At 51.0% G+C, this 164,830-nt stretch carries 167 protein-coding genes, 6 tRNA genes, 1 other RNA gene and 1 pseudogene; 42 read left to right on the top strand and 133 right to left on the bottom strand.

Features of this window, described 5'->3' with window-relative positions; translation table 11 throughout:
* Nucleotides 1–375: 375 nt before the first annotated feature.
* The 5 genes from JYB63_RS21510 to JYB63_RS21490 all read right to left on the bottom strand — a co-directional run bounded on the left by JYB63_RS21510 (nucleotide 376) and on the right by JYB63_RS21490 (nucleotide 4,244).
* Nucleotides 376–978 carry a Yip1 family protein gene (locus tag JYB63_RS21510; RefSeq protein WP_205659984.1) on the bottom strand — a complete coding sequence of 201 codons (603 nt, stop codon included), beginning with the start codon at nucleotides 976–978 and terminating at the stop codon, nucleotides 376–378.
* 141 nt (nucleotides 979–1,119) lie between these two features.
* The gene (cyoE, locus tag JYB63_RS21505; protein WP_205659983.1) at nucleotides 1,120–2,028 is read right to left on the bottom strand and encodes a heme o synthase; all 909 of its coding nucleotides are present in this window, start codon (nucleotides 2,026–2,028) and stop codon (nucleotides 1,120–1,122) included.
* A complete protein-coding gene (locus tag JYB63_RS21500) occupies nucleotides 2,015–3,034 on the bottom strand; it encodes a COX15/CtaA family protein (RefSeq protein WP_205659982.1) in 1,020 nt (339 codons plus the stop codon). Before JYB63_RS21500 ends, cyoE begins: the two co-directional genes overlap by 14 nt.
* 5 nt (nucleotides 3,035–3,039) lie before the next feature.
* The gene (locus JYB63_RS21495; protein WP_205659981.1) at nucleotides 3,040–3,489 is read right to left on the bottom strand and encodes a redox-active disulfide-containing membrane protein; all 450 of its coding nucleotides are present in this window, start codon (nucleotides 3,487–3,489) and stop codon (nucleotides 3,040–3,042) included.
* 8 nt (nucleotides 3,490–3,497) lie between these two features.
* Nucleotides 3,498–4,244 carry an SURF1 family protein gene (locus tag JYB63_RS21490; RefSeq protein ID WP_205659980.1) on the bottom strand — a complete coding sequence of 249 codons (747 nt, stop codon included), beginning with the start codon at nucleotides 4,242–4,244 and terminating at the stop codon, nucleotides 3,498–3,500.
* A gap of 51 nt (nucleotides 4,245–4,295) precedes the next feature.
* Here JYB63_RS21490 and JYB63_RS21485 point away from each other — a divergent pair, with 51 nt between their 5' ends.
* Nucleotides 4,296–4,517: a twin transmembrane helix small protein gene (locus JYB63_RS21485; RefSeq protein ID WP_374730443.1), complete on the top strand. Its 222-nt coding sequence runs from the start codon at nucleotides 4,296–4,298 to the stop codon at nucleotides 4,515–4,517.
* On the opposite strand, the gene JYB63_RS21480 is transcribed toward JYB63_RS21485, so the two are convergent.
* The 14 genes from JYB63_RS21480 to rluD form a co-directional block, all read right to left on the bottom strand.
* The gene (locus JYB63_RS21480; RefSeq protein WP_205659979.1) at nucleotides 4,518–5,402 is read right to left on the bottom strand and encodes a cytochrome c oxidase subunit 3; all 885 of its coding nucleotides are present in this window, start codon (nucleotides 5,400–5,402) and stop codon (nucleotides 4,518–4,520) included.
* Nucleotides 5,399–5,971 (bottom strand): cytochrome c oxidase assembly protein, encoded by a 573-nt coding sequence (locus JYB63_RS21475; protein ID WP_205659978.1) that lies wholly within the window; start codon nucleotides 5,969–5,971, stop codon nucleotides 5,399–5,401. The genes JYB63_RS21480 and JYB63_RS21475 overlap by 4 nt, the downstream gene beginning before the upstream one ends.
* Before the next feature lie 9 nt (nucleotides 5,972–5,980).
* Nucleotides 5,981–7,564 (bottom strand): cytochrome c oxidase subunit I, encoded by a 1,584-nt coding sequence (ctaD, locus tag JYB63_RS21470; RefSeq protein WP_205659977.1) that lies wholly within the window; start codon nucleotides 7,562–7,564, stop codon nucleotides 5,981–5,983.
* Between the two features lie 9 nt (nucleotides 7,565–7,573).
* Nucleotides 7,574–8,689: a cytochrome c oxidase subunit II gene (gene coxB / locus JYB63_RS21465; protein WP_205659976.1), complete on the bottom strand. Its 1,116-nt coding sequence runs from the start codon at nucleotides 8,687–8,689 to the stop codon at nucleotides 7,574–7,576.
* Between the two features lie 366 nt (nucleotides 8,690–9,055).
* The gene (locus JYB63_RS21460) at nucleotides 9,056–9,289 is read right to left on the bottom strand and encodes a hypothetical protein (protein ID WP_205659975.1); all 234 of its coding nucleotides are present in this window, start codon (nucleotides 9,287–9,289) and stop codon (nucleotides 9,056–9,058) included.
* 114 nt (nucleotides 9,290–9,403) lie between these two features.
* A complete protein-coding gene (gene msrQ, locus JYB63_RS21455) occupies nucleotides 9,404–10,009 on the bottom strand; it encodes a protein-methionine-sulfoxide reductase heme-binding subunit MsrQ (RefSeq protein ID WP_205659974.1) in 606 nt (201 codons plus the stop codon).
* Nucleotides 10,000–11,013, bottom strand: a complete 1,014-nt coding sequence (gene msrP / locus JYB63_RS21450) for a protein-methionine-sulfoxide reductase catalytic subunit MsrP (protein ID WP_205659973.1) — start codon at nucleotides 11,011–11,013, stop codon at nucleotides 10,000–10,002. The genes msrQ and msrP overlap by 10 nt, the downstream gene beginning before the upstream one ends.
* 24 nt (nucleotides 11,014–11,037) lie before the next feature.
* Nucleotides 11,038–11,835: a CDP-diacylglycerol--serine O-phosphatidyltransferase gene (pssA, locus tag JYB63_RS21445; protein WP_205659972.1), complete on the bottom strand. Its 798-nt coding sequence runs from the start codon at nucleotides 11,833–11,835 to the stop codon at nucleotides 11,038–11,040.
* Between the two features lie 133 nt (nucleotides 11,836–11,968).
* Entirely contained in the window at nucleotides 11,969–12,724 is a 756-nt protein-coding gene (locus JYB63_RS21440; RefSeq protein ID WP_243432108.1) for a type 1 glutamine amidotransferase, read from the bottom strand.
* A 55-nt stretch (nucleotides 12,725–12,779) separates the two neighbouring features.
* Nucleotides 12,780–14,075 carry a 5-demethoxyubiquinol-8 5-hydroxylase UbiM gene (ubiM, locus tag JYB63_RS21435; protein WP_243432107.1) on the bottom strand — a complete coding sequence of 432 codons (1,296 nt, stop codon included), beginning with the start codon at nucleotides 14,073–14,075 and terminating at the stop codon, nucleotides 12,780–12,782.
* Nucleotides 14,076–14,112: 37 nt separating this feature from the next.
* Nucleotides 14,113–14,547, bottom strand: a complete 435-nt coding sequence (locus JYB63_RS21430; protein ID WP_205659970.1) for a GFA family protein — start codon at nucleotides 14,545–14,547, stop codon at nucleotides 14,113–14,115.
* A 152-nt stretch (nucleotides 14,548–14,699) separates the two neighbouring features.
* Nucleotides 14,700–17,288, bottom strand: a complete 2,589-nt coding sequence (gene clpB, locus JYB63_RS21425) for an ATP-dependent chaperone ClpB (RefSeq protein ID WP_205659969.1) — start codon at nucleotides 17,286–17,288, stop codon at nucleotides 14,700–14,702.
* 158 nt (nucleotides 17,289–17,446) lie between these two features.
* Nucleotides 17,447–18,175 carry a peptidoglycan editing factor PgeF gene (pgeF, locus tag JYB63_RS21420; RefSeq protein WP_205659968.1) on the bottom strand — a complete coding sequence of 243 codons (729 nt, stop codon included), beginning with the start codon at nucleotides 18,173–18,175 and terminating at the stop codon, nucleotides 17,447–17,449.
* Nucleotides 18,172–19,140, bottom strand: coding sequence for a 23S rRNA pseudouridine(1911/1915/1917) synthase RluD (rluD, locus tag JYB63_RS21415; protein WP_205659967.1), 969 nt, complete (start codon nucleotides 19,138–19,140; stop codon nucleotides 18,172–18,174). Before rluD ends, pgeF begins: the two co-directional genes overlap by 4 nt.
* Before the next feature lie 183 nt (nucleotides 19,141–19,323).
* Between rluD and JYB63_RS21410 the strand changes: the two genes are divergently transcribed.
* Nucleotides 19,324–20,271 carry an outer membrane protein assembly factor BamD gene (locus JYB63_RS21410; protein ID WP_205659966.1) on the top strand — a complete coding sequence of 316 codons (948 nt, stop codon included), beginning with the start codon at nucleotides 19,324–19,326 and terminating at the stop codon, nucleotides 20,269–20,271.
* Between the two features lie 153 nt (nucleotides 20,272–20,424).
* On the opposite strand, the gene JYB63_RS21405 is transcribed toward JYB63_RS21410, so the two are convergent.
* The 17 genes from JYB63_RS21405 to rlmE all read right to left on the bottom strand — a co-directional run bounded on the left by JYB63_RS21405 (nucleotide 20,425) and on the right by rlmE (nucleotide 39,078).
* Nucleotides 20,425–22,503 carry a putative bifunctional diguanylate cyclase/phosphodiesterase gene (locus JYB63_RS21405; RefSeq protein WP_205659965.1) on the bottom strand — a complete coding sequence of 693 codons (2,079 nt, stop codon included), beginning with the start codon at nucleotides 22,501–22,503 and terminating at the stop codon, nucleotides 20,425–20,427.
* Nucleotides 22,496–23,008 (bottom strand): putative pterin-binding protein, encoded by a 513-nt coding sequence (locus JYB63_RS21400; RefSeq protein ID WP_205659964.1) that lies wholly within the window; start codon nucleotides 23,006–23,008, stop codon nucleotides 22,496–22,498. The genes JYB63_RS21405 and JYB63_RS21400 overlap by 8 nt, the downstream gene beginning before the upstream one ends.
* Before the next feature lie 536 nt (nucleotides 23,009–23,544).
* Nucleotides 23,545–25,647: a polyribonucleotide nucleotidyltransferase gene (pnp, locus tag JYB63_RS21395; protein WP_205659963.1), complete on the bottom strand. Its 2,103-nt coding sequence runs from the start codon at nucleotides 25,645–25,647 to the stop codon at nucleotides 23,545–23,547.
* Between the two features lie 180 nt (nucleotides 25,648–25,827).
* Nucleotides 25,828–26,097 carry a 30S ribosomal protein S15 gene (rpsO, locus tag JYB63_RS21390; protein ID WP_205659962.1) on the bottom strand — a complete coding sequence of 90 codons (270 nt, stop codon included), beginning with the start codon at nucleotides 26,095–26,097 and terminating at the stop codon, nucleotides 25,828–25,830.
* A gap of 117 nt (nucleotides 26,098–26,214) precedes the next feature.
* Nucleotides 26,215–27,171 (bottom strand): tRNA pseudouridine(55) synthase TruB, encoded by a 957-nt coding sequence (truB, locus tag JYB63_RS21385; protein WP_205659961.1) that lies wholly within the window; start codon nucleotides 27,169–27,171, stop codon nucleotides 26,215–26,217.
* Nucleotides 27,172–27,174: 3 nt separating this feature from the next.
* Nucleotides 27,175–27,606 carry a 30S ribosome-binding factor RbfA gene (rbfA, locus tag JYB63_RS21380; RefSeq protein ID WP_205659960.1) on the bottom strand — a complete coding sequence of 144 codons (432 nt, stop codon included), beginning with the start codon at nucleotides 27,604–27,606 and terminating at the stop codon, nucleotides 27,175–27,177.
* A 6-nt stretch (nucleotides 27,607–27,612) separates the two neighbouring features.
* Nucleotides 27,613–30,117, bottom strand: coding sequence for a translation initiation factor IF-2 (gene infB / locus JYB63_RS21375; protein WP_205659959.1), 2,505 nt, complete (start codon nucleotides 30,115–30,117; stop codon nucleotides 27,613–27,615).
* A 24-nt stretch (nucleotides 30,118–30,141) separates the two neighbouring features.
* Nucleotides 30,142–31,632, bottom strand: a complete 1,491-nt coding sequence (nusA, locus tag JYB63_RS21370; protein ID WP_205659958.1) for a transcription termination factor NusA — start codon at nucleotides 31,630–31,632, stop codon at nucleotides 30,142–30,144.
* A gap of 39 nt (nucleotides 31,633–31,671) precedes the next feature.
* Nucleotides 31,672–32,130, bottom strand: a complete 459-nt coding sequence (gene rimP, locus JYB63_RS21365) for a ribosome maturation factor RimP (protein WP_205659957.1) — start codon at nucleotides 32,128–32,130, stop codon at nucleotides 31,672–31,674.
* Between the two features lie 340 nt (nucleotides 32,131–32,470).
* Nucleotides 32,471–32,547: transfer RNA gene (locus tag JYB63_RS21360), tRNA-Met, on the bottom strand.
* 126 nt (nucleotides 32,548–32,673) lie between these two features.
* A tRNA-Leu gene (locus JYB63_RS21355) sits at nucleotides 32,674–32,760 on the bottom strand.
* A gap of 10 nt (nucleotides 32,761–32,770) precedes the next feature.
* Nucleotides 32,771–33,130 carry a preprotein translocase subunit SecG gene (gene secG / locus JYB63_RS21350; protein WP_205659956.1) on the bottom strand — a complete coding sequence of 120 codons (360 nt, stop codon included), beginning with the start codon at nucleotides 33,128–33,130 and terminating at the stop codon, nucleotides 32,771–32,773.
* A gap of 12 nt (nucleotides 33,131–33,142) precedes the next feature.
* Nucleotides 33,143–33,907, bottom strand: coding sequence for a triose-phosphate isomerase (gene tpiA / locus JYB63_RS21345; RefSeq protein ID WP_205659955.1), 765 nt, complete (start codon nucleotides 33,905–33,907; stop codon nucleotides 33,143–33,145).
* A 134-nt stretch (nucleotides 33,908–34,041) separates the two neighbouring features.
* Nucleotides 34,042–35,382, bottom strand: coding sequence for a phosphoglucosamine mutase (gene glmM, locus JYB63_RS21340; protein ID WP_205659954.1), 1,341 nt, complete (start codon nucleotides 35,380–35,382; stop codon nucleotides 34,042–34,044).
* Between the two features lie 56 nt (nucleotides 35,383–35,438).
* On the bottom strand, nucleotides 35,439–36,305 hold the full coding sequence (gene folP / locus JYB63_RS21335) for a dihydropteroate synthase (RefSeq protein ID WP_243432106.1): 867 nt from the start codon (nucleotides 36,303–36,305) through the stop codon (nucleotides 35,439–35,441).
* A gap of 80 nt (nucleotides 36,306–36,385) precedes the next feature.
* A complete protein-coding gene (gene ftsH, locus JYB63_RS21330; protein WP_205659953.1) occupies nucleotides 36,386–38,362 on the bottom strand; it encodes an ATP-dependent zinc metalloprotease FtsH in 1,977 nt (658 codons plus the stop codon).
* Between the two features lie 95 nt (nucleotides 38,363–38,457).
* Nucleotides 38,458–39,078, bottom strand: a complete 621-nt coding sequence (rlmE, locus tag JYB63_RS21325) for a 23S rRNA (uridine(2552)-2'-O)-methyltransferase RlmE (protein ID WP_205659952.1) — start codon at nucleotides 39,076–39,078, stop codon at nucleotides 38,458–38,460.
* Between the two features lie 143 nt (nucleotides 39,079–39,221).
* Between rlmE and JYB63_RS21320 the strand changes: the two genes are divergently transcribed.
* The gene (locus JYB63_RS21320; protein WP_205659951.1) at nucleotides 39,222–39,524 is read left to right on the top strand and encodes a YhbY family RNA-binding protein; all 303 of its coding nucleotides are present in this window, start codon (nucleotides 39,222–39,224) and stop codon (nucleotides 39,522–39,524) included.
* Nucleotides 39,525–39,622: 98 nt separating this feature from the next.
* Here the strand turns inward: JYB63_RS21320 and greA are convergent, their stop codons facing one another.
* From greA to carA, 3 genes are all read right to left on the bottom strand, one after another.
* Nucleotides 39,623–40,099, bottom strand: a complete 477-nt coding sequence (gene greA / locus JYB63_RS21315; protein WP_205659950.1) for a transcription elongation factor GreA — start codon at nucleotides 40,097–40,099, stop codon at nucleotides 39,623–39,625.
* Nucleotides 40,100–40,120: 21 nt separating this feature from the next.
* Nucleotides 40,121–43,327, bottom strand: coding sequence for a carbamoyl-phosphate synthase large subunit (gene carB / locus JYB63_RS21310; RefSeq protein ID WP_205659949.1), 3,207 nt, complete (start codon nucleotides 43,325–43,327; stop codon nucleotides 40,121–40,123).
* Between the two features lie 113 nt (nucleotides 43,328–43,440).
* The gene (gene carA / locus JYB63_RS21305) at nucleotides 43,441–44,580 is read right to left on the bottom strand and encodes a glutamine-hydrolyzing carbamoyl-phosphate synthase small subunit (RefSeq protein ID WP_205659948.1); all 1,140 of its coding nucleotides are present in this window, start codon (nucleotides 44,578–44,580) and stop codon (nucleotides 43,441–43,443) included.
* Between the two features lie 342 nt (nucleotides 44,581–44,922).
* Between carA and JYB63_RS21300 the strand changes: the two genes are divergently transcribed.
* Entirely contained in the window at nucleotides 44,923–46,905 is a 1,983-nt protein-coding gene (locus JYB63_RS21300; RefSeq protein WP_205659947.1) for a methyl-accepting chemotaxis protein, read from the top strand.
* Nucleotides 46,906–46,976: 71 nt separating this feature from the next.
* Here the strand turns inward: JYB63_RS21300 and sbmA are convergent, their stop codons facing one another.
* From sbmA to JYB63_RS21265, 7 genes are all read right to left on the bottom strand, one after another.
* On the bottom strand, nucleotides 46,977–48,272 hold the full coding sequence (gene sbmA / locus JYB63_RS21295; protein WP_205659946.1) for a peptide antibiotic transporter SbmA: 1,296 nt from the start codon (nucleotides 48,270–48,272) through the stop codon (nucleotides 46,977–46,979).
* Between the two features lie 219 nt (nucleotides 48,273–48,491).
* Complete coding sequence (locus JYB63_RS21290; RefSeq protein ID WP_205659945.1) at nucleotides 48,492–49,268, bottom strand: trypsin-like serine protease; 777 nt, start codon at nucleotides 49,266–49,268, stop codon at nucleotides 48,492–48,494.
* Nucleotides 49,269–49,308: 40 nt separating this feature from the next.
* On the bottom strand, nucleotides 49,309–51,099 hold the full coding sequence (locus JYB63_RS21285; RefSeq protein WP_205659944.1) for a nitrilase-related carbon-nitrogen hydrolase: 1,791 nt from the start codon (nucleotides 51,097–51,099) through the stop codon (nucleotides 49,309–49,311).
* Between the two features lie 4 nt (nucleotides 51,100–51,103).
* Complete coding sequence (locus JYB63_RS21280) at nucleotides 51,104–51,460, bottom strand: tetratricopeptide repeat protein (RefSeq protein WP_205659943.1); 357 nt, start codon at nucleotides 51,458–51,460, stop codon at nucleotides 51,104–51,106.
* Between the two features lie 101 nt (nucleotides 51,461–51,561).
* Entirely contained in the window at nucleotides 51,562–51,882 is a 321-nt protein-coding gene (locus JYB63_RS21275; protein WP_205659942.1) for a DUF192 domain-containing protein, read from the bottom strand.
* Between the two features lie 5 nt (nucleotides 51,883–51,887).
* The gene (locus JYB63_RS21270) at nucleotides 51,888–52,799 is read right to left on the bottom strand and encodes a type II secretion system F family protein (RefSeq protein WP_205659941.1); all 912 of its coding nucleotides are present in this window, start codon (nucleotides 52,797–52,799) and stop codon (nucleotides 51,888–51,890) included.
* On the bottom strand, nucleotides 52,792–53,643 hold the full coding sequence (locus JYB63_RS21265) for a type II secretion system F family protein (RefSeq protein WP_205659940.1): 852 nt from the start codon (nucleotides 53,641–53,643) through the stop codon (nucleotides 52,792–52,794). Before JYB63_RS21265 ends, JYB63_RS21270 begins: the two co-directional genes overlap by 8 nt.
* A 30-nt stretch (nucleotides 53,644–53,673) precedes the next feature.
* Between JYB63_RS21265 and JYB63_RS21260 the strand changes: the two genes are divergently transcribed.
* Nucleotides 53,674–54,210, top strand: coding sequence for an SH3 domain-containing protein (locus tag JYB63_RS21260; protein ID WP_205659939.1), 537 nt, complete (start codon nucleotides 53,674–53,676; stop codon nucleotides 54,208–54,210).
* Here the strand turns inward: JYB63_RS21260 and JYB63_RS21255 are convergent.
* The 21 genes from JYB63_RS21255 to JYB63_RS21155 all read right to left on the bottom strand — a co-directional run bounded on the left by JYB63_RS21255 (nucleotide 54,202) and on the right by JYB63_RS21155 (nucleotide 71,754).
* Entirely contained in the window at nucleotides 54,202–56,007 is a 1,806-nt protein-coding gene (locus tag JYB63_RS21255) for an ankyrin repeat domain-containing protein (RefSeq protein WP_205659938.1), read from the bottom strand. The genes JYB63_RS21260 and JYB63_RS21255 overlap by 9 nt on opposite strands.
* Nucleotides 56,008–56,035: 28 nt before the next feature.
* A complete protein-coding gene (locus tag JYB63_RS21250) occupies nucleotides 56,036–56,524 on the bottom strand; it encodes a hypothetical protein (RefSeq protein WP_205659937.1) in 489 nt (162 codons plus the stop codon).
* A 163-nt stretch (nucleotides 56,525–56,687) separates the two neighbouring features.
* On the bottom strand, nucleotides 56,688–57,206 hold the full coding sequence (locus JYB63_RS21245) for a hypothetical protein (RefSeq protein ID WP_205659936.1): 519 nt from the start codon (nucleotides 57,204–57,206) through the stop codon (nucleotides 56,688–56,690).
* A gap of 125 nt (nucleotides 57,207–57,331) precedes the next feature.
* Complete coding sequence (locus tag JYB63_RS21240) at nucleotides 57,332–58,009, bottom strand: hypothetical protein (RefSeq protein WP_205659935.1); 678 nt, start codon at nucleotides 58,007–58,009, stop codon at nucleotides 57,332–57,334.
* Between the two features lie 112 nt (nucleotides 58,010–58,121).
* Nucleotides 58,122–58,697: a hypothetical protein gene (locus JYB63_RS21235; protein WP_205659934.1), complete on the bottom strand. Its 576-nt coding sequence runs from the start codon at nucleotides 58,695–58,697 to the stop codon at nucleotides 58,122–58,124.
* Nucleotides 58,698–58,758: 61 nt separating this feature from the next.
* A complete protein-coding gene (locus JYB63_RS21230; RefSeq protein ID WP_205659933.1) occupies nucleotides 58,759–60,126 on the bottom strand; it encodes a DUF6630 family protein in 1,368 nt (455 codons plus the stop codon).
* Nucleotides 60,127–60,135: 9 nt separating this feature from the next.
* Nucleotides 60,136–62,508 (bottom strand): polymorphic toxin-type HINT domain-containing protein, encoded by a 2,373-nt coding sequence (locus JYB63_RS21225; RefSeq protein WP_205659932.1) that lies wholly within the window; start codon nucleotides 62,506–62,508, stop codon nucleotides 60,136–60,138.
* 42 nt (nucleotides 62,509–62,550) lie between these two features.
* Nucleotides 62,551–64,305 carry a TadA family conjugal transfer-associated ATPase gene (locus JYB63_RS21220; protein ID WP_205659931.1) on the bottom strand — a complete coding sequence of 585 codons (1,755 nt, stop codon included), beginning with the start codon at nucleotides 64,303–64,305 and terminating at the stop codon, nucleotides 62,551–62,553.
* Between the two features lie 4 nt (nucleotides 64,306–64,309).
* Nucleotides 64,310–65,638, bottom strand: a complete 1,329-nt coding sequence (locus JYB63_RS21215) for a secretin GspD/PilQ domain-containing protein (protein WP_205659930.1) — start codon at nucleotides 65,636–65,638, stop codon at nucleotides 64,310–64,312.
* Complete coding sequence (gene cpaB, locus JYB63_RS21210; RefSeq protein ID WP_205659929.1) at nucleotides 65,639–66,403, bottom strand: Flp pilus assembly protein CpaB; 765 nt, start codon at nucleotides 66,401–66,403, stop codon at nucleotides 65,639–65,641.
* Nucleotides 66,404–66,430: 27 nt separating this feature from the next.
* Entirely contained in the window at nucleotides 66,431–66,589 is a 159-nt protein-coding gene (locus tag JYB63_RS21205; RefSeq protein WP_205659928.1) for a hypothetical protein, read from the bottom strand.
* The gene (locus tag JYB63_RS21200) at nucleotides 66,582–67,235 is read right to left on the bottom strand and encodes a hypothetical protein (protein ID WP_205659927.1); all 654 of its coding nucleotides are present in this window, start codon (nucleotides 67,233–67,235) and stop codon (nucleotides 66,582–66,584) included. The genes JYB63_RS21205 and JYB63_RS21200 overlap by 8 nt, the downstream gene beginning before the upstream one ends.
* On the bottom strand, nucleotides 67,232–68,056 hold the full coding sequence (locus JYB63_RS21195; protein ID WP_205659926.1) for a hypothetical protein: 825 nt from the start codon (nucleotides 68,054–68,056) through the stop codon (nucleotides 67,232–67,234). Before JYB63_RS21195 ends, JYB63_RS21200 begins: the two co-directional genes overlap by 4 nt.
* Nucleotides 68,053–68,703: a hypothetical protein gene (locus tag JYB63_RS21190; protein WP_205659925.1), complete on the bottom strand. Its 651-nt coding sequence runs from the start codon at nucleotides 68,701–68,703 to the stop codon at nucleotides 68,053–68,055. The genes JYB63_RS21195 and JYB63_RS21190 overlap by 4 nt, the downstream gene beginning before the upstream one ends.
* Entirely contained in the window at nucleotides 68,697–69,893 is a 1,197-nt protein-coding gene (locus tag JYB63_RS21185) for a hypothetical protein (RefSeq protein WP_205659924.1), read from the bottom strand. Before JYB63_RS21185 ends, JYB63_RS21190 begins: the two co-directional genes overlap by 7 nt.
* Nucleotides 69,894–70,037: 144 nt before the next feature.
* Nucleotides 70,038–70,313, bottom strand: a complete 276-nt coding sequence (locus JYB63_RS21180; protein ID WP_205659923.1) for a Flp family type IVb pilin — start codon at nucleotides 70,311–70,313, stop codon at nucleotides 70,038–70,040.
* 300 nt (nucleotides 70,314–70,613) lie between these two features.
* Nucleotides 70,614–70,907, bottom strand: a complete 294-nt coding sequence (locus JYB63_RS21175; RefSeq protein WP_205659922.1) for a trypsin-like serine peptidase — start codon at nucleotides 70,905–70,907, stop codon at nucleotides 70,614–70,616.
* Between the two features lie 458 nt (nucleotides 70,908–71,365).
* Nucleotides 71,366–71,441: transfer RNA gene (locus JYB63_RS21170), tRNA-Lys, on the bottom strand.
* Between the two features lie 47 nt (nucleotides 71,442–71,488).
* Nucleotides 71,489–71,564 (bottom strand) — tRNA-Lys (locus JYB63_RS21165).
* Nucleotides 71,565–71,568: 4 nt separating this feature from the next.
* Nucleotides 71,569–71,644, bottom strand: a tRNA-Asn gene (locus JYB63_RS21160).
* A gap of 19 nt (nucleotides 71,645–71,663) precedes the next feature.
* Nucleotides 71,664–71,754, bottom strand: a tRNA-Ser gene (locus JYB63_RS21155).
* Between the two features lie 237 nt (nucleotides 71,755–71,991).
* Here JYB63_RS21155 and JYB63_RS21150 point away from each other — a divergent pair.
* The 4 genes from JYB63_RS21150 to msrB all read left to right on the top strand — a co-directional run bounded on the left by JYB63_RS21150 (nucleotide 71,992) and on the right by msrB (nucleotide 77,943).
* Nucleotides 71,992–72,828 (top strand): CvfB family protein, encoded by an 837-nt coding sequence (locus tag JYB63_RS21150; protein WP_205659921.1) that lies wholly within the window; start codon nucleotides 71,992–71,994, stop codon nucleotides 72,826–72,828.
* A 76-nt stretch (nucleotides 72,829–72,904) separates the two neighbouring features.
* On the top strand, nucleotides 72,905–73,978 hold the full coding sequence (locus JYB63_RS21145; RefSeq protein WP_205659920.1) for a hypothetical protein: 1,074 nt from the start codon (nucleotides 72,905–72,907) through the stop codon (nucleotides 73,976–73,978).
* A gap of 467 nt (nucleotides 73,979–74,445) precedes the next feature.
* Nucleotides 74,446–76,677 (top strand): selenide, water dikinase SelD, encoded by a 2,232-nt coding sequence (locus JYB63_RS21140; protein ID WP_205659919.1) that lies wholly within the window; start codon nucleotides 74,446–74,448, stop codon nucleotides 76,675–76,677.
* Between the two features lie 105 nt (nucleotides 76,678–76,782).
* The gene (msrB, locus tag JYB63_RS21135) at nucleotides 76,783–77,943 is read left to right on the top strand and encodes a peptide-methionine (R)-S-oxide reductase MsrB (RefSeq protein WP_243432105.1); all 1,161 of its coding nucleotides are present in this window, start codon (nucleotides 76,783–76,785) and stop codon (nucleotides 77,941–77,943) included.
* Nucleotides 77,944–78,012: 69 nt separating this feature from the next.
* On the opposite strand, the gene JYB63_RS21130 is transcribed toward msrB, so the two are convergent.
* The 3 genes from JYB63_RS21130 to JYB63_RS21120 all read right to left on the bottom strand — a co-directional run bounded on the left by JYB63_RS21130 (nucleotide 78,013) and on the right by JYB63_RS21120 (nucleotide 82,167).
* Nucleotides 78,013–79,788 carry a GIY-YIG nuclease family protein gene (locus JYB63_RS21130; protein ID WP_205659918.1) on the bottom strand — a complete coding sequence of 592 codons (1,776 nt, stop codon included), beginning with the start codon at nucleotides 79,786–79,788 and terminating at the stop codon, nucleotides 78,013–78,015.
* Between the two features lie 224 nt (nucleotides 79,789–80,012).
* A complete protein-coding gene (locus tag JYB63_RS21125; RefSeq protein WP_336510916.1) occupies nucleotides 80,013–80,828 on the bottom strand; it encodes a beta-keto acid cleavage family enzyme in 816 nt (271 codons plus the stop codon).
* 4 nt (nucleotides 80,829–80,832) lie between these two features.
* Entirely contained in the window at nucleotides 80,833–82,167 is a 1,335-nt protein-coding gene (locus JYB63_RS21120) for an aspartate aminotransferase family protein (protein ID WP_205659917.1), read from the bottom strand.
* Nucleotides 82,168–82,289: 122 nt separating this feature from the next.
* Between JYB63_RS21120 and JYB63_RS21115 the strand changes: the two genes are divergently transcribed.
* Complete coding sequence (locus tag JYB63_RS21115) at nucleotides 82,290–83,174, top strand: LysR substrate-binding domain-containing protein (protein WP_205659916.1); 885 nt, start codon at nucleotides 82,290–82,292, stop codon at nucleotides 83,172–83,174.
* Nucleotides 83,175–83,191: 17 nt separating this feature from the next.
* Here JYB63_RS21115 and JYB63_RS21110 read toward each other — a convergent pair whose 3' ends face one another.
* Nucleotides 83,192–83,545 (bottom strand): hypothetical protein, encoded by a 354-nt coding sequence (locus JYB63_RS21110; protein ID WP_205659915.1) that lies wholly within the window; start codon nucleotides 83,543–83,545, stop codon nucleotides 83,192–83,194.
* 223 nt (nucleotides 83,546–83,768) lie between these two features.
* Between JYB63_RS21110 and JYB63_RS21105 the strand changes: the two genes are divergently transcribed.
* The 5 genes from JYB63_RS21105 to JYB63_RS21085 all read left to right on the top strand — a co-directional run bounded on the left by JYB63_RS21105 (nucleotide 83,769) and on the right by JYB63_RS21085 (nucleotide 88,656).
* Nucleotides 83,769–84,890: a branched-chain amino acid ABC transporter substrate-binding protein gene (locus JYB63_RS21105; protein WP_205659914.1), complete on the top strand. Its 1,122-nt coding sequence runs from the start codon at nucleotides 83,769–83,771 to the stop codon at nucleotides 84,888–84,890.
* A 110-nt stretch (nucleotides 84,891–85,000) separates the two neighbouring features.
* On the top strand, nucleotides 85,001–85,927 hold the full coding sequence (gene livH / locus JYB63_RS21100; RefSeq protein WP_205659913.1) for a high-affinity branched-chain amino acid ABC transporter permease LivH: 927 nt from the start codon (nucleotides 85,001–85,003) through the stop codon (nucleotides 85,925–85,927).
* Nucleotides 85,924–87,186 carry a high-affinity branched-chain amino acid ABC transporter permease LivM gene (locus JYB63_RS21095; protein ID WP_205659912.1) on the top strand — a complete coding sequence of 421 codons (1,263 nt, stop codon included), beginning with the start codon at nucleotides 85,924–85,926 and terminating at the stop codon, nucleotides 87,184–87,186. The genes livH and JYB63_RS21095 overlap by 4 nt, the downstream gene beginning before the upstream one ends.
* Nucleotides 87,183–87,950 carry a high-affinity branched-chain amino acid ABC transporter ATP-binding protein LivG gene (gene livG / locus JYB63_RS21090; RefSeq protein ID WP_205659911.1) on the top strand — a complete coding sequence of 256 codons (768 nt, stop codon included), beginning with the start codon at nucleotides 87,183–87,185 and terminating at the stop codon, nucleotides 87,948–87,950. The genes JYB63_RS21095 and livG overlap by 4 nt, the downstream gene beginning before the upstream one ends.
* A 4-nt stretch (nucleotides 87,951–87,954) precedes the next feature.
* On the top strand, nucleotides 87,955–88,656 hold the full coding sequence (locus tag JYB63_RS21085; RefSeq protein WP_205659910.1) for an ABC transporter ATP-binding protein: 702 nt from the start codon (nucleotides 87,955–87,957) through the stop codon (nucleotides 88,654–88,656).
* 575 nt (nucleotides 88,657–89,231) lie between these two features.
* Here the strand turns inward: JYB63_RS21085 and parC are convergent.
* From parC to JYB63_RS21070, 3 genes are all read right to left on the bottom strand, one after another.
* Nucleotides 89,232–91,514 carry a DNA topoisomerase IV subunit A gene (gene parC, locus JYB63_RS21080; protein ID WP_205659909.1) on the bottom strand — a complete coding sequence of 761 codons (2,283 nt, stop codon included), beginning with the start codon at nucleotides 91,512–91,514 and terminating at the stop codon, nucleotides 89,232–89,234.
* A 37-nt stretch (nucleotides 91,515–91,551) separates the two neighbouring features.
* Nucleotides 91,552–93,441, bottom strand: coding sequence for a DNA topoisomerase IV subunit B (gene parE / locus JYB63_RS21075; RefSeq protein ID WP_205659908.1), 1,890 nt, complete (start codon nucleotides 93,439–93,441; stop codon nucleotides 91,552–91,554).
* A gap of 100 nt (nucleotides 93,442–93,541) precedes the next feature.
* Nucleotides 93,542–94,165 carry a YqiA/YcfP family alpha/beta fold hydrolase gene (locus tag JYB63_RS21070; RefSeq protein ID WP_205659907.1) on the bottom strand — a complete coding sequence of 208 codons (624 nt, stop codon included), beginning with the start codon at nucleotides 94,163–94,165 and terminating at the stop codon, nucleotides 93,542–93,544.
* Nucleotides 94,166–94,345: 180 nt separating this feature from the next.
* On the opposite strand from JYB63_RS21070, the gene ilvY reads away from it, so the two are divergent.
* Nucleotides 94,346–95,218, top strand: a complete 873-nt coding sequence (ilvY, locus tag JYB63_RS21065; protein ID WP_205659906.1) for an HTH-type transcriptional activator IlvY — start codon at nucleotides 94,346–94,348, stop codon at nucleotides 95,216–95,218.
* Between the two features lie 4 nt (nucleotides 95,219–95,222).
* Here the strand turns inward: ilvY and JYB63_RS21060 are convergent, their stop codons facing one another.
* The 6 genes from JYB63_RS21060 to JYB63_RS21035 form a co-directional block, all read right to left on the bottom strand.
* On the bottom strand, nucleotides 95,223–95,615 hold the full coding sequence (locus JYB63_RS21060) for an acyl-CoA thioesterase (protein WP_205659905.1): 393 nt from the start codon (nucleotides 95,613–95,615) through the stop codon (nucleotides 95,223–95,225).
* 35 nt (nucleotides 95,616–95,650) lie between these two features.
* The gene (locus tag JYB63_RS21055; RefSeq protein WP_243432104.1) at nucleotides 95,651–96,550 is read right to left on the bottom strand and encodes a hypothetical protein; all 900 of its coding nucleotides are present in this window, start codon (nucleotides 96,548–96,550) and stop codon (nucleotides 95,651–95,653) included.
* Between the two features lie 146 nt (nucleotides 96,551–96,696).
* The gene (gene phnN / locus JYB63_RS21050; protein WP_243432103.1) at nucleotides 96,697–97,299 is read right to left on the bottom strand and encodes a phosphonate metabolism protein/1,5-bisphosphokinase (PRPP-forming) PhnN; all 603 of its coding nucleotides are present in this window, start codon (nucleotides 97,297–97,299) and stop codon (nucleotides 96,697–96,699) included.
* A gap of 195 nt (nucleotides 97,300–97,494) precedes the next feature.
* Complete coding sequence (locus JYB63_RS21045) at nucleotides 97,495–97,737, bottom strand: hypothetical protein (protein ID WP_205659904.1); 243 nt, start codon at nucleotides 97,735–97,737, stop codon at nucleotides 97,495–97,497.
* 254 nt (nucleotides 97,738–97,991) lie between these two features.
* The gene (gene ilvN / locus JYB63_RS21040) at nucleotides 97,992–98,483 is read right to left on the bottom strand and encodes an acetolactate synthase small subunit (RefSeq protein ID WP_205659903.1); all 492 of its coding nucleotides are present in this window, start codon (nucleotides 98,481–98,483) and stop codon (nucleotides 97,992–97,994) included.
* Between the two features lie 2 nt (nucleotides 98,484–98,485).
* Nucleotides 98,486–100,207 carry an acetolactate synthase 3 large subunit gene (locus JYB63_RS21035; RefSeq protein WP_205659902.1) on the bottom strand — a complete coding sequence of 574 codons (1,722 nt, stop codon included), beginning with the start codon at nucleotides 100,205–100,207 and terminating at the stop codon, nucleotides 98,486–98,488.
* 465 nt (nucleotides 100,208–100,672) lie between these two features.
* Between JYB63_RS21035 and JYB63_RS21030 the strand changes: the two genes are divergently transcribed.
* Nucleotides 100,673–100,939: a hypothetical protein gene (locus JYB63_RS21030; RefSeq protein WP_205659901.1), complete on the top strand. Its 267-nt coding sequence runs from the start codon at nucleotides 100,673–100,675 to the stop codon at nucleotides 100,937–100,939.
* A gap of 106 nt (nucleotides 100,940–101,045) precedes the next feature.
* Here the strand turns inward: JYB63_RS21030 and JYB63_RS21025 are convergent, their stop codons facing one another.
* From JYB63_RS21025 to rpmE, 3 genes are all read right to left on the bottom strand, one after another.
* Complete coding sequence (locus tag JYB63_RS21025; protein WP_205659900.1) at nucleotides 101,046–101,876, bottom strand: 23S rRNA (adenine(2030)-N(6))-methyltransferase RlmJ; 831 nt, start codon at nucleotides 101,874–101,876, stop codon at nucleotides 101,046–101,048.
* 150 nt (nucleotides 101,877–102,026) lie between these two features.
* Nucleotides 102,027–103,298, bottom strand: a complete 1,272-nt coding sequence (locus tag JYB63_RS21020; protein WP_205659899.1) for a malic enzyme-like NAD(P)-binding protein — start codon at nucleotides 103,296–103,298, stop codon at nucleotides 102,027–102,029.
* A gap of 365 nt (nucleotides 103,299–103,663) precedes the next feature.
* On the bottom strand, nucleotides 103,664–103,879 hold the full coding sequence (gene rpmE / locus JYB63_RS21015; protein ID WP_205659898.1) for a 50S ribosomal protein L31: 216 nt from the start codon (nucleotides 103,877–103,879) through the stop codon (nucleotides 103,664–103,666).
* Nucleotides 103,880–104,110: 231 nt separating this feature from the next.
* Between rpmE and JYB63_RS21010 the strand changes: the two genes are divergently transcribed.
* The 8 genes from JYB63_RS21010 to JYB63_RS20975 all read left to right on the top strand — a co-directional run bounded on the left by JYB63_RS21010 (nucleotide 104,111) and on the right by JYB63_RS20975 (nucleotide 112,892).
* Nucleotides 104,111–106,297 carry a primosomal protein N' gene (locus JYB63_RS21010; protein ID WP_205659897.1) on the top strand — a complete coding sequence of 729 codons (2,187 nt, stop codon included), beginning with the start codon at nucleotides 104,111–104,113 and terminating at the stop codon, nucleotides 106,295–106,297.
* 178 nt (nucleotides 106,298–106,475) lie between these two features.
* Nucleotides 106,476–108,170: an arginine--tRNA ligase gene (gene argS, locus JYB63_RS21005; RefSeq protein WP_205659896.1), complete on the top strand. Its 1,695-nt coding sequence runs from the start codon at nucleotides 106,476–106,478 to the stop codon at nucleotides 108,168–108,170.
* 3 nt (nucleotides 108,171–108,173) lie between these two features.
* Nucleotides 108,174–108,890, top strand: coding sequence for an SPOR domain-containing protein (locus JYB63_RS21000; RefSeq protein WP_205659895.1), 717 nt, complete (start codon nucleotides 108,174–108,176; stop codon nucleotides 108,888–108,890).
* 151 nt (nucleotides 108,891–109,041) lie between these two features.
* Nucleotides 109,042–109,575: an ATP-dependent protease subunit HslV gene (gene hslV, locus JYB63_RS20995; protein ID WP_205659894.1), complete on the top strand. Its 534-nt coding sequence runs from the start codon at nucleotides 109,042–109,044 to the stop codon at nucleotides 109,573–109,575.
* Nucleotides 109,576–109,596: 21 nt separating this feature from the next.
* A complete protein-coding gene (gene hslU / locus JYB63_RS20990) occupies nucleotides 109,597–110,925 on the top strand; it encodes an ATP-dependent protease ATPase subunit HslU (RefSeq protein WP_205659893.1) in 1,329 nt (442 codons plus the stop codon).
* Between the two features lie 61 nt (nucleotides 110,926–110,986).
* Nucleotides 110,987–111,361: a gamma-butyrobetaine hydroxylase family protein gene (locus JYB63_RS20985; protein ID WP_205659892.1), complete on the top strand. Its 375-nt coding sequence runs from the start codon at nucleotides 110,987–110,989 to the stop codon at nucleotides 111,359–111,361.
* Between the two features lie 135 nt (nucleotides 111,362–111,496).
* Nucleotides 111,497–112,258, top strand: coding sequence for a bifunctional demethylmenaquinone methyltransferase/2-methoxy-6-polyprenyl-1,4-benzoquinol methylase UbiE (gene ubiE, locus JYB63_RS20980; RefSeq protein WP_205659891.1), 762 nt, complete (start codon nucleotides 111,497–111,499; stop codon nucleotides 112,256–112,258).
* Between the two features lie 4 nt (nucleotides 112,259–112,262).
* Entirely contained in the window at nucleotides 112,263–112,892 is a 630-nt protein-coding gene (locus JYB63_RS20975) for a ubiquinone biosynthesis accessory factor UbiJ (protein WP_243432102.1), read from the top strand.
* 16 nt (nucleotides 112,893–112,908) lie between these two features.
* Here the strand turns inward: JYB63_RS20975 and JYB63_RS20970 are convergent, their stop codons facing one another.
* Nucleotides 112,909–113,322, bottom strand: a complete 414-nt coding sequence (locus JYB63_RS20970; RefSeq protein WP_205659890.1) for a CopD family protein — start codon at nucleotides 113,320–113,322, stop codon at nucleotides 112,909–112,911.
* Nucleotides 113,323–113,437: 115 nt separating this feature from the next.
* Entirely contained in the window at nucleotides 113,438–114,100 is a 663-nt protein-coding gene (locus tag JYB63_RS20965) for a fumarylacetoacetate hydrolase family protein (protein ID WP_205659889.1), read from the bottom strand.
* 237 nt (nucleotides 114,101–114,337) lie between these two features.
* Here JYB63_RS20965 and ppnP point away from each other — a divergent pair, with 237 nt between their 5' ends.
* Complete coding sequence (gene ppnP, locus JYB63_RS20960) at nucleotides 114,338–114,619, top strand: pyrimidine/purine nucleoside phosphorylase (protein WP_205659888.1); 282 nt, start codon at nucleotides 114,338–114,340, stop codon at nucleotides 114,617–114,619.
* Between the two features lie 89 nt (nucleotides 114,620–114,708).
* Here the strand turns inward: ppnP and JYB63_RS20955 are convergent, their stop codons facing one another.
* Complete coding sequence (locus JYB63_RS20955; RefSeq protein WP_205659887.1) at nucleotides 114,709–115,137, bottom strand: hypothetical protein; 429 nt, start codon at nucleotides 115,135–115,137, stop codon at nucleotides 114,709–114,711.
* 139 nt (nucleotides 115,138–115,276) lie between these two features.
* Nucleotides 115,277–115,687, bottom strand: coding sequence for a hypothetical protein (locus JYB63_RS20950; protein ID WP_205659886.1), 411 nt, complete (start codon nucleotides 115,685–115,687; stop codon nucleotides 115,277–115,279).
* A 183-nt stretch (nucleotides 115,688–115,870) separates the two neighbouring features.
* Here JYB63_RS20950 and JYB63_RS20945 point away from each other — a divergent pair, with 183 nt between their 5' ends.
* The 5 genes from JYB63_RS20945 (at nucleotide 115,871) to JYB63_RS20925 (ending at nucleotide 122,083) form a co-directional block, all read left to right on the top strand.
* Nucleotides 115,871–116,158, top strand: coding sequence for a hypothetical protein (locus tag JYB63_RS20945; protein WP_205659885.1), 288 nt, complete (start codon nucleotides 115,871–115,873; stop codon nucleotides 116,156–116,158).
* 141 nt (nucleotides 116,159–116,299) lie between these two features.
* Nucleotides 116,300–117,496, top strand: a complete 1,197-nt coding sequence (locus JYB63_RS20940; protein ID WP_205659884.1) for an SIR2 family protein — start codon at nucleotides 116,300–116,302, stop codon at nucleotides 117,494–117,496.
* Nucleotides 117,497–117,500: 4 nt separating this feature from the next.
* On the top strand, nucleotides 117,501–119,867 hold the full coding sequence (locus tag JYB63_RS20935) for a hypothetical protein (RefSeq protein ID WP_205659883.1): 2,367 nt from the start codon (nucleotides 117,501–117,503) through the stop codon (nucleotides 119,865–119,867).
* Nucleotides 119,868–120,267: 400 nt separating this feature from the next.
* A complete protein-coding gene (gene serA / locus JYB63_RS20930) occupies nucleotides 120,268–121,500 on the top strand; it encodes a phosphoglycerate dehydrogenase (RefSeq protein ID WP_205659882.1) in 1,233 nt (410 codons plus the stop codon).
* Nucleotides 121,501–121,861: 361 nt separating this feature from the next.
* Nucleotides 121,862–122,083 carry a hypothetical protein gene (locus tag JYB63_RS20925; protein WP_205659881.1) on the top strand — a complete coding sequence of 74 codons (222 nt, stop codon included), beginning with the start codon at nucleotides 121,862–121,864 and terminating at the stop codon, nucleotides 122,081–122,083.
* Between the two features lie 363 nt (nucleotides 122,084–122,446).
* Here the strand turns inward: JYB63_RS20925 and JYB63_RS20920 are convergent, their stop codons facing one another.
* The 8 genes from JYB63_RS20920 to JYB63_RS20885 form a co-directional block, all read right to left on the bottom strand.
* The gene (locus tag JYB63_RS20920; protein ID WP_205659880.1) at nucleotides 122,447–123,397 is read right to left on the bottom strand and encodes a LuxR C-terminal-related transcriptional regulator; all 951 of its coding nucleotides are present in this window, start codon (nucleotides 123,395–123,397) and stop codon (nucleotides 122,447–122,449) included.
* A 149-nt stretch (nucleotides 123,398–123,546) separates the two neighbouring features.
* The gene (locus tag JYB63_RS20915; protein ID WP_205659879.1) at nucleotides 123,547–124,584 is read right to left on the bottom strand and encodes an NADP(H)-dependent aldo-keto reductase; all 1,038 of its coding nucleotides are present in this window, start codon (nucleotides 124,582–124,584) and stop codon (nucleotides 123,547–123,549) included.
* A gap of 27 nt (nucleotides 124,585–124,611) precedes the next feature.
* Nucleotides 124,612–125,799 (bottom strand): class I SAM-dependent rRNA methyltransferase, encoded by a 1,188-nt coding sequence (locus tag JYB63_RS20910; protein ID WP_205659878.1) that lies wholly within the window; start codon nucleotides 125,797–125,799, stop codon nucleotides 124,612–124,614.
* Between the two features lie 121 nt (nucleotides 125,800–125,920).
* Nucleotides 125,921–126,313, bottom strand: coding sequence for a glycine cleavage system protein GcvH (gene gcvH, locus JYB63_RS20905; RefSeq protein WP_205659877.1), 393 nt, complete (start codon nucleotides 126,311–126,313; stop codon nucleotides 125,921–125,923).
* Between the two features lie 303 nt (nucleotides 126,314–126,616).
* Nucleotides 126,617–127,909: an FAD-dependent monooxygenase gene (locus JYB63_RS20900; RefSeq protein ID WP_336510915.1), complete on the bottom strand. Its 1,293-nt coding sequence runs from the start codon at nucleotides 127,907–127,909 to the stop codon at nucleotides 126,617–126,619.
* A gap of 9 nt (nucleotides 127,910–127,918) precedes the next feature.
* A complete protein-coding gene (ubiH, locus tag JYB63_RS20895; protein WP_205659876.1) occupies nucleotides 127,919–129,202 on the bottom strand; it encodes a 2-octaprenyl-6-methoxyphenyl hydroxylase in 1,284 nt (427 codons plus the stop codon).
* The gene (pepP, locus tag JYB63_RS20890; protein ID WP_336510914.1) at nucleotides 129,202–130,533 is read right to left on the bottom strand and encodes a Xaa-Pro aminopeptidase; all 1,332 of its coding nucleotides are present in this window, start codon (nucleotides 130,531–130,533) and stop codon (nucleotides 129,202–129,204) included. Before pepP ends, ubiH begins: the two co-directional genes overlap by 1 nt.
* Nucleotides 130,534–130,616: 83 nt before the next feature.
* Complete coding sequence (locus JYB63_RS20885) at nucleotides 130,617–131,219, bottom strand: UPF0149 family protein (protein ID WP_205659875.1); 603 nt, start codon at nucleotides 131,217–131,219, stop codon at nucleotides 130,617–130,619.
* A gap of 318 nt (nucleotides 131,220–131,537) precedes the next feature.
* Between JYB63_RS20885 and JYB63_RS20880 the strand changes: the two genes are divergently transcribed.
* From JYB63_RS20880 to JYB63_RS20865, 4 genes are all read left to right on the top strand, one after another.
* Entirely contained in the window at nucleotides 131,538–131,747 is a 210-nt protein-coding gene (locus JYB63_RS20880) for a TIGR02449 family protein (protein WP_205659874.1), read from the top strand.
* On the top strand, nucleotides 131,744–132,043 hold the full coding sequence (locus JYB63_RS20875) for a cell division protein ZapA (protein ID WP_205659873.1): 300 nt from the start codon (nucleotides 131,744–131,746) through the stop codon (nucleotides 132,041–132,043). The genes JYB63_RS20880 and JYB63_RS20875 overlap by 4 nt, the downstream gene beginning before the upstream one ends.
* A gap of 108 nt (nucleotides 132,044–132,151) precedes the next feature.
* Nucleotides 132,152–132,330, top strand: a non-coding RNA gene (ssrS, locus tag JYB63_RS20870) — 6S RNA.
* A gap of 10 nt (nucleotides 132,331–132,340) precedes the next feature.
* Nucleotides 132,341–132,952, top strand: coding sequence for a 5-formyltetrahydrofolate cyclo-ligase (locus JYB63_RS20865; RefSeq protein ID WP_205659872.1), 612 nt, complete (start codon nucleotides 132,341–132,343; stop codon nucleotides 132,950–132,952).
* A gap of 128 nt (nucleotides 132,953–133,080) precedes the next feature.
* Here JYB63_RS20865 and JYB63_RS23555 read toward each other — a convergent pair whose 3' ends face one another.
* Nucleotides 133,081–133,206, bottom strand: coding sequence for a hypothetical protein (locus tag JYB63_RS23555; RefSeq protein ID WP_271271926.1), 126 nt, complete (start codon nucleotides 133,204–133,206; stop codon nucleotides 133,081–133,083).
* A 169-nt stretch (nucleotides 133,207–133,375) separates the two neighbouring features.
* The gene (locus JYB63_RS20860; protein WP_205659871.1) at nucleotides 133,376–134,113 is read right to left on the bottom strand and encodes an AEC family transporter; all 738 of its coding nucleotides are present in this window, start codon (nucleotides 134,111–134,113) and stop codon (nucleotides 133,376–133,378) included.
* Nucleotides 134,114–134,458: 345 nt separating this feature from the next.
* On the opposite strand from JYB63_RS20860, the gene JYB63_RS20855 reads away from it, so the two are divergent.
* Nucleotides 134,459–134,971, top strand: coding sequence for a glycine cleavage system transcriptional repressor (locus JYB63_RS20855; RefSeq protein ID WP_205659870.1), 513 nt, complete (start codon nucleotides 134,459–134,461; stop codon nucleotides 134,969–134,971).
* A 103-nt stretch (nucleotides 134,972–135,074) separates the two neighbouring features.
* On the opposite strand, the gene JYB63_RS20850 is transcribed toward JYB63_RS20855, so the two are convergent.
* Together JYB63_RS20850 and argH are read right to left on the bottom strand one after the other, a co-directional pair.
* The gene (locus JYB63_RS20850) at nucleotides 135,075–137,054 is read right to left on the bottom strand and encodes a methyl-accepting chemotaxis protein (protein ID WP_205659869.1); all 1,980 of its coding nucleotides are present in this window, start codon (nucleotides 137,052–137,054) and stop codon (nucleotides 135,075–135,077) included.
* 316 nt (nucleotides 137,055–137,370) lie between these two features.
* Nucleotides 137,371–138,765 carry an argininosuccinate lyase gene (gene argH / locus JYB63_RS20845; protein WP_205659868.1) on the bottom strand — a complete coding sequence of 465 codons (1,395 nt, stop codon included), beginning with the start codon at nucleotides 138,763–138,765 and terminating at the stop codon, nucleotides 137,371–137,373.
* A 298-nt stretch (nucleotides 138,766–139,063) separates the two neighbouring features.
* On the opposite strand from argH, the gene hemC reads away from it, so the two are divergent.
* Genes hemC through JYB63_RS20825 form a run of 4 tightly spaced genes read left to right on the top strand, consistent with a single transcriptional unit; the run spans nucleotide 139,064 to nucleotide 143,371 of the window.
* On the top strand, nucleotides 139,064–140,005 hold the full coding sequence (gene hemC, locus JYB63_RS20840; protein ID WP_205659867.1) for a hydroxymethylbilane synthase: 942 nt from the start codon (nucleotides 139,064–139,066) through the stop codon (nucleotides 140,003–140,005).
* Nucleotides 139,998–140,804: a uroporphyrinogen-III synthase gene (locus JYB63_RS20835; protein WP_205659866.1), complete on the top strand. Its 807-nt coding sequence runs from the start codon at nucleotides 139,998–140,000 to the stop codon at nucleotides 140,802–140,804. The genes hemC and JYB63_RS20835 overlap by 8 nt, the downstream gene beginning before the upstream one ends.
* Nucleotides 140,805–140,806: 2 nt before the next feature.
* Nucleotides 140,807–142,060 carry a uroporphyrinogen-III C-methyltransferase gene (locus tag JYB63_RS20830; RefSeq protein ID WP_205659865.1) on the top strand — a complete coding sequence of 418 codons (1,254 nt, stop codon included), beginning with the start codon at nucleotides 140,807–140,809 and terminating at the stop codon, nucleotides 142,058–142,060.
* Nucleotides 142,061–143,371, top strand: a complete 1,311-nt coding sequence (locus JYB63_RS20825) for a heme biosynthesis HemY N-terminal domain-containing protein (protein ID WP_205659864.1) — start codon at nucleotides 142,061–142,063, stop codon at nucleotides 143,369–143,371.
* Between the two features lie 56 nt (nucleotides 143,372–143,427).
* On the opposite strand, the gene JYB63_RS20820 is transcribed toward JYB63_RS20825, so the two are convergent.
* The 5 genes and pseudogenes from JYB63_RS20820 to trxA form a co-directional block, all read right to left on the bottom strand.
* On the bottom strand, nucleotides 143,428–144,162 hold the full coding sequence (locus JYB63_RS20820; protein WP_315981431.1) for an NAD(P)H-flavin reductase: 735 nt from the start codon (nucleotides 144,160–144,162) through the stop codon (nucleotides 143,428–143,430).
* A gap of 66 nt (nucleotides 144,163–144,228) precedes the next feature.
* Nucleotides 144,229–144,447 (bottom strand): annotated as a pseudogene (locus JYB63_RS23550) (2Fe-2S iron-sulfur cluster-binding protein); the annotation flags it as partial.
* Nucleotides 144,448–144,460: 13 nt separating this feature from the next.
* A complete protein-coding gene (gene ubiD / locus JYB63_RS20815; RefSeq protein ID WP_205659863.1) occupies nucleotides 144,461–145,942 on the bottom strand; it encodes a 4-hydroxy-3-polyprenylbenzoate decarboxylase in 1,482 nt (493 codons plus the stop codon).
* A gap of 89 nt (nucleotides 145,943–146,031) precedes the next feature.
* Complete coding sequence (gene rho, locus JYB63_RS20810; protein WP_205659862.1) at nucleotides 146,032–147,291, bottom strand: transcription termination factor Rho; 1,260 nt, start codon at nucleotides 147,289–147,291, stop codon at nucleotides 146,032–146,034.
* 221 nt (nucleotides 147,292–147,512) lie between these two features.
* Complete coding sequence (gene trxA, locus JYB63_RS20805) at nucleotides 147,513–147,836, bottom strand: thioredoxin TrxA (protein ID WP_205659861.1); 324 nt, start codon at nucleotides 147,834–147,836, stop codon at nucleotides 147,513–147,515.
* Between the two features lie 227 nt (nucleotides 147,837–148,063).
* On the opposite strand from trxA, the gene ppx reads away from it, so the two are divergent.
* Entirely contained in the window at nucleotides 148,064–149,578 is a 1,515-nt protein-coding gene (ppx, locus tag JYB63_RS20800; RefSeq protein ID WP_205659860.1) for an exopolyphosphatase, read from the top strand.
* Between the two features lie 171 nt (nucleotides 149,579–149,749).
* Nucleotides 149,750–150,115, top strand: coding sequence for a hemerythrin family protein (locus JYB63_RS20795; protein ID WP_205659859.1), 366 nt, complete (start codon nucleotides 149,750–149,752; stop codon nucleotides 150,113–150,115).
* A 68-nt stretch (nucleotides 150,116–150,183) separates the two neighbouring features.
* Here the strand turns inward: JYB63_RS20795 and rplQ are convergent, their stop codons facing one another.
* The 29 genes from rplQ to JYB63_RS20650 form a co-directional block, all read right to left on the bottom strand.
* On the bottom strand, nucleotides 150,184–150,579 hold the full coding sequence (gene rplQ / locus JYB63_RS20790) for a 50S ribosomal protein L17 (protein WP_205659858.1): 396 nt from the start codon (nucleotides 150,577–150,579) through the stop codon (nucleotides 150,184–150,186).
* Between the two features lie 40 nt (nucleotides 150,580–150,619).
* On the bottom strand, nucleotides 150,620–151,624 hold the full coding sequence (locus JYB63_RS20785) for a DNA-directed RNA polymerase subunit alpha (RefSeq protein WP_205659857.1): 1,005 nt from the start codon (nucleotides 151,622–151,624) through the stop codon (nucleotides 150,620–150,622).
* Nucleotides 151,625–151,650: 26 nt separating this feature from the next.
* Nucleotides 151,651–152,271, bottom strand: coding sequence for a 30S ribosomal protein S4 (rpsD, locus tag JYB63_RS20780; protein WP_205659856.1), 621 nt, complete (start codon nucleotides 152,269–152,271; stop codon nucleotides 151,651–151,653).
* Nucleotides 152,272–152,288: 17 nt separating this feature from the next.
* Nucleotides 152,289–152,678: a 30S ribosomal protein S11 gene (rpsK, locus tag JYB63_RS20775; protein ID WP_205659855.1), complete on the bottom strand. Its 390-nt coding sequence runs from the start codon at nucleotides 152,676–152,678 to the stop codon at nucleotides 152,289–152,291.
* 25 nt (nucleotides 152,679–152,703) lie between these two features.
* The gene (gene rpsM, locus JYB63_RS20770; RefSeq protein WP_205659854.1) at nucleotides 152,704–153,060 is read right to left on the bottom strand and encodes a 30S ribosomal protein S13; all 357 of its coding nucleotides are present in this window, start codon (nucleotides 153,058–153,060) and stop codon (nucleotides 152,704–152,706) included.
* A gap of 139 nt (nucleotides 153,061–153,199) precedes the next feature.
* Nucleotides 153,200–153,316, bottom strand: coding sequence for a 50S ribosomal protein L36 (gene rpmJ, locus JYB63_RS20765; protein ID WP_083935407.1), 117 nt, complete (start codon nucleotides 153,314–153,316; stop codon nucleotides 153,200–153,202).
* Between the two features lie 21 nt (nucleotides 153,317–153,337).
* The gene (gene secY, locus JYB63_RS20760; RefSeq protein WP_205659853.1) at nucleotides 153,338–154,666 is read right to left on the bottom strand and encodes a preprotein translocase subunit SecY; all 1,329 of its coding nucleotides are present in this window, start codon (nucleotides 154,664–154,666) and stop codon (nucleotides 153,338–153,340) included.
* Nucleotides 154,667–155,101, bottom strand: a complete 435-nt coding sequence (gene rplO / locus JYB63_RS20755) for a 50S ribosomal protein L15 (protein ID WP_205659852.1) — start codon at nucleotides 155,099–155,101, stop codon at nucleotides 154,667–154,669.
* A 10-nt stretch (nucleotides 155,102–155,111) separates the two neighbouring features.
* Entirely contained in the window at nucleotides 155,112–155,294 is a 183-nt protein-coding gene (gene rpmD / locus JYB63_RS20750; RefSeq protein WP_205659851.1) for a 50S ribosomal protein L30, read from the bottom strand.
* A 6-nt stretch (nucleotides 155,295–155,300) separates the two neighbouring features.
* Complete coding sequence (gene rpsE, locus JYB63_RS20745) at nucleotides 155,301–155,801, bottom strand: 30S ribosomal protein S5 (protein WP_205659850.1); 501 nt, start codon at nucleotides 155,799–155,801, stop codon at nucleotides 155,301–155,303.
* Nucleotides 155,802–155,812: 11 nt separating this feature from the next.
* On the bottom strand, nucleotides 155,813–156,163 hold the full coding sequence (gene rplR, locus JYB63_RS20740; RefSeq protein WP_205659849.1) for a 50S ribosomal protein L18: 351 nt from the start codon (nucleotides 156,161–156,163) through the stop codon (nucleotides 155,813–155,815).
* A 9-nt stretch (nucleotides 156,164–156,172) separates the two neighbouring features.
* Nucleotides 156,173–156,706: a 50S ribosomal protein L6 gene (gene rplF, locus JYB63_RS20735; RefSeq protein WP_205659848.1), complete on the bottom strand. Its 534-nt coding sequence runs from the start codon at nucleotides 156,704–156,706 to the stop codon at nucleotides 156,173–156,175.
* Nucleotides 156,707–156,717: 11 nt separating this feature from the next.
* Nucleotides 156,718–157,110 (bottom strand): 30S ribosomal protein S8, encoded by a 393-nt coding sequence (gene rpsH, locus JYB63_RS20730; protein ID WP_205659847.1) that lies wholly within the window; start codon nucleotides 157,108–157,110, stop codon nucleotides 156,718–156,720.
* A gap of 73 nt (nucleotides 157,111–157,183) precedes the next feature.
* Complete coding sequence (gene rpsN / locus JYB63_RS20725) at nucleotides 157,184–157,489, bottom strand: 30S ribosomal protein S14 (RefSeq protein ID WP_205659846.1); 306 nt, start codon at nucleotides 157,487–157,489, stop codon at nucleotides 157,184–157,186.
* 9 nt (nucleotides 157,490–157,498) lie between these two features.
* Nucleotides 157,499–158,038, bottom strand: a complete 540-nt coding sequence (rplE, locus tag JYB63_RS20720; protein WP_205659845.1) for a 50S ribosomal protein L5 — start codon at nucleotides 158,036–158,038, stop codon at nucleotides 157,499–157,501.
* 14 nt (nucleotides 158,039–158,052) lie between these two features.
* A complete protein-coding gene (gene rplX / locus JYB63_RS20715; protein WP_205659844.1) occupies nucleotides 158,053–158,370 on the bottom strand; it encodes a 50S ribosomal protein L24 in 318 nt (105 codons plus the stop codon).
* 99 nt (nucleotides 158,371–158,469) lie between these two features.
* Nucleotides 158,470–158,838: a 50S ribosomal protein L14 gene (gene rplN, locus JYB63_RS20710; RefSeq protein ID WP_205659843.1), complete on the bottom strand. Its 369-nt coding sequence runs from the start codon at nucleotides 158,836–158,838 to the stop codon at nucleotides 158,470–158,472.
* A gap of 102 nt (nucleotides 158,839–158,940) precedes the next feature.
* Complete coding sequence (rpsQ, locus tag JYB63_RS20705) at nucleotides 158,941–159,204, bottom strand: 30S ribosomal protein S17 (RefSeq protein ID WP_205659842.1); 264 nt, start codon at nucleotides 159,202–159,204, stop codon at nucleotides 158,941–158,943.
* A gap of 2 nt (nucleotides 159,205–159,206) precedes the next feature.
* Nucleotides 159,207–159,398 (bottom strand): 50S ribosomal protein L29, encoded by a 192-nt coding sequence (gene rpmC, locus JYB63_RS20700; RefSeq protein WP_205659985.1) that lies wholly within the window; start codon nucleotides 159,396–159,398, stop codon nucleotides 159,207–159,209.
* Nucleotides 159,398–159,811, bottom strand: a complete 414-nt coding sequence (gene rplP / locus JYB63_RS20695) for a 50S ribosomal protein L16 (RefSeq protein WP_205659841.1) — start codon at nucleotides 159,809–159,811, stop codon at nucleotides 159,398–159,400. Before rplP ends, rpmC begins: the two co-directional genes overlap by 1 nt.
* Before the next feature lie 12 nt (nucleotides 159,812–159,823).
* A complete protein-coding gene (gene rpsC, locus JYB63_RS20690) occupies nucleotides 159,824–160,510 on the bottom strand; it encodes a 30S ribosomal protein S3 (protein ID WP_205659840.1) in 687 nt (228 codons plus the stop codon).
* 11 nt (nucleotides 160,511–160,521) lie between these two features.
* Nucleotides 160,522–160,854 (bottom strand): 50S ribosomal protein L22, encoded by a 333-nt coding sequence (rplV, locus tag JYB63_RS20685; RefSeq protein WP_205659839.1) that lies wholly within the window; start codon nucleotides 160,852–160,854, stop codon nucleotides 160,522–160,524.
* 16 nt (nucleotides 160,855–160,870) lie between these two features.
* Nucleotides 160,871–161,146: a 30S ribosomal protein S19 gene (gene rpsS, locus JYB63_RS20680; protein ID WP_205659838.1), complete on the bottom strand. Its 276-nt coding sequence runs from the start codon at nucleotides 161,144–161,146 to the stop codon at nucleotides 160,871–160,873.
* A 15-nt stretch (nucleotides 161,147–161,161) separates the two neighbouring features.
* A complete protein-coding gene (gene rplB / locus JYB63_RS20675) occupies nucleotides 161,162–161,989 on the bottom strand; it encodes a 50S ribosomal protein L2 (protein ID WP_205659837.1) in 828 nt (275 codons plus the stop codon).
* Nucleotides 161,990–162,003: 14 nt separating this feature from the next.
* Nucleotides 162,004–162,300 carry a 50S ribosomal protein L23 gene (gene rplW / locus JYB63_RS20670; protein WP_205659836.1) on the bottom strand — a complete coding sequence of 99 codons (297 nt, stop codon included), beginning with the start codon at nucleotides 162,298–162,300 and terminating at the stop codon, nucleotides 162,004–162,006.
* Entirely contained in the window at nucleotides 162,297–162,902 is a 606-nt protein-coding gene (gene rplD / locus JYB63_RS20665; RefSeq protein ID WP_205659835.1) for a 50S ribosomal protein L4, read from the bottom strand. Before rplD ends, rplW begins: the two co-directional genes overlap by 4 nt.
* A gap of 11 nt (nucleotides 162,903–162,913) precedes the next feature.
* Entirely contained in the window at nucleotides 162,914–163,552 is a 639-nt protein-coding gene (rplC, locus tag JYB63_RS20660) for a 50S ribosomal protein L3 (RefSeq protein WP_205659834.1), read from the bottom strand.
* A gap of 103 nt (nucleotides 163,553–163,655) precedes the next feature.
* Nucleotides 163,656–163,967, bottom strand: coding sequence for a 30S ribosomal protein S10 (gene rpsJ / locus JYB63_RS20655; RefSeq protein ID WP_036511965.1), 312 nt, complete (start codon nucleotides 163,965–163,967; stop codon nucleotides 163,656–163,658).
* Between the two features lie 240 nt (nucleotides 163,968–164,207).
* A partial coding sequence (locus JYB63_RS20650) for an EF-Tu C-terminal domain-related protein (protein WP_205659833.1) occupies nucleotides 164,208–164,830 on the bottom strand: 623 nt, incomplete at its 5' end.

Genomic DNA, 164,830 nt, shown 5'->3' with positions numbered 1-164,830 from the left:
TCAAGCGAGGTGCGTATTCTACTCAACACCCGGTGGAAGTCAACGGTTATTTTCAGAAGATTTTGATTAATTCCGAAGAAGTTATCAAAACCGGAAAAGTAACCTTTTGTTCCGGTCGAATCAGTTATCTCACACTTTAAAACAAGTTGTTTTTCAGCGGGTTATTCTGACTCTCATTAAGTGCATTTTGCTGCGTTGTCGCGGCCCTGTGTCTCAATGTGGGGGCGTATTATAGGCACGCTGACCGAAGAGTCAACAGCCTTTTTGAATAAAACTGAAATTAGCTTTTCAGGCAGTCATTAACGTATATCAGGAACATAAAAAACCCCGTCTTATCAGACGGGGTTCACCACCCTGAACCTTATTTATATTTTGTTATGACACATAGCTTAGCGGCACAACGGTTTGCCATAAAAGCACACTGGTAACAATCATACCCACCAGCGTACACAGGCCGACTGTCAGTATTGAAGAAGAAAAGAAGAATGCACGGTCTTCAGGAATCTCCATTATGACCGGCACACCCACGTATAACAGGTAGACCGAATAACAGAGCGCCGCCAAGCCGACCAGCACATTGAACCACAGCATTGGATACAGCCCTGCCAACCCGGACATAAACAACGGTGTCGCTGTAAAGGTTGTCAGTATCAGACACTCATTCATATCCACGTGACCGCCATAGGTCTTTTCCATCCAGTGAATAGAATAGGCAATAAACGCTACCGCAACCCAGCAGGCAAAGTAAAACGCTACCGCTGCTGATAATGCACTTCCCACCGTAAGCTTAACGAAATCATTACCGGTCAGACTCCAGCCTATCTGTGTAGTACCGATAAACATGCACACTGCAGGAATAGCTGCCAGGATACTGATTTGCGCCATAAAGACATGCGCAATACTGTAGCGTTCTTTGTGAATGGATCCCCACTCTTCTTTCGGGTGGTGAAACATGCCAACCATATGATGTATAAACATGATACTTCTCCTAATTTTGAATTTAAGGCGTATCAGTTGGCTATGACCGACTCCCATTTTTCGGTATTAAGCGTACTCACGCCCCAATTACGCAGCTAGGTCCGTAACCTGTTGCCGCTCCATCAGACACTCATCTTTCCTCTAGAGTCCGAATACTAATTCCATTGAATAATGATCAATTAACAACACCACAAACAGCCACATTATGTAGTAGATGCTGTATCTGAACATGGCCATCTGGCTACCGGATACATCGGTAAATACTTTCCAGCCCCAGTGTAAGAACCTTATGTTCAGTACGCTGATCCCCAGTAAATAGATCAGCCCGCTCATGCCTGTTAAATAAGGTAATGCTGTTGTGGCCACCATTAACAGGCTGTATAGCAATATCTGTATCTTTGTATATGTCTCACCATGTGTCACCGGCAACATTGGAATACCTGCATTCTGGTAATCAGCTTTTCTGGCCAGACACAGTGACCAGAAGTGCGGCGGCGTCCACGCAAATATTATCAGTACTAATAATAGACTGTTCGCTTCAATACTGCCGGTTATTGCCACCCACCCCAGCATCGGGGGCGCAGCACCGGCAATACCGCCGATAACAATGTTCTGTGGTGTCGCTCTCTTCAGATACACCGTATAGACCACCGCATACCCCAACAGAGCTAACAGTGTCAGTACCGCCGTTAACGGATTCACTAACAATGCAAGTATTGTCAGACCTGTTACAGAAATAACACAGGCAAACATCAATGCCTGTTGCTGTGAAAGCCTTCCCTGAGGTAAAGGCCGGCGACGGGTACGGTACATTTTTTCATCAATTTTATTATCCAGTACATGATTAACAGCCGCCGCGCCTCCGGACGCCAGACCGATACCAACCGTGGCCCACAGCACCAGATGCCAGGGTGGCAACTCAGTACGCGCCAGAAACATGCCGACAATTGCCGTCAATAACATGACAGCAACAACCCTGGGTTTACACAGTTCCAGATAGTCCCGCCACTGTACATGCTGAAGACTTCTCACGGATTTAGACTGCGCCATAGTGCACCTCCGTTCTGACTCTCTGATATAGCCAAAGTAAACTGACCAGCAATAACACCGCGCCTGAATGATGCGCCATTGCCAGCCCCAGCGGTAAACCGAAAATAATATTGCCAATGCCCAACCCGATCTGAGCCGCGACCACCAGCAGTACACACACCAAAGGGCTGCGCAGCGCCGGCCGGCGAAACAGTATTACTGCCATTATTAACAGATATGCACACAGCAACACCGCTACCCCTCTGTGTGTCATCTGGATCGCCGCTCTGGCTTCCAGCGATAACATGCCGCCTTCGTAATTCGGACCGATCGGTGCGGAAACATCAAAACCCGTTTTAAAGTCCAGCAGGACTGTCTGATCATCCGCACACTGCAACCAGTGAGGGCATGACCAACCTGCATAGTTAGCACTGGTCCATCCTCCCAGCACCAATTGAGTAAACAGCAGTATTACTGCACCTCCCACCAGCCAGTGATGGCTTTTTCTTTGCTGTTCTTTTGCCGGAGAGTCCTTCAGCCGCTGATATAATCTGATCAGTAAACTCAGTGTCAGCAGGCCCCCCAACAAGTGCAGGGTTACCACCACCGGTAACAACTTTAATGTTACCGTCCACATACCGAATAGCCCCTGTGTTATCACCAGCAACAAGAGTCCGTATGACAGATACACAGGATAATCCCCTTGCTTACGATGGCGATAAGCGAACCAGGCCAACAGCATAATCACCATACCCAGTGATGAAGCCAGATAGCGGTGTACCATCTCGATCATGCCCTTGCTGACGTCTACCTGTCCGCCGTATGTCTCTTCAGCAAGCGCAATTTCTGTCGGTGTCATTGGCACGACAACCTGCCCGTAACAACCGGGCCAGTCCGGACAGCCAAGCCCGGCATTATTCAGCCGGGTCCACGCCCCCATGGACACCACAACCAGCGTCATGAGAATGGCCAGCAAACAGATTCGCACCGGCCAGTAGTTTTGACGATCAGAGCTGTTCAGATGCATAGGGCTCACCCGATCTTGGATACTTTAAGAAGACGCTTCAGGTCATCCAGAATATCTCTGGGAGACTGCTCCAACCGGTAGCTGAGCACCGGGTTACCCAGAGGGTCCACCAGCACAATGCTCTGCCCGGCACCGACAGTTACATTTGCCAGCCGAGGTTCTACCCGGTCTGAATCACGCCCAAGTGCGGTCTTAATTTTATCCAGACGCTGCATCCACGCCTGGCAATCAGACTGGCACTGCGGACTTAACATGATCAGTTGCCAGCGACCATTCGCAACCACCTGCTCTCCCTGTTGCAGCGGGATCTGCTCATTGTCACTGATAATCAGTGCACCGTTATTCACTTTTCCTGCAGGTTGCCACCAGCCACCAAAGTAGCTCAGCATGGCAAAGAACAAAGGCAATACGGCAACACCAATCACTAACCAGAGGCTGGAAACTTTTGTCATCATTTACCCCCTTATTCAACTACAAGCTTTATTGTTTGCAGATCTTTGCGCCAATGGCGCCAGCCAAACACAATCAGGCATACGGTTAATGCAATACTCATCATGAACCACTGAAAGGCATACCCTATATGCCGTTCAGGCGGCATATTCACAGGCACCCATCCAACCTGAACATCCGGCAATACAGGCTTGCTCATTCTTATTACCTGCGGATAAAGCTCCACATCCAGGGCAACGGATATAGCCTGCAAATCAATCTGCTGAATCCGCTGTGGCCAACCTTCCTGCCAGTCCGTATGGCCTAAAGTAAAACCCCGCACCGGTGTCATTAAGCGTCCTGTTGCATCTATGTCCCCGACAGGCAAAGTAACATCCGGTAAATACTTCCTGTCAGGATCCGCGGGCAGCCAGCCCAGATTCAGTAACACATACTGTGGTGACGCCTTCACATCTAATATCACCAGCACTTCGTAACCCACCTGCCCCTGCCAAACACGGTTATCCAGAAACAAAATTCTCTGTTGCAGCAACTTTCCTTGAAGCTCAATTTGCCGGCCATCGTACTCAGCTGTATCAGTACTGTGGACAGGTAATGCAGATAACACCGAAGCCGTTGATTCCCAACGCACCAGAATTTGCTGTTTTTGCTCTGCACGCTCCAGCTGCCAAACCCCTAATCCCGACATAACCGGTACAAGCACCACCAGCAGTCCAAAAACCAACCGCTTGCGCCAACCCCAGCTATGTTCTTTACTCATATCAGTATCCCTAAAGCGGATTGAGTTTTACCGACACGGAGATTGCAGATCATGCTGATAAAAACTGCCATTCTGATTGTGCTTGCCGCGGTACTGTATTCACTGTTCTCCGGGCTTTACTATCTGGTCCGCGACCAGGGTGCTTCCCACCGCACCTTACATGCCCTCTCCGTGCGTATTACTCTCACTGTCCTGCTGCTTGCCTTACTTATTTACGGTTTCTATTCCGGTGAGCTGATGCTACGCAGCCCCGTGCCTGTGATTACTGAATAATCAGAAGACATATACGAACAGAAACAAGCCGATCCAGACCACATCCACAAAGTGCCAGTACCAGGCAACGGCCTCAAAACCAAAGTGTTTCTCACTGTCGAAATGCCCTTTAAGAATCCGTAGCCAGATAATAATCAGCATCAGGGTTCCCAGCGTCACATGCATACCGTGGAATCCGGTCAGAATGAAAAAGGTGGCACCGTAGATACCCGCATGTAACGTCAGACCCAGTTCGTTATAGGCTTCGGCATACTCAAGTGCCTGGAAGTAAACAAAAACGAGTCCCAGCAAAATCGTAATAAGCAGCCAGAGCTTGATACCTCCCCGGTTATCCTTCTTCAGGGCGTTGTGCGCGAAAGTAACCGTGATACTTGAGGTCACCAGTATGACGGTATTGAGTAACGGTACATGCCAGGGGTCAATCACCGCCTGCGCCCCCGGAAACAATTCCATATCGGGGGTATTTAATAACGGCCAGGTGGCTTCAAACCCCGGCCAGAGCATATTCGCCGCACCTTTTGCCCCTTCACCACCTAACCAGGGAACCGCGAGTGTACGTACATAAAACAGGGCACCGAAGAAGGCTGCAAAAAACATTACCTCAGAGAAAATAAACCACCCCATCCCCCAGCGGAATGACCGGTCCATCTGCGCAGAATACAGGCCAGCCTGACTCTCCTTAATCACATGGCCAAACCAGCCCACCAGAATCAGCCCAAGGAGTAAGGCACCAATCAGTAAGGTAACCAGACCCGCGCCACCACCGGCATCAGCCGATAAAGCGTTAATCAGACTGCCGGCACCAAACGCCATAAGAAACAGCGCAACAGATGCCAGAATCGGCCAGCGGCTTTCCTCGGGGACGTAGTAGGTTTCATGACTCATAGTTGAACCTCCTCACTGCCTGACGCAGCGGCGAGTGTATCTTCAGGTGTAATATCGAAAAGGGTATAAGAGAGGGTGACCGTCTTAATGTGCTCAGGTAGGGCATCATCCAGTACAAACAGCAGAGGCATTTCCCGCTGCTCCTTAGCATTCAGTGGCTGGCGGTCAAAACAGAAACAGTTCACTTTACGCAAATACTGCGCAGCTTCAGCCGGCGCCACGCTGGGTACGGCCTGGGCAATCATGTAGCGGTTTGTAGGATTGGTGGCTATATAAGCGGTTTGTTTCATCTCACCTATATAGACTTCCATACTGGATTCGCTCGGCCGGAATTTCCATGGCATTCCGGCATTATTCACCGCAATCAGTTGTACCTGTATCCGGCGGCTAACATCGCTGGTCACGGCTTCTTCAAGGGGACCGGTATTCAGCACCTTGCCGTTGAGGCCGGTTACCCGGCAGAAAACATCGTATAAAGGCACCAGAGCAAAACCAAAGCCAAACATCAGCACACAACTGAGTGTCAGGCGAAGAATCAGGCGGCGGTGAGTTGCTCTTTGCTCAGCCATAAGATCACCTTAATCAACCTTCGGCGGCTGGCTGAAACTGTGATACGGCGGCGGTGAAGACAGCGTCCACTCCAGCCCGTGAGAACCTTCCCAGACACGGTCAGTTGCTTTTTCCCCACCTCTGGCACAACAGACAATATTGTAAATAAACAGTAACTGCGCAAAGCCGAACATAAACGCCCCGACAGATGCCACCATATTGAAATCAGCAAACTGTAAGGCGTAATCCGGAATCCGGCGCGGCATGCCCGCCAGACCAATAAAGTGCATCGGGAAGAAAGTAATATTCACACCGATGAATGACAGCCAGAAATGCAGCTTGCCCATGGACTCGTTATACATATTGCCGGTCCATTTCGGTAACCAGTAATAGGTCGCCGCCATAATCGAGAATACCGCCCCCGGCACCAGCACATAGTGGAAATGAGCAACCACGAAATAGGTATCGTGATACTGAAAGTCCACCGGTGCAATCGCCAGCATCAGCCCGGAAAAACCGCCAATGGTAAACAGCACCACAAACGCCACAGCAAACAGCATCGGCGTTTCGAAGGTCATTGAGCCGCGGAACATGGTGGCGATCCAGTTAAAGACTTTTACCCCGGTCGGTACCGCAATCAGCATCGTGGTGAACATAAAGAACAACTCACCGATCAGCGGCATTCCCACGGTAAACATGTGGTGTGCCCAGACAATAAACGACAGGATCGCAATCGAAGAGGTGGCATACACCATTGAGGTATAACCAAATAATTTCTTCCGGGCGAAGGTCGGAATGATCTCCGACACGATACCGAAAGCCGGCAGGATCATGATGTACACCTCAGGGTGACCGAAGAACCAGAACACGTGCTGGAACAACACCGGATCACCACCACCGGCGGCATTAAAGAAACTGGTACCGAAGTGAATATCCATCAGCATCATGGTCACCACACCGGCCAGTACCGGCATAACAGCAATCAGCAGAAATGCTGTGATCAGCCAGGTCCATACGAACAGAGGCATTTTCATGAACGTCATGCCCGGAGCCCGCAGGTTAAAGATGGTAGCAATGATGTTGATCGCCCCCATGATGGAACTGATCCCCATCATATGAACGGCGAAGATAAAGAAAGTCACACTGGGAGGAGCATAGGTGGTTGAAAGCGGAGCATAAAAGGTCCAGCCAAAGTTTGGCCCGCCGCCTTCCATAAACAGAGTCATCAGCATCATGCTGAAGGCAAACGGCAGAATCCAGAAACTCCAGTTGTTCATCCGGGGGAGCGCCATATCCGGTGCGCCGACCATCATCGGTATCATCCAGTTAGCCAGCCCGACAAATGCCGGCATCACCGCACCAAACACCATGATAAGACCATGCATCGTGGTCATCTGATTGAAAAAATCAGGCTGAATCAACTGTAATCCCGGCTGAAACAACTCCGCCCGAATGGTCAGCGCCATACAGCCACCCACCATAAACATCACCAGGCTGAAAATCAGATACATGGTGCCGATATCTTTATGGTTCGTGGTATACAGCCAGCGGGTAATGCCTTTAGACGGGCCGTGGTGATGACCCGTTGAAGCAGTTTGCTCAAGCGTACTCATACCCACCCCCTACTCTTCTTTCAGCTGTTTTATTTGCTGCGGTGTGATCATGCCGCCATCATTGCCCCAGGCATTACGCTCATAGGTAATAACTGCTGCCAGATCCACATCGCTTAACTGCTCACCGAACGCCTGCATTGCCGTACCGGTCCGGCCAAACACCACAATCCGGGCATGTTCCATAAGACCGTCGCTGGCCATCAGCGGTGTATTCACCAACCCAGGGAAAGCTCCCGGAATACCCTGACCATTTGCCTGATGGCATGCCAGACAGCTGGTTTTGTAAACTTCTTCACCCTTGCTGATCAGCGCTTCCTTCGTCCAGGTCTGTTCCGCTGCAGCCTGCGCAGCCTCCTGCGCCTGAGTCTGGGACGCTAACCACAGTTGATAATCCGCCTCACTGCGGGCATCCACCACCACCGGCATAAAGCCATGGTCCCGGCCACAAAGCTCCGCGCACTGCCCCCGATAGATGCCTGGCTCATCAACAATCGTCCAGGCTTCGTTAATAAAACCGGGAATCGCATCCTGCTTAACCGCCAGTTCCGGCACCCACCAGGAATGAATCACATCATTAGCCGTAATCAGGAAACGGACTTTCTTACCCACCGGAATCACGACCGGACGGTCCACCTCAAGAAGATAATGCTCTCCCTTAGCTGCCTCGTTATTGATCTGATCCTTAGGGGTAGAAAGATTACTGAAGAAATCAATATCCTGACCCAGATACTGATAGCGCCATTTCCACTGATACCCGGTGACCTGAATATTGATATCTGCTTCAGATTTGTCATACATCTTGATCAGGGTTTGGGTGGCAGGCACCGCCATGGCGACCAGAATGCCGAACGGCACAATCGTCCATAGAATTTCCACCCAGAGGTGCTCATGAAAATGCTGAGCTTTAGCGCCCCGGGATTTGCGGTGATAAACAATCGCCCACAGCATTACGCCAAACACCACTACCGCGATAGCGACGCAGACGTAAAAAATAATCATATGAAGATCAAAAATGGCGTGACTGATTTCCGTCACGCCCCTCACCAGATTTACTTCCCATTCCGCAAAAACAGCTGGCGAAATGACAAACCCTGACAGCAACAGGGCCAATCGGTTGCATCGCATACACAGGTCTCCTTGCTACCGGTTAACGGGTAAAATTAAACGGTTTCGCCTCAGGGCCTTTCTTGTTTTTTATTCTTCAGCAATTAACAACTTAGTCGAAGGAAGTATAGCAGCAGATATTCAGAGGCAAGGTGAGGAAGCCGCGTGAGCCGGGAACCCGGCGATGAGAACAGGTATACAAACCGGGCCCGAGACAGCATGAAACACGGGCCACAGCCAAATGGCATAAAACAGAAAAAAACATGAAAAAAAATCCCGGAACTGGTCAAGAAGCCACCAAAAACAGGATTTAAATCAGTCATAACTCCATCAGTTTTATGTTACAAAAAGTATCGGATTCGCTTCTGCGAAAAAGTCTGTATTTACTCAACTGAGCAACCCGTTCAGTAATCCATAAAGCGCTGCAATGATAACGACAATAAGCACCGCACTTGCCAATACCGTCAGTAATAAAGTGACAAAAGGAAAGCGATTTTCTTTACCCTTCCCTGCAGAATGAGGGTGGGAAACAGACAGGAAAACTAACAGAAGTTTGAAACAGCGCAGTGCTAATTGCTTACATTTGAGCAAAACTGCAGCCACTGGATCTGAATTAAACATAATACCTCCCGGCCAACATGTTGATTGGAAGGAAAGCCAGAGCAGGCATTTATCAGGCTAAATACTCTGCTTCGTTAAATCACTGTTGGCAGGCTATCGCGCTGAACCGGATGTTCAGCGCTGATATTTAAGGTATAGACGATATCCCAGTAATACCGCCAGTATCAGTCCGTAGATCAGTTGCTCATAGAAGCTGGCCCGGATTTGCCAGATAAAATGCAGCATAACCAGCAAGCTGGCAGGGTAAATCCAGCGATGCAACGACTTCCAACGTTTGCCCAGCCGGCGCATCATAGATTTGGTGGAGGTAATGCCCATCGGAATAAGAATGAGCAACGCCAGTGCGCCGACGATGATATACGGACGCTCAGTCAGTTCACGGAAAAACAGATCAGACCGCCAGCCAATCAGAAAAGTACAGAACGCCAGCAAGTGCAAGATTGCATAAAACAGGGCATACAGCCCCATCATGCGGCGAAACTTTAGCGCCCAGCTCCAGCCAAGCGCCTGCCGCGCAGGAGTAATTGCCAGGGTAATCCACAGAAAGTTAATGCCCCAGGTGCCCATCTCATCAACGATGAACTTGGCCGGATCAGTCCCCAGATCATTGCTGACACCCAGCCATACCAGATTTGCCAGTGGCAACAGCGGTAGCAAAAAGAATAACCACCAGCGCAGGCGATTTCGGATAACCGGTGAAAATGGCAGACTTAATACCATTTCTTAAGGTCCATCCCCTTATACATGTGTGCCACTTCTTCGCCATAACCGTTGTATGGCTGGGTATCGACAATATTAGGAGATAGCAGCGAAGACGGTAAACGGCGCTCAGTTGCCTGACTCCAGCGGGGATGATCCACTTCCGGATTTACATTGGCAAAGAAGCCGTACTCACCCGGGGCGATAATGTTCCAGCTACTGGCCGGCATTTCTTCCACAAACTCAATCTTAACGATGGATTTAATGGATTTAAAACCGTACTTCCACGGTACCACTAACCGCAGCGGCGCACCGTTCTGTGGAGGTAAGGCGTTCCCGTACACCCCGACCGCCATCAGCGTCAGCGGATTCATTGCCTCATCCATCCGCAAACCTTCCACATAAGGCCAGTCGATGGTTGAGAAAATGCTGTCCTGTTCTGGCATCTGTTCTTTATCAACCAGGGTTTCAAAACGGACAAACTTCGCTTTAGAGGTAGGCTCAAAACGCTTGATCAGATCCGCCAGCGGGAACCCTAACCATGGAATAACCATGGACCAGGCTTCAACACAACGTAACCGGTAAACCCGGTCTTCAAGGGCATGGGGTTTAAGAATATCTTCCAGATTGTATTTACCCGGCTTGGCCACTTCACCGGCAATTTCAACCGTCCAGGGGTCGGTTTTAAAATTCTGCGCTTTACGTACCGGGTCCCGTTTATCGGTACCGAACTCATAAAAGTTATTGTGCGTAATCGCGTTGTAATAAGGTGCCGGTTCTTCCGATGTGGAAAAGGCATCGTTACGGACAGCTGCGGCCAGTTGAGCACGCATCCACTCAGGGCCGGGGTATTGCGGTAAGTCCGCAGGAATATCATATTCCAGTGCCTGCGCGATGGATGGCAGACCAAGAGATGATACCGCCGCCAGGCCGAGACCGGCTTTCATAAACTGGCGACGATTACGGTAAATCGACTCGGGGGTTATCTGCGAAGACTTAATAGAATCAGGCTTTTTTATGAGCATTTAACACCCCTTGGGAACTATTCTCTACGCGCGCGTTTTACGCTTGCGCACCAACCATAATATCGGACCAGACAGGCTGTAACCGAGGATCAGTAACCACAGAATAATCGGTGGGCTGATCGAGATAACCCCAACCACCAGCACAATGGCCAGCAGAATCATAAACGGGATTTTGCCTTTCGGATCAACGTCTTTAAAACTGTAATACAGAACATTACTGACCATCAAAACGCCAACAAGTGCCACGTAAACAGCAATTAAATACGCATAGCCGGTCACGTCCAGGTCAAATTCCACACTGGCCCATACCAGACCGGCAACCGCTGCTGCCGCAGCAGGGCTTGGCAAACCGATAAAATAGCGCTTATCCACAGACCCGATCTGAGTGTTAAACCGGGCCAGACGCAGGGCCGCGCCCGCCACATAAATAAAGGCAGCAAACCAGCCAAACTTACCCGCTGAGCTGAGCACCCAGCTAAAACTGACTAACGCCGGCGCAACACCGAAAGAGACCATATCAGACAGTGAATCATATTCTGCACCGAAAGCACTGGAAGTATTGGTCATCCGGGCGACACGGCCATCCAGCCCGTCCAGTACCATGGCAACAAAAATCGCAATAGATGCACTGGCAAAATCACCGTTCATACCGGCAACAACTGCATAGAAGCCGGAAAACAATGCGCCAGTTGTAAACAGGTTAGGTAACAGGTAGATACCACGGCTGCGTGGCTTAGGACTCTCCTGTTGATTTTCGGGGCTTTCAGGTGGGTTAGCAGAACCGTTGTCTTCAGCGTGTTGATTATCGTGCTGATCGATCATGATATGTTTTCACCGCATATTATTAAGAAAGTGGGCACATTCTACTGCCGTGCCTGTATGAAAGCTAATTTCTACAACAGTTCCGGTAAATTTACGGTAAACAAGCGCCTGAATCCTATAGATTTCAGGCTCATCAGGCGAGTAAAACCCGTTCAACAAAAAGCCGGGGCAAGGCGTTTGCGACGGGGGTTTCACGGGCGGAACTCAATACCTGGTCCAGTTGGCCATCACCGTCGGTATAGTGGGCTTTATAGAATGTCAGCCGTTCGACCAAAGTGTCACGATCCACTTCCGGATGAAACTGAAAGGCCCAGAAATCGCGCCCTTCTACCCTGAAGCTGTGCATACACTGATCAGTATAAGCCAGTAACTGACAGTTCTTCGGCAAAGCAGCCGCATACTGACGGTGTACCGATATCGCCAGAAATTCATTCTCTATATCACTGAATAGCGGATCTGTTTTGGCGTGAGGTGTCAGCAGAATGGGCAGGCTGCCCATTTCAAAATCAGCATCTTTATTGAGTATCTCTCCCCCCAGTGCCAGTACTGCCAGCTGAAACCCGAAGCAGGACGCAAATACCGGCAAACCAGTATCTGCACAGTGCCGGATTAACCGCAGGCAAGGATCAATAAACGTAAACTCGTCAGGCTTGAGGACATTTGCTTCACTGGCACCGCCGACCCACAGCGCATCGTATCCGTCTGCAGCCGTCGCAGGAAAGTCCGGTGTATCAAACACATTCAGCACATCAATCTGACTGCGGGCCAGCCCGCTGAGAGTAGCAAAGCTCTGCAACTCCTCTTCCCTCACCTGCGGACTGTCACGAATCTGCAGCAACAGTGTTTTCAGCTGATGTTTTCCGCGTTTCTGTGTGTACGTTTCAGACATAGATGACATCCCGGCAGCTGGAAGATCACCTGATCATAACGCGAAGCCCCGCGACTTAAAACCGCGGTAACCAGGCCGGCGCAGCCGGCAAATCAGGTAAACGTTCCCTGAGTGAAGGCAAACCTTTTTCTGTCAGTTTAGCGGTTATCAGCTGTTTCAGCGGTGCACAGTTATTTGCCAGTCGCATAGTCAGCTTACGGGCCAGCTTGGCAGGCAGACGATCATCGGTGAATAAACCAACGACTAAATTCGTCCCGTGATAGATTGGCCGGGTCGCCAGCATATGTGACCGCTGATATCCCTCCAGTAAACCTGAAGAACCGATATCCTGACTTTTAGCCGCCGCTTTCAGCACCGCTTTCGAAAGGGTTTCCTGACTTTTCAGTCCCAGGTTAAACCCATGGGCGGTTACAGGGTGCATTCCCACTGCAGCATCACCGATCACCGCAAAACGCCGGGCAACAAAGCGCTTGGCATGAACGCCTACCAGCGGATAGAGATGACGCGGGCCACACAATTTCATACTGCCCAACTGTCCTTTAAGCCGCTGCTCAATGTCCGCTTCAAACTCAGCTTCCGGCATTTTCTGAATCGCCTCCGCTTCATCACTGCCCACGGTTACCACGATTGAAGACCGGTTGCCGGCCATCGGCAACAATGCCAGCGTACGGCCATAATGGAAGCATTCTATGGCTGTTTGCTCATGATCCCCGGTATGGTCCATCCGGCACACAATTGCACTGCGGGAAAAATCATTCATCATCGCAGCAATGCCCATTTTACGGCGGGTTTCCGAAAAACGGCTGTCCGCGGACACCAGCAGATCGCATTGCACCCGACTACCGTCCGACAGCACCACCCAGGCATGTTCATCACAACTGCCCACATCTGTAACCGAAGTTTCTGTCATTAACGTGATGCTGTGCTGCTGATCCGTTCCGAAGGTGGCTTCAAAATAAGCCTGGCGAATCGCATGATTAGGAACCAGATAACCAAGGGCCTCAAGGTCCTGACGCTGATTATCAAAATCGAGAGAATAGTCTGAGTCGCCATCCACCACCCGGGCAGCACAGATAGGTGCAATATCTTCTTCTCTGAGCTGGCCCCAGGCACCGCTTTGCTGCATCAGTTCAACCGACTGATGGGTCAGGGCAATTTCCCGGCCATCTTCAGCCGGTTCACGTAAACTGGCCTCAGTGGCTTTTTCAACCACCAGCACCCGTAAATCAGAATTCCCCAGCGAACGGGCAAAACTTAACCCCGCAGGCCCTGCTCCTATAACCACCACATCGTAATGCATACCCAGCAACCTCCTCTTCAGTAACCGGGATACACTACTCTGACTGCCCATGCGAAACACCGACCTGAATCAAGCTTCATTCAGAAAGCTATTTTTCCGGCAGGCAATCCCACTCAGGAAGGTCTTTAGCGGGCTGATACCAGTCTGCTGCGGAGGCCCTGAATACATTCTGCTGAGGTTCAATACCAGGATGGCTATCCAGTGTTCCGGCAGGTATTACCATCGCTTTGCCGGACTTCGCCAGCCACGGCAGTGAAGAGCCACATTTTTTACAGAATGCCGTCGTAAAATGCTTTGTCTCTTCAGGCATAAACGTACCGATCTGCTGGCTGCCGCTGAGCCAGCTGAACTGCTCAGGCTTAACCAGAATATTCGCCGCATGGGCGCTGCCGGTAAACTTACGGCACCGGGAACAATGACAGTATTGAAAGATGCCAAGATTACCATCCAACTGATAGGTTACTTCACCACACAGGCAGCTGCCGGTTCCCTGCTCAGGGGAATCTGTCTGCACGTCCTGCATAACGCCTCCTCTATTTTCACAGTCCGAAGAACATTACCGGATTACAGCACGGTCTGGCGGTATTTGTCGCTTACCTGTTGGTCTGAAAAATAAAAACCCCATGGCTATCAATAACCACGGGGTTCATCATCAGCGGAAAAAATGGTTATCCGTTAACGGAACACAAACTCTCCGGCTTCAACATCTACAGCAATTTCACTGCCACTGCTGAAGTCACCGGCCAGCAAGCGCTGTGCCAAAGGATTTTCAATCCATTGCTGAATAGCCCGCTTCAGGGGTCTCGCACCATATACAGGCTCGAAGCCCACATCCACCAGCTTATCCATCGCGGTAGAGGTCAGCACCAGGCTGAGTTCTCTTTCGGCCAGACGGCTGCGCAGACGCTGCAGCTGTATCTCAGCAATCCCACGGACCTGTTCTTTACCCAGGCTATGGAATACCACCACTTCATCGATCCGGTTAATCACCTCTGGTCGGAAGTGAGTGCCTACTACCTCCATAACAGCATTACGCATCAGGCTGTAGTCATCATCACTGCTGAAGTTCTGAATCAGATCCGATCCCAGATTAGAGGTCATCACCACAATGGTATTGCGGAAATCCACCGTGCGTCCCTGTCCATCCGTCAGGCGACCGTCTTCCAGCACCTGCAGCAGAATATTAAAAACATCCGGATGAGCTTTTTCCACTTCATCCAGTAACAGCACGGAGTAAGGTTTACGGCGTACTGCTTCCGTCAGGTACCCACCTTCCTCATAACCGACATAGCCCGGGGGCGCGCCTATCAATCGCGCCACAGAATGCTTTTCCATGAACTCAGACATATCGATGCGCACCATGGCATCGGTGGTATCAAAGAGGAAGTTAGCCAGCGCCTTACACAGTTCAGTTTTACCCACCCCGGTTGGCCCCAGGAACAGGAAAGAACCGTTTGGCCGGTTCGGGTCAGCCAGACCTGCCCGGGCACGGCGTACGGCATTGGATACGGCCCGCACCGCTTCTTCCTGACCGATTACCTGCTCATGCAGCGCATCTTCCATACGAAGTAACTTGTCTCGCTCACCTTCCAGCATTTTCGACACCGGAATACCGGTCCAGCGGGAAACAACTTCGGCAACTTCTTCCTCACCGACCTTATTACGTAACAGCTTATTCTGCTGTTCGGCATGATCTGCTTCTGCTTCAGCCTCGGAGGCCGCCGCCAGCTGCTTTTCCAGCTCCGGAATCTTGCCATACTGCAGTTCAGACATCGTACTCAGATCACCGGCACGACTGGCCTTCTCCAACTCAATCCTGGCCTGATCCAGCTGTTCTTTAACCTGCTGAGAGCCCTGCAATGCAAGCTTTTCAGCATTCCAGATTTCTTCAAGATCCGCGAATTCTTTTTCGATATCACTGATTGCCGTTTCAAGTTCCTGCAAGCGCTTCTTCGCCGCCTGATCTTTTTCCTTTTTCAGGGCTTCGCGTTCCATCTTCAGCTGAATAAGGCGACGCTCCAGCCGGTCCATACTTTCCGGTTTGGAATCCATCTCCATACGAATACGGCTGCCGGCCTCATCGATCAGATCAATTGCTTTATCCGGTAACTGCCGGTCAGTGATATAGCGCTGGGATAACTTGGCGGCGGCGATAATTGCTGAGTCAGAGATATCCACACCGTGGTGTATCTCATAGCGTTCTTTAAGACCCCGCAGAATTGCTACGGTATCTTCTTCGCTCGGCTCATCCACAATGACCTTCTGGAAACGACGTTCTAACGCGGCATCTTTCTCCACATACTGACGATACTCATCCAGCGTTGTGGCACCGACACAGTGCAACTCGCCCCGGGCCAGCGCAGGCTTGAGCATATTACCGGCATCCATGGCCCCTTCACCCTTACCGGCGCCAACCATGGTGTGCAGCTCATCAATGAACAGAATGATCTGCCCTTCCTGCTTCGACAGTTCGTTCAGCACCGCTTTAAGGCGTTCCTCAAACTCACCGCGGAACTTGGCACCGGCAATCAGCGCGCCCATATCCAATGACAATACTTGTTTGTTCTTCAGCCCTTCCGGCACTTCACCATTAACGATGCGCTGAGCCAGGCCTTCAACAATGGCGGTTTTACCCACACCCGGCTCACCGATCAGCACAGGGTTATTCTTGGTACGGCGCTGCAACACCTGAACGGTACGGCGGATTTCGTCATCACGGCCAATCACAGGGTCCAGCTTACCGGCTTCAGCCCGGGCGGTAAGATCAATGGTGTACTTATCCAGGGCCTGGCGATTTTCTTCGGCATTGGCCGAGTCCACACCTTCACCGCCACGCAGTTGCTGCACCGCAGCGGTCAGACGCTGTTTATCTGCTCCGGCCGCTTTAAGCATTTTGCCCACGCCGCTCTTGTCATCCAGCATTGCCAGTACAAAAACTTCACTGGCGATATACTGGTCCTGCCACTCACGGGCCAGTTTTTCAGTCAGGTTGAACAGCTTGCCAACGTTAGGGGAAAAGCGGATATCACCGTCACTGTCAGTCACCTGTGGCAAGTTAGTGTATTCCTGCTGGACGGCATTACTCAGCTGCTGGGTATTCACCCCCGCCTGCGATAATAACGGCCGGATAGAACCACCCTGCTGATCAAGCAGCGCTTTCAGGATATGAACCGGTTCGATGTAATTATGATCTTTGGCAATCGCCAGTGACTGGGCATCAGCCAGAGCTGACTGCAATTTGCTGGTAAAACGTTCGGGATGCATTGAAACCCTCCTTAAAATTATCTGCACCACTGGCCGTTATGATATCCGGGCTCTGAACTGGCCCGCGGGACGGCTGGTGAGTTAATAACTTAAGTAGGGACTGGCTGAATAAAATTCAAGCCGGCAAATAAAATTAAATTAGCAAAAACTGATATACGTCAGTTTGCAATCCAGATTGCGCTGGCCATACGGCCAGTAACGCCATCACGGCGGTAGGAATAAAAATCATCGGCCTGAGTAAAGGTGCAATGCTCACCACCAGAAATCCGTTCAATGCCAAGGTGTTGTAACCGCAGACGGGCCAACTGATAGATATCCGCCAGCCACTTGCCAGCATTTGCCGACGGCTTAAATGCTGTTTCAGAGGCAGGCAGGAAATCACAGAACTGCTGGCGCACTTCTTCACCCACTTCGAACGCATCCGGGCCGATCGCCGGTCCAAGCCAGATGTGAACGTCCTGCTGGTCAGAAAAGACCTGAAGAGTATTTTCCACCACACCGTCCACCAGTCCACGCCAGCCCGCATGAGCAACCGCCACCCGGGAACCGTCAGCACTGCTGATAAACACCGGCAGGCAGTCAGCGGTCATGACGATACACACCTGACCGGGCTTATCCGTCCAGCAGGCATCAGCTTCAGGCACATTACCCTCAGCAGATGCTTCAACCACAATAGTACTGTGCGTCTGTTGTAACCACTGTACCGCCTGCCAGCCATGTTCACCGGCCAGTAAACGGCGGTTTTCTGCCACCCGTGCCGGGTCATCCGCCACGTGATCACCCAGATTCAGCCCCGCATACACACCCTCGCTGCAGCCTCCCAGACGGGTGGTGGTAAAACCATGAATGTTTGCAGGAGCCTGCCAGTCCGGGCGAATCAGTTTCATAGTTCGTCTTCGTGTGCCTGAGTGTCATCTTTCAGATTAGCCAGCAAGGTCTGAATATCTTCCGGAAGGTCGACTTCCCAGGACATCAACTCGCCTGTTGCCGGATGGAACAGTTCCAGGCGCTTGGCATGCAGCGCCTGACGCTTAAAGTCCCTCAGGTTCTGCTGCAGCTCAGGAGAGATACCTTTCGGCAGACGGAAGCGACCACCGTACATCTGATCACCGATCAGCGGGTAATTGATATACGCCATGTGTACCCGGATCTGGTGGGTACGGCCGGTTTCCAGCTTCAGACGAATATGGGTGTGTGCCCGGAATTTATCCAGCACCCGGTAATGGGTAACGGCTTCTTTGCCCAGACCCACTACCGCCATCATCTGGCGGTTACGGGAATGCCGGCCAAGCGGCTCATCTACCGTACCGCCCCCGGTCATCACATTATTCACCACCGCTTCATATTCACGGCCCATGCTGCGCTCCTGCAACTGGGAGACCAGCTCGGTCTGTGCCTGAATCGTTTTGGCCACGACCATCAGGCCGGTGGTATCCATATCCAGCCGGTGAACAATACCGGCCCGCGGTACCTGTGCAATCTCCGGATTGTAATGCAGCAAGCCATTCAGCAGGGTATCGTCCCAGTGACCGGCCGCCGGATGCACCACCAGGCCTGCAGGCTTGTTGATGATCATAATGTGCTCATCTTCAAAGATGATATCCAGTGGCATCTCACGGGGCACAAAGCTGTCGATAACATCCAGCTGTGCATCAATGACAATTTCCTCACCGCCAAATACTTTATCCCGGATTCGCCAGCTTTTTCCGTCTACGGTCAGGCTGCCGTCTTTAATCCAGTTTTGTAGTCGTGAACGGGAGTAATCCGGGAACAGATCTGCCACAGCCTGATCTAACCGTTTACCTATTAGCCCGTCCGGGACGGTTGCACTTAATTGCACCTGCTCTGTCATGCTATATTTTCTTCACTTTTTGAGTCCTTTATGCGGTTTCCTCACACAAAGGCTGTTTGATGCTTTGGCTTAACATCGGGTTATGGTTAAATAAGCCCGGTAAAATTTTGCCCATTATAACTGAAAGTGGCCTAAACCGCTGTCTTACAAGGACACCGGCAACAATTATCAGGATATTTTTTTATGCGCCTAGCTAAGCTGTTCGCGATTCTATCGATTTGTATCATGACCGCCGGTTGTTCGTGGTTTGGTGGTGGTGAAGAAACCGATAACCTGGATACCCCGGAACAAACCATTTATGACGAAGCGATCTCTGCCCTGAAGGCGGATAATTACCCGCTGGCAATTGAAAAGCTGCAGCTGCTGGAAGCCCGCTATCCGTTCGGCCAGTATTCTGAGCAGGCCCAGCTGGAACTGATCTTCGCATACCACAAGAATGGCGAAGCAGAAGCTGCAAAAGCCGCTGCCGACCGTTTCATCCGTCTGCACCCGAACCATCCGAACCTGGATTACGCGCTGTACCTTAAAGGTCTGACCGCATTTAATCAGGACAAGTCGATCTTTGAAGATTACCTGCCGATTGATGAAAGCACTCGTGACCCGGGTAACGCGCTGGATTCATTCAACAGCTTCGATACCCTGATCAAGCGCTTTCCGAACAGCCAGTACGCGCCGGACTCGCAAAAACGTATGGTGTACCTGAAAAACCGTCTGGCACAGTATGAAATTCATGTTGCCCGTTATTACGTACGCCGTGAAGCATGGCTGGCAGCCGCTAACCGTGGCCGTTATGTCGTAGAGAACTATCAGGAAACGCCACTGGTACCGGAAGCTCTGAGCATCATGGTACTGGGTTACACCCAGCTACAGTTACCGGAACTGGCGGCAGACGCCCAGGCAGTTCTGGACGCGAACTTCCCGGGTTTCCAGACCAATATTAAACGGGCGAAAAAAGAATCTCTGCTAAGCTCAGCAACCTTTGGACTGTTCGGTGACGGCGATCAGGAACCGGCTAACCAGCAACCTGAACCTCAGGCCGCTGAAGAAGACGAGAATGGCCGTTCATGGTTCAGCATTATGACCTTCGGTGTCTTCGATGATGACGACGAAGAGATTCAGCCAGCTCAGTAAGCTGCAATGAATACCCAATAAAAAAGAGCGGCACTGCCGCTCTTTTTTTGTCTGTTATTTACAGGAAATACAGCTGATCAGCCACCTGTTCACCACCGCCAAACCACCCTATAAGTGTCACGGCCAACACAACGACCACTCAGCAACACTTCATCAGGCGCTGCGGTAGGCCTCTGCAGACTGCATCAGATAACGTTCAAAGTCCGGTTGCGATAATGGCCGGCTGTAGTAATAGCCCTGAGTAAAGAGGCACTGATTACTGACCAGAAACGCTTCCTGTTCCCGGTTCTCAACCCCTTCAGCCACCACCTGCAGCTTAAGGCTTTGCGCCATCGACAAAATACCTTTCACCAGCTCATCATCATCCGGATCAACCGTCAGGTCTTTCACGAACGAACGGTCAATTTTGAGGATATTGATCGGGAATTTCTTCAGATAACTCAGGGAAGAATAGCCGGTACCGAAGTCATCAATGGCCAGACTAACACCCTGCTGGCGAATATTATCCAGCTGATCATGGATGCCCTGATCATCAGCCATCATCAGACCTTCAGTTATTTCCAGCACCAGCCGCTCAGGCTCAAGCCCGGTATCTTTCAATACCCCGGCAACCATCGCTGCCACATCCTGTTTCTGAAACTGCCGGTAGGACATATTCACAGCCAGATGCAGTGGCAAACCGCTGGTCTGCTTCCAGCGAACCGCCTGCCGGCAGGCTTCTCTTAATACCCACTCGCCGATTGGAACAATCAGACCGATTTCTTCCGCCAGCGGGATAAATACATCCGGTGCCACAAAGCCATTTTCATGATCGTACCAGCGGATCAGCGCCTCTGCGCCAACCAGGCGGCCGGTGTGAGGGTTAAACACCGGCTGATAGTTCAGCATGAACTCATTGTGCTCCAGCGCATCATACAGGGCCGCTTCCAGCTTACGCCGGTCATGGGCTTCGATATCCATCTGTGGTGTAAAGAACTGAAAGTTATTCCGGCCCCGCTCTTTGGCCTTATACATGGCACTGTCTGCCTTACGCAGCAGAGTACCGGTACTGTCACCGTCATCCGGAAAGATGGTTACGCCAATACTGGCAGAGACAAAGGCGTCATTACCGTCCAGGCGATACGGCATTGAAAGCTCATCGAGAATACGTCCTACAATATGTTCAATCACAAGCGGGTCCCGCACATCCGGCAGTACCACTGCAAACTCATCTCCACCAAACCGGGATGCGGTATCACTTTCACGCAACACATTCAGTATCCGGCCGGAGGCTTCCCGAAGCAGCTCATCACCCACCGAGTGGCCCAGAGTATCGTTAATGTGCTTAAAGCGGTCCAGATCCAGAAATAACAGGGCAACCTGACTGCCGTCCCGGCGGGCACGGGCAATCGCCTGGGAAAAGCGGTCTTCAAATAAATTCCGGTTAGCCAGCTTGGTCAGTGAATCAAAGTTGGCCTGATACTCAACCCGTTCCTTGGCCTCTTCGGCAATCATCTGGCTGTTACGCAATTGTTCTTCAACTTTGTAACGTTCCTGAATCTCACTCTTCAGGCTGATGTTACTGAGCATCAGTTCATGGGTACGCTGTTCAACCCGATCCTCGAGACCTGCCTGCATATCCAGCAAACGTTTATTATTACGATACAGATATACCGCGACAATCAGCCCCAGAATCAGCGCAATGACGCTAAACACTAAGGAGTTGCGGTATGACTCGTAGGACTTCATTTGTCGTTCCAGAGCCACTTCGCGGTTAAGGAAGTCCCGGTCCTGCTGATACTGATGGGATTCTTCGATCAGTTGCTTAAACAGCATGCGGACATTGTCGACGGTATCAGCATCAGGTGCTTCTGAACCGTAAAGCACACTGTCGATATAAATAATTGCAGTCTGCAGCCTTTCGAAGTCAAAACCATCCGCTACAGCTTCCCCACCCAGACGACCGGACTCGATACTGTCCAGGCGGCTCCAGAGAATATTAAACCAGGTATCAAAACGCTCCTGGCTGTCGGCGAAACGAGGGGTGGGATAGGCTTCAGCATAATGGGCAGCGGTGCGCATCAGTTCGTATTCATACTGACGCATAAAAAATACCAGTTCAGACCGGGTAGGCCCGACCTGCATACTGGATATTTGTCTGAACAGCCAGAATGAACTGAACATACTGAGCATAATAACCACAATCATCATCGTGGCGATGATGATTGAAGTTCTGGAACTGGATTTAATCATTTACTTCAAGCTGCACCAGTTGCCATATTGCACGTGAATAATAAGTACCGTTTTCAAGCTCAGCATTTTCTGACCAGGGATAAATCACCCAGACTGGCCCTTTAGTCCGAACAGTCAGCTGCTCGCCATTCTTTTGAATAGCCAGAATCACGTCAAAGGATTGGAAGTCTTCAGTGGGAATTTCAATTTTATATTCATTCGCAGCAAGTGCCGATACTGCACTGCCCCGGGCACCGGCAGCTGCCAGCACATCCCTTACCAGGGGACCACTGAATTCGGTAACCCCTTCAGTCCACCGGGTTTCTGTACGAATAACCCGTTGTGGAAACTGTAACAACTGCTCACGGTCCAGCTGCAGTGTGTTATCCGCATTATGCTCAGTAATATTGCCGGTGAGCGTCAGCAGCACCTTCCCCTGCGGCACATCCAGATTAACATCCTGCGCAAGCACAGCAGCAGAAAAGAAACAGCATGCAAACCATGTACATAACTTTTGCTTCAACATCACAGACTCCCGTGAAATCAAATACAAACAATACTCATAGGTTCTTTTTCTGCTTCCTTTTGCGAACTTACATCTGCCATTTCGGTTAAATGCCTGAGCCGGATTCCAGCCTCTGAATCCTACAGCCGGATCCCCTGCAAACATCTATGAGCAACCAGCCATAATTCTATGTTAAAAAAACGCTTATCGCTCTATCAGGCCATCGGTGAATCCACCATAATGAGAATAGAAACTGCGCTTTTTCAAACATATTTACGTTGATTTACCCACAAAGCTTCTGCCAATAAAGTTATAAGCACTCTTCTGAATAAAGCTAAATTAACTTAAAAAAATTTCAAAAATACAAAAACACCAATCATAACAAGTAATTAAATCCTTCCCGGAACTTTAATTAATACCAAAAGCAGAGCTTAGTGCTACCACAGACAGAACTGGCCTTCAAACAAATTGCCGTCAATCAGAACAGAGATAAACAGCGATAAATAGCAGGCACAAAAAAACCCGCCGAAGCGGGTTATTCTATGCAGCAATCAGCCTTATTCTACAGACTCATCCTGCTCCAGATCACGCATGGTCAGCTTGATACGACCACGGGCATCAACGTCCAGAACCTTAACTTTCAGAACGTCATCCATCTTGATGTAGTCAGTTACTTTCTCGATACGCTTGTTAGCAATCTGAGAGATGTGAACCAGACCATCTTTACCCGGCAGGATGTTGACGAATGCACCGAATTCTTCGATACGTACAACCTTACCTTCGTAGACAGCACCTACTTCAGCTTCTGCAGTGATTTCGATTACACGGTCAGTTGCCATCTTCGCTGCTGCTTTATCAGCTGCGTAAATACGGACTGTACCGCTGTCATCGATATCGATAGTTGCACCGGTTTCTTCAGTCAGAGCACGGATAGTTGCACCGCCTTTACCGATTACGTCACGGATCTTCTCAGGGTTGATCTCGATCAGGGTCATTGCAGGAGCATTGTCCGGCAATTCAGGACGGGAGTAACCGATAACCTTGCCCATTTCCTTCAGGATGTGAGCACGGGCTTCGTACGCCTGTTCCAGTGCGATTTCCATGATCTCTTCGGTAATACCGGTGATCTTGATATCCATCTGCAGAGCGGTAACACCGGCTTCAGTACCGGCAACTTTAAAGTCCATATCGCCCAGGTGATCTTCGTCACCCAGGATGTCGGTCAGTACGGCGAAACGCTCACCTTCTTTAACCAGACCCATCGCAATACCGGCAACAGGTGCTTTCAGAGGTACACCCGCATCCATCATGGACAGAGACGCACCACATACAGATGCCATAGAGCTTGAACCGTTAGATTCAGTGATCTCAGATACAACACGGATGGTGTACGGGAATTCTTCCTGAGTCGGCAGTACCGCAGCAACACCGCGACGTGCCAGACGGCCGTGACCGATTTCACGACGGCCGGTTGCACCGATACGGCCAGCTTCACCTACAGAGTATGGAGGGAAGTTGTAGTGCAGCATGAACGGATCTTTACGCTCGCCTTCGATCGCATCGATGATCTGCTGATCACGGGCAGTACCCAGAGTACAGGTAACAACAGACTGAGTTTCACCACGGGTGAACAGAGAAGAACCGTGAGTACCGGTCAGCACATCGATTTCAACTTCGATGTCGCGGACAGTCTTAGTGTCACGACCATCAATACGTGGTGCACCATCCAGAATGCGGCCACGAACGATTTCTTTTTCCAGTGAGCTGATGATGCTGCCCACTTCACCGGCAGACGCGCCGTCTTCACCTTCACACAGTGCTTCAACAGCCTGCTTGCGTACTTCTGCCAGCGCAGCCTGACGCTGCATTTTGTCAGCAGTCTGGTAAGCAGCTTCAAGACCTGCAGCAGCAACACCGCGAACCTGTTCGATCAGTGTCTCGTTCTTAGCAGCCGATTCCCAAACCCAGGCTTCTTTACCTGCTTCAGCAACCAGTTCGTTGATTGCATTGATAGCAACCTGCATTTCTTCGTGTGCGAATACAACCGCACCCAGCATTTCGTCTTCAGACAGTTCCTGAGCTTCAGACTCAACCATCAGAACCGCATCAGAAGTACCGGCAACAACCATGTCCAGCATGGAGTTTTGCAGTGCTTCGTAGCTTGGGTTCAGAGAGTAACCGTCTTCTTCAGTGTAACCAACACGTGCAGCACCGATAGGACCCTGGAAAGGAATACCGGAAATCGCCAGTGCAGCTGAAGTACCCAGCATCGCAGCGATGTCCGGATCGTTAACTTTGTCTGCAGACATAACCGTACAGATAACCTGTACTTCGTTCATGTAACCTTTCGGGAACAGTGGACGGATCGGACGGTCGATCAGACGGGAGGTCAGAGTTTCTTTCTCAGACGGACGGGCTTCACGCTTGAAGAAGCCACCCGGGATACGGCCAACTGAGTAGTATTTTTCCTGATAGTGAACAGACAGTGGGAAGAAGTCCTGTCCTTCACGGGCGCTCTTCGCACCAACAACGGTACACAGTACCTGTACGCCGGCCATGGTTACCAGTACGGCACCTGTTGCTTGACGTGCTACACGTCCGGTTTCCAGCGTTACCTGGTGTTCACCGAACTGAAACGTTTTAGTAATTGCTTGTGGCACAATAATTTTCCTTAAGCTAAACCAACAAATGCCCGCTTATCGCGTCATCAGGCCTCTTTTAGCCAGTACTCTGTTAACCCCTCACAGAAGGCCTATCAGAGTACAGGCTGGTTGATAAACGACAATTAAACAGGCGTAAAAAGCACCGGGGTCATCGATTGATGACCCCGGAACATTATCTTAGCGACGCAGACCTAAACGACCGATCAGCTCGACGTAACGGCTAGCATCTTTACCCTTCAGGTAGTCCAGCAGCTTACGACGCTGGTTTACCATGCGGATCAGACCACGACGAGAGTGGTGATCGTGGATGTGGCCTTTGAAGTGAGACTGCAGACCAACGATGTTGTGAGTCAGCAGAGCTACCTGAACTTCAGGGGAACCAGTGTCGCCTTCAGAACGCGCGTATTCCGCAACAATCTCAGCTTTCTTTTCAGCAGATAATGCCATTTTTCTTTCTCCAGTTTTTAATATGCACACGGCCGTAGCCGCCGGATTAAAAGTCGCGATGCACCGAGCATATTTTCAGTCCATCGTCAGAATGCTCCGGCCAGGGCCGGAACAAATTTAAACTTTGTTCTGGGTATTCAGCAAACGGCGGGATAACAGCCGTCCACCTTCGGTTACTTCACCGATCCCGAGGAATTCGTCATCCTCTGTCAGAATCCGCACCAGCGCCTTGGCCTCAGGGGATTCCAGCTGCACTTTCTGGCCTCTAATCAGTGCCAGAACCTGCTTTTCATCAAGAACAACCTCAGGGGTATCCGCTACCGGACTCCAGGGCGGCAATAATAACCCATCCAGATGCTTTTGTATGCCATCCAGGTCAACTTCAGGGGTCATTTTTTCCACTAAAGCTTCCAGTTCAGCCAACGGCATCATATCCGCCGCTTTATACGGGCCGGAATCCAGCCGGCGCAGCATCTGAACATGAGCACCGCAGCCCAGCATTTCACCCATATCCTGGACGATTGAGCGAATATAAGTGCCTTTACTGCAGCGAATATCCAGATCCACTTCATCGCCACGGAAGTCCAGCACGTCAATGCTGTATACCGTCACCTGACGGCTCTTCACTTCCACTTCAATGCCCTGACGGGCAAGCTTATATAACGGCTGGCCGTTGTGCTTTAACGCCGAGAACATGGAAGGTACCTGAGTGATCTGACCGGTGAATTCCTGCTGCAGCAGTTCATCTATCCGTTCAAAACTCAGATCAGCCGGTAACGGACGCTCTTCCACAACCTGACCATCAGCATCACTGGTATCAGTACGCTGGCCTAATTTAGCCGTGGTGATATAACGCTTATCCGCATCCAGCAGGAATTGAGAGAACTTGGTCGCTTCGCCAAAGCACAGCGGCAACATGCCGGTGGCCAGAGGATCCAGCGCACCGGTATGACCTGCTTTCGCAGCACCATAGAGACGTTTAACAATTTGCAGAGCACGGTTAGAGGAAATCCCGCCGGGTTTATCCAGCAGGAAAATGCCATCCACCGGCCGGCCTTTTGCCCGCCTGGCCATGGATTACTCCCCTTTCGTGTCCGGGTTTGGCTGATCGCTTTCCGGCGCATCATCTGCCAACAATTCGGCATCTGAACGGCGCGCCTGGAAAATCAGGTCGTTCAGACGACGACCCCGATCAACACTGGCATCAAAATGGAAGCGCAGTTGCGGCATGACCCGCAACTTAACCAACCGTGCAAGCTGCCCTCTCAGGAAGCCTGAGGCCTGGTTCAGCACTTTCAGAGACTCGGCAATGGCCTCATCATGATCTTTACCGCCTAACGGCAGCACAGTCACATAAACATCCGCATAGCCAAGGTCCTTAGCGACCTTTACATAGCTGATGGTTACCATTCCCAGACGCGGGTCTTTAATTTCCCGCTGAATCAGCTGAGCCAGTTCCTTCTGGACCTGGTCAGCGATTCGTTGTGTACGACTAAAATCTCTTGCCATAACGCCTTACAGAGTACGCTGGATTTCAACAGAATCGAATACTTCGATCTGGTCACCAACCTTAACATCGTTGTAGTTCTTAACGCCGATACCACATTCCATACCCTGACGTACTTCAGAAACGTTATCCTTGAAGCGACGCAGGGACTCCAGCTCACCTTCATAGATAACAACGTTTTCACGCAGTACACGGATACGCTTGTTACGGTATACGGAACCTTCGGTAACCATACAGCCGGCAACCGCACCGATCTTCGGTGCACGGAAGACATCACGTACTTCTGCAATACCGACGATTTCTTCGCGGAATTCAGGTGCCAGAAGACCGGTCATCGCCTGCTTCACGTCATCAATGATGTCGTAGATTACGCTGTAATAACGCAGTTCGATTTCTTCACGCTCAATCACCGCACGGGCCTGTGCATCTGCACGGACGTTAAAGCCGATCATGATCGCGCTTGAAGCCAGCGCCAGGTTAGCATCGGTTTCAGCAATACCACCCACACCACCGGATACGATGTTCACCTTCACTTCTTCTGTGCTCAGGTCGTTCAGAGCACCGGTCAGTGCTTCCAGAGAACCCCGTACATCGGACTTCAGGATAACGTTCAGAGACTTCTGCTCACCCGCCTGCATGTTGGCAAACAGGTTCTCCAGTTTAGCCTGCTGCTGACGCTGCAGTTTAACTTCACGGTATTTACCCTGACGGAACAGAGCAACTTCACGGGCTTTCTTCTCGTTGGAAACCACGGTGAATTCATCACCTGCACCCGGCGTACCGTCAAGACCCAGAATCTCAACAGGAATAGACGGACCGGCAGATTTAACCGGCTTGCCGTTTTCATCCAACATCGCACGCACACGGCCATACTGCAGGCCGGCCAGTACGATGTCACCCTGGTTCAGAGTACCATTCTGTACCAGCAGAGTTGCTACAGGACCACGGCCCTTATCCAGACGGGATTCAACTACCACACCGCGACCCGGCGCTTCAGGCACAGCGGTCAGCTCCAGAATTTCCGCTTGCAGCAGAACAGCATCCAGCAGCTCATCAATGCCCTGTCCGGTTTTCGCAGACACGTTTACAAACTGAACGTCACCGCCCCAGTCTTCCGGCAGTACGTCACGCTGAGCCAGCTCGTTCTTAACACGGTCCGGATCGGCTTCTTCTTTATCAATCTTGTTAACCGCAATAACCAGAGGTACACCCGCCGCACGGGCGTGGTTTACCGCTTCTTCGGTCTGAGGCATTACACCGTCATCCGCAGCAACAACCAGGATAACGATATCCGTCAGCTGTGCACCGCGGGCACGCATTGCGGTAAACGCCGCGTGACCCGGAGTATCCAGGAAGCTGACCATACCTTTGTCAGTTTCAACGTGGTACGCACCGATGTGCTGGGTAATACCACCGGATTCGCCTGCCGCTACGCGGGTTTCACGAATGTAATCCAGCAGGGATGTTTTACCGTGGTCAACGTGACCCATTACGGTTACAACCGGCGCACGTTCCTGAGACTCACCTTCAACAGCTTCATTGCTGGAACTCTCGATCAGCTGATCTTCAACGGTGTTTTCCTGCATCGGGATTGCAGTGTGACCCATTTCTTCCACAACCAGTGTTGCAGTGTCCTGATCGATCACCTGGTTGATGGTTGCCATCGCACCCATCTTGAACATTACCTTGATCACTTCAGCAGCTTTAATTGACATTTTCTTCGCCAATTCAGCCACGGTGATAGATTCAGGAATGTGTACTTCATGAATGACCGGTGCAGTCGGTTTCTCAAACGCCTGAACGTTATCGCTGGTCATACCCTTACGGACCGGCTTACCACCGCGACGGTTATCACGGTCATTACGGCCAGCATTGCCACCTTTACGGGACAGACGCTTGTTACCGGAATTTTTGTTGCCGCCCGCAGGCTTGCTTTCGTTACGGAATGCAGGCTTTTCACGGCCTTTCTTCGCCGCTGGTTTGGCTGTATCAGCAGCAGGCTCTGCAGCACGCTGACTCGCAGCTTCCTGAGCACTCTTCGCCTGAGCTTCAGCAGCCGCTTTAGCTTTCGCTTCAGCTTCCTGCTTATTGCGCATTTCTTCACGCTGCTTTTCCTGCGCCGCCTGCAGTTCAGCATCACGACGAGCGCGTTCTGCTTCTTCAGCTGCACGGGCCGCTGCTTCCTGCTCTTTAGCTGCAGTATCTTCCACTTCATCACGCTTAACATAGGTACGCTTCTTACGTACTTCTACGTTGATGGTCTTTTTACCGGACGCGCCGGCAACCTTCAGCTGACTGGTGGTTTTACGCTTCAGGGTGATTTTCTTAGGTTCGCCCTGAGACTTTTCACCGTGACTGCGCTTAAGGTGAGCCAGTAATTTCTGACGCTCATCTTCACTTACTTTAGAGCCTTCCTTCTTACCGGCAATGCCGGCTTCGCCCATTTGCGTTAACAAACGATCAACGGGAACGCCAACTACCTCGGCAAGTTGTGTTACTGTGACTTCTGCCATATTCGTTACTCTCCTACGTTGACCTTATTCTTCGTCCGCAAACCATGGTGCCCGGGCAGTCATGATCAGTGCTGCTGCTTTTTCCTCATCCAGCTCTTCGATATCAAGCAGATCTTCAACAGCCTGTTCAGCCAGGTCTTCCATGGTGACGATGCCTCTGCTGGCCAGTACAAACGCCAGGTGACGCTCCATACCTTCCATTTCCAGCAAGTCTTCCGCCGGCTCAGCACTTTCCAGCTTCTCTTCGCTTGCCAGTGCTAGGTTCAGCAGAGCATCTTTCGCGCGGTTACGCAGCTCTTCAACGATTTCTTCGTCGAAACCATCAATTTCCAGCATCTCGTCAACCGGTACATAAGCCACTTCTTCCAGTGAAGTGAAGCCTTCATCGATCAGTACTTCTGCGATGTCATCATCAACATCCAGATGCTTGGCAAAGGTTTCTAAAATAGAACCGACTTCAGACTGCTGCTTCTCAGCGGCTTCGTCTTCGGTCATTACATTCAGTTTCCACTCAGTCAGATCAGATGCCAGACGTACGTTCTGGCCGCTGCGACCGATTGCCATTGCCAGATTTTCTTCAGCAACCGCAACATCCATTGAGCGGGTTTCTTCATCAACAACGATGGACGCCACATCCGCAGGGGACATCGCATTAATTACCAGCTGTGCCGGGTTGTCATCCCACAGGATGATATCAACACGCTCACCACCCAGCTCGTTCGAAACAGCCTGTACACGTGCACCACGCATACCGACACAGGCACCAACCGGGTCAATACGGCCATCATTGGTTTTAACTGCGATCTTGGCACGGGAACCCGGATCACGGGATGCCGCACGAATCTCGATAACTTCTTCAGAGATTTCCGGCACTTCAATGCGGAACAGCTCGATCAGCATCTGATTGCTGACACGGCTCATCACCAGCTGAGGACCACGGCCTTCAGTGCGGATCTCATGCAATACTGCACGGATACGGTCGCCCATGCGGAACGCTTCACGTGGCAACAGCTGATCACGCGGCAATACCGCTTCAGCATTGTTACCCAGATCAACAATGATGTTGTCACGGGTAACTTTCTTAACAGAACCGGAAATCAGATCACCGATACGGTCGCTGTACAGTGCAACTACTTTAGCGCGCTCTGCTTCACGGACCTTCTGTACAATTACCTGTTTTGCAGTCTGGGCAGCAATGCGGCCGAACTTAACAGATTCAACCTGCTCTTCGTGAACATCACCTGGCTGCAGGCTGCTGTCGATTTCTTCCGCTTCTTCCATCGTCAGCTCAGTACCCAGCAACGGTACCGCTTCATTGCTCACAACATCCCAGCGACGGAATGTTTCGTAATCACCGGTTTCGCGGTCGATTACAACACGGATTTCCGCTTCTTCGTCGTAACGCTTCTTGGTTGCGGTTGCCAGCGCTAACTCGATGGCCTCAAAGATAACTTCTTTGGAAACATCCTTTTCGTTAGAAACTGCTTCAGCAACCAGGAGAATTTCTTTATTCATGCAACTGCCCCTACCTAAAATTCCAATCCTGCCCGTGGGTTATTTAAACTGCGGTACGATATTCGCCTTTTCGATATGATCGATTGGCAATAAATATTCATCCGCGTCAACAACCAGCACGATATCTTCATCTTCGATACCGTTAAGTACGCCCTTAAATTTGCGGCGACCATCAAACGGCATCCGTAAACGCAGCTGAACCACATGACCAATGTAGTCCTGATACTGCGACAGTTTAAATAACGGACGATCCATCCCCGGTGAGGATACTTCCAGCGTATATTCTCCGCTGATCGGATCTTCAACATCCAGAACACCGCTGATCTGACGACTGACATTTGCACAGTCATCCACACCTACGCCATTCTCTGAATCGATATAGACACGCAGCATGCTTTGCCGACCCTGCGACAGCATCTCAATGCCCCAAAGCTCAAGACCCAGCGCCACAACAGACGGCTCGATCAGGGCTTCTAAAGTACTCATCTTTGCGGACACGCAAAAACCTCAGACTGACTTGTTTAAACCAATAAAAAATGGGTCAGTGACCCATTACTTTCGTGGCTTTCCTGAGCCACAAGTACGAAAAAGCCCCTAAAAAGGGGCCAATCAGCGTACTAATTGAACGGTACTTAGCGTAATAAAACAGTATTTTATTACGCTAAACACCGCGCGAACCGAATCGCTCCGGTTCCGTTTTACTTGAGATAAACATTACTTAAGTAAAACACTTCATGCACAAACCCGCATGAAGCGACAGCACACTGCCTTTCTGGTAGAAAAAGATCTAATGAAAACAGATATCTTTTGGCTACCAGCAGCCTTAGCTGCTGTTTTTTGGTAGCGGGGGCCAGATTTGAACTGACGACCTTCGGGTTATGAGCCCGACGAGCTACCAGGCTGCTCCACCCCGCATCAAAAAAACCGGTGGGTATTATAATCTCACCGCGCCTGTTTAGCAATAACAGGACTTTAGAGGACCAGTCAGTTAAACATGACTGGCTATCCGACTGTTTCAGTCTCAGTGACTGAACAATGAATTGGTGCCGAAGGCGGGACTTGAACCCGCACGACCATTAGGTCACCACCCCCTCAAGATGGCGTGTCTACCAATTCCACCACTTCGGCAAATAAAAGGTTATTCTGACGGCGGTACGTCCGCATCAGCTGGCGCTGCGCTTTCTTCCAGAGCTGGCAATTCATCAGCCTGCTGCACCTGCTCAACAACTGCAGCAGAAGGAATACCTGCATCAGTTACCGCACCTGCCTGTTCTTTGGCGTAGATCGCCAGAACAAAACTGGTTACAAACAGACCGGCAGCCAGTACGCCTGTCATACGGCTCAGGAATGAACCGGAACCCTGACTACCGAATACAGTCTGAGATGCACCGCTACCGAAAGCAGCACCGGCTTCAGCACCTTTACCCTGCTGCAACAGAACCAGAGCAATAATCGCCGCCGCTAATAAAACATGTACCGCAAGAACCAGAGTTTCCATTTAACTATTCACTCACTTCAGACGCGCTGCGGCAGCACCACAGATCGTCAAAAAATCTTCTGCCTTCAAAGAGGCACCACCAACCAGACCGCCATCGATATCCTGTTCTGACAGGAGTTCTGCTGCGTTGCCGGCATTCATGCTGCCACCATACAGAATTGACACAGAATCTGCGACATCAGCATCCAGTTTTTTCAGTTGTGCACGAATAGCAGCGTGCACTTCCTGAGCTTGCTGAGGTGTTGCAGTCAAGCCTGTACCAATTGCCCAGACCGGCTCATAAGCAATCACAGTCTGCGCCATCGCACTGATACCTACCCGATCAATAACCGCTGCTACCTGAGCAGCCACAACCGGCAGTGTTTGCGATGCTTCACGCTGTTCCAGCGTTTCACCTACACATAAAACAGGCACAATATCAGCATCCAGTGCAGCAGCAAATTTATCTGCTACCTGCGCATCGCTCTCTGCGAACAAAGTACGGCGCTCTGAATGCCCCAGCAGTACATATTCGCACCCCAGGTCCTGCAGCATAGGCAAGGCAATCTCACCAGTGAAAGCGCCTTTAGGCTGATCACTGACATTTTGGGCTCCCACCTTAATGGCAGTATCCTTAACCAGCGAAGTCGCCTGATCAAGATAAACCGCCGGAGGACACACCAGCACCTCTACACCCTGCGCAACATCTACCCCTGCAACTAACTGGCTTAGCAGCTCCCGGTTTGCTTCACGGGTACCGTTCATTTTCCAGTTACCGGCAACGATTGTTTTACGCATATGATTTCCTCTGTGTAAGGCGGCGCACATAGTACCCAGTTTCAAAATAAGTTACAAGATCTTAACAATGCTGCGGCGGAATAAGTCACAACAAAGACATTTACACCGCCGAAACACCTTATGAATCAAGCTTATCAGGCAGCAATAGCCGCTTCTACAGCCGCCGCCAGCTCTGCTGCCAGCTCTGCAACCCATACAGCATCATCACCTTCCACCATCACCCGTACCAGAGGCTCGGTACCGGATGGTCGCAGCAATACACGGCCACGGTCACCCAGGCGCGCCTCCACATCAGCCACCGCCGCCTGCACTTCAGGCAAACCTACTACATCAATTTTCTCTGCCAGACGCACATTGATCATGGTTTGCGGCATTTTGGTCATTTCGCCTTTCAGCTCAGCCAGCGACTTACCGTTGGCAACCATTGCCTTCAACACCTGCAGCGCAGCAACAATACCATCACCGGTGGTGGTCACATCACGGCAAACCAGATGCCCTGAAGACTCACCCCCCAGCAGCCATTCATTTTCCGCCAGCGCTTCCATAACATAGCGGTCACCCACCTTGGCACGGATAAACGGAATCTCTGCTTTCTGTAATGCCTGCTCAAGGCCGAAATTCGACATCAGCGTACCAACCACACCGCCGTTCAGGCGTCCTTCCCGGTGCAGCTGCATCGCCATAATAAACAGCAACTCATCACCGTCGACCTGAACACCATTATGATCCGCCATAATCACCCGGTCACCGTCACCATCCAGTGCGATACCCAGATCTGCCTGATGTTCGGTCACCGCTTCCTGTAGCGCCTGTGTAGACGTCGCCCCACAACCATTATTGATGTTAAGACCATCCGGGCCGGCACCGATAGTTACCACGTCTGCGCCCAGTTCACTGAACACCTGAGGCGCTACGTGATACGTTGCACCGTTTGCACAGTCAACCACCACTTTCAGCCCTTTCAGGCTGAATCCGGCATTTACCGTACCTTTGCAAAACTCAATATACCGGCCGGCAGCATCATCAATACGGCGCGCTTTACCCAGCTCAGCCGCATCCACGGTAGTCAGGGCAAGATCCAGCTGTGCTTCGATAGCATGCTCAATATCATCTGGCAGCTTTGTGCCCTGTGCAGAGAAAAACTTAATGCCGTTATCGTAGTAAGGGTTGTGTGATGCACTGATTACAATGCCTGCATTCGCATTAAAAGTACGGGTCAGGTAAGCAATTGCCGGCGTCGGCATCGGCCCCAGCAACAGCACGTCTACACCTGCCGCAGATAAGCCCGCCTCCAGCGCAGACTCAAACATATAGCCGGAAATACGGGTATCTTTGCCGATAATAATTTTACTGCGGCCTTCACGGGCGAATACCTTGCCTGCAGCCCAGCCCAGTTTCAGCATAAAATCCGGCGTTATTGGCGCAGTGCCTACTTTGCCGCGAATACCGTCAGTACCAAAATATCGTTTTGTCATGTTATTTCCTTTCTGCTCCTGCAAACCGGTCAATTTACCCGGCCACACTCCTGCTGTTAATCCGGCTTGCGTTCCGCCAGCACCGCTTCACACATACGCACCACATCTACCGTTTCCTGAACGTCGTGCACACGGAAGATTGCCGCGCCTTTAGTAACGCCCAGCGCCACTGTCGCCAGACCACCGGACAAGCGCTGATCAACCGACTTATTCAGCACATGATCAATCATACTCTTACGCGATGTTCCCAGCAGCAACGGGCACTTAAGACGGTGCAACTGCTCCAGTTTATTCAACAGCCGTAAATTATGCTCCAGGGTTTTGCCAAAACCGAACCCCGGATCAAGAATAATCTTCTGCCGGTCAATCCCGGCGGTTTCACAGGCTGCTATTCTGGCCGCCAAAAACCCTTCTACTTCATCAATCACATCGTTATAGACCGGTGCATCCTGCATCGTCGCAGGACTGCCCTGCATGTGCATCAGACAAACCGGCAAACCGGTTGCGGCTGCCGCCTCAATCGCTCCGGACTTACCCAGCGCACGCACATCATTAATCAGGCCCGCCCCAAGCGCAGCAGCTTCTGTAATTACTTCCGGCGAACTGGTATCCACGGAAATGATCGCATCCACTTCCCGGTTAAGCCGTTCGACAACCGGCAGAACCCGGTTCATCTCTTCATCCAGGCCAACCGGCGTCGCCCCCGGCCGGGTTGATTCACCGCCGATATCAATGAACGCTGCGCCCTGTTCAACCATCTGTAAAGCACGGTCAATTGCCCGCTGAACCGACAGTTTTTCTGATGCGTAAAGTGTTCCGCCATCAGAAAAGGAATCCGGCGTCACGTTAACGATTCCCATCACCTGAGGACGGGTTAAATCTAAACGACGGGAAGCAAACTGAAACTGACTTAAATCACTCATTACTTACTGTTCCTAATTTCAGAACGTAAAAAGGCCAGCACAGGGACGTGCTGACCTTTTTCAGATTTCAACAACACTGATTAATGCAGGTTCTGATCCGGCGCATCCGGCTGATCACGCTGCTCGTCATCATCACGGGGCATATCATCAGACGCTTTGTTTTGCTCAGCGTCAGACGCACTTTCACCCGGCTCAGATGAATCAGACTTAGGACCATCCTTCTTAGAATCACTGTCACTCCAGCCCTCAGGCTCAGACACTTCTTCACGGGCCATCAGCTGATCAATCTGAGAAGAATCAATCGTCTCGTACTTCATCAGCGCCTGGGTCATGGTCTCCAGAATGTCACGGTTATCTTCCAGCATCTGGTAAGCCTGTGCGTAACAGTCGTCGATAATCTTACGGGTAGTCGCATCAATCTTCTGCTGCAACTCTTCAGAGATTGGCTTGCTGCCCTGACCGTAACCACGGTTAAACGGATCAGACTCTTCCTCATCGTACAGCAGTGGCCCCAGCTCTTCACTCAGACCCCAGCGTGTCACCATATTCCGTGCGATGCTGGTTGCCCGCTGAATATCGTTAGACGCACCGGTGGTAACACCTTCTTTACCCAGCGTCATTTCTTCTGCAATACGGCCGCCGTACAGGCTGCAGATATTCGCCAGCAGCATTTTACGGCTGTGGCTGTAGCGGTCTTCTTCCGGCAGGAACATGGTCACACCCAGTGCCCGGCCCCGCGGAATAATAGAGACCTTGTAAACAGGATCATGATCCGGCAACAGACGACCAACAATCGCGTGACCGGATTCGTGATAAGCGGTATTCAGACGCTCTTCGTAAGACATCACCATCGACTTACGCTCAGCACCCATCATGATTTTATCTTTTGCTTTTTCAAACTGATCCATACCAACCGTGCGCTTGCTGGCACGGGCAGCAAACAGCGCAGCCTCGTTTACCAGGTTAGCCAGATCAGCACCGGAGAACCCGGGGGTACCACGGGCAATCAGCTCAGGCTTCACATCGTCACCCAGCGGGACTTTACGCATGTGTACTTTCAGGATCTGCTCACGACCACGGATATCCGGCAGGCCAACATGTACCTGACGGTCAAAACGGCCAGGACGCAGCAGCGCAGGGTCCAGTACGTCCGGACGGTTAGTTGCAGCAATTACGATGATACCTTCCGTACCTTCAAAACCATCCATCTCAACAAGCAGCTGGTTAAGAGTCTGCTCACGCTCGTCGTTACCACCACCCATGCCAACACCACGGTGACGGCCTACGGCATCAATCTCATCAATGAAGATGATACATGGCGCATTTTTCTTCGCCTGATCGAACATATCACGGACACGGGACGCACCCACACCCACGAACATTTCAACAAAGTCTGAGCCGGAAATAGTGAAGAACGGTACTTTCGCTTCACCGGCAATGGCTTTAGCCAGCAACGTTTTACCGGTACCCGGACTACCCGCCATCAGTACGCCGCGGGGGATATGGCCACCCAGACGCTGGAATTTGCCAGGATCACGCAGGTAATCAACCAGCTCTTTCACTTCTTCTTTGGCTTCTTCAACACCGGCAACATCTTCAAACGTAGTCTTGATCTGGTCTTCGCTCATCATCCGCGCTTTAGACTTACCAAACGACATCGGGCCGCCTTTGCCGCCACCGCCGCCCTGCATCTGGCGCATGAAGAACATGAACACAGCAATGATCACCAGAATCGGGAAGCTGGCAACCAGCAGCTGTGTCCAGACACTTTGTTTCTCAGGCTGTTTACCTTCAATAATGACATTGTGGTTGTACAGGTCATCAACCAGCTTAGGATCCTGCAGCGCCGGACGTACCGTCTGGAAGCGCTCACCATTCTTACGGAAACCTTCGATGGTATAACCGTCAATAATTACCTTGCTGACCCGATCATCCTTCACCTCTGTGATGAATTCAGAATAATTCAGCGACTGCGAACTGGTTTCGCCGCTGAAGTTATTAAACACTGTCAGCAGTACTGCCGCGATTACCAGCCACAGTACTAAATTTTTCGCCATATCGTTCAAAGGATGACCCTCTGTTTGCTACTTATCTTTGTGTCGTAAAACCCAAGCCTGCAAAAACTACAGTACTTCACAAGCTTTGACCATCTTTACGGCCGGAAATTACGCCCAACCATATAAACTTCACGGGAACGGGCCCGGGAGGCGTCCGGCTTACGGGTATAAACCTTGGTAAAACTGCTTTTCACGTCCTGCATGTAGGCATCAAAGCCCTCACCCTGAAACACTTTGGCGATAAAATCGCCTCCGGGACGTAACGTTGTCCGCGCCAGATCCAGCGCCAGCTCAACAAGATACATGGCAGCCGGCTGATCAATCGCAGACATACCACTCATATTGGGGGCCATATCTGAAATTACAAGGTCTGAAAGATCATCTCCCAGAGTTTGCAGTATTTCATTCAGCACAGACTCTTCCGTAAAGTCCCCCTGAATAAACTGTACACCGGGTAAATTGTCCATCGGCAATATGTCTGATGCCACCACCCGGCCATTATCACCGACCAGCTCTGCCGCCACCTGCGACCAGCCACCCGGCGCTGCACCAAGGTCTACGACTGTCATCCCCGGACGGATCAGCTTATCTTTCTGGTTCAGCTCCAACAACTTATAGCTGGCACGGGAGCGATAACCATCCTCTTTGGATTTCTTTACGTACTGATCGTCGAAATGTTCCTGCAGCCAACGACCACTGCTTTTTGATCTGGACAAATTAACCTACCGATTGAATATCAGCCAACGCTACTCTGGCGGGCTGAAGTGAGGTAAAATCGCAGCTAAATTTTGCAGCACTTACAAGACAACCTGTAAAACCGCCTGCAATCCCCATTATTTTAAAGGCCAAGTATTTTAGTATGAGCTTAACCACAGCGCAAAAGAAGCAGTTCCGTAGCATAGGCCACGGTCTGAACCCGATCATTACCGTTGCCGGCAATGGTCTTAACGAAAACATTCTGCTTGAAGCAGACCGCGCCCTGGAAGATCACGAACTGATCAAGGTTAAGTTCGTTGTCGGCGACCGCACCGTTAAAAAAGCCCTGATCAAGGAAATGAGCCAGATCGTTGAAGCCCAGATCGTTCAGGAAATCGGTAACGTTGCACTGCTGTACCGCGCCGCGCAGAACCCTAATCCTAAGCTGTCTAACCTGTTACGCTGAACAGTGTGGCAACACAGAACTGAATCTGCTGCATTAAACATAAGGCAGATAAAAAGAAACCGCCAGCTGGCGGTTTCTTCGTTTCTGACAGTCAGAAATTATACGTGATGTACCTGGTCGATTTCGTACTCAACAGCACCACCCGGCGTGTTAACCACAACCACATCACCTTCTTCCTTACCTACCAGCGCACGGGCAATCGGTGAACCCACTGAAATCTTGCGATTTTTAATATCAGCTTCGTCTTCACCCACAATCTGGTAACTGACGGTATCGTCAGTATCCAGATTGATGATATCCACGGTTGTACCGAAGATAACTTTACCGCTGTGAGGAATCTGGGTGACATCGATAACCTGAGCAGAACCGAGCTTACCTTCCAGCTCCTGAATCCGGCCTTCAATGAAACCCTGCTGCTCACGTGCCGCATGGTATTCAGCATTCTCTTTCAAATCACCGTGCTCACGGGCTTCTGCAATCGCGGCGATGACTGTCGGACGCTGAACCGTTTTCAGGTCATCCAGTTCTTCACGAAGTGCTTTTTCACCGTGCACTGTCATTGGAAATTTTTGCATATCCTGTCTCTCTTATAACTCTTAGTGCAGATCCTGCAGACGGCGCACTTCTTTCTCTTCGCCATACTGCATTGCCATGATCATTGCTTCAGCACCAGCCAGCGTAGTGGTATAAGGCACTTTGTGCTGCAGTGCTGTGCGACGGATCTCAGCAGAATCAGCGATCGCCTTACGGCCTTCAGTGGTGTTGATGGCATAGGCAATTTCATCGTTCTTCAACATATCAACAATGTTCGGACGACCTTCCATTACCTTGTTCACCAGACCTACTTCAATACCGGCATCTGTCAGCAGCGCAGCTGTACCGCTGGTTGCAACCAGCGTAAAGCCAAGATCAATCAGATCACGGGCCAGCTTCAGCGCACCCTGCTTATCCACATCACGTACAGAGATAAACGCCTTACCTTTGGCAGGCATCTTATCACCGGCACCGCGAACAGCTTTCATGAATGCTTCGCCGAAGGTTTCACCCACACCCATTACTTCACCAGTAGACTTCATCTCCGGGCTCAGAATAGGGTCAACACCCTGGAACTTGTTGAACGGGAAGACAGCTTCTTTCACGTTAAACATTTCAGGGACGATTTCTTCAGTGAAGCCCAGCTCGCTCAGTTTCTTACCGGTCATAACCAGTGCGGCAATTTTCGCCAGGGAAACACCGATACACTTGGACACGAACGGCACTGTACGGGACGCACGCGGGTTAACTTCGATTACATAGATTTCGCCATCCTGGTACGCCAGCTGAACGTTCATCAGACCAACTACACCCAGCTCAAGCGCCATCTTCTTCACCTGCTCACGCATCTGATCCTGCACATCAGCAGGCAGACTGTAAGGCGGCAGAGAACATGCAGAGTCACCGGAGTGAACACCAGCTTGCTCAATGTGCTGCATGATGGCACCGATCACAACGATCTCGCCGTCACAGATAGCATCAATATCCACTTCAACAGCAGCATTCAGGAAGTGATCCAGCAGTACCGGCGCGTCATGAGATACCTGTACAGCAGTATTCATGTACTGACGCAGTTCAGCTTCGTTGTAAACGATTTCCATCGCCCGGCCACCCAGAACGTAGGATGGACGCACAACCAGCGGGTACTCCAGCTTAGCCGCTTCAATGATGGCTTCTTCCTGACTGCGCACAGTCGCGTTTTCAGGCTGCTTCAGACCCAGACGCTTCAGCATTTGCTGGAACTGTTCACGGTCTTCCGCACGGTCAATCGCTTCAGGAGACGTACCGATAATTGGTACACCCGCCTGCTCCAGCGCCAGCGCCAGTTTCAGAGGCGTCTGACCACCGTACTGAACGATCACACCCTTAGGCTGTTCAACGTGGACAATCTCCAGTACGTCTTCCAGAGTGATCGGCTCAAAGTAGAGACGGTCAGATGTATCATAATCGGTAGAAACCGTTTCAGGGTTACAGTTAACCATGATGGTTTCGTAGCCGTCTTCACGGGCAGCCAGTGCCGCGTGTACACAGCAGTAATCAAACTCAATACCCTGACCGATACGGTTAGGGCCGCCACCGATAACCATGATCTTGTCACGGTCAGACGGGTTAGACTCACACTCTTCTTCGTAAGTGGAGTACATGTAAGCAGTATCAGTTGAGAACTCAGCCGCGCAGGTATCAACACGTTTGAATACCGGACGGATATCCAGGCTGTGACGCTGCTTACGCACCTGCTTCTCGCTCACACCCAGCAGTGTCGCCAGACGGGCATCAGAGAAACCTTTACGCTTCAGACGGAACAGCGTGTCCTTATCCAGTTCAGACAGCGCCATTTCAGAAACACGCTGCTCTTCTTTGATCAGGTCTTCAATCTGTACCAGGAACCATGGGTCGATGCCGGACAGCTCATACAGCTCTTCCATGCTCATACCCAGACGCATGGCGTCGGCCAGGTACCAGATACGCTCAGCACCCGGCTGCTTCATTTCACGGATGATATCGGAACGCACATCTTCGTCGTCCAGATTCACAATCGGATCCAGGCCTGTTGCACCGACCTCCAGACCGCGCAGTGCTTTCTGCAGAGATTCCTGCTGAGTACGGCCAATCGCCATTACCTCACCCACGGACTTCATCTGAGTAGTCAGACGGTCATTCGCCTGCGGGAATTTCTCGAAAGTGAAACGCGGAATCTTAGTAACAACGTAGTCAATCGCCGGTTCAAAAGACGCAGGGGTCGCGCCGCCGGTGATGTCGTTCTGCAGCTCATCCAGGGTATAACCAATGGCCAGCTTGGCAGCCACTTTAGCAATCGGGAAACCGGTCGCTTTGGATGCCAGTGCAGATGAACGGGATACCCGCGGGTTCATCTCGATAACCACCATACGGCCAGTCTTCGGACACATACCGAACTGTACGTTAGAACCGCCGGTTTCTACGCCGATCTCACGCAGTACTGCCAGGGAGGCATTACGCATGATCTGATATTCTTTATCGGTCAGGGTCTGTGCAGGTGCAACGGTGATAGAGTCACCGGTGTGTACACCCATGGCATCAAAGTTTTCGATGGCACAGATGATGATGCAGTTGTCGTTTTTGTCACGGACAACTTCCATCTCGTATTCTTTCCAGCCAATCAGGGACTCATCAATCAGCAGCTCGCTGGTTGGTGACAGATCCAGGCCGCGTTCGCAGATCTCAACAAATTCTTCTTTGTTGTATGCGATACCGCCACCGGTACCACCCATGGTGAAAGACGGACGGATAATACAAGGGAAGCCCAGCTGCGCCTGAACCTGGATCGCCTCTTCCATACTGTGAGCAATCGCAGCACGCGGGCATTCCAGACCGATGTCTTTCATCGCCTTATCGAAACGGTCACGGTCTTCAGCTTTGTCGATAGTGTCTGCGTTTGCGCCAACCATCTCTACGCCGAATTTCTCCAGCACACCTTCGCGCTCAAGATCCAGCGCACAGTTCAGTGCAGTCTGACCACCCATTGTTGGCAGCACTGCATCCGGACGCTCTTTCTCGATAATTTTCGCAACGGTCTGCCACTGAATAGGCTCAATGTACGTCGCGTCAGCCATACTTGGATCGGTCATAATGGTGGCTGGGTTAGAGTTCACCAGAATAACGCGATAGCCTTCTTCACGAAGGGCTTTACAGGCTTGAGCACCTGAATAGTCAAACTCACAGGCTTGACCGATAACGATAGGCCCCGCACCGAGGATCAGAATACTTTGTATATCCGTACGTTTAGGCATGTGTAATCAACCGATCTTCAAAAGATTCAACGGGAATTTTACCAGCCGGTAAAATTCTCTCAATTCAAATCCGCCCGGATATACCGGGCGGAAAATATTGCTGTGACGGGAAATCAGCCCGCCTTACGCTCTGCCATTGCCGCAATGAAGCGGTCAAACAGAGGGGCCACATCATGGGGGCCCGGACTCGCTTCAGGGTGCCCCTGGAAGCTGAATGCCACCCGGTCAGTCCGCTCAATCCCCTGCAGGGAACCGTCGAACAGTGACTTATGGGTTGCACGGATCGTTTCAGGCAGAGAATCCTCATCCACTGCGAAGCCGTGATTCTGGCTGGTAATCAGCACCTGAGAAGAATCCAGATCCTGTACCGGGTGGTTCGCACCGTGATGACCGAACTTCATCTTCACTGTGTTAGCACCGGAAGCCAGCGCCAGTAACTGATGGCCCAGGCAGATACCGAAAACCGGCAACTCAGTTTCACAGATTTCAGTGATCGCCTTAATCGCGTAGTCACAAGGCTCCGGGTCACCCGGGCCATTAGACAGAAACACACCGTCAGGATTCAGCGCCAGTACTTCAGCAGCAGGTGTCTGTGCAGGCACAACCGTCAGACGGCAGCCACGCTCAACCAGCATACGCAGAATGTTACGCTTCACACCGTAATCGTAGGCAACAACATGATAAGGCAGTTCTTCTGCAGAACGCTCCTGATGACCCTCAACCAGATCCCAGGTAGAAGACGTCCACTCGTAAGACTCTTCAGTGGTCACAACCTTCGCCAGATCCATACCCTTCAGACCAGGAAACTCCTGTGCTGCAGCCAGCGCAGCTGCTTCGCTCAGGTCTTCACCCGCCATCACGCAACCGCTCAGGGAACCTTTTTCACGCAGAATGCGTGTCAGGCGACGGGTATCGATATCAGCAATACCAACAATGTTGTTGGCTTTCAGGTAGTCATCCAGGCTTTGCTCATTACGCCAGCTGCTGGCCAGCAATGGCAGATCCCGGATTACAAGACCGGCAACCCAGGTTTTAGCCGACTCTTCATCTTCATTTGTTGTGCCCACATTGCCAATGTGCGGGTATGTAAGAGTCACAATCTGACGGCAGTAGGATGGGTCCGTCAGAATCTCCTGATAACCAGTCATAGAAGTGTTAAACACCACCTCACCAGAGGACTGGCCATCCGCGCCAATAGCTACTCCCCGGAAGATACTTCCGTCTTCAAGGGCCAGAATGGCTGGTCTTGTCAAATCAACCTCCCCGCTTAGAGCGCATCTAAACAGAATCAATAACTTAGAATCAACAACCGATAAGTTGCAAAAAAGCGAGACAGAACAAAAGTCCATCTCGCTTTTTCAAAAAATCCGGTTGTCGCATTTACTGTATGCAAAACGGCGGTATTTTAGTGCATTCCCCCGCAACTGTCTATGGGCAACATATAACCTTAACCGGCAATTGCCATCCATAAGTATATTCACCACTCTGAGGAAAAGCCTTATTCACTGTCATCGTTCCGTCATCTGCAGCGCATTTAATAGCGGCGATTTTTAAGGATGAAATTCGCACCCCAACTGCATCCGGAAACCGAGATAATGAAAATATCCACGATCAACCGCCTGACAACCACCGCCCTGCTGATCATCGTCAGCATACTGGCCGTCGCTATGTTCTGGTCACTGGCCAAACTGAATCAGAGTTTTAACGCTACCGGTCACTACACCGACCTGCAGCAACACATTACCCACACCATCAGCCGGCCGGTACTGAGCTACCTGAGACTGGCGGACACCACCCTGCTAAGTGAAATCGACACTAATATAACCGCACTGAATAGCAACACCTCGCCACTGCAGAACCTGCCCGATGAAGCCCGCCAACAGCTGCAGCTGCAACTGCAGGATCTTCAGTCAACTGCCCTGTTTGAACTACGTGAAGCCGGCAAGCTGAAAAACCCGCAGTCACTGCTGATCAACGCTGAAAATGAAATCCTGGCCAGCCTCAGCCAGCTGAATGACTACACGCTGCAGGCCAACCCACAGCAACAGACACTGGCCAGCCGCTACCGGCAACATATACAGCAACTGTCATTACAACTCCCCGAACTCAGCCACAGCCGTGAACGTTATTTCAGCAATAGCACCCGTGACCGCAGCAACATACAACAGGCCCTCAACCAGCTAAATCGGCAACAGGAAGCCTTACAGGCACTGCCCCGCCTGAACATATTTACCGAAACCGAAGAAGACGACCTGCAATCCCTGCTCGGCCTGGAGTCTGAGGATAACGAAACAGCCCGGGAAGAGCTTGGTAATATATATAATGAAGAACTGGCCAGCCTGTTACGCCGCTACCTGAAAGACCTCAGCAATATAGAAAACATTTACACAGCCAAGACCAGCGCCAGCAACAACAGCCTGCAACTGATAACAGCGCTGGAAACCACCCTGCAAAAACTCAAAAATACTGCAGATCAGCAATACCGGACCACCGAAAACAATGTATACATTCTGCTGATCAGCTGCCTCACCATGATCACTGTGGTTGCACTGCTGATGAGTGCAGTCAGCACACTGCTGAGTAACACCCTGCGTGCCACCAGCAAAAGCATCCAACAGCTGGCCTGTGGCAATCTGTCATCACAGACCACTGATAAAAGCCGCATCACCGAAATCAGCACACTTAATTCCGCCAGCCAGCAACTTAACAACTATCTGCAACAGCTGATCACCCAGCTGAACCGGCAAAGCAGCAGCCTGAATAAACTTGGCAGAGATCTCAGCAACAGCGCCTGCTCACTGGATGAAATCGTCGCCGCCCAGCAATCAGCTACCCAGATCATTGCTGACGAAATCAGCCGGCTCAGTGAATCCAATTCAGAAGTAGTCCGCAGCGCAACAGAAACATCAGACTCAACGCAACAGGCCATGGCACTCAGCCAGAACGGCGTCAACCAGATGGAACGCACCCGGGAAAGCATCCTCAGCCTGGTTACGGAAACTCAGACAACCCACAACACCTTTCAGGTACTTAAAGAAGACGGCAAAAATATCGGTAACGCATTAACGGTTATTCAGAAACTGGCTGATCAGACCAACCTGCTGGCACTAAATGCCGCGATTGAAGCCGCCAGAGCAGGCGAACAGGGGAGAGGATTCGCAGTGGTTGCCGACGAAGTCCGGGGGTTAGCCGGCAACACCACCACCGCCGCGGAGCAGATCAGCAGCATCATACTTAAACTCAATGCAGCTATTGATGAGTCATCCGGACGAATCGAACACCAGCAGGAACTGGTTCAGCAGAGCGTCGCACTGGCCGATGATGCAAAACAAAGCATCGACAACATCCGCAATGCAATCAATGATATTAACCAGATGAACAGCCTGATTACAGCCTCAGCAGAACAGCAGTCCGCCATGACCGACCAGATCGCCCTTGGCATTCGCACCACCGTAGAACAATCAGACCGGTCCGCCCGGGAGTCGGATAACAACCAGCGCTACGCCGGCAAAGTTGAAAGAATCAGCGAAAGTCTGTCAGGCCTGCTCGCCAACTTCACTGAAACCAAGCCACAATAACCTTTTTACAGATACAAAAAAGCCCCGCAGACTTATCGTCCCGGGGCTTTCTCATTTACTCAGAGAGCTGATTACTGCGCAGTTCCCGGCTCAGCCACTGCCTCACTGTCAATTTCAGGTAACGGCTGATGATGAATAACCGCTTCAAAAGAAGCCAGACGCTTATACACGGACAACAGCTCAACAATGGTTGTCCATGAATTCACCAGATACTGGAAAGAATTACTCACTTGACCAAAGGCGGTCAGGATCTGCTGTAACACACCAAAGGTGATCGCCCCTACCGCAATGGTCGGCACCAGCAATACAAATACAAAAATATTGTCCGCCTGCAGATACATCATCCGGGCAACATTGAAGTACATATAATGAAAGTAGAGACGGAAATAGTTTTTCCGCACATTACCAAACAGTTCCCGCAGGGTTACCGGCTCAGCACGGGCCTCATCATCCTCACCGTACACCAGCTCTTTACGGAAAGCCGCTTCCACCCGCTGATTTTTAAATTCCAGACCCGGCAGCTTGATACCCACCAGCGCCAGCAAACCGGTACCGAAAATCGCCCACACCAGCGCCGCATAGAACAGCGGATGAGGAATTGCACCGACAATCGGCAACTCAGATACATAACTGGATAACGACCAAAGCACCGGCAGGAAGGCAAACAGCGTCATCACAGAATCAATGATCGACACCCCCAGCCCCTCCATAATAGAAGCAAACCGCATGGTATCTTCCTGTATCCGCTGTGAGGCACCCTCAATATGCCGTACCTGCTCCCACTTAGCGGTGTAGTAATCATTCATGGCCGTACGCCAGCGGAAAATAAAGTGACTGACAAAGAAACGCGTCACCACAAAGACAAAGATCGCCAGAAAGGCTATCTCAGAAAAGATCACAATCAGATCAAACAGCTCAGACGAAACAGACGATACCTTCTCATCCGTTACCGCCGCCGCGGCCGCGTCTCCACCCTCAGGATCAATAGGCTTCAGCGCCGTCTGAACTAAATCGAAAAACGGCCGACGCCAGTTATTAATCGCCACCGACACCTGAACAGAAAAATAGGTAGAAAACAAAATCGCAGAAGAGCCGACAATCGACCACCACTGCCACTTATGATTGGCATACTTAAACCAGAAAAGCGAAAACAGCCCCGTACAAAGGAAGTAGTAACCATAGAACAGCAGAAATGAATCCGTAACGAAATGCCCCAAACCGATAACCGGCTGTTCGTCTGTTATATCCAGACCGACAAGCGCCGCCATCTCATCATTAAAGCCGTACCATATCCCGCAACTCAGGCCCGAAAACAACACCACCGATAAAAAGAACATTCTCGGGTTGGGGAAAAAAGAATTAAACATACAAATATTCCTATCAGACGAGTCTCTGTAAGACGGGCAGCCCGATTAAAAGTTCACGCTACCTTCGCACACCGGTCACCACACAGCCTAACAGAGAACCGTAACCTGAGCATGCTCTAAACCAATAAATAGTATTTTGCTTTCCAACACTTACCCTCGAAAAAGGGTAACGAAGCCTCTTTATGCAGCACAGCTAAAACCCACCATGCTAAAGCTCAGTTACCACTTCCAGGGCACAATTTGCGGCCTGAAATTTTCCACAGTCACCGCCAAACTTTCATCGGTATCCAAACGCCCGCTATGCAAGCCTACCAGATACCAGCCATCTTTCTCTTCAGACAACACCGGCCCGCCTGAATCACCACCGGTGGTACGGCAATTACTCTGCAGTAAACGCTTACTTTCATGCAAAGCCTTAACCGTACAACCTGTCTGAACCGTTAACACAAATGCCCGGTCTCCCCGGTAACCCGCCTGTACCAGCAGCTTACCCTGAAACATTCCATTTCCATCCAGTAACGGCAGATAACCCAACTCTTTTCCCAGCGGACGGTTGAGCTTCAGCAACGCCCAGTCACGCTTCACCTTATTCATTTCATTGTGCTTTGAAAATGTGTAACCCGGGGCGATCTGCATTGAGACACCTTTGGCAATCCCCTGAAAAGACTCCTTTTCAACACCCGCCACAAAGGTCAGATACTTCGCCGGATACCAGCGCCCCACCCGCTGATTCCACAAACAGTGCGCCGCGGTGAGCACAACATCCTCCGCCACCAGCGTCGCCGTACAGTGTCCATACCCCGCGAGATTGATCCGCCCAATTGCCCGCCAGGGAAACTGTTGGCTCGACACCCATTTACGTTCTTGCGGATAATTCTTATGTAAGACTGAAGTCGCACTTCTATCATTGCTCTCCTGAGCAAGAACATTACCTGCCAACAACATTCCGGTAATCAGCAAAAACAGTAACCGCTGCACAGTCTTATAAAAAAACACTAACACCCTTCACCTTTTAAGCGACATATAAAACCAACCGTTAAAACCTCAAACGAAACCATGCAGGTTTGCCTGTCGCAATATCCGTTAGTTTCTCAGCCTGCAATTTCACTACACGGCCATCTTTATACACCAGAAAAACACCATTCTCGTAATCCAGCAGCAGATACTGGCCATAAATCGTGTCTACAGCGGCAAAAGTCCATTTTTTTAGCAACTGTTCTGCATCAGATAAATCACCATCGAAGGCAGCAAAACGTGAACGGATAATATTCTGATCAGCAGCCGCAGCTACCCCTGTCTGTCTGACAATAAAATCATATGCAGACACACCTTTGCCGTGCTGAGCTCGCACCATATCATCAGGTTGCTCACCCAACTGACTGATCAGACTGAAAGACACCAAACCGGATAACCCGGCAATGACAACAACATTCACAACAACACTTCCTGAACGCTCTGTAGCCTCGCCAACCGGATACTGACGAAACCTGTAAAGGAAACATCCCACCGAGAACAACACAACCAACAGACTGATTACAAAAACCTGCCGGTAATAATCTGCAAAAAACGACCGCTGAGAAGTAACAATATCTCCCCTGACAATACCGGCCTCCTGCTCAGGCAACTTTTGCTGTACCTCCCCCCGATGATTAATAATGGCCGTGGGGCCGGAATTTGCGACTCGCAACAAGGGCAAGCCCAGTTCAGCAGCTCTGAGCTGCTCCATACGCAGATGATATTCAGGTAACAGACTTCCTGTCAGCAAACGGTCATTAACCGTCACAATTAGCATATCGACGGTACGTGCCCTTTCCCTGAGCAAATTGACAAAAAAAGACTCTGAACAAACAAAGGTAGCAGCAGAAACCCCCTTAATGCTTACTGCAGACTGATACGTCCCTGCCTGCAAATAACTTTCAAAGGCCGGCACGGGATACTCCTTATCATTGCTGATAAATGTATCAACCACCCGATCCCTGAATACATTACTGCTGATCACATTGCCCTGTTCATTGAGAAGATACTGATGAGACAACACATAAGGCGCATCTACCCGGGAGATAATTGCATCAGAAAGAGACGTAAAGTCACCACTGAAACCAGGTAAAACAGACTCAGGAAAAACCACCAGATCCAGATCATCACTGCTGGTCAATTGCTGTTGTAATGAGTTTAGCTGCGAAAGCCACACTTCCAGATTTCCGGGGACACCCGGGAAGTTAATCACATCACTGGTCAGGCTAGTCTGTAATAAAGCAACCTTAACAGACGTTTGTGAATGCTCCGTCTCTGACCCGGAGACAAGCCATAGCACACTGAAACCGCTCACCAACACTGTTTTCCAGATCCATCCCCACAACAGTAAGGCCAGCGTAAGCAGCCAGTACAGCGCAGTCTGCCATTCATTCCCCAGATAAGGGCTTATCAAACCGTTGAACGGGCTGTTCACCCAGGCCGCCCCTAAACTGAACGGAAATCCTGTTGCGCCTAATGCAAACTCTGCAACAGCAAACACCATTGCAGCGTTGAGTACACCCCAAACACTGCCACACTTCACAAACCAGGCACTGCAAAAGCCGATAACCCCAAAATAGAGAGCTAACACAAAAATCAGAGCAAGGTAGATAGGTAACGAAAGGTCACCAACCCCATAGAAGACGACACAGCCAATCAGCCCGCCGATGCTCAGCGAGCCCAGCCCGGCAGCAAACCGGCTGCAATACACACATAACCCCCCCCAGGCCAGATAACCGATAACAGCCCCCGGCCAGAGATTAAACAACGGTGTCGTCAGTAAAAAACCCGCCGTACTAACAGCAGTCAGCACATAACTACTGAGCAAACGACTGCAGATCATCAAGGATTTTTTCTAACTCAGGATCACGTTTTTTAGGCGGGGTCGATTGCAAGTACTTATCCAGATACAGCGTCCCCTTACCCAGATTCAGTAACGCAAGGTTAAACAAGGCCTTACGGTGTCGGCGGTCAATAATGATGACCCGCTCGAAACTTCTTTCAGCTTCTGCCAGTTTATCCAGCCGATACGCCGACACGCCCAGCCTGAACCAGGTCTCTGCCGACTCAGGCTGCTGTTCCGCCAACGCCAGATAGCTGCTGTAGCTGGCACTCCACTGCTTCTGAGAATATAACTGCGCAGCAGAAACCTTTAATGCCTCGGTGTCAGCCACGGGTGCAGCCACTGTGGGCTGATTGGCCACAGTACTACAACCCGCTAACCAAAAACTGAACAGCAAAACACACAACAACTGTTTATTCATACGGCTCTTATTCATACAAATGTTAAATTCCCTTCATTAAAATCCAGACAACACCCTTTAATCAGGCTGTGTTTCCTAAAAGTAAACGCCCGCCCCTCAAGGGTTATTTTTGTACCCCTTGGGCAAAGCAATATCCGCCATGGCACCACATTTTCATGTACCGCCAAGACTTCTCCGTCTTTATTCAGAAACGCCACATCAATGGCCATACGCATAAAAAATGTATGAATACTGCCACCGGGCCGGAACAGCATTACCTCATTGTCACCAACGGAGAAATACATGGCTCCCAGCAGCCTGCGCATGAACGTTTCCATCCGAATAATACGCATACGCTCTAGAACCCCTTACCAATCAGGCCTGAATCCATAAACTGCACAACAATCGGGATCGCGATCACAATAAACGTCAGGGGAAACAGCAAGCCAACCAGAGGCAGCAGCATTTTAACCGGCGCTTCATTGGCCAACTTTTCAGCCTTCAGAAAGCGCTCTTTACGCCGCTGCTTTGACTGGTTTTGTAACACGCTGGTGATACTCGCACCGCTTTCCTCCGCCTGAATAATCGAGGCGACAAAGTTAGTGACGGATGCCAGCCCCACTCTCTTTGCCAGTTGTTCCAGCGCCTGTTGCTTTTCCACGCCGGTACGTATATCACGCTGATAACGTGCCAGCTCTGCCTTCAATGGGCCATCAGTCATTTTGTTGGTACTTTGCTGAATTGCTCCGGTAAAAGGCAAACCTGCCCGCATGATCAGCACCAGCAAATCCAGAAAAAAAGGAAACTGTTTTTCGATCATGTGTTTACGATATTTAATTTTATCGTTCAGCCAGATATCAGGGTAGAAATACCCAATCACAACCAAACCAAACACAATCGAAAACGAAGCAGGCTTAAGGCCCAAACCTAACAGCCAGACGACATAAGCACTGAATAATGCAAAGCCCAGAACAGAAAGGCGCTTGAGCACCACAAACTCCTCCGGGCTTATCACGTAAGACAACCCGGAAATCTGCAGTTTGCCCGCCAGCTCGTTGTATCTCGGTTTCGACATACCCGCATACACCTGGCTGGAATACAGCCGCAATACCGGCCGTAACAGCTTAATTAAACCACCGGTGCTATCACGCCAGCTATCATTCTGCTCTTCTCCCGCCCGCTGACTCAGCGCCCAGGGAATTGCCACCAGCATAGCGATACTGCAACCGACAAACAGCAGTACTAACAACAATATAAATTCACTAGACATCGATATTCACTATTTTCAGAATCATCCAGACTGCCAGAGCCATCATGGCAACCATTACACCCATCACTACCCAGCCCCATACTTCGGTATACAACACAGACATTTTGTCCGGCTGAAGCGAAAACATAACCGCCCCGACACCCACCGGTAACAGACTGATTACCCAGCCCTGCATCCGCCCCATGGCCGTTAATGCATTAATCTTGCCTTCCACCTGCGCCTTCTCGCGTAAAGTGTCCGATAACGATTCAAGGGTATCCGCCAGGTTGCCACCAACGCCCCGGGCAATGACGATTGCGGTCGTCAGCAGCTCCAGCTCCTGACAGTCCAGCCGCTTCTGCATGTCTTTAAGTGACTGTTCCAACTCCCGGCCAATCCGGTTTTCTGCTACCACCAGTGCAAACTCCTGAGACAATGGCTCCGGCTGCCGCTGAGCCAGCATCTCAATGCCTTTCGATAAGCTGCCACCGGCGCGCATTGCTGCCGCCAGAGACGACAAGGCATCAGGTAACTGATAGACGAACATCTTTAAACGGCGCTTTCGTAAAATCAGCTGATACACCCAGGGCGCACTCAACCCAAGCACCAGCCCGACAACCGCGCCTACCGGCCCAATCAACAACGCAAAGAATACCGTCGCAAACAAAGTTCCCAGCAAAGACACCGCCAGCAAGAACTTCGGCGAGGCATGTACAAAGCTTCGTTTAAGGTTATCCTCAACGTTGCTTAGCACCCGGCTTTCATATACTTTGAACAGCGTTGTTCCATAGATATGCGTTAACCGGAAAGCCGCCAGACCGGTAATAAAAGCGGCTGCGACAATCACTGCCATATAGATACTCAAGAAAACCTCCATTTACACTTGCCGACTGAAATGCATATAAAACACATTCCGTTCATTGCCCTGCTAATCAGCTTCGCCTCAGCAGTTTCCGGTGCCGACTACTATGTCATCACCAATGTACTTAATGTTCGTAACGCACCGACGGTTCAGTCAGACGTTACCGGCAAACTCCGTTTCGGCGAAAAAGTCACCGCCTTCGAAACCACCGGTGAGTGGGTTAAAATCCACTCCGATAAAGCCGCCTGGGTATCCGGAAATTATCTTTCCGAACAGCCCCCGACTCCGGAACAAACCGACCGGTTCCGGCTCAGCATGCTAACCCCGCTGTTGCAGCACTCAGACAACTACAACCAGCATAAAGCACTGTTCGAAGCCAAAAGCCTGCTGCTGAACAAACAGGGCACCTGCCTGATCAGCGATTTCAGCCGTATGAAAGGCTGGTGGCTCAATGAAGCCAGCGGCGGTAATGAATACTTCATCTACTGCCAGCACAATGACAAGCGGCAAAAAATCATCCTGAATATCACCACTGAGCAACTGCACACCGAAACGCTGCCCTCAGAGTAAATCTTTAATGCTCTGCCGGGTGGTGTAATCCGCAGCCACTTTGCCGAAGCTGTCCTCTGCTTCAGGGTCAGCGCCATAATCCAGCAACAGGCTGATAACTCCGTAATTTCCCCTGGAAACGTGATACGCCAGCAAGGTGCGGGTATCACTGACCGCCTCCACATCAGCTCCGGCATCCAGCAACGCCTGAACCACTGCCGGTTTATCAGACACAAATAACAAATCATTCAGTGTCTGCACGGGTATATCTTCAGTGCGCAGGCGATAAACCTGCTCGTGATCACCGTATTTAACCGCCTCTTCCAACACTGAAAACTCTTTCATAAAGTCTTCAAGCGTCATCAGCTCGCCTAGCAGCCCTTCCAGTTTTTGCCGGGCGCTGCTTCCTTCAGCATCTGCAACTTCCGGATCAGCACCTGCCTGTAACAACACGTATGCCAGGTAGAAGTCACCCGTCATCGCGGCCATATTCAGAGCAGTCAGACCTCGCACGCCTTTCGCGTCAATATCCACTTCGCCGGCCAGATAGCGGACCAGTTCAGCATTTTTCCCCATGACCGAGGTATGCAGCACATTGGAGCCATGTGGAAAGGTAGCCTGCATATCCGCACCGGCAGCACGGAAATGATCAAAAGCGGCCTGGTCACCCACTGCGGCCGCCAGCAACAACGGTGATCCGCCTTCAGCACGCATATTCACATCATATCCATCAGCTACATAGCGGCGTACGGTCTCCAGATCACCATTTCTCAGCACCCGCAGATAATCTTCTTCGCTGCCATAGACATAACCAAAATCCTCGGCGGTACGCTGTAACTGATCATTCACAGCAAAAAGATCGCAGGTTGCTTTCAGCTGCCGTTTCCCGGCAACACGGTTACAGGCACTTAATGCATAATGCTCGGCAGCAGCACGGCTGATAGCCTTATCTTCAGAAGCACAAACCGCTTTCTTACCTTCCACGGCATAGGCAAATACCTTATGCCCGGGTTTCTCCAGATACCTGAGGAACTTACGATTACATGAACCCTCAAGCATATACGCCGCCGTTTGCTGTAACTCCAGCAGCCCGACATCCGTCAGCAATGATTCTGCCGGCGGGGTAAAATCAACACCGTAATCAGCCACACTCAGCTGCAGCTGATTACCCGCCAGCAAAACCTGACAAGCTGCATCCGGTTGTTTCGATGCTTTCATCCCCTGCCGTGCCTCTTCACAGGCGGCTAATGCCTTTACACCACTCTGAGCGTTATTCCGAGTCCCCGCCCCCACACCACAGGCATAACGCCCCAGCGGGTCCACACTGTAAGCGAATGCTTTTAACCCATTGCCCTGCAAATACCCTTTTAGTTGCTGTTTGCAGTCACCCAGCAAGAAGCTTTCCACCTGATCCAGAACCTGCTGTTTTTCACTGCGGCTAAGCACACTGCCGGACACTTCAACCAGCGGTGTTAACAGCGATTCATCAGCCACCCACTCGCCATTCAGACCAATGACCTGACAATCAACCTCCAGCCCTGCTTCGTTACACTCCTGTACAGCCTTCTGCATAGCAATTTCATCACTGTTTACCCGATGGGCCCAACCACAGGCAGAACGGTCTGTTTCAGGGTTATACCCATAGGCAAACGCCCGGGTATAACGGGAAGTAGACATCGACATAGCAAGTGTTCTTAAACGCAGATAGCAAGGTTCTGAGGGATGAATAAACCCGCTGGCTTTATCCAGAACTGCATCATCAAATGCATGGGACATGCCGCTCAGCAGAAAGCTGAGCAGAAAAAATATGGCTTTCATGATTAACGCTCCCTGTCACCTGACCTGCTCAAAGTTCACGGACGCTGCCGACTATCGCTTCAAGCTTCTCTTCCACCTGTTTTATCTGGCCGACACCGGTTACCGCAAAAAACGTTAACGGATAACCGCTGGGCAAAATGCCCATAAAGGCTTTGGCACTCCAGCTCTGGCCTTCAGCACGAAGTGTCAGGGTTTTACTGTACCCTTCAATGTTGCCGTAACGGGCTTTCTTTAGCTGTTTAACCGACTTCACCTTACGCAAACCCAACCCTTCAATGTAAGTGTTCAGGGTACTCAGAGCCACTTCACCCAGCTCAGCTTCGGTAACCGTAAAATCCGGCACCCGGATAATTTCAATGGTCATTAACGGGTAATATTCCGCCGGCGTGGTCAGCATCACTGCCGCTGTATTCTTCCGCGGTTCAACCATCACATCCCAGGCCGGTTTTGCCGGTACCGTTAACGCAATGCCCCCTTCAGGCACTTCCCGTTCAGCGGCATAAACCTGACTCACCATACCCAACAAACACGTCAATAGAGTTATATATACGTGTAAAACTTTTCTCATTTGGCTAAACAACGGCTCAACAAATAACAATGTAGCTAAACCCTGACCTATATTTATCCATACATACATTTCAAAATCCTTTTAAAAAATACAGGAAGTTAAATACAAAAAATTATTTTTTAACGCGTAAAGGATCGTAATCCATAAAATAATCTTCCATATCAGAAAAACTACGAAGTGGATACATCTCTCCGCCTCTAAAGCAGGTTTCATAGAGGCTATAATCACCTCCATAACCTCCATCAAGATGCTGATACATAGACCCCAAGATGTTTTTTTGACAAGCACGTATTAATGTTAACAAATCACTTTCATTAACATTCGAAGCCACTAAAGATTCAACAGATGAGCGTAACTTCTGCCATTCATCTTCACTTTCATCATAAAATGATAAAGCCATTTTGTTCCTGTCGACACCATTTCCCTGCAACATATTAAGTGTATTCGACAACCAACCTGAACTATCTTCTAAATCGACAACATCATTCCATGATGCTTTCATGAAACATGACATCTCAAAAATAGGGGTATAACTATTCTTATCTTCTGCAACGTCTTCAATAATGTTGTTTGATATTCCTAGTCCCTTCAGATGTCGGCAATACTCTTCTATATATTCTTCCCTGCTCATCACACACCTTTTTTAAACTAACTTAGAGCTACTAAATACATCTTCCGATTAAATAAAACCCCATATCACCAAAGGATCTTTATTAATAAATCACATCATTAATAATCATTATTAACATAAAATAATCATATAATTTTAATATGCCGGATAATCTTATCAATCATGGGTTTTATATGAGTTAGTTGCCCTTCACCGGTCATGGTGAGCACCGTGACAGGGTGGCCTGAGGGCATACGCCCAAAAAAACTGTGTAGCTGATACCCTTTTTCTTCAGAAACCACGCTCAGTTGCTCTTCGTATCCTTCCAGAGAACCATAGGATACCGCCCGTAAACCTGGCTCAGAATCCCCTTTCACACCCAGTTTCTCCCGCACGCTATTCAATGTTCCCACAGCAACTTGCAGTAACGGCTCATCCTCAGGAATCAGCCAGCGCGGGTGATAAGTAATTTCAATCGCGGTTGGCGGGTAATAATTGACCGGGGTACTCATAATCACCGCCACTGCATCACTGCGCGGTGATGTTCCCATTATCCACTCAGGCTGCGCGGGCACATAAAGCTGAATCCCCGCCGCCGGAACCGGCGTCAGAAGAACCGGAGATTCTACACGCTCTTCAGCCTGCACACCGGCAGCCAACCCCAGCAAGAACAGCACGACTGTTGCCGTGAGTGGTAAGGGCCGCAGGCTACGCCGTAACGCCAATTTAACTTTAAATCGATGTACTACCAGCAATACCAGATAGACAATGAAAAAACTCAAAAACAGCCGACCAGCTAACATACCGGCGATATAGGCATCCATACTTACTCCGCTAAACCCAAAAACACTTCATTCTGAACCTGTTTTTATGCTGCAGTTTTCGCAGCATCATCCCTTTCTTTCCGTCACTAAAAGCCAAACAAACTGAACACACTCAGTCATCCAGATAGCTTAAGTTGTCCCAGCTACGTTCTATCTGATATTTCAAATGTGGCAACTTTCCGGCAACTGTATATACCTGCATGACCACCCAGGGTTTGCCCAGCTCACGCCCGACAAAAAAACGGACATCTACCGGCTGCTGTTCATCAAAGCCACCAAACTCAGCCATCCAGCCCGACAAATTGCCGTAGTCAGCCGCTTGCAAATCTATGTCTTCCGGGTGTAGCGATGAACGATAATTTTGTAACGCCTGCTGTAAAACACCCTGCAAAAACAGCTGCTCTTTACCGCCGGTTTCTTTGAAAGGCATCACTGCCCAGCTCATACGAGCCGGCGGATAATAGTCATCAGGTGCCCATGCCGTAAATACCTGTACGCCTCTGTGCTCAGTCAGTTCCTTTGGCCAGCGGGGTACTGCTTCGGTCCAAATCTTAAGGCCTAACGGCCCCACCGAATTAATAACCATCGGACGGACATCCGTGCCAGCCATACTGCCTGCAGACAAAACAACCAAGCCGATACAGCAAGCAGACTGCAACAACATTTTCACTGTTTTATAAATTTGCATAGTCGTCATCCTTTCCGATATTTTCCCTGGCTATATGTAGTGACAGCACAACACTCCGGTACTAAATATTCACTTTCAAAAAACCAATATTCAGTGCACCAAAAGTAGCCATCACATTTTGTTCCTCTGTCTCTGGCGCGATAAATCCCTGATAGCTGTCGTTATCACTGGCCACTGCGATAAAACACCAGTTACGCTGACGCAGCCAGCTGTCGAAGTGCTTGAATACCTCAACCACTGTAGTGCAGTTTTCTGCGGCAATATCGTACTCTCCCGCATCCGGCAAGACGGCTGTTTTTGCTAACCGGACAGCAAACTCACGGGCACTGTCTGAATCTTTCCAGTCCACCTGCAGTGCACTGCTACGACGGTAAGTGTCATACAGGCCCATCTCGCTTTCCGCTTCTGACAGGCTGTAAAAAAAGTCTTCCGGACATTGCAGGGCCAGCTCTTCAGCATCTTCTGACTTCAGCCATTGAACCAGACAGTTCCATAAACGATCCTGTAATGCCGGTGGCAGAACCGCGGTAACTGTATTAAAAACATCTGTCCATGGCTGCAGTTTTTTCACGGCCTTTTGCCGCTTAGGAGCTTTTTCCGGTGCCGCCGGCAGGGCATCTGCTGGGCCATCAATGGGGGGCAGTACCACAGGTGCACCACGATATTTACCCCAAGCCCGCATCAGGTCGGTGGGGTAATATTCATGATCAATGAAGCTGCTGTCATCCACATTCAGCAGCGCCACTAAAGTGGCCAGCGGATAGCACCAGTAACCAGGCCAATTATCCCGTAAGTGACTTTCATCTAGATGCACCGTGACCTGTTTTTCAATGTCGGCACCCCATTTATCCAATGCTTTTTTCACCAACGTCGGACGTTTTTCCGGAGGAGCTTCAATGATCGCTGCCCAGCGTTTTCTATCTGGCCCCGTATAATGCTCAGCTAAAGCCCGCTGAGGAATCAACGTTTGAAGCAACCTATCTTGAAATCGAGTTTTTCCTTCAACACAAGCAGGTAATTGCGCAACAAACTGCTGTAAAACTGTTCTATCAACCTGCAGCACTATTGCTAACGGAAAAAATGGACTGTTAATACAGGGATATAATAACCGGCCCACCACCACGCTATCGAAAGCAAATTCTTCTGCAACATTTGCGACACGCTCTGCACTAACCAATACCTGTTCATGTAAAGGTTGCATTGCAGACAACTCATCTCCTCTCAGATAGTGAAATGTAATCAGATCAGCAGCAGCAGCCAAGCTGCTTGCATACTTTCCAGTCACAGCCCTGGGATTGTCTACAGCATGCCGTTCATATATCTCCTGCATATAAGCTTCATCCATAATCCTTGCATATATATTTTCAATGTCAGCAAGAGTTTTCGTTAGGTCAGCTTCCTGCTTAAATTTATTGGCACGTAAAAGCATCAGTTACTCCTAAAACTCATATTCATTGCCAGCCCGGTCCACCGATACATCCGTTGTCGAGCCAGGTTTATCTTTTATCTCGAAAAACCGAGTTTCGCCCTTGGCATTAACTGCAGCATACAGACGTACCACACTGCCATCATTTTCCTCTAAACCATTCACTATATTATCTATATCATCATTATCTAAACCGGCTTTTTGTAACCGAGAAGGCTCTCCTTCAAGCAACCAATCTTTACTCATCTGTTTACCGTCATTAGTCTTGGCAAGCCCTCCGGTTTTCTGGGTTTCTTTGGAGCCGGAGGTTTTTGTCTCAATAATCACGTAGACGTCGTTACCGTCGGCGTCAGTCTTTTTAAACACACTGTCAATGCCGGTTTGGCCAACATGCTTTGCCCACTGACCATCTAACTCTGCTTTTGTACCTAACTGTGTGTGATCCACATAATTATCGCCCAACTGTTGATAGCCTTTTACGGTGAGAATTTTATTAACCTTCGCTTCACCAATCATGCCCTTCGCAGTTGAGGCTGCAATATCACTGATTTTCAGATTATCCAGATCATTAACCGGCACTGGGTTGCAGTCCGCCGGACCGGCATTATGTACCCACAGCCCTTCGTTGCCGACAAAGTAATTCGGGGTTTGCGAAACACTGAAGTTATATACCTGCAGGGGCTGGTCAATCCGGTTGACGGCATAGATATTGGCATCACCATCAATGGTTGCAACCACGTCGCCGGGTTCGACCTTACTGACAGGCGTCCAGCCCTTGCCCTGAATCCAGATCGGGTGTTCAGCAGTAATCTTTATCCGGTCGCCTTCGGTCAGTAACAGGTAATGATGATCAGCAACTCTGCTAAAAACCTGCTTTACCGCCTGTGACTGCTGGGGATAAGTACCTTTATCGAGACGGGATTCAACCAACTGGCCAACCCTGATATTCTCAATTGGCTGTTGCCCGGACGGTGTCCAGACCTGTGTACCTGCGGCAAAGCTCGACCTTGGAAAACTAATCGGACAACCAAGGTCCTCAGCGACTTCATCCTTGGCTTTTTTAATGTCCTCCGGGCCTTTAAAGTTATCAAGTTTACTGAGCTTAGCGGCAATCTTAAGCATAAATACCGGGCTGATATATTCACCCACAATGCGACCACGGTCATAAGCACCACATTTAAGCACTGTATTGAAGTCATCCAGTACACCATCAAAGACCAGCTTAGCGGTGGCTTCCGGGTCTTCAACAAAGGATTTCCCCAGGTAATACAGACCTTTAGCGAACTCCAGTGGATCAGTAATGATGCTGTAAATATCAGCAATCTGCGTTTTAATACCTTCCCAGAAACCGCGAACAAAATCATAAGCTGCAACAGCCAGGTCTTTCAGATCGTTCCAGAGACTACCAAAAAATCCACTTTCCTCATCTTCTGACGGCGGTTGCTCTTCTACCTCTGTGCACAACTCAGGCTCCGTAGGTGGTGGAGGAGGATCTACAACACTCGACTCTCCGGAACCAGTTTCCGGTGCAAAATTATTGCTCTGGTCAATATTATCCGTCGTGAGTGTCGAGCCCGGGTTAGTCGTTGGTGCACTGACACCAACCCAGTTGTATTCACTGCCTCCTTTAAAGCCTTCTGAAGGTGATGTATCCAGTACTGAAGTGGTGTTGCCTGCAAGCTGTTCTTTCGGACCGCCTTTCTGGCGCGTCAGCCCCTGCAGTTCGGCCAGCGACACCATAGAGTCATTCAGAATGGCCTCGCTGTGCATACGGGTTACGCTGCTGCTGACAACCGGCAGCATACCCCGGGCGTAAAGCTGGCGTTCAAAGTTGTTAGCCGCCAGATAACGGCCACCAAAAGCGGTAATCAGGTCACCGACAATGGGCATCCGCATAGGAATACCCACCGTGACTTCAACCTTTAGCAGGTTGGCATCCTGAATATTGATGCCACTGCTGGCACCGGGGGTAGTACTCAGGCGGTGCAGGCCATCATTGGGTAAGTAGCGCCCACCATTTTTATTAACACCAAAATCGCTGAAAGCTTCCTGGGTGGGGTTAAGAATGCGTACCTGTGTGTTCTGGGCAACGGCGGCGGTCGCCCGGTTAAGGCTCTGGGTCAGATTCGCGCCGGAATAATACGGCGCCATCCCTTTAACCAATCCCCGCTGTAAGGCACTGACTTTTGCCGAATCAAAAGACGCCTCTCTGGCCGCCACACTGACAGCATAATCAGTGGCAGTTTTTGCTTCATAGACACGGGCCCATTCAACCCCGCCCATCATCAGTAATGAAACAACCGGCAGAGCAATCAGGGATTCAACCGCCATTGCTCCCCGTTGCCGGAAAGCAGTGGCCAGAGTTCGGCAGATTTTTTTAAACATCGGTTTGCGCATCCATGAGCAAATAAAGGTATATATCTGTAATTAAATGGCGGCTTCGCTGAACATTGTCCGGTCGAGGTCGATACCGGAGTCTCTCAGTTCGTCATAAAACCGCGGGGCAATTCCCATACTTTGATGGTGCCCCTGAATAGAGCCGTCAGTGAGAATGCCGGTTTGCTTAAATTCAAAAATCTTCTGCATCAGCACCACATCCCCTTCCAGTCCGTCGACTTCCACAATGGCTGTGACCCGTCTTTTGCCATCTGCAAAACGGCTCTGATGCACAATGATGTCTACCGCAGAGGCAACCTGTTCGCGGATAACCTTAACCGGCATATCCATACCGGCCATCAGTACCATTACTTCCAGTCGGGAAAGCAAATCACGGGGGGAGTTAGCGTGGGCGGTTGTCAGGGAGCCATCATGCCCCGTATTCATTGCCTGCAGCATGTCCAGCGCTTCACTGCCCCGGCACTCGCCGACGACGATACGGTCAGGGCGCATACGCAGGGCGTTTTTAACCAGATCCCGAATACTCACTTCCCCCTGATGCTCAACATTGGGTGGCCGGCTTTCCAGTGAGATAACGTGGTCCTGTGCCAGCTGCAGTTCAGCGGCATCTTCAATGGTGACGATCCGCTCGCTGTCAGGAATACAGTCCGACAGGGCGTTCAAAAAGGTGGTTTTACCTGAGCCGGTACCACCAGCGACGACAATGTTCTTACGGTGCTGAACGCAAATTTCCAGAAATGCAGCCATGTCGCTGCTCAGCGAGTTGTAGTCCACCAATCGCTGTAAATTAAAACGTTGCTTAGAGAACTTACGGATAGTGATGACCGGGCCGATCAGCGACAACGGCGGTATAATGGCGTTCACCCGCGAGCCATCCGGCAAACGTGCATCCACCATGGGGGAGCCTTCGTCTATACGGCGACCCAGGGGCGCAACAATACGTTCTATCACACTGATCAGTGAAGCATTTCCGGTAAAGCAGGCGGTGGATTTTTGCAGCTGACCAAACCGCTCGATGTATACTTTATCCGGACCGTTGACCATAATTTCGGTCACACTTTCATCTTCCAGCAGCGGTTCCAGCAACCCCAGGCCAATTGATTCAGCCACGGTTTCTTTCAGTAACAACGCCTGATCAGCGTCTTCAGGCAACTGAATTTCACCGGCTCTGATAATTTGCCGTGCCATCCGGCTGGCTTCTTCGCGCAGTTCAGCATCAGAGTAGTTATCCACCAGAGAACGCTGGTACAGATCCAGCTTTTCCATGATTTTTTGCTGTAACTGTTTTTTCAGCTCTGTCCAGATATGCGGGGCAACGGCTGTCTGGGAATCAAGGCGGGCAAGTTCAGGCACAGCAGCCACTGGCTTAGGCTGCTGTGGCTGTGCCGCTGTTTCAGCCACTGCCTGAACAGGTGCATTCGCTTCACGTGGCGTTTGAATTAAAGGCTTGGAAGCAACGGTTTTAACCGGGGCCACTGACGGATTTATTCCTGCAGCCGGTGTATCAATAATTTTGATTTCACTCTTACCCAAACGCAGCAAGGTTTGCGGCGAAGGATTAATTAACCGTTGCTGTAACTCTCCCGCCACACTGAAGTCCGCGCCCTTGAGTGCGGTGATGACCACTTCTTCAGTCATCACTTCAATGCTCAGGTGTAGCTTCTCCAGCGCTTTGTCTTTGACCCGTACATCAGCAAACAGAGAACGCCCCAGCGTATGTTTGCCCAGATCAAGTTCGCGGTTAATACAGCGGCCATCCGCTTCCTGTAATTCAATCTGTAGCATCCGACTAGTCCATTAAGTCAAATTTTCTGAAAGCTTCGCTCTCAGTGGATAAACGGTTGAACTTGCTCTCGCTGGCGGTAACGGTGTCATCATCCCCTCTGATAATGGTCGGGGTCACCAGCACAACCAGTTCCGTTTCTTTGTTCCTGAATTCGCGGGATTTGAATAGCTCACCCAGAATCGGTAAGTCTCCGAGGCCCGGTACTTTATCCACAATTTTTGCATCTTCCTGGCTGAACAGGCCGGCAATCACCATGGTTTCACCGTCGTAAACGTTCATCTCTGTTGCCGCTGTACGCTTCAACAACCCGGGGACACCCAATACCGTAACCGACTGGTCGATAGAGCTGACACCCACATCTACCCGGGTCTGGATATAACCGCTGTCATCCACCAGCGGTGATACTTCCAGATTGATGCCGTACTCACGAAAGCTGACGTTTGTCACACCGTTATCACTGGTTACCGGAATCGGGAATTCACCACCGGCCAGAAACTTTGCCTGCCCGCCACTGATGCTTGAGAGCGTCGGTTCAGCCAGTAAACGCGCGTCGCCGTTGTTATCGAGAATATCGATAACCGAAGTCAGCGATGTGGAAAGCCCAAAGTAGCTGTTACCGGAGCCAACATTCAGCGGCAGCCCTGTTGCGCCGGGCGCCAGTGCAGCACCGGCTGGCAGGCCCGTTCCCCGGAATACTCCGTTTGCCTGATAGTCCCCCAGAAATGAGAAGGTAGGTCCGTTAATCAGATCAGACCAGTTAATGCCTATTTTCTGTAACGCATTTCGGTTTACTTCAATAAAACGGGCATGGATCAGTACGGTTTTCTGGTGTTCGAATAACGGCGCGCTTACCAGCGAAAGTACGTTATCGTAACTTTCAGCGATCTTTTCAGCCTGCGCTAAATCCTGCTGTTTCTTGGCTTCACCGCGAAGAATGAAACTGTTATTCACTTTTTCCAGGGTGATTCCCGGCATGTTTTCCACCAGCCGCTCAAGCTCCCCCTGCTCCGGCCCCTGCACTGCACCGTGCACCTGAACCACATATATTTTCGGTGGATTATTACGGCTCCAGATACGTAAATCGGTTACGCCCTGCTGCTTGGCTATCAGCAATACTTCCTGTGTATCCTTGAGCACTTTCACCTGAGCAATTTCACCGTTCCCCAGTGCAACTCTGCTTACACCTTTGGTTTTCAGGAGTAGGGTTTGCCCCACGGTAATACTGTGTAACTCCGGTTTATCAGCCTGCACAGCGGCCTGCACCTGAGCGGCAATAACAACACAGGACAACAGTGCTGCCATCAGCACTTTGAATGATTTAAAAACTGACACTTAATTGCCCCCGATAATGATTTCTACAGGCCGGTACTGGCGGGTTGCTTTCTTACGGGTACCAAGCAAATCTTTCACTTGCACCAAGCCGTCATAAGCCTCACCCGGCTCTTCAATGCCCCGCAAGACAAAGGAAATTTCCCCGATACGCTGTGCATGGGTTACTTTGGCGGCATTTTCAGGATTAAGCTCCAGGGTAACCGTGCTGTACTGCACAACTTCCCCGGTCAGGTTTTCAGCAGTCGCCACCCCGGTGGCAATAACACGGATATTGGATAACAGCGGCAATGTTGTCAGTTCATCATTCTTTTTGGTGGTCAGCAGTAAGTCCACTTCATCATTGGGAGATAACATACCCGCCGCTGAGTTAATCTTATCCACACTGACCGTTACCGCCCGAGTACCACTCTCAATCAGAGCAGCAAACTTACCGCCTTTGCGGTTTGAGATATGTGTAAACAGAATGGTCTCGCCGGCCTTCACGCCATAAGACAGGGCAAAGCCACTGACAGAACCAAACTGATCTTTACCGATTGAATCCGAATGCACAAAACCGGAGGGCACTTTCCGCAAAGCCACCGAAGCAGAACTGATGACATCCCCTGGCTTCAGGTCATATTTAGCCACGACAACTTCAACCAGCTTATATTCCTGATCAATCGCCGCTTCTTTTCGGGCAATCTCAGTGTCGATATAGGTATACGTCAGGTAGACGGCAATAGCTCCTGACAGCAAAGCACCGCCTAGCATGATGAACGTTAGCATTTTACCTTTCATCTGGAATCTCGCGGTTTAATTAGGGACTGACAAAGTATTGGAGTACTGATCATGATGATCAGTCAGGTTATCTACCACGGCAGGCAAAACACCAAAAAATATCCCCGAAAATGCGGCGGCAATCACAATATATTCCACGAGTGAACTTCCTTTATTCCTGACTTTATTATTCACGGCCAAATTCCTTGTTCAGCAAAATGAGTGTGCCGGGATGGTCTTCTCTTTTTTGTAAAAACATCAGCATCGACTGACTGTTTTTGCGGAAATACACCCGGTTTTCTGCCGGCTGATTAACAACCTGCCAGCCGGTTTCTTCGAAATATGTAATGAGATTGTCCCGCGTGACCGGCATATGCTTTCCCGACATGAGAATATTCATTTCCCGCTGTGAACCCGGATCGTTATAAACCTGCTCTGAGACTTTCACGATGCCGAAAGGGTATTGATCCTGTTCCAGATAGCTTTCGTCACCTTCCAGAGCAGAAATGCTCAGAGTGCCCTGTACCCCTTTAAGGTCTGCAGCCAACTGCGCCACATAAAATGCCTCATTGCCTTTAACCGCTACCTGGGTCCAGCCATCACGTTCGGAAACAACAACCGGATTTCCGAATTGCTGTAAGTACCCCTTGAACACAGCAGTCTGTTCCTGCAGGCTACTCCGTACATGGAACCCCCGCATGTTGAACGCGAAGCCGTTAAACACCATGTCTTCGCTGATCCAGTAACCTTTAATGCCGGTGGGTAAATCAGGCTGAGGTAAGCCCGCACGGGCCCCGGAAACCATCATCAGGCAAACCAGAAAAAACGTAAGATGCTTCATGGCACGTACTCATCCAGCACGACGGAAGAATCAGGTACAAAGTCCGTATTACCTGCATAACGTCCTTCCTGAAACGGAAAAAACTGGCCAATTAAATCACTGCCGGGCTTAGCAATCAGGGACATTTCAGATTCCACCCCCAACCCTTTTACCCGGTCGGAAAAGTCTGCTTCTGAGTAAGCAGACCATGAGTCAGTCAGCAGCCCGGAAGTTGCCGTTAAATTAAGTTGTTCAGGTAACTCAAATGCCTGGGGTGAGAAAAAACTGGCCAGCCCGGATGTTTTATTATCTTTAGGATCCCGCACCCGGTTAGTGATCGGCATACTGACCCGATAAGCGGTAATCGGTGACAGATCAACACCCAGTGACTTACCAGAATCTATCCCCAATACGCTTACGCCATTGCCTGCCCCATTTCGAACCAACACATTATGTGTAGCGCCCCCGGCATCAGATCTGGCGACATTCACCCGGATTGTCGAGCCATCGCTCACCATCAGGGTACGGCTGCGGTAATCTCTCCAGAGTGCTTCTTCTGTAACGCCCTGCGCATCAATCAATCCTTTATCCACAACAGCCGACCGCCGGTGCCCCATAAAGCGATCGGTGGTTTCCAGCGCAATATCAGTTTCATTTTTTTGACGGCTGTCTGCCCAGATAACCTTTTCCCAGGCAACATACCGGGCAGCCTCAACGGTTTTATGCTGCATATCCGCATATTTACCCAGCAGAGTAATGCCTAAAAAAACCGGGATAGCTGCCAGACAGCCGACAACCAGCTCAAGCGTTGCTGCACCTTTTTGCCTTTGTGGATAATTCATTCCCAGACAACCCCTTCCGGCACAGCCACCTCATCTTCCTTAAGGCATTTATGTTCAACACTGTCAGCAACTTTAGAGAGATATACCCGGCCATCTTTCAACAGCATATGCTTCGCATAGAGAGTCGTATGGCGACCGTATAACCATACCTGACAAAAATCACTTTGAATTTGCCCTCCAGCCAGCTGTAATGACTGCCAGTCACAATCAAGCCCGGCAAACGCTTTACGCTCCTCTGGCGGATTCAGCCATTTTGCAGGTATCTCAGACCCCGGATTCGTTCCTCTGCGAACAGCTGCATAGTTTCTCAGCGGTTCCTGTGTATAAATCCCTTTGTCAGGTATCCATTTAGTCTGCAGATACTTCTGCTTAACACCTACAATCGAACCTGTTGCTATGTCTGCTTTTGGCTGAATTTCAAATCCGGTAATAACCGTTTTATGGACTTTTTGAGTTGCATAAACGGTTATCTCTCCATCTACTCCCAAAACAGGAAAGGCGGGAGTTCCTCCCCAGAAATTTTTATAATTAATCACGTAGCCGGGGGCGTATCCCACAGGACAAGTTAATGTATCTGTTATGCCTGCCAGCACCTGACCGATGAAACCCATCGTCAGAAAGGCCTGCACAAAAATATGTTTCACCATGGGCTCACCAATTTGACCTTCCAGAAAGGATTCAACAAATTTGCATGTTCGGTGGCATGGCCACTGAAACCGGATGAAGGCTTTTCAAAATACACCCGGGCACGGCCAAAACCGGAGATACTGGTATCGTTAGCCCCCAGGCTCATTCTGCGGTTTGGTACGGTTAAACGGTCTGATTTAGTCGTCAGGGTAACCAGATCCATATACAGGGCACCGGACTCCGTTTGCCAGGCAGCGCCGTTAAACTGGCTGTAGCCATGGACGCCCTGATAGCTTCCGTCAAACTCACCGGTGCTGGCACTGCCTTCACCGATGGTGTCCCAGACCCATTTCCAGCGGCCTTTTCTGAACCGGTACTGGCCGAACTCCATAGAGTCTTCAGCCCTCCAGGAACTCAGATCACTGCCTTCGGTATGAGTCGTGGATGCGTCTTTACGCAATTTAAAGAAGAAGAAAAATCGCCGGGACCATTCACGGTTAGTGAGCCAGTTTTCAGCGCCTGCATAGCTCATACTCACCAGAGTGTGCATCTTGCCGCTGTCTTTACCGGGATCCATCACCGTTGCAGCTCCCGCCAGTGCAGCCCCCTGTGACAACAATGCCGCCTGTACCAGAGGAACAAAATCAGACCCCGCCCCCCGAAGGCTGTCAGGCTCATTCACATCCAGTTGCGGATCATAAGTACGCACGACATCCGCCATCACCTGATTCACCACTCCGGGCCTTAAATCAGTTACCGCCGCCAGTTGCGAGGCATAAATCAGCCGGTTTAGCTCATCCACTCCGGGAACTGTGAAGTTTGCAGTAAACTCAGTCACACCCTTATATTCAGTTACCGCTCTATCTATTGCTTCAGTCACTTGCCCCACATACGGAATAAAGCGGGTAATTTTATGAATTTCTGCCACAGTATCAGCCACATAACGAATCCAGCTGACGTAGGTAATCAAATGTCCGACGGCCACATGATTAGCCACCATAGCCCGGTTGGTATAAGCGAGGTAATTAAGATTTCGGGAGACCCAGACCCCTGCACTGTAGGCACCTGCATCGGCCGCATTGGTCGCAATGCTTTTATCCACCGTCTTCTGGCCGGTGTTAAACATCACTACCATCAGCACACTGGAAACCGTTAATACGAACAGTATTAACGGCAGAATTTGTCCGGCATTTTTCTTTGATACACGCACTGCAACACCTGCCGTGAATCGATGATTCAAGCCATTCATAATCAAAAACAATAATCAGTTTTTTAAGCCGACTACCCAGGCGGACTATTCAACCGCTGCAAAGATCAGTAAAAACGCAGTTAAATTGCGACTCAGCAACCAATATCAGTTCTGAGCGTTGTAGGTAGAGAGAGTATCCTGAACGTTACCGCGGTTTGTAGCAGTAGTCGCATTCTGACCAGCCTGCTGGATATTGGCACTGCCATCTCCACCAGCCATTTCTTCAGCCATAGCCGCTGTCTGGTTACCGATAACGTCACCAAAAGAGGCAAACACCCCAATGGCAGCAACAGCAATCAGCGCAGTGATAATGATATATTCAGACATACCCTGACCCTTCTGGCGAGACAGGGGAGAAGAAGAGAACTTAGAAAGTTTCATCAGACTTTTCCTTTTGAGCAACAACAAATCCATATGTACAGCAGCACGTAAAAATCGTTTCAAACGAACGCCGTATCAATTCTGCGGACAAAACTACCGTTTTTTTTTCAAAAATCAACAAAAAATCATATTTTTTGTTTTTTGCAACCTAAAACACAAAAACAAAACCCAACTTGGGTAGTATTTATATTGCTTAAGAAATCCCCCTTCAAGTCTCCCTCACATATATTCCACAGGTACAAATCAGCTATCCAAAACTCGACCAAGCCATTGATGTAAAAGGCGTAATTGAAATCAGGGTCAGAACTCAGACCAGAGCCCCGAATAGACGCGCGCAGCAACTGCAAAACTGGCAGATTTCCCCGCCCTGACACTGTGCAGCCTCAGCACATACCACTGGCCATCACGCTTCAACAACAAAGGCCCGCCGGAATCCCCATATCCGCTCTGGCAATTACTTCTGAGCAAACGTTTACGGTCATAGATTCCGGTAATAAAGCACCCATGCTGAACAGTAAGCACCTCCTGCCGGTCATAGCGGTAACCGGCATGCACCACCGGCATCCCCACGGATGCCCGTTGACCGGTAGCCAACGGCACATACCCCAACACCTCACCAAGCGACCTGTCGAGCCTGAGCAGCGCCCAGCCAGATTGATCCTGCCAATTGCCCGCCAGGGAAAATCGCCCCCAGGCACAGCAATTCTTTGTGGATAAGTGTACTGCTGATCAGAAGGTACAGCAGAATCAGATACCGGGTCAGCACATGCCCCGGCAATATAGAACCAGACAACCAGAACAGCCGCCCGGACAATGTACGAACCCCCTTTCCGCTCACCCCCGATTCAACAGTGTGAACCATAACAGTCAAGCGTATTAAATTACCCCTGCCGCCGTTATCCACAGCGGGTTTTCACAGCATAGCAAAGCGCCGCAAATATCATGCAGACAAAAGTTCATAGGCACGAAGACAGCGCGAAGCAACAGAAAAACTGCAACAAAGAAAAAATATAAACAAAAGAATAAAGAAAAAGAAAAAAGGGAAATAGAAGTGGTGGGTTGTATAGGATTCGAACCTATGACCAATTGGTTAAAAGCCAACTGCTCTACCAACTGAGCTAACAACCCACGCTTTACTTCTCCCCATACCACTTTTCTGAAGAACTCAGAGAAAGTGGTGGGTCGTATAGGATTCGAACCTATGACCAATTGGTTAAAAGCCAACTGCTCTACCAACTGAGCTAACGACCCGTAGTGGCTCCTCGAGCTGGACTCGAACCAGCGACCAATAGATTAACAGTCTACTGCTCTACCAACTGAGCTATCGAGGAACAACGTTTCTCACATTAATGGCGGAGGAGCAGGGATTCGAACCCTGGAAGGGCTATTAACCCTCGCCGGTTTTCAAGACCGGTGCTTTCAACCACTCAGCCACCCCTCCTGTGAGGCCGCGTATATTAAAGGATTTTGCTTTTGTGTCAACACCCTCTTTTAAAAAAACCTCAACTTTTTAGAAAATTTTCCGGAACAGATCCCCGCTCAACTATGCTGATGATATACAAGGTACTTATGACTGCCTGCAGGCCTTAATTTCCCACCTTATAACTGGGATAATACCGCCACAGCTACAGTACATATAAGCACTGCAGAACCTTACAGAATCCAACTGGACACATACATGGCAACTATTGGCAGAAGCAATCAATTAAAAGTAGTAAAGGAAGTGAAGTTCGGCGTCTATCTGGACGGTGAAGAACTTGGCGACATTTTGCTGCCAGTCCGTTATGTGTCGGAGAACACCAAAATCGGTGATGTATTAGATGTGTTCATTTATCTGGATTCTGACGACTACCTTATTGCTACTACGCTGGAGCCAAAAACATCCGTGGGTGAGTTTGCCTGCCTGACGGCTGTCTCGGTTAACCGTATCGGTGCATTCTTCGACTGGGGCCTGCCAAAAGATCTGCTGGTGCCGTTCAGCGAGCAGAAGCAGTCCGTCGAAGAAGGTAAAAAATACATTGTGTATACCTATCTGGATAACGAAACCGACCGCATTGCCGGCTCAACAAAACTCAACAAGTTTCTGGATAACTACCCGCACTCATTTAAAAAGGGCCAGCAGGTAGATCTGATCATCGAAGATCATACCAACATCGGCTACAAAGCAATCATCAACGGCACCCACTGGGGCGTTGTTTATGATAATGACGTATTCAAGCCTCTGCGTTACGGCCAGAAGATGAAAGGCTTTATTAAGCAGATCCGCCCGGACGGCAAAATCAATCTCAGCCTGCAGAAGCTGGGTTATGGCAAAACCGACGATGTCAGCAAACGCATTATGCATATGCTGCAGGAACAGGACGGCTTTATTGCCTGCAACGACAAAACCCCACCGGATGTTATCTACAAACTGTTCGGCGTCAGCAAGAAAGCCTTCAAACTGGCCATTGGCCGTCTGTATAAAGAACGCAGCATCACGATTGAAGAACGTGGCATCCGCCTAAACACCAAATAACGCCTCTCAGTAAAACGTCCAGTGCCGCTTTGCGCGGCACCCTGATAGACTCGGGCAAACCCTTCAGGAGAGCCCGATGTCTGCCTACATTATTGCCGCCGCCAAAACCACCGATGGACAACCCGCCCGCGGCAGTCACACGCTCTCAGATTGCCAGGCGCTGCAGACCCGACTGTCAGATGCAGGCATCAGTATCCACCATCTGACGATCGATCCTCTCAGCACCGACTGGCACAGCCCGCTGGAACCCGGCCATTTCCGCAGCGGCGCGGCACCTGTAGAAGCACTGACTGAGGCTCTCTCTATCCTGCAGACGCCCCAAACGGCCGTCGTCATAAGCGGTACTGACCCGTTACGCACCGGTTACGAAAAAACGGACCGGGCCGCACGTATGGCCATCTACGGTGAAGATTACACCCTGATTGATGCCTACACCGAGCTGAGCAAAGCCTTTGCCAGCCAGCACGGTTTCAGCGAATCACAGTTCCGGCAATTTGCTCAGGCATTGTTCGACAACTACCTGCATACCTTTGCAGAACAGCACCCTGACGCACCACAACCGGGCGCCGCCTGGTTTAAACCGGTGAGTGAACTGTTCCGGGGAGTCGATTGCGCCAACCCTGTGCAGGACTTCAGTGGCCAGCTGATCCTCTGCAGTGCAGATACCGCAGCTACGCTGAAAATTCCTCAGGCGCAGAGAGTCACAGTAAGGGGCGCCAGCTGCATAACGCTCCCGGCAGATGGCAAACCGGCCATCGCAGAGATTGTTCGCTACGGACATCTGCACAGCGCTTTCCAGCAAGCCTGCCAGCAAGCTGGCATCGACTTCAGGGAAGCCTTTGTCCACAGCAACGCTATTCTGGATGTGTATACCTGCTTTCCGGTGGTGCCGATGGCCTTTCTGCTGACGACAGGATTTGTCAGCTCACCGGATGCCCTGCCCCATTTTCTTGCGGAGTATCCGGTTACCATCAGTGGCGGCATGAACCTCGCCAAAGGCCCATGGAACAACCCCGCCCTGAGCAGCCTTATTGACAGCTACCGGGCAATTACCGAAGGCCGAACTCAGATTGCCGGCGTACATGGCAACGGTGGTCTGGGATATAAACAGGGTTTTACCATACTCACCCACGCAGACTATCCCGCATAAAGTTACCCACATATTCTGTGCATAAGCCTTGGAAAAAGATCTGCATAACCGCCAGATCTTCCGGTTCATGAGGCTTTCAGTCAGCGGGCAGTTAATGATCAGCCCCCTCTGTTAAAAAAGTTTCAGAATCTCAAAAAATATTTATTGATAATCATTATTATTTACATTAGTATCAATCCCGCTCGTAAGTGGTCGGCAAAGTACTCACCTCACCGATACTTTGTCATCGCAGGCGACGTTGATTTGGCCAGCGTCGCCTGCAAACTTACCCGCAAGCTTTACAGGCTCTTGTCATAAGTATTTTTTCAGCGGGTGCTCACCCGCTGTTTTTTTATCTGCGCTTCCCAACATATTCTTACACCTCACCCGGACGTACCTTTTGCTGACATAAATCAGCACCGGCTACCTGTATATAGCAGCAACCCTGAGCTACTATAGGCCGCATTTCCACCAGCCCGGTTTTCTTCATGCAACAGGATCTCACTCCAAAAGCCAAACACCTGATATTTGTAGGCGGCGGCCACGCCCATGCTCTTGCCCTGCTGATGATGGCAATGAAGAAACCGGAGGGTGTTAAAATCACCCTGATTTCAAATGCCATTCAGACCCCATACTCCGGCATGCTGCCGGGACTGATCGCCGGCCACTACAGTTTTGACGAAGCACATATCGATCTGGGACGGTTATGTCGCTTTGCAGGGGTGAACTTCATTGAAGATTACGTCACCGGCATCGATCCGGATAATCAGACCGTGCACTGCCGGAACCATCCGGATTTCAGCTACGACGTCCTCAGCATCGACACCGGCTCAGTACCCGGCCACAATCAGCTACCCGGTGCTATGGAGTGGACAATCCCGGTCAAGCCTGTAGACCGCTTTCTGGAGCACTGGCAAGCGATTCAGACACACATCAGCCAGTCCCCGGAAGCATCTGTCCGCATAGGTGCAGTCGGGGGTGGTGCCAGCGCTGTTGAAGTCATACTGGCCATGCAGCATAAACTTAAGCAGGCGCAACTGGCAGATCAGGTCAGCTTTCATGTCATCAGCGGGCCTGATGACATACTGCCTAACCACAACGACAAGGTGCGCAACCGCTACCGCAACGTACTGAATAAGCGCCAGGTGGAAGTACATACCGGTTTTACCGTCAGCCAGGTTACCGAACGTTGCCTGCATACCGCCGATGAACGCACCCTCGAGCTGGACTACATTATCTGGGCAACCGCCGCCACCGGCGCTGAATGGCCCGCACAGGCAGGACTGCAGACTGGCCCATCCGGCTGTATTGAAGTAAATGACTGCCTGCAGTCACTCTCTCACCCGAATATTTTTGCCTGTGGCGATATTGCCGACATGGTCAACCATCCCCGGCCAAAAGCCGGTGTATTCGCAGTACGCCAGGGTAAACCTTTACTGAAAAACATTCTGGCGATGCTGGCGGGCAAAAAACTCACGCCTTTCAAGCCACAAAAACAGTTTCTCAGCCTGATCAGCACCGGCGACAAATATGCCGTTGCATCACGCAGCAACTGGTCACTGGCTGGCCGCCTGATCTGGCACTGGAAAAACCGTATCGATCAGAAGTTCATGCGCCGTTTCAGCGAAGCCACCATGCTCCCGGATGCCACCAGCAATAAACCGGTCAAAGTTGAAAACCCGGACATGCGCTGCGGCGGCTGTGGCGCAAAGGTTGGCAACACCGTATTACAACGGGTGCTTGCCCAGCTGCCTTCCGGTCATAAAGATGATATTCCCGTCGGGCTGCAACACCCGGATGACGCTGCCGTCATCGCCGTCCCTGAAGGCAAGTTGCTGGTGCAATCTGTGGACAGCTTCCGCCAGCTGATTAACGACGACTACCAGTTCGGCAAAATAGCCGCCGTGCATGCCCTGGGAGATGTCTTTGCTATGGGAGCCACCGCCCATAGCGCTCAGGCACTGGTTACCCTGCCCCATGCCAGCGATGAATTACTGGAAGAACAGCTCCTGCACCTGCTTAAAGGTGCTTTGGAAATCTTTACCGAATGTGGCGTCACACTGGTGGGCGGTCATACCTCAGAAGGTAGCGAGCTGTCACTGGGCTTTGCCATTAACGGCTTTGCAGACCCGCAGCAACTGATGACCAAAGGCGGCATCCGCAGCGGCGATTACCTGCTGGTGACCAAACCTCTGGGTACCGGAGTTCTCTTTGCCAGTGATATGCGCGGTCAGGCCCACGGCCGCTGGATCAGTGCCGCCCTGCAACAAATGCAACACTCCAACTTCCGGGCCAGCCAGATCCTTGGCGACTTTGACTGTAAAGCCTGCACTGACATTACCGGCTTTGGTCTGGCCGGCCACCTGCTGGAAATGCTCAGTCCCGGCGGCTTCAGTGCTGAACTGTTGAGCAACAGCCTGCCGGTACTTGAAGGCGCTGAACTGTGCCTGCAAAGCGGGCTGCAAAGCTCACTGCACCCTGATAACCAGCGTTATGGCAGTCAGGTAACGGTGGAAAAAGACATTCCCGCCGGGCGTCAGGAACTGCTCTACGATCCGCAAACCGCCGGTGGCCTGCTGGCCGCCATTCACCCGGATAAACTGGATGACTGCCTGGCAGCCCTTCAGGCTGCCGGATACAGCCATACTGCCGTCATTGGTAAAGTAACCGATCCGGTCGGCTGCAGTGCAAAAATCCGGCTGATAACCGATACGGAATAAGCATTTAACCGAAAGTTAAAAAACTTTCCGGTTTTCAGTTTTATTTCATTCCTCAGAATTAATCTGGATGACATGATCCAAGCACCCAATTCTGAGGGACACACCATGAACAAAAAAATAGCCATCCCAGCCGTCCTGGCTGTCGCTGTGACCGGTGCCAGTGCACTGGTCTGGTCCGCCAGTGGCCAGACCAGCCAGAACGCTGCACCGATTGCCGAAAACGCAATGACCAGCGACGGCCTGGCCATCGCAACATTCGCCGGTGGCTGTTTCTGGTGTACCGAAGCCGGCTTTGAAAAGCTGCCCGGTGTAAAGGAAGCTGTTTCCGGCTATACCGGCGGTCATGATACAACCCCAACCTACAATGAAGTTGCAGGCGGCGTGAGTGGCCACACTGAAGCTGTGCAGGTTTTTTACGACCCGGAAGTGATTACCTATCGTGGTCTGGTGGAATCTCTGTGGCGTCAGATGGACCCGACTGACGGCACCGGCTCATTTGTTGACCGGGGCAGCCAGTACCGCCCGGGTATTTTCTTCCATAATGAAACCCAGCGCCGCATTGCAGAACAGTCCATGCTGGAACTGGCCGCTTCAGGCCGTTACAGCCAGCCACTGGCAACAGAACTGACTCAGCTGGAAACCTTCTACCCGGCGGAAGAATACCATCAGGACTACTACAAAAAGAGCCCGATCCGTTACAAGTTCTACCGCTTTAATTCCGGTCGGGACCAGTATTTACAGAAAACCTGGGGCGATGACCTCAACCCGGACTTCACCAAATTTGGCCGTGAAGACGAAGGTCAGCAACTGGTCACTCAGGACCGTAATGACTTTGTGAAACCGAGCGACGCAGAACTGCGTGAAATGCTCACCGAGCTGCAATATGAAGTCACCCAGGAAGATGCCACTGAGCGGCCGTTCAACAATGAATTCTGGGATAACAAACGCGAAGGTATCTATGTGGATATCGTCAGCGGCGAACCCCTGTTCTCATCAAAGGATAAGTTTAAATCCGGTACCGGCTGGCCAAGCTTTACCAAGCCTATTTATCAGGCATCCATTGTTGAGCACACGGACACCAGCTTCTTCATGACCCGTACGGAAGTACGCAGCCAGTATGCTGATTCCCACCTGGGACATGTATTTAAAGACGGTCCGGCACCTACCGGCCTGCGCTACTGCATCAACTCAGCGTCTATGCGCTTCATTGAAAAAGATCAGCTGGCCGCTGCCGGATATCCGGAACTGCTCAGCCTGTTTGAATAATTCGTTTCGTTCCCCAACGAAAACAGGCGCTGTTTACAGCGCCTGTTCTTTTTTGCAAACCACATGAGATTAACGGCGACATTTAGCCCGTTTTTCTTCCAGACGCGCCATCAGCATGGCCATCTCATCGCTCTGCCCACCGGTTGATTTAGCTTTCTTTGCCTGCCGCTTTGCCTTTTCTTCAGCCATCAGCTGCTTTAAACGCTGCTCTTTACCCACCGGGTTCGCCGCAGAAACCGCCGCTTTTGCCGACTGGCTTTTCGCCGAGGCACGACGGCTGGCCTGCAGTGATGCTTTACGGGCAGCAACCTTTGCAATCAGCTTGGCCATTTCCGTTGTTTCAGCATCCTGATTAGCCAACTGATCCAGCAGTTTCTGTTCAGCTGCTGAAACAGGTTTAGGGGCCGGAGCAGCAGGCTGCGCTTGTAGCGGTTCAGCTGCCTCACGGATAACATTCACAGGGGCAGGTGCGTTTTGCGCAGCAGCGGTTACCGCAGGCTGCGCCTGAGTAACAGCTACTTCTGCTACCACCGGAGCCATCTCGGACTGTGTTGTAACCGTTGCCTGAGGCTCAGTTACTTTTTGCGCTTCAGCTGCCTCAGCAACCCGCTGACGGCGTTTCAGCGTCAGGGTTTTACGCTTGCTTACCACCACAGGCTTACCGTTAGCATTAAAACAGCCACGGTTTGCTGCAGGCTCCGCCACCTCTGCCTGAGGCGGCATTTCCGGTGCGGCCTGTACGGTTAACGGGGCTTCCGCCGTAACGGCTTCAACCGGCTTAGGCTCTGCAGACTGAACAGCGACCGGGGCAGTGACTGCTTCCGGCTTGGTTGCAGCCGGAGAGGCTGCAACAGGCTGAGGTGCAGCCTGAACCGGTGCAGGTTCAGCTTTCGCGGTGGCTTTAGCTTTTGCAGCAGGCTTCGCTTTTGCCGCAGCTTTCTTGGGTTTCTTCGCCCGGGAATCCAGCCGTGCAATCAGTGCCGCCATTTCAGCCGCTTCTGCTCGCTGTTTAGCTTGCCGCTCTTCCATACGGGCATCTTTTTCCTGGGCAATGGCTTCGCGGATCTTTTTCTCTTTAGCTGCGGAATTCACCCGGCCGGTCGGCAGAGCCTCGGCAGCCTTCTGGGAGGCAACCGCCGGGCTTTTAGCAGGTGCTTTTGCTTTAGCAGTTTTCTTTGCTGCAGCTTTCTTAGGTTTCTTGCCGCGGGCATCCATCCGGGCAATCAGCAGGGCCATCTCCCGGGCAGCGGCTTTCTCTTTGGCAATCTTTTCTTTGATGCGCTCATCCTGACGGGCATCGTAGGCTGCTTTGTCTGCCTTGCGTTTCGCGGCCCACTCAGCATCCGACAGGCGTGGTTTCTCAGCAGGTTCCACTGATTGATCAGCAGGCTTATCAACAGGCTTAGCCGGAGATGACGCTTCAGTCTCATCAGACGTTTCTGCCACTGAATCTTTCGCCATAAACGGCATTTCATCCACCAGCTCAGAACCCTGCTCTTCAAGGCTCAGCAACGCATCGCGGGTCAGGTCTTCTTCAACTGCTTTTGGCTTGACTCTGCGGGCCGCCTTAGGGGCTTTCAGCTTCAGCCCCTGCAGGCTGATACCACCTGTTTCTTCCAGCGCGGCCTGCATCAGCTCACGTAACTCGGCCGTGTCTTCCGCAAACGCCCATTCGCTGACCGCAAAACTGTCTATGCCGTGGTCACGGATATCGTCATACAGACGAGCTTCTACGCCCGCTTCAGCGGCTTTAAGAATAACTTCCCAACGCCGGTCAAGGTCTTCACGGCTGGTACCAACATATATCTGTTCAGTAATCGTATTGGTGATGGTAAAAACGATCAAAAGAGGATGACTCCGTACACAAAATCAACAGCCGATGGGGCAAAAAGATCGCGTATTATAGAGATCCTTTTTTTAAAGGTAAGACTTGAAATTCAGATATTTTTTTGAATCTTCAGGGAGGGACAAAACCGGCTGAAAAACGGCGGATACAAACGGTTAATTTTACTTAATTTTTTGCCCTGTTCCCCGGTCCGGAAACACAGAGAACAGGACAAAAATATTCTTCAGAATGCAAACTGCTCGCGCCATTGTGCTGCTGTCATCACAGGGCGGTTCTGCTCTTTTGCTTCAGCAACCACCTGACGGATAAGTACACTGTTATCCGCCGCCAGTTCACCGTGCTGATCATAGAGGTTATTTTCAAAACCCACCCGGACGTCGCCACCTTTCTGCATCGCCAAACGGGCACAGCGGTGCTCATCCGCACCAAAGGCACACACCATCCAGGGAGTTTCATCCTGATGGGCGGCAAGGAAGGGTAACAGGTCATCCGGCGACGACTGTTGCTGTGCATGATATCGGCCAAGTACGAACAGCAGATGATGCGGTACCGAGGGTATAACGCCAGCAGCTTTCAGCCGGTGGTAACGCTGAACATCTTCAGCACTGTACAGAATGTACTGACAAACGATTTCCTGTTCCGCCAGCCAGTGGAAGAACCCCTGTGCACCATAAATGTCATTATCTTCCGGCAGCAACTCCCGCACGGCTATCGAAACGGCCTCGGGCTGTACTTCGCGTACCATCGCCATCTGGGCTGGGGGCTGATATATCCTTGCCGCCTCCGTGGTCAGCTGTACCGCAATATCATCGCCTACTTCGGTTTTCAGCATTTCCCATATCTGTTTATTCAGGCTGGCATCCAGTGAATGCCGGCCCTGCTCATCCCGGGCATGAGTGTGGATCATGGTCGCCCCGGCCTGCACTGCCTGACGGGCCGCTTCTACGACTTCAGATGGGGTTACCGGCAGTGCCCGGTGATCCTGCTTTTGCTTATAAGCACCGTTCGGTGCAACCGTAAGAATCATTGCCTGTGTCACTGCCTTAGCCTCCCAGTGCCTTAAAGGTATCATCCAGCGCAAGTGTGAACTTATCCATCAGCTCATCTGCCTGAGACTGCTGCAGAATAAATGGCGGTGCAATTAATACGTGATGGCCATTTTTTCCGTCGATCGTACCGGCCATCGGATAACACATCAGTCCGTGCCCGAATGCCGCCTGTTTTACTTTTGCATTCAGGACTGTCTGCGGGGCAAATGGTTGCTTGGTCGCCCGGTCTTCAACCAGTTCAACGCCCATAAACAGGCCACGACCACGGATATCCCCCACGTACGGATGTTCAGCAAAACGTTCCCGCATCCCGGTGAACAGATAGTCACTCATGTTTCTGACGTTTTCTAACAGCTGATCTTCTTTAATGATCTGCTGTACCGCCAGTGCCGCTGCACAGGCAGACGGATGGGCCATATAGGTATGCCCATGCTGAAAGAAACCACTGCCATCGGCAATGGCCTGATAAACCTTATCGCTCACGAGCGTTGCACCAATTGGCTGATAGCCTGCCCCCAGCCCCTTGGCGATCGTCAGCAGGTCGGGCGCGACACCGTCTTCATCACAGGCAAACAGATGACCGGTCCGGCCCATACCACACATCACTTCATCAAAAATCAGCAGAATGCCGTACTGGTCACAGATTTCCCGTACCCGCTTCAGGTAACCGGGCACCGCCGGCACAGCACCGGCAGTTGCTCCCACTACCGGCTCAACCACAAAGGCCAGTACTTTTTCCGGACCGGTTTCCAGCAAAGCATCTTCAAGCTCGCCGGCCACCCGCTGACCGTACTCAAACTCAGTTTCGTCCGGGCGCTGATCCCGGTAGGTATAGCAAGGCGCGATATGCTGAACCGGTGATAACAGCGGATCGAACTGCTGGCGACGCCACTGATTACCGCCGACAGCCAGCGCCCCAAGCGTATTACCGTGATAGCTCTGGCGCCGGGCAATAAAATACTGGCGCTCCGTTTCACCTTTTTCGGTGAAATACTGACGGGCCATTTTCAGGGCAGCTTCTACCGCCTCAGAACCGCCACTGACAAAATACACATGATTCAGATCCCCCGGGGCATCAGCCACCAGTGAATCTGCCAGCCGCTCGGCCGGCTCGGAAGTAAAAAACGCACTGTGGGCAAAGGGAATAGCATCCAGCTGCTGTTTAACCGCAGCAATCACCTTTGGGTGGTCGTGACCCAGACAGGACACCGCCGCGCCGCCGCAACCGTCCAGATAGCGCTTACCCTGCTGATCTATGATGTAGGCCCCTTCACCGGCAACGGCATATGGCAGTTCAGAATGGCAATGGCGATGAAATATATGACTCATACTGGATTCCTGTGACTGGGCAAGGCTTAAAGGCGTTTATCTATTAAAGTTGCTATTAAAACTATTGGCCAGCCGGGCGACAAACGCGTTATGCTCTTTTTGATATGCCAAAAAGGAATACCATGCGCCGACATCTGCCCCCTCTTAATGCAATCAAAGCGTTTGAAGCGGTCGCCCGCCAGCAAAGCTTTACTGCGGCAGCCGCCGAACTGTGTGTCAGCCAGAGTGCTGTGAGCAAACAGGTCGCCCGGCTGGAAGCCCACCTGCAGCTGCAACTGGTTGAGCGTCACGCCAAAGGCATTAGTCTGAGTAAGGAAGGTGAGGCTTATCTGCAGGTGCTGACAGACGCGCTGGATGCGATTGATCAGGCCAGCGCCCGGCTCAGCAATGTGCCCCATCAGTTACGTATTGATACCCTGCCTTCCCTGTCGAGTATCTGGCTGATTCCCCGGCTATCCGATTTTCAGCAACGTCACCCGGGCATTGAAGTAGAACTCGTAACCGGCGACGGCCCGGTAGACTTTGCCGCCTCCGAAGCGGATCTGGCGATCCGGTGTTTTGCCGATGCTCCCACCGGCAACCACAGCCAGCTATTAATTCAGGAACGGCTGCACTTGGTGGCATCTCCCTCACTGGTTGAGTCCCGTCCGGTAAACCACCTCAGCGACCTGCGGCAATTTACCCTGTTACGCCAGACCACCCGCCCGGACCTGTGGCAGCAGTTTTTCCGCCACTGGCACGATGATGAACAGGCTTACACCTATGGGTTTGCCTCACAGCATTTCTTTATGACACTGCAATCAGTCAAGGAAGGCATCGGGATTGCCCTGCTACCGGACTTTCTGGTGGCAGAGCAACTGGAGAGCGGCCAGCTTTGTGCACCGCTGAATCTGAGTCTGGACAGTGGCTACGGGTATTATCTGCAAATCCCGGCACATAAGCGCCAGCAGCTTCAGGTTCGCCAGTTCACGCACTGGCTGCAAACACAGCTGCCGGCCTCAGAATAAGAAAGGCTCTGGCGGTATCAGCGGCGCAGCTCTTCTATCCGCTCAGCCAGCATCTTGTATTCGCCGTAAGCTTCACCCACCAGGGTTCTCAGCCCGTTAGAAAACTCATTCACCTGATCGATATCGCCGTTCGGCAATACTTTATCCCAGGCGGCTTTAAGGGTTTTATCCATCATAAACAGCGGCTGGCATTCAATGCTCTGCCAGATTTGCTCCAACCGGAAACTGCGTTGTGCCACTGAGAGACAGGCCCTGACCGCCGGCCGTTGCTGGAGGATAAAAATCGCTGCCGAGCGCGCCTCTGCCGTTGGCAAAGCCTGCACCGGAAAACTCATAAATACACACAAAAACAATGGAAAAAGCGGCTTCATCAACACTCCGGGCTCACCAGAAAAATATCCAAAAAAGTAGAATTACTCTGTTAACGACCACCTGCACAGCAAGTTTAGCTAAAATACTCCTGCCACGTATCAAAAAAACTGGCCATTTGGTCAGGAAGCGTTTGCATTTAACCCTCAGGCACAGGTAGAGTTAGCCACTGCGTCAGAGGCGATAGATGCTTCTGCAACAGAATAATAAATGGAGATCATTTCGATGAATCAATTTCGCAAAACTGTGCTCGGTCTAAGCACTGCGATTTGTATTATGGGCATGAGCGCAGCTGCTCAGGCTGAAACTGTAAAAATCGCTCTGGCCGGTCCTGCTACAGGTCCTGTTGCTCAGTACGGCGACATGCAGAAAGTCGGTGTATTGGCTGCGATTGATGACATCAACGCTGCTGGCGGCATCAACGGTATGCAGCTGGAAGGTGTTATCTATGATGACGCTTGCGACCCTAAGCAGGCGGTAGCGGTTGCCAACAAGATCGTTAACGACGGTATCACTCACGTTGTAGGTCACCTGTGTTCTTCTTCTACAGAACCAGCTGCTGACATCTACGAAGAAGAAGGCGTGCTGATGATCACAGCAGCTTCTACTTCTCCGACTATCACTGATAAAGGTTATCAGATGATTTTCCGTACAATCGGTCTGGACAGCCTGCAGGGCCCGTTCGCCGCTCAGTACGTAATCAACTCTGTTAAGCCTCAGCGCATGGCTATCATCCATGACAAGCAGCAGTACGGCGAAGGTCTGGCGACTGCCGTTAAGACTGAAGTTGAAAAGGCTGGTATCAAGCCAGTAATGTTTGAAGGTGTTACACCTGGCGACAAAGACTTCTCTGCACTGATCGCTAAGCTGAAGAAAAACGACGTAGACTTCGTTTACTACGGTGGTTACCACCCAGAGCTGGGTCTGATCCTGCGTCAGTCAGCTGAAAAAGGTCTGAAAGCTAAGTTCATGGGTCCAGAAGGTGTAGGTAACCCGGATATCTCTAAGATTGCCGGTGAAGCATCTGAAGGTCTGCTGGTAACTCTGCCACAGAGCTTCGACAACGATCCTGCGAACAAAGCACGCGTTGAAGCTATCAAGGCGAAAGGCGAAGACCCAACTGGCCCGTTCGTATTCCCAGCTTACTCTGCTGTTCAGGTAATGACTGATGCAATGACTGCAACCGGTACTACTGACGCTGAGAAACTGGCTGAGTACATCCGTGCCAACACGTTCAACACCACTACCGGTGAGCTGGACTTCGACGAGAAAGGTGACCTGACTCAGTTCTCCTTTGTTGTTTATGACTGGCACGCAGACGGCACTAAAACGCCAGCTGCTCAATAATATTTAACTAAAACCGATCAGGTCTGAAGGACACCCTCCTTCAGACCTAGATCCCGAGGCCCTTGCACCGTGATCCGGTGCCGGGGTTTCGTTATATCTGGTCCCTGCAAATGTCAGAATTTTCTCTCTACCTATTGCAACAGCTCATTAACGGGCTAACAATCGGGTCCACCTATGCCCTGATCGCTATCGGCTACACAATGGTTTATGGCATCATCGGCATGATCAACTTTGCCCACGGCGAGATCTATATGATCGGCTCCTACGTGACATTCATTGTCATTGCGGGTCTGTTGGGCATGGGAATGGTGAGCCTTCCGATTATACTTATCATTGCCCTGGTGGTTGCCATATTTATAGCCAGCACCTATGGCTGGACAGTTGAACGCGTGGCCTACCGGCCGTTACGCGGCTCCAACCGCCTGATTCCACTGATCTCTGCGATCGGTATGTCTATCTTCCTGCAGAACTTTGTTGTTCTGGCTCAGGGTTCACGTGACGTTGCTTTACCGCCTCAGATTACCGGTGGCTGGAGCTTCGGCGACCCAAGCAACTTTGAAGTCTCTGTTTCATACATGCAGATGATGATCTTTGCGGCGACCTTCGTCACCATGACGGTACTGACCCTGTTCATCTCCCGCTCCCGTATGGGCCGTGCATGCCGGGCATGCTCTGAAGATCTGGGTATGACCAACCTGCTGGGTATTGATACCAACAAAATTATTGCACTGACATTCATCATCGGTGCAGCACTGGCAGCGGTTGCCGGTCTGTTACTGGGCCTGTATTACGGTGTTGTGAACCCGTTCATCGGCTTTATTGCCGGCCTGAAAGCCTTCACTGCAGCAGTACTGGGCGGTATCGGCTCGATTCCGGGTGCGGTACTGGGCGGCCTGTTATTAGGTGTTACTGAAGCCATGACTGCAGCCTTCTTCCCGGCTGAATACAAAGACGTGGTTGCCTTCAGTCTGTTGGTATTGATCCTGTTAGTACGTCCAAGCGGCCTCCTTGGTAAGCCGGAGGTTGAAAAAGTATGACCCAGAGTAAATTTTATAACGCCATTTTTGCAGCCGGGATCACCTTTATCCTGGCGTGCCTGATGATCGGCGTGAAGCTGAATACAGAAGGCACTACGCTGACCGTTGAAGGCGCAACTGCAGCCCAGTGGGGCTGGATCATCGGTGGTATCACCGTGGTATTCTTCTCCCAGCTGTTCTCCAATCAGATCGACAGCGCATTTGGCAAACTGCCTAAGCCGGCGGTTAGCCAGCTGGTGCCACAAAGCCTGAAGTCTGAGGCAATGAAGCCATGGCTGCTGGCCGGTGTCATCGTCATCATGCTGATCTGGCCGTTTATGGCATCCCGTGGTGCCGTTGACCTGGCAACCCTGACGCTGATTTACATCATGCTGGGCCTGGGTCTGAACATCGTGGTAGGTCTGGCAGGTCTGCTGGATCTGGGCTTCGTAGCCTTCTACGCAGTCGGTGCTTACACCTACGCCCTGCTGTCACTGTACTTCGGCCTGTCATTCTGGATCTGCTTACCGCTGTCTGCAGCACTGGCCGCCCTGTTCGGTTTCCTGCTGGGCTTCCCGGTACTGCGGTTACGGGGTGACTATCTGGCGATTGTAACCCTGGGCTTCGGTGAAATTATCCGTATCCTGCTGAACAACTGGACAGCTGTGACCGGTGGCCCGAACGGTATTTCCGGCATTGCCAAGCCGACACTGTTTGGTCTGGAGTTCACCCGTAAAGCCAAAACAGAAGGCGCGGAAACCTTCCACGCGTTCTTTGATATCAGCTACTCCAGCTCATACAAAGTAATCTTCCTGTACCTGATCGCGGTGGTTCTGGTTATTTTCCTGATTTACCTGATCAACCGCCTGATCCGCATGCCAATCGGCCGCGCCTGGGAAGCACTGCGTGAAGATGAAATCGCCTGTCGTTCACTGGGTCTGAACCGTACAGCTATCAAGCTGTCTGCTTTCACCATCGGTGCTTCTACCGCCGGTTTCGCAGGTTGTTTCTTCGCTGCACGTCAGGGCTTTATCAGTCCGGAATCCTTCATCTTCATTGAGTCTGCAATCATCCTGGCGATTGTTGTACTGGGTGGTATGGGTTCTCAGGTAGGTGTCATTCTGGCAGCGATTGTCATGACCATTCTGCCGGAACTGGCCCGTGAGTTTGCCGAATACCGGATGCTGTTGTTCGGTCTGTTGATGGTTGTCATGATGCGCTGGCGTCCTGAAGGCCTGTTACCGATGAAACGTCCGCAGCTGGAGTTGAACAAACAATGAGTCAGTTACTGTTAGATGTAAAAAACCTGACCATGCGTTTTGGCGGCCTGGTGGCCGTCAACGGTGTCAGCCTCGAAGTGAAAGACAAAGAAATTGTCTCGGTTATCGGCCCGAACGGTGCAGGTAAAACCACTGTATTTAACTGCCTGTCCGGATTCTATATCCCGACTGAAGGCAGCGTCATGCTACGCGGTGAGCAGATTGCCGGCCTGAAAGACTACCAGATTTCCCGTAAGGGCCTGGTACGTACTTTCCAGCACGTACGTCTGTTCGCCAAGATGACCGTAATTGAGAACATGCTGGTTGCCCAGCACCGTCACCTCAATACAGGCCTGCTGTCAGGGCTGCTGAAAACCCCTGACTACAAGCGCAAAGAAAGCGAAGCCATGGACCGCGCAGCCTACTGGCTGAAAGAAGTGGGCCTGCTGGAATTTGCTAACCGTGAAGCCGGTAACCTTTCCTACGGCCAGCAGCGCCGTCTGGAAATTGCCCGCTGCATGGTGACCCAGCCAGAACTGCTGATGCTGGATGAGCCTGCAGCCGGTCTGAACCCGAACGAGACCAAAGAACTGGATGAACTGATCATCAAACTGCGTGATGAACACGAAATCTCGATTCTCCTCATCGAACACGATATGGGACTGGTAATGGGTATCTCTGACCGCATCTACGTGATTGCGCAGGGTACGCCGTTAGCCAACGGTCTGCCGGAAGAGGTTAAAAACCATCCGGACGTTATCAAAGCCTATCTCGGGGAGGAATAAGCGGATGTTAGAGATTAATAACGTTAACACCCACTACGGTCAGATTCAGGCGCTGCATGATGTGTCTATCGACATTCAGAAGGGTGAGATCGTTACCCTGATCGGTGCCAACGGTGCGGGTAAAACCACCCTGATGATGACCATCTGCGGTGATCCGCAGGCATCTTCAGGTCAGATCCGTTTCGACGGTGAAGAACTGAGCTCCCTGAATACGCCTGAAATCATGCGTAAGGGTCTGGCGATCGTGCCGGAAGGCCGCCGGGTATTCAGCGGCATGACCGTTGAAGAAAACCTCTTCATGGGCAGCTACTTCCGTAGCAAGGAAGACGCTGAAAAAACCGTACAGCACGTACTGGAACTGTTCCCCCGTCTGGAAGAACGTTACAAGCAACGTGCCGGTACCATGTCCGGTGGTGAGCAGCAAATGCTGGCTATCGGCCGCGCCATGATGAGTAAACCCCGCCTGCTGTTACTGGACGAGCCGTCTCTGGGTCTGGCACCTATCATTATCCAGCAGATCTTTGACATCATTCAGCGCCTGCGTGATGAAGGTGTAACCATCTTCCTGGTAGAGCAGAATGCGAACCAGGCACTGCGTATTGCTGACCGCGGATATGTTTTAGAAAACGGCCGCATTGTGAAGAGCGATACCGGTGAGAACCTGCTGACAGATGCCTCCGTGCGGGAAGCTTATCTGGGCGGTTAACGCTGATTTATAAGCAAAAAAGCCAACCTTCGGGTTGGCTTTTTTTTGCCTGAAAAACAGACTTGCTGGAAATCACTCGCATATAAAACACAAAATGGTTATTCCATTGTGTTTGAAAACCCATAATTCCCCTACACTTTAACTTGAGCTTAACGGCCAATTAATGCACAATCGCCACCTATAGAATAATTGTCGCTTTTTGACGACAAAAATAATCGGCTGAACCTCTGGTATCAACCGGCTGGATATGAAGTAACCAAGGGGAAATACAGATGGCACACCTTTGTCTTGACTGCAGATCTCTGCTGACAACACAATCCATTCGCCTGCATGACAATCTCCAGGAAGTGAAGCACGTGCACAACAATACGCTGTACGCTTGCAGTAGCTGTCATGCGGAAATTGCGCTCACCAGCGTCCCGCATCAGTGGGTACTCATGAACGCAAAGAGCAACGAGCAGAAGGTCGCCTAATAGCCACCTTCCTCACGCTCCGGCGAAGAATACAAAAAAGGCGCTCACTGAGCGCCTTTTTGCTGTCTGACGTTTACCGGGGTTAAGCCCGGCTACACAGATTTATTCAGACGGTTCTTCTTCTGAAGCACTGGCAGCAGCCGTCACTTCAAGTGAATCTACCCGCTGATAACCCCGTGGCAATTTATTACCCCGGCGGCCACGCTCACCCCGGTAGTGCTCAAGGTCTGCAGGCTTCATCTTCAGATGCTGTCGGCCGGCATGCACCAGCAGGGTATCTTCAGCAGACAAGGTTACCATCGCCACCAGCAACTCTTCACGGGCAGCTGCCCGCGCCGACGGAATATTGATGATCTTGTTACCCTTACCGCGGCCCAGCTCCGGCAGTTCAGCAACCGGGAAGACCAGCATCCGGCCTTCATTGGTTACTGCCACCAGCAAGTCAGACGCTTTATCAGCAATGGCCAGTGGCTTCATACCTTTAGCATTCTTCGGCAGCGTCAGGGCCGCCTTACCAGTACGGGTCTTACTGGTCAGATCGGCAATCTTGGTGACAAATCCATAACCGGCATCAGACGCCAGCAGCACCGCATCCTGATCTTTACCGGCAATTGCACCATCGATGGTGGCATCTTTAGGTAAAGTCAGCTTACCGGTAACCGGTTCACCCTGTCCCCTGGCTGATGGCAGCGTATGGGATTCCAGCGCATAGGCCCGGCCGGTGGTATCCATGAGGATCAGCGGCTGATTCATCCGCCCCCGGCAGGCCAGCTTAAAGCCATCGCCAGACTTATAGTTCAGGCCGTTCGGATCGATATCATGGCCTTTCGCCGCGCGGATCCAGCCCTGCTTAGACAATACAACTGTAATCGGATCAGCGCTCAGCAGTGCCTTCTCATCCAGTGCCTTGGCTTCTTCACGGGTGACAATCGGGGAACGGCGGTCATCGCCAAACTCTTTGGCATCCGCTTTCAGCTCATCTTTAATCAGCTTACGCATCAGTTTGTCGGAACCCAGGATTTCTTCCAGCTGCTTACGTTCAGCTTCCAATTCGTCCTGTTCAGCACGGATCTTGATTTCTTCCAGCTTGGCCAGCTGACGCAGGCGGATTTCAAGAATCGCTTCCGCCTGAATTTCGCTGATGCCGAAACGTTCCATCATCACCTGCTTGGGCTTGTCTTCCGTGCGGATGATTTCAATTACTTCATCGATATTCAGGTAGGCCACCATCAGACCTTCCAGAATATGCAGACGGGCCAGCACCTTATCCAGACGGTGCTGTAACCGGCGACGCACAGTATCGGTACGGTAGGTCAGCCACTCAGTCAGAATCTGACGCAGATTCTTCACCTGAGGGCGGCCATCAATGCCGATCATGTTCATATTCACCCGGTAGGTACGTTCCAGATCCGTACTGGCAAACAGGTGCGCCATCAGCTGTTCAATATCCACCCGGTTGGAACGTGGCACCACTACCAGACGGGTTGGGTTTTCGTGGTCAGACTCATCCCGCAGGTCAGACACCATCGGCAGCTTTTTCTGCTGCATCTGCTGGGCAATCTGCTCCAGAATCTTGGCGCCGGATACCTGATGAGGCAGTGCCGTAATGACAATATCACCCTGCTCCTGGGTATAAACCGCCCGCATCCGCAGGCTGCCTTTACCGGTTTCATACATCTTGCGCAGCTCATGCCGCGGGGTGATCAGCTCAGCATCGGTTGGCATATCCGGGCCGGGCAAAATTTCACACAGCTCTTCAACCGTACTGCTTGGCTTATTCAGCAGCTGGATACAGGCCTGGGTTACTTCCCGCAGGTTATGGGGCGGAATATCCGTCGCCATACCCACGGCAATACCGGTAGTACCGTTAAGCAGAATGTTTGGTAAACGGGCCGGCAGGGTCAGTGGTTCCTGCAAGCTGCCATCAAAGTTAGGGCCCCAGTCTACCGTGCCCTGACCCACTTCTTTCAGCAGTACATCCGCATAGCGGGCCAACTTGGCTTCGGTATAACGCATCGCCGCAAAGGATTTCGGATCATCCGGCGACCCCCAGTTCCCCTGACCGTCAATCAGCGGATAACGGTAAGAGAACGGCTGCGCCATCAGCACCATGGCTTCATAACAGGCACTGTCACCGTGGGGATGAAATTTACCCAGCACGTCACCCACGGTACGGGCAGACTTCTTGTGCTTGGCAGTGGATTTAAGCCCCAGCTCAGACATCGCATAGACAATACGGCGCTGTACCGGCTTCAGGCCATCGCCGATATTCGGTAATGCCCGGTCAAGGATGACGTACATGGAATAATCCAGATACGCCTTCTCGGTATATTCTTTTAATGACAGGCGTTCTACGCCTTCATCGATATGTACGGTTCCACTCATATTCTTTTCCTAAGCCAGCTGTCTGGCATAACAGACCTCAGACTTCCGCCAGATTACCCTTGGTTTCCAGCCACTCTTTACGGTCAGATGAACGCTTCTTGGCCAACAGCATATCCATGGTTTCGTTGGTATCATCACCGGCTTCGATGGTCAGTTGTACCAGACGGCGGGTATCCCGCGACATGGTTGTTTCACGCAGCTGCAACGGGTTCATCTCACCCAGACCCTTGAAGCGCTGTACACCGATCTTGGCATTCTTACGCTCGGCCTTAATGTGGGCAATGATGCTTTCTTTTTCCGCATCATCCAGCGCGTAGTGAATATCCTTGGCAACATCAATCCGGTACAGCGGCGGCATCGCCACATATACATGCCCGGCGGTGACCAGCGGACGGAAGTGACGGACAAACAGTGCACACAGCAGGGTGGCAATGTGCAGTCCGTCGGAGTCCGCATCCGCAAGGATACAGATCTTGCCGTAACGTAAGCCTTCCAGCTCATCCGAGCCCGGCTCCACACCAATCGCCACCGAAATATCATGCACTTCCTGAGAGCCAAGAATCTCACCGGAATCCACTTCCCAGGTATTAAGAATCTTACCCCGCAGCGGCATAACCGCCTGATATTCACGGTCACGGGCCTGCTTGGCCGAACCACCCGCAGAGTCACCCTCCACCAGGAACAGCTCGCCGTTCAGGGCTTCGCTGCCGGAACAGTCCGCCAGCTTACCCGGCAGCGCCGGCCCCTGAGTAACCTTCTTACGGATAACTTTCTTGTTGGCCCGCAAACGCTTCTGGGCATTGCTGATCACCAGCTCAGCCAGGGCTTCACCGTCTTCAACATTGCTGTTCAGCCACAGACTGAAAGCATCTTTAGCGGCACCGGACACAAAGCCGGCAATCTGACGGGAAGATAAACGTTCTTTTGTCTGGCCGGAGAATTGCGGGTCCTGCATTTTCACGGAAAGGATGTAGCAGCAACGCTCCCAGATATCTTCCGCTGAAATTTTCACACCACGGGGCAGCAGGCTGCGGATTTCACAGAACTCGCGCATGGCATCCAGCAAACCGGTACGCAGCCCGTTCACGTGGGTACCGCCCTGAGCGGTAGGGATCAGGTTCACGTAGCTCTCACCAGTCAGGTCACCGCCTTCCGGCAACCACTGCAGGGCCACATCAACCGCATCAATCTCACCCTGAAAAGAAACTGTAAATGGTTCCTGAGGCAGGGTTTCAAATACCTGAGTCGTACCTTTGAGATAGTCCACCAGACCGTCTTCGTAATACCACTCTTCTTTTTCCTTCTTCGCGCCGGTTTCATCGGTAAAGGTGACCCGCAGGCCGGAACACAGTACCGCCTTGGCCCGCAACATGTGCTTCAGTTTAGTCAGATTAAACTTCGGCGTATCAAAGTAGCTGGCATCCGGAAAAAATCGAACAGTGGTACCGGTGTTCCGCTTTCCACAGCTGTCCACCACTTCCAGATCAGAGACTTTTTCACCGTCGGCAAAGCTCATCCGGTACACTTTGCTGTCACGCTTAATGGTCACTTCCAATAATTTGGAAAGCGCGTTTACCACCGACACCCCTACCCCATGCAAACCGCCGGAGTAGTTATAGTTATCATTGGAGAACTTACCGCCGGCGTGCAGCCGGGTCAAAATCAGTTCGACACCGCTCACCCCTTCTTCCGGGTGAATATCCACCGGCATCCCCCGGCCGTTATCGCTGACACTGATGGCACCGTCTTTATGCAGTACCACATCCAGCTGATTGGCGTGGCCGGCTAGTGCCTCATCGACACTGTTATCGATGACTTCCTGTGCCAGATGATTTGGCCGGTCGGTTTCGGTATACATGCCCGGTCGACGCCGCACCGGGTCCAGGCCACTGAGGACCTCTATCGCGTCCGCATTATAATTGGTCATTCTTCTCTACTGTCCTTCTTATGCCGGCGCTGCTGTTCGGCGACCGGTAATCATCAGGCATTGCATCTGCTGATGTACGCGCTTACATAACAAACTGTTTTTATGAATCCACAGAGGGTAACCCGGGGACCTCCGGCAGCTCAACCCGGCCTTCAGAAAACGCCAGAATTGCCGGAATCAGTGCATCAAACTGCTGGAATCCATGATCGCCACCCTGCTGAATCAACATGGTGGAATCCGTTAACTTATCCACCGCCTGACGGTAATCCAGGGTTTCATCATCCGTCTGGGTCAGCAGCAGATAATTCTGAGGCTGGCTGAGTGACGGCACGTCAATCGCCAGCATCTGCTGTAAATGCTGCTCGGTGAGGGTATACGCCTCGCCGGTGTAAAGATTACTCTGCTGCCCCAGCATTTCGGCCAGCAACTCATAAGGCCGCACTGCCGGGTTTACCAGCACCGCACGCACCCCGTAGCGCTCGCCAAGCCAGAGACTGTAATAGCCACCCAGTGAACTGCCGATTAAGGTGATGTCACGGCCTTCGTGCTGCCGGATCAGCGCTTCAGCCTGGGCAATGGCTTCTGCCGGCCAGTGGCTCAGCGCCGGCACAAGGACATCATCCGCCCTGCCTGCCGCGGCCATAGCCGCCTGAAACTGGCGCGCCTTAATCGAATCCGGGGAGCTGTTAAAACCGTGTAGATATATGAACAATGGCATTGCCATTCATCGATCCTTATTGCCTGTCGTGATCAGCCTTAATCACGCTGATACTTTATCTCGTGCCCAATGAGAATACCCTGTTGCGTGGTGGCAATGAAGCGCTCGCAGCAAATTTATCCTCATTCTGCCAGTGGGCATAGCAACGGAGGTGTTTTCCCCCGGCTTATGCAATAATTCCGGCCTATGGATATCAAGAATCTCAAACTGTTTCTCAGCCTCAGCGACAGCCTGCATTTCGGCCGGGCCAGCGAAGCCTGCCATATCAGCCCGTCGGCTCTGAGCCGCAGCATCAAGCAACTGGAAGAAAGCCTGGGTGTGAGCCTTTTTGAGCGGGATAACCGCACGGTCTCGCTGACCCACGAAGGCAAAGTCTTTCAGGAATATGCCCGCGAAGCCCTTATTCAGTGGGACGTGGTGCGTAATGACTTACTGGCTGAAGCTCAGGAGCTCCACGGAGAAATCAGCGTGTTCTGCTCGGTCACCGCCAGTTACAGCTTTCTGTACGATATCCTCAGCGACTTTCGCCAGCAGCACCCTAAAATTGCCATTAAGCTGCACACCGGTGATGCAGAAGGCGCCATCGCCCGCATCATGTCAGGTAATGAAGACATCACCATTGCCGCCAAACCGGACAGCCTGGCATCCACCCTGGCCTTCAAACCGATAGCCGCCTCACCGCTGGTATTTATTGCGCCGTTACAGGACGCCAGTCTGGATCCGCTGCTGGCAGAGCCGGCGGTGCAATGGCAAAACGTACCGATGATCCTGTCGGAAGAAGGGGTTGCCCGTAAACGGGCGGATCAGTGGTTTAAGGACAACCGCATTAACCCGCTGATTTATGCACAGGTGGCCGGTAACGAAGCCATTGTGAGCATGGTCAGCCTTGGATTCGGCGTCGGCGTAGTTCCTAAAATCGTGCTGGATAACAGCCCGCTGGCTGACCGGGTACGCATTCTGCAAAACGCCCCGGCCCTGAAAGCCTATGAAGTGGGTTTATTCGCGCTGAAGAAGAAGCTACAAAGCCCCATCATCAGCGCATTCTGGGCGCAACTGTAAGTTGTTACTCAGTAAACAGCGCTTCTACTTCAGGCAGTACCGCCGGACGGCCGCGCTCATTCAGCGCCGCACCGATCACCAGCGCATCCAGACACAGCTTTTCATCCGATAAACGGATCACCCGCTGGCGGAAGCCGAATTTAACCTTGCTGATCCGCTCTACAGTGACTTCGATGACAAACTCATCACCGCTGGTCAACGAGGCTTTGTAGTCCATCTCAGAACGTACCACCACCAGATTGATGCCCTGCTGAGCCAGTGCGGCAAAATCCACCCCGCGGGAAAGCAGGAACTCATGACGGGCATGTTCTAAATAGTTGAAATACACACCATTATTCACAATGCCCTGCATATCCAGTTCATAATCACGGACTTTGCATTCAAGACGATACGGCATAACAGAAAAGCTCCGGCAACAGAAAAAAACGCATCTTAACAGCTGTTTGCCTGACCTTCGAGCAGTAGCCCTTTCATTGCAGCAGGTGCAGCAAACGAAGAGCCTTTCAGAGTCTTCCAGTAATGTCTGGGGTAGTCAGTATTACCGCCTGTGCGGGCCGTCAGTTTAGACAGGGGGATATCCACACAGCCATCACCGTCAATGTCATAACCCAGCGGCTTGCCGGCGGGGTTATCCACACGGGTTAACTGGTAAGCCGCCCGGGTACGCATATCCACAAAGGGGTTATCGGCAATAAAGTGCTGCAGCTCCCGCTCAATGGAACCGACTGTTCTCACACCTTCTGCAAATGAAAAAGTATTCACCATGCCACGGCCGCCATTGCCGGAAATGGTAAATACCATCACCCCTTCAGCCACCAGCGCTTCCAGGGCGAGAATAATTTCATGGGTATAACGCCACTCAGGATATTTATCCCCCCACTGACGCACAATGTCCTTATAGTGCCGTACCCGGCCCAGACTTAGCGGCACATCAAAGGCACTGACCAGGGTTGAAGATTCCCAGGAGAGTATCAGTGCATCCACCGGCATCGTCGCCTGACGGGCCTGCATCACCCTGAGGTTACGGAGAATATCCGCCATCGGATGCCCCTGTCCGGACAGAGGATACTGCACAAATATAAACCGGGGATCAGAAGCAATCAGCCGAACAATATCGCCGTGATAGTAAGGCTCTTTATATTCGTCATTATCCAGATCCAGCATGCCATACAGCCAGGTATGCTGGTCACGGTCTTCCTCTGTGACAAAGCCGTTCACCGGAGGGTAAAAACGGTCCACAATGGCAACCCGGAATGTCTCGCTGGCAGTAGCAGGCACACTCACCAGAGCGGCCCAAAGCCCTATCATGATTACCGCAATCAATCGGCGCATACCCTGCTCCACACTGAAAATACCTGCCGTATCAGTACGATACCGACAACATCACGCTTTGATTCAGTATAGACAAGACACAAAAAAGGCCGCCTTCCGGCAGCCTTTCATATTCAGAGTCCGGCACAGCCGGAGTATTCAGATCATCAGTGGGTGGAATAGCTCGGCGTCACTTCCGAAGGTGCCAGCTCTTCAATCAGCTTAATCAGCTGGGCAACGCCGTACTGAACATCACCGTTGTTATCGATCCGGCGGACATCATCCGGCAGGGTATCCACAATCTCATCGTGACGCTGCAGACGAGCTTCAATCTCATCCGCATCTTCACGGCCACGCTTGGTCAGGCGCTCACGCAGCACATCCGCATTAACGTCCACCAGCACCGGAATCAGGTTCGGGTACGAGTGCATCGCAAAAGGTAAATACTCACGGGAACCGTTCATTACCACATTGATGCCGTTGGCAAGCCAGTTTTCCACTTCAGAGCCAACCGCATAGCTATAACCGTGGGAATACCACTGCATAGCGAACATGCCCATGTTCACCCGCATTTCGAATTCATCTTCCGATAAGTGGATATGATTCTCACCGCCGACATTGACCGCACGGGTGATATAACGGTGGGCAACAAAACAGCCGTGCTGTGGTTTCAGCCGCTGACGGCAACCGTCCAGTAAGCTGTCTTTGCCACTGCCCGAAGCCCCCACCAGATAAAGAAGTTTGCCACGCATGTAGTGTTCTCTGCTCATTAACGAAGACCACAAGAGTAATACGCCTATAACAGAAAAACCAGACCACAAAAGCCGTAAATTGAATAACTTAAGAAGCACTTTGAGGGAGGTTTCGCACAATTTCCGAAATTAGGGGTTTCGGAAATTGTGCGTAGTACAGTTTTCATAACTGCAGGCTGTAAACAACCTGAACTTACTCTGCGATGTTCCGACTCAAACGATCATTTCATCATCCAGCCATGCATCATGAGACTTTGGCCAACGGGAATTATGATCTACTTGCCAGCGTAACGGAGTCACAGCGGTTACGCTGTCATTTTCGTGATACTGGCAACCGGTCAGATTCAGGGGTTGCAGAGTACTGCTGTTCACTGTCACAGCCAGCGCAAACAGTACTGCTACTGCCAACGCACTGACCAGCAGCGAGGCTGGTTGAAGTTTAATGTCTGGGAACATAGACACCTCCTATTTTGAGCGCCGGGAGGTTTCAGCTGCCGCCAACAACCTGTCAGACGCCCATCATTCCCGTCCTACATAGCCATAGGGTAACTGAATTGCCGGTGAACCCGGGGTCACGTACATCCCCATAAAAAACACACCGGCCGCACCTTCTGTTACCGCAGCAAAACGGAAGCGGATTTTAAGTATAGTCCCCGGACAAAAAAAATGCCGCTCATTGAGCGGCATTTTTGTAGATCACTGTTTCGGGATTACAGGCTCAGCACCTTCTCACCCCGTGACAGACCGGAAACACCGGTACGGACAACTTCCATGATGCCGGACGTGCCGATTGCATCAATGAAAGCATCCAGCTTGTCACTGGCACCGGCCAGCTGAACAGTGTAAGTGGTCGGCGTCACATCGATGATCTGACCGCGGAAAATATCCGCCGTACGCTTGATCTCATCGCGCATCTGACCAGTGGCTTTCAGCTTGATCATCATCAGCTCACGCTCAATATGATCGCCTTCAGTCAGGTCAACAACCTTAACCACGTCAATCAGCTTATTCAGCTGCTTGGTGATCTGTTCGATAACCCGGTCGCTGCCCAGCGTAGTAACTGTCAGACGGGACAGAGTCGCGTCTTCAGTCGGTGCAACAGTCAAAGACTCAATGTTGAAGTTACGCTGCGAGAACAAACCAACAACCCGAGACAAAGCACCCGGTTCGTTTTCCATCAACACAGAAATGATATGTCTCATGATTAAGTTCTCTCCGTCTTGGTCAGCCACATATCACGCATGGAGCCGCGAGGCACCTGCATCGGATATACGTGTTCGAATGGATCTACTGCAATATCCATAAACACCATGCGGTCTTTCAGCGAGAACGCTTCCTGCATGGCCGCTTCCAAGTCTTCGTACTTATCAACCTTCATACCTACGTGACCGTAAGCTTCAACCAGCTTGATAAAGTCCGGCAGAGACTTCATGTATGACTGAGAGTGACGGGATTCATAGTTCATATCCTGCCACTGACGTACCATCCCCAGAGACTGGTTATTCAGACAGATAACCTTAACCGGAATGTCATACTGGCTAATGGTCGACAGTTCCTGAATGTTCATCTGAATACTGCCTTCACCGGTTACACAGGCAACGTCGGCGTCAGGGAAGTTCAGTTTCACACCCATGGCGGCTGGCAAACCAAAGCCCATGGTGCCCAGGCCACCGGAGTTGATCCAGCGGTTAGGCTTATTAAACTTGTAGTACTGTGCAGCAAACATCTGGTGCTGACCTACGTCTGAACAAACGTACGCATCACCATTTGTTACCTTGCTCAGCATCTCGATAACCTGTTGCGGCTTCATCAGCTCGCTGTCATCGGTACGGAAACGGCCACCGTGACGGGTGCGCCATTCTTCGATCTGCTGCCACCAGGATTCCAGCGCCTCTTTATCGATTTGCTTCTTGCTGGCTTTAACAATGCTGACCATCTCTGCCAGGACAGATTTAGCCGGACCTACAATTGGCACGTCCGCTTTGATTGTCTTGGAGATTGCCGCCGGATCGATATCAACGTGAATGACTTTCGCTGTCGGGCAGAACTTGTCCAGCGCGTTAGTAACACGGTCATCAAAACGAGCGCCCACTGCCAGAATCAGATCCGCATGGTGCATGGTCATGTTGGCTTCGTAGCTGCCGTGCATACCCAGCATACCGATAAACTGACGGTCAGTACCCGGGTAGCCACCCAGGCCCATCAGGGTATTGGTAACAGGTACATTCAGCATCTGCGCCAGTTCAGTCAGCTCATTGCTGGCATCGCCCATGACGATACCGCCACCGCTGTAGATAACCGGACGCTTGGCGCTTAACACCATATCCATGGCTTTCTTGATCTGGCCGGTATGACCGCGGGAAACCGGGTTATAAGAACGCAGTTTCACAGACGCAGGATACTCGTACGGGTAACGCTCAGTCGGTGTGGTCATATCCTTAGGGATATCCACAACAACAGGGCCCGGACGGCCGCTTTCAGCAATGTGGAAAGCTTTCTTGATGATGGCAGGAATGTCTTCCGGGTTCTGCACGCTGAAACTGTGCTTAACCACCGGACGGGAAACACCGATCATATCGGTTTCCTGGAAGGCATCTTCACCAATCAGATGGCTCATTACCTGACCGGTAATAACAACCATCGGAATCGAATCCATATAAGCAGTAGCAATACCTGTTACTGCGTTCGTCGCACCCGGACCTGAAGTCACCAGCGATACACCGGCCTTACCGGTCGCACGGGCATACGCATCAGCCATATGGGTGGCTGCCTGTTCATGACGTACCAGAATGTGCTTTACATCTTCCTGCTGGAACAGTGCATCATAAATATGCAACAACGCTCCACCCGGATACCCGTAGATGTACTCAACGCCCTCATCTTTAAGGGCGCGAACAACCATTTCTGCGCCTGATAATAATTCCACTTCTTCACCCTCTATTCACATCGCTCCACGGCGACGGATCACTAGTTACGATACTGCAGACGTGCGCAAACCGCCCACCGGCGATTCGACATCATCCAGCAGGCTCTTGCAAAGGCTCGGGGTATTGAGGCAGGCAGGAGCAATCTTAATTCGGCACCAATCTGAGGATCAACTCGGGAAAGGTCCTGAATAAATAAGCTGGGTGACGCTTATTTAACCTGGCCTTCGGGGTAACCTACTGAGCCAGAGAGATAAATTTTTGAGGCAGCAATTCTGCCATTAAGTCAATGATTATTCAAGCAGTCGGGGAATTCCCCCGGCACAGAAAACCGGGTGATGCAGAATGCTCAGATTGAATGCTATAGTGGCGGCAACAGCGATAAAAAAATGTGGTGTGCACACCCACATAAAAGCTACATAACAAGTCATTATAAGGCGTGAGTCAGCCGCCATGGAGACAACCCGATGAGCATTGCCGAAATTAAAAACAAAGAACGTGTTATCGACGAATTACTGCTTGTTCTGCGCAAGATCATGGTAGAACCGGACATTTGCGAGAAAGCAATGAATGCCGCACGCGAACATATCAACGATGAAAACGCCAATATCAGCATCGCTGAAGCGCTGTCCGCCTGCTCAAATGTGAAGATTCCAATCGAGCACAGCGAAGCCGATACTCTGTTTCTGGAAATGCTCAAAGACCTGATTCGCGACGAACAGGCACTGTATTAAACGCCCCTGAAACACACAAAAACGGCGATTATCCTCCGATAATCGCCGTTTTTTTGTATCCTGAAAACGGTCGCTGAAAAATTTTCAGCCACTCCGGCAACCGGGTTTACTCCGGCGCCAGCCACTCCAGCCGGTCAACCGCAGCGCCTTCCGCCAGCGTACTCAGCACGCCCGGCATCGTTGCCCGGATGTTATCTTCCAGCGGCCAGGGCGGATTCACCATCAACATGCCACTGCCGTACATGCCACCGGCATCCGCCGGGTTAATCTCGATTTCAGAGCAGAGAATATTCCGTATGCTGGTACGCTGCAGCTTATGCTTCATACTCTTCCAGCGGTTTGCTTCCAGTAACGGATACCAGATAGCATAACTGCCATTGGGCCATAACTGCTTAGCCCGCTTAATAAAGGCCACCACCTGATCATATTCGGACTTATCCTCATACGCCGGATCAATCAGCACCATGCCACGGTTAGGTTTCGGCGGCAGCATCGCCAGTACACCTTCATAACCGTCACGCTGGTGCACCGCCACCCGGCTGTCCTGACGGAAATGCCGTTTCAGCACCTGAGACTCCTGCGGGTGCAGCTCCATCAGCATCAGCTTATCGTTCGCCCGGGCAAAATGCTGCGCCAGAGAAGGTGAGCCCGGATAAAACGCCAGTTCGCCGGATGTGTTCTGTGCCGTAACCGCTTCACAGTAGACCTCAGTCCCCTTCAGGCCAGCCTGCCACAGCTTGCTGATACCCGACTGGAATTCCTGATTCTTCTGCGCCTGCTCATCCGAGAGATCATACATTGCCCGCCCTGAATGAGTTTCCAGGTACGACAACGGCTTATCTTTACGGGTAAGGGACTGCAGCATCATGCTGAGAATCAGATGCTTATGCACATCGGCAAAATTTCCGGCATGGTAGCCGTGCTGGTAACTGAGCAAAGAATAATCTCCGGTGAATCAGATATACGGTCATCTAAGGCGGCATTGTGCAGCAATCATCCGGCAACCGGAAGCAATTCCCGGTACCAGAAACGAAAAATGCCCCTGCAAAGGGGCATTTTATTCAGTAACGCTACTGCCGTGAAATGCTTACTTGTTCAGCAGTGCATCCACAGTGGTCAGCGGGTAGTGATCCGGCAGCGGCAGACGCGCTACGCCAGAATCGATTGCAGCCTGAGCAACCGCTTCAGATACCGCACCCAGCAGACGGGAATCCGTTGGCTTAGGAATGATATAACCGCGACCGAATTCCAGAGATTCCAGATCGTAAGCAGTCAGTACTTCCTGTGGAACAGGCTCTTTCGCCAGATCCGCCAGGGCACGTACTGCAGCTGCCTTCATTTCTTCGTTAATGGCAGTCGCACGAACATCCAGTGCACCACGGAAGATAAACGGGAAGCCCAGAACGTTGTTTACCTGGTTAGGGTAATCAGAACGGCCAGTCGCCATGATCACATCATCACGGGTTTCGTGTGCCAGTTCCGGCTTAATTTCCGGATCAGGGTTAGCACAGGCAAATACAACCGGGTTAGCCGCCATCTTCTTCAGCTGATCAGCCGCCAGCAGGTTAGGACCGGACAGGCCAACGAATACGTCAGCGCCTTCGATCGCATCATCCAGGGTACGCTTGTCAGTTTCAGTGGCAAACGCTGCTTTTTCCGGCGTCAGGTTGTCACGGCCAGAGTGGATAACACCGGTACGGTCGATCATGTAAATGTTTTCAACCTTGGCACCCATGTTCACCAGCAGCTTCATGCAGGCGTGTGCAGCAGCACCGGCACCCAGGCAAACGATAGACGCTTCTTCCAGCTTCTTACCGGCAATTTCCAGGGCGTTGATCATACCTGCAGCGGTTACAATCGCAGTACCGTGCTGGTCATCGTGGAAAACAGGAATGTTGCAGCGCTCGATCAGCGCACGTTCAACTTCAAAACACTCAGGTGCCTTGATGTCTTCCAGGTTAATACCGCCGAAGGTGTCAGCAATACGGGCAACCGTATCGATCAGTGCCTGAGGGCTTTCGGAATCAACTTCGATATCAATGGAATCAACGCCGGCAAATTTCTTGAACAGCAGGGATTTACCTTCCATTACCGGCTTAGACGCCAGCGGGCCAAGATCGCCAAGGCCAAGAATCGCAGAACCATTAGAGATAACTGCAACCAGGTTTCCTTTCGCCGTATACTTATACGCATTCTCAGGGTTTTCCGCGATAGCGCGGACCGGCTCAGCCACACCTGGGCTGTAAGCCAGAGCCAGATCACGGGCAGAGGCAGCGGATGTCGTCAGCTCTACACTGATCTTACCCGGACGAGGAAACTCATGATAATCGAGTGCAGCTTGTTTCATATCTTCAGACATGGTCGCAATTCCAAGAAGTAATTTATTAGTTATAAGTCATCCGGAAATCTGGATGTACAGCCCATTACTCCGACTAACAGGGGCATTCCAGACTCCTTAGGACTTGGCATCATATAGAAAAGCCCGACGCCCCTCAACCGACAGAACAGTCCAAAATTCTGTAAACAAAGCGACAAAAAGTATTTCCCTCGCGACCCGGCCGGGCTCTTATGGCATTTATATTTGTTAATCCCTTGATTTACAGGAAGAACCACTACCTATCTGCGGGATAGATAAAAATCAGCCTAACTTCAGACTTTTGTCGGTATTTTTTGCAAAGCAAAAAAAAAGCGCCATCAGGCGCCTTTTTCATAATCTGCAATCGCTTACTTCTTAAGAGAGCGAGCACCGAAACGCTTGTTGAAGCGGTCAACACGGCCACCAGTGGTCGCTTCTTTCTGCTTACCAGTGTAGAAAGGGTGACACTGGCTGCAAACGTCCAGGTGAATGTCTTTGCCCAGAGTAGAACGAGTCTTAACGACGTTGCCGCAAGAACAGGTAGCGTTCATCTCTACGTAATTAGGATGGATACCGTCTTTCATGATGAAACCTCAAGTAGTTTGTAATGCCGCCACCCGATCTTTTGCCGGGCACCGCATTCGGGCTGCCGGTTAAACCGACCACCCATGGGAATAAGGCCCGCGATTATACGCATTCATCTGCCCACCGGCAAGCGCTTAATAAAAGGCTGTATCTGCGGCTGGTAAACCCCGTGTTAACAGGATTTAATAGCCCCCTTAACTGACACTCCAACAACCCCGAAAACACCGTTAATGTCATATCTGCGTCTTGCCATTCCATCCCCCCTGCGTCGCCTGTTCGACTACCTGCCACCGGCAGACTGCGACACCGCCACGCTGGTACCGGGTATCCGGGTAAAAGTGCCGTTTGCTAACCGCCAGTTAATCGGTGTGTTAATTGAAGTGACCGAAACAACCGACGTACCGGTCAACAAATTAAAGCCCGCACTGGAGATTCTCGACAGCACACCGCCCCTGCCGGCCCACCTGCTGAAACTGGCCCGCTGGTCCGCCAGCTATTACCAGCACCCGGCAGGCGAAGCACTGAGTCAGGCATTACCGGTACTGTTACGTAAAGGGGAAGCGGATAACTATATCCCGGCGATGAAATGGCGTGCCTGCCCCGGCGCCAGCACCAACAGCATCGCCAAAAACGCCAGCAAGCAGCGTCAGTTATTACAGTGGCTGCTGAACAACCCGGCAGGGCTCACACCGGAACAGTTAAAAGAAGCCGGCGGCACCAAAGCCACCTTAACCGGCTTGCAGGATAAGGGCCTGATCGAGCAATTCACGCCCCAGCCGGACGAACAGGCCGACAACATTCTGCGCGAACCGCCCCTGACACTGAATCCTCAGCAACAGACCGCCGTGGACTCACTCAGTGAAGACAGCGGCTTTCGCTCGGTGCTGCTCTACGGCATTACCGGCTCCGGCAAAACCGAAGTTTACCTGCAGGCCATCGAAGCCCAGCTGAAACAGGGTAAACAGGCACTGGTACTGGTGCCGGAAATCGGCCTCACGCCCCAAACCGTCACCCGTTTTAAAGCCCGTTTTAATGTCAGTATTGTCTCGCTGCACTCCAACCTGACCGACAAACAGCGGCTGGAAGCCTGGCAACAGGCCCGCGCCGGGGTTGCTAAAATCGTCATCGGTACCCGCTCAGCCATATTCACCCCGCTGAAGCACCCGGGCATTATCATCATCGATGAAGAACACGACGCCTCCTTTAAACAGCAGGACGGCTTCCGCTACTCCGCCCGGGATTTATCCGTCATGCGCGCCCACCGGGAGAACATCCCCATTGTGCTGGGCAGCGCCACGCCGTCCATTGAAAGCCTGTATAACGTGCAGCAAAAACGTTATCAGTGGCTGCAACTGACCCAGCGGGCCGGCGATGCCAAACCGCCCGCATTTGAATTACTCGACATCCGTCAGGACAACCTGCAGGACGGCCTCAGCCCGGCACTGATCAAACAGATCGGCGGCCACCTGCAACAGGGCAATCAGGTACTGGTGTTTATCAACCGCCGGGGCTTTGCGCCAAGCCTGATGTGTCACGACTGTGGCTGGATTGCCGACTGCCGCCGCTGCGATGCTCACATGACCCTGCACCGTAGCCCGGCCCACCTGCACTGCCACCACTGCGACAGCCAGCGGCCGATTCCCCGGGTGTGCGACAGCTGCGGCTCTGCCGAACTGAAACCGGTGGGCGCAGGCACCGAACGCACCGAAAGCGCATTGCAACAGCTCTTCCCTGAAACCCCGGTGATCCGGGTCGACCGGGATACCACCCAGCGCAAGCAAGCCCTGCAGGACATTGTCGATCAGGTAAACCTCGGTGACCCCTGTATTCTGGTGGGCACCCAAATGCTGGCCAAAGGCCACCACTTCCCTAAAGTGACGCTGGTTGCCATCCTCAATGCCGACAGCGGCCTGTTCAGTGCAGACTTCCGGGGCATGGAACGCACCGCCCAGCAAATTCTGCAGGTCGCCGGCCGGGCCGGCCGGGCCGAGTTACCCGGCAAGGTGGTGATGCAGACCCACCATGCGGACCACCCCACCATTAACAGCCTGATCAACGAAGGCTATCTGGCCTTCGCCCAGCAGGAACTCAACACCCGTAACAGTGCCAACCTGCCGCCGACCATCAACTGCATTATGATCCGGGCCGAAGCCCGTTATCAGGGGCAGGCAGAACGGTTCCTGATGCAGGTGCGCCAGCAATTCGACCGGCAGGACGGCAAGCCCCAGTGGATCGGCCCACTGCCATCCCCCATGGAAAAACGCGCCGGCATGTTTCGGGCCCAACTGCTGCTACAAAGCCACGACCGCAAAACCCTGCACGGGCTGGTGCATCACATCACCCTGCAACTGGAAGCCTCAGCAGAGGCGCGGAAAATTCGCTGGTCGGTGGATGTCGACCCCATCGAAATGTTCTGATCTCCCCGCAGTGCCCGGCCATCCGGGCCTGCAGCGCCCTTCACTGAAACACCACTACAACAGGGCGTTAAAATTCTCCTGCGCAGCCACTTAACAAACCGCCGCCGACAGGGGATAATAGCCGGCCCTAACGATATATACGGCGTGTTCTCGCCCCAACCGGTACAGTACATTCATCATGAAACAACATATTGCGGACCTTATTAATGCTGCCCTGGACACCTTGACCGACAACGGCACTCTGCCGGCTGACGCTCAACGACGTATCATGGTAGAAAATACCCGCGACAAGGCGCACGGTGACTTTGCGTCCAACGTTGCCATGACACTGGCCAAAGCGGCGAAAACCAACCCACGCCAACTGTCTCAGGCAATCTGCGATGCCCTGCCGGCGTCTGAAAACATTGCCAAAACCGAAATTGCAGGCCCGGGCTTCATCAACTTCTTCCTGGCCAGCGACGCAGCCACAGCGGTTGTCGGCCGCATTCTGGAAGCCGGTGACAAATACGGCCACAGCGATGCCGGTGCTAACCGTAAGGTACAGGTTGAATTCGTATCCGCGAACCCAACAGGCCCACTGCACGTTGGTCACGGCCGCGGTGCAGCCGTGGGCGACAGCATCTGCCGTCTGTTAAATGCAACCGGCTGGGATGTAACCGCCGAGTTCTACTACAACGATGCCGGCGCACAGATCAACAACCTGGCCCTGTCTACCCAGGCACGCTGCAAAGGCCTTGGCCCTGAAGATGCAGGCTGGCCGGAAGACGGTTACCGTGGCGATTACATTACAGAACTGGCCGCCAGCTACATGGCCGGCGACAGCATTGAAGCCGAAGACAAGCAGGTGACCGGCCAGAAAGATGCCGATAACCTAGAAGCCATCCGTGACTTCGCCGTTGCCTACCTGCGCCGCGAACAGGATCAGGATCTGAAAGCCTTCGGCGTTAACTTCGACGTCTACTTCCTGGAGTCCTCCCTGTACAGCGAAGGCATGGTTGAAAAGACCGTGCAGCAACTGATCGACTCCGGCTACACCTACGAGAAAGACGGCGCACTGTGGCTGAAAACCACTGAATTCGGTGACGACAAAGACCGTGTAATGCGCAAAACCGACGGCGGCTACACCTACTTCGTACCGGACGTTGCCTATCACCTGAACAAGTGGAACCGTGGCTTCGAACGTGTGGTTAACGAACAGGGTGCCGACCACCACAGCACCATCACCCGGGTACGCGCCGGCGTTCAGGCGGTTAGCCAGAGCACTGGTATGAGCATCCCGGAAAAATGGCCAGACTACGTTCTGCACCAGATGGTGATGGTTATGCGTGGCGGTGAAGAAGTTAAAATCTCCAAACGTGCCGGCAGCTATGTAACCCTGCAGGATCTGATCGAAGAAGTGGGCCGCGATGCAACCCGTTACTTCCTGGTTGCCCGTGCGACTACATCACAGCTGACCTTCGACATTGATCTGGCGATCTCCCAGAGCAACGACAACCCGGTTTACTACATCCAGTACGCCCACGCCCGTGTATGCAGCGTGATCGGCAAACTGGCTGAGCGCGGCTGGGAATGGAATCAGGACATGAAAGTCGATCTGGCCCTGCTGGATACCGACGCAGAAAAAGCCCTGATGAAACGTCTGGCCACCTTCCCAGAAGTGGTACAGCGTGCTGCTGAAAACTGTGAACCGCATCAGATCGCCAACTACCTGGTAGATCTGGCCGGTGACTTCCACAGCTACTACAACAGCAACAAGATGCTGATTGAAGACGCTGAACTGCGTAACGCCCGCATCACCCTGAGCGCGGCTTGCCGTCAGGTACTGGCCAACGGTCTGGACCTGCTGGGCGTCAGCGCACCGGAGCACATGTAATCCATGGCACCGCGGGACTACGCCAAGAAAAAGCCACGGGGTAAGGCGGCTGCCAGCCGCGCCCCGCGGAAGAAAGCTGCGCCGGCTAAAGCGCAGCCGACTAAATCCGGTTTCCCGCTGATCCGGGTACTGCTGAGCACGGTATTTCTGGTCGGCTTTGGTTATGCCCTGTGGCAACTGACTCAGGTAACCCCTGATCCACAGGCAGAAGCCAGCGCCAGCAGCACACCGGCAAGAACCACCACACCGGCACCCAAGCCCGCCCCTAAGCCTGTTCAGAAACAAGTGGCAAAACCTGCGCCTAAGCCAGCCCCTAAACCGGCAGCCAAGCCTGCGCCAAAATCTGACAGCAGCAACTCCGGGGTTCAGGTAACTGACAAGAGCAGTGAGCATTACGAATTCTACGAGATGCTGCGTGAAAGCGAAGTGGATACCAGCAACGCCGGTACCTATAAGTCCACGCCGAAAACAGAAAAACTGAAGAAGCGTTATATCCTGCAAGCCGGTTCATTCCGCAGCGCACAGGATGCCGAACAGATGCGCGCCAGGCTGATCATTCAGGGCCTGCCGAACGTGCACACCCGTAAGGTAACCAACAGCGATGGCAGCCTCTGGCATCAGGTACTGGCCGGTCCGTTCGACAGCCGCCTTGCACTGAACAAAGCTCAGGACAAGCTGGTTCGCATGAACATCGACCCGTTACTGCGGGTTGCCAAGTAACCGGCGCTCCTCCCGCCCGAGCTAAAAATCATCAGCCACTTGCCTGCGTGCGGCCAATTATCTGCTTAATTGGCCGCCACCTATTGAAATATCCCCATCCAGTCCCATATTGATAGTCAATCACGAACCGATACGGGACTTTATTTTACCCATGACCACCATAGTATCAGTACGACGCGGCAACCAGGTTGTTGTCGGCGGCGACGGCCAGGTATCCCTCGGCAACACCGTAATGAAAGGGACCGCCCGTAAAGTACGCCAGTTACCTAAGCATCAGGTAATCACCGGTTTCGCAGGCAGCACTGCCGACGCTATCACCCTGCTGGATCTGTTCGAACAGCAGCTGGACAAGCACCAGGGCAACATCTTCAACTCAGTGGTTCATCTGGCCCGCGAATGGCGCAGCGACCGCGTACTGCGCAAGCTCGAAGCCCTGATGCTGGTTGCCAACAAAGAAAAGACTTACCTGATTTCCGGCAGCGGCGACATCATCGAACCGGAAGACGGCGTCATCGCCATCGGTTCCGGCGGCAACTTTGCGCTGGCTTCTGCCCGTGCACTGGTCGACAACACCGAACTGCCCGCCCGTGACATCGTAGAAAAGAGCCTGCAGATCGCCGCAGACATCTGCGTATTCACCAACGCCAACCTGACTATCGAACAGCTTGAAGCAGAAACTGCTTAAGCGACGCCGGAGCTTTTTATAATGTCTAACATGACCCCCCGCGAAATTGTTCACGAACTGGACCGCCACATCGTCGGTCAGGACGACGCCAAGCGCGCCGTTGCTATCGCCCTGCGTAACCGCTGGCGCCGCATGCAGCTGGATGCCGAGCTGCGCGTTGAAGTCACTCCTAAGAACATTCTGATGATCGGCCCGACCGGTGTCGGTAAAACCGAAATCGCCCGTCGCCTGGCGAAACTGGCCAACGCCCCGTTCATCAAAATTGAAGCAACTAAATTCACCGAAGTGGGCTACGTAGGCCGCGACGTTGAAACCATCATCCGCGACCTGATGGACACCGCCATCACCATGCTGCGCGAACAGGAAATGGAAAAAGTCCGCTTCCGCGCAGAAGACGCCGCGGAAGAACGCATTCTGGATGCCCTGCTGCCACCGGCCCGCCCGACAGGCTTCGACCAGCCGGCAGAAAAGCAGGACAGCGCCACCCGTCAGCTGTTCCGCAAGCAACTGCGTGAAGGCAAGCTGGACGACAAAGAAATCGAAATTGAACTGAGCCAGCCGCAAATGGGCGTGGAAATCATGGCCCCGCCGGGCATGGAAGAAATGACCAACCAGCTGCAGAGCATGTTCTCGAACCTGGGTAACCAGCAGGCCAAGCCGCGCCGCGTGAAAGTCAAAGAAGCCCTGAAACAGGCAATTGACGAAGAAGCCGCGAAAATGGTCAACGACGACGACCTCAAGCAAATGGCCGTTGAAGCGGTTGAGCAGAACGGTATCGTCTTCCTGGATGAGATCGACAAGGTATGTAAGCGTGAAGGCCAGGGTGCCGACGTATCCCGTGAAGGTGTACAGCGCGACCTGCTGCCACTGATCGAAGGCAGCACCGTATCCACCAAGTACGGCATGATCAAGACCGACCACATTCTGTTCATCGCCTCCGGTGCCTTCCATCTGGCCAAACCGTCAGACCTGATTCCGGAACTGCAGGGCCGTCTGCCGATCCGTGTTGAACTGAACGCCCTGACGCCGGACGACTTCCGCCGCATCCTGACCGAGCCAAGCGCCTCACTGACTGAACAGTACCGCGCCCTGCTGGCCACCGAAGGCTTAACTGTTTCCTTCGCGGAAGACGGCATCAACCGTCTGGCAGAGCTGGCATTCGAGATCAATGAACGTACCGAAAACATCGGTGCCCGCCGCCTGCACACCATGCTGGAACGCCTGCTGGAAGAAGTGTCTTTCACAGCGTCCGACAAAGACGGCCAGACCATTGAAATCAACCGGGCTTACGTCGACGAGCAACTGGGTGAACTGAGCCAGAACGAAGATCTGAGCCACTACATCCTGTAACGTCAGAGCCTGAACACACAGCAGCCTGCCCGGACTCCGGTCAGGCTGCCGGAGCATGACCATGAGTAAATTCCCACAAGATATAAAGCTGCATCAGAAGTCCCGCACGCTGGAACTCATATACCCTGATGAAACCTATGAACTGACAGCCGAATACCTGCGGGTACACTCGCCGTCTGCTGAAGTGCGCGGCCACGGCAAAGGTCAGGAAGTGCTGCAAACCGGCAAACAGTTTGTCGGCATTAAAGGCATTGAACCCAGCGGTAACTACGCCCTGAAGATCATCTACGATGACGGTCACGACAGCGGCCTGTACACCTGGGACTACCTGTACGAACTGTGCACCAACCAACAGGCCTACTGGGACAAATACCTGCAGGACCTCGCCGACGCCGGCGAAACCCGCAACAACAATATGATCGCCCGCGGCATCTGAACGCTGGTTATCCCCCTCCGGTGCCACTGCGCACCGGAGAATTCCCCATCTCCTTTGACATAAACCAAGACAAGCGCAACGCAGCTCTGTAAAATCCCCACCTAATTAGAAGCGCTTTATTCAGACAGGCCCGCCATGACCGATCAGAAGAAATCCCAGGACCAGACACACTTTGGTTTTGAACAAGTAAATGTGGACGAAAAAGCCGGCAAAGTTGCGGACGTATTTCACTCCGTTGCCAGCAAATACGACGTCATGAACGACCTCATGTCTGGCGGTATTCACCGGGTCTGGAAAAAGCTGACCATCGAACAGAGCGGTGTACGCCGTGGCCATCAGGTACTGGACATTGCCGGCGGCACCGGCGACCTGACCATGCGTTTCTCCCGTCTGGTGGGCAGCGAAGGTAAAGTCATTCTGGCGGACATCAACGACTCCATGCTGAAAGTGGGCCGCGACCGTTTAATGGACCGTGGCATTACCGGCAACGTTGAATTCGTACAGGCCAACGCTGAAGCCCTGCCTTTCCCGGACAACAGCTTCAACTGCATTACCATTGCCTTCGGCCTGCGTAACGTCACCGACAAAGACAAAGCACTGGCCTCCATGACCCGTGTACTCAAGCCGGGCGGCAAGCTGATGGTGCTGGAATTCTCCAAAACCGAAAACCCGCTGCTGACCAAGGTATACGACACCTACTCCTTCAGCCTGCTGCCGAAAATCGGCAAGCTGATCACCGGTGACGAAGACAGCTACCGTTACCTGGCGGAATCCATCCGCATGCACCCGGATCAGGAAACCCTGAAAGACATGATGACCAATGCCGGCCTGGTACAGTGCAAATACCAGAACATGACCGGTGGTATCGTCGCCCTGCACACCGGCATCAAGCCGTAAGCCAATGGCTGCAGAACTGTTTGGCGCCACCCTGCTGACACTGGCAGAAGCCGCGGTTAATCCGCTGCTCTGCCGCAACCCGGACATTGCCCGGCGACTGGCCCGCTTAAACGGCAAGATCATTGCCGTTGAACTCACCGACGCCAACCTGCACCTTTCCATTCAGCCGCACCCTGCGGGCCTGCAAATGGACCTGATGCAGCAGGACGATGCCGACGTAACCCTCAGCGGCACCTGCAGCGACTTCCTGACCCTGTTAAGCAGTAAAGACCAGCAGGATGCCATGTTTGGTAAAAGCATCCGCATCAGCGGCGAGAGCGCGCTGGCGACCCGCTTCACCAACATACTGAAAGACGCCGCACTGGACTGGGAAGGCATACTTGCCAGCATCATCGGCGACTTACCCGCCGGCCAGCTGGCCGCCTTTATCCGCTACAAGGCCAACTTCTACCTGCAGGCAGGCCACAGCCTGAAGCTGAATCTGGAAGAATATCTCAAGGAAGAAATACACCTGTTACCGACCCGCCCGGAAATAGAGCATTTCCTGAATCAGGTCGGCAAGGTAAGACAGGGCACGGACCGTATCGAAGCCCGCATTGCGCAACTGCAGAGCAAGCTCGACAGCCGCGGCTAAGCGTTGCGGCAACGCCTCAGAACGGCTTCACCACCACAAAAATCAGAATCGGAATAAAGATCAGCAACGGCAATTCGTTGAATAAACGGAAATAGCGGCCGCTGCGGTTTAACGTGCCTGCGCGCAGCTTCTGCAAGTACTGGCGACACCACACATGGTAGCCGATCAGCAACAGCACGAAAGTCAGCTTGGCGTGCAGCCAGCCACCGCTGAAACCATACCCCAGCCACAGCCAGGTCCCCAGCCCCAGGGTAAATATCGCCATGATGGTCATAAAGCCATACAGCTTACCGGCCATAATCTCCAGCCGGGCCACATCCTGACCGGCCTCACGGCCTTCCACGTAATGCACAAAAATACGTGGCAGGTAGAAGATGCCCGCCATCCAGCTCGTCATCGCCAGAATATGAAAAGTCTTTATCCACAACATGGGTTAATAATCCAAATAAAAAAATACCGGCCATGCTCATTCAAGAGCGCATCATAACCAGAGTGTGAAAGGTTTTAATCCACAACTTTGGTTATTTATCCAATCCAAACAACACTTACAGAATATGGGTTTCTACCCGCAGCAAATCCGCCAGTTCAACCAGCAGGCGGTCGCCAGGGTTAATGGCACCCACACCAGCCGGTGTGCCGGTCATCACCACATCGCCGGGTAACAGAGTAAAGTGATGGCTCATATAGGCGATCAAGGCATAAATCTTATGCACCATCAGGCGGCTGTTACCGGCCTGACGCAACTCACCGTTCACCGTCAGGCTCAGGCTGACATCATCAATATCCGCAATTGCTGCCGGCTCCACAAAGGCAGACAGCGGGCAGGAGGCATCAAACGCTTTGGCTTTTTCCCACGGGTAGCCGCGCTCTTTCAGCTTGCTCTGCAGGTCACGCAGGGTTAAATCCAGCCCTAAGCCGATGCCGGCAATGGCCCCTTCCACCACAAACTTGTTGGCGTTCTTCAGGGGTTCACCGATCAGAATGGCGATCTCGGTTTCGTAGTGAACTTCGCCATAATCCAGCGGGATCTCCAGCGGTTCGGCCATATCCGCCACCGCGGTGGAAGGCTTCATAAACAACATGGGCTGGCTGGGCACCGGGTTATCCAGCTCCGCGGCATGCTCGGCATAATTGCGGCCAACACAGATCACTTTACCGACTGGCAGATCAACGGCGGTACCATCTACATACTGATGTTTATATTGCATCGTGAATCCCGTTCTGTTGTTTATGCGCCAAGATCATACTCCCCCCCTATACAGACCTCAACGCACAGTTAGTCATATAGGTGCCCAAACTAGCCAACAAAAGCAGCCAGTGAAATAGCCGTGCCACAACCCGCCGGCTCACAACCGGACCGAACACGACATAGCCACTCCTCAGCCGTGACAACACCGGTTGGAATACCTATTATTGGCCAACATTTAATTAACAGGAATACCGCCATGTTACAGGTAAACGAATATTTTGAAGGCGCCGTAAAATCTATCGGCTTTGAAAACGGTGAAGGTCAGGTAACCTCCGGTGTAATGGCCGCCGGCGAATACACCTTCGGCACCTCACAGGACGAACTGATGAAAGTCATGAGCGGCGAACTGGTTGTTAAACTGCCAGGCTCTGATGAATGGCAGACATTCGCTTCCGGCAGCGAATTCAATGTAGCGGCTAACCAGTCTTTCGACGTGAAGGTAGCAGCCCCAACTGCCTACCTGTGCTACTACAGCTAAGCCCTACTTAAAGGCACTATAAAAGCTGAAGAGCCGGTCCGCTAACTGCGGGCCGGTTTAGCTTTCAGCCTAACCAAGCTGAACCCGACTCACTCAGACTTTCTGACTGCTTCAAGCCCGTCCATTCTAAAGAACCCATCAAGCTCAAAACGTAAACGCTGCCCGTCCACTTCAACATCCACGAACAGGCACCGGCTATTTTCTGCATCTCCTATGGCATGAAAACACAGGCTCTTATCCACCAGACGCCAGGCCCCGAGTGTTCCGTCCGTTATTTCACTCAACCCTTCGAAGCGAGTCTTAGATTCAATTGCATATTGATATGTGCGGTCATCATTTAAAATCAGATAGCCCTCTTCAATGTCATAGCCCTGTGTTTTATGCCACTCCCAGCGTCCGACCAACTGCGCCTCTTCATCGGACAAATCTGAGCACCCTGTTAAAGAGATCGCCACCAATGCAAAGAGCAGCCTGACACACTGCCTGACTCTGGTTCTGATAGAGTTAAAACCGCCCATGTCTATTCCCTTATGACAGCCCTCGGATTAACCGCTGTATATCGCACTGAGCATTATGGTTTTATAACCTGCCCGACCTGGATGATGACCTGCGTACCAACAACATAAGCCAACGCCTATTCCAGTAATTCAGACTAGCCTAACTCGCCACTTCTGCCTCACGGCAACGGTAAGCTTCTAAATTCTTCTCGGCTTCAATTAAATAATCGTTCCAGCCATGCAGCATCGCCTGTGCCTGTGTATAAGGCAGGTCAGCCGTTAGCTCACCCTCGAAATACACCGCACTGCGGCAGGTATCCCCTTCCCTCTGGAATGTGCTTTCCGGCGGCGCAGGATCACCCGCCAGATCCGTCGGCAATTCATCGCCCTGCACCGGCTTTAAAATCTGTAAGCGTACGGTATTCCCTGTGCTGTGAAGGATTGTATGGGCCCCACGCCGGTTCAGGCTGAAGCTGAGCATCGCCAAACCGCCAATAAAGGCAGAAAGCGCCATTAATTGTTTACGGGTATAGGTTGCAGCAGGCTGCTGCGGAGGTGTGAGCGGTTCCATCGCGGTTGAAACTCCCTGTAAGTGCCTTGTTTACGCTGAAAAAATCGTTCCGGCGTTTGTGCATCCATGCTGTTGCCTATAGAGTTGTAATCATACTGTTTTTTGAGAACGCATCCATAGTAATGCGTTTAAATTTAACGCGTTTTATTTAAACGCGCAACTTTATAGTGCAAGTGTGTTTCTATGATGAAAGAAAGGTTAATAGCTCTTATTAATCATTCAACCACCAATGAGAGAACAAAGAACAAAGAGTTCAGCGAGTTAACCGGGCTTTCAAAAGAAGTCATCCGGGCACTTGCCTATGGAAGGCAGAAGTTCAACGAAGAACACATCCGCCTGATTACTACTGCATTCCCTCGATATAAAATGTGGTTCGTCTTCGGCCAGACACGGCCAGAAACAGAACAAACCAGCCCTGAACTTGAAGAAAGTGTAGATGATGGCGGAGAAACTAGGACGAATACGCAATAGTGCGAAGTATCAGGGATACACTAGCTTGCCTCATCAGCGGGGCATGAATCATTACATTACGAAGTCCATAAGCTATGCCTTTATATCTCTGTATATAGCTTATGGGAAATACGAATTCATAATATCTTAGCAGAGGTATTGGTGAATAAAATCAAAGAGTTAGCATCCAACTTTGGCCCAAGCTCAGTGATATTTATAGGGTCAGGGGTCTCACTGGAAGCTGGATTACCGAATTGGTATACATTGATTGATTGGCTGAAAGACTACACCCTAAATTTAGGTGCGTGTACTAAGCTAGCTGATGAGTTCATTGAGCAAAATGACCTTATTGAAGCAACCACAGCGTTGCGAGATGAGTTGGAACCACTTGGCAAAACACTAACAGACTTCTTTATCGAGTATGATGCATGCAAGATATTTAAAGAAGGCGAGCCTGGGGAGCTTCTTCAAATAATATTTGGATTACCTAGTAAGTCATTCATAACTCCCAACTACGACACTCTGATTGAAAAGTTATACTTAGTGACATTTGGAGAACCCATAACCAGCGTTTTACCATCCGATACCCAAAGATTACGCGAGATAATGAAAGCCACCAGTAGTGATTTTATCTTTAAAAATCACGGCTGTATTAACCAACCTGAATCGATAGTTCTTGATGGGGTGCGATATCGACAAATAATTCATAGCACATCCGCAGAAGCAGAAGCCTTAAAAGCCATTCTTAATACTAGGCTAATACTATTCATTGGTGCCGGGCTAAACGACCCAGACTTTAATCATTTCAAAGACGCAACGCTAAATCTCTTTGGTGAACATGCTGCAGATTGCTGGGCTTTCATGCCTAGCGTGACCCCAGAACAGATCGAACATGCCCGAAAGCACAGAGGCGTAAACATCATTAGCTATGATGTAACAACCGACGAAGATGGTGAGCAAGACCATTCTGATTTAAAAGCTAAGATCAGATTACTTATTCAAGAAATAGAAAAATATAGTCCAAACGTTACTTATCAAACAACAGCCCAAGAAGCTCGATTCCAGGAAGGTGCGCTAGATAATAAGCTAGCAGAAGCCAATGAAAGGGTGTCTGTAATAGACAAAATGCTTATAGGCTTTGTTGCTATCAGCCAAGAAGCAGCGAAAGATATCTGTAAAGACTTTGTAACCAAAACATGTAACTGCTCTATAGAAATATTCGGAGAAAGAGCCAATTTTTTGGTTCAATCAGGTCTTATAAAAGCAACAGAAAACTTCTTCCTAACTATTGATGAAGAGTTTTCAAAAGAAGCAGCAGCGTATGCTGAAGATGCTTTCGTAAGATTCTTGGCGGAGTAAAGATATGAATAATTTAAAAACTAAGGCAATCGAATACTTTGCAGCCAAACCTCATGATGACACTAAGGCTAAAGAGTTTCTTCAAAAAGAATACATTGCTATTAGTGATGCACTAAACCAATCCATCGTTTATGAAGAATTAGATGATGCAATTTCTGTGTTATCGAAGTTTATAAGTCATGTTTCTCATCAAGCTATAGATGACATCGTTAAGTGTTGGAACAGGTTGCACACTATTAATGATATCACTTATAGCAGTGATTATTTTTCTGAATATCGTACGAAAGAAAAGCTATTAAATAGGCTTATTGATCTATTGAATCAACTTAGATATTTAGAATCTGATCAAATTACAGATATACTCCTATCTTTTTGGGACGAAGATCCATTATGTGAAGAAAGTATAAAGAAGTTCTTTAAAAACTTATCAGAGTATAATCTTTATGCTGTAGAGCAAATTGGATACAAACCACAGATAGATCTTTTAAACAAACTAAAAAAACTAGATCATAAAAAACTTCTTAATTATTATCCTCTTGTATTAGAAGTTTGTGCTGAAGTTCTATCTACACAAATAGAAGGTCATAAGTGGGAATATCAATCTGTTACGATTCAATCTAGATCAATTGATTCAAGTGAAGAAATTGCTTCTATTAGAGAAAATGCTATTGAGTTACTTAAAAACATTTATAACAACAGTAAAGATATAATTCGTAAAAAAGAGTTAATTGACCGAATGGACAACGCATGTAGAATTTGGTCTAAGTCACCTCCATTAGAAGGTGTTAAGAAAATGGTACATGCAAATACTTTGGATATTCTAAATTTTTGGAAGTCTTTGCTACATTCAGAGTCTTTAGAAATCATTCAAAAAATTGAACATGAGTCATATTGGATTTACTACCATACATCAAGCGACCAAGTAAAAACTGCTGCATTAGATATTAAGTCTGATATCGATCTTAATGACGAGTATTCTATTTATAAAAACTTAGTAGGATACGAAGGTATTCTAGGAGACTGGAAAGAACAAAGTCGTTCTGACTTTGATTTTGAAGAGCAAGAAGCAGAGCGAGATGCTGCAATTGATGAATATCTAAAATGCATAAATAGCGACAACCTGAATGTATGGCTTGATCGAGTTCAAAATTATTTAGTAACTAACTCTAGAGATCTTGCAACGTTCCCTAAGCTATACAGCTTTATTGAAGCGATAACTAGGAATTATCCAGATCAAGTGTTAACTCACTTCAATGCTACTGAAAAATTGGATTCGGCAGCTGTTTCTGTCCTTAGAGGGTTATGGAAATCAATTGATAATGACTGCTTTGAAAAGCAAACTTGTCAATGGATTGATGATAACAAGCACTTATATTCGATTATGAAATCGTTTTTTATTTTTGATGAAATACCATTAAAAATATTCAGCAAAACTCTAAACAAAGCGATTAAAGAAGAAAACTTATCAACTATCTACGTAGCTTTAAGAATCTTAAATGACAAAGGTAACAAGGCTATTCATCATGTAATTAATGATACGGTAAATTCAATTTTTTCATTGCTTAACTACAGAAAGAATACGGACTGGATGAACCATGTATGGTTTGCAAATTCCGGTGATTGTTTTTTAAATCACTTGTCAGCCGACAACCTAGAGCTTGTAGTAAAAAATATAGTATTTGTACCTCAGATAGACTACAGAGTTGAAAGTATTCTTGAGAAAGTTGCATTAATTGATTCCACTCTAATTTTCCATCTCTTTGATGAAAGAATTCAAACAGGAAAAGAAAAAGACAAAGAAGATGAAAAATCAAGATACGAAGACATACCTTACGAGCTTCATTTTTTAGGACCTGTTTTTGCTCAAAACCCAAAAGATCTAATCTCCTTAATCAAGAAAAACTACCGATACGAATGGGGAATAGATCAATTTGGAGTATCAAGCTTATTTGAGAAATCAATTAAGCCATACAAGCCAGAAATGACAAAAATTTTATTAAACTCTTTTAACATTAAAAAAGAAGATGAACTAAACATATTGTTATCAATAATAACAAGATATGGTGGCGAAAAGTCTATACTTGACTTAGTTAAGAGAATTATTAAATCAGTAGATTTAAATGAAAAAACAATAAATGATCTTAGTCTAAGTTTGATGGCGACTGGAGTTGTAACCGGCGAGTATGGATTTGTTGAGGCATATAGAAAAAAATCATCAGACGTTAAAGAATGGCTCGATGATAAGAACGAAAATATCAGATATTTTGCTAAATGCTATATCGACTCCTTAAATCAATATATAGATTCTGAAACAAGGAGAATTGATGAGCAGATTACTATACAAAAACATAAGTATGGAGTTGACGACTAGACAATAATAACAACTGGCGAAAGGCTGGAGCCAAGTCTTGCCTTTTGCCTGCTCCTTGCTAGGGGCTAGGTCTTTCCTCCTGCTCAAGCAAATGAGGCAAAGTCGCATCTCCACCGACACGCCCATAAAACTATTAGCCTTCCTAAAATACCAACATAATGGAATTTGAGCGCCCAACTCACTCTAAGGTCTACCAAGAATCAACACCTTATGAAGCCTTCTCATAATATATTGAATTTTTTTCCACTCAGAACAACATCTAACAATCCAAAAGCGACACACTTATGCTAATATGCGCCCCCTGATTGATGTATTCCGTCAGCTACACTGGTTTACATAGGTTTCGGCACGAGACTGAGCAGTCAGACCCCACTATTAGACATACTATGAGTTTCGGAAGATGAGCCAACATACACCTCTGGATAAAAGCAAAATCAAAATTTTGCTGTTAGAGGGCGTCCACCAGTCCGCACTGGATACGCTAAACGCGCAAGGTTACACCAACATTGAATATCTGACCGGCTCCTTACCGGAAGATGAACTGATTGAACGTATTAAAGATGTACGTTTTATCGGTATCCGTTCCCGCACCCAGCTTACTGAAAAAGTGTTTGCTGCTGCTGAAAAACTGATCTCCGTCGGCTGCTTCTGTATCGGCACCAACCAGGTGGATCTGAATGCAGCTATCCAGCGTGGTGTTGCAGTATTCAATGCCCCTTATTCCAACACCCGTTCGGTTGCCGAGCTGGTGATTGCTCAGTCCATCCTGCTGCTTCGCGGCGTACCGGAGAAGAGCGCCAAGGCCCACCGGGGTATCTGGCAGAAGTCGGCAAAAAACTCGTATGAAATCCGTGGTAAGAAACTTGGTATTGTCGGTTACGGCAGCATCGGTTCACAGCTGAGTGTGATGGCTGAGTCACTGGGTATGGAAGTATTCTTCTACGACACTGTGACCAAACTGCCACTGGGTAATGCGGTACAGCTAGGCACCATGAAAGAGCTGCTGAATACCTGTGACATCATTTCCCTGCATGTACCGGAAACCCGTGCCACCAAGAATATGATGGGCCCGGCACAGTTTGCTGAAATGAAGCACGGTTCGATCTTCATTAACGCGGCCCGCGGCACCGTTGTGGATATCGATGCCCTGTGTGGCGCGTTAAGTGAACAGCGCCTGCTGGGTGCCGCCATTGACGTATTCCCGGTTGAACCACGTACCAACGATGATGAGTTCATCTCGCCGTTACGTGAATTCGATAACGTGATCCTGACCCCACACGTGGGCGGCTCCACCATGGAAGCTCAGGAAAATATCGGGTATGAAGTGGCTGAAAAACTGATCAAGTACAGTGATAACGGTACCTCTGTCAGCTCGGTTAACTTCCCTGAAGTTGCCCTGCCGGAACACCCGGATGTTCACCGCCTGCTGCACATTCACGAGAACAAGCCAGGTGTGCTAACCGCCATCAACGAAGTGTTCTCTGAGAACAACATCAACGTGAGTGGTCAGTATCTGCAGACTAACGAAAAAGTAGGTTACGTTGTAATCGAAGTGGATGCGGACTGTTCAGACATGGCGCTGTACAAACTGAAGCACGTTCCGGGCACTATCCGCTGCCGCCGGCTGGTATAATTTAGCTGCGCCAAACGGCCCGTTTCAAACAAAAAAGCACTGCTCAGGCGGTGCTTTTTTATGCCCGCCGATAACAGCCACCCGCTTTATGCACAGACCATGAAGCACAACAAAAACCCAACCTGGTTAGCCTGACTACCCAAGTTGACAGATCCATTTTCCTGCTCCTGTTTTTCACAGTAAACAGGCCTAAAAGCCCCGTCACTCCTGCCGATAAACCAATTAATGTTTAATTAATGTGCAGTTTTTATTTTCTCGCGACTGTATATAGATTATCCTATGAGTCAGACAAAAAAACGTGCTGCATATTGGATTTGCCGGCACAGTAAGACGATCAAGAATCGATGGAGTGATAGGTAGGATGGAAAACAAGCGATTATGCAGTGACTGCTTCATACTGGTACGTCGCCAACTGGTTACATTGCACGAGAATCTGGTTGAAAGAAACCACGTGTTCAATGACACCATTTACGAATGCCAGGCCTGTAAGCATCTGATCCGGCTTTCACATGTACCGCATCAGTGGAGTGTGATGGAGCCTGTTGAAGAAGAAGTCCATCAAGACGATGCAAAGACCGCCTGATCACTGAAATTCAGCCTGCCCCGCAGGCTGTTTTTTTATCCGCTGATTTAATCGGCAGTGCCTCTTACGCCCTGCAATAAAGCTCCCCCCACCGTTCTTCATCCCGTACATAAAACACACAAAAACGGCCAGCAACGATGACTGGCCGTTCAGCTGTATGCACCCAGAGTATCTGCACAGCTTTATCCACAGATATTCTGTATAACTTTAGGCTTGGGTGTGATTATTCAAGATACATCAAGCGTTTACGACCCTGCAGCCTTTCCCGGCCAGACCTGTGCGTCACCTTTATGCGTATCATATACAGCAGGTACTCAGCCACAGGCACAGGTTAAGCGCATCCCGCACGTCCGGCCTGATGGCTTATTCGCTGGCAGCTAACAGGAATTGCTTGAGGGTAACACTCGAGCGGGCAAGCCCCAGCTTTTCACGGATGTTCCGGCGGTGAAAATCTATGGTGCTTTTTTCAAGGTGCATGCGCCGGGCGATTGCCTTGCTGGATAAGCCATGACCTATCGCCACCGCCACTTGCCGTTCGGTGGGGGTTAAGCGCGCCAAAGAAGAGTTCTTCGGGTGACGCACCGCGCCCAGTTGCTCACGGATACCGTTCAGATAATCCAGTTGCTCTGCACTTAAGCCACTGCTTTCCAGCTTACGTAACCAGGGCTGAAGCAGGTGCTCGATGCTGGCATATATTTCTGTTTCCAGTGCCTGTTTGTCCTGTTCCCGCTGGTTGAGTAATACCCGCATGGCAGTATTAATTTCTTCCAGATCATTCGCCCGTGCCCGTACTTCAAAGCGCTGTTGCTGTAAGGCCTGCTCCAGCACCTTTTGCTCAGAACGCTGCTGTTGTTGCTGATACAGGAACTTAAGGTCGCCATTAACCAGCGCCTGAAATTCTTCCATCAGCCCTGAGTATTGCCGGGCTTGCAGGTTATGCCGAACATCCAGCACACACAGGGTGCCAAAGGGTTCGCCGTCGGGCCAGTTGAGGGGGTAACCCAAATAGAAGGACAGCCCCAGCACCATGTCCGGATTGTCTTTCCATTCAGTGTCGAGGCTGGCGTCAGTCACCAGCAGAGGTTCGCGGGTGTCGATTACCCGGTCGCAGTAAAGGCCACAGTTACGCGGGCTTTCTTCGTGGGCACGGTAGGGGTTACCGGCGGTGTCACTGCTTACCAGCATTTCTATATCCCGGGGTTTGATCCGGGTAATCAGGGCAGCGGGGGTATCGGTGATACGGCCCATCAAATCCACCAGACGCTGCCAGCGGGCCAGCATCGGTGCGGGAATTTCAGGTTTGACCTGCGACATTACAAAAACCTCTGCTGTTATTTTTATAGGTTTTTATAGCGTGCTGAAGCGGCACGGCTGCTTACATACTACTAAGCAATCCCGTATTTAGAAAGAAGCCCGGTTAAACCGGGCTTCAGAAGATCGTCACAAAAGCTGTTTGCTGCCACTTACGGGCAAGGGTTGGAATGCAGCTTGCCAAGCGCTTCCAGTTGCTCTGAAAGCTCTGCAGACAGGCGCATATCAAAGGCATCGATATTCGCTTCAAGCTGTGGCATTTGCGTGGCACCGACAATGGTACTGGCAACAAAGTCACGGCTGTCTACATAGGCCAGCGCCATTTGTGCCGGGTCCCAGCCATGTTGCCGGGCCAGGTTCACGTAGTCCCGGGTAGCTGAAATACCTGCCGGCTGAATGTAACGGCCAAACTGTTTATAGAGGGTCAGGCGGGCACCTTCCGGCCACTGTTCATCCAGATATTTACCGGACAGTACACCGAACCCCAGCGGCGAGTACGGCAGCATCGGCACGTTTTCCCGCAGCAGCACTTCCGTCAGCCCTACTTCATCGGAGCGGTTCAGCAGGCTGTATGGGTTCTGCACACTGACCACCTTCGGCAGGCCGAGTATTTCAGCGTACTTCACAAAGCTCATGACGCCCCACGGGGTTTCATTCGAGAGGCCGATGTAACGCACCTTGCCTTCATCCACCAGCGCTTTCAGCACTTTCAGGGTGTCCAGCATGGCGGTGCCGTCGTGCTGCGGTGCATGGGTATAGTTGAGCTGGCCAAAAAAGTTGGTGGCTCTGTCGGGCCAGTGCAGCTGATACAGGTCGATATAGTCGGTCTGTAAACGTTCCAGGCTGCCTTCAATGGCCGCACGGATATTAGCTTCGTCGAAGTGGATATCCGGGCGCATAAAGCGGGTCATTTCCGCCGGGCCGGCTACCTTAGTGGCCAGTATCACCTTGTCCCGGTTACCCCGTTGCTGCATCCAGCGGCCGATGATGGCTTCGGTCTGCCCCTGCAGACTTTCATTCACCGGCGCTGGGTAGATTTCGGCGGTATCAACAAAGTTAACGCCACGCTCAAAGGCATAATCCAGTTGGGCGAAGGCTTCTGCTTCGGTGTTGTCCTGTGAGTATGTCATGGTACCCAGACATACCCGGCTGACGTTCAGATCACTGTCACCCAACAGGTTATAGCGCATGGCGTTTCCTCTTTGTTACGGCTGCGGTTATACCGGCAGCAGACGCACGAAATATGATTTCAGGTAATCGGTTTCCGGAATCGCTGGATGTACCGGGTGGTCACCGCCCTGATGGCCCTGATCAAAGATCTGTGCCTGGCGGTCCAGCGCACGGCTTTCTGAACGGATCATGTCCACCAGACGGTCACGCTGCAGGTGCATAGAGCAGGATGCTGACACCAGAATACCGTTCTTGGCCACCAGACGCATCGCCAGCTGGTTCATGCGGCGGTATGCCTGTTCACCGTTGCGAATGTCCTTACGCTTCTGGATAAACGCTGGCGGATCAAGGATCACCACGTCAAACTTCTCGCCTTCTTCCAGCAGCATCTTACAGCCGTCGAATGCATCGCCCTGCATGGTGGTAAAGCGGTCTGCCGCTTCGTTGATGCGGGCGTTTTCTTCGGCAACATCCAGTGCGAACTCAGAGGCATCCAGACAGGTTACATGGTCGGCACCGGCAGCCAGTGCCTGTACACCCCAGCCACCCACGTAGCTGAACAGGTCGAGTACTTTTTTACCGGCTACGTGCTGTTGCATACGGGCGCGGTTCAGGCGGTGGTCGTAGAACCAGCCGGTCTTCTGGCCAGCCATTACCGGTGCCACCAGCGGTACGCCGTTTTCCATCAGCGGTGCCATTTCCGGTACTTCGCCGTAAACGGTTTCCACGTAGCTTTCCAGGCCTTCCATGTCGCGCATCTTACCGTCGTTGCGGAACAGAATGCCCTGCGGCTTGAAGACTTTCAGCAGTGCGGCGAGAATTTCATCTTTCAGTGCTTCCATACCGGCAGTGGAGATCTGCACCACGAAAATATCGTAGTAGCGATCGATCACTAACCCGGAAAGGCCGTCACTGTCGCCAAACACCAGCCGGTAACACGGCTGATCGAAGCAGGCTTCACGCAGCGAAAGCGCAACCTTTAAGCGGTGCACCAGCAGCGACTGATCCATGGTCTGTTTCACAGAACGGCTGATCAGCCGGGCGCAAATCAGGGTATTCGGGTTTACATAGGCCACACCCAGCGCTTTGCCGTTGGCGGTTTCCACCACGACCTGTTCACCGGCAGCGAACTGTTTCAGCGGCGTTGCCTTGGTATTTACCTCGTTGCTGTAGATCCAGACATGGCCACCGCGCAGACGTTTATCTGCGCCACTGTTTAATCGTAATACTTGCAAAATTTTTCCACTCTCAGATAACAGCAACCGGGGATTTCCGGCCACCTGTCACGGTATAGGCAATACCGTATAAACAACAAAGCCCCGCCGTCAGGCGAGGCTCAGAATTGCGCGGTCTGATTTATTCTTCAGATTCACACAGTTCAGCGTAGGCTTCTGCGTCCAGCAGGCCGTCCAGCTCTTCTTCAGAGCTGACGCGCAGCTGGAAGAACCAACCGTCACCGTAAGGGTCGCTGTTCACCTGCTCAGGCTCATCTTCCAGGCCTTCGTTAACAGCAATCACTTCACCGGACAGCGGAGCGTAAATATCAGATGCAGCCTTAACAGACTCAACCACACCCATGTCATCGCCAATGGCAAACTCTGAACCTACTTCAGGCAGCTCCACAAATACCACATCACCCAGCAGCTCCTGCGCGTGATCGGTAACACCGATAGTGACCACCCCGTCGCCCTCATGGCGAATCCACTCGTGGCTGGACACATACTTTAATTCGCTAGGGATATCACTCATTTCTCTGTTCCTAAATGAAAGTTAAAAACCGGCCCTTTCCGACACTGAAAAGGCACCACAACTTCAAACGCTGTATACACTTAATTGCTGATATCTGACTGCATACACAGCCGGACATCATTTATTTCTAGACCATCTTTATAACGATGGCCAGTTGTCTCCCATCAGACCAGTGACAGGATAAATAATTCGCACCCCAGTGCTCTTGTCTCAGATCATTGCAGACTATATTTATGCACTGTTTCAAACGCGGCCATTCTACCTTTACTGCCCGCCAGATAACATAACTGTCTGATGAAGAAATCAGCTGCGCCGGGCAAACCGTGGCAAATTACCGCTCAGGCCCATGGCTTGCTGAACAATATGGTTCTTCACCATCGGTGTGCGGTTCATCAGACTCATGCCAACGTTCCTCAGCAAACGCGGTACAGGAGCCTCGGTGGCAAACAGCCGCTTAAAGCCTTCCATTGAGGCAGCCATTTTGAGGTTCTCCCCCTGACGCTGGCGCTGATAGCGGTGCAGGACATAATCGCTCTGCCAGCTTTCACCGTTAGCACGGGCATCCAGAATCACTTCTGCCAGTACGGCTGCATCCAGTAATCCGAGGTTAACCCCCTGCCCGGCCAGTGGATGTATGGTATGCGCCGCATCGCCAATCGCCGCAAACCCGGCCTGCACATAGCGGCTGGCGTGGCGCTGACGTAACGGTACAGACATGCGCGGCTGTGGCGCTGATACTTTACCTAACCGGCCTTCAATTGCCCGCTCAAGGGCCTGGCAGAAGGCGTCATCATCCAGTTCCATCAGTGCCTTGGCATGATCCGGTGAGGTGGACCAGACAATGGAACCGTGCTGATCGTCTGACCCGGAGACCGGCAGAAACGCCAGCGGGCCGTCGTCGGTAAACCGCTGCCAGCAGGTATGCTGGTGCCCTTCGGCAATGTGTACGGTGGTTACAATGGCGTGGTGGCCGTAATCCCATTCCCACATTGGCAGATCCGCCAGACGGCGAGTGTTAGACATAGCACCGTCGGCGGCAATCACCAATCGAGCCTTCAGGGAAGAGCCATCATCAAACGTCAGGGTACGGGATGGGTCCAGGCTTTCAGCATCACATTCAGCATCACATTCAGACAGGCCGGTTAAGCGGCTGCCGGATTGCCATTCGATGGCCGGAATGTTCAGGCTGGCCTGATACAGCGCCGCCAGGGTGACCCGGTTTTCCACAATATGGCCCAGACAGCTTTCCTGTAGCTCATGGCAGTTAAACTGAATGTTGCCGCTGCCTTCACCGTCCCAGACGTCCATACGGGTATAAGGCGTGACCCGCATAGTCTGCATTAACGGCCAGGCCGATGCATGGCTCAGAATTTGCTGCGAGGCAATGGTTAATGCACTGACCCGGTTATCAAAATCGTTATTGCGCTGTTGCTGCTCGGCATCGATCAGGCTTTGCCGGTCGCTGTCCCGGGCTTCAATCACTCTTACACGCAGGCCGCTGTCTGCCAGCAGGCATGCCAGTGTCATGCCTACCATGCCGGCACCGACAATGGCGATATCTACCTGTTCTGTATGCTCTTGCTGATGTTCGCTCACAAAAGGCCTCTATGCTTTATCTGCTACAGAAGATGCTGTCGGCTGTGCCTGTAAATCCGGCGCGGCGATATCCAGCCCCATCGCACTGCGGGCGAATACCGTTTTCAGTAACGGGCAGGTGTCCATTATCTGTAAACCGGCGCTGCGGCCCAGTGCCAGTAATGGCTGGCTATTGGAAAACAGCTTCATGGTCTGATCGCTGAAGCCAACGGTTTTCTGCTGATCGCCCCGTACCTGTTCCTGAAATGCCTGCAGGTCTGCCAGTTGCCCCAGCGCTTTACCCCGCTGCTTGGTCTGGATGATGTATTCTGCCAACCGAACCGCACCCCGTAAGGCCAGGTTATAGCCCTGCCCTGCAATCGGGTGTAAGGCGTGTGCGGCATTCCCCAGCAGTACCAGACCGCTGCGTACCTGTTCTTCCGCAAAGGTCAGCTTAAGGGGGTAATGATGCCGCTCACCTACCCGCTGGAAGTATCCCAGCCGGTAGCCAAAGGTGTCATGCAGGCGGGCCATGAAGTCTTCATCACTCAGGGCCAGTGTTTCATCCAGCTGCTCGGAAGGCACCGTCCAGACTAACGCCACCCGGGGTTCACCGTTCTGATCTTCCAGTGGTAACAGTGCCATCGGGCCGTTACGGGTGAAACGCTCATAAGCCATGCCGTTATGGGGCTGGCCCGGTGTCAGGTTAGTCACAATGGCGTGCTGTTCGTAGTCCTGCTGCTGATAGCCAATGCCCATTTTCTGACGTAGCGGCGAGCGGCCACCATCAACCATGACCACCAGCTCAGCGGTCAGCTGAGAGGTTTCACCGTCATGTTCCAGCTGCAGCTGCATGTTTTCTGCCGCCGGCTGAATTTCCGTCACGGTCGCCGGGCAGATAAATTCGATATTCGCGGCATCTTCTGCCTGAAGGCGGGCCAGTAATACCTGCCCCAGCCAGCGGTTTTCCACTACGTATCCCAGCGCCGGCACGTTTTCATCTTTGGCGTGCAAGCGGGTCATGCCAAAGCGGCCCTGATCCGAAACGTGAATATCGCTGATCGCCGCCAGGTGAGTCTGCAGGGTATCCCACAGCCCCATACGTTCATAAATCACCCGGCTGCCGTAGGCCAGCGCCGTGGAGCGGGCATCGTAACTTGGTTGATAACCGTCAACGGCCGATTCAGGTAAGGCATGGGCCTCGATGATGGCGATTTTCAGATCCAGCGTCTGGCTGGCCTGGATCAGGGACGCCGCCAGACTGGCACCAACCATGCCGCCACCGACGATGACAATGTCGTAGTGGCTGTTCATCAGTTATCTGCCTGTGTTGCCATCAGGGTTTCGATGTCATCCACCAGCTTAGGCACACCGGCGGACAGTACTTCACAACCCTCTTCAGTTACCACCACATCGTCTTCAATACGGATGCCGATACCCCGCCAGCGGGCTTCGACGTCGGTATTATCCGGTGCAATATATAGCCCCGGCTCTACCGTCATCACCATGCCCGGCCGAAGTGGTCGCCATTCACCGGCCAGCTTGTAGTCGCCCACGTCATGTACATCCATCCCCAGCCAGTGGCCAAGGCGGTGCATATAAAATTCCCGGTAGGCTTCAGTTTTAATTAATTCGTCCCGCTCGCCTTTGAGGATACCCAGCTCAATCAGCCCATCCACCAGAATCTCAACTGAGAGGTCATGCGGGTCCTGCCAGAGTACGCCGGGCTTAATCATATCGATGCAGGCAAGCTGTGCTTTGAGTACCAGTTCGTACAGGGCTTTCTGTTCCGGGCTGAAACGGCCGGATACAGGGAAGGTTCGCGTAATGTCGCTGGCGTAATAGTCCAGCTCTGCACCGGCATCGATCAGTACCAGATCACCGTCTTTCAGCACTTCGCTGTTTTCAACATAGTGCAGTACACAGGCATTCTCGCCACCGCCAACAATGGCCGGGTATGCCGGCTGTCGGCAGCCGTTCATAGCAAAGTGGAAGTTCAGCCGGGCTTCCAGTTGGTATTCGGTGACACCAGGCTGGCAGTGCTGCATGGCCTTGGCGTGTGCCACTGCGGAGATCCGGCCTGCTTCACGCATAACGGCAATCTCATTGTCCGATTTGAACAGGCGCATTTCATGTAACAGACCATCCAGCTGCTGAGTACCGGTTGGCACCTGTTTACCCTGACGCTTCGCCATTTTCAGGCTGTCGCGCCATTGCCGGATTTGCGCTTCCAGTGCGGTTTTATCCGCCGCGTAATAAATCTGATCCCGCCCCAGCATCAGTTCCGGTAATTGCTGATCCAGTTCTTCATTGGCAAAGGCTTGATCGACACCCAGCTCAGCCACAGCCCGCTCCGGCCCCAGACGATAACCGTGCCAGATCTCCATGGTTTTATCCCGCTCTCTGCAGAACAGAATGCTTTGCGGATCGTCACCCGGCAGCAATACCAGCAATGCATCCGGCTCATCGAATCCGGTCAGGTAATAAAAATCACTGTCCTGCCGGAAGGGATATTCAACGTCGGAGTTACGGGGTTGCATGGTGGCTGCCGGTACCAGTGCAATCGCGCCGGCAGGCAGGCTGTTCAGTAAACGCTGACGGCGTTCATTAAACTCATTCAGAGGTATAGAGGTCATACGGGTCATGGTTCGCCTCGGCAGTCATCAGTATGCTGATTATCCGGCATCAGCAACCGTCTGAATAGCCGGTTGCCCTTAAATTCCCTGGTTCAGTGCAGTACCGGCTGATCCGGGTCAGTGTCATCAGTGTTTTCCACCGGGTGGGATTCACTGAAAAACATCAGTGTCGCCATACGGACGTATTCCTGCAGTTCCATCAGGCCGTTTTCGTTTTCTTCTTCATCTTCGTCCTGATCCAGCTCAACCCAAGAGATCTGTTCCAGATCACGCAACGCTTCCAGCTGGTCATCGGTCAGGCTGCTGTCAGTATGTGCACCGTTCAGGCCAAAACCCACCAGAAAGCCCTGACACCAGCTGCCCAGTGCCGTTACCCGCTCATTCAGTGACAGGTCATCGTCCGGCAGTAGCAGGCGGAAGGTAAAATCAGGGTTCTTCATCTGGCTGAGCACGCCTTCGTACAGATCAACCAGTGCAATACGGGAGCTTTCATGTTTCAGACTGCTGACATCCATCATTTCCATGGCCGCAAACATCCAGCGCTCCTGAGTAAAATCAGCGCCGGCGGTCAGATATCCGCACAGCAAACCATGCACTTCTGCAGCAGATACTGACATGCTGTCTTCGGCCACCAGCACATCGGCAATTTCATAATATTCAGGGATAAAATCTTCAGGAGAATTTTCGACGCTCATAAGTATTCTCGGTCAGGCGGCGGGCAGACCCGCTGTAAAAATAAAATACCGCTACAGAATCCTGAAGAAACAATAAGATAGCCCGTTACGGACAGTATATATTCAGCCCTGACAAAGCCACCGTAAGCAGCGAAATGCCAAACACCGAACCGGCTATGCAAAATGACAGGAAATCTGTTGCGAAGATGTTCTACATCCTAGCATTAACAGGTAGCATTCTCTATGCGGACAACCCGGAGAGACTGTGAATTTGCTCCCCGCGTTGCATTCGCCTTTAAAGCTATGTTAAACAAGAGCCTTTTACCGCCGGTAACCGTTATGAGCGAGCAAGATCTGCGCACCCTTGAGAGCCAAGTCGAGCAACTGATCCAGTACTGTCAGCGACTGGAACTGGAAAACCGTCGCCTGCACCGGTCGGAAACTCAGCTGAAAGAAGAACGTAACCGTTTGCAACAGTTACACAACGACACCCGCAAACGTGTTGATGCGATGATCACCCGCCTGAAATCACTGGAACAGGAAGCATGAGTAAAGCTAAAAATATCGCGGTACAGCTTCTCGATAAAGAGTACGTGATTGCCTGTCCGGAAGAAGCCGAAGCCGAACTGCAACAGGCTGCTGCTCACCTGAACAGCAAACTGCAGGAAATTAAATCCTCCGGCAAAATTATCGGCATGGAGCGCATTGCGATTATGGCTGCGCTGAATATTTCACATGAATATATCGCTTTCAGACAACAACAGCCGGAAAATCTGGGTGATAATATCAAACGCTTAAGTGACCGTATTCAGGCCACTCTGGACGCCGCCAAACAGCAGGACTAACCCTGACAGCTGCCTGTTCAATAGCTGAAAAAAACTCACTGCAGATAACACAGAAATAGTTTTTTTCAAGACCTGACATTCGTTAATGCAGGAGTATAATGGCTCGCAGCTCCCCAGGGTTTCTCGGTCGATTGGTTACGTCCCTTGAGCCGATAAACACACTTTAGGAAGCTTCTCGATTAACGGGTGTGCATGTCCGCATGACGGAAAGCCTAATGTTATTCAGAGGCTACCACCTTGAACCTTCGGGTTCAGGGCCACAACCAACGCTATTGCCCTGGGGAGTCATATTCACGTATGAACCAGCCTGTATCCACTGCCGATTACCGCCAGAATCTGCGTCGCGAAATGCGCCGTAAGCGTCGCGGTCTTTCCGAACAGCAACATAAACTGGCCTCTCAGGGTCTGTTGCGTACTATTCGCCGCTTACCGGCTTTCAAGAAAAGTAAAAACGTTGCTATTTATCTGGCCAGCGACGGCGAAATCGATGCCAAGCCAATCATTGATCTGTGCTGGTCACTGGGCAAAAACTGTTACCTGCCAATCCTGCATCCGGTTAAACATAACCGCCTGTGGTTTATGCCTTATACCCCACGCACCCGGCTGCACAACAACAAGTACAAAATCCTTGAACCTGCTGAAGTAAAACAGCCCCGGCGCCCTGCCTGGGCGATGGATCTGGTATTACTGCCACTGGTGGCTTTCGACCCTCAGGGTGGCCGTTTAGGTATGGGCGGCGGTTATTACGACCGGACATTCTCGTTCAAACAGAAATGGCGTCAGGGCGGCGGCACCAAGATGATTGGTTTGGCCCATGACCTGCAAAAGGTTGAAAAGCTGGAAATCGCCAGCTGGGATATTCCACTGGAAGGCATTGCTTCAGATCAGGCGTTTTACAGCAGCAAATAGAATTATTGGCTGCAATGTCTGCTTACTGTGATGTTTTTTGGGGAAGGAGTGCCGGCCTGCTGTCTGATACAGCACCGGCATGATCCGATAACCTGTCTGGTTATCTCAATCAGGAAAGGTCGTTGTGTTTAGCCGCTGAATACCTGACTAACCACCGAAACCAGCTCGATATCGCTGTTGGTTACACCCGTAATAACGGTTCCCAATACAAATACCGCAACCAGAATCACCATTATATCTGGCCCTTTCTTCATGGTATTTTTGCCCTCTCTTACTTTCGGCACTCAAAAAATAGCGGGTAAGTCTTCCATAACGAGTTTTTTTTGCAAGCTTTTCCCTGCAATTACCCAATATATATCGGCAAGTTTATACCAATAATTAGAAAAAAATAATAACTTTAGTAAGTTAGCTGTGTTTTCTAATTCATTTTAGGAGTATTTCGGCACAAATCATTAAAATAACTGGCAAACTCAAACATGCCATTACGGTCTGTATGGATATAATTCCGGCCATCACTTCGCTGTCGCCGCCTAGCTGTCGTGACAGGATGTAAGCAGATGGTGCTGTTGGTAAAGCACTGAAAATTATAAGGGTTATTGCTACAACCGTATCTTCAGTAAACCACCAGACCAGCCCCAGCATCGCCAGAGGCATCAGCAACAGCTTCAGCAGACAACTCAGTATCAGCGCTGTGGATGTCACTTTCAGGCGTCTGAGCTGCAAACCGGCTCCGACACAGAGCACGCCCAGCGGTAATGCCATTGCTGCCAGTAAATCTGCAACGGATACCAGTAATGTGGGCAACCCAAACCCGCTAAGGTTCAAAAATAATCCCAGTGCGCAGGCAATTATTAACGGATTCTTTAGCAGGTTGCCGCCAACACCCCGCCAGGAGATATTTTTACCGCCCAGCGCAAACACACTCACCGATAAAACATTCACCGTCGGAATCATCACGGCCAGTAACACCGCCAGGATTGCCACACCGGCATCCCCCTGAACACTGGCAATAACTGCGAAGCCTGCATAGGTATTAAACCGGACCGTGCCCTGATACAGCGAACTGAACACCGGCCAGTCAAAACCGATCAGCCTTTGCAGACCGGCCAGCACTGCAGTGAATAGCAGCGTGAGCACCAGCATTGGCCCGGTGATATCCACAAAATCAACCCCGGAAAAGTCCGCCAGCGACAATTTATAAACCAAAAGGACAGGGAAAAGGACAAAATAGGTCGCTTTTTCTGCTGCTTCCCAGAACGCCTTGTGTAAGAATTGACTATGCTTCGCTGTGTACCCCAGTAATAACAAAATAAATACGGGCCAGAGAGCAATAAGAATGTCTTTCATTGCAGGGTAACTATCCTTAATTAAGATGTTCTGATGTTGGAGTGCATAACAACATTACGTATCAATCTTGCTGTCTTAAGGTTGCTTGCGGGCCTGGCACACCCGTGACACCAGACATTGGTTAACCGCCAAGTAGTAATAACACAGGAGCAAAGGACTATGACTTCATTAGTCTTAACCGTTATCGCACAGGACAAACCCGGCTTAGTTGAACTGTTGTCCGAAACCATCGCCAATCACCAGGGTAACTGGCAGGAAAGTAGCATGTCCCGCCTGGCAGGCCAGTTTGCCGGTATTCTTATCATTGAAGTCCCGCAGGACCACAGTGAAGCACTGACAGCAGCGCTGAACGATCTGCAGTCTCAGGGTTTAAACGTCAATGTAACCGCCAGTAAAGACGCGGCACCGGAAGAAACCTATCAGCACGTTACCATTGAACTTATCGGCCACGATAAGCCAGGCATTGTACGTGAAATTTCCCACGCGCTTAACTCACTGAAGATCAATGTAGAAAGCCTGAGCACCGAGCTGGTCAGCGGCTCTATGTCTGCTGAAGAGCTGTTTAAAGCAGAAGCGTCTCTGCGGGTGCCAACATCCGTTGAGCTGGATGATCTGCAGAATGCACTGGAAGATATCGCCAACGATCTGATGGTTGACCTCAACCTGAACTGATCCGGACGCCCTTCGGGCATCCATAAACATAACAGCCCGCATCATGCGGGCTGTTTTCGTTCCGGGGAGGATTCCGGAAAGAATTCTGGAAAAGCTCAGCGCATCAGATACTGAAGCGCTGAATTAACCCCTGCTGTTGCTTGGCAAAGTCCAGTAGTTCGGTACTGCTGCCGGATGCCAGTTCCGCCCCCTGCGCCGTTTCACCGGCCGCTTCACTGATGCTTACCAGTGTCTGGCTCACCTGAGCAACCGCGCTGGATTGCTGTGCCGCTGCTTCCTCAATGTGAGCGTTCAGCTCACGGATATGCGCAACCGCATCATTCATCGCCCTGAGCACATCCTGAGAGCGATTGGCATTGGCCACGCAGTCCTGGGTTTTGTCATAGCTGTCGTTCATGACTTCACCCACCCGCTGAATGCTGTTCTGCATATTCTCAACCATGGTCTGGATGTCCATGACCGAATGGCGAGTCTGGCCGGCCAGTGCCCGCACTTCATCGGCCACCACCGCAAATCCACGCCCCTGCTCACCGGCTCTGGCAGCCTCGATTGCGGCGTTAAGTGCCAGCAGGTTCGTTTTGTTGGCAATGCCCTGAATAGAATCAAGGATCGAGGCAATCTGCTCACCAAAGGCAGACATTTCAGAGCTGACTGTCATCGCCTGATCAATGCCTTCTGCCTGGGTCTCAATGCTGTGCAGGGTATTATTCATCTGCTGATTAACATCACTGCTGAGCTTCTCAAATTCTTTCACCGCCGTCAGAGTCGTCTGACTGTGATTAGCGACCTCTTCCACACTGTGCTCCATCTGCACCGCTGCAGATGAGGTTTGCTCCAGCTGTTCGCTCTGTTCAGACATGGCATGTGTGGTCTGCTGGCTGATCGCGGCATTTTGCTGCGCCACATCAGACAACTTCTGAGAGCCTTCAGAAATTTGCTGCAGAATCTCCCGCAGACTTGCTACAACCGCGTTCAGATCCAGGCTCAGTTCACCAAACTCATCCCGGCGCTGGTCATCGAAGCTAACCTGCAAGTCGCCTTCTTTCACCCGGTGCAGACTGGCTTTAATGGCAGATAGCGGAACGTTGATGGTCTTCATAATCCACCAGCCAATAACTGCGGCAAAAATTGCAGCACCGATGGACAGTGCAATGATCAGCGTATTACTGACAGCCACCGATTTCTCTTCGGCATCACGGGCATCCATCGCTGACTGATAAGTGGTATCGATATAGGTATTCACGGCGGTCTGAGTTTCGGCCAGAATCGCCCGCAGGGCCAGCATGTGATCCGCCAGCACCTGATCAGCGGCCAGCTTCTGACGGTACAGCGCAACGAGACCTTCTTCACCGTACAGCTGAGCTTCCACCTGATTCAGGGTTACCTTCACACCGCGGGCCAGCTTGTCTGCTTTGAACAGATCATCATACGCTTTACGCAACGAGCCATTACTGGCGGCCAGTGCTTCGTCCAGCTGCTTAATGTCCTGAGAACGTTTAAACGCAACTAACTGAAAACGGTGCACACCCAGTGCTTTACTGATTTTCTGCACCAGTTTACCGGCTGGCTTACCTTTACGGGCAATGGCAAATCGCTGTACCCAGGCATTCAGGGCATCCCCCTGGCTCTGGAACGTGATATCAGCTTCAACAGCCTTACGACGTGCAATCAGGCTTTCAGCATGATCATCCATGACCACCAAGGCTTCATCATTAAACTTCTGGCTGAGCGCCTGAACTTCGGTTAAAGCGGCAATCAGCTCAGGCTGGTCAGCCACCTGACTGAACAGAGTTTCCTGCTCAGCATTAAACTTTTCGATGCTTTGGGTAAACACTTCACGTTCACGCTCCAGACCTTCACCGTCGGTCTGCCCCAGCGCGGTAAACAAAGCTTCGTTCGCTTCCTGAAGGTAAATCATCTGCCGGTAACTGCCCGACAAATTAGGAATGACATTGTCGGTAACATTGAAGAATTCTTGCGAAATCGAGCGGCTGGCAAGAAATCCACCACTGCCCACGACTATAATAAAAACGACCATCAGCACGTAGCTGGCAGCAATTTTATGGGTGATCCTGACGTTCATCCCAAAACCTCCGAAGAAACATTAGCCGTGATATACAGCTAACTGCGTGTTGGCTCCTGTTGGGGCGGAGCTCTTTTTATTCATATGATTTTTTGTATTTTGCGTATAAAGCAAAATCGTCTGAAAACGACCTTAATGACAGATTAAGACAGATAAACAAGCAGCAACAGCCGTCATTTACTCAGGATGGGCAGCGGCACCCTAAACAAAAGTCTATAGTCAGAAACGTACGACTCGTCAGAAAGCGCCCAAATTTCAGGCATAAAAAAACCGGCACTGATTGCTCAGTGCCGGCTTTTTAACTAAATGTATGTACTTAGCGCTGTGCCAGCATCTGCTCAGCACGGTCACAGGCCAGTCGTACCTGATTCGGCGCAGTACCACCAATGTGGTCACGGGCACTGACAGAACCGTCCAGTGTCAGCACATCAAATACGTCTTCGCTGATCTCATCTGAGAACTGCTGCAGTTCAGCCAGGGTCATTTCGCCCAGGTCCTTGCCACACTCAATACCGTAAGCGACCGCTTTACCGACGATTTCGTGAGCGTCGCGGAACGGAATGCCCTTACGCACAACATAGTCCGCCAGATCTGTCGCGGTAGAGAAACCACGCAGCGCCGCTTCACGCATGTTCTCATGCTTAGCTTCAATGGCCGGTACCATGTCAGCAAATGCCCGCAGGCTGCCTTTCACAGTATCAATGGCATCAAACAGAGGTTCTTTGTCTTCCTGGTTATCTTTGTTGTACGCCAGTGGCTGAGACTTCATCAGCGTCAGCAGAGACATCAGGTGGCCATAAACCCGGCCACTCTTACCACGAACCAGTTCCGGTACATCCGGATTTTTCTTCTGCGGCATGATAGAAGAACCGGTGCAGAAACGGTCTGGCAGGTTGATAAAATCAAACTGTGCAGATGCCCACAGTACCAGCTCTTCAGAGAAACGTGACAGGTGCATCATCAGCACGCTGGATGCAGCACAGAATTCAATGGCGAAATCACGGTCGGATACAGAATCCAGAGAGTTTTCTGTCGGTGCAGTGAAGCCCAGCAGTTCAGTAGTCATCTGACGATCAATCGGATACGTCGTACCGGCCAGTGCGGCAGCACCCAGTGGCAGAATGTTGACCCGCTTACGGCAATCAGCAAAACGCTCATAATCACGGCTCAGCATTTCAAACCAGGCCATCAGGTGGTGGCCGAATGTCACCGGCTGTGCAGTCTGCAGGTGAGTAAAGCCAGGCATAACGGTAGCAGCTTCCTGACGGGCCAAACCGATGATGCCCTGTTGCAGACGGTTGATTTCCGCCAGCACCAGATCAATCTCATCACGAACATACAGACGGATATCCGTGGCTACCTGGTCGTTACGGGAACGGCCGGTGTGCAGTTTCTTACCGGTAATGCCGATCTTTTTGGTCAGGGCTGCTTCGATGTTCATGTGCACATCTTCAAGCTCAACAGACCATTCGAAATTTCCGGACTCAATGTCCTGCTGAATTTCAGCCAGGCCATTCAGAATATCGTCACATTCAGCCTCAGTAAGTACGCCAACCTTTGTCAGCATCTTCGCGTGGGCTACAGACCCCTGAATATCCTGACGGTACATACGCTGATCGAATTCAACCGACGCAGTAAAACGGGCTACAAATGCATCCGTCGGTTCGTTGAATCGGCCGCCCCATTGCTGGTTGGTTTTTTCTTCGCTCATACTTACCTCTATACTCAACACCAGCCACCTGATGTTCATGCTGAATTAAGGGCCTGCATTATACATTACTCGCCCATACCCGACACATCCGGCCGGATATTTTCTTAACCAGCCGCCTTTAATTTCAGGTAAATCTGTCCATAGCCACTCAGACGTCCAGCAGAATGAAAAAAAGCCTGATGAAGATCATATCCTGCGGCGCATTTGAGGCTGCTTTAGCTCCTATGAATCTGATAAAATCAGTTTTTTTATTCCGTACGGGCTCCAGCCCTTTACGACAGCCTTCCAGGATATGTTCATGACCACTCCCGTTATACGTATTGCTACCCGTCAAAGCCCGCTTGCTCTGTGGCAGGCTGAATATGTAAAAGCTGAACTGGAACGCCACCACCCCGGCATTCAGGTTGAGTTACTGGGCTTTACGACCAAAGGTGATGTACTGCTGGATTCGCCGCTGTCAAAAATCGGTGGCAAAGGCCTGTTCGTTAAAGAGCTGGAAGTCGCCATGCTGGCCAACGAAGCCGACATCGCGGTGCACTCAATGAAAGACGTGCCGATGGAATTCCCTGAAGGTCTGGAACTGGCCGTCATATGCCCGCGGGAAAAACCCACCGATGCTTTTGTATCCAACAAATACAATAACATTGATGAGCTGCCGCAGGGCGCGGTAGTGGGTACTTCATCACTGCGCCGTGAAGCCCAGCTACGTGAGCGCCGCCCGGATCTGATCATTAAAACCCTGCGAGGCAACGTCAACACCCGTCTGCGTAAGCTGGATGAAGGCCAGTACGATGCGATCATTCTGGCGACAGCCGGTTTACTGCGTCTGGAAATGGCTGACCGGATTGCCTGTGAAATTACACCGGAAGAAAGTTTACCCGCCGGTGGCCAGGGTGCAGTAGGCATTGAATGTCGCAGTGATGATGACGTCACCAAAGCACTGCTGGCACCGCTGCATGACGCCCACACTGCCAGCCGGGTAACTGCAGAACGCGCAATGAACCGCCGTCTGGAAGGTGGTTGTCAGGTACCGATTGCCTGCTATGCAACACTGGATGACAACACTGATGAGCTGTACCTGCGCGGTCTGGTTGCCAGCACCGACGGAAGTGAAGTCCTGCGTGACGAAATCACCACCACTTCTGCCGGTGCAGAACAGGCAGGCATTGAGCTGGCGGAACGTCTGCTGGCTGCCGGTGCAGACAGAATTCTGGCGGAAGTTTACCGGGAAAATGGCTAATTCCGCATTACAGGGACTGCGTGTTCTGGTCACCCGGCCGGAACACCAGAGCGCAGATTTATGCAGCGCCCTGCAAGCTCAGGGCGCGCTCCCTGTATGCCTGCCCCTGTTAGAGATTACCCCGGTATCGGATACCGATAACGGTTATCCGCTACTGAAACAACAAATACTGGATCTGGATCTGTTTCAACAGATCATTGTCGTCAGCCCGAATGCGGCACGCTTTGCAGGGGAGCTGATAGATGCATACTGGCCTCAGCTGCCGATCGGCATTACCTGGCACGCTATCGGCCAGAAAACTGCCGATACGCTGGCTGAATACGGCATAACTGCCCGTGTAAACCCGGCCGGCACAGATTCAGAAGCGCTGCTGACCGATACAAGTCTGCAAGACATCGCCGAACAACGCATTCTGATTATGCGTGGCGAAGGTGGACGGACACTACTGGCCGATACACTTCAGGCCAGAGGTGCACGCACAGAATACGCCGAACTGTACCGGCGCAGCTGTCCGGACTATACCTCGCAGCAGATCAACAGTACTATTTACAGTTCTCCGGATGCCATTCTCATCACCAGTGGTGAAGCGCTGGAGAATTTTTTCAGCCTGCTAAGGCCTGCTCAGGAACATAACGCAGAGCAACGGGGTCAGATACTCTCAACCCGCCTGCTGGTTCCCAGCGCCAGGGTAGCCAAATTGGCTACAGAACTGGGCTGTACAAAAGTTTATATTGCTCATGGAGCCGACAGCCAGGCTATGGTTCAGGCACTAATCGCGACGATCGACGTGGAAGAATAACAATGAGAAAGAACGGGAAAAACAACCGCAACAACAAGGCCGACGCTGACGTCATCGAAGGCGAAATCATTGAAAAGGACACCCCCGTGGATAAGTCAGCTGATACCTCCGCTTCATCTCAGGAAAGCGATAAGAAAGAAGCCGTCACCGATGTGAAGAAATCAGAAGACACATCAGACAATGCCGGCAACTCTGATAACAAACCAGCCAAACAAAGCTCCGGCGCTGCCGGCAAGCTGGCACTGTTACTTGCCATCATCGCAGTCATCGGCGTGGGATACCTGTACTGGTTACAACTGGAATCCAAAAACAGCATAGCGACCAGCCAGGCAGAGGCAAGCTCAGCACTGGACGGTAAGCTACAGGCAAGCCAGCAGCAGCAAAACGCTAAAGTCAGCAACCTCGGCCAGCAGATCCAGGCACTGGAAAGTAAAGCCAAAGCGGATGCAGCCAACATTGATGAGCTGCAGGCACGCCTGACGCGCAGTATTCAACAAATTACAGCGACTCAGCAAAACACCCGTAAAGACTGGATCATCGCAGAAGCAGAATACCTGCTGCGTCTGGCCAACCAGCGGGTACTGATGGAGCAAACTCCACAGGGCGCTCTGAAACTGCTGCGTTCTGCGGACAAGATTCTTAAAGAAACAGATGATGTAACTATCTACGCTGTGCGTAAGGCTCTGGCCTCAGATATTGCAGCACTGGAAGCCGTGCCTGAACTGGACACTGAAGGCCTGTTCCTGCGCCTGGGCGCACTGAATGAACAGGTTAACAACCTGAAGCTGATTCCACTGACCGAGCAGCATAAACTGCCGGAAATCGTGTCTGAAGTCAGTGACGAAACCTTTACTGAAACCTGGACAGCTAACCTGCAGAAAGCCTGGGCAAAAATTGCTGACAAGTTTAATCAGTTAGTGGTTATTCAGGACCGCGATGCGCCGGTTGAGCCGTTACTGTCTCCGCAGCAGAACTTCTACCTGCAGCAGAATCTGCACCTGATGCTGGAGCAGGCTCAGCTGTCACTGTTACAGCGCCGCAGCGGCACTTACGAAAACAGCCTGAGTAAGGCAGAAGGCTGGGTAGGCACCTACTTTGAAGCCAGCGACAGCACCACCCAGGCACTTATCCGTAGCCTGCAGGAACTGAAGCAGGTAAATGTTGCGCCGGTCCTGCCAGACATTTCAGGGTCACTGAACGCTCTGAAAAAGTACCTTCAGGAGATGCGTAAACTGAAGGAACAGGAGGCAGCATAAATGAAAAAGCTATTAATCCTGCTGCTGATCCTGCTGTTTGCCGGTGCATTTATTGGCCAGCTGATGATTCAGGACTCAGGCTACACCCTGATTGCTTACAACAACGTCACCATTGAAATGAGCCTGTGGGTATTTCTGATTGTCCTGCTGGGCGTTTTCTTTTTACTTCACTGGACACTCAACCTGCTGCGCGGCTCACTACGCTCCGGACAGCGGTTTCGCCTGTGGAGTAAAGGCCGCAACCAGCGTATCGCTAACACCAAAACCCTGAAAGGCCTGATTGCTCTGTCAGAAGGTAAATGGTGGCAGGCGCAGCGCTTACTGACCCAAGCCGGTGATAAATCGGAATTACCGCTGATCAGCTATCTGGCGGCAGCCCGTGCTGCCCATGAACAGGGCGAAGACGCCGACTGCGATGATTTACTGCATAAGGCCCGCGATGCGGCGCCGGAAGCAGAAATCGCCGTAGGCATCAGCCAGGCTCAGATTCTGCTGTCCCGTGGCCAGTACGAGCCCTGTCTGGCCACCCTGCTGGACCTGAACAAGAAAGCGCCAAAGAATACCTATGTCATGAAGCTGCTACGGGAAGTGTATATCCAGCTAAATGACTGGTCTGCCCTGAGCAAGCTGATCCCTGAATTACGTAAGCATAAAGCGGTTAAACCGGCCAAGCTGCTGAAAACAGAACAGCGCTGCTACAGCAACATTCTTGAGCAAAGCATCAGCCAGTTACCCCCCCATGCGGATAACGAAGAAAAAGCCAAAGCCCTGGGCGTCGCCTGGCATAACATGCCCGGCCAGCTCACCAGTGATGATGTACTGGCCCGCCACTACACCAATTTACTGGTCAGCATCGGCGCGGAAGAAAAAGCTGAAGCAGCGATCCGTGATCTGCTGAAACGCAACTGGGATGATTCACTGATCGCCCTGTATGGTCGCATTGAGGGTAGTGATGCCGGTAAGCAACTGGATTTTGCCAAGAGCTTCCTGAATGACTACCCGATGAACCCGGATCTGCTACTGACCCTGGGCCGCCTGTCGTTGCGTAATCAGCACTGGGGCAAAGCGGTGGATTACTTTGAACAGAGTCTGGAAGAAGAATCCCGTCCGGAAACCCTGAGTGAACTGGCTCGCCTGCTACAGCACATGGGCGAAACCGACCGCACCCTGAAGCTGATCGAAAATAACTTCAGCCTGATCGGCAACGGTTTACCACAACTGCCGATGCCGGATAAAACACCGGCTAAAACAGAAGCGGTCATTTCTGACGACCACATACATGCAAAACCCCGTTTTAAGCCAATCAGCTAAACGGTAGACATAAAAAAAGCAGCCATCGGGCTGCTTTTTTTATAGCTGATAACTGACTATTTACGTGGTGCGTAAGCAAACACATCCGCGTGCATACAGTCACCATCGAATCCCTGAGCTTCACAGGCATCCAGCAAGGCATATACCATTCCCGGAGAACCGCTGGTGTAAATCACCATGTCAGAAAAGTCATCATAATCAGCCAGAATCGCATCCGGAATCAGACCTGTACGCCCTTCCCAGGGCTGCCCGTTCTCCGGCTCACTGACCACCAGATCATAACTGACGTTGGCATGCTCCGCTGCCCACTGCTGTGGCAGCTTCTCAAGGTACAGGTCTTCAGCAACCCGCACACCCCAGTAGATATGAATAGGATTTGATACCTGATTCGCCAACAAATGCTCTGTGATGCTCTTAATCTGGGAGAAGCCGGTGCTGGCAGCAACCAGGACGATCCGGGTCTGAGGCTTCAGACTAGTGGCTTCCAAATAGCAATCGCCCTTAGGCAACTCAATTTCAATGCTTGGGTTATTCTGCAAATGCTCAATCATCGCAATGGATAATTCGCCTTCCGGCATACGCCGGATATGTAACTCAAGATCACTGCCATGGTCTGGTGCACTGCCTATGGAAAACGGTGCCCGACGGCCATCCGGTAAAATCAGTTCCAGATATTGCCCGGCATGAAACTCAACAGCCATGCTTGCGGTTACTGGCAAATGTAAACGCACCCGAAACACTTCATGGCTTAGTTGTTCAACACTCGCAATATCACAAACCAGTTTTTTCACTCGAAACTCTCCAGGGCGTAACAGCCCATCAATCTTCACCCTAATATTACCCTGAGGGACTGCCGTGCAGGCATATATCCGTGCGGGCTGCTGCCCGTCTTCTAAGCTTACATCCAGCTCTGGGTAACGCTGTATTATTCTTCCGGCTAACAAGTCTGCCTTACAGATCTGGCAGACGCCGTTCAGACAACTGCGGCGCATCTTATACCCTGCACGTTCCAGCGCAAGTAAAATTGGTTCGCCTTTTTCAGCTTCAAGCCGGTATTGGCGATCGCCGCTGTCTATCTGAATAAAAATATCACTCTCCGAAGATATCCAGCTCCTGCCAGATATCGTCTACCCGTTGTTTAATTTCATCGCTCATCACAATCGGCTCACCCCATTCGCGGTCAGTCTCGCCTTCCCACTTATTGGTGGCATCCATTCCCATTTTGGAGCCCAGACCTGAAACCGGAGATGCAAAATCCAGATAATCGATCGGTGTATTATCAATCATCACCGTATCCCGTTGCGGGTCCATACGGGTGGTAATCGCCCAGATCACATCGTTCCAATCCCGGGCATTCACATCATCATCACAGACGATCACAAACTTGGTGTACATGAACTGCCGCAGGAATGACCAGACACCCAACATGATGCGCTTGGCATGGCCAGGATACTGTTTCTTCATGGTCACTACTGCCATGCGGTACGAACAGCCTTCCGGCGGCAGGTAGAAATCTACGATTTCAGGAAACTGTTTCTGCAGAATCGGCACGAATACTTCGTTCAGTGCCACGCCGAGAATAGCAGGTTCATCAGGCGGACGGCCGGTATAGGTGCTGTGATAAATCGGCTTTTTACGGTGAGTAATGCGCTCTACTGTAAATACCGGAAAGCGGTCTACCTCGTTGTAATAACCGGTGTGGTCACCAAACGGCCCTTCATCAGCCATTTCATCCGGGTAGATAAACCCTTCCAGAATAAATTCTGCACTGGCTGGTACCTGAAGGTCGCTGCCGATACATTCAGTTACTTCAGTCTTACCGCCACGCAACAGGCCGGCAAAAGCATATTCGGATAATGAATCCGGCACAGGGGTTACAGCACCCAGAATCGTCGCTGGATCAGCCCCCAGCGCAACGGCAACCGGAAACGGTTCGCCCGGATGGGCTTTCTGCCATTCACGGAAATCCAGTGCACCGCCGCGGTGAGCCAGCCAACGCATAATGAGTTTGTTCTTACCAATCAGTTGCTGACGGTAAATACCAAGGTTCTGACGAGGCTTTTCAGGGCCACGGGTAATGACCAGGGGCCAGGTAACCAGCGGACCGGCATCCCCCGGCCAGCAGGTCTGTATCGGTAATTTATAAAGGTCGACATCATCCCCTTCGATCACATGTGCCTGACAGTCCGCTTTGCGCACCACTTTAGGCCCCATGTTCAGCACCTGCTTATACACAGGTAACTTATCCCAGGCATCCTTAACCCCTTTAGGTGGCTCAGGCTCCTTGAGCATCGCGAGTAACTTGCCGACTTCCCTCAGGCTTGCTACGTCTTCTTCGCCCATACCCATCGCGACCCGCTTCGGCGTACCAAAGAGGTTTGCAAGCACAGGATAGTCATAGCCTTTAGGGTTTTCGAATAACAGTGCCGGACCGCCTGCTCTAAGGGTACGGTCGCAAATTTCAGTCATTTCCAGATGTGGATCTACTTCCATCTGAATTCGCTTTAATTCACCCTGGTCTTCCAGAGTGCGGATAAAGTCCCGCAGATCTTTATATTTAAGATTACTCATAACGGCCCGGCAATCAGGTTGTAATAACAAAGATTTAGCAACAAAAAAGGGTAAGCCATAAGCTTACCCTTTTGTGTTCAGAATGTTGATCAGGAACGCTTCATTGACAGGAAGAATTCATCATTTGTCTTGAAGTCCTTAAGTTTGTCCAGAACAAACTCAATGGCAGCAGAATCTTCCATCGGATCCAGCAGCTTACGCAGAATCCACATCCGCTGCAGCTCGTCCTCGTCCGTCAGCAAGTCTTCACGGCGGGTACCAGAACGGCGAATGTTAAAGGCTGGGTAAACACGCTTTTCAGCGACTTTACGGTCCAGGTGTACTTCTGAGTTACCGGTACCTTTAAATTCTTCAAAGATAACTTCGTCCATCTTGGAACCAGTATCAACCAGCGCCGTTGCGATGATGGTCAGGCTGCCGCCTTCTTCAATGTTACGTGCAGCACCAAAGAAACGCTTAGGACGTTCCAGTGCATGTGCATCCACACCACCGGTCAGTACTTTACCGGAAGAAGGAATAACGGTGTTGTAAGCACGGGCCAGACGGGTAATAGAATCCAGCAGGATAACCACGTCTTTCTTGTGTTCTGTCAGACGCTTGGCTTTCTCCAGTACCATTTCCGCTACCTGAACGTGACGTGACGGCGGCTCATCGAAAGTAGAGGCTACCACTTCACCGCGTACAGTCCGCTGCATCTCTGTTACTTCCTCAGGACGCTCATCAATCAGCAGTACAATCAGGTGAGTTTCAGGGTTGTTACGGGTAATGGAATTGGCAATGTTCTGCAGCATCAGCGTCTTACCCGCTTTTGGCGGAGACACCAGCAAAGCACGCTGACCTTTACCCATTGGGCAGACAAGATCGATGACACGTGCTGTCAGATCTTCAGTACTGCCGTTACCCAGTTCCATTTTCAGACGGTCCTGTGCAAACAGTGGCGTCAGGTTTTCAAACAGAATCTTGTTCTTTGCGTTTTCAGGCTTATCAAAGTTAATCTTGTCTACTTTCAGCAACGCAAAATAACGTTCGCCGTCCTTAGGGGGACGAATCTTTCCGGAAATAGTATCGCCGGTCCGCAGATTAAAGCGGCGGATCTGACTTGGAGAAACGTAAATATCATCAGGGCCAGCCAGATAAGAGCTGTCTGCAGAGCGTAAGAAACCAAATCCGTCTTGTAAAATTTCCAGCACGCCATCGCCGTAAATATCTTCACCACTTTTCGCGTGACGCTTGAGGATGGCAAAAATAACATCTTGTTTGCGGGAGCGGCCCAGGTTATCCATTCCCATTTCTTTCGCTATATTTAACAGCTCAGAAACGCTTTTCGTTTTCAGTTCGGTAAGATTCATAATGTAAGAGTTGAAGGACGTAGCCACGTTGAGAAAGAACGTTGGAGAAATCGTTCAGACTAGATTGAATTGATAATGTGGAACCGGAATCAGACAATAATCCCAGTCATTGGAAGTCATAACTATAATCGCTTGTTTACGGTTAGTCCAGCATTCAGCGCGCAATCTTTATACAGCACGAATCAAACAGAAACTAACCGTAAACGGGATAAAACCGGTACTTAGAGGCTGGTTTCGATAAAGCCGGCCAGCTGAGATTTAGACAGCGCACCCACTTTGGTCGCTTCAACATTGCCGTCTTTAAAGATCATCAGTGTAGGGATACCGCGGATACCGAATTTAGGTGGCGTTTCACTGTTTTCATCAATGTTCAGCTTGCAGACTTTCAGCTTACCTTCGTACTCTTTTGCAATCTCTTCCAGAACTGGCGCAATCATTTTGCATGGTCCGCACCACTCAGCCCAATAATCAACCAGTACAGGCGCTTCAGACTTGAGAACATCTTCTTCAAAAGATGCGTCAGTTACATTGATAATATCACTCATAAAAAAGCCTCACAGGGAGATTCTTGACAATAATGCAGTCGATAATACCACTCAAAACAAACAAATGTGAATACTCAGGTATACAGCGGTCGGCCACTGGCAAAAACAACTGATCTCAGACAGTTATCATAAGATTAGAACTCAGTGCTCAGAACCTAATTTCTCACATATAAAGAAGTTTTTGATAAACTGACACACAACAAAACAGCTATTGGATAGTCGCCGATATGCCGCAGGATAATGCTTTAGTGGCCAGCCAGGATACCCTGATGGCAGCCATTGATCTTGGATCAAACAGTTTTCATATCGTCATAGCGAAACTTGATCAGGGCGAATTACTCCCGATTGATGTTTTATCAGAAAAAGTACAGCTGGCAGCCGGACTGGATGACAATAACATTCTCAGTGATGAAGCCCAGCAGCGGGGGCTTGAATGCCTGCAACGCTTTGCAGAGCGCATAAAAGGCCTGCCTTCAGGATCCGTCAGCGCTGTTGCCACAAACGCCCTTAGGGAGGCGGTAAACAGTCAGGACTTCATTGTTAAGGCCGAATCTGTTCTGGGACGCCCTATAGAAGTCATTGCCGGCATAGAGGAAGCCCGGCTGATTCATCTTGGTGTAGAGCATACGCTGGCTGCAGAGTCTGGCTCACGACTGATAATTGATATCGGTGGCGGCAGTACTGAATTTATTATCGGTGAACGTTTCGAGCCGCTTGAACTGGAAAGCCTTGAAATGGGCTGCGTAAGCTTCAGCAAGCGCTACTTTAAAGACGGCATTATCAGTGAAAAGAACTTCCAGTTGGCAGTGTTTGGCGCGTTACGCGAACTGCTAGCTATCAAGCGGCGTTATAAGCGCCAGGGCTGGCAATACTGTGTCGGGTCATCAGGTACGGTAAAAGCAATCCAACAGGCATGTATCGAGTCTGGCTTCAGTGAAAGTGCTATCACAGCAAAAGCACTGAAAAACCTTAGAGAAAGAATACTTGAGTTCAGCCACAGTGATGAGATCTGCATACCTGGCATCAAAGATCAGCGCAAAGCTGTCATCGCAGCCGGTGTTGCCATACTGTCAGCAGCTTTTGAGTCACTCGGCATTAAAGAGATGCATTATTCAGCCGGCGCCTTAAGAGAAGGTCTGCTGTATGACATGACTGGCAGACTGCACCATGAGGATGTTCGCGAGCGGAGCATTAACGCTCTGATGAACCGCTACCATGTTGATCAGGAACATGCTCTGCGTGTTGAACAAACCGCACTGATCGCTCTGACCCAGGTTCGTAATGACTGGAAACTGCAGGATACTGAATACCAAAACATGCTGAGCTGGGCCGCACGAAGTTATGAAACAGGCCTGACAATCGCGCACAGCCAATACCACAAACACAGTGCTTATTTAGTACTGAATTCAGATTTACCAGGATTCAGTCAGCAGGAACAGTTACAACTGGCTACCCTGATCAGAAATCACCGTCGGAAATTTAACGACGCGGAATTCTCCCTTCTGCCAAAACGTGAGATATCGGCAACACGCAAATTGTGCGTTCTGCTTCGGATAGCAATTGTGCTCCACCGTAGCCGAAGTAAAGAGCGCCTGCCAGCATTCACGATAACAGTCTCAGAAAACACTGTATCGCTTAGCTTCCCTGATAACTGGTTAAGCTATCACCCACTGACACGGGCGGATCTTGAGCAAGAGGCAGCATATCTAGCCACCGCTGGCACCTTACTTAATATCAGCTGAGCAAAAGACAGTCTCAGGTTAGAAATGCAAAAGCCCTATTAAATGTAGTGGCTTTTTTTGCTTCAGATCAGTTAAACATCACTAATAGCAGACAGCTCCGATCATTTCGTAGATGAAAGTGACAAAAGAAATTAGCCTTTATTTTGTGACATATTTATCTGAGTAAAACGAATGGAAAAGACTAGCGAGCTGATCTGGCAAGACACACAACATCAGGAACTGTTCCGTCTTATTGATAAGATAAAAGAAGATGGCGTTGAAGCTGATATTTTTGTTCGTCTGTATGACTATGCAGAGCACCACTTCAGCCTTGAGGAAGCCTATATGAGAGAAGCAGGCTATCCTGATATCGAATCTCATATTGCTGCACATAATAAATTCCGCCAGGAACTGACAAATATGGTCACCCAACACCATGATTACGATGAAGTGCTAAGGGAATCGCTGGCTACGTTTCTGAGTGAATGGCTGAAACGTCATATATGGGGTGTTGATAAGAAGTTCGAGGCCTATATCTTAAGCTCCGATATCAAGTAAGAAATATCCAGACATAAAAAAGCCCGGTATCTGTGAAGATACCGGGCTTTTTTGATCAGAAACGAAGATTAATCTTCAGAATCTTCAACCACAACAGCTGCATCAGCTGGACGGTCAACCAGTTCAACCAACGCCATAGGAGCGTTGTCACCAGCACGGAAACCGCATTTCAGAATGCGAATGTAACCGCCTGGACGAGCCTCGTAGCGAGGACCCAGTTCGTTGAACAGTTTACCAACAGCTTCTTTGCTGCGGGTGCGGGCGAAAGCCAGACGACGGTTAGCAACCGTGTCGTTCTTTGCCAGAGTGATCAGAGGCTCAGCAACGCGGCGCAGCTCTTTAGCTTTAGGCAGCGTAGTCTTGATGAGCTCATGTTCGAACAAGGACACAGCCATGTTCTTGAACATTGCTTTACGGTGTGCACTTGTACGATTTAAGTGACGACCTGATTTACGATGACGCATGTTTAATTCCTTGCCAAACTATTAAGGTTTGAAAACGCGATTACGAAGCGACTTTATCGTCGTTACGAATGCTTGCCGGCGGCCAGTTTTCCAGACGCATGCCCAGAGAAAGACCCTTAGATGCCAGAACATCTTTAATTTCCGTCAGCGATTTCTTACCTAAGTTCGGAGTCTTAAGCAGTTCTACTTCGGTACGCTGAATCAGATCACCGATGTAGTAGATCTGTTCTGCCTTCAGACAGTTGGCGGAACGTACAGTCAGCTCCAGATCATCAACCGGACGCAACAGGATCGGATCGATCTCTGGCTCTTCCGGCTCATCTTTAACCTGATCCTTACCACCTTCCAGATCAACAAACACAGCCAGTTGCTGCTGCAGAATAGTTGCAGCACGACGGATGCATTCTTCCGGATCGATAGTACCGTTGGATTCGATATCAATTACCAACTTGTCCAAGTCAGTGCGCTGTTCCACACGAGCACTTTCAACAACATAAGACACCAGACGAACTGGGCTGTAAGTTGCATCAAGCTGCAGACGGCCGATAGTACGTGACTCGTCTTCGTCAGAAATACGGGCATCAGCCGGTACATAACCACGACCACGGGCAACACGCAGCTGCATGTTGAGGCTTGCGCCTTCGCTCAGGTGAGCAATAACGTGATCCGGGTTAGCGATTTCGGCGTCCTGGTTCAGCTGAATATCAGCTGCAGTGACAGGGCCTGCTTCGCTCTTAGAAAGAGTCAGTGTCGCTTCGTCGCCGTTATGCAGAGCAATTGCAACACCTTTAAGGTTCAACAGGATTTCGATAACGTCTTCCTGAACACCTTCCAGAGTGCTGTACTCATGCAGTACACCGTCGATTTCTACTTCCTTAATTGCACAACCTGGCATAGAAGAAAGTAGAATACGACGCAACGCATTGCCTAGCGTATGGCCAAAACCGCGCTCAAGTGGCTCCAGAGTAACTTTTGCACGAGTCGAGCTAATTTCCTGTACGTCAATGTGACGTGGGCTTAGAAACTCGTTTACTGAACGCTGCATAGTTCCACCAATTATGAAGTCAATGATTACTTAGAATACAATTCGACAATCAGCTGCTCGTTGATTTCGGCAGACAGATCGCTACGCTCAGGCAGGGACTTGAAAGTACCTTCCATTTTGCCAGCATCTACTTCTACCCATTCAACAGCGGCACGCTGAGAAGCCAGATCCAGAGCGCTCTTGATACGCAGCTGGTTCTTAGACTTTTCACGAACGGCAACAACATCACCCGCAGAAACCTGGAATGATGGAATGTTAACGCTCTGACCGTTGACTGTAATCTGACGATGAGAAACTACCTGACGTGCTTCAGCACGGGTAGAACCAAAGCCCATACGATAGACAACATTGTCTAAACGACCTTCCAGCAGTTGCAGCAAGTTAGTACCGGTCGCACCAGAGCGACGGGCAGCTTCCTTGTAGTAGCTGCGGAATTGCTTTTCCAGTACGCCGTAAGTACGACGAACTTTTTGTTTTTCACGAAGCTGTAAACCGTAATCGGACAGACGACCACGACGAGCGCCGTGTACGCCTGGCACGTTTTCAGCTTTACACTTGCTGTCCAGTGCACGTACACCGCTCTTCAAGAACAGGTCGGTACCTTCACGGCGAGACAGCTTACATTTTGGTCCTATATAACGAGCCATATCTTACTGTCTCCGGATTAAACGCGACGTTTCTTAGACGGACGACAACCGTTGTGTGGAATCGGTGTCACGTCAGTGATGTTGTTAACCTTGTAACCGCAGCCGTTCAGTGCACGAACTGCAGATTCACGGCCTGGTCCAGGACCTTTAACAAAAACGTCTAAATTCTTTAGGCCATATTCTTGCGCTGCCACACCTGCACGTTCCGCAGCTACCTGAGCTGCAAACGGTGTGCTCTTACGAGAACCGCGGAAGCCGGAGCCACCCGCAGTTGCCCAGCTCAGAGTATTTCCCTGACGATCAGTAATAGTAATGATCGTATTGTTAAAAGAGGCGTGGATGTGCGCTAAGCCATCAACAACCTGCTTTTTAACCTTTTTACGTGTGCGAGTATTTGGCTTTGCCATATTGGAAATTCCTATCGCTTACCACTTACTTGCGGATTGGCTTACGTGGGCCTTTACGGGTACGCGCGTTAGTCTTAGTGCGCTGACCACGTAGAGGCAGGCTGCGACGGTGACGCAGACCACGAAAACAGCCCAGATCCATCAAGCGTTTGATGTTCATGGATACTTCACGACGAAGATCGCCTTCAACAGTTAACTTGGCTACTTCGCCACGTACGTTGTCTAGCTGGTCTTCTGAAAGCTCTGCAATCTTGGTGGATTCTTGAATACCACAAGCTGAACAGATGCTTTTCGCTGTAGTGCGGCCAATTCCGAAGATGTAAGTCAATGAAATTACCGCATGCTTATTGTCAGGAATATTGACGCCTGCTATACGGGCCATTCAATTTACTCCAACTTTATTAGCATGTTACCTGTCATATCAGACAAGCACTGCAAATTCTTCTATTAATGGAAGGCGCAGGATGTTACACCTTGATTAAAATTAAATCAAGCCCCTTGCCTTCCACCCCAGACCAGGATTAACCCTGGCGCTGCTTGTGTCGTGGTTCAACTTTGCAGATTACTCGCAAAGTTCCGTTACGACGTACGATCTTGCAGTTACGGCAGATTTTCTTTACAGATGCACGTACTTTCATGATCAACTCCAGTAGCAGGGGCTAGCGCAGCAGGCCAGCACCACCGCCTTTAAGATTCGACTTCTTCATCAGAGATTCATACTGATGGGACATCAGATGTGATTGAACCTGTGCCATGAAATCCATGACTACAACAACCACGATCAGTAACGATGTACCACCGAAGTAGAAAGGTATATTCCACGCAACAACCAAGAATTGAGGCATCAAGGAAACTGCAGTGATGTACAGAGCGCCGAACAGTGTCAGACGACCCAGTACACTATCAATATACCGAGCGGATTGCTCCCCTGGGCGAATACCCGGGATAAATGCACCAGACTTCTTCAGGTTATCAGCCACTTCTTTCGGATTGAAAACAATCGCGGTGTAGAAGTAGCAGAAGAAGATGATGCATACAGAAAACAGCAGAATGTATAACGGCTGGCCCGGACCCAACGCTAACGCAACACTCTGTAACCATTCCATGCCTTCAGTCTGGCCAAACCACTGACCGATTGACGCAGGGAACAGTAAAATACTTGACGCAAAGATCGGCGGAATAACACCGGCCATGTTTACTTTCAATGGCAGGTGGCTGGACTGAGCCGCATACATACGACGTCCCTGCTGACGCTTCGCATAGTTGATGGTAATGCGGCGCTGGCCACGTTCCATGAACACTACGAAACCAACAGTCGCAACAGCCAGTGCTGCGATGCCCAGCAGCGCCAGGATGTTTAAGTCACCCTGACGTGCCGCTTCAAAGGACTGACCGATTGCACCTGGCAATCCGGCCACTATACCAGCAAAGATCAGGATAGAAATACCGTTACCGATACCTCTCTCTGTCACTTGCTCACCTAACCACATCAGGAACACTGCACCGGCTACCAGAGTCACGACTGCTACAAAGTAGAAAGCCGGACCTGCGCTGAATGCAATACCCTGATTAGCCAGACCTACCGCCATACCGAACGACTGAATGGTAGCCAGGATAACGGTACCATAGCGTGTATATTGGTTGATCTTACGGCGACCAGCCTCACCTTCTTTCTTTAACTGCTCTAACGTCGGGCTTACAACCGTCATCAACTGCATGATGATGGATGCTGAAATGTACGGCATGATACCCAAAGCCAGGATACTCATACGTTCCAGCGCGCCACCGGAGAACATGTTAAACAGACTCAGGATAGTACCCTGGTTCTGATCGAAAAGTGCTGCTAGGCGATCAGGATTGATACCAGGTACCGGAATATGTGCACCGATACGGTATACAACGATCGCAATCAAAACAAACAACAAGCGAGACTTAAGTTCGCCTAAGCCGTTTTGAACACCTGCTGGTACTGGTCCTTTCTTAGCCATTTATTCCTCGACTTTTCCGCCAGCAGCTTCGATAGCAGCCTGAGCACCTTTAGTGACTTTCAGACCTTTAACGGTAACTGCTTTAGTGATTTCACCAGACAGGATCACGCGCGCACGCTTGATGCTTTCTTTGATGATATCGGCTTTTTTCAACGCTTCCAGGTCGACCACTTCAACGCCAGCTTTAACCAGTTCGTTCAAACGGATTTCAGCAACAAAAGGCGCCTGACGTGATGTGAAACCGAACTTAGGCAGACGACGCTGTAAAGGCATCTGACCACCTTCGAAACCTGGCTTCACTGAACCGCCTGAGCGGGATTTCTGACCTTTGTGACCACGGCCACCGGTTTTACCCAGGCCAGAGCCAATGCCGCGACCAACGCGCTTGCCAGCGCTCTTGGAACCTTCGGCAGGACTTAGTGTATTAAGACGCATAACGGACTCCTTATTCGCCTTCTACACGAACCATGTAGTTTACTTTGTTGATCATACCGCGAACGGAAGGAGTGTCTTCCACTTCAACAGTGTGACCGATACGACGCAGACCCAGACCCTTTACGCACTCACGGTGCTTAGGCAGTTTACCGATGGGGCTGCGAACAAGTGTAACCTTGACTGTAGATGCCATCGTTTATTACCCCAGAATCTCGTCTACGGCCTTACCACGCTTCGCAGCAACATCTTCAGGAGATGTCATGCTAGCCAGGCCATTGATTGTTGCACGTACAACGTTTACTGGGTTGGTAGAGCCGTAGCACTTAGCCAGTACGTTGTGAACACCTGCAAGTTCAAGCACAGCACGCATCGCGCCACCGGCGATTACACCAGTACCTTCAGATGCTGGCTGCATGTATACCTTAGAAGCACCGTGACGTGCTTTTACAGCGTACTGCAGGGTTGTGCCATTCAGGTCTACAGAGACCATGTTACGACGTGCTTGCTCCATTGCTTTTTGAATAGCAACAGGCACTTCACGTGCTTTACCACGACCGAAACCAACGCGGCCATTTCCGTCACCAACAACAGTCAGGGCTGTGAAACCGAAAATACGACCACCCTTAACTACTTTGGCAACACGGTTTACCTGAACAAGCTTCTCTTGCAGGTCACCGTCTTTCTGTTCGTGATTTGCCATTGTCAAACCCCTTAGAATTCCAGGCCGCCTTCACGGGCCGCTTCTGCCAACGCCTTGATACGTCCGTGGTATTGGAAACCAGAACGGTCGAAAGCAACCTTAGATACGCCAGCGTCTTTAGCACGCTGAGCGATTAATGCACCGACTTTAGAAGCCGCGTCGGAATTACCGGTAGCACCAGTACGCAGGTCTTTTTCTACTGTAGATGCAGCAGCCAGAACCTGACCACCATCAGCAGAGATTACCTGTGCATAGATGTGACGTGGTGTACGGGTAACGCACAGACGGGTAGCACCCAGCTCACGCATTTTGAAGCGAGCACGGCGAGCACGGCGAATTCGAGATATTTTCTTATCGTTCATGACCCTACCTTACTTCTTCTTAGCTTCTTTACGGCGTACATATTCGTCAGCGTAACGAACACCTTTACCTTTGTAAGGCTCTGGTGGACGGAATGCGCGAATTTCGGCAGCAGCCTGGCCCAGTGTCTGCTTGCTGGCAGATGTCAGAACAACAGTAGTCTGACCTTCCATAGCAGCGGTAACACCTTCAGGCAATTCGTAATCGATTGGGTGAGAGAAACCCAGGGTCAGGTTTACGCTGTTGCCTTTAACGGCAGCACGGTAACCAACACCTTGCAGAACCAGTTTCTTAGTGAAACCTTCGCTCACACCTACAACCATGTTATTAACCAGAGAGCGGGTAGTACCGGCCAGAGCATTGGCCTGCTTGCTGCCATCACGTGGCGCAAACTTCAGTACGTTTTCTTCGCTGGTTACTTCTACAGACTGGTGTACAGACAGGTCTAAGGCACCGTTCTTGCCTTTTACATTAACCTGCTGACCATCAATTTTAGCTTCTACACCTGCCGGTAGGACAACGGGACTTTTAGCAACTCGAGACATAGTTCTAGCTCCTAGAATACCGTGCAGATGACTTCGCCACCGATACCGGCAGCACGTGCAGCGCGATCGCTCATCACACCTTTAGAGGTAGAGATGATAGAGATACCCAGACCGCCAGCTACTTTAGGCAGCTCGGAAGCAGCCTTATATACACGTAGACTTGGACGACTTACACGCTGGATAGACTCAATAACCGGCTTGCCTTCAAAGTACTTCAATTCAACAGTCATAACTGGCTTAACATCACCTTCAACGGCAAAGCCAGAGATGTAACCTTCTGCTTCCAGGACAGAAGCGATAGACGCTTTCATCTTTGAAGCAGGCATGGTTACAGCTGATTTCTCAGCCATATGACCATTACGAATACGGGTTAACATATCCGCTAGAGTGTCTTGCATACTCATGCTTAATTTTCCTTACTATTGTGCAGCGCAATGCGGTAGCAGAGTGAGGATCACCCTGCCCAGACCACCGTGCTTACCAACTAGCTTTCTTCAAGCCTGGAACATCACCACGCATAGCAGCTTCACGCAATTTGATACGGCTTAAGCCGAATTTGCGGTAAACAGCGTGTGGACGACCAGTAACCTGACAACGACGTACCTGGCGAACCGGGTTAGCGTCACGTGGCAGCTTCTGAAGAGCTACCTGTGCATCCCAACGCTCATCTTCAGATGAAGCTGGGTTACGGATGATTGCCTTTAACTGAGCACGTTTCTCAGCGTACTTAGCAACCATTTTTGCGCGTTTTGCTTCGCGCGCTTTCATACATTCCTTAGCCATTTTTCTACCCTACTTTTTGAATGGGAAGTTCAGGGCTGCCAGCAGGGCACGACCTTCATCGTTGTTACGGGCAGTGGTAGTGATAGTAATATCCATACCACGCAGCTTATCTACCTTATCGAAATCGATTTCAGGGAAGATAATCTGTTCTTTAACACCCATGCTGTAGTTACCACGACCATCAAAAGATTTCGGGTTCAGACCACGGAAGTCACGGATACGAGGAATAGAGATATCAACCAGGCGGTCAAGGAATTCCCACATACGCTCGCCACGCAGTGTTACCTTGCAACCGATCGGCCAGCCTTCACGTACTTTAAAGCCAGCAATAGACTTGCGAGCTAAAGTTACTACAGGCTTCTGACCAGAAATCTGCTGCATGTCAGCAACAGCGTTTTCCAGTTGTTTCTTGTCACCCAGCGCTTCACCAACACCCATGTTCAGGGTGATTTTGGTCAGGCGGGGAACAGCCATCACGTTCTCGCTTTTCAGCTCTTCTAGAAGCTGCTGCTGAACGGAATCTTTATAAAGGGCTTTTAATCTAGACATGGCATCAACTCCTATTACTTAGCGATTACTTCGCCGTTGGATTTGAAGAAGCGAACTTTGTTGCCATCTTCCAGAACCTTGAAGCCAACACGATCACCTTTACCGGTTGCCGCATTGAAGATCGCAACGTTAGAAACAGCGATAGCCGCTTCTTTCTCTACGATGCCACCAGGCTTACCCATCATAGGGTTAGGCTTGGTGTGCTTCTTCACCATGTTGATGCCAGATACAATCAGGCGATCATCAGCAAGCACACGTAAAACTTTACCGCGCTTACCTTTATCTTTACCTGCAATGACGATTACTTCGTCGTCACGAATAATTTTTCGCATGTTTTCCTATCCTTTCCTACTACCCTCTCATGCTCAAAAACGCCAACCCCGTTAAGAGTTAGCGTTTTTCAAAAAAATCAAACTTAAGAAGTTAGATTTTTAAAGCACTTCAGGCGCCAGGGAAATGATCTTCATAAACTTCTCAGAGCGAAGTTCACGAGTTACTGGTCCAAAAATACGTGTACCGATTGGCGCGTCGTTGGCGTTCAACATAACCGCAGAGTTTACATCAAAGCGGATGATTGAACCGTCAGGGCGACGAACACCTTTACGGGTACGAACTACAACAGCGTTAAGAACCTGGCCTTTTTTCACCTTACCGCGTGGAATTGCTTCCTTAACGGTAACTTTGATGATGTCACCCACACTCGCGTAACGGCGATGTGAGCCACCAAGAACCTTGATACACTGCACACGCTTGGCGCCGCTGTTATCAGCAACATCAAGCATAGTTTCTGTTTGAATCATGGTCTCTACTCCAAAATTCAGACTTATTTCTTCGCTTAACCTCTGTTTTCACAGTGATTTCCGGCGAAAAAACAAGCCTGCCAGAAGCAAAGGTGCGTTATCTTACACCTTTACTGCCTGTTCTTCAATCTTAACTAGCGTCCAAGACTTACTTTTTGAATACGGACGGGATTCAGCGATAACCACTGTGTCACCCATGTTGCATTCATTCTGTTCGTCATGCGCATGCAGCTTAGTTGAACGAGTTACGAATTTACCGTAAATCGGGTGCTTCTCTTTACGCTCAACCAGAACGGTGATGGTTTTATCAGCTTTGTTGCTGATAACTTTACCGATCACTGTACGTGTACGTTTTTCTGCAGCCATTTTTAGTTACCTGCTTTCTCATTCAGTACGGTCTTAGCACGTGCGATATCACGACGTACCTGACCTAACATATGGTTCTGAGTCAGCTGACCAGTTGCTTTCTGCATACGCAGGTTGAACTGATCCTTTAAAAGACCCAGCAGAGTTTGCTGAAGTTCTTCTACGGATTGTTCGCGCAATTCAGTTGCTTTCATCACATCACCGTCCGTTTAACAATAGTGGTTGCTACTGGTAATTTAGCAGCCGCCAGATTGAATGCTTCAGTTGCCAGATCATCAGGCACACCGCTCATTTCGAACAGTACTTTACCTGGCTGAATCTGAGCTACCCAGTATTCAACGCTACCCTTACCTTTACCCATACGTACTTCAAGTGGCTTGCCGGTAATCGGCTTGTCTGGGAACACACGGATCCAGATTTTACCACCACGCTTTACGTGACGAGTCATGGTACGACGAGCAGCTTCGATCTGACGAGCTGTGATACGTCCGCGACCGGTGGCTTTCAGAGCGATTTCTCCGAAGCTAACAGCGCTACCGCGCTGAGCCAGACCACGGTTGCGACCTTTCATTACCTTACGGAATTTCAGTCTTTTAGGTTGCAGCATTGATAATTACCCCTACTTTGAACCTTTCTTTTTAGGCGCAGCATTCTTCTGAGCACGCACTTCTTCAATGCCGCCCAGGATCTCGCCTTTAAAGATCCAGACTTTAATACCAAGCACACCATAAGTAGTATGCGCTTCATAAGTACCGTAATCGATATCAGCACGCAGAGTGTGCAAAGGTACACGACCTTCACGGTACCATTCAGAACGTGCAATCTCTGCACCGCCCAGACGGCCACCTACCTGAATCTTGATACCCTTAGCACCCAGACGCATAGCATTCTGTACAGAACGCTTCATTGCGCGACGGAACATTACACGACGCTCCAGCTGGCTCGCTACGCTCTGAGCAACCAGTTTCGCATCCAGTTCTGGCTTACGGACTTCTTCGATGTTGATGTGAACAGGCACGCCCATCATTTTAGAAACAGCGTTACGCAGCTTCTCTACATCTTCACCTTTTTTACCAATCACGATGCCTGGACGGGCTGTGTGAATGGTGATTTTAGCATTCTGTGCTGGACGCTCGATATCGATGCGGCTCACAGAAGCAGCTTTCAACTGACCTTCCAGATACTCACGTACCTGAAGGTCATTCAACAGTTTACTTGCGTATTCGTTCTTGTCTGCATACCACACAGAAGTGTGATCTTTAACAATGCCCAGACGAATACCTGTTGGATTTACCTTCTGACCCATAGTGGTATCTCCTAGCAGTCAGCGACCTTAACGGTGATGTGGGAGGTACGTTTCAGAATACGATCTGCACGACCTTTCGCACGCGGCTTAATACGCTTCATCGTCATACCTTCGTCAACGAAGATCTCAGATACGCGTAGCTCATCAATGTCAGCACCTTCGTTGTGCTCTGCGTTAGCAATAGCAGACTCAAGTACTTTCTTGACTAAAACCGCACCTTTTTGAGGGCTGAAAGCCAGAATATCCAGGGCTTCACCCACCGCTTTACCGCGGATTTGATCGGCTACCAAACGCGCTTTCTGAGCGGAGATATGGGCGCCTTTGTGCTTAGCGGCTACTTCCATTTTCTATACTCCTGAATTAGCGTTTAGCTTTCTTGTCTGCTGCATGACCCTTATAAGTACGGGTAGCGGCAAACTCGCCTAATTTATGACCAACCATGTCCTCGGTGATAAACACCGGCACGTGCTGACGGCCATTATGGACTGCAATCGTAAGGCCTACGAAGTTCGGGAACACCGTAGAACGACGAGACCAGGTTTTGATCGGACGACGATCATTGGCCTCAATTGCAGCCTCTACCTTTTTCAACAGGTGAAGGTCAATAAAAGGACCTTTCTTCAGTGAACGTGGCACAGCTGTATCCTCTGATTATTTCGCTTGACGACGACGTACGATCAACTTGTCAGTACGCTTGTTCTTACGAGTCTTGTGACCCTTAGTCGGCATACCCCATGGAGAAACAGGGTGACGACCACCGGAAGTACGACCTTCACCACCACCATGTGGGTGATCAACAGGGTTCATAGCAACACCACGAACTGTCGGGCGTACACCGCGCCAGCGCTTAGCACCAGCCTTACCCAGAGAGCGCAGGCTGTGTTCAGAGTTGCTTACTTCACCCAGAGTCGCACGACAGTCAACTAAGACTTTACGCATCTCACCGGAACGCAGACGCAGAGTTGCGTGCGCGCCTTCACGAGCCACTAACTGAGCAGAAGTACCGGCAGAACGTGCAATCTGAGCACCTTTACCTGGCTTCATTTCAATACAGTGAACAACGCTACCCACTGGGATGTTACGCAGTGGCAGGCAGTTACCCGGCTTGATGTCAGCGTCCTGACCAGAAATGACACGGCTGCCAGCTTTAACGCCCTTAGGAGCGATAATGTAGCGGCGTTCACCGTCAGCGTATTTCAGCAGGGCGATGTGCGCAGAACGGTTTGGATCGTATTCCAGACGCTCAACAACTGCAGGAATACCTTCTTTGTTACGACGGAAGTCGATCAGACGGTAATGCTGCTTGTGACCACCACCAATGTGGCGGGTTGTGATGCGACCATAGGTGTTACGACCACCGGTCTTGCTTTTCTTTTCGACCAGAGCAGCAAATGGCTTGCCCTTGTGCAGGTCGTTATTAACAACCTTAACGACGTGACGACGGCCAGCAGAGGTCGGTTTAGATTTAACAATAGCCATTCTTATAACCCCTCTTATTCGCCATCGATGAAGTCGATGTCGTGACCATCAGCCAGGCAAACGTATGCCTTACGGATGTTAGAGCGCTTACCTAAGCCACGCTGAGTGCGCTTGGTTTTGCCCTTCACGTTTACGATGTTCACGCCAGTTACTTTAACTTCAAACAGCTGCTCAACGGCCTTCTTGATTTCAGGCTTAGTTGCGTCAGCCGCTACGCGGAATACAACCTGCTGAGAACCTTCAGCAACGATAGTTGCTTTCTCAGAGATGTGCGGTCCTAGCAGTACTTGATAGATGCGTCCTTGGTTCATGCTAACGCCTCCTCAATTTTCTTAAGAGCAGCGACAGTAACCAGAACTTTATCGAAGCCTACCAGACTAACAGGATCGATGCCGGCAGCGTCGCGTACGTCAACGTGAGGTACGTTACGTGCAGCCAGATACAGATTCTGCTCTACGTCTTCAGTAATCAGCAGTACATTTGCCAGCTCAAGTTCATTCAACTTAGCAACAAACTGCTTGGTCTTAGGTGCTTCTACGCTGAAGTTATCAACAACAACCAGACGCTCCTGACGAACCAGTTCGGAGAAGATGCAACGCATAGCTGCGCGGTACATTTTCTTGTTTACTTTCTGAGCATGGTTACGCGGTGCAGCTGCGAAAGTCACACCACCAGTACGCCACAGAGGACTACGAATAGTACCGGCACGTGCACGGCCAGTACCTTTTTGACGCCATGGCTTAGCACCGCCACCGCTTACAGCGGAACGGTTCTTCTGTGCCTTGGTGCCTTGACGACCACCGGCCAGGTACGCAGTAACGACCTGATGAACCAGTGATTCATTGAATTCTTTACCAAACGCCAGGTCGGAAACTTCAACAGATCCGCCAGCTCCTGCAAGATTCAGATTCATTACAAACCCCCTTAGGCGCCAGCTTTAACAGCTGATTTAACGATTACGTCGCCACCGGTGGCACCAGGGACAGCGCCCTTAACCAACAGCAGATTACGCTCAGCATCGATGCGAACAACTTCCAGGGACTGAACGGTTACACGCTCCGCACCCATGTGTCCTGCCATCTTCTTGCCTTTCCAAACGCGACCAGGAGTTTGACACTGACCAATAGAACCAGGAGCACGGTGAGAAAGTGAGTTACCGTGAGTAGCATCCTGCATGGAAAAGTTCCAACGCTTGATACCGCCCTGGAAGCCCTTACCTTTGGACTGCCCGGTTACATCAATTTTCTGACCCGCTTCGAAGCGTTCAACAGTCAGTTGATCACCAACATTAATTTCTTCGTCACCAGACAGACGAAACTCCCACAAACCACGACCTGCTTCGGTCTCAGCTTTGGCAAAGTGACCTGCCATTGCTTTAGTTACGCGGTTAGCGCGACGTGAACCTACAGTTACCTGCACAGCAGTGTAACCATCGGTATCAGCAGTCTTAACCTGAGTAACTCGGTTCGGTTCCACCTCGATGACTGTGACTGGCACTGACACACCATCTTCATTGAAGATGCGCGTCATACCTGCTTTACGTCCGATTAAACCTACAGACATTTTTCTAACCTCAATTGCCAGTTGTGTACGGGGCTTTTTACCCGCTATGGCTGCCCGTCCAGGGCATTCCACACGCAAACTAAAAGTCTGCGCATCTGTCTAATTAGCCTAAGCTAATTTGCACTTCGACACCCGCAGCAAGGTCTAGCTTCATCAGTGCGTCAACAGTTTTTTCTGTTGGCTCAACGATGTCCAGAACACGCTTGTGAGTGCGGATTTCGTACTGGTCACGTGCATCTTTGTTCACGTGTGGCGAAATCAGCACTGTAAAGCGCTCTTTGCGAGTAGGAAGTGGGATCGGACCATGCACCTGAGCTCCAGTCCGCTTAGCAGTCTCAACGATCTCCTGAGCGGAAGAGTCAATCAGGCGATGATCAAAAGCTTTCAGACGAATTCTGATTTTTTGGTTCTGCATTTCGATCACACATTTCCTAGATTGTTAAACGGCTCTATGCCGACCTAGCCCCAATTAATGGGGTAGCGCATTCTACTTAACCCCTATAGGCAAGTCAAGGCTATTTATTAACCAGTAATACCATCACCCGACTTATACATAAGGAGCCTTAATTTTGCCTGCAAGTCTGGACACTTAACCCCAACCCGCAAGCACAAAAAAAAGACCCCGAAGGGTCTTTTTTTCAGGCAAGATTATCGATTATTCGATGATCTTAGCAACAACGCCCGCACCTACTGTACGACCGCCTTCACGGATCGCAAAGCGCAGACCTTCTTCCATCGCGATTGGGTTGATCAGGGTAACATCCATCTTGATGTTATCGCCTGGCATTACCATTTCTACGCCTTCTGGAAGCTCACAAGCACCGGTGATGTCAGTTGTACGGAAGTAGAACTGCGGACGGTAGCCTTTGAAGAATGGAGTGTGACGACCACCTTCATCTTTGCTCAGTACGTATACTTCACCTTCGAAACGAGTGTGAGGAGTGATAGAACCTGGCTTAGACAGTACCTGACCACGCTCAACGTCGTCACGCTTAGTACCACGCAGCAGTGCACCGATGTTCTCACCTGCACGACCTTCGTCCAGCAGCTTACGGAACATTTCTACACCAGTACAGGTAGTAGTCTGAGTTTCGCGGATACCTACGATCTCAACTTCAGAACCAGTGTTAACGATACCACGCTCAACACGACCAGTTACTACAGTACCACGACCGGAGATTGAGAATACGTCCTCGATTGGCATCAGGAACGGCTGGTCAATTGCACGCTCTGGCTCTGGGATGTAAGAATCCAGAGTTTCAACCAGAGTCTTAACTG

This window comes from Aliamphritea spongicola (assembly GCF_017051665.1).
GTDB classification, from domain to species: Bacteria; Pseudomonadota; Gammaproteobacteria; order Pseudomonadales; family Balneatricaceae; genus Amphritea; species Amphritea spongicola.
Note: the sequence above shows the minus strand (reverse complement) of the source record. Positions and strands in the feature narration are given on the sequence as shown.

What these genes read in the sequence shown, in the direction of transcription:
- JYB63_RS21510 (WP_205659984.1), bottom strand. Translation starts at nt 978, where the DNA reads ATGTTTATACATCATATGGTTGGCATGTTTCACCACCCGAAAGAAGAG.
- cyoE (WP_205659983.1), bottom strand. Translation starts at nt 2,028, where the DNA reads ATGGCGCAGTCTAAATCCGTGAGAAGTCTTCAGCATGTACAGTGGCGG.
- JYB63_RS21500 (WP_205659982.1), bottom strand. Translation starts at nt 3,034, where the DNA reads ATGCATCTGAACAGCTCTGATCGTCAAAACTACTGGCCGGTGCGAATC.
- JYB63_RS21495 (WP_205659981.1), bottom strand. Translation starts at nt 3,489, where the DNA reads ATGATGACAAAAGTTTCCAGCCTCTGGTTAGTGATTGGTGTTGCCGTA.
- JYB63_RS21490 (WP_205659980.1), bottom strand. Translation starts at nt 4,244, where the DNA reads ATGAGTAAAGAACATAGCTGGGGTTGGCGCAAGCGGTTGGTTTTTGGA.
- JYB63_RS21485 (WP_374730443.1), top strand. Translation starts at nt 4,296, where the DNA reads ATGCTGATAAAAACTGCCATTCTGATTGTGCTTGCCGCGGTACTGTAT.
- JYB63_RS21480 (WP_205659979.1), bottom strand. Translation starts at nt 5,402, where the DNA reads ATGAGTCATGAAACCTACTACGTCCCCGAGGAAAGCCGCTGGCCGATT.
- JYB63_RS21475 (WP_205659978.1), bottom strand. Translation starts at nt 5,971, where the DNA reads ATGGCTGAGCAAAGAGCAACTCACCGCCGCCTGATTCTTCGCCTGACA.
- ctaD (WP_205659977.1), bottom strand. Translation starts at nt 7,564, where the DNA reads ATGAGTACGCTTGAGCAAACTGCTTCAACGGGTCATCACCACGGCCCG.
- coxB (WP_205659976.1), bottom strand. Translation starts at nt 8,689, where the DNA reads ATGCGATGCAACCGATTGGCCCTGTTGCTGTCAGGGTTTGTCATTTCG.
- JYB63_RS21460 (WP_205659975.1), bottom strand. Translation starts at nt 9,289, where the DNA reads ATGTTTAATTCAGATCCAGTGGCTGCAGTTTTGCTCAAATGTAAGCAA.
- msrQ (WP_205659974.1), bottom strand. Translation starts at nt 10,009, where the DNA reads ATGGTATTAAGTCTGCCATTTTCACCGGTTATCCGAAATCGCCTGCGC.
- msrP (WP_205659973.1), bottom strand. Translation starts at nt 11,013, where the DNA reads ATGCTCATAAAAAAGCCTGATTCTATTAAGTCTTCGCAGATAACCCCC.
- pssA (WP_205659972.1), bottom strand. Translation starts at nt 11,835, where the DNA reads ATGATCGATCAGCACGATAATCAACACGCTGAAGACAACGGTTCTGCT.
- JYB63_RS21440 (WP_243432108.1), bottom strand. Translation starts at nt 12,724, where the DNA reads ATGTCTGAAACGTACACACAGAAACGCGGAAAACATCAGCTGAAAACA.
- ubiM (WP_243432107.1), bottom strand. Translation starts at nt 14,075, where the DNA reads ATGGGCAGTCAGAGTAGTGTATCCCGGTTACTGAAGAGGAGGTTGCTG.
- JYB63_RS21430 (WP_205659970.1), bottom strand. Translation starts at nt 14,547, where the DNA reads ATGCAGGACGTGCAGACAGATTCCCCTGAGCAGGGAACCGGCAGCTGC.
- clpB (WP_205659969.1), bottom strand. Translation starts at nt 17,288, where the DNA reads ATGCATCCCGAACGTTTTACCAGCAAATTGCAGTCAGCTCTGGCTGAT.
- pgeF (WP_205659968.1), bottom strand. Translation starts at nt 18,175, where the DNA reads ATGAAACTGATTCGCCCGGACTGGCAGGCTCCTGCAAACATTCATGGT.
- rluD (WP_205659967.1), bottom strand. Translation starts at nt 19,140, where the DNA reads ATGACAGAGCAGGTGCAATTAAGTGCAACCGTCCCGGACGGGCTAATA.
- JYB63_RS21410 (WP_205659966.1), top strand. Translation starts at nt 19,324, where the DNA reads ATGCGCCTAGCTAAGCTGTTCGCGATTCTATCGATTTGTATCATGACC.
- JYB63_RS21405 (WP_205659965.1), bottom strand. Translation starts at nt 22,503, where the DNA reads ATGATTAAATCCAGTTCCAGAACTTCAATCATCATCGCCACGATGATG.
- JYB63_RS21400 (WP_205659964.1), bottom strand. Translation starts at nt 23,008, where the DNA reads ATGTTGAAGCAAAAGTTATGTACATGGTTTGCATGCTGTTTCTTTTCT.
- rpsO (WP_205659962.1), bottom strand. Translation starts at nt 26,097, where the DNA reads ATGGCATTATCTGCTGAAAAGAAAGCTGAGATTGTTGCGGAATACGCG.
- truB (WP_205659961.1), bottom strand. Translation starts at nt 27,171, where the DNA reads ATGGCCAGGCGGGCAAAAGGCCGGCCGGTGGATGGCATTTTCCTGCTG.
- rbfA (WP_205659960.1), bottom strand. Translation starts at nt 27,606, where the DNA reads ATGGCAAGAGATTTTAGTCGTACACAACGAATCGCTGACCAGGTCCAG.
- infB (WP_205659959.1), bottom strand. Translation starts at nt 30,117, where the DNA reads ATGGCAGAAGTCACAGTAACACAACTTGCCGAGGTAGTTGGCGTTCCC.
- nusA (WP_205659958.1), bottom strand. Translation starts at nt 31,632, where the DNA reads ATGAATAAAGAAATTCTCCTGGTTGCTGAAGCAGTTTCTAACGAAAAG.
- secG (WP_205659956.1), bottom strand. Translation starts at nt 33,130, where the DNA reads ATGGAAACTCTGGTTCTTGCGGTACATGTTTTATTAGCGGCGGCGATT.
- tpiA (WP_205659955.1), bottom strand. Translation starts at nt 33,907, where the DNA reads ATGCGTAAAACAATCGTTGCCGGTAACTGGAAAATGAACGGTACCCGT.
- glmM (WP_205659954.1), bottom strand. Translation starts at nt 35,382, where the DNA reads ATGACAAAACGATATTTTGGTACTGACGGTATTCGCGGCAAAGTAGGC.
- folP (WP_243432106.1), bottom strand. Translation starts at nt 36,305, where the DNA reads ATGAGTGATTTAAGTCAGTTTCAGTTTGCTTCCCGTCGTTTAGATTTA.
- ftsH (WP_205659953.1), bottom strand. Translation starts at nt 38,362, where the DNA reads ATGGCGAAAAATTTAGTACTGTGGCTGGTAATCGCGGCAGTACTGCTG.
- JYB63_RS21320 (WP_205659951.1), top strand. Translation starts at nt 39,222, where the DNA reads ATGAGCTTAACCACAGCGCAAAAGAAGCAGTTCCGTAGCATAGGCCAC.
- greA (WP_205659950.1), bottom strand. Translation starts at nt 40,099, where the DNA reads ATGCAAAAATTTCCAATGACAGTGCACGGTGAAAAAGCACTTCGTGAA.
- carB (WP_205659949.1), bottom strand. Translation starts at nt 43,327, where the DNA reads ATGCCTAAACGTACGGATATACAAAGTATTCTGATCCTCGGTGCGGGG.
- JYB63_RS21300 (WP_205659947.1), top strand. Translation starts at nt 44,923, where the DNA reads ATGAAAATATCCACGATCAACCGCCTGACAACCACCGCCCTGCTGATC.
- sbmA (WP_205659946.1), bottom strand. Translation starts at nt 48,272, where the DNA reads ATGTTTAATTCTTTTTTCCCCAACCCGAGAATGTTCTTTTTATCGGTG.
- JYB63_RS21275 (WP_205659942.1), bottom strand. Translation starts at nt 51,882, where the DNA reads ATGCGTATTATTCGGATGGAAACGTTCATGCGCAGGCTGCTGGGAGCC.
- JYB63_RS21270 (WP_205659941.1), bottom strand. Translation starts at nt 52,799, where the DNA reads ATGTCTAGTGAATTTATATTGTTGTTAGTACTGCTGTTTGTCGGTTGC.
- JYB63_RS21260 (WP_205659939.1), top strand. Translation starts at nt 53,674, where the DNA reads ATGCATATAAAACACATTCCGTTCATTGCCCTGCTAATCAGCTTCGCC.
- JYB63_RS21255 (WP_205659938.1), bottom strand. Translation starts at nt 56,007, where the DNA reads ATGAAAGCCATATTTTTTCTGCTCAGCTTTCTGCTGAGCGGCATGTCC.
- JYB63_RS21250 (WP_205659937.1), bottom strand. Translation starts at nt 56,524, where the DNA reads ATGGTGAGTCAGGTTTATGCCGCTGAACGGGAAGTGCCTGAAGGGGGC.
- JYB63_RS21245 (WP_205659936.1), bottom strand. Translation starts at nt 57,206, where the DNA reads ATGAGCAGGGAAGAATATATAGAAGAGTATTGCCGACATCTGAAGGGA.
- JYB63_RS21240 (WP_205659935.1), bottom strand. Translation starts at nt 58,009, where the DNA reads ATGGATGCCTATATCGCCGGTATGTTAGCTGGTCGGCTGTTTTTGAGT.
- JYB63_RS21235 (WP_205659934.1), bottom strand. Translation starts at nt 58,697, where the DNA reads ATGCAAATTTATAAAACAGTGAAAATGTTGTTGCAGTCTGCTTGCTGT.
- JYB63_RS21230 (WP_205659933.1), bottom strand. Translation starts at nt 60,126, where the DNA reads ATGCTTTTACGTGCCAATAAATTTAAGCAGGAAGCTGACCTAACGAAA.
- JYB63_RS21225 (WP_205659932.1), bottom strand. Translation starts at nt 62,508, where the DNA reads ATGTTTAAAAAAATCTGCCGAACTCTGGCCACTGCTTTCCGGCAACGG.
- JYB63_RS21220 (WP_205659931.1), bottom strand. Translation starts at nt 64,305, where the DNA reads ATGCTACAGATTGAATTACAGGAAGCGGATGGCCGCTGTATTAACCGC.
- cpaB (WP_205659929.1), bottom strand. Translation starts at nt 66,403, where the DNA reads ATGCTAACGTTCATCATGCTAGGCGGTGCTTTGCTGTCAGGAGCTATT.
- JYB63_RS21200 (WP_205659927.1), bottom strand. Translation starts at nt 67,235, where the DNA reads ATGAAGCATCTTACGTTTTTTCTGGTTTGCCTGATGATGGTTTCCGGG.
- JYB63_RS21195 (WP_205659926.1), bottom strand. Translation starts at nt 68,056, where the DNA reads ATGAATTATCCACAAAGGCAAAAAGGTGCAGCAACGCTTGAGCTGGTT.
- JYB63_RS21190 (WP_205659925.1), bottom strand. Translation starts at nt 68,703, where the DNA reads ATGGTGAAACATATTTTTGTGCAGGCCTTTCTGACGATGGGTTTCATC.
- JYB63_RS21180 (WP_205659923.1), bottom strand. Translation starts at nt 70,313, where the DNA reads ATGAAACTTTCTAAGTTCTCTTCTTCTCCCCTGTCTCGCCAGAAGGGT.
- JYB63_RS21150 (WP_205659921.1), top strand. Translation starts at nt 71,992, where the DNA reads ATGGCAACTATTGGCAGAAGCAATCAATTAAAAGTAGTAAAGGAAGTG.
- JYB63_RS21145 (WP_205659920.1), top strand. Translation starts at nt 72,905, where the DNA reads ATGTCTGCCTACATTATTGCCGCCGCCAAAACCACCGATGGACAACCC.
- JYB63_RS21140 (WP_205659919.1), top strand. Translation starts at nt 74,446, where the DNA reads ATGCAACAGGATCTCACTCCAAAAGCCAAACACCTGATATTTGTAGGC.
- msrB (WP_243432105.1), top strand. Translation starts at nt 76,783, where the DNA reads ATGAACAAAAAAATAGCCATCCCAGCCGTCCTGGCTGTCGCTGTGACC.
- JYB63_RS21120 (WP_205659917.1), bottom strand. Translation starts at nt 82,167, where the DNA reads ATGAGTCATATATTTCATCGCCATTGCCATTCTGAACTGCCATATGCC.
- JYB63_RS21115 (WP_205659916.1), top strand. Translation starts at nt 82,290, where the DNA reads ATGCGCCGACATCTGCCCCCTCTTAATGCAATCAAAGCGTTTGAAGCG.
- JYB63_RS21110 (WP_205659915.1), bottom strand. Translation starts at nt 83,545, where the DNA reads ATGAAGCCGCTTTTTCCATTGTTTTTGTGTGTATTTATGAGTTTTCCG.
- JYB63_RS21105 (WP_205659914.1), top strand. Translation starts at nt 83,769, where the DNA reads ATGAATCAATTTCGCAAAACTGTGCTCGGTCTAAGCACTGCGATTTGT.
- livH (WP_205659913.1), top strand. Translation starts at nt 85,001, where the DNA reads ATGTCAGAATTTTCTCTCTACCTATTGCAACAGCTCATTAACGGGCTA.
- JYB63_RS21095 (WP_205659912.1), top strand. Translation starts at nt 85,924, where the DNA reads ATGACCCAGAGTAAATTTTATAACGCCATTTTTGCAGCCGGGATCACC.
- livG (WP_205659911.1), top strand. Translation starts at nt 87,183, where the DNA reads ATGAGTCAGTTACTGTTAGATGTAAAAAACCTGACCATGCGTTTTGGC.
- JYB63_RS21085 (WP_205659910.1), top strand. Translation starts at nt 87,955, where the DNA reads ATGTTAGAGATTAATAACGTTAACACCCACTACGGTCAGATTCAGGCG.
- parC (WP_205659909.1), bottom strand. Translation starts at nt 91,514, where the DNA reads ATGAGTGGAACCGTACATATCGATGAAGGCGTAGAACGCCTGTCATTA.
- parE (WP_205659908.1), bottom strand. Translation starts at nt 93,441, where the DNA reads ATGACCAATTATAATGCGGACGCGATAGAGGTCCTCAGTGGCCTGGAC.
- JYB63_RS21070 (WP_205659907.1), bottom strand. Translation starts at nt 94,165, where the DNA reads ATGGCAATGCCATTGTTCATATATCTACACGGTTTTAACAGCTCCCCG.
- ilvY (WP_205659906.1), top strand. Translation starts at nt 94,346, where the DNA reads ATGGATATCAAGAATCTCAAACTGTTTCTCAGCCTCAGCGACAGCCTG.
- JYB63_RS21060 (WP_205659905.1), bottom strand. Translation starts at nt 95,615, where the DNA reads ATGCCGTATCGTCTTGAATGCAAAGTCCGTGATTATGAACTGGATATG.
- JYB63_RS21055 (WP_243432104.1), bottom strand. Translation starts at nt 96,550, where the DNA reads ATGCGCCGATTGATTGCGGTAATCATGATAGGGCTTTGGGCCGCTCTG.
- phnN (WP_243432103.1), bottom strand. Translation starts at nt 97,299, where the DNA reads ATGAGCAGAGAACACTACATGCGTGGCAAACTTCTTTATCTGGTGGGG.
- JYB63_RS21045 (WP_205659904.1), bottom strand. Translation starts at nt 97,737, where the DNA reads ATGTTCCCAGACATTAAACTTCAACCAGCCTCGCTGCTGGTCAGTGCG.
- ilvN (WP_205659903.1), bottom strand. Translation starts at nt 98,483, where the DNA reads ATGAGACATATCATTTCTGTGTTGATGGAAAACGAACCGGGTGCTTTG.
- JYB63_RS21030 (WP_205659901.1), top strand. Translation starts at nt 100,673, where the DNA reads ATGAGCATTGCCGAAATTAAAAACAAAGAACGTGTTATCGACGAATTA.
- JYB63_RS21020 (WP_205659899.1), bottom strand. Translation starts at nt 103,298, where the DNA reads ATGTCTGAAGATATGAAACAAGCTGCACTCGATTATCATGAGTTTCCT.
- rpmE (WP_205659898.1), bottom strand. Translation starts at nt 103,879, where the DNA reads ATGAAAGACGGTATCCATCCTAATTACGTAGAGATGAACGCTACCTGT.
- JYB63_RS21010 (WP_205659897.1), top strand. Translation starts at nt 104,111, where the DNA reads ATGTCATATCTGCGTCTTGCCATTCCATCCCCCCTGCGTCGCCTGTTC.
- argS (WP_205659896.1), top strand. Translation starts at nt 106,476, where the DNA reads ATGAAACAACATATTGCGGACCTTATTAATGCTGCCCTGGACACCTTG.
- JYB63_RS21000 (WP_205659895.1), top strand. Translation starts at nt 108,174, where the DNA reads ATGGCACCGCGGGACTACGCCAAGAAAAAGCCACGGGGTAAGGCGGCT.
- hslV (WP_205659894.1), top strand. Translation starts at nt 109,042, where the DNA reads ATGACCACCATAGTATCAGTACGACGCGGCAACCAGGTTGTTGTCGGC.
- hslU (WP_205659893.1), top strand. Translation starts at nt 109,597, where the DNA reads ATGTCTAACATGACCCCCCGCGAAATTGTTCACGAACTGGACCGCCAC.
- JYB63_RS20985 (WP_205659892.1), top strand. Translation starts at nt 110,987, where the DNA reads ATGAGTAAATTCCCACAAGATATAAAGCTGCATCAGAAGTCCCGCACG.
- ubiE (WP_205659891.1), top strand. Translation starts at nt 111,497, where the DNA reads ATGACCGATCAGAAGAAATCCCAGGACCAGACACACTTTGGTTTTGAA.
- JYB63_RS20975 (WP_243432102.1), top strand. Translation starts at nt 112,263, where the DNA reads ATGGCTGCAGAACTGTTTGGCGCCACCCTGCTGACACTGGCAGAAGCC.
- JYB63_RS20970 (WP_205659890.1), bottom strand. Translation starts at nt 113,322, where the DNA reads ATGTTGTGGATAAAGACTTTTCATATTCTGGCGATGACGAGCTGGATG.
- JYB63_RS20965 (WP_205659889.1), bottom strand. Translation starts at nt 114,100, where the DNA reads ATGCAATATAAACATCAGTATGTAGATGGTACCGCCGTTGATCTGCCA.
- ppnP (WP_205659888.1), top strand. Translation starts at nt 114,338, where the DNA reads ATGTTACAGGTAAACGAATATTTTGAAGGCGCCGTAAAATCTATCGGC.
- JYB63_RS20955 (WP_205659887.1), bottom strand. Translation starts at nt 115,137, where the DNA reads ATGGGCGGTTTTAACTCTATCAGAACCAGAGTCAGGCAGTGTGTCAGG.
- JYB63_RS20950 (WP_205659886.1), bottom strand. Translation starts at nt 115,687, where the DNA reads ATGGAACCGCTCACACCTCCGCAGCAGCCTGCTGCAACCTATACCCGT.
- JYB63_RS20945 (WP_205659885.1), top strand. Translation starts at nt 115,871, where the DNA reads ATGATGAAAGAAAGGTTAATAGCTCTTATTAATCATTCAACCACCAAT.
- JYB63_RS20935 (WP_205659883.1), top strand. Translation starts at nt 117,501, where the DNA reads ATGAATAATTTAAAAACTAAGGCAATCGAATACTTTGCAGCCAAACCT.
- serA (WP_205659882.1), top strand. Translation starts at nt 120,268, where the DNA reads ATGAGCCAACATACACCTCTGGATAAAAGCAAAATCAAAATTTTGCTG.
- JYB63_RS20925 (WP_205659881.1), top strand. Translation starts at nt 121,862, where the DNA reads ATGGAAAACAAGCGATTATGCAGTGACTGCTTCATACTGGTACGTCGC.
- JYB63_RS20920 (WP_205659880.1), bottom strand. Translation starts at nt 123,397, where the DNA reads ATGTCGCAGGTCAAACCTGAAATTCCCGCACCGATGCTGGCCCGCTGG.
- JYB63_RS20915 (WP_205659879.1), bottom strand. Translation starts at nt 124,584, where the DNA reads ATGCGCTATAACCTGTTGGGTGACAGTGATCTGAACGTCAGCCGGGTA.
- gcvH (WP_205659877.1), bottom strand. Translation starts at nt 126,313, where the DNA reads ATGAGTGATATCCCTAGCGAATTAAAGTATGTGTCCAGCCACGAGTGG.
- ubiH (WP_205659876.1), bottom strand. Translation starts at nt 129,202, where the DNA reads ATGAACAGCCACTACGACATTGTCATCGTCGGTGGCGGCATGGTTGGT.
- pepP (WP_336510914.1), bottom strand. Translation starts at nt 130,533, where the DNA reads ATGACCCGTATGACCTCTATACCTCTGAATGAGTTTAATGAACGCCGT.
- JYB63_RS20885 (WP_205659875.1), bottom strand. Translation starts at nt 131,219, where the DNA reads ATGAGCGTCGAAAATTCTCCTGAAGATTTTATCCCTGAATATTATGAA.
- JYB63_RS20880 (WP_205659874.1), top strand. Translation starts at nt 131,538, where the DNA reads ATGAGCGAGCAAGATCTGCGCACCCTTGAGAGCCAAGTCGAGCAACTG.
- JYB63_RS20875 (WP_205659873.1), top strand. Translation starts at nt 131,744, where the DNA reads ATGAGTAAAGCTAAAAATATCGCGGTACAGCTTCTCGATAAAGAGTAC.
- JYB63_RS20865 (WP_205659872.1), top strand. Translation starts at nt 132,341, where the DNA reads ATGAACCAGCCTGTATCCACTGCCGATTACCGCCAGAATCTGCGTCGC.
- JYB63_RS23555 (WP_271271926.1), bottom strand. Translation starts at nt 133,206, where the DNA reads ATGAAGAAAGGGCCAGATATAATGGTGATTCTGGTTGCGGTATTTGTA.
- JYB63_RS20855 (WP_205659870.1), top strand. Translation starts at nt 134,459, where the DNA reads ATGACTTCATTAGTCTTAACCGTTATCGCACAGGACAAACCCGGCTTA.
- JYB63_RS20850 (WP_205659869.1), bottom strand. Translation starts at nt 137,054, where the DNA reads ATGAACGTCAGGATCACCCATAAAATTGCTGCCAGCTACGTGCTGATG.
- argH (WP_205659868.1), bottom strand. Translation starts at nt 138,765, where the DNA reads ATGAGCGAAGAAAAAACCAACCAGCAATGGGGCGGCCGATTCAACGAA.
- hemC (WP_205659867.1), top strand. Translation starts at nt 139,064, where the DNA reads ATGACCACTCCCGTTATACGTATTGCTACCCGTCAAAGCCCGCTTGCT.
- JYB63_RS20835 (WP_205659866.1), top strand. Translation starts at nt 139,998, where the DNA reads ATGGCTAATTCCGCATTACAGGGACTGCGTGTTCTGGTCACCCGGCCG.
- JYB63_RS20830 (WP_205659865.1), top strand. Translation starts at nt 140,807, where the DNA reads ATGAGAAAGAACGGGAAAAACAACCGCAACAACAAGGCCGACGCTGAC.
- JYB63_RS20825 (WP_205659864.1), top strand. Translation starts at nt 142,061, where the DNA reads ATGAAAAAGCTATTAATCCTGCTGCTGATCCTGCTGTTTGCCGGTGCA.
- ubiD (WP_205659863.1), bottom strand. Translation starts at nt 145,942, where the DNA reads ATGAGTAATCTTAAATATAAAGATCTGCGGGACTTTATCCGCACTCTG.
- rho (WP_205659862.1), bottom strand. Translation starts at nt 147,291, where the DNA reads ATGAATCTTACCGAACTGAAAACGAAAAGCGTTTCTGAGCTGTTAAAT.
- trxA (WP_205659861.1), bottom strand. Translation starts at nt 147,836, where the DNA reads ATGAGTGATATTATCAATGTAACTGACGCATCTTTTGAAGAAGATGTT.
- ppx (WP_205659860.1), top strand. Translation starts at nt 148,064, where the DNA reads ATGCCGCAGGATAATGCTTTAGTGGCCAGCCAGGATACCCTGATGGCA.
- JYB63_RS20795 (WP_205659859.1), top strand. Translation starts at nt 149,750, where the DNA reads ATGGAAAAGACTAGCGAGCTGATCTGGCAAGACACACAACATCAGGAA.
- rplQ (WP_205659858.1), bottom strand. Translation starts at nt 150,579, where the DNA reads ATGCGTCATCGTAAATCAGGTCGTCACTTAAATCGTACAAGTGCACAC.
- JYB63_RS20785 (WP_205659857.1), bottom strand. Translation starts at nt 151,624, where the DNA reads ATGCAGCGTTCAGTAAACGAGTTTCTAAGCCCACGTCACATTGACGTA.
- rpsD (WP_205659856.1), bottom strand. Translation starts at nt 152,271, where the DNA reads ATGGCTCGTTATATAGGACCAAAATGTAAGCTGTCTCGCCGTGAAGGT.
- rpsK (WP_205659855.1), bottom strand. Translation starts at nt 152,678, where the DNA reads ATGGCAAAGCCAAATACTCGCACACGTAAAAAGGTTAAAAAGCAGGTT.
- rpsM (WP_205659854.1), bottom strand. Translation starts at nt 153,060, where the DNA reads ATGGCCCGTATAGCAGGCGTCAATATTCCTGACAATAAGCATGCGGTA.
- rpmJ (WP_083935407.1), bottom strand. Translation starts at nt 153,316, where the DNA reads ATGAAAGTACGTGCATCTGTAAAGAAAATCTGCCGTAACTGCAAGATC.
- secY (WP_205659853.1), bottom strand. Translation starts at nt 154,666, where the DNA reads ATGGCTAAGAAAGGACCAGTACCAGCAGGTGTTCAAAACGGCTTAGGC.
- rplO (WP_205659852.1), bottom strand. Translation starts at nt 155,101, where the DNA reads ATGCGTCTTAATACACTAAGTCCTGCCGAAGGTTCCAAGAGCGCTGGC.
- rpmD (WP_205659851.1), bottom strand. Translation starts at nt 155,294, where the DNA reads ATGGCATCTACAGTCAAGGTTACACTTGTTCGCAGCCCCATCGGTAAA.
- rpsE (WP_205659850.1), bottom strand. Translation starts at nt 155,801, where the DNA reads ATGGCAAATCACGAACAGAAAGACGGTGACCTGCAAGAGAAGCTTGTT.
- rplR (WP_205659849.1), bottom strand. Translation starts at nt 156,163, where the DNA reads ATGAACGATAAGAAAATATCTCGAATTCGCCGTGCTCGCCGTGCTCGC.
- rplF (WP_205659848.1), bottom strand. Translation starts at nt 156,706, where the DNA reads ATGTCTCGAGTTGCTAAAAGTCCCGTTGTCCTACCGGCAGGTGTAGAA.
- rpsH (WP_205659847.1), bottom strand. Translation starts at nt 157,110, where the DNA reads ATGAGTATGCAAGACACTCTAGCGGATATGTTAACCCGTATTCGTAAT.
- rpsN (WP_205659846.1), bottom strand. Translation starts at nt 157,489, where the DNA reads ATGGCTAAGGAATGTATGAAAGCGCGCGAAGCAAAACGCGCAAAAATG.
- rplE (WP_205659845.1), bottom strand. Translation starts at nt 158,038, where the DNA reads ATGTCTAGATTAAAAGCCCTTTATAAAGATTCCGTTCAGCAGCAGCTT.
- rplX (WP_205659844.1), bottom strand. Translation starts at nt 158,370, where the DNA reads ATGCGAAAAATTATTCGTGACGACGAAGTAATCGTCATTGCAGGTAAA.
- rplN (WP_205659843.1), bottom strand. Translation starts at nt 158,838, where the DNA reads ATGATTCAAACAGAAACTATGCTTGATGTTGCTGATAACAGCGGCGCC.
- rpsQ (WP_205659842.1), bottom strand. Translation starts at nt 159,204, where the DNA reads ATGGCTGCAGAAAAACGTACACGTACAGTGATCGGTAAAGTTATCAGC.
- rpmC (WP_205659985.1), bottom strand. Translation starts at nt 159,398, where the DNA reads ATGAAAGCAACTGAATTGCGCGAACAATCCGTAGAAGAACTTCAGCAA.
- rplP (WP_205659841.1), bottom strand. Translation starts at nt 159,811, where the DNA reads ATGCTGCAACCTAAAAGACTGAAATTCCGTAAGGTAATGAAAGGTCGC.
- rpsC (WP_205659840.1), bottom strand. Translation starts at nt 160,510, where the DNA reads ATGGGTCAGAAGGTAAATCCAACAGGTATTCGTCTGGGCATTGTTAAA.
- rplV (WP_205659839.1), bottom strand. Translation starts at nt 160,854, where the DNA reads ATGGAAGTAGCCGCTAAGCACAAAGGCGCCCATATCTCCGCTCAGAAA.
- rplB (WP_205659837.1), bottom strand. Translation starts at nt 161,989, where the DNA reads ATGGCTATTGTTAAATCTAAACCGACCTCTGCTGGCCGTCGTCACGTC.
- rplW (WP_205659836.1), bottom strand. Translation starts at nt 162,300, where the DNA reads ATGAACCAAGGACGCATCTATCAAGTACTGCTAGGACCGCACATCTCT.
- rplD (WP_205659835.1), bottom strand. Translation starts at nt 162,902, where the DNA reads ATGAATCTGAATCTTGCAGGAGCTGGCGGATCTGTTGAAGTTTCCGAC.
- rplC (WP_205659834.1), bottom strand. Translation starts at nt 163,552, where the DNA reads ATGTCTGTAGGTTTAATCGGACGTAAAGCAGGTATGACGCGCATCTTC.
- rpsJ (WP_036511965.1), bottom strand. Translation starts at nt 163,967, where the DNA reads ATGCAGAACCAAAAAATCAGAATTCGTCTGAAAGCTTTTGATCATCGC.